Here is a 191,506-nt window from a genome sequence, read left to right as displayed (position 1 = left end):
CCTGTCGCTTCGTCGCGGCTGTCATTGACCCACCGCGCCGCCTGGATCAAAGCCGCTGGGCCCAGGAAACGCTCGGAATTCCACCAGTAGCTTGGACAAGATGTCGAGCAGCAGGCGCAGAGGATGCATTCGTACAGCCCGTCGAGCTTCGCCCTATCCTCATGGCTCTGGCGCCATTCCTTCTGCGGCGTGGGCGACACGGTTTGCAGCCAAGGCTCGATCAATGCGAGCTGGGCGTAGAAATTCGTCAGGTCGGGAACGAGGTCCTTGACCACGGGCTGATGCGGCAAGGGCAGCACGCGCAACGGCTCGCCGTTCGGGACGTCCTCACTCATGGATTTGGTGCAGGCGAGCGTGTTCTGGCCGGCAATATTCATCGAGCAGGAGCCGCACACGCCTTCGCGGCAGGACCGCCTGAACGTCAGTGTGGAGTCGATGTTGTTCTTGATCCAGATCAGACCATCCAGCACCATGGGCCCGCAATCGCTGATATCGACGAAGTAGGTGTCGAGCCGGGGATTGCGACCGTCGTCGGGATTCCAGCGATAGACCTGGAATTCGCGCAACGATTTGCTGTCCGGCTTGGGCCAGATCCTTCCCTTTTCGACGCGGGAGTGTTTCGGAAGCCTGAACTCGACCATGTTACCTCCGGGCGGACATGAGGCGTTGATAACTGCGCATCAATTGGGATTGAAGCAACGTAGTTGCAGGAGATCATCCAGCGACACACCAAACAGCACGATGCGAAAGGCCGGTGCTGTCGCGAGCAACAGCAGCAATATAAAAAGGGCGTAGACCAGAGCTGGCGGGCTCTCTCTAGCGAGCCTGTAGACTGCTTTCCGCATGGACCCTCGCTTGCGTGGCGGCGCGTGTCATGGCTGCGCCGATCACCAACATGGCCGCACCCCATAGCAGGAAGCCGATGTCCCAGAAGATGCGCTGTTCGTCGGGTACGGTCTCATTCACTTGGTGCAGCTTGAAGATCTCATGATCCACCACGCCTTCAACCAGATTGAAGATGCCCCAACCGAGCAAGACCGCTCCGAGACACCGGCTGCCCGACAGGTGAATGTCGGACCTGCGCGCCCGTTGCCACAGCACATACAGGCCGAGCAGCACAAGCACATAGGTCGCACTGTGGAAGATGCCGTCCCAAGTCGTATTGAGCTTGACGTTGTCGATGGAGTTGAGCGGGTACCAGCCGCTCAACATATGATGCCATTGCAGCAGCTGATGAAACACGATGCCGTCAAAAAACCCGCCCAGGCCAAGCCCGAGAAGGACACCCGCGGAAATCGGGAAGCTGGATGAATTGCTGTCTTGCATGGATCTGCTCGTGCGTCGGTCGGCATCTGGATGATGGACAAACCCTCCTCCAGGTTGCCGTTCCTATGATCATGGCGCACTCCCCGTGCCAATAACCTGCGTTAACCTGCCGGCTCATGCCACGATGCCGATGACATGAGGCAGAGCATCACTCGGCGGCTTACGGGGACGATAGGAACGTTGGAAACGGTCGCGGCGTCTTGTGAATCCAACATTAGAGATTCAGCATGCTGAGAAGATCGTTTTTACTTGCATTGGGCGGCCTCGGATTATCGACCTACGCTGCGCAATCCAAACCAGTCCCGCGGCGGGATTTTTTTCGAACGGCCGACCTCGTGGGTGGGGCGCTTGCGATGCAGACGAGTCAGCTCGCCCTGACGCGCACCGGCAATCCCGACATCGTCAACTTCGCCAATGCAGAGATCACCGAACAGGTCCAGGTCGCGAGCGCGCTCGGAGCAGCGCCGGGATCGGCACCGCTGCGGCCGGATCATGCCGCCCTGCTTCAGCGCCTTCAGGCCACACCGTGGGTCCCTTCGACCGGATGTATGTGCAGGGGCAGATCCCCGGAGAACGTGAATTGCTCGCGCTCAACAATTCGTATTTGCGATCCGGTGGCAACCCCAGCGAACAGCAGGTCGCACAGATGTCGCTGCCCATCATCCAGCGTCACCTTGCGATCCTGAGCAGTCTCAGGGAAGTCGGCTAGAGGTTCACCCCAGCGACAAGGAGGTACAAATGGCAAGAAGATCGAGACGGCCCCCGTGAAGCACGGCAAAGGAAAAAGGGGAAACGGCGCGCAACGTCTCAAGCGCAAGCGGAAGTGGCAGCCGTAGCATTGGCGGTGGCCGCGCGTGACGGCCGCCGTCAAAGTTGCCGATGATCAAACTGTGAGGACCGAGATGGCGTATGCCCTGTTCAAGGATGACGAAAAACTGAGCCGGACATTTTCGACCAAAGAGGAAACGCTGAAGAAAGCCGAAGACGCTGGTCTGGTCGAAAGCAGCGAGGGCAAGCCCAGGCTCGAGGACGACCTGAAGATCAAGCCCTGCTCGCCCGACCCCGAACCTCGAAGCGAGGATGACCTCGATTGGACGCCGGGAAGCCCGGCGTCCTGATCACCAATCTAGCAGCCTTTGCAGATGCTCTTGATCTTTCGATCGACGTGCGAATCCTGAGAGTTCTCGGAGCGTATTTCGGCGTCGCCCGGCATCGACGGACCGGGTGTCGCAGTGCCGTCGATCCGTCCGCTGCTGGTGCCTCCTGCGGGATTGCCGGCCCGCCCGACGGTGGTCGATCCGTGCGGGCCGCTACCCGTTGATTGGGCCGTTCCAGCGGTGTTCGTGCCGGTAGCCGTCGTGCCGCGCGAAGCCGCGGCCGCGTCGGCTGGATTGCCCAGGCTGGGCGATACATCCCCCGCCTGGTTTGTCGCTCCCGTCGACCCAAGACCTGTCGACCCAGGATCTGCAGACCCAGGACCTGCAGACCCAGGACCTGCAGACCCAGGACCTGCAGACCCAGGAGCTGCAGACCCAGGAGCTGCAGACCCAGGACCTGCAGACCCAAGGCTCGAAGCACCGCCGGCTGACCCGGGGCTTGTCGCACCGCCGGGGCCGCCGCTCGTGCTGCTCGCGCTTGCTCCGCCCGATCCTCCCGAACCGCCACCGCCGCCGCCCCCACCCCCGCCACTCTGCGCCGAGGCGGCCCCTATCGACGCGCTCGCCAGGAAGGCGATCAGCATCAAGCTCGAACTCGTCCTATGCATTGCTCAGCTCCTCTCACGATCATTATGCGTGTGATGTTGATCGCGCTCACCACCGCCTCCCGAGACGTGTGATTTGCGGTCGTTGGTGGGCGTTCCGGGCGCAGGGCGCTCGTGCTCGCGACCTCCCTTTTCCGGGTGCTTGCGGTCCTGCCGCGATGAGCCCGGACCACCGAAGCGTTCAGTGTCAGAGTTCTTGTGTGGCATTCATCGGTCCTGCTGGTAGCCTTGGTTTGTCGTGTTCTGCTTGATGTTGCCGTGACGGCCCTGGGTGTCGAAGTTCTCGCGGCCGTGCACCTTTTCGTCCGTCTCGATCTTTGGATCAGATCCGGGTCCCTTGTCGCTGCGCTGCTCTGGCGGAACGGGGGGCATTTTGGACATTGCATGCTCCTTGTTTCGGTCTCGCGACCTCATGCGCTGGCAATGAGATGCGGCGGCGGTCGTTCCTGATCGATGCCCATGCATGCCCGTAGGAACGAACGATTCCTGCGCGGGTTGACTCCGCAGTTCATACCGAAGGCTTTTTGTTCATGGTCAAGTATCTATCGCGTGAAACGGAGAAGGACGGCACCCGGAAGCTGATGATGGCCGGATCGGGAGTGGCCGCGGTCCTGTTTGTAGGTTTCATCGTCTGGTTCGCCGTGCCCCAGATGTTCGGGGCAACAGACTATCTGGGCCGCCCCTCCACAGGCGCCGACAAAGGTGCCCCTGCCACAACGGTCGGCACGGGAGTTCCCACGCAACGCGAAGCAGTCAGCAAAGCGGCCAAGGAAAACCCGGCTGGCAATGAAGACACGACCGGCGCCCGTGCGCGGGATGTGAAGCAGAGCGCCCAGCCGGCTGGCCTCAACGATCAGCAACGCGAGCAGCTCCGCGCCATCATCTCATCGGCGCATGGCCCGACGATGGATCGCCCGAATTTCGAAATGATGATCGGTACGTCTGTGCCGCGCCAGACCGAGGTTGCCGATTTGCCGCCCGAAGTCACCCAAGTGCTGAACGGGTTCTGGGGCGATCAATATCTGATCGCCGGAAACGATCTCGTCATTGTCGATCAGCATTCGCGCCGCGTCGCGGCAATTATCGCTGGCGTACGCTGATCGCGTGCCGCCGCATCGACAGACTATAAAGAGGACAACTTATGCCGAGAGCGAAAGCACCTGAAAACGACCCCAGAGAAACCCCGGTCGACGATCCGCGACAGCAGACCGATCTGCCAACCCACCGGCAGACGGACCAGCCTTGGCAGGGGAATCCCGAGAAGGAGCAGATCGACCCAAAGCGTCCCCCGATTGATCTGGAGCGGTGGCAAAAGTCGAATACCCACTAGCTGGCACGCACGCACTTCGGTCACGCGTCGAGCTCATGGATGGTGGGGCGCAGGTCGCCGCCCTCGTCCATTTCGAGCGTTGCCAGCGTGATCGGCAACTTGAAGCGCCTTGGACCGGCGCTCCCAGGATTCAGGAAAAGCACTCCGTTGATCGTGTTGACCTGCACCCGATGTGAATGTCCTGATATCACCACGTTCACACTGGTTGCCGCGGGGTCGATGGCGAGCGCCTTGAGATCGTGAAGGAGGTAGAAACAGCGAGCGAAGAGGTGCACTGTTTCGGTTTCGGGATAGCGCCTCGCCCAACTACCAATGTCGACGTTTCCCCTGATGGCGGTGACCGGTGCTATTCGGCAAAGCCTCTCCAGAACCTCCGGCGCGCCGATATCACCGGCGTGGAGGATATGCGACACCCCCGCAAGACGGCGTTCGGCCTCCGGCCTGAGAAGGCCGTGCGTATCCGAGATCACGCCGATCCTCAACGTCATGTCAGGCCAGGGCTTCAGTGCAGGACATCAAGGGGTACCTTCCCGATCTCCTCGCCCTCCTGGTTCGTGACCAGGATGGAAAAATGACGATTTCTGAGTTCGGGACGCTCCGCAAGAAGTCTCCTGGCGATCTCCTCGGCAACATCCAGGGCCATGATGTCGTCGGGCAATTCAGCACCTCCCTCGTCTGCAACGGTCTTCGAATCGACCAGATCGAAATGATAGCGCGGCACGTGAACCCTCGAATTCGTCGCAGGAACGCGCGATCTCGAGCCTTCGTTCCGGCGCTCGCAGGTCAACTCCCGGCACGTCCGCAGGAACCCTCAGGGTCGTCGCGGCATTGCTGCGTTTTTGGAGCCGACACATGCTCGGAGAGTTGCGCGTGCTTGCCCAGCCGGGTGCGATCATCGCCAGTCTTGCCGTCCTGTTGCTGATGGCCGCTGGCGATGCGGCGATCGTGATCGCCGTGAAGGGCTGGCCGTTTTAGCCCGATGATCGATGTCGGACATGTCCTTCGTCGGCCAACCGTTCCGGCTGCACATAGGAACCTTTGTAGGCCTGACCGGTTCCGCCTGTGAAGCGGAGTGCGACAAAACGTCAATGCAGGTCCGGGTGCAAAGGATTCTGGTGTTGTGCATGACCTGGCCGCTTGCCGCGTGCGCGGGCCAGCAGTCGGCGCTCGACCCTCAAGGGCTACAGTCTGAGCAGATTCGTCACACGCTGTTTCTCTTCCTCATTGTCGCGGCGATCGTCTGGACTGCCGTCGTCATCGTTCTGGGCGTGGGGCTGTTGCGCCGGAAGCGCGCAGCCGATCAGCCGCTGGACCTCCACCAGCCCTTCGAACGACGCTCCGGGCGCGTCATCCTCGCGCTTGGGATTGCGACCACCGTCGTCGTGCTCGGACTCTCCCTGGTCAGCTATGCCGGTCAGCGCACCGTCTTTGCCAAGGACGAGAAAGCCCACACGCTCAAGATCATCGGCCACCAATGGTGGTGGGAGGTCCGCTATGAGGCCGATAGTCCGCACCAGAGTTTCGTGACCGCCAACGAGATCCGGATCCCGACCGGACAACCGGTTAAAGTCGAGCTGGAATCCGCCGACGTGATCCACAGCTTCTGGGTGCCCAGCCTGACGGGCAAGATGGACTTGATCCCCGGGCAGAAGAACGAGCTGCAATTTACGGCGAAGAACGCGGGCATCTATCGCGGTCAATGCGCCGAGTTCTGCGGGATCCAGCACGCCCACATGGCGTTCGCCGTGATCGCGATGTCCCCCGACGAGTTCGGCCGCTGGCGCGACCATGAAAACCAGAGCGCTAGTAACCCCGCGGATCAGCTCGGCAAGCAGGGCGAGGCTCTGTTCCGGGCGCGCGGATGCGCCTTGTGCCACAACATTAGCGGCACGCTGGCCGGCGGGCAGCTCGGCCCGGATCTCACGCATATCGGCAGCCGCACGACCATCGCGGCAGGAACGCTGCCGAATACTCCCGCGACGCTCGGCGCCTGGATCGCCGATCCCCAGCACATCAAGCCCGGCAATCTCATGCCGAAGATGCCGCTGCAATCGGACGAAATGATCGCGATCATTCATTATCTGGAGCAGCTCAAGTGAGCATGGCCGCTGAACCAAATGAAATGCGCGACGACGTCCTGAACGGCCTGCAGCTTTCGACGCAGCTCGAGCGGGTGTGGCGCACGCCGTCCGGACTAACCGGCGCGCTGATGTCGGTCGACCACAAGGTGGTCGGCCGCCGTTACATCGTCACGGCGTTCGTATTCCTACTCCTCGGCGGCATCCTTGCGGTCCTGATGCGCATTCAGCTGGCCGGGCCGGAGAAGACGTTTCTCTCGGCCGACAAGTACAATCAAGTCTTCACGATGCACGGCTCGACGATGATGTTCCTGTTCGCCGTGCCTGTCATGGAGGCGTTCGCCGTCTATCTGGTGCCGTTGATGGTCGGCACGCGGAACATCGCCTTTCCGCGCCTGAATGCCTTCAGCTATTGGATGTTTCTGTTCGGCGGCTGCTTCCTGTGGACCTCCTTCCTGTTCAACGTCGGCCCCGACGTCGGCTGGTTTTCCTACGTTCCCCTCTCCAGCCTGCAGTTCACACCGACCAAGCGCGCCGATGTCTGGGCGCAGATGATCACCTTTACCGAGGTTGCGGCGCTCGCGGTCGCCGTCGAGATCGTCGTGACCGTGTTCAAGCTCCGCGCGCCAGGGATGACGCTCGACCGCATTCCCCTGTTCGTCTGGGCCATGCTGGTGACGGCCTTCCTTGTGATGTTCGCAATGCCCTCGATCATGGTCGCATCGACGTCACTGATCCTGGATCGCCTCGTCAATACCCGCTTCTATGATTCCTCATCGGGCGGCCATCCCTTGCTCTGGCAGCATCTGTTCTGGTTCTTCGGCCATCCCGAGGTCTACATCATCTTCATCCCGGGCACGGGAATGGTCTCTGCGATCCTCGCGACGTTCGCGCGGCGGCCGGTGATCGGCTATCCCGTGGTGATCCTCTCCTTGATCGCGACCGGCTTCCTGTCGTTCGGCCTCTGGGTCCACCACATGTTCGTCACGGGCCTGCCCCAACTCGGCGCGGCCCTGTTCACGGCCTCCAGCATGCTGATCGCGGTGCCGAGCGGGCTGCAGATTTTCTGCTGGCTGGCAACGCTCTGGGACGGACGTCCGGTGTACCGGACGCCGCTGTTGTTCGTGATCGGCTTCATCGTGATCTTCGTGCTCGGCGGGTTGTCCGGCGTGATGGTCGCCTCGGTCCCGATCGATACCCAGGTGCACGACACCTATTTTGTCGTCGCCCACTTCCATTATGTTCTGATCGGCGGCGCCGTCTTCCCGCTGGTCGGCGCGGTCTACTACTGGTTTCCCAAGATCGCCGGCCGCATGCTGAGCGAAAGACTAGGGCGCTGGAATTTCTGGCTAGCCTTCATCGGCTTCAACGTCGCCTTCTTCCCGATGCACATTCTCGGGCTGATCGGAATGCCGCGCCGGGTCTATACCTACACCGCCGACATGGACTGGGCGCATCTGAACCTCGTGTCCAGCGGCGGTGCTCTCGTTTTCGCGTTTAGCTTCGCGCTGCTTCTGGCCAATGTGGTCTATAGCCTGCGCAAGGGCGCGCTTGCGGGCGACAACCCCTGGGATGCCTCGACGCTGGAATGGGCGACCTCATCGCCGCCTCCGCCGCAGAATTTCGACCGCATTCCGGTCGTCAAGCACCGCGACCCGCTGTGGGCCGATAGCGAGAGCCTGCCTGTGGTCGCGGGCCTGAGCGCAGAGCGGCGCGAGGTGCTGCTGACCTCGCTGGCGGAAGCCGAGCCGCAGATCCGCGAGGCTTCGCCCGAACCGAGCATCTGGCCACTGCTCGCGGCGATCGCGACGACGATCTTCTTCATCGGCTCGATCTTCACGCCCTGGGCGGTGCTCTGGGGCACGCCGCCGATGGCCGTCACCTTGATCGGCTGGTTCTGGCCGACCGGCAGCAAGGAGGACGAGGAGTGAGACAGACCATCGTCCGCAATGTCTCGGACCTCCCGACTTATGGCTACGGCCCGCGCAGTGGCCCGTGGTGGGGCGCCATGGGTTTCATGGCGCTCGAAGGCATGGGCTTTGCCATTGCCATCGGAGCCTACCTTTATCTCTACGCAGTCAACCCGACCTGGCCGATCGGAGCACCCCCGCCGGATCTCTGGCCGGGGACGGTCGAGACGGTGATTTATCTATTGAGCATCATTCCCAACGAGTTCACGAACCGCGCCGCACACCGACAGGATCTCGCGAAGGTGCGGATCGGCCTGATCGTGATGGCCTTGATCGGCATCGCGCTCCTGGTGCTGCGCGGCTTCGAGTTCGCGCATCTCAACACCCGCTGGGACAATTCAGCCTATGGCTCGATCGTATGGCTCATTCTGGGGCTGCACACGACCCACCTTGCCACGGATGTCGGCGACACGGTCGTGCTGGCGGTGTTGATGTTCACGCGCCATGCGAAACCGCGCCGGTTCAGCGACGTGAGCGACAACGTGTTCTACTGGAACTTCGTCGTGCTCGCCTGGCTGCCGCTCTATGTCTTGCTCGATTGGGTGCCTCGCCTATGACCGCAGCCGACGGACGTTCCAGACTGCTCTACTGGGCCGGCGTTGCGCTTGGCCCCATCGCGTGGGGGATCAATTTGCAGGGCATCTACGTGCTCGCGCACTTCTCCTGCGAACAGACCAAGATCAGCGGCGCGATCATGAGTGCGGTTCTGGCTGTCGTCGCCCTCGCGGGCACTGTCATTTCCGCCCGCGCGGTTCGACGCGGCGCGGGGGCCGAATGGACGGATGCGCAAGGCGGCGGGCCACGAACGTTCATGGCCTGGCTCGGCGTCGGCTCCGGCGTGCTGTTTGCGTTGGTGATCGCGAACCAGTTCGCCGCCTCGCTCATGATCAGCCCATGCCTGCGCTGAACCTTGCAGCACTGCTGCTCGCGCTGCTCACGGCGCCGGCCGATGCGCACGGACTATCGGAGGTCGATTCCGGCTCGCTGTGGAGCTACGATCCCTGGCTGATGGCCCCGCTCTATGCCGTCGGTATCGCCTTCTATGTCGGAACGCAGCGGCTCTGGCATCATGCGGGCGGCGGCCGCGGCGTCAGCTTCCGCCAGGTCGCCGCATTCTGGACCGGATGGCTGGTGGCCGCGCTTGCCGTGACCTCGCCGCTGCACTGGCTCGGCGAGCGTCTGTTCACCGCGCACATGGTCGAGCATGAACTCCTGATGGTGGTCGCAGCACCGCTGATGGCGTTCGCCCGGATCAATGGCCCACTGCTGTGGAGCCTGCCGGCCCGGCTCCGCCCTGCGGCGGGTCGAATGCTCAATTGGCCGATACTGGCGTGGCCGTGGCGGTTTGTGAGCCATCCCATGAGCGCGACCATCCTCCACGGCGCAGCGCTCTGGGTCTGGCACGCACCGCCGTTATATGCATGGGCGCTCGAGAATACGACGATCCATCGTCTCCAGCACATCAGCTTCTTTGCGACCGCGCTGTTGTTCTGGTGGGTGCTGCTGCATGGCCGGGGTCAGGGCCGTAGCACACGAATTCGCGACGGCATCGCCGTCGCGTGCCTGTTCATCACGATTTTGCATTCGGGTGTGCTCGGGGCTCTGCTGACGGTGTCGCCGCGGCTGTGGATCCCCGGTCAAGGCGCCCTCGCCGGTGAATTCGGCCTCTCGGCGCTCGAGGACCAGCAACTCGCCGGCATCCTGATGTGGGTGCCCATGGGCCTACTCTATACCGGCGCGGCGTTGTTCTTTGCTCACCGGTGGCTGACTGCGAACGGCGGCCATTCCCACCTGCCGCTCCCTTCAACATCCGGGCTGAGCGATACGGCATAGGAACCGCAACTTCTGTTCGAACGTTCGCCTGCCGACTGCGACACTCCACGGAGGCCACATGGAAAAACGATCCGTCATGGCGCTAACGGCTATCTTCACCGCAGCATTCTTGGTGCCTGCAGTCTTGAACGCGCAGGACCAACCCCAGCCGGGGATGTCGTGCCCGGTCGACCATGACAAGCTCGCCGATATCCTCAAGAAGAGCGTCAAGTCGGGCGGCGGCCCCAGCAACGGAGGTCTGGACAACAACGAATGGGCTGCCGTCGTCAATCGGCAGGGCGTCGTCTGCGCAATTGCCTACAGCGGCGGCAAGGTCGACGACCAGTGGCTGGGCAGCCGTGCCATCGCGGCCGAGAAGGCCAACACAGCGAATGCGTTCAGCCTGAAGGACAAGGCGATGGCGACCGCCAATCTCTATGCAGGTGCGCAGCCGGGCGGGTTCCTGTTCGGCGCGGCACTCGGCAACCCACCATCCCAGGAAGCCTTGTACGCCGGATCTCCGGACAACTTCGGCACGGCTCAGGATCCGATGGTGGGCAAGCCGATCGGCGGCACGATCGTGTTCGGAGGCGGGCTCGCGCTCTATGACGGCAACGGCGTCACGGGCGCGCTGGGCGTCAGCGGCGACAGCTCCTGCGCGGATCACAACGTGGCCTGGCGCGTGCGTCACCAGCTCGGGCTCGACCGGGTGCCGGCCGGAGTCAGCCCCAACATGAAGGACGCGATCATCTACGACATCGGCCCCGACGGCAAAAGCCCGTCGGGATTTGGCCATCCCAAGTGTAACGGCAAGGAAGATCAGATCTCAGTCGACCTCGGCGCCGGCGTATCCGGCAACGTGGTGAGATAGCGCTGCGTCAATCGCCGCTTTTTGGAACCAAGGGAAGTCGGAACGTTTGTACGTCCGCAAGCCGGCCTGCAATGCGGCACGGCCGCATCCCTGCCGTGGAGATCTTTACATATGTTAGTGCGTGGTCTCACGCGTCTGCTCAACCGGATTCCGGCCATCCTTTGCGCCTGCTGCGCGATGCTGTCATCCGCGTCAGCACAAAGCGATCTCGCCAGCCGCATGAAAGATCCCGGCCAGTGGCCGATGGCGGCGCGCGACTACGCCAACACCCGCTACAGCGAGCTCGACCAGATCAACGCGTCCAATGCTTCGCGCCTCCAGCTCGCCTGGACCTTCTCGGTGGGCGCCGACCGGGGCCAGGAAGCGGCGCCGCTCGTGGTGGACGGCACCATGTATGTGGTCGGTCCCTATGCCGGCCCCTATCCCAACCGCGTGTTCGCGCTAGATGCCACGACTGGCGAGTTGAAATGGTCCTATGCGCCGAAGCCGGAGCCCGCAGCCGCGGGCGTTGCCTGCTGCGACGTCGTCAATCGCGGGCTGGCCTTCGACAACGGCAAGGTCTTCCTCAACACGCTCGATAACCACACCGTCGCCATCGACGCCAAGACCGGCAAAGAGCTCTGGCACACGAAGCTCGGCGAGATCAACAAGGGCGAAACGATCACGATGGCTCCCATCGTGGTGAAAGGCAAAATTCTCGTCGGCAACAGCGGCGGCGAACTGGGCGTGCGCGGCTGGGTGACCGCGCTCGACGAGACCACCGGCGCCATCGCTTGGCGCGCCTATTCGACAGGTCCCGACAAGGACGTGCTGATCGGCGACGATTTCAAGCCATTCTACGACAATCTCAAAGGCCAGGATCTCGGCGTGAAGACCTGGCCCGCCGACCGCTGGCAGGTTGGCGGCGGCACGGTCTGGGGCTGGATCTCCTACGATCCCGATCTGAACCTGGTCTACTACGGCACGGCCAATCCGAGTCCCTGGAACGCGAACCAGCGCAGCGGCGACAATCTCTGGAGCACCACAATCTTTGCCCGCGATCCCGACACCGGTCGCGCCAAATGGGCCTACCAGATCAACCCGCACGATCTATTCGACCACGACGAGATTAACGAGAACGTGCTTGTCGACCTCGAACTGAATGGACGGCCGCGCAAGGTGCTGATCCACCCCGGCCGCAACGGCTATATGTACGTCATGGACCGCGCCACTGGCGAGGTGATCTCGGCGGACGCTTATGACTTCGTCAACAGCTACAAGGGCGTCGATCTGAAGACCGGCAAGATCATCCCGAACGAGGAGAAGACGCCGCTTGTCGGCAAGACCGTCGAGAACATCTGCCCGAGCGCGCCGGGCGCCAAGGATTGGCAACCGACGGCGTGGTCACCGCGCACAAAACTTCTCTACGTGCCCCATCAGCATCTCTGCATGAGCTTCAAGGCCTCTCAGGTCGGCTACATCGCCGGGACGCCCTATGTCGGCGCAGACGTCGATATGTATGCCGGCCCCGGCGGCTATCGCGGCGAGTTCATGGCGTGGGATCCAATCGCGCGCAGGAAGGTTTGGGAGATCCACGAGAAGCTGCCGGTCTGGAGCGGCGCGCTGGTCACAGCAGGTGATGTCGCCTTCTACGGCACCATGGATCGGCTTTTCAAAGTCGTGGATGCCAAGGATGGACATGTGCTGTGGCAATTCCGCGCCGGATCCGGGTTCATCGGCCAACCGATCTCCTATCGCGGCTCCGACGGACAGCAATACGTCGCGATCCTGTCGGGCGTCGGCGGCTGGCCGGGTGTGGTGGCCAATGCCGAGGTCGATCCGCGGGTGCGCAACGGTGCGCTGGGGTTCACCGGCGCGACGCAGGATCTGCCGTTCTACACCGCCGGCGGGAGCGAACTGCTGGTCTTCAAGCTCGGCGGCGCAAATGGTGAGGATACCAGCCATGCGCCTTCGAAATAGTTGCCCGGGCATCGCCCTTGGTTTTCTGGTCGGGCTTGCAACCACGGCGGCGGCAGCGTCGGATCGCGAGCTTCGCGTCTGTGCCGATCCCAACAATCTGCCGTTCTCGAACAAAGCCGAAGCAGGATTCGAGAACAGGCTCGCGGCCATGGTGGCCGAGCATTTCGGCCAGCAGGTCACCTACACCTGGTGGGCGCAGCGCCGCGGCTTCATCCGCAACACACTGAAAGCTGGCAGATGCGACGTCGTGATGGGCGTACCGTCCGGCTATGATCTCGTCGAGACGACCAAGCCCTATTATCGCTCGAGCTATGTGTTCGTCACGCGGCAGGACCGGCACCTCGACCTTTCGTCCCTGCTCGACCCGCGCTTGCATCACCTCGTGATCGGCGTGCATCTGATCGGCGACGACGGCAACAATCCACCGCCCGCGCAGGCGCTTGGCGACCAAGGCATCGTCGATAACGTCCGCGGCTACTCCATCTACGGCGATTATCGCCAGGCCGATCCGCCGGCACGCCTGATCGAAGCGGTCGAAAGCGGCAGCCTCGATGTCGCCGCAGCTTGGGGCCCCCTCGGCGGATATTTCGCCCAGCACTCTCCCGTCCCGCTGACGGTCACGCCGATCCGGGATTACGAACGCTTTGCACCTCAGCAGTTCCGGTTCGCCATCGCGATGGGCGTGCGCAAAGGCGACGACGCCTTGCGCGACCGGCTGAACGAGTTCATCGACGAGCATTGGTCCGAGATCACCTCGCTGCTGCGCAGTTACGGCGTTCCGCTGGTGGACCAACCCGTCACGGTATCGGGAGGACATGAGTGATGTCTGCTCCAGCAATGCGCGCGAGCGCCCTGTCGTTGCTGCTGGCGGTCTTGCCGAATGGTGCAGGGCTGGCCCAGCAGACCTTGCCGCAGTCGCAGGAGGCGCAGATGCCGACGCTGTCTCCGCGCCCGAATTTCGGTGGCAGCGTCGGCAATGGCAGCCCCGGCGTCTTCATGCAGGTCCCGGTCAGTCACCTCCATCCCGGCGCGCAGCCGGACCCGCCCCAAATCAAGAATCCCGTGCAAGGTGATCCCAACGCGCAGCAGCGCGGGATGACCTACTATGTCAACTTCAACTGCGTCGGCTGCCACGCGCCGAATGGCGGCGGCGGCATGGGGCCGGCGCTGAGCAACAACATCTTTACTTACGGAGCGCAGCCCGAGAACATCTTTCTCTCGATCTACCAGGGGCGGCCGAACGGAATGCCGGCTTGGGGCGGCGTGCTGCCCGACAGCGTGATCTGGGATCTCGTCACCTATATCGGCAAGATCAGCAACGGGCCAAGCCACCAATGGGGCCGCACCTTTTCGGCCAATCTGCCATCGCCCGAGGTCGAGCAAGTCCCGAGCGAGCAGGTCTCCACGACCGATCCCTGGTCTGCCACCAAGTCCTTCAACTTCGGCCAGAAGCCCTGATCGGCCGAGCGGAGCAGCGATGGTAAATCCGATCGCGAAATTGCTAGTCACTGCACTCCTGGCTACCGCTACCGCCGCCTGCGAGGCTGCGGGCCCGGACAACTTCACCGGCGACGCGCGTCGTGGCGCCGACCTCGTCAAGCAGTACCAGTGCGGCGGCTGTCACGATATTCCCGGCATTGCCGGCGCCGAAGGCAATGTCGGCCCACCCTTGCATCGGATCGGCACGCGGACCTACATCGCCGGCTACATCCACAATTCGCCGGACAACATGGCTGACTGGATCGAGGATCCACAGCGGGCGTTGCCGGGCAATGCGATGCCGAGAATGGGTATCCCGCAAAAAGACGCGCGGGACATCGCGGCGTTTCTCTATACGCTCAAGTGACCATCATGACTCCGACACATCGTTCAACGAATTGGTTCCGTGACGCGCCATTGCTGGCCATCACCGTCGTGGTTGTCGCCATCATGGGACTGGGCCTCTTGGCTGGCGGTGCCTGGCTCGCAGCGCTCGGTGGCTCCGTCTACTACCTGATCGCGGGGATCATGCTTCTGCTCACGAGCTGGCTGCTCGCGCGCCGTCGCGCCGAGGCGCTCTGGATTTATGCCACGCTGCTGGCCGGAACGATGGCTTGGGCGATCTGGGAGGCCGGCCTCGATTTCTGGTCGCTGGCGCCGCGCGGCGACGTGCTCGTGCCGCTTGGCCTATGGCTGATGCTGCCCTTCATTGCCTCTCGCCTCGCGCCTCGCTTGCGCGCGGCGCGATGGGCGCTCGGCCTTGTGTTGATCGCCGCAGCCATCGTCGTCGGCATGTCCCTGACGAGCGATCGCCGCGATCTAGCCGGCACGATACCTGAGGGCGAAACAACGGGGGCCATTGCGTCTCCCGAACCGGACCAACCCGCTGCCGGCCAGAACTGGACGGCCTACGGCGGCAGCGGCTTTGGTACGCGCTTCTCGTCGCTGAGCCAGATCACCAAGGACAACGTCAAGGACCTCAAGCTCGCCTGGGAATTCCGCACTGGTGACCACAAGGGCCCTGATGACCCCGACGAGATCACCAACCAGGCAACGCCGCTCAAGGTGGGGGATCTCCTCTACACCTGCTCGCCGCACCAGATCGTGTTCGCGCTCGAAGCTGCGACCGGACAACTGCGCTGGAAATTCGATCCGCAAGTCCAGCACAACAAGGCGTTCCAGCACATGACCTGCCGCGGCGTTTCCTATCACGCGACCAGGCCCGGCGCCGTGACTGCCGACGGCGCGCCGGCCCCGAACGATTGTGCGGGACGCATTTTCGTACCAACCAACGACGGGCGGATGTTCGCTCTCGATGCCCAGAGCGGTGTGCCTTGCCAGAGTTTTGGCAACCAGGGACAGATCGACCTCAAGCAAGGCAGCGAAATCCAGACACTCGGCTTCTACGAGGGCACCTCGCCGCCCGTCGTCACGGGCAAGGTTCTGATCGTCGGCGGAGCGGTGATCGACAACTATTCCGATCGCGTCCCGTCGGGCGTGATCCGCGGCTTCGATATCTATTCGGGACGGTTGCTCTGGGCGTTCGATGCCGGGAATTCCGATCCGAACGAGATGCCTTCGGCCTCGCATCATTTTACAGCCGGCTCACCCAATTCGTGGAGCATTTCGGCGGTCGACGAGAAGCTCGGACTCATCTACGTGCCGCTCGGCTCGAGTTCTCCGGATATCTGGGGCGGCGGCCGTTCGCCCGAAAACGAGCGCTACGATTCGGCATTGATTGCGCTCGATGTCTTGACCGGAAAACTGCGTTGGTCGTTCCAGAACGTGCACCACGATCTCTGGGACATGGATATGCCGTCGCAGCCCAGTCTGGTCGATTTGCGCTCTAACGGCGGCGTGACGCCGGCGATCTACATCCCGGCAAAGACTGGCGACATCTTCGTGCTCGACCGGCGCGACGGGCGTCAGTTGGTGCCCGCACCGGAGAAGCCGGTGCCTCAGGGCGCCGCGAATGGAGACCGGCTGTCGCCAACCCAGCCATTTTCGGAATTGAGCTTCCGCCCCTCCGGCAAACTTACGGACGCGCAGATGTGGGGCAGCACGATGTTCGACCAGCTCGCTTGCCGGATCAAGTTCAAGCGCCTGCGCTATGAGGGGCCGTTCACTCCGCCGTCTGAACAAGGCACGCTGGTGTTTCCCGGAGACTTCGGCATGTTCGAATGGGGCGGCATTGCCGTCGATCCGCAGCGCCAGATCGCGATCGCGAATCCCCAATCGATTCCCTTCATCTCTCGCCTGGTGCCGCGCGGAAAGGACAATCCGGCCGCGCCGAATGCGGCGCATCCACCAGGAACCGAGCTGGGCGTGCAGCCGATGTACGGCGCCCCCTACGGCGTTGATCTCGGCATTTTCCTCTCACCGCTCGGCATTCCCTGTCTTGCTCCGCCGTGGGGAAACATCGCAGCGATCGATCTTAGGACGCACAAGGTGGCCTGGCAGCATCGGATCGGCACGATACGCGATCAGGCCCCGCTGCCGCTGCCATTCAAGCTCGGCGTTCCCATGCTGGGCGGTCCGATCGTCACCGCGGGCGGCGTCATCTTCATCACGGGAACGATGGATGACTACATCCGCGCGTTTGACGTTCGCGATGGCAGACAGCTTTGGCAGAACCGCCTTCCTGCCGGCGGCCAGTCGACGCCGATGACCTATGAGGCTGGCGGCAAGCAATATGTCGTGACGGTCGACGGCGGCCACGGGTCATTCGGAACTAAACTCGGCGATTACGTGCGAGCCTACGCGCTGCCGTGATCTGCCTCGGCAGGACTTGCTTGTACTTGCCCACGCCTTGTCCCGATCTGCCGGCGCGACGCGCAACTGCTGACGCCAGGAGAGCTACGCCCGCAGCTATTCCCAGCGCCGCGAGCCCCTGACTGATGACGCCGGCAGGTGGGAGCTGCTTACGTGACAGCCAACCGCCATCGATCGACGTACCCTGCGGACCAGCTTCAATCATGGTGCCCTCGCTGCTCTTTGCGGGGCGCGCGCGCGACAGCAGGTAGCGGAAGGCAGCTCCCACGATGTTCTCGGTAATCTGCGGAGCCATCGCGTAGGCAAATTGGCCGGCACGAGCCGGCCAGCCCACGGCGACTTCGTCTCGGGGCGCGCGGACGAGGCTCACGAACGTCTCGGCAACGTCCTCCGCCTGATACAGCAGCGGACCGGGATCAAGCGTCCGGCCGGACATGTTGGCGCCGTGGACGAAGCCCGGCGTGTCGACCATGGCCGGGAAGACGCCGCAGACATGGATGTTGCGGCGAGCACTGAGCTCTTGACGCAGGCTAGCGGTGAAGCCCCGAAGGCCGAATTTGCTCGCGGTATAGGCCGCAGCAAAAGGCGTCGGCGTCCAGCCGCCGAGCGAGATGTTGTTGATCAGGATGCCGCGGTTCTGGCGGAGGAAGATCGGAAGCACCGCGAAAGCGCCATGCATCGTGCCGAGGAGATTGACCTCGATCGTTCGGCGATGAAGCGCGATATCCGCGTCCTGATAAGCCCCGAAAACGCCCGTGCCGGCGTTGTTGATCCAGACGTCGATGCCACCGAACGCGTCTTCGGCCTCTCGGGCCAGCCGCTGCACCGCCTCGGCATCGGTGACATCGGTCGGGATCGCCAATGCGCGGCCTCCGAGCGCCTCGCATTCTGCGGCGAGGCTCGTCAGGACTTCGGCACGGCGTGCCGCCAAGACCACGCTTGCGCCCTTGCCCGCGAAGGCCAGCGCCGCAGCACGCCCGATTCCGCTCGAGGCACCGGTGATGACGACGCGCGTGCCGGTCATTTGCCGCGGCTCAGATCCGGAGCGGGCCGCCGGAAGCAGCCAGTGCAGGGATCGCCGGAGGCGCTCAGTTCCCTCCGCTTCAAACCAGTCGCCATGCGCGAAGATCACCCGCTCCGGAGACAGCCGTATAAGCCGCTCGGCTGCGGACCGCACGGAACGGCCGCCGAGGCGCAGCAGAAGCCGTAGATAGACCGGCGCCATTCCGTTTGGCTTGGAAATGCCCAGGAGGTTTGCCGCCGCCTCATTTGGCGCGCTGAGATCGTTGGGATCGAGATTTTGCACGAGATCCGTCAGGATCAGTGTCCGGCTGCGCTTGTCGAACAGCTCGATCTCGGAGAACATCGGAGCGTTCACCGAGACGGCTTCGAGGTCGGCCCTCCATTCCTCGGGCGTCGCCTCTCCAAGCTCGCGGTCGATGCGGATACGTGCCGCTCGAACTTGCCTGCGTGCCGCAAGGCCGCGCGCCGCGAAAGTCGTCGCCGGCGGCAGCTCTCTCTGCCAGTCGGACAGGAACATCCAGTGCGCGATATTCGGCGCGAGCAAGTACCTTATCGTCCCAAGCCGCTCCAGCTCACCGCGGAGAGCCGGCGAATATCTTACCGGCGAATGCAGCACGAGATCGCCGTTCGAGAGCCGAATGACGGTCATACGCACCGGAAGTTTTAGACCGGCGGCGCTGATCGGGGCGTCGTCCACGACCCAGATATCGTCCGTCACGCGCGACAGACGGGCGGTCGACAAGGTGGCGTCGGAACTTTGCATGAGCATCTTCCATCACGGGGCGTAGCTCAAGCTTTGGGAGTGACGCTCGTTCCTTGCTAGGACGCCCGAGCCTGCTGGCCAGCGTTGCGTCGGCGACGGCGCGCTGCGAGCCGGCCTCGCCCCCTCTCCGCCGGAAAGTGCCGCGTGATCGCCGGTACGCACTCCGGCTCTGAGGGAGGTTGTTCGCAGGCAATCGGCGCATGGTCCGGACGAGCTTCCATCAGATCAAGCACGGCGCGGCCCTTGGCCGTGATGCGCCACCCGCCATTTGTCCGGTCGATCAGCCTTTGCGAAAAGATGTCCAGCCCCGGCACCCGCCCGGCGAGCCGCCGGGTGCGCTCGGTCCAGTCGCGACCGCTGGTCGCCAGAATGGCCATATCCCGCTTGAGATCCTCCAGGGCAGCGAACCCATCCGGGTAGCTCACCAGGATCTTGAGGACCGTCACGTGGAAATTCACCCCCGCCCCCACATGACCATCGTCACATCGTCGGGACTTCTGAGAGAGCATTGCGGGCCGCTTGTTTGAGGCGATCCGCAGAGATGTCCCCCCTGCTTGCAGTCTCCAGAAGCTTCGAGGCCACGTGGGTCCGGGCGCCGATCTCACAGCGTGGAACACCTTCACACACCTCGTCGAGAACGGTGCGCAACAACGCCTTTGTCGCCGTATCGATCATGGAAAGCCCCAGCGGAAAGGTTCACGCTAGGGCAATCGCTCCGGTCTGTGATTCAACATTGTTAATGATCTGAAAATTTCGCTGGCGTCCATTGCCGGCCGCGCTCACCTAGCCCGAGGGCGGGCGCAATCGCCTTGGGCGCCACGACTTCAAACACCGGCATCTTGGAGGTAGGGGTCTGAGGAGTCCGGCATCACGTCGCGACACCACCGCGAGCCTGGAGAAGCTCGAATATCTATGTCGGAATGACAAGTTTCGAGGTGATTGCGGAGTATACAAGCGCCGTCGCCGGAGAGATAACCGGCGAACGCAGCGACGCAATGTCCGAGCCCGGCAATCCTTTGGTCTTCATCCTTTTTTAAGAAGCCAAGGCCGGAGGACGTTCAGCTCTATCCCGAGTAGTTGCCAAACGCCCTCAAGGTTTGTGGCGCTGGGATCGCGCAATGAGCAGCGTGGCCGCCGGAATTTCTGCATCGCCTGCACATTCCTCTATTCCGAAAGTTCGATTGCAATGGGTTGGTGATCGGAGGCATCGGTCGCTTCGTTGACCTGGATGCTGCGAACGTAGCCGGTCAAATCTTCCGTCACGAAAATGAAGTCGCGGCAGTCGGGCCCGTCGGCCCACTGCGCGCGGTCGTAGATTCCGCAAGTCGGCGCACGCGTTCGGTCGCGGCCATCGGCGATCCATGCATCCCGATAGGCCAGACCGGGCCGGCCGGATCGGGCAATCAATGCGTGCTGGGGGTCGGCAACGTCAAAATTGAAATCGCCACACAGCAGGCTCGACGCAGCGACGGTCTGACTTCCATACGGCTCGTCGTGCCGGGAGCTGGCCTGCTTCGGGCTCATCGACGCCTCCTCCTGCAAATCCAGCAGACGGGCGATCTGTGCCTCGCGCTGACCGGCCGAATGGAATTCGAGATGCGTGTTGACAATGCGGACCGCGCCAAACGAGGCCTGAACCGTCACCTCCAGGGCGTGACGGCGCATGCTGCGCACCGTGGCTGCGTCCGGCCATGGCAGCAGGTGGTTGGCGATCTGCAGCACCGGCAACCGCGACAGCGTCATGTTGCCGAAGCGATGGAGGTTGCCATCACGATCGACAGTTTCGATAGCAGGTCGGAATATTGCGGAGTAGCCGGGCAAAAGGGCTGCCAGCTGTTCACTCTGATCCCCTCCATCACCAAATCTGGAGAAGTTCGCGCTCACCTCCTGGAAGCAGAACACGTCCGCGTCGAGCGTCTGCTGGGCGACGGCAACGATCCTCGCCAGATCGGTCACGCCGTCGCATCCTTTGCCGCACTGTATGTTCCAGGTGAGAAGTCTCATTACCGGATGCCTGCACGCATGAACGACTGGACGAACTGGCGCTGGAACAGCAGAAACGCGATCAGCAGCGGCGCCATCGTCATCACGGTTGCCGCCGTGATCACTGACCAATCCACACCGGTCTCAGGCGCGCCGAATACGGCAAGCCCCACCGTGAGCGGCCGCGCTTCCACCGAATTCGTGACGATCAACGGCCACAGGAAATTGTTCCAGTGATAGCTGACGGAGACGAGGCCAAAGGCGACGTAGGTCGGGCGAGCCAGCGGGACATAGACCCGCCACAGGATTCCGAGCGGACCCGCTCCCTCGACCCGGGCGGCTTCCACCAACTCCTGGGGCACACCCTTGAAAGTCTGCCGCAGCAGGAAGATGCCGAAGGCGCTCGCGAGATAGGGCAGCGCGATCGCAGGGATCGTATCGAGCAATCCCAGCTTGGCGATCGCGCGGTAGTTCTCGACGATCAGGACGTCGGGCATGATCATCAGCTGGAGCAGAACGAGGGCGAAAGCGATGCCGCTGCCCCTGAACTTGAAGCGCGCAAAGGCATAGGCGGCCAGCGTCGACAGGATGAGCTGGCCGACCAGGATCAGGGTCACCAGCACGACCGTGTTGAGATAGTACCGGGCGAACGGCGCCTGGTTCCAGGCCCGGGCAAAATTCTCCAGCGTCCAGGGCGCGGACAGGCTGAACGACGTGGCGTAAGCGGCCGGATGCAGCGCGCTCCAGAAGGCATAGGCCAATGGGGCGAGCCAGATCAAAGCCAGGAGCCATGCTGCGACGGCTTCAATGGGGCGTGTCCGGCCTTTCATTGATAGTGGATCCTGCGATCGAGATAACCGAACTTGATCAGCGCAACCGAGCTCAGCAGCATCAGAAGTACAACCGTCAGTGTTGCCGCGTAAGAGGAATCCTGGAAGGTGAAGGCAACCTCATAAATGTAGTAGAGCAGCAGCGTGCTGGCGTTGTTCGGACCGCCCTTGGTCATGATGACCAGATGGTCCACCAGCTTGAAGGAGTTGATGACTGCGTTGATTGCCACGAACAGCGTGGTCGGCATCAGCAGCGGGAACGTGATCCGGCGAAACGTGTACCACCGGCTCGCGCCTTCGATGGACGCGGCCTCTTCGAGATCCGGCGAGAGCTGCTGCAACGCCGCCAGGTAGAAGATCATGAAGAAGCCGGCCTCCTTCCAGATCACCATCACGACCAGACAGCTCATCACCGTCGAGGGATCGCCCAGCCAGTTCCAGCCGCCGAGACCGAAAAGGCCGCGCAACTGATCGAGCAGCCCATAGTCCGGCGTGTAGAAGAACAGCCAGATGTTGGCGACGGCGATCATCGGCAGCACGGTCGGCGTGAAGTAGGCCAGCCGCAGAAAGCCGCGGCCGCGCATGTTGCGATTGACCCAGATCGCCATCACCAGAGCCAGGGCGATCGAGGTAGGGATCGTGCCGAGCGCGAACCAGAAATTATTGACCAGCGCCTTCCAGAAGATCGGATCGGCCGCCATGGACCGATAACTGTCAAGCCCGACGAAGGCCTCGGTGCCGTTCCGGCGTGTGACGAATAGCGAATGCCGGATCGTCGCCAGAATCGGGAAGTGCGTGAATGCGATCAGCAGGACGGCCGCCGGCAACAGCAGCAGCCAGGCGTTCACGGTGTTCCACCACGCCTGCGATCGGGCGCGGCGCGGGGCGATTGGCGATGAGGCGACCTCGTCGGACATCTGTGAGCCGGCGGGATGGCGGCGGCGCGCCATCCCGCCTCGTCCCTATTTGTAAGCGCGCAAGACGCGGTCGGACTGCTGCTGCGCGGCAGCCAACGCCTCCTGCGGCTTCTGCGCGCCCGTGATCGCGGCCTGCACGGCATCGCCGACAAACTTGTAGATGCGGCCGTTCTCATGGACGGAGAGCTCCGGCACCGCATGCTCCAGCTGATCGCGCGCAACTGTGGCCTGCGGGAAGCCCTTTGCGTAGGCCTCCATCGTCGGCGTCTTGTAGGCGGCCGGCGACACCGCCACGTAGCCGGTCTTCATGCTCCATTCCGCCGCGCGTTCCGGAGCCGTCATCCATTGAATGAACTTGACGGCCGCCTTCTGCTGGTCGGGAGACGCACTCTTGAAGATGTAGAAATTGCCGCCGCCGGTCGGTGATCCGCGCCGCGCCCCGGCCGGCAGCATGGCCACACCGAACTGGAATTTCGCGGCGTCCTTGACCGCCGTCAGATTGCCGGTGGTGTGCCACATCATCGCCGTCTTGCCTTCGAGGAAATCGTTGCGCAGCGTCGCCCAATCGATGCTGCCGGCGGGGGCGACGTTGTGCTTGCGCGACAGGTCGACCCAGTACTCGAGGGCGGCGACCGTCTTCGGGGCGGTCAGATAAACCTCGTTGCCGGGCTCGTTCATCATCTTCTGGCCGTTCTCGATCGCCAGCGCCTGCAGCATCCAGTAGGCATAACCAGTCGAGGGAATTTCGATGCCCCAGCGTGTCGTGTTGCCGCCATCCTTCTTGACCAGTTTCTTCGACATCTCGACCATTTCGTCCCAGGACGCCGGCGCTTTCTCGGGATCGAGGCCCGCCTCCTTGAAGGCGTCCTTGTTCCAGTACAGCACAATGGTCGAACGCTGGAACGGCACGCTCCAGGTCTTGCCGTCGATCTGCCCGTTCGCCATGAACGCCGGATAGAACTCCCTGAACCAGGCCTTGTCGCCGACGAGATCGTCAAACGGCACGATGGCGTTCTCGTCCATCAGCGTGAACACGTCGGTCGACAGCAACACCGACAGTTGCGGCGGCTGCCCGCCCTTCATGGCGGTCATCGCCTTGGTCATGGTATCGGTGTAGTTGCCGGCATAGACCGCCGTCACCTTGATGTCCGGATTGTCCTTCTCGAAGCGCGAGACCATGTCGTCAATGATCTTGGTGACGGGACCGCCGACCGCGACCGGATAGTACATGGTCAGATCCACGGCGGCGGCCGGGCGGGCAGCCATCGAAAGCACGGCGAGTGCCGCTGCTATCAACATCGTTCGTCGCGCAAACATGTGACAATCTCCTTCGTTACCACGTTTGAAACAGCCGCTGCTATCGACCGGTTATCGCCCGCTGGCCCTCTTTGACGATGGTCTCCAAGCGAGCTTCCGAATTCGAATCGAACCGATGCTCGAGCCCGGGTTCCCACGCGATCCGGACATCCTCGCCTGGCCGAACCTTGCTGAAACCTTCGAGCCGCACTGAAATCGGCTGACCATCGACCTCGCACAGAACGATGCTGTCGGCCCCAAGATGCTCGATCGCCCTGACGCGCGCAAAATGATCCCCGCCCGACACGATGCGGATATGCTCCGGCCGGATGCCGATGAGATGATCGCCATGGCGCAAAAGATTCATCGGCGGCGTGCCGATGAACCGCGCCGTGAACGCCGTCGCGGGCCGGTTATATAGCTCCTCCGGTGTGCCATTCTGCTCGATACGACCATCGCGCATCAGCACGACGCGATCCGCCATCGTCATGGCTTCGGTCTGGTCGTGGGTGACGTAGACCATCGTCATTCCGAGCCGCTGTTGCAGGGCGCGGATCTCCGTCCGCATCTCATGCCGCAGCTTGGCGTCCAGATTTGAAAGCGGCTCGTCCATGAGGCAGACCCGCGCTTCCGCAATGATGGCTCGCCCCAGTGCAACCCGCTGGCGCTGGCCGCCGGACAGCTGCGACGGCTTGCGTTCAAGCAGCTGCGCAAGGCCAACGATCTCGGCCACACGCCGGAGCCGTTCGTCTCGTTCGGCGCGCGACACGCGACGCACACGCAGGCCGAAGACGATGTTCTCGGCTACACTCAAATGCGGAAACAGCGCGTACGACTGGAAGACCATGGAGATCTTCCGTTGCGCCGGAGTCAGATGGGTCACGTCGACGCCGCCGATGGCGATCGTGCCGGCGTCAGCATTCTCAAGGCCGGCGATCAGCCGCAGCGTGGTCGACTTGCCGCAGCCGGACGGTCCCAGCAGCACCAGCAGCGAGCCCTCGTCCGCCGTCAGACTGACGTCATCGACGGCGCGCATCGCGCCCCAGAACTTGGAGACATGACTCAGCGTAATCGCTGACATGGCCCGTTCGCTCTCAGCTGCAGGGCTCTGCGCCGCGCGCAGACATAGCTCGGCATGCTCGCAGCATCCTGCTCGCGCGGAGCAGCCCAAAGCTGGTCGCCATGAGCAGACAGATCCATGCCGTCCCTCCCGATGGCCACGCAACGTTCGCCGGCGCGGCAAGTCATTTTGTTCATATGAACATATTGGAGCAGCATATGAAACAGAAAATTGCGCCCTAAACGTTCGGATGATAGTTTGTTTCGAACGGACAGCCCTATGCTCAAGACAGTCTCGTCACGTCAGGCCTACATACTGGAGATCGTGCGCGACGAAGGCTTCGCCTCGATCGAGCAGCTTGCAACGCGTTTTGACGTCACGCAGCAGACCATTCGCCGCGTCGTGAACGGGCTCTGCGATCAAGGGCTGCTCCGGCGAATGCACGGCGGCGTCAGCCTGCCCGTTCAAAGCCAGAATCTCGCTTATGGAAGCAGACAGGGATTGAATGCCGACGCCAAACGGCGCATCGCACACGCGACTGCGAGCTTCATTCCCGACGGGGCGTCGCTTATGATCGGGCTGGGTACAACACCTGAATATGTCGCGCAGGCGCTATCCCGCCGTCAGGATCTGCGCGTGATCACCAACAATCTGAATGTGGCCGCAGCGTTCGCACAAAATCCCGACGTGGAAATCACGATCGCGGGCGGCACGCTCCGTTCGCTCGACCGGGACATCGTGGGCGAAGCGGCGGCCCGCTTTTTCTCGGGCTATCGAGCCGATTACGGGATATTCGGCGTCGGAGGCGTCGATCAGGACGGTGCGCTGCTCGACTTTCACATCGACGAAGTCCTGGCGCGGCAATCCATCGTTGCCAATTCGCGCACCGCCGTCCTGGTCGCCGACACGACAAAATTCGGCCGCAACGCCACGGTGCGCGGCGGACATCTCGCCGATTGTAACCACCTATTCACCGACGGGCCGCTGCCACCGGCCTTTACACCGGTCGGCGCCAAATTTGCCGAGCGCATTCACGCATCCGATGCCGCGCGTGCCGGAGCCACGTAGCCTGCGCGAAATTAACCCGCGCCAGCAGTCGCCAAGGCCGCGGCCCCTACGCCCCCTCAATTATATCGGACGCCGTTTCGGCTGATTTGTAAGCACAATTCTCCACGTGTGACGGACAAATCCCGACGATATACCCACTGCGATTTTTCGGTCTTGAATTCACGGAAAATTCGAGCCGCTCGCAACGCTGGTGGCTCCGGTACCTATCGGGGTCAATCGACTGTCGGCACTGTGTGGGGGCGAAGATTGCCGTGCGCGCACTGGTGCGGTGTAAATTCAAATACCGTCAGAGATCGGAAGGCGCTCGGCCGCTCGCTCGGTCCGCACAGACAAAGGCGTGCTTGCCGAGAAGATCAATATTCTCTTGATGCCGCTGCTGTCGACCTCGCCGTCTATCGGGGTAGCCAGCCGGATCTATTTTCCGCGGAACACCGCCGGGCGACGCTCCACGAAAGACTGGATGCCTTCTTTCATGTCTTCGCTGCTGAAAACGCGGTCCTTGATTTTCAGGATATAGTCGATCGCCGCTCTTTCGCCGGCCTCAATGTACTTCAGCGCGGCCTCTTTGGTTACCTGAATGCCGATCGGAGCGTTCTTGGCGATCAGACCAGCAATTTCCATCGCGCGGGGAATCTGCTGACCAGGAGCGACGACTTCCTGAACAAACCCGATTTTATACGCCCGCGCCGCGCTGAACTCGTCGCACAAGAACAGATGATACATCGCATCCCCCCATCCTGCCCGCGCCACGTACCGGAAATGGGCGCCACCGAGCGGCGCGATCCCGCGCTTGGATTCCATTTGGCAGAACCGGGCGTCGTCGGCGGCCACAACGATGTCGCCGGCCAACATCATTTCGATGCCAATCGTGAAACAGATCCCCTGCACGGCCGTCACGATCGGCTTACGACACCGGCTTTTCAGCGCGAACGCATCGATGTTGCCGGGCTTGATCTCGGTATTTTCGGCCTTGGGTCCGAAGAACTTCGGCATATCAAGGCCTGCCGTGAAGTCCGGGCCGTCGGCGCAGAGCACACCGACCCAATAGTCGTCGGTGCGGTCGAGAAGCGTCATCGCATCCGACATCTGCGCCATCATCTGCGGGCTGAAAGAATTCTTCTTCGCCACGTTGTCGATGACGATCTTGAACACATGCCCATGCACCTCGGTACGGATCTGACCGACTTGCGTCGTCTCGGTCATTTGCTGGTCTCCGAATGCTCCTAGGCAACTGCGCGACGTTGCGCAGAATTAACCTGTCAATTTTGCTCAGCTCAGCGCCGCAAACGCAGTCCGTTCAAAAGCCATCAGTTCTTCTGTCCGTCCGTCGCGTATCTTCAGCAGCCACTGCGGATCCTGAAGCAGCGCCCGCCCCACCGCGACGAGATCGAACTCCTCGCGATCGAGGCGGCGGATCAACTCGTCGAGGTCAGTCACCGCCTCCCGTGCGCCCCGGCTGCACGGCCGATGTACTTGGCTGCGCTCCAACGCTGCTCACCTACCATTTTTCGACCCAAGGCCGCAGCACGACTTCGAACGCCCAGGTCGACCGATGCTGACGATGCAGTTGCAAATAGGCTTTTGCGATATGGTCGGGGTCGGCCATATTGTCGTCGACAGTTGTCCCCGCCAGCCGATGCGCGCGAGTGCCGTCTTCCTGGGTCCAGCCGATCGCGGCGTCGATCGGCACATTCGCTATGTGGACGCCCTGCGGCATCAATTCTCTTGCCATGCTCTGCGCGAGTCCGGACTTGGCATGACATGCCATTGCAAATGCGCCACTTGATGGGAAGCCTTTGAGCGCCGCGCTGGCGTTCGTGAAGATGATTGTTCCTCTGGCGCCGTTGGCGTCGGGTTCGTTCCCAAGCATGAGCCGGGCTGCCTGTTGACCGACCAGAAACGCGCTGAACGCCGAGTTGCGAAGTGTTTCGAACGCCATGCCCGGGTCGGCTTCGATGATGCTTTTGCGGAAAATGCCGGGAACCCGGCCATCGATGTTATGCACGACAAGTCGTGGCGTGCCGACGTCCTGAACGACGTTGCCGAACAGCTGTGTCACCGCCGCCGGATCAGTTGCATCGCAGGCATATCGAAGCACACGATGCGTCTTCTCCAAGGCTTCGAGGACCGGCTTTTCGGGATTCCTGGCTGCGACGCAGACACGCATGCCGTTCTCCGCGAACAGCCGGGCGCAACTCGAGCTGATGCCCGGACCGCCCCCCACGATCACCGCAACCTCGTGCACGGAACTTTTGATATCAATCATCTTGACCTTTCCAGTCCTGCGTTGTCGCGCTCTCCATGAAGAGATGACACGGAAACCGCCGTGACCCTGCTTCCCGCTAGCCGGGCGTCACCAGTTTTCGCCGAATGGCCGCAGCTCTGTGAGGAACGACCAAGCCGATCGATTCTGCCCATAGAGATGATAGAGTTCGTCCGCGATGGCAGCAGGCTTGATAAAGAATTCATCTGGCTTGTCGCTCATCCGCGCGCGCATTCTGGGCGTATCAATCACGGCGTCGATGAGAACATAGGCGACGTGCACGCCCAGAGGTCCCACGTCACGTGCGATCGACTCGGCCAAAATGCGCTGCGCCGCCTTTGTCGGCGCGAAGCCGGCGAAGTTGGCCTTGCCCCGGATCGAAGACGTGTTTCCGGTCACCAGGATTGCGCCCTTGCCTCGGTCGATCATGTCAGGAGCCACTTCGCGCGCCAGGTATAACAAGCCCATCACGTTGACCTCGAAATTGCCCTTCAGCATCTTCGGATCGATCTCCCGAAAGCTCCCCCAGCCTCCGCCGACCGCGTTGTGGACGAGAACTTCAGCCGCGCCAAAACGCCGCTTTACATCCGCAACGACGGTCCGCACCTGATTTTCGTCTGAAACGTCGCAGGTCGCCGCGTGGACATCAGGAAGCTCTTGCGCCAGGCGATTGATGAGCTCGGCTGAGCGAGCCAGCGCTATGATACGGAACCCGCCGGCAGAGAAGCGCTTGACGATGGCAGCTCCGGTGCCCGGCCCGACCCCGGTCACGATCGCGACTGGTTTCTCACTCATTTGAACTTTCTCCACGTTATTGTCCGGCCGCTTTCAAATGAATTCGCTCGGACTGCGACTGATAGGCGGCTGCCTCCTGCGCGGACACCAAGGCCAAACGAACCGCAACATTCTTGTGGTAGGGCGTGCCGGCAATGGGATCGCGGTTGCCGCTCTCTGTGAGCAGATTGATACGTGGCCCATTGATCAGTCGCTCTCCGTCCGACGCGGGGTATGCCTGCCCATAGCCGTGCGGCAGCGCCAGCTGGCCGTTTCGCATGGCGTCATCGAGCTTGCAGCGGACGACGAGCCGGCCAATCACGGATTCCACCGCGACCCAGTCACCATCCTCCGCGCCCAGATTTCTCAGATCGCTCGAATTGATCAGCATGGCGCCATCCGGATCCTCGCGACGCCATGCGGGGTCACGGAAGATCTGGTTGGCGTTGAACATGCGGCGGCCGCCGGCTGCCAACATGAACGGAAACTCCTTTGGCGCGCCCGCGGCACGTGGATCGAGCCGCGCGAGCCATTCGAACATCTGCGGGACCACCAGTCGAACCCTGCGGTCCGAATGGCTGATCAATGACCAGACCTCGTCATAGTCGTGCTCGGTAATCGCCGTCCCCTGCCGCGCAGTCACGATCGTGTCGAACAGGAGATCGCCAAGTTGATGGTCCGCCACGTCGTCCGATGCACCAATTGCCCGTCGCACCGCTTGCGGCGACCGCTTCGCGCAAGCCAGTGCCGCGCTCCACATAGGCGCCGCGACCGCGGTACCATCCGGAAGCGTCTGCCCCAGCGTATGGTAGAGCACGAGGGCTGGCACTGCCCCTGGGTTTTCCGCGATGAAAGCACGAAGGGCCGCGGCGAATTCCGGTCGCGAGCGCCGTGCTATTTCGCGCAGCGGCGCCAGCACATTGTCACCTGGTAGAAGCCCCAAGGCGATCGCAAGCCGCGTGTAGATCTCGGGCTCCGGCAGGGTCCCGGCGAGCGGCGCCAAGACACCCGCACGAACGTGGAAATAGTTCGTCGGAAACTCGAAATTGAACAAGGTGAATTCCGTTTTCTCAAACTGCGAAGACGCCGGCAGAACGTAATGTGCGAGCCGTGCGGTTTCGGTCATCGCAACGTCGACCACGACGCATAGGTCGAGCGAGCGCAGCGCGCGCTCTACAGCTTCGGTGTTTGCCGCCGTGTTGGCTGGATTGGAGCTGTCGACCCAAGCGCAGCGCAACCGGTCGGGATGGTCGTTGAGCACCGCCTCGGGAAAGATGTTGGGCGGCAACAAGCCCCCGATAATTGCATCGCCAGTCGGTGCGAAGGTCTGGTTCGGCGAATTGCCCCACAGCGGTTGGAGCCAGCTATGCAGTTGGTTGGTGCCTTTCCGGCCGAAATTTCCGGAAAGCATGATCAGGAGCTTCTCGAGATAGGAGTTGAGCGTCGAGTTGATGCCCTGCTGGATGCCAAGCTCGACCCGCACCACCATGGCCTTCGCGGCTGCGATCATCGCGGCGCACCGCTCCAGGTCCGTGATCGAGATATCGGCGGCTGCAGCCCATTGTTCAATGGGGATATCCAGTAGCGCCTGCCTCACTTCCGAGAAGCCGACGGTGTGCTCCTGAATGAATGCGTCGTCGATCCGATCGGAGCGGACAAGCGTGGCCAGCAGCGCGCCAAGAAGGAACGTGTCGGCACCCGGACGCACTGCGAGATGTAGATCCGCCATTTCGGCGGTTTCGGTGCGCCGGGGATCAATGACGATCAGCTTGCGGGTCGGATCCTTGCGGATTTGGTTGAGATGATCGCGCGCATTGGGGAAGCCGTGCGCGATCCAGGGATTTGCCCCGATGACCAGCAAGAGATCGCAATGATGGACATCCTCGGCTGTGTGACACGTCTGGCTGCCGAACATGTGGCCATTGACCCAGAAGTCGCCGGTCTTCTCCTGCGAAAGAGCGTTGAACACGCTGCGCGAACCCAGCGCGCGCAATAATCCGCTGGCATAGGCGCCGCCGGCGTGGTTGCCCTGCCCGCCACCGCCGTAAAGGGCAATAGTCTTTCCGCCATGCTTGTCCACGATCTCGCGCAGCCGCGCCGCGATTTCCGCGATCGCCACGTCCCACTCGATTTCGTCAAAGCCTCCGTCCGCGCGCCGACGTAGCGGCTTGGTCAGCCGATCCTTGTGATGGGCATAATAGGGAATCCGGGTCGCCTTGTTGCAGAGATAGCCCTGTGATTTCGGGCTCGAACGGTCGCCTCGCACTTTCTCGAGGCGCTCGTTGTTCACGAACACCTCGATCCCGCAATTGATGTAACACAGGTTGCAGGCTGTTTTGAGCCACTTGCCGGCCGTCATGGTGACCTCCCTGGTATTGTTATTTGTCAGCGCATCGTCCTTGTCGCCCGACGCCGAGGCTTTTGAGTCCGGCCACTGGCAGTCATGCGTCCCGCAGCGAGAATTCCGTCGGAAAGCTTCCCAGCACCAACAGCGCGCGACAGCACGATTGATCCAACCAAGGTTGCGATAGCGCCGGTCGCGATTTGGCGGGCCTGTCGAGGTGGCTGATCGGGAAGCAGCTCAACAAAGACGTCGATCATCTTCTCCAGCTTGTCGGCAAACGCCTGCTGCTCGCTGGAGCCCGATCGAGCGATATCGACAGCGAGGGTTGGAAGGGCGCAACCATGTTTGGGATTGTCTCGATGCCGCGGACTCAGATAGTCGGCAATCAAGTTCGCGAAGCGTTCGCCGTTGGCCGTGTTGTCAGTCAGCTTTTTCCAGCGCTCGGTCGTTTGGTCCATTGCAAAGGCGATCGCCTCGCCAACAAGCGCCTCACGCGACTCGAAATGATTGTAGAAGCCGCCATGCGTCAGACCCGCAAGCTTCATCAAATCGATGACGCTGAGCCCTTTGGCGCCCTTCTGGCGTAAACCGTAAGAGGCATTTTCAACGATCCGACGGTGCGTCCGACGCCTGTGGTTTTCTCCGTAACGCATCACCACCCCGTGCAAGCTCCCTGGAGGACCGGCCGTACAATCGTACTCGTCCCCTCGGAACAATTCTCGAACCGCGCTTTCTTGACGGCTGCGGCAAGATTTCATTGCAATGCCTGCCATCTTATATGACTATCATCATATAACAACAGATATCAGCAGGAGAGTTCGCGATGGCCGCCGTTTCCGATCCCATCGTCATTGTTTCCGCCGCTCGCACGCCCCTTGGCCGGTTCATGGGCGAGTTGTCGCCGCTGAGCGCCCACAAGCTCGGCGCTCACATTATCGGTGCGGCACTGGAGCGGGCGAAGCTGGCGCCTGAAAAGATCGACGAGGTGTTCATGGGCAATGTGCTGCCGGCCGGCCAGGGCCAGGCACCGGCCCGTCAGGCTGCGCGCGGCGCCAAACTGCCCGACGCGACCGGCGCCACCACCGTGAACAAGGTCTGCGGCTCCGGCATGAAGGCGACCATGCTCGCCCATGACATCATCAACGCGGGGTCAGCGGAGATCGTGCTGTCCGGCGGAATGGAAAGCATGAGCAATGCACCCTATCTGCTGACGAAAGCAAGGAGTGGATATCGCGCCGGGCACGACCGGATCATTGATCACATGATGATGGACGGGTTGGAAGACGCATATGAAACCGGGCGTTCGATGGGCGATTTCGGCGAGGCCACAGCGGAGGCTTATCAATTCACTCGCAAGGACCAGGACGCCTACGCGATCGAGACGCTGACCCGCGCGCGCAACGCGGTCGAAGGGGGCGCGTTCAGGGCCGAGATCGCGCCGATCACGCTCACAGAAAAGGCCGGACAACGGATCATCGCGAACGACGAGCATCCGCTGAAAGTGGATCCAGCCAAGATTCCCGGATTGAAGGCAGCGTTCCGCGCCAACGGCACTATTACGCCGGCCGCCTCCTCCGCCAATGCCGACGGCGCCGCGGCTCTCATCCTTGCAAAACGCTCTCTCGCCGATCGCGATGGCCTACCCGTGCTGGCAGAGATCAAAGGTCATGCTACCCATAGCCAAGAGCCGCAATGGTTCACCACGGCGCCGATCCCGGCGATCCGCAAGCTGCTCGACAAGGTCGGCTGGAGTGTCGGCGATGTCGACCTGTTCGAGATCAACGAGGCCTTTGCCGTGGTCGCGATGGCGGCACAGAAAGACCTCGGCATTCCCAGGGAGAAGCTGAACGTCAACGGCGGCGCCTGCGCGCTCGGTCATCCCATCGGCGCTACCGGTGCGCGGCTGATCGTCACATTGTTGCATGCCCTCGAGGCCCAAAATCTCAAGCGGGGCGTGGCTGCGCTCTGCATTGGAGGCGGTGAAGCGACCGCAATCGCCATCGAGCGAGTGATACACCGCTAGCACGTCAATCTGCAACCGGACCGTTTTGGTTTCCGGGCGTACCGGCCATGCCGATTGCTGAATCCTGCGCGCCGGGCGCGGCAGATGCGCCCGGTTGAAGCGGTCGAATTGGACGAGGCGAGGATCTCAGCCGCGCGCCTTCAGATGCAGCATCGGGTGATGCTCGTAGTGGCCGGCGCCATTCTTCACGATGGGGTCTTCCGAGGTGATCACCTCGATGTCGAGATCATCCGCGATCTGGTAGAGCGACACGCCATAACCGCCACGCGGGTCCATGACGAGACCGTGCGCGACGATCTGCCCCTTTGCGAGCAGATCATCCAGGAAGGCACCGTGCTGCTTCATCAACTGTTTCTCATCGGCGTTCATGGTCACCAGGAAATCCGCCCGGGGCGAAGGTACTTGCAGAGGTAGTACTTCATCGGTCGCTCCTCGGTGAACACGGCTTTCTACCTTGCATGTCGGCCTCGCTCGCGCCCCCCTCGATTTGAGAGATCAATCGGCGACGCCCATCAGCTGTTGAATGCGATCGGCGAGTATTGATCCTTGCACTGAAGGTTCTCTCACAAGGCCTTGTCAAGCAACGGCGCGCGTGGCCGCATTGTCGACAGTACCGTCAAGGAAGCCGGTCAGCCGCTGCCGGATGATCTGTTCGGCTTCCGTCATGATGCGATCAATCAGCTCCTTCACCGTCGGGATATCGTGGATCAGTCCGACCACCATGCCGCAGCTCCAGGCGCCGGCGTCCATCTCGCCGTCAACCATCACCCTGGGGTAGACGCCCGCCACCTGCTCGTGGATGTCCTCGATCTTGAGGCTCGCCCCCTTCTCCCGCTCCACTTCGAGCAATTGATCGACGCCCTTGTTCTTCAGCACGCGCTCGGTGTTGCGCAGCGCACGCATCACCAGCACGGTGTCGAGTTCGGTGGCTTTGACCAGAGCCTGCTTGACGTTGGCATGGACGGGCGCTTCCTTGGTGGCGACGAAGCGGGTGCCCATGTTCATGCCAGCGGCGCCCATCGACAGCGCGGCAACAAGGCTGCGTGCGTCCGCCATGCCACCCGAGGCCACGAACGGAATCTTCAGTTCATCCGCCGCGCGTGGCAGCAGGATCATGTTCGGGATATCGTCCTCGCCGGGATGACCGCCGCATTCGAAGCCGTCGACGCTGACGGCGTCGCAACCGATCTTCTCGGCTTTCAGCGAATGCCGCACCGAGGTGCATTTGTGGATCACCTTGATGCCAGCCGCCTTCAGCGCGGGCATGTACGCTTCCGGGCTGCGGCCGGCGGTCTCCACGGCCTTGACGCCGCCCTCCTTGATGGCGGCGATATATTCGGGATACGGCGGTGCAGTGAAGCTCGGCAGGAAGGTCAGGTTTACACCGAACGGCTTGTCGGTCATGTCACGGCAGCGTGCGATTTCCTTCGCCAGCAGCTCCGGCGTCCGCTGTGTGAGGCCGGTGATGATGCCGAGACCGCCGGCGTTCGATACCGCGGCGGCAAGCTCGGCAAAGCCGACATAATGCATGCCGCCTTGGATGATCGGATGCTGGATGCCGAACAGTTCGGTGATTGCTGTCTTCACGTGCGCTTCTCCGCTTTCCGATCAGTTGACAATTTCGAACAGGCCGGCTGCGCCCATGCCGCCGCCGATGCACATGGTCACCACGCCGTATTTCGCCTTGCGCCGGCGCCCCTCGATCAGGATGTGACCGACAAGCCGGCTGCCCGTCATGCCGTAGGGATGGCCGATCGCGATCGAACCGCCATTGACGTTCAGTTTGTCCGGATCGATGCCGAGCTTGTCGCGGCAGTAGATCACCTGGACCGCATAGGCTTCGTTCAGCTCCCAGAGATCAATGTCGTCGATCTTCAGGCCGTGCCGCTTGAGAAGGCGCGGGATCGCCGCGACCGGACCGATGCCCATTTCGTCCGGCTCGACACCGGCGGCGACGAAGCCACGGAAGATGCCGAGCGGCTTCAGGCCCTTCTTCGCAGCGATCTTGTCGCTCATGACCACGCACGCCGATGCGCCATCGGAGAGCTGGCTGGCGTTGCCGGCCGTGATGGTCTTGCCTTCGAACACCGGCTTGATCTTCGCCAGTCCTTCCGCCGTGGTCTCGGGGCGCGGACCCTCATCCTTCGACAGCGTCACCTGCTGATAGGTGACCTCCTTGGTGTCCTTGTTGACGACGGCCATCGTCGTCTTGATCGGGACGATCTCGTCATTGAAGCGGCCCGCCTGCACCGCCGCACCGATGCGGCGCTGACATTCGAGGCTGTATTCGTCCTGCCGGTCGCGGCCAATCTTGTAACGCTCGGCGACGATTTCTGCGGTGTCGAGCATCGACATGTACATCTCTGGCTTCATCGCCATCAGCTCGTCGTCGACCGCATGGAATCTGTTCATGTGCTCGTTTTGCACCAGGCTGATCGATTCGATGCCGCCTCCGATTGCGACCTCGACGCCATCAAGCATGATCGAGCGTGCCGCGACCGCGATCGCCTGCAGGCCGGAGGCACACTGCCGATCGATCGTGGTGCCGGCAACGGTGACTGGCAGGCCGGCCCGGATCGCCCCCTTGCGTGCGACGTTCATCACCATGGTGCCCTGCTGCATCGCGCAACCGATCACCACATCTTCGACCTCGCCCGGATCAATGCCCGCACGCCTCACCGCTTCGGCCATCACATGGCCGGCCATGGTCGGACCTTCGGTGTTGTTAAGCGCACCGCGAAAGGCCTTGCCGACGCCGGTGCGTGCGGTGGAAACGATAACTGCCTCTGTCGTCATGCTTGCCTCTTTTGCTATGCAGCCGCGTCGAGCTGCACGTAACGCAGCAGGTGGTGAGCGGGATCGCCGAACTGGATGTTGATGGAGGAGATTCGCTTGAAGTAATGGCCGACGTTCAATTCGTCGGTCATGCCCATGCCGCCGTGCAGCTGAACCGCCTGGTCGGCGATGAACTTGCCGGCATAGCCGACCTTCGACTTGGCGCCGGAGGCGAGGCGCGAGATACCGCTCTCGCCGGCACCGAGGCTAAGATTGAGATGCTGCATCAGGGAAAGCGCCTCCTGATGGGCAATGAACATGTCGACCATCCGGTGTTGCAGCACCTGGAAGCTGCCAATGGTGACGCCGAACTGCTTTCTCACCTTGGCGTACTCCAGCGTCGCTGAGTTCAACTCGGCCATGGCGCCGACCGCCTCGGCACAGAGCGCGCCGATGGCCCGGTCCCGGCAGGCTTCCAGCAGGGCGACGCCCTCCCCCTCGCTGCCGAGCAACTCGCCGCGAACATCCCGTAAGGTGATTTCCGCGGCGCGGCGGCCGTCGATGGTCTTGAAGCTGCGCAGATCCAGATTGGCCGTCCGGGCATCGACGACGAACAGGCTGACGCCGGAGCGATCGTCGTGCTTGCCCTTGGTGCGGGCGGAGACGATGAAATAGTCCGCCCATGGCGCGGCGACGACGGCGGTCTTCTCACCAGTGAGCATGTAATCGCTGCCGTTGAGCCGCGCCGTGGTCGCGACATTGGCGAGGTCGAAGCGCGAGGCTTTTTCGGTCCAGGCCAACGCCCAGATCTTCTGTCCGGCGATGATATCGGGAATCAAAGCCTGCTTCTGCTCATCGGTCCCCGCATGTTCGATCAAGCCGCCGGCTAGCACGACCGTTTCGACGTACGGCTCCACGACGAGGTGACGGCCGAACTCCTGGACAACGATCATGGTGGAGAGCGGGCCGCCACCAAGGCCGCCGCTCTCCTCGGAGAATGGCGCGGCGAGCAGGCCGAGCTCCGCAAAGGCATCCCACTGCCTGCGGCTCCAGCCCTCGTCGCTGGCGACGGCCTTGCGGCGCGCCTCAAAACTGTACTGGTCGCGCAGCATGCGCTGCACGCTGGAGCGCAGCAGTTCCTGCTCTTCCGTGAACTGGATGTCCATCCGATCCTCTTGTTGCGCTGTTGCTAGAGACCGAGCACCGCTTTGGCGATGATGTTGCGCTGGATTTCGTTCGATCCGCCGTAGATGCTGAGCTTGCGCGCGTTCAGGTACTTTTCCGACGCGGTGTGGCCGTAATCGGGACCCGGCATGAACTGGTTTGCGCTCAAAGATTGCTCGCGAAGCGCCAGCCCGTAATTTCCGATGGCGCGATGCGTCAGCTCGGTAATGCCCTGGAATATCTCGGTGCCGCGGATCTTGAAGAGCGAAGCCGCAGGACCCGGATCGATGCCGCGCGCCATCTGCGCAACGACCCGCAGCTCGGTGGCCTCGAGCGCAAGCACGTCGAGCTCGATCCGCCCGATTTCCTTGCAAAATTCGAGATGCGCCGGATCATCCGCGGGGATCTCCGCCTTCACGATCTTCTTCAACCGGTCGAGATAGCGCGTCGACCGGCCAATTCCGGCCATGCTGGTGCGCTCATTGCCCAGCAGGAATTTTGCGTAGGTCCAGCCCTTGTTCTCCTCGCCGATCAGGTTCTCGACGGGGACGCGGACGTCCTCGAGAAAGACGTCATTGACCTCGTGCGATCCGTCGATTGTGATAATCGGACGCACGGTGACGCCGGGCGACTTCATGTCGATCAGGAGGAACGAGATTCCGGCCTGAGGCTTTGCACCCGGATCGGTACGCACCAAGCAGAAGATCCAGTCGGCATGCTGCGCCAACGTCGTCCAGGTCTTGTGGCCGTTGACGATGTAGTGGTCGCCGTCGCGCACGGCCTTAGTCCGGACGGTGGCGAGGTCCGAGCCCGAGCCCGGCTCTGAATAGCCCTGGCACCACCAATCTTCACCCGAAAGAATCCGCGGCAAGAATTTCTGTTTTTGCGCGTCGTTGCCGAAGGTGTAGATGACCGGACCCACCATGGTCACGCTGAACGCCAGCGGCGGCAGCGTCCCGGCCCGGCTGGTTTCCTGCTCGAAGATGAAACCCCGGGTGATCGACCAGCCGGGTCCGCCATATTCTTTGGGCCAGAGCGGCGCGATCCAGCCCTTCTTGTAGAGAATGCGGTGCCAGAGCAACGATTGCTCTTTGGTCAGGTCGGTCTCCGGATTGGGGACCCGCATCTCCTTCGGATATTTTTCGGAAATGAAAGCGCGCACCTCATCACGGAAGGACGCGTCTTGGGGAGACAGTGCGAGTTCCATCCTGAGCGCCCTACCACTTCTCACCGAAGGGGCGGATTTCCAGCTCGAAGGTCCAAGCGCTCCTCGGCTGCTGGTAGAGCTGCCAGTAGGACGTCGCGACCGAGGCCGGTGGCATCAGCAGATCCGGATCGTCGAGCGCACCGGGCCCGAGCGCTTCCAGGCGCCGCTGACGGACCCACTCGGTGTCGACGCCGGAATCGATAATCAGGTGGGCGACATGGATATTCTTCGGGCCCAGCTCACGTGCCATCGCCTGCGCCACAGCGCGCAGTCCGAATTTGGCGCTGGCAAAGGCAGCATAGCCGCTGCCGCCGCGCAACGAAGCGGTCGCACCCGTGAAGAAGATGTTGCCCTGGCCGCGCGGCAGCATCAGCCGGGCCGCCTCGCGCCCAGCAAGGAAGCCGGAGTAGCAGGCCATCTCCCAGACCTTGCGGAAAACGCGCTCGGTCGTTTCGAGGATCGGGAAGTTGACGTTGGCGCCAATGTTGAAGATGCAGACATCCAGGGGCGCGTGCTTGTCGGCGTCGTTCAGGAAGGAGATGATCTCCTCCTCCTTGCGCGCGTCGAGCGAACGTGCGTGAATCTCGCCGCCGGCGGCCTCGATCTCCTTGACCAGCGGCGCCAGCTTGTCGCCGTTGCGGCGGCCGGCGAAGACAGTAAAGCCCTCGGAAGCAAACTTCTTGGCAATCTCGCCGCCGATGAAATCGCCCGCGCCGATCACGGCGACGGTTGCATTTCTCTTTTTCAAGGAACTTCTCCCGGTTAAGTTAGGCGCGCTGTATGCGAAGCCGTTCTATCGGTTCTGGAACGTGGACCACGTTTTTGAGCCAGACCAGAACGATGGGGATTTCGCCGTCGCGCTGATCGAGGCTACCATGGCCGCGGCGCAGTCCTCGAGCGGCCCGATCTGGTCCAGCGCTTTGGCAAAATGGCGACCTGTCGATTGGTCGATGCGGCCAGCAAACCGAAAAGCAATTTGATCGAGACCGAGTGCTTGCGACAGCTTCGCCACGACTAACCGCCTCCCGACTGAAGAACATCGGCGCCTTTTTGAGCATTGCGCCTCGTGGTGAAACATGCGTTCTTTTTTAGAACTCGTCAATCGCTATTTTGTTGTCACAGTCGGATCAAGAAATGGCACGTTCGCTGTCCTATGCAGAGACTATCGAGAACCCCGTTTACAACGCGGCTTCCAGGCGATACCGATAGCGTATCAAATAAGAACTTATAGGAGAAGCGAGCATGGGAGAGAGTCGCGGAGTCGCGATGCTGGTCGGCGCAGGCGATGCCATCGGCGCTGCCGTTGCGCGGCGGTTTGCCAGCGGCGGCTACACCGTTTGCATCTGCAGGCGCGATGCAGCCAAGTCCCAGGCGCTTGTCGATGAACTCAGGGGGAAAGGCCACAGCATTCACGCCTTCAGCGTCGATGCCCGCCAGGAAGCGGAAGTGCAGAAGCTGTTCGCGGACGTCGAACGCGATATCGGCCCGATCGAGATCTGCCTGTTCAATGCCGGTTCGAACGTCAACAAGCCCCTGCTGGAGACTACCGAAAAGCTATTCTTCAAGGCCTGGGAGTTGGCCTGCTACGCCGGCTTCCTGGTGGGGCGCGAAGCTGCGCGCGTCATGCTGTCCCGCGGACGCGGCACCATCTTTTTCACCGGTGCGACCGCAAGCATCCGCGGCAGCAAGGGGTTTGCTGCGTTTGCATCGGCCAAATTCGGTCTCCGCGCGCTGGCCCAGGCCATGGCGCGCGAGCTCGGGCCTGAGAATATTCACGTCGTCCATCTCATCATCGACGCCGGTGTCGATAGCGAAGCCATCCATCAGCGCATGAAGGCGGCCAGGGGGATCGAGGCCAGCGAGATCCCGCCTGACAGCCTGACCAAGACCTCCTCAATTGCGGAAGCGTATTGGTTTGCCCATCAGCAAAGCCGCGATGGCTGGACCCATGAACTCGATCTTCGTCCCGCTGTAGAGAAATGGTGACATGAGCGACAATCCAGACCTCATTTTGTGGGGCGTCGGGACAAGCCGCACCGTTAGGCCGCACTGGGCGATGCACGAGCTCGCTCTGGCTTATACGATCAAACCGATCGGCCCACGGACCGGCGAGACCAAGACCGCCGAATATACCAAGCTCAATGCGCGCCAGAAGATTCCGCTGCTGCAGGACGGCGACTTCCGCATTGGCGAGAGCGCCGCGATCGTCGCTTACCTGTCGCGCGTGTACTCTACGCCCGAGCGTGCATTGATCCCTGAATCCACCCGCGACTATGCAGCGTGGCTGGAATGGTGCTTCTTCATCGTCACCGAGCTCGACTCGACCAGCCTGTACGTGATGCGCCGTCACAGCGCCGATGCGCTCGGCCCGATCTACGGCGTCGCGCCGGAGGTCGTAGCTCAAGCCGCCCAATACTTTCGAGCGCAGCTGCGCCATGTCGAGGTCGCGCTGGCGGACGGCCGACATTTTATCATGGGCGAGCGATTCAGCAGCGCCGATATCCTGCTGACGACGTGCCTGGACTGGGCGGTCGCCTACGGTGTCGGCATTTGCGACAATGCGCAGCCCTATCTCGACCGTATGCGAAGCCGGGAGGCTTACCAGCGCGCGGCTGCGGCGAATGCTCCGCGCGCGCCAATTACACCGACGCCTGCCAAGGCCTGAGAACCGTTCGCCGGTCGCGCGAAGCGCTTCGGTCTACATGGCCACGCGCAACGTGCGTGCAGCGACCATATCGTCGATCGCGCCGTCATCGTAGCCAAGTTCGCGCAGCACCTCGCGCGAGTGCTCCCCGACACGGGGGGCTGGTCCGCCGATGGCAGCCGGGTTGATCTCGAAGCGGGCCGCGGGCTTAGGCTGGCGCACAAGGCCGACCTTCGGCTGATCGAATTCCGCGATGATCCCGCGCGCCACCACCTGCTCATTGTGGATGATTTCGCCGCGCCGCAGGATCGGCGCGCAAGGGACATCCGCGGCATCCAGACGCTCCAGCCATTCGGCGGTCGTGTGCTGGCCGATATACTCTGCCATCTTGTTGATACGCGCCGTGGCGTTGACCGAACGCGCCGACGGGGTCGCGAACCTGGGATCGTTGGCAAGCTCGGGATCGCCGGACGCGCGGCAGAAGCCCTGCCATTCGGAATCGGAGATGGTGCCGGCCGTGATGTAGCCGTCGCTGGTCTTGAACACGAGATCGGGCCGGTCATTCGGATCGGCAGCCACGGCCTCGGCTCCGACCACCGTGTACTGCATCATGCCTTCCGGCCAGAGGTAGGAAATCATCGCGTCCAGCATTGCGACCTGGATATGATCCCCCTGTCCGGTCTTCTCACGCGCGTAGAGCGCGGCCGCCACCGCCTGCGCGGTGAACACGGCGGTGGTCTTGTCGCACACGATGGTGCGGATCATCTGCGGGCGATTGGTGACCGGCTGCGACTGGATATCGGCAAAGCCCGACAGGCCCTGAATGATTGGATCGTAGACGCGCTTCTTCACATAGGGTCCGGTCTCGCCGACGCCGCTGATCGAGACGTAGATCAGGCGCGGATGACGCCGGCGCAGCTCTTCGACGCCGAGGCCGAGGCGCTCCATGGTGCCGGGCCGGAAGTTCTGCACCAGGACATCGGCCTGCGCGACCAGTTTGGCCAGCACCTCACGCCCGGCCGTGCTCTTGACGTCGATCGAGAGCGAACGCTTGCCGCGGTTTGACGAAATGAACAGCGCGGAGAACTCGCCGTCCTTGTCGATGGTGGCCCGGCTGCGACGGGTGATATCGCCACCGATCGGCTCGATCTTGAGCACGTCGGCACCCTGATCCGCCAGAAACATCGTCGCAAACGGGCCCGACACCACGCCGGTCAGATCGAGGACACGAACGCCGCCAAGCGGACCAGCCATTGCACTCTCCCTGGATTTTTTTCTGCCAACCGGCTGAAGGTAAACTCTTGCTTAGTGTCAGCCCTTCGCCTCAACACGCACGGACCGCAAGTTGGTAACTAGCCGGTCTTGGAAACGGGCTGCCGGGTCTGTTCGACGATCGATTCCTCGACGTCCCGGAGCTGATCCTTGCCAAAAAACATCTCCTTGCCGACGAAGAATGTCGGCGAGCCGAAGGCACCGCGGGCGACGGCGTCACTGGTCAAGTCGATCAGCCTCTTCTTGACGTCATCCTGCTGCGCGCGCGCAACCAGCCTGTCGATGTCGATCCCCGAGGAGGCAAATGCGGCCCGGAACACTTCGGGATCGTCCATCTTCTTGGGCTTCTCCCACATGTGATGATAGGCGGCGCGGAAATAGGGTTCGAACACGCCTTCGAACTGGGCCGCGACGGCGCCGCGCATCAACATCAAAGTGTTGACTGGAAAGAAGGAGTTCTGGCGAAATTGTGTGATGTTGTGGCGCCGGATGAACCGCTGGGTCTCGAGCGCCTGGTATTCCGGCTTGTTCTTGATCCCGCGAAGCGAGTCGAACGGGGACATGTTGCCGGTCGCCTTGTAGATCCCGCCGAGCAGGACCGGGACGTACTCGAATTTTACGCCGGTCCGCCGCTCGATCCCGGGGAGGGCAACCTCCGCCAAATACGCGTTCGGGCTGCCGAAATCGAACTGGAATTCAACCTTGAGGGTCATGACCGCTTTCTCCCGCAGAGCGTATTGGATGGTCAGGGACCAGCGATCCAATCGCATGGCTTGCTTGTTCTCACTTCTATAGTTCTAAAATCGAACTGTCAAATTTGGCGGGAGTTGTGCTGGTTTGACCGGTTCATCGGGTATTGTTTGGAATTCAGTACCTATCTAGAATGCTAGGGAGATGCGGCGGCCCTGGCGGCGAATCGAGCGGGTCTCGCCGGGATGACTGGAGAATACGGATGAAGTGGAAAGAACTGGAGGAAGAGCCGTGTTCGATGGCCCGAACCATCGGCGTGATCGGCGACCGCTGGACTCTTCTGATCCTGCGCGAATGCTTTCTGCGCACACGGCGCTTCGAAGGATTCCAGTCGGCGCTTGGAATTACCCGCCATCTCCTCGCCGAACGGCTGAAGAAGCTGGTTCGGCTGGGCATTCTGCGCCGCATTCCCTACCAGGAAGCGCCCAAGCGACACGAATATATCCTGACCCAGAAGGGCCTCGATCTCTATCCGATCATGATGGCGCTCGTGCATTGGGGCGATACTCACATGGTCGACGAGCGCGGCCGGCCGCTGTTGCACCAGCACCGCAAGTGCGGCAAGGACTTCGACCCGGTCATGGTGTGCTCTGAATGCGGCGAGCCGCTCCTGGCCAGGGAGGTTCATACCCATCCAGGGCCAGGCGCCCAAGGCCCGCGGACGATGGAGGCACCTGGCAAGACGAAGGCAAAGGCCCGCCGCAGCGCGGCTTGAGCCGGCCACCGGCGTCAGGCATTGAACGCATCCTCAGACTCGAATCACAGTTGCGTCAGGTTCGTTGCAGTGAAGACGGTCCGTTTGTTCAGCCCGGTGCTTGAGCACAGCACGTTGATTGACATAGGCCTTGTCGGTGATTTCTCCCGCGGCCAATGAGGGCGGATCCTTCAGCAGGGTGAACGAGCAGATTTTTTCGCTGCTTCCGACAGCCTCATTATATTCCTGCAAACGATGTCTCAGGAATTCGATTACCTTGGGGTCGCAAGTCAAATCCGCAGCCGGCGCGTTCGAAATCCGAGCCGCCTCGGTCGGATTCAGCCAGCACAGCAGCGCGCAGGCTTCACGGTTTTCTCCCGCAACGACGATGTCCAGCAGTACGCCGCGCGTTGCGGCCAGAATGGCGGCACGCATCGCTCCGATCGCAACCCAGGTGCCGTTCGCAAGCTTGAAGTTCTCGGAAATTCTGCCCGTGAAACGCAGACCGAGCTCCGGCTTCTCGGGATCGATAAACGACACGGTGTCGCCGATGCGATAGAACCCCTCCTCGTCGAAGGCCTTCTCAGTGAGATCGGCCCTGCCGAGATAACCGGGGGTAACGTTGGGGCCTTTCACCCTGGCCTCGTACGTGTCGGAAACAGGGATCAGTTTCAGCTGCACACCCGGCGCCGGAAGACCAATCTCGCCCGGCCGATCCGTTGCCCAATGCGTCGTGCTGATTGTCGGCGCCGTTTCAGTCGTCCCATAGCCCGACATCACCGGAATCCGCCGGCCTGTGATCGATGATGTCAGCCGGTAAAGTTTTTCGAGCGTGCCTTGCGAAATTGCAGCCCCGGCGTAGCTCAATCGATCCAGCCGCTTGAAGATGCTCGCGCCGAGGGCGGCATCGTTCTCGATGGCATCACACAACAGGTTATAGCCGGCGGGCACATTGAACATCGCCGTCGGAGAGATCTCCTTGAGGTTCGCCACCGACTTGTGAAAGAGCTGAGGCAGCGGGCGGCCGTCATCGATGTAGAGCGTCCCGCCGTTCTTGAGAATGCCGTGAAGAATGACGTTGCTGCCCATCGTATGGTGCCACGGCAGCCACTCGACCTGGACCGGCGCCTCCGGAGGCGACACCAGCAGGCTTCCCATTTGCAGGGAGCTCGCCATCATGCGGTGCGTGTTCAGCACACCCTTTGGCAATCCGGTCGAACCGGACGTGAAGAGAATTTTCGCAACGGCGTCAGTAGAGATCGCACTCGACGCTTGCGCAAATCCTGTCCACTCCGTTCGATCCGTCAGGACGCGGAAGGGGATCGTATCCGGCGCGCCATCGACGCTGATCCAGGTAGAGTCTGCCAGTTCGGGAACGGAACGGGCGGCGGAAAAGTCGCGTCCACTCTGAACGAAAACGAAGTTCGGACGCAGCACCTGCGCGATGTCCTTGAGGCGCGCAAGGCCGCCGGGCATCAGCGTGTAGTTCGGCGATATCGGCGCCAGAATGACGCCTATCGACATCGCAGCAAAGGAGATCACCGCGTTCTCGATGGAGTTGCCCGAAAGCACGGCCAGCCTGTCAGCCGGCTTTGCGCCCATGTCGATCAGACTCTGGCCGACCGCCTGCACCTGCGACCATGCTTCGCCATAGGTGATCTCGTCCCATCCCCCTTTGGCATTGCGCTGTGCGAGGAATATTCGCTGCGGAGCCGCGGCTGCCCAGCGCGGCAGAAAATCGGTGACGCGCCAGTCGCATGGCCCCAATTCGAGCGGCGACCTCAATATGAGCGTGCCGTCGATCCGGCGCTCGACGGAGAGCTCCCTTGGCGCAAACGTCAATGGCTTCGTCGACATCGAAAACGATCTCCTGAATTACCGCGGATGGATAGAACGGGCTGCGCCAGAGTCACTCGGACCTGGCGTCCAGGACTTCTCCGAAGGCTTGCCACGTTGTGCCGGTCCAGCGCTGCAGCCGCATCTGCGTCCAGATCATGTTCTCGGTCTCGCTGGTGTTGACCTTGATCCCGGGCAGCACGGTCGGAACGACGACGTCTTTCAGGTTCTTCGCCTGCCCCAGAATATTCTTCCGCGACAGATCATCACCGCATTGCTTGAGGATTTGCTCGAGCAGGACGCCTTGCTGATAACCGGTCAGATAGCTGCCGTTGGTAATATCGGCGCCCTGCAGATACTTGTCGAAAAATGCCCGGTAAGCCCGCATGCCCGGATCGTCCTTCCATGTCTCGTCCAGGACATCCTTGTTGGTCGTGCCGACCATCACGCCGACCGATTTGTCGAGCCCGGCCGGTGCAAGCGTGCCTCCGACGGATCCGGACGGGAAATTGATGATCACGGTCGCTTTCCAGCCGATCACTGAAGCCTGCCGGATGGCCTGTGCCGCGAACTTCGGCGTCCCGGCGATCACCAGGGCCTCGGCTCCCGAGCTCTTCAGATTGGTAATCTGCGAATCAATCGTCGGTTCGGTGACCTCGTAGGACGCACTGACGACCTTGCGATCGAAATCCTTGCCGAGAAACGCCTTGAAGGCAGCGACATAATCTTTGCCGAGATCGTCGTTCTGATAGAGGATGGCATACTTGGCGTTCGGCAGCGTCTTCGTCAGGTATTTGGCGTAGATTCTTCCCTCCGTGTCGTAGCTGACAAGGCCCGTGGTGAGCAGGGGGTAATTGGCGACGTCCGTGAACTTGGATGAGCCACTGACGATCGCGACACTCGGTACCCCCTTGGCCCTCAGGTATTTTGCAGTGGCCGAGATGCCGGGCGTGCCGAGCTGGCCGAACATGAACGACACTTCGTCGCTCTCAACGAGCTTGCGGACGTGCTCCACCGCCTTGGGAGGACTATATCCGTCGTCATAGGCGATGTAGTTGATCTTGCGTCCGTTGACGCCGCCACGGTCGTTCAAGGCCTGGATGTAGGCCATGAGCCCCTTGCCCACGAGACCGATCGATGATGCCGGTCCGCTGAAGGGGAAAACTCCGCCGATCTTGATCTCGGTGGCAGTGATTCCCGGCTCGTCGGCGCCGAATGCGGGGCCGCTCAGGAATAGAGCCAGAGCCGCGACGATCTTCCATCTCACCAGCATTGCGTCCTCCCAAACTTGCACCCCTTTTCGAGCGTGCGGCTTTGTTTTGTTGCGCCGGTGGCGGCTCGTCGCGCCCTTTGCGAAGAGGCATCGCGCAGAACGGGTCCAGCCGTAAATCCGGCACGTCGCGGCCGTTGCGTTCGGCCATCTCGTGCGCAGCCTACAGTTCTTTTTTTGAACTCGTCAAGCGATTAGATGCTCACGTGCCGTGACTTTGACGACAGGCCGCGCTCTCGTACTTGGAAATAATTCGGTCTAAATCCCGCGTGAAATGGTGCGTTTTCGACTATTCTAGGACAGGATCGCTGGCGTATTTCCACGCCGCTGTACACATTCTTTTTTTGAACTATAAGGCCGGCGCGAGGCCTCGCAGTGCCTGGCTTATCTAACCAGACACCCACGGCGCAGCAGGGATAGATCTCGCCGAGCCCTACTCGGCGGCGATTGCTGTTCGCAATTCTGCATCCTTCGCCGAACGCTCGTAGAGCTCGTCCGGGGCCGGCTTGATGCGAAACCAGGCCACATAAAGCGCAGGAAGGAACAGCAGGATCAGGACCGTGCCGACTGCCGTGCCGCCAATCAGCGTGTAGGCCATCGATCCCCTGAACACGGAATGCGTCAGAGGAATGAAGGCCAGCACGGCGGCAAGTGCGGTCAGGATCACCGGCCTGGTGCGTTGCACGGTGGCTTCGATGACGGTTTGATAGTCATCGAGGCCGGCAGAACGATTCTCCTTGATCTGTTCGGTAAGGATCAGGGTGTTACGCATCAGGATGCCTGCCAGTCCGATCAGGCCAAGAATGGCGTTGAACCCGAACGCAGGATGATGAAGAACAGGGTGACGGCCCGTTCGCGAACGGCGATCGCGGAAAGATTGAGGTTCATCTGCTAACTTATAATTGGCTGGGCGGCAGCTTCCTTGAGGCCAGCTGCCGCTTGCGCGGCAAGCCCGCGCGCGGCTTCCTGTGAATCTTGAAATTCCTCGAGTGCATGGACTCTGCCCCACCGCAGGGTGAACACGTGGAGACCGCGGTTGACGTACGAGCCGTCGCCGTCGAGCAGCGTTGCGGTGCCGTCCCACTCGACAAACACGGTGGTGTTCCAGGGCCAGCCCTTCACCCAGACGTTGTTGACCTTGATCTGGAGCGTGGGCAGGACGCGTCCGAGCCGCTCGAACCAGCGGCGCAGGGCCGCTTTGTCGTGGCGCTCCCCGCCCAACGCGTGATTGCCGGAAACACGGTGATGGATGTGCGGCGCCACCGCCTTCACCGCTTCATCCCAGCGATGGTTGTTGACATGGTCGAAGGTCTTTCGGATCTCCTGCTCGACGATGTAGCTGTACATGTGCTTCTCCAGCGGCTGGCGCGGAACGATTGAGACTCTTCAGTTGCTCCGGCTTTCAGCGGCGGTCCTGACACGAGCGCCCTCCTGCAGGAGGTGAGCGCCGAGCGAAACAATCGCATCACCAGAATTCAAGCCGGAGATCACGGCGGTTTCGTCGGTCACCCGAACAAGCTTGATCGGCCGAAAGCGTACGGTTGAGGGGCGCGGTCGAGGATCCAAACTCCGGTCTTGCGGCCATCGTCGAGCACTGCTCCGAGCGCTACCTGAACTTGCGGCTCGCTCGTCTGGCTCGGCAGCCGAATGGTCACCGTCGCGCCAAGTGGTGCGGCCGCGGCTTCACCGTCCAGGACATATCGGGCTTCATAGGTTCGGGTCTGGGCATCGGCGGCGTCGGACAATTGCCGCAAACGCGCCGTATAGCGCCGCCCTTCGGCTGCTCCGTACACGCTGGCCTCGGCCACGGAGTCGATTGCCGGCCGGATCGTTTCAGGAAGCGCGACCACCGCCTCGCGAGGACCGGCCTTGGCAATCCAAACAACCGTCTGGCCGGCCGAGACGACCTGCCCGGGCTCGCCAAGCGTTTCGACCACCGTTCCGTCCGCGTCCGCGACCAGGATCGAGTACGTCGCCTCGTTCTCGGCAACCCGTGCATCGGCTTCAGCCGCGGCCTTGGCTTGCTCGTAGCGCTGTCGGGAAGCCCAGCCGTTGCTCACCAACTTGGCGTATCGCTGTTCGTCCGCTTCGGTCTGCACGACGGACGCGCGCGCGGCGGCAACGGCGTTGCGCTTCGCCGTGACCGCAAGACGAAGGTCGGTTTCGTCGATCCGCATCAGCGGCTGACCGGCTTTGACCTGCTCACCGGTATTCACAAGCCGCTCCACGATCTTGCCGGGAACGCGAAAACCGAGGCTGCTCTGCACCCGCGCCCCGATGATGCCGGTGAAGCCACGCTCCGATCCGGTCACCCGCGCCGCGGCCGTGATCCTGACGATCGGGACTTCCTGTCTCGGATCGCTCACGGCCGAGGCTGCCGGCGCGCGAAGCGCAACGAATGCGGCCACCGCGCATCCCGCGATCAGGACGCTGCCCAGCACGATCATGGGTCGTTTTTTCATAACGCCGCCTCATGCCAGATAGATTGCATTCGAGCTCTATATCGAATAATAGATGTCGAACGCAATCTAAATGTGGAGACCAATGATGCGAGTGAGTCGCATTCAGGCTGAGGAAAACCGGCAAAACGTCATCAATGTCGCAAGCCGCCTGTTTCGGTCGCGGGGATTTGACGGCATCGGCCTCAAGGACCTGATGGAAGCTGCCGGGCTGACCCAAGGCGCATTCTACAAGCAGTTTGAGTCAAAGGAGGACCTGGCCGCACAGGCGTCGGCGCGCGCGCTGGAGAGCGCCACGCTTCGATGGTCGACCGCCATCGCCGCGAACCCTGAGGATCCCCTTGGGGCGATGATGGGGTTCTATCTCAGCACGGGCCATCGCGACGAAAAGATGGACGGTTGCCCGATCGTGGCGCTCGGCTCGGATGTGGCCAGACAGAGCAGCGAGGTGAAAGCGTCGTTCGAAGGCGGGATCAAAGCGCATATCGAAATCCTCAGCCGCCTGATTGCCGAAGCGAGCGACGAGGAATCCAGGAGCAAAGCCATGGCCATTCTTTCGACGATGGTCGGAGCGTTGACACTCTCACGCGTCGTCAACGATCCCGATCTCGCTCAGGCCTTTCTGGAAACGGCGTCGCGACAGATTCGCGACACTGTCGCCGCTTGAAGATCGGTGCTTGATAACTCACGGGGAGAACGCAAATGCGCAAGGCAGGGATACACAATTTTCCGGCAATCGATCGTGTCGTTTACGGCAAAGCTGCGTCTGAGGCCTTGAACGATGAAGCGGTGCGACTGGATGCCAAGCGCGTCTTCCTGATCGTCAGCCGCACCTTGGGCACCAAGACCGACGAGATCGAGAAGATCCGGCGCGCGCTCGGCGGAAGACATGTCGCGAGCTTCGATGGAATCGCAGAGCACACTACGCGCAAGCAAGCTGCCGAGGTTGCACGTCAAGCCAAAGACGCCGGAGCCGACCTGGTCGTCGCGGTTGGCGGGGGCTCGGCAATCGACCTCGCCAAGATCGTCATCATGGCGATGGAACATGATATCCGCGACGAAGCGGGTTTCGATCAATTCCCCATGGGCCCGGGCGTCACCGTCTCTCCGTTCCGATCGCCAAAGGTCCGACAGATCGCGGTGCCATCCACGCTGAATGGCGGCGAATACAATGCAGCCGCGCTCGTCACCGATGAACGCAACAGGCTGAAGCAGATTTTCTTTCATCCCCGGATGATGCCGGTGGCTATCATTCTCGACCCCGCGCTCACCGTTCATACGCCTTCCAAGCTCTGGATGGGGTCGGGAACGCGGTCGATGGACCACGGCATCGAAGCCTTGTGCTCACCCGCTGGCACGCCGCTCGCCGACGAGGTCGTCCTGGCCGGCATTCGCACCCTGCGTGAGGGAATGCTGCGAACCTTGCAGCAACCTGATGATCTGGAGGCGCGCCGACTGTCTCAATACGGCGCGTGGCTCGCCGCTTTCGGCCTCCAGGCGCGGGTGCCGATGGGAGCCAGTCACGGCATCGGCCATGTGCTTGGCGGTACCTTCGGTGTTCCGCACTACTATTGCACACCAGTCATCATGCCGAGCCTGCTTCGGTACAACAAGCCGTTCACCGAGGATGCGCAACAGCGCCTGGCGACGGCCCTTGGCGAGCCGGGCATGGAAGCCGCCGCCGCCTTCGCGCAATTCACCAAGAAACTTGGATTGCCCGGCCGTCTTGCCGACGTCGGGATCGGCGAAGACAAATTTGATCAGATCAGCAAGATCGCGATCAATCATCGCTTCGTCCAAGCCAATCCGCGGCCATTCAAGAGCGAAGCCGAGATCGTCGATCTGTTGCGAATGGCCGCCTAGCCGAATTCGCACAGGAAAATCCAGCCGCGACCATCAGCTCCGTTTGCCGAACTGTGGTCCGTAGGAAAGCGACTCGAACCCGACCCGAACAATCTCGTTTTCGTTCTGCAGCAAGCGATATCCTGCGGCGACGGGCAGAACGGATCGTCCGTTTTGCCCGCTCCAGTATCCTATACTACGATGAGCACGTCATCGATCTGTCCATTGGATCCGCGTGCCGAGTCGAATGGGTGACGGTATGGAAACAAGGGAAAGCCAACGGCAAGCTGGCCGCGTCCGCCCACACAAAGAACCTCGCACAAAGCGCACTTTGTTCTGGGCGTTGAAATGAAAAGAACCCGCATCAGCAGGATCTTGAATGGTGGGCGCACCAGGGCTCGAACCTGGGACCCGCTGATTAAGAGTCAGCTGCTCTACCAACTGAGCTATGCGCCCGAAAGGCGGTCAATGCCTTGCGAGGCCGGTCGTTTAGCAAAGCGATCCGGGTCTGGCAAGCGATGGTACGTAAGTTTTCCAAGGGTATGCCCACATCCCCCAAAAAAGCGAAAAGCCGCTGGATTCCAGCGGCTTCGCCAAGGTTGATCGCGGCAACCCTTGCAGCTCAGAGCCGGCCCTCGCGGTCCCGGTCCGGGCCGCCGTCGCGGTCGAAACGGTCACGGTGGAAGTGGTCCATACCGCGCTCCATCATGCGGTCCATGCCACGCTCCATGAAGTGGCGGCGCGGGCCGTCTTCGCCGCCGCCGAACGGGCCGCGGTGGCGGGTCAGCACGGCGAGGCGCCGCTTCTGGCCCTCGTCCAGGGTCTTGTAGAGCGGATCGGCGGCATCGGCGATCTTCTTCAGGGCCGCCGACGTCGCCCCCATGTCCTCGGCGCGCTGGCGCAGGCGGGCGACCGGATCCTCCGGCCTGTCGGCATCCTTGTTGGCGTCCTTATTCGCGTCCTTGCCGGCATCGCCGGGACCGGCATTCATCCGCGCATTGGCGCGATCGATGCGCAGCTTGGCGAAGTCGCGCACGGCGGCCTCGACCGGCGGCCACAGCTTTTCCTGGTCGGCGTTGAGCTTCAGCCCGGCATGGACGGCGGCGATCCGCGCGTCGATCATGGCGGCGCGGTCTTCCGGGTTCATGCGGATGTGGCGCATGTGCTCGTGCATCCACGGGCGATGATAATGGGCATAGACCGCGCCCGAGCCGGCGATGCTGAGCACGGCGATGGCGGCGATGGTGAACTTCCTCATGCGAACTCTCCTCTGGAAGGATGTCGTGAGGATGGGCGCAGCGCGGCTTACGCGCAACTTACAACTTGGACAGGGAGCGGGTTCTTTCGAAGATGTAACGCTCCTGAACCTTTATTCAGTCGTAATCGGAAATCATTCGCAACAAAAAGGGGCTTCCGCGCCCGGCACGGAAGCCCCCATTCATCATCCGTTCAAATCAGTTCGTCGTGCTCTTCGCTTCCTTCTGGAATTCGTCGATCAACGGTTGCCCGATACGGCTTGCCGCGTCCTTGTAGACCGGCTCCATGGCCTTGCGCATCGCCTCATCCTGCTCCGGAGTGAGCTTGATGATCTCGCTCTTGCCGCTCTTCCTGATCTCGGCGAGCGCGTCCTCATTTTCTTTCTGCGACTGCGTATTGTTGAAGTCGGTCGCTTCCTTCATCGCTTTGGTCAGCTGGTCGCGAAGGTCGGCCGGCAGATCGTCCCAGAACTTCTTGTTCACGATCACGACGTAGCCGATATAGCCGTGGTTGGTCTCGGTGATGTACTTCTGCACCTCATGCATCTTCTGGGTATAGATGTTCGACCAGGTGTTCTCCTGCCCGTCGACCACGCCGGTCTGCAGCGCCTGGTAGACTTCCGAAAACGCCATCACCTGCGGCAGCGAGCTGAGCGCCTTGAATTGCGCCTGGAGCACGCGCGAGGACTGGATGCGGAACTTGACGCCCTGATAGTCGGCCGGCGCGACCAGCTTCTTGTTGGCGCTCATCTCCTTGAAGCCGTTGTCCCAATAGGCAAGGCCGGTGATACCCTTCGGTTCGAGCAGCTTGAGCAGCCTGGCGCCGAGCGGACCTTCGGTCACCTTCCGCAGCGTCTTCAGATCAGGGAGGATGTAGGGGAGATCGAATACCTCGAACTCGCGGATGCCGAGCGGGCCGAACTTGGAGTTGGACGGCGCCAGCATCTGCACGCTGCCGAGCTGGAGCGCCTCGAGCTCTTCCTTGTCCTTGTAGAGCGTCGAGTTCGGATAGATCTCGACCTTGACCTTGCCGCCGGTGTACTTCTCGGCGAGCTCCTTGAATTTCTCCGACGCCTTGCCCTTCGGCGTGTCGGTGGCCACAACGTGGCTGAACTTGATGATGATGGGCGCTTGGGCCGATGCCGGCCCGGTCAAGCCAAGAGCCAGGACCGCGATGGACGCAGCGATCGCGAAGGTGCGCATAATCTCTCCCTGTTGTTATTTGGGCCACCCGGCGCACGGGTGGCCTATGCCGTTAGCATCAATACAGGTCGACATCACAAGCTGCTATTGGCCGTTAGCAGGGCAGCCATTCATGGTGAACGCCGCAATCACCGCCTCTCCCGCTTCCGGAAGAGGCGGTGGTAGCAACCTCAGCTCGCGGCGGCGGTCGTCACGGTGTCGCGCTGGCGCTTCATGACGATTTTGTTGAGCGCGCCGAGATAGGCCTTTGCCGAGGCCACCAGCGTATCCGGATCCGCCGCGCGCGCGGTCATCGCACGTCCCTCATGCGACAGCCGCACCGAGACTTCGGCCTGCGCATCGGTGCCCTGAGTCACTGCGTGGACCTGGTACAGCTCGAGCTTGGCTTCGTGCGGCACCAGGCGCTTGATGCAGTTGAAAACCGCGTCGACCGGACCGTTGCCCTCGGCCTCCTCGATCTTGATCTGGCCGTCGACATCGAGCTTCATGGTCGCGCGCTGCGGGCCATGGGTGCCGGCGATCACGGTCAGCGAGGTCAGCTTGATGCGGTCGTGCGAAGCCGCCATCTCCTCGTCGACCAGCGCCTCGATGTCCTCGTCGTAGATGTCCTTCTTGCGGTCGGCCAGCGCCTTCATCCGCGTGAACGCATCTTCCAGCTGGTTCGGGCCGAGCTTGTAGCCCATCTCCTCCAGCTTGTGCACGAAGGCATGGCGGCCGGAATGCTTGCCCAGCACCAGCGAGGACTGCTTCAGGCCGACCATCTCGGGCCGCATGATCTCGTAGGTGGAAGCGTCCTTCAGCACGCCGTCCTGATGGATGCCGCTCTCATGCGCGAACGCGTTGCGGCCGACGATGGCCTTGTTGTACTGCACCGGGAACGAGGTCGCCGCCGACACCACCTTCGAGGCGCGGGTCAGCTGCGTGGTGTCGATCTTGTTCCAGTAGGGGAATTTGTCGTTGCGCACGTTGATCGCCATCACGATCTCTTCCAGCGCGGCGTTGCCGGCACGCTCGCCGATGCCGTTGATGGTGCACTCGACCTGGCGCGCGCCGCCGACGACGCCGGCCAGCGAGTTCGCCACCGCCATGCCGAGATCGTTATGGCAGTGCACGGAGAACACCGCCTTGTCCGAGTTCGGCACGCGCTCGATCAGCGTCTTCATGAAGTGGGTGTATTCGTCGGGCGTGGTGTAACCGACGGTATCAGGAATGTTCACGGTGGTGGCGCCGGCCTTGATGACGGCTTCGACGATGCGGCACAGATAGTCCATCTCGCTGCGGGTGCCGTCCTCGGCCGACCATTCGACGTCGTCGATCTGGTTGCGGGCGCGCGCGACCATGGCAACCGAGGTCTCGAGCACCTGCTCCGGGGTCTTGTTCAGCTTCACCCGCATATGCAGCGGCGACGTCGCGATCACGGTGTGGACGCGGCCACGCTTGGCGAATTTCACCGCCTCTGCACAGCGGTCGATGTCGGCCGGATGCGCGCGCGACAGGCCGGCGATGACGGCGTTCTTGGAGCGGCGGGCGATCTCGCTGACCGCCTGGAAGTCGCCTTCCGAGGTAATGGGGAAGCCGGCCTCGATGACGTCGACGCCCATATCGTCCAGCATCTCGGCGACCTCGAGCTTCTCCTCGAAGGTCATGGTGGCGCCGGGGCACTGCTCGCCGTCGCGCAGGGTGGTGTCGAAAATGATGACGCGGTCCTTATCGGACTTGTTCACGGGGGCCATTTCAAATTCCTTTTGAGCTTTTGCGCCGTCAGTCTTCTGGGCGCTTGAGGTGTCCGGTGATCTCGACCAACCCCTGAGCGCCCAGGCGCATGGCGCCCAGCCGGCCCTCAGGGGCAAGTAAGAAGAAGCCCGCCAATCAGGAGGGTGGGCAGCAGCGCGGCCGGGATCGTGGCGGCGGCCAGAGCCACCTCCCCCGAAATCCCATCAATTTGGCCGCGAATCAGCATTGCCAGACCCTTTTGAGCCCTCAAATCCTCGGTCAAAACCGTTGACGGTTGGTTGCCGGGAGGCTCGATGCGTCGTTTCTAGACGAGAAATGGCAGCAACCGCAACGCCAAAAGATGGACAGAAGGGCTGACATGATCGCAGCGCCGGATGCGTTGCAAGGACCCGGTGCCGTATGTGTGACCGACCGAACGCCGGCAAGACCGTCGAGTTACGCCGTGCGGCGAGCGCGAGCCCTGCTCTCCCAGCGGTTCAGCATCTGACCGAGCTCGCCGGTGACAACCGGCGCACCCTTGCCGGCGATCGCGATCTCGTTGGTATTGGCCGGTGCGTTGGCACTCAGCCAATCCGGCTCGCTGTACTCACGCCAGCGGCGCGCTTCGGCCCGCCTTTTGCGGGACACGTAGTCGCGGGTGAAATAGCCGGCCGGAAATGCAATCCCGAGCAGCAAAACCAGTACGACGACAGCGACCACAGTAAACTCCGACTTACGCCCCCAATGACGTTCTGCCAGCCTCGCGCAGGAGGTCAAGGCTTGACATGCTCCACAGCTTGGCAATGTCCCGAACGCAGTTCCGGTAAACTCCGTCGCGCCGGACGAATTTGTCGTTTCCGTGTTCGATGTTGCAGCGCCTTTGCCGCCCCGATATCTCGCTGAGGATGCGTACCTCCCCCTCGCAACCGTCATCGGACCGGACTAACCTCGCCCTGCTCGGCCGGATCAACCGGCTAGCCGAACATGACCGGGAGGACGCGATGATACGCCAAAAGCAGCGTGACCATGATGCTGCGCTTTCACGACGAACGCTCGTTCAGGGGCTTGCGCTCGGCGCCGCCACTTTTGCTGGCGCCGGTTCCGCGCTGGCCCAGACCGGACCTGCCGCGCCGCCGACGACGATTACCACCCCACCACGCGATTTCGGTCCCAACGGCGCGCCGACCACTTATTTCTGGGACCCCGACGTCATCGCGGTCGATCCGTCCTTCAACGATCTCGCGCAGCCCAACACGGCGATCAAGCGTCTCTATACGGGCGTGCTGTGGGCTGAAGGCCCGGCGTGGAGTGCACAGGGCCGCTATCTGCTATGGAGCGACATTCCCAACAACAGGCAGATGCGCTGGAGCGAAGACGACGGTCGCGTCAGCGTGTTCCGCTCGCCGTCCAACAATTCCAACGGCAACTCGTTCGATTTCCAGGGCCGTCAACTCTCCTGCGAACATTTGACCCGGCGGGTGACGCGTTATGAACATGACGGCACCGCGACCGTGCTTTGCGACAATTACAACGGCAAGAAGCTGAACTCGCCGAACGATGTCGTCGCGCATCCTGACGGCAGCTACTGGTTCACCGATCCGCCCTATGGCGGCCAGCTCTACGAAGGTGAGCCGGACGCCGCGGGCGGTCCGAGCAATTCCAGCGGCAAGCTCAATCCACGGATTGGACAGCCGGCCGGCTTCGCACCGGGCAGGCGCGAGCTGCCGACCAATTGCTATCGCATCGATCCTAGCGGCCGTGTCGACCTCGTCGTCACCGAGGAGCAGGTGCCAGATCCAAACGGGTTGTGCTTCTCGCCGGACTTCAAGAAGCTCTACGTCGTCTCAACCGGCAAGGGACCCGGCGACACCGGGCCCGGCGGCAAGGGCGAGATTTTCGTGTTCGACGTCGGCGGCGACAACAAGCTCACCAACCAGAAGCGGTTCAGCGAGTGCGTGATCGACGGTGTGAAGTGCGGGCCGGACGGTGTGCGCTGTGACGTCAACGGCAATGTCTGGGCCTCCAGCAATGCGGGCCGTGCCGTCGGCTATAGCGGCGTGACGACGTGGTCGCCGGACGGCAAGCTCCTCGGCCGCATCCGGCTGCCCGAAGTGTGCGGCAACATCTGCTTCGGCGGCCCCAAGCGCAACCGCCTGTTCATGGCCGCGAGCCAGTCGCTCTATGCGGTGTACACGGCCACGCAAGGCGCAGGCCCGGGCTAAGCCCGCGCGAGAGACCACAAGCCCGGGCGTCGGCATGGACCGCCGGCGCCCTCGGTTCCCTGATCGCAATCAAGCTACGCCGCGGGCAAATCTCCGCCATCAATCCAACGAAGATTGTATGGCGCGGCAGGGCCGCAGCGCGGTGCGAAGGCATGATGCCCTTCGTTCCCGCGCCCGACTTGAACGGGGAGTTGCGCGATGCGCCGTATGCCAAACGACACCATCATCGTCAGCGTTGGGTCCCAGCAATTCGTGACCGAGTTCGGGGACCCGGGCCTGCCGAACGACGGCCGCGGCGGCAGCGACAAGATGATCGCGACCGTCGACGGGGGCAACGCGGTCCTGATATTCGTTGGCGACGACCAGACCCTGCAAGAATATTCTCACGGCGGAAACGACCATCTCGCTGCGACCGTCACAGGCTTCGGCGATTACGTGTTCGTCGACGGCGACGCGCAGGCGATGTCCGGCCACGCCCGTGGCGGCAACGATGTGCTTCATGTCGATGCATCGACATCGATCTACGCGACCCTCGGTGTTTTTGGCGATGCCGAAACCGCCATGTCAGCCGACACGAGCGGCGGCAATGACGTCGTCATTGCATCGATGGGAAACAGATCGTCCGGCGCGTTCAGCGGAGACTCCGGCAGTTCCATGAGCGATCATGCACATGGCGGCAACGATATCCTCAGCGTGACCCAGGTCGGCAGTTACGGCGGCGCTTCGATATCGGGCGACGCCCTGGTGTCCATGAGCGGCGATGCGCGCGGCGGCAACGACATCCTCAGCTACACCGTCGGCGCCGCCGCCCAATCCGGCGGCGCGTCTCTGGTTGGAGACGCCGGCTACATGAGCGACGATAGCCGCGGCGGCAACGATATCCTGATCGCGGCTGTCAACGGCAACCCGGACTCCACGTCCATCGTGCTCGTCGGAGATGCCTCGAACATGTCAGGCAACGCGCATGGCGGAGATGATATTCTTCTCGGCAGCAGCCGCGACGATTTGCTGTATGGCGACGCACAGACCTACGCCCCGTTCACGGCCGGCTCGATCACGGGCGGCAAGGACATGCTGAACGGCGGTGGCGGAAATGACCAACTCTGGGGCGGACCGAACGACGACAGATTCGTCTTCGACAAGGGCTCGGGCCTGGACGTGATCAACGATTTCGACCAGGGCAACAAGGCTGTCGGCAGCACGGCGCGAGAGCATGATTTGATCAATTTGCACGATTACGGCTTCGCAGACTGGGCGGCGCTGAAAAGCCTGATCAGCGATGACAGCACAGGAAACGCGGTGATCCATCTGACGGCGACCGATACGATTACGCTGGAGGGGGTCCATACCGCGGATCTCCATGCAAAGGATTTCATTGTATGAGAGAGCATTCGTGCGCGTTGTGATCTGCGGCGGCGGCGTCATCGGCGCCTGCACCGCCTGGTTTCTTCGACGTCACGGCATCGATGTCATCCTCGTGGAACGAACCGAGGTGGCGGCCGCAGCGTCAGGTAAGGCGGGCGGCTTCCTCGCGCACAACTGGTGCGAGGGCTCGCCGCTCGATGCGCTGGCACGACGGAGCTTTGCTCTCCATGCGCAACTGCCGGACGAGATCGCAGGCGATTGGGGTCATCGCCCGATGAGTGCCTATAGCGGCTCCGTTGCCGCCGACGGCCATCCACGCCGGGATACACCGTCCGCGCTTGGCTGGCTCAGCAACGGCGTCATCATCACGCAGCGCATCGGCACGACGGAGACCACCGCGATCGTTCACCCCAAGAAATTCACCTCAGCCGTGATGAACGCGGCGCTCGCGCAAGGCGCCGAACTTCGCATCGGCCACGTGACCGGTATCATGCGCGATGCGGACGGCACGACCGCGACGGGCGTCGCGGTCGACGGCCGCATCGTCGAGGCGGACGCCGTCGTGATCGCGATGGGACCATGGTCACTGCTCGCCGCGCAATGGATGAGCCTGCCCGCCGTCTACGGCCAACGCAGCCCGAGCATCGTGTACGACACCGGCACGGATGTGCCGGCCGATGCGCTGTTCCTGGAGTCTGAAGAGAATGGCAGTGCCGTGTCGATCGAGGTCTTTCCTCGCGCCGACGGCAGCACGCATATCACCGCTCTCTCCGACATCGCGCCGCTTCCGCTTGATCCGGCCGCCGTGACGCCGGACAACGACGCGATCGCGCGCCTGCAAACCATGTCCGAGCGGCTGTCGCCGCAGTTCCGCTCCGAGAGGATCATCGCGCGGCAGGCTTGCTTCCGGCCGGTGACACAGGACGGCCTGCCGCTGATCGGCAAGGTGCCGCGAAGTGAAGGTCTTTATGTTGCGACGGGGCACAATGTGTGGGGCATCCTGAATGCGCCCGCTACAGGCGAGGCCATGGCGCAACTGATCGCGGAGGGTGCGACGCGCAGCGTCGACATCTCGCCATTTGATCCGGCCCGGCTCGCGCCCCTCGATCCATCGCTGCTGCGAGCGCGCTGAGCCGACGCGACGGCATCGCATTCATCGATCGCGCTGCTGTGCGCCGCGATAGCTGCGCATGCCTACCAACGAAATCTGCATGCCTACGCGTGAAACGGGTCCGACAGCTTTCCTGCCCGCTATTTGCGCAGCGCTAGACTTTAGTCCGTGCCTCACGATCCTGGACGCGGTTTCACTTGCCGAGAATGTCTCCGCCGGTATAGTCGCGGCATAATGGCTCATAAGAGGCCTGTTAAGGGAGAGAACAAGATGAAGAAACCGCTCTCTGTTGCGTTGCGAATAGCACTCGGTACCGCCGCGGCCGCTGTGTTGATGACCTCAGGCGCGGCACTTGCGGCCGATCCGATCAAGATCGGTGTGATCGCGGAAGCGCAGGCGATTGCCGGCGCCTCCATCCCTCAGGCGGCGCAGCTCGCCGCCGACGAGATCAACGCCAATGGCGGCGTCGACGGCCGCAAGATCGAGATCGTCTCTTACGACAATCACTCGTCCTCGGCAGATTCGGTGCGCGCATTCCAGCGCGCGGTAAACGAGGACAAGGTCAATGCGGTCATCGCCAGCTACATCAGCGAAGTCGTGCTGGCACTGGAGCCCTGGGCCTCGCGGCTGAAGACGCCGTTCGTCACGCCCGGTGCCGCGTCCAACGAGATCAGCAAGAGCGTGCACGCCGACTACGAGAAGAACAAATACACCTTCCACGGCTATCTGACCTCCGCCGCGCTGGCGCTCTCGGTCTGCGACGGCGCCAAGGACCTGCTGGTCGACAAGATGCACATGAAGACCGCGGTCATCATGAGCGAGGACGCCGCCTGGACCAAGCCGCTCGACATCGGCTACGAGGAATGCCTGCCCAAGATCGGGCTGAAGGTGCTCGACCACATCCGCTTCTCGCCTGATACCACCGACTTCACACCGATCTTCAACAAGATCGAGGGCTCGAAGCCCGACGTGATCATCACCGGCATCTCGCACGTCGGCGTGCAGCCGACGGTGCAGTGGAAGAACCAGCAGGTGCCGATCCCGATGTTCGGCATCGCCTCGCAGGCCACCAACGAGACTTTTGGCAAGGACACCAATCAGGCGGCGGAAGGCGTGCTCTATCAGGGCGTCTCCGGGCCAGGCGTCGCGGTGACGCCGAAATCGGTGCCGTTCGCCGAAGCCTTCAAGAAGAAGTTCGGCAACTATCCGTCCTATGCCGGCTACACCGCCTATGACGAGGTCTACTACATCGCCGACGCCGTGAAGCGCGCGGGCTCGAGCGACGCCGACAAGCTGGTCGCCGCGCTGGAGACGACGGACTGGGAAGGCACGATCGGCCGCGTCCAGTTCTACGGCAAGGACGATCCGTTCACGCACTCGATCAAATACGGCAAGGGCCTGATCACCGGGCTGATGCTGCAATGGCAGGGCGGCAAGCAGAGCGCGGTCTGGCCCAAGGAAGTCGCCAAGGTCGACATCAAGTTCCCGAGCTTCATCAAGCTCTCGAACTAGCAGGACACGCTCCCGGGACCAGCTCCCGGGAGCTTCCACATGCGGCCCCGCAGCACGTTGCGCCAGCAACATCGTCTCTCATAAATCAGATTGCCAACCCTAGATGCGTGCTTTCCAGATTCTGATCGATGGCTTTGCCATCAGCGCTCTCTATGCTCTCGGTGCCACCGGCTTCACGCTGATCTTCGGCGTCTCCGGCGTCCTCAACCTCTCCCACGGGGCCATCATGGTGGCGGCAGCGGTGGCGGCCTGGGCCGCCGCCAGCATCCTGAATGTCGGCACCTATGCCGGCGCGCTGATCGGGGTCGGTGTCGCCCTCCTGACATCCTTTGCGACCTATTTCGCGGTAGTGAAGCCGATCCAGGACTCCCGGCGCATCCCGAATGAAGAGAAGGAGATCTTCGTCCTCACCGGCACGCTGCTGTGGGGGATCATGATCCAGGAGGTGATCGCTTATTTCTTCACCAACAACGCCAAGACCGTGCTGCCGATCGTCGAGGGCGTCGTCGAGATCCTCGGCGTACGCACGCCCAGGAACGAGATCTTTACCGCGATCGTGTGCTGCTTCGTCATCGCGCTGTTGTGGCTCCTGGTGAACCGCACCCGCACCGGCAAGGCGGTGCTGGCCGCCTCGATGAACCCACGTGGCGTCACCCTGCTCGGCCTCGAGCTCACCAACATCTACGTCGTGGTATGGGCGATCTACGGCATCCTCGCCGGCATCGCCGGCGTGCTGCTCGGGATGTTCCTCGGCGTCAGCTCCTACAGCGTCGGACCGCTGACCGCGAGCGCGTTCTCGATCGTCGTGCTCGGCGGCCTCGGCAGCGTCTCCGGCTCGCTGATCGCGGCCTTCGTGGTCGGCTATCTCGAAACGCTCACGGCCTACCTGATCTCGCCGGCCTACCGCACCATTCCGGCGCTGCTGCTGCTCGTGTTCGTGATGTACATCCGGCCCCAGGGCCTTCTGGGGAGGCGCTGAGATGGCCAGCTTCTTTACGACCCGCCTGTTCTTCATCTCGCTTGCGCTGGTCGTCATCGCGGCGACGCTGCCGCTCTACGTCTCCGGCTACGTGCTCGGGCTCCTCACCGTCGCTTTCTATTTCGGCGTGTTCGCGATGGCCTGGGACCTGCTGTTCGGCTTCGCCGGCGAGGTCAATTTCGGGCCGACCTTCCTGATCGGCGTCGGTGCCTACACCGCCGGCATCCTGAATGCCCAGTTCGGCTGGTCGGTTTACGCTTGCATCGTGCTCGGCGCGCTCGCCTCCGTCATCGCGGGCCTCGTGCTGGCGCTGCCGGCGCTTCGGGTGCGCGGACCGTATTTCGGCCTGACCACGCTGGTCGCGGTACTGATGCTGCAGAATTTCATCGTGGTGTTTGCCGACCTCACCGGCGGAGAGATCGGCCTGACCATTCCCGACGTCATCTCCATCAACGCCGGGGTCAATTACTGGATCGCGCTCGGCTTCATGACGATCTCGGCGGCTATTCTTTATGGCCTGTCGCAGTCGCCGATCGGCCTGGTGCTGCAAGCCAGCGGCCAGGATCCGGTGCAGGCCGGCGCGCTCGGCTTCAACATCGTCAAGCACAAGCTCGCCGCCTTCATCGTCAGCGCGTTCTTCTCGGGGTTATCAGGCGCGCTGCTGGTGTTCTATTTCGGCACCGCTTCGGTCGGCACCGTCGTCGACGTCGCAGTCGGCGTCAACGTGATCGTCTCAGCCGTGCTCGGCGGCCGGCGCACCGTGCTTGGCGCGGCGCTGGGCGCGATCTTCCTGATCGTCGCCGGCGAGTTCCTGCGCCCGACCGGCGAGCTAGCGACCTTCATCGTTTCGGCCGTCGCGCTGCTCGTCGTGCTGTTCTTCCCCGGCGGCTTCCTCGGAGCGGCCCTCTCGCGTGAGGCGCGCTCGTGATGGATATGCGAACTTCAAACAGGGCCGTGCTCGAAGTCCGTGGCCTGACCAAGCGCTTCGGCGGATTGACGGCGGTGAAGAACCTCGGCTTCGAGGTCAATAGCGGCGAGATCTTTGGCCTGATCGGGCCGAACGGCTCGGGCAAGTCGACCGCGATGAAGAGCGTGATGGGCATCGAGCGCCCGACCGCCGGCGAAGTGATCTTCGAGGGCGAGGACGTCGCCGGCTTTCCCGCGCACAAGATCGCGCGCAAAGGCTTTGGCATGGTGTTCCAGCATTCGCGGCCGCTGAACCGGCAGACCGTGCTGGAGAACATCATGGTCGCGCTGCTGCCGGACAGCCTGTTCATGCTGTTTCCCGACAAGGCGCTGGTCGAGCGCGCCAAATGGATTGCCGACCGCGTCGGCCTCGGCAACGTGATGAACCGCCGCCCGCCAACGCTGCCCTTCGCCGACCTGCGCCGGCTCGAACTGGCCAAGGCGATCGCGCGCGATCCCAAAGTCGTGCTGGTGGACGAGCCCTTTGCCGGGCTGACGCGGGCGGAGGTCGAAATCTTCTCCGACCTGATCCGCAGTTTTCGCGACGAGGGCCGCGCGGTGATGCTGGTCGACCACAACGTCAAGAGCGTCGCGGCGCTGGTCGACCGCGTGCTCGCGATGTATCTCGGCGAGGAGATCGTCACCGGCAAAGCCGAGGACGTCATGAAGAACGAGACGGTGCGGCGGGTCTATCTCGGCGGCGCCATCGAGACCCATGCGCGGCCCGAGACCAGCTTCAAGGACAAGGTGCCGCTGCTCCAGGTCGAGGACGTCAGCGTGTTCTACGGCAAGGCGCAGGCGCTGGAGAACGTCTCGATCCACGTCCACGAGGGCGAGTTCGTCTCCATTGTCGGCCTCAACGGCGCCGGCAAGACCACACTGTTCAACACCATCTCCGGCTTCCTGCCTTATACCGGCGAGATCGTACGCAACGGCGAGAATCTGCGCGGCACGAGCCCAGCGAAAATCGCCCGCAGCGGCCTCGTGCAGTGCCCGGAATCGCGCGAGCTGTTCGGCGAGATGAGCGTGCGCGAAAACCTCGATCTCGGCGGGCAACACCTCGCCGACGACAAGCGCGCGGCACAGCTTGCCTGGCTGTTCGAGCTATTCCCGATCCTGAAAGAGCGCCAGGGCCAGATGGCGCAAACGCTCTCCGGTGGCGAGCAGCAGATGCTTGCGATCGGCCGCGCGCTGATGATGCAGCCGCAGATCCTGATCCTGGACGAGCCGACGCTGGGCCTCGCCCCCGTCATTCTCGAACTCCTGTCCAAGGCCCTAACGAGGCTGCGGCAGACGACGTCGATCACGGTGCTGCTCGGCGAGCAGAACGTGACCTTCGCGCTTCCGCATGCCGACCGCGTCTATGTGCTCGAACATGCAAGGATCGTCTGGGAGGGCGATCCTGGCCGCTTCGCCGCGGAGGCTGGCGCCGATTTTCTCTAGTTCGCGCATATCAACAACAAACAAGCAAAAGGGAAACGACCATGCGACCATCGACGAATTTGAGCGGCAGCTTTCTCCTCGCCTCCGCGCTGGCGCTGTGCCTCGCTGCTCCCGCCTACGCGCAGTCGAACGAGCCCATCAAGATCGGCGTCATCGCCGAAGTGCAGTCGATCGCGGGTGCCGCGACGCCTGGCGGCGCGCAGATCGCCGCCGACGAAATCAACGCCAAGGGCGGCATTCTCGGCCGCAAGATCGAGATCGTGACCTACGACAACAAAAGCTCCTCGGCGGACTCGGTGCGTGCGTTCCAGCGCGCGGTGAGCGAGGACAAGGTCTCCGCCGTGATCGCAAGCTATATCAGCGAGGTCGTCCTCGCGCTCGAACCCTGGGCGGCGCGGCTGAAGATGCCGCTGATCACCCCCGGCGCCGCCTCGAACGAGATCACCAAGGCGATCCATAACGACTACGAGAAGAACAAGTACACCTTCCACGGCTATCTGACTTCGGCCGCGCAAGCGCAGCTCGTCTGCGACGCCGCCAAGGATCTCCTGGTCGACAAGCTCAAGTTCAAGACGGTCGCGATCATGAGCGAGGACGCCGCCTGGACCAAGCCGCTCGACGTCGGCTACGAGGCCTGTCTTCCGAAAGCAGGCCTCAAGGTGGTCGAGCACGTGCGGTTCTCGCCTGACACCACCGACTTCACGCCGATCTTCAACAATATCGAGGGCAAGAAGCCGGACGTGATCGTCACCGGCATCTCGCATGTCGGCGTGCAGCCGACGGTGCAGTGGAAGAACCAGCAGGTACCAATCCCGATGTTCGGCATCAGCGCGCAGGCGCTGAGCCCGACCTTCTGGAAGGACACCAATGGCGCCGCCGACGGCGTCCCGTCGCTGGCGGTCGCAACGCCTGACGTTGCCGTGACTTCCAAGACGAAACCGTTCGCGGCCGCGTTCAAGGCCAAGTTCGGCTCGCCGCCGGCCTATACCGGCTACACCGCGTATGACGAGGTCTACTTCATCACGGAGGCGATCACGCGCGCGGGCTCGACCGATCCCGACAAGATGGTCGCCGAACTCGAAAAGACCGACTACGAGGGCACGATCGGCCGCATCCAATTCTACGGCAAGGACGACGAGTTCACCCACGGCATCAAGTCCGGTCCGACGACCGTATCCGGTCTGGTCTTCCAGTGGCAGGACTCCAAGCAGGTCGTGGTCTGGCCCGAGAAGATCGCGGAAGGCAAGCTGAAATTTCCGAGCTTCGTGAAGCTGTCGCAGTAATACGCCGGACTGGGCACCGGGCTCGGTCCCGAGCGCCCCATCGCCTTTGCAAGGCCCGTCGCTCCAGCCGCGACGGGCCTTTGTTTTGTGCAGAACGCCACTGGTACGCTGTCATCGGTGGACCCATCCTGCGATCCTGCCGTTAACCTCCCATGCGTGGGCCGGAGCAGCCAGATGGACGACCGACCAAGACGACCCGATGGCCTGATGCAGGACGACGGCTTCGTTCGCGTGCGCGGCGCGCGTGAGCACAATCTCAGGAACGTCGACGTCAGTATTCCGCGCAACGCCCTCGTCGTGTTCACGGGCGTGTCGGGCTCCGGAAAATCCTCGCTCGCCTTCGGGACGATCTACGCCGAGGCGCAACGGCGATATCTGGAATCGGTGTCGCCTTACGCGCGCCGCCTCTTCCACCAGATGCAGATCCCTGAGGTCGACGACATCGAAGGCCTGCCGCCCGCCGTCGCGCTCCAGCAGCAGCGCGGCGCGCCGACGACGAGGTCGTCCGTCGGCAGCGTGACGACCATCTCGAACCTGCTCAGGATGCTCTATTCCCGTGCCGGCGATTACCCGCGCGGACAGCCGATGCTCTATGCGGAGTCGTTCTCGCCGAACACGCCGGAAGGCGCCTGCCCGACCTGCCACGGTATCGGCCGGATGCTCGACGTCACCGAAAAATCCATGGTGCCCGACGACACCCTCACCATTCGCGAGCGCGCCGTCGCGGCCTGGCCGAGTGCCTGGCAGGGACAGAACCTCCGGGACATCCTGACGACGCTAGGCTACGACGTTGACAAGCCCTGGCGTGAGCTGCCCAGGAAGGACCGCGACTGGATCCTGTTCACGGAGGAGCAGCCGACCGTTCCGGTCTATGCCGGTTACACTGCGGCAGAAGTCAAACGAGCCCTCCGCCGCAAGGAGGAGCCGAGCTATCAAGGCACGTTCACCGGCGCCAAGCGCTACGTGATGCAGACCTATGCCAAGTCCGAGAGTGCGATGATGAAGCGCCGCGTCGCGCAATTCATGATCACCCAGGACTGCCCGACCTGCCACGGCACGCGATTGAAGCCCGAGGCGCTCAAGGTCAAATTCGCCGGCCTTGATATCGCCGAGATGTCGCATCTGCCGCTCAAGAAGCTGCAGGAGGTGATGAAGCCATTCGCGAAGGCTTCGACGGATGACGCATCGGAGAAGACCATCGTTGCCAGGCGAATCTGCGAGGACCTGTCGGCGCGGCTGGCCGTCCTGCTCGATCTCGGGCTTGGCTATCTCGCTTGCGAGCGCAGTACGCCGACGCTGTCGCCGGGCGAGTTGCAGCGGCTGCGGCTTGCGACACAGGTCCGCTCCAACCTGTTCGGCGTCGTCTACGTGCTCGACGAACCATCGGCAGGTCTGCATCCCGCCGACACCGAGGCGCTGCTGCGGGCGCTGGACAGGCTGAAGCATGCGGGCAATTCGATCTTCGTGGTCGAGCATGAGATCGAGGTGATCAAACATGCCGACTGGCTGGTTGACGTCGGGCCGGATGCTGGCGAGGGCGGCGGAAACATTCTCTATAGTGGCCCGCCCGCGGGGCTCGGGCAGGTCGCACAATCGCGAACCGCCCATTATCTCGCGCATCCACGAAAGCCGCTGCCGACGGTCCGCCGCGAGTCGAAGGGCCACCTGAAGATCCGGGGTGTGACCCGAAACAATCTGCGCGGCCTCGACGTCGATATCCCGCTCGGCATTCTCGCCAGCGTGACCGGCGTGTCGGGCTCGGGCAAATCGAGCCTGATCAGTCAATTCCTCGTCGATGCCGTGGCGGAGCATCTCGGCCATACACGGGCCGCGGACGCGGACGACGACCGCCTGGCAGCACCCACGGTCGAGACATTGGGCGGCAAGATTGTCGCCGGCCTCGACCAGATCGATCGCCTCGTGGTGGTGGACCAGAGGCCGATCGGCCGCACGCCACGATCCAACCTTGCGACCTATACCGGCCTGTTTGACCACGTCCGGCGGCTGTTCGCCGCGACGCCGCAGGCAAAGTCCCGCCGCTACGATGCCGGGCGCTTTTCCTTCAATGTCGCGAAAGGCCGATGCAGCACCTGCGAAGGCGAGGGATTTGTCTGCGTCGAGCTGCTGTTCCTGCCCAGCGTCTACGCACCCTGCCCGACCTGCAAAGGCGCGCGCTACAATGACAAGACGCTGGAGGTGAAGATCCGCGGAAAATCCATCGCGGATGTGCTGATGATGCGCGTCCACGAGGCCTTCGAATTCTTCCGCGAAGATCCAACTCTCAACCGGTCGCTATCGGTCGTCCGCGAGGTCGGGCTCGGCTATATTCGTCTCGGTCAGTCCGCGACCGAACTGTCGGGTGGCGAAGCCCAGCGCATCAAGCTCGCGACCGAGCTCATGCGGCCGCAACGCGGTCACACGCTCTATGTCCTGGACGAGCCGACCACCGGTCTGCATCCGAAGGATGTCGAGCGACTGATCGCCCAGCTCGAGCGCATCGTGGACGCCGGCAACAGCGTGGTCGTGGTCGAGCATGACATGGATGTCGTCTCTCACAGCGACTGGATTATCGACCTCGGCCCCGGCGCCGGCGATGAAGGCGGCCGCATCGTTGCGTCAGGGACACCGCGCGAGATGGCCAAGGCCGGCGGGAAGACCGCCGGCTATCTCGCCCGTCGCTTGAAACAGTAGCGCTCGGTCTCATCACCCATTTCGCAATTGCGTTCTGCGTCGCGGAGACCGGACCCCGACTTTCGCCATGTTGACTTTCCGCCGCCCCGCTCCCCATACTTCGAAAAAGAATAACAAGACCAAATCATAAAACGGTTCTTGAGGAGGATAGGATGCCGACTTCACGCAGGCAGCTGCTGAAGAGCTCGGCGGCTGCCGCCGCCGCACTCAGCCTCGATTGGACACGCGCCCAGGCGCAAGCCGAAAATTTACGCATCGGCCTGATCTACGACCTCACCGGTCCGTTCGCCGCTGGCGGCTCGGTCGCCTCCTCGGTCGGCGCGCAGATCGCCATCGACCTCGTCAACGAAAAGGGCGGCATCGGCGGCAAGACCAAGATCGTGCCGGTCGCGGCGGACTCGCAGAGCAAGGCGGACGTGGCGATCAACGAAGCCGAGCGGCTGATCAGCCAGGAAAAGATCGACATCATCAACGGCGTCTATTCCAGCGCGCATGCGGTGCCGATGGCGGCGAAGGTCGAGCAGCAGAAGAAGATCCTCTGGATCACGACCGCGGTCTCGACCGCCGTGTTCAAGGACAAGAATCTGCAATATGTGTTTCGCGCGCAGATCCATTCCGATCAGTACGGCCAAGCCTTCGCGGGCTTCGTCGCCGAGCACGCGCAAGGCAAGCTCGGCATGGACCCGAAGGACGTCAAGGTTGCGCTGATCCACGAGGACGGTCCCTATGGCGTCGGCGTCGCGGCGGCCGACGAGGCCTATGCCAAGCAGGCGGGCATCCAGGTGGTGATGCGCGAAGGCTATTCGGCGTCCGCGCCCGATCTCTCGGTGCTTGTGACCAAGCTCAAGCGCGCCAAGGTCGATGTGATCTCGCATGCCGGCTACAACCCCGACATCACCCTGTTCCTGCGTCAAGCCCGCGAGAGCGGATTGCGCTTCAAGATGCTGTTCGGCGCGGGCGCCGGCTACAGCCAGCTCGACAAGTTGCGCGCGACCTTCGGCCCCGACATCGACAATTTCTGCAACATCGATCCGGTGCCGGCGCAACTGCTCGATTCCGCCAAGCTTGCGCCTGGAATCGGCGATCTGACCAAGACCATGGTCACGCGCTACCAGGCCAAGACCGGCGCGACCGACGTGCCGCCGCACTGCTCGATGGGTTTCAACCAGACCTGGATCCTGCTCAACAGCGTGCTGCCGGTCGCCAAGGAAAAGTACGGCAGCTTCGAGCCCGAGGCCATTCGCAAGGCCGCGCTCGACGTCGACATTCCCGCCGGCGGCACCATCCAGGGCTATGGCGTAAAGTTCTTCCCACCGGGCACGCCGCTTTCCGGCCAGAACGAGCGCTCGACCCCGGTCGTGATGCAGAATGCCGGCGAGCACATCTCGGTTGTGTGGCCGACGAACATCAGGACGCAAGACCCAGTGTTTCCGCTGCCGAAGGGATCGACCTACGGGACGTGAGGCTACGCGCCGCGACGATGGTGCACCCTCTCCCCTTGCGGGAGAGGGTGGCTCGCCGCGAACCGGTGAGACGGGTGAGTAGGTCGCACCTCCCCAATTAGGCAATCGTTTTACTGTTTGATTGAGGTGACTGTGCCTGTACAGCCAGTCGATGCTCTGAACGTTCCGGTGCCTCGATTGCCCGAAGTAAAGCTGGTACCGGTGACGGTGACCCCATCGTAGATGCCGACGGAGTGGCCGACCCCGTTGGCGTTGATCGTTCCGGTGGCACCCCCGCCACTGACGCTTCCGCCGGAGACGACGACTGTCGACGTGGTGGTGGTACCGCAGCCCACTGCAGTAACGAGCCACACGCCGTCGAACTTGCTAACACCGCTACCACCACCACCGCTTTTCCGGGCGGCTTCGGGCTTGCTGCGTCGTGCGGGCTTCTCAGGCTCCACCGTGCGCGGTGCCTGCCGCAAGCCGGAAAGGGATTTCTCATCATTCGAGATACTCCCGCCTGCACTGCCAGATTGAGCCAACGCAGCGCTCGCCATGCAGGCCCAGATCAGGAGCGAGACGAGTGTATTTCCAAGCGTAGTTTGAGCTGAACTTTCCACAATGATTTAATCCATATCCAAACAGACCGTGCCAATAACGCGACAAAGATTTGCCAGTCATGTCCCCTCGTCAAGCGCTACGATGGGCTGGTGGGGTCCTTGGCACAACGGGGGCGGCTTCAGCCGCGATATCGGCGGCGGCTATCAGGCCCCGCAATCAGTGTCGGACAATGAATTTCGGGGCAAAAGCTCGGTTTTACTGCATCGCCCACTGGTGGCCGAACCGGGACAGGACGGCATCGTCGTCGCAAGCCCGGAGCAAGCCATGCGAAACCCGAAGTCCTTCACAGTCCTTCAGCCGATCCCCGGCCAGAGCCCGAAGCCGCTGTTCACAGTCTGCGCCTCGATCAGGCTCGCGCCCTTGTCGCGGCAAGGTCGCGGGCGAGACCAGGCGACGCACAGCGCTTCTCATTGACGACACTCGGGAGGCGCTGAAAACGGACGTACCAGGTTCAGCTAGATCGGCGTTGTCACGCCCTACAACACCACCCGCCGTCCCTCCTCTGCCGCCCAGTATCCCGCATAGTTCACCTTGATCGTCTCATACGCCAGCGCGAGGTCCGACAGCGGCTGCCGTCCCGTCGCGGCGCATTCCATGAAGTCCTGGATCTCCTGGAGATAGCCGCGCGTCCACTCCTCTTCGAGGCAGACATATTGCCAGCCCGTTTTGCGGTCGACCTTCTCGGTGATGTAGACGGAGGCGAGCTTCTCCTCGGAGGTCTGGTAGCTCATCAAATGATTGTTCGGCGTGATGTTGGCGAACAGCGAACCGCCTGACGTGTAGGTCTCGATCAGATTGCGGACGCCGCCCATGATCATGTCGCCGGAGAACACGGTGGCCTTGGTGCCGTCCGAAAACGTCGCGGTCAGCGTGCCCCAATCCTCAACGTCAACAGGATTTGCCTTGATGTAGGTACGCTCCTCCGGCTTGAGGACGGCCGTGACGTTGCCGACATCGCCGGTGACGCTGGCGACGCGGATGGTCTCGCCGCGCGCCTTGGCCTCGACCTGCTTGAGATACAGCACGGCGGAGAGCGGATGGCAGCCCATCCGGATCAGCGAGCCGCCGCCGGTCATCGCCCATTGCGCGGCATGGGCCGCATGCGAGCCGGAATGGCTCTCCTCGCCCTTCATGAACAGGATTTTGTCTTTCGTCGCCTTGATGATCTCCGCGGTCTTGGTCACCGCGGGCGCGTAGATCCAGTCCTCGGCATACATGAAGAGCTTTCCGGTGCGCTCGATCGCGGCGCGCGTGGCGTCCATCTCCTCCAGCACGCGCTCATACATCAGCGCCTTCGGCACATGCTTGCCGATCGGCTGCCGATCGCCGTCGCGGCCGAAATAGCCGGCGAACGGCTTTTCGCAGATCACGTGCTTGCCGGCCTGCATGGCGGCGACGATCATTTCGGCATGCAGATTGGGCGGCGTGCAGATGTCGATGACGTCAAGCTCGCGGTCCGCGATCAGCTCGGCAAAGCCACGATAGACCCGCGGGATCTGGTGGCGCCCGGCGAATTCGACGACATGGTCGCCGCGCGCAGCGACCGCCGCGACCTCGACATCCACGCCGTAGACGCGCCGGAACGCATACATATGCAGCTCCGACACGAAGCCGCAGCCGACGAGTCCCACCCTGATCCTGGCCATAGCGCCCCCTGACCCATGCTTTGGGCGGCACTATAGCGCGCCGGCGGACCTATTCCACCGAGACCCGCACCACGCCGGCGCTCATCATGCCCAGCGCCTTGGCGGCCGGCACCGAGAGATCGACGATCCGGCCGCGGATGAAGGGGCCGCGATCGTTGACCCGGCATTGAATCGAGCGGCTCCCGTACGACACCCTCAGCACGCTTCCGAAGGGGCGCGTCCGGTGCGCGCAGGTCAGCTCGCCTTTTCCGGCTTTTCCGTATCCGTAATAGGAGGCAAGCCCGCTCTCGGCCTGGGCAAAGGAAACTGCAGAAAGCGAAAAAGTGGCAAGGCAAGAAAATAGCGTGGTCTGCGCTCGCACGGCACCGCTCCCGGTTGGCCCTGCCCCGCGCAGCAACGTTTGTTGGTTCCCGTGGGTTCCTCAGGCGCCGCCGGGTCGCGCCCGGCCGTGCCATCACACATTGTTACTGTTTGTGAAACACGAGCGTACGAACCTCGATACTTTCGCGCGGTGCCGCATCGGGCGGCGTTGTGGGATCGACGAACGCGGTGTGCGGCCCGAAGCGGGTGCGGCCGTCCGTCGCGGAATCGTAGCACTTGAGCAGCAGCGCTTCGTCCGCCGTCATCTCCGGGAAATAGAACCAGCGATGGTTCGGATTGTATTTCACCGAATAAGTCTCGCCGCGGCGGTTGGGATAGATCAGATCGGAGGCGACGAGATCGTCGGGCGCCACCGTCGTGCCGTCGGCCATCGCCAGCGGCGAGTCGCGCAATGGACCACGGATCGGCCGCCACAGATTGATCACCTGGACGCGGCCTTTCAGCAGCTCCTCGGCCTCATCGGGCAGATGCTCGCGCACGCGGTTGGCGCCCGAGACGGCGGTCTGGTCGACGTGGACGCGTGTTGCCGGCTGACGCGGGCCACCGTCGCGAATATCCGCGGCGCCCTCGACCCGCCTGCGCACGGTATGGTCGAAGATAGCGACGCGGTCGGCTTTCAGCGTTGCGCGCAGGAAGGCCTCGACGGCGGGATAGTAGACCGCCCTCACCTCGTCGTCGTTGCTGAAGTCCTTGACCTGGGTTGGATGCCGCACCAGCGCAAAACCTTCGCGGTCGAGCGAGAAATTCTGCGCGATCAGTCGCGCATCGAAGATCGGGACCTGATGCGGCTCCGGCAACGACGTGCTCTTGGGCTCGCCAGGCGGCGGATCGAAGGCATAGGTACGCGGCTTGCCGGAAACCGGCGCGAGATAGTTGAGTTCGGCGGTGACGAAGGGAAGCGATTCGATTTTTGTTTCTTGCAGGCCCATGGCCGGTCTCCCGATGTGGTCGTCGTTATGATTTTTGCCGGGATGGAGCGCGGCGCAAGGGAGGTCGTGCAAATAGCAACGCGGGTGTTGTCATGAGCGCGGAATGCAGAAGGATCGTTTCGAGGAAAGACCAACGCTCGCCGCAGTCCTTCTCCCCTTGCGGGAAAAGGTGGCGCGAAGCGCCGGATGAGGGGTTCTATCGGCTCACTTCAATGTGAGAGACTACTCGCGGAGAGAACCCCTCCCCCGTCTCGCCGCTACGCGGCGAGCCACCCTCTCCCGCAAGGGGAGAGGGGTAAGCGTCGCGTCCGGGACACCCGGGTGCCCTACAGCCCTGCCTTCGCAATCGCATCCGAGAACGAGCGATCTACGACCTCGGCCGCATCGAGCTTCTGCTTGATAAGGCCCCAGCGAAAATAGAGATCGATCGTGCTCTGCTCGTCCGCGACCACGCCGTCATCGATCGGCGCGATCCGGATTTTTGCGCGCGACAGCCAGTTTTGCGGCACGGCGGTCGGGATGTTCATCAGCCTGCCCCAGGTCGCGGCATAGCTGTCGACATTGTTCAGCGACCACGCCCGCGCCGCGGTGAGGCGCCGGATGAAGTCGGTCAGCTCCGCGCGCTTGTCGCGGATGGCATCGGGCCGCGCCACCTGAAAGCTCAGCCCCGGCGTCAGGCCCTCTGAGGTGATGACGCGGCGCGACTTGAACAACACCTCCTCCTGGCTGACATAAGGCTCCCAGGTCGACCACGCGTCGACGGAGCCTTGCGTGTAGGCGATCTTGGCATCGGACGGCGCCAGGAACGCAATCTGCACGTCAGCCGCAGCCCAACCGTTCTTCTCGAGCGCGGCAAGGATCAGCTGATGCCCGATCGAGCCACGGCCGGTCGCGATCTTCTTGCCGCGCAAATCCGCAAAGCTCTTGATCGGAGAATTCTCGGGCACGAGGATGGCAAGCCCCTCGCGCGTCTGCCGGATCGCGGCGATCGCCTTCACCGGCGCGCCTGAGGCGGCGGCGAAGGTGAAGGGTGCGTCACCGACGAGCCCGGTCTCGATCGCGCCAGCGCTGAGCGCTTCCAGCAGCGGCGCGGCCGCGGGAAATTCCTTCCACTCGATCTTGTAAGGAACGTCTTTCAGCACGCCGGCAGCTTCCATCACCGCTTGCGAATTGCCCTTCTGGTCGCCGACGCGCAAGGTCGTTTGCGCCGCCGCCAGCTCGCACGAGCCGAACAGCAGCGCGCCGGCCAGCATGAGGCGGATCATTCCGCCGCCACGCCGCGAACGGCCTGGCGCTTGGCGATCACCTCGCGCGTCAGCGGGATCAGCTCGCGGCCGTATTCGATGGCGTCGATCAGGGGGTCGAAGCCGCGGATCAGGAAATGGCTGACGCCGAGGTCGTAATAGTCGCCGAAGACCTCGGCGACCTGCTCGGGCGTGCCGACCAGCGCGGTGGTGTTGCTGTTGGCGCCGGTGAGCTTTGCGATCTCGGTCCACAGCCGCTTGTCGATGCGGCTGCCCTGGTCGGCGAGCGAGAGCAGGCGCCGCGCGCCGGCGGTGGCATGGCCGTCAGCGGGCTTGCGATAGCCGGTCTTGTCCTGGAGCGCGGTGGCGCGCGCAAGAATCTCTTCCGCCTTGTCCCAGGCCTGCTTCTCGGTCGGGGCGATGATCGGCCGCACCGAGAGGCTGAATCGCGGCGTCGGACGGCCCTGCCTGACGGCCGCATTGTGAACGCGCGCGGTGACGTCGCGCACCTGCGCGTAGGATTCGCCCCACAGCGCAAAGGTGTCGGCATGCTTGCCCGCGACGTCGATCGCAGCGTCGGAGCCACCGCCGACGAAGGTGTAGATGCCGGCCTTCTGCAGCGGCTTCACCTGCGAAAAACCATTCTCGACGTTGTAGTACTTGCCGCTGTAGTTGAACGGCTTCTCGCTGGTCCATTCCAGCTTCACCACGTCGAGAAACTCGCTGGTGCGGGCGTAACGCTCGTCCTTGTCGTCGAGCGTGTTGCCGTCCTGTCTGAGCTCGGCTGCATTGCCGCCGGTGATGACGTGCAGCGAGACGCGGCCTCCATAGAGCTGGTCAAGCGTCGCCAGCTGCCGCGCGAGCAGCGTCGGCGCGGTAAAGCCCGGTCGCTGCGCGATCATTACCTTTAACGACTTGGTGATGGTCAGCACATGCTGGGCGACTTGGAGCGCATCGGGCGTGGTCGAATGGAACGCCAGCAGCGCGCGATCGAAACCCGCGAACTCATGCGCCTTCGCCACCGTCTCGATATAGGCTGGATCGAGCACCGGACCTTGGCGCACGATGGTCTCGGAAGCATTGCTGTTGGCGATAAAGCCGATGAACTCGATCGACATGATGTTCTCCCTGAATGTTTGGCGGCAGGCTAGAGGCCCAATGCGGCACGGCCGAGGCCGGTGCGCGTGGAATCGTCCTGCGGCGTGTGCACGCGACCGCACAGGACGTCGCGATAGTGCCGCTCCAGCGGATTGGCGCGGGACAGGCCGTGATTGCCGGTCAGCGACAAGGCCTCCTCGACCGCGGCGACCGCGTTGTTGGTCACGGTCAGTTTGATGACGTTGGACTCGGTCGCCGAAAGCGCGACACCGTCGTCGAAATCACCGGCGAAAGATGCGATCAGCCGCGCATTGACGATGAGCCGCGTTTCGATCCCACCAAGGATCTCCTGCGCCCGCGGCAAGGTCGCAAGCGGCGCGCCCAGGCTGGCCGGCACGCGCTGCTTCAGGAACCCGACCAGCCAGTCGCGTGCAGCCCGCGCAACGCCGTCATAGATCGCGGCGACAAAGATCGTGTGGACGGTCGCCTGCGCGACATCAGGGGCGCGCCAGTCGGCCGGCTTGCGCACGTCGATCTCGGCATCGAGAGGAATCACGACGTCGTCGAAGATGACGTCGTGGCTGCCGCTGGCCCGCAGGCCGTGGTGATCCCAGGTCTCGACGATACGCGTGCCCGGCAGGCCCGCCGGCACCAGGAACTGTCCGACACGCGGCTCGGCTTCGTCCGTCCGCGCCCAGACCAGATACCATTTCAGGATCGGCGATCCCGTCGAATAGATCTTGTGCCCCGAGAGCCGCCAGCCGGTCTCGGTCCGGCGTGCAATGGTCGCGGGCAGGCCGCCGCGCGCAGGCGAACCCAGTTCGGGCTCGACGCGGAGTGCGTTGACGAGCGCAAGGTCTTCGACACTCTCGCGCGCGAGCTTGCGCGACAGCCGCGCCGGCCAGGTCGGGCTCCGTGCCATCACCAGATGGTTGATGTAGTGCATCGACAGCACCAGCGCGGTCGACGCATCGGCCTTGCCGATGATGCCGAGGACGCGTGCGGCGTATCGTGCGCCCGCCCCGGCGCCGCCATGGGCGGCAGGCACCGTCAGCGACAGCAGGCCTGCCTCGGACAGCTCGCGAAAATTCTCGAACGGGAAGCTTCCGGTGCGATCGTACTCGGCCGCACGGGCAGCGAAAGCCTCGGCCAGCGCTTCGGCACGTGCGATGTAGTCGGGCTCGTGATGCGCCGCGCGCCCCTTGGCGATCGGAGTTACCATGTGGCGTCCAATCCGAGCAGGCCAAGAATTTGGCGGCGCAAATCGGCCAGATACGGATCACCGCGATGGCGCGGATAGGGCCGGTCGACACGGATATCGGCCTTCACGCGCGCCGGGCGGTCGCTGAACACGATGACGCGGTTGGCGAGCACCAGCGCCTCCTCGGCGTCATGCGTCACCAGCAGCGTGGTAAAGCCCTTGCGCTGCCACAGCGAGACCAGCTCGGCTTGCATGGTGATGCGGGTCAACGAATCGAGCTTGCCCAGCGGCTCGTCGAGGATGAGGATTTTCGGATCGTTGACCAGCGCGCGGGCCAGTGCGACGCGTTGCGCCATGCCGCCCGAGAGCTGGTGCGGATAGGCATTGCGGAAGGACGATAGCCCCACGAGATCGAGGGCGGCATCGACGCGGTGACGCTGGCTCTTCAGGATGCCCTGCGCCTCCAGCCCGAGCGCGACATTGTCCCAGACTGTGCGCCAGGGAAACAAGGTCGGATCCTGGAACACGACAACGCGCGACGGGTGCGGTCTCGTGATGCGCGCCTCGTCCTCGCGCAGCGTTCCGGATCGGGGCTTGTCGAGGCCTGCGACGAGGCGCAGCAGCGTGGACTTGCCGCAGCCGGAGGGACCGAGCAGCGCAACGAACTCGCCCGGCTCGACGGAGATGCTGACGTCGCTGAGCACCGGCAGCTCGGCGCCGTCGATGTCGAAGGCGTGGCTGACCTGCTCGATGTCGAGCGCGGCGCCCGCGGCCGAGTGAGCGTCGATTTCAGCCAGTGCAGTTGCGGCTACCATTTCACGGTCCCCTTCTGCCAGACCAGCAGGCGATCGCGGATCGCAAACAGCAGCGTGATCGCGCCGGAGCAGAGCAATGACATCACGATCAGCGCCGCATACATATTGGCGTAGGCGGCCCAGCCCTGCGCCCATTGCAGGTACCAGCCGAGGCCGGCCTTGACACCGATCATCTCGGCGACGACGAGCACGGCAAAGGACGAGCCGAGCCCCATGAACAGGCCGACGAAAACGTGCGGCAAGGCCGCGGGGATTGCGACCTTCAACACCAGGAAGGACGGCTTTGCCCCCAGCGTCCGCGCGACGTCATAGTAGGCGTTGCTCACGCTCGCGACACCCGACCAGGTCAACACGGTGACCGGGAACCCCGTTGCCAGCGCGATCAGAAAGGTAGACGCGCTCCAGCTTGACGGGAACGTGAAGAAGGCGATCGGCAGCCACGCGGTCGCCGGCAGCGGGCCGATGAAGCGCAGCACCGGGTGCACCCAATAGCCGACCGCGCGCGACCAGCCGATCGAGACGCCGGTCAGGAAGCCGACCGTCGCGCCGATCAGATAACCGCCCAGCTGGAGCTTGACCGAGGCGAACACGCTGTCGAGCAGTTTCGGCAGATCGTCGGTGTAGACCTCGATGATCGACTGCGGCGGCGGGAAGAACGGCAATGGCAGCCAGGCGAATTTCGCCGTCGCGACTTCCCACAGGGTCAGGACGACGCCGAGCACGACGAGCCACGGCGCGCGCTGGCGCAAGGCCCGGCCCGTCGAACCGAGGTAATCGGCGCCGACCGTCCCGAACAGCGCGATCGCTGCGATGACAAGTGCGGCAATGCCGAGCGAATGGGTCCGCGACCAGTCGCCGACGTCCTCCCACCACAGGCAGGACAGTCCGAAGGCAATCCACGCCACGCTGGCAAGAATGCCGACACCGGGGTCCCGGACCCAGCTCGTCAGCCACGGTGCGCGCGAGAGGCGCGGCGCGCCGGAGGCAAGGCCGTCAGACAGCGAATACGTCGACATAGATGCGCTCCGCAAATCTGGCCGTATCCGTGCTCTGCTTGAACACCTGCACGCTCTTGAGATCGTCGGCATAGGCCTTGAGCTCGCGCTTCAGGACTTCGCCGACGGGGTGATGGTGATGGGTGTGGTAGCGCACCATACCCTCGATATCCGTGAGCGACGCCGTCTTCGGCGCGTAAGGCTGGAACGATTTCGCCGTCACTGACGGATTTTGCGCAGTGAACATCGCGGCATCGAGCAGCGCCTGCGTCAGGGCGCGCGCGACCAGCGGCTCCTCGCGCACCAGGCTGCCGCGCAGGCCAAGGATACAGCAGCTCTTGTCGCGATATTCGCCATCGAGATTGGAGGCGACCTCCTTGTACTGGCTGTCCTTGAGCCAGAGATAACCCAGCGGGTCGGACGACAGGAAGGCCTGCACCTCGCCCTTCTCGACGGCGACGTTGAGAAGGTTGCCGGGATAGGCGCGCCAGTCGACATCCTTGTTCGGATCGATACCGAGCTTGGCGAGCTGAATGGAGAAGAAATTCTTGTCGGGGCCGCCGAGATCGCCGACCGCGACGATCTTGCCCTTGAGATCGGCAAGCTTGCTCACGCTGGAATCGGCGCGCGTCAGCACCCGCATGCAGCCACCATGGGTGCCGGCGGCAATCTTGACGTCAAAGCCCTGCTCCAGCGGCTTCAGCCAGCGGAGCGCCATGCCGAGCCCGGCATCGCTCTTGCCGGTCGCAATGGCCTCGAGCAGCTGGTCGGTCGAACCGGAATAATTGATGAGTTCGATGTCGAGATTGTGCTTCTGGAAGAAGCCGTGCTCGATGGCGACCGGCACCGGGGCGAGACAGACCGCGCCGGCGTTCCAGGACAGCTTGAGCTTGCGCGGCGCCCCGGTGAGCGCGGGCACATCCGACGCCGTCCGGCACAGCGGAAACTCCGAGAGATCGACGCCGGGCGCGATGGCCCGCGGCGCAAAGGCCTGTGCCGCACCGAAGGCACCGAGCGGCGCAGCGAATGCCGCAGCTAATCCCACCTGGAGCAAATGGCGCCGGTCGAGCCTCGATCCGTCGCGCTTGTCATCGTCGTTCATCCGTCTCCACTCCTGCGCTGGCACGGCTCCGCCATCGGCACAACGGCTTGCGTTGCGCCTGTTCCGTGCGGAGCTGCGTCAAGAGAAATTCTTTTCGCCAGCGCCTGCTCGGTGCCTTGATGCGATGCGCAAATCATGCGGCGCGTTCGCCGTATCGTCAATGAAATGGAATTTCGAATGTGGCACGAAGCGAAGTCATTCTCTCCATCTGCGCGTGCAAGGACGATGAAAGGATTTCCGCCGATGCATCGGTTGGCGGAGACCGGCGCGACTCCCTCTGCTGCTTCATTTTTGCGCAGCTTCGGCCGTACATCCCGCACGTTCTCGAAAGCAGAGCTTCGTTGAAACGTCCTTGCTGATCGCGCGCGCAATACGGTTAGCCATTTCATTGACCGCGCATCGCGCGACCATAGACTTGATCGTCTCGCTGCATCGTTCGCTCACGCGTCGTGAGCAAAGCAACAAGACAGGCCACATGAGCATCAACTCCCTCGATCATTCCATCACGCGCCGGCTCGCAGCATCGCTGCTTGCCGCCGCCATCACCCTGTCGACGGCCGCCGCCTCGTTCGCGGCCGACGCAATCGTGCTGCGCGTCGGCGACCAGAAGGGCGGCAACCGTTCGCTGCTCGAGATCTCGGGCTACGCCAAGGATCTGCCCTACAAGATCGAGTGGTCGGAATTCCCCGCGGCAGCTCCAATCCTGGAGGCGCTCAACGCCGGCGCGCTCGACGTCGGCTACACCGGCGACCTTTCATTCCTTTCGGTCTACGCGGCCGGCGCGCCGATCAAGGCGATCGGCGGCACCCGGTCGGATGCGAAGACGCAAGCCATTCTCGTGCGCCAGGATTCGCCGATCAAATCGGCCGCCGACCTCAAGGGAAAACGCCTCGCCGGCACGCGCGGCGGCTGGGGCCAGTTCCTGATCGACGCCACGCTGGAGAAGGCCGACATCAAGCTGGAGGACGCGACCTTCGCGCCGCTCGGCCCGGTCGACGCCAAGATCGCGCTGGTCGCGGGTTCGATCGACGCCTGGGCGGTGTGGGAGCCCTACGTCTCCTTCGCGACGCTCAAGGACAAAGCCCGCGTGATCGCCAACGGCGAAGGCCTGACGCCGACCATCACCTTCATCGTCGCCTCCGACAGCGCCATCGCCACCAAGCGCGCGGCGGTGCAGGACCTCGTGCAGCGGCTGAACAAGGCGCGGCTGTGGTCACTGGATCATCTCGGCGAATATGCCAAGAGCACGGCCGAACTGACGAAGCTACCGGAGGACGTGCTACTCTCGGCCTATACCGCGCAGCGCACCAGCCCGATTCCGATTGACGAGAACGTCGTGAAGGAGGTGCAGGAAGCCTCCGACCGCTCGACGCGCTACGGCATCCTGCCGAAGAAGCTCGACGTCAGCAAAGCCGTCGACCGCAGCTTCACCGCTGCGGCCGCGGGATCGAACTAGAGCAGAGTCGGCGGGATGCGCGCGCTTCGTCTCAAGGCGGGCCCGCTGCATCTCGCCGCGATCGTGCTCGCGCATTTGGCCTGCATGGGCCTGATCGTGTGGCTATCGCTTTAGACGCCAGCCAGGGCCGCCGTTCGCCGGCCCGGCCTTAAGGAAAAGATCAGGACAACATAAGGAGCCCATAAGGACTTACGAGACGCCGCTGGCCTAGCATCGACCGTGTGATCGCGTCGGTAACAGGATGCCTCACCCCGCGGCTTGTCCAGGCAATCACAACTCGCTCTCGGGTTGCCGATCCCGACTGGACGGGCTTACAGTGATCCGCCCTGCGGCCGTCGACGCTTGCAATGGGAAGGCGACCTTCGGGCTGGAGATCAGCGCCATGTCAGCCGATCAGTATCTTCGTTACGACCCGTCCGTCGAACACATCCGGCCGGAGGAAGCGGCGGCCGTCGAGGCGATCGTTGCTTCGATTTCGCGAACGAGCGATCGCACTTTTCACAAAGACAAGCACGGGACCCGACAGCAGCACGCCAAGGGTGCCGGCTATCTCCGGGGCGAGCTGATCGTCTACGAGGGTTTGCCGGATCATCTGCGCCAGGGCCTGTTCAAGCAGGCTGGCCACTTCCCGATCATCGTCCGCCTCTCCACCGCATTCAACAGGAGCGATCGCGTACGCTCGCCACGGGGATTTGCCATCAAGGTCCTGGGCGTGACTGGGGCTAAGGCGCTCGGCGACGACGATACGACGAACCAGGATCTCCTGCTCGTCAATCACCCCAGCTATTTTGCAGATGCGATGGCCTATATGCGCGCACAGCAAAAGGTCGAGCACACCCTGTTCCTGCCTGATCTGGCGTACGGACCCATAGGCTTTTTGGCGCGCGTGCTGGTCGCCGCATCGGACAGAACAGGCATTCCGATCCCGATCGTCTTGAAAGCGCTCGGTGATGCCGGCAGCAATATCCTCGGAGAAACCTTTCATACGGAGGGAGCATTGCGGTTTGGCGATTATATCGCAAGGCTTCGCCTGGTACCGATCTCGGCGTCGGTTTGCCAACTCACCGGCCAGCCCTGCCACGATGCCGATGATGCCGTGCTGAACAGCGTCGTTGCGTTCTTCAAGGACAATGCGGCCGAGTACGAACTGTTTGCCCAGCTCTGCACCGACCTGGAGCGAACACCGATCGAAGATGCCTCGATCGACTGGCCCGAAGCGGTCGCGCCGCCGCAAGCACTCGGCAAGATCACGCTTCCGCGCCAGACCGCCGACAGCCCCGCGCGTCGCGTCTATTCCGACGAGGTGCTTTCGTTCGACCCATGGCGATGTCTCGCCGCGCATCAGCCGCTCGGCTCGATCATGCGGTTGCGCAGGGATGCCTACCGTGCCTCCCGCACGCGGCGGCAGCAGCAAAATCAATTCAAGGTCAAGCAACGGCCCGGCGAACCACGGGAGATCGCGGACCTGCCGGATTAAACTGGCCACCGTCCCTCATGATTGGACCCGTTGTCCCGGCCTGCGTCGAAAAATGACGCCGATCGCAGCGGATCGCCGGGATCAAGCGTCTCTGCCAGCGATGCGATCACCTGGCTGGAGCGGTCCTGCCACTTGGCAGCCCTTTGCGCTTGTCCGAGGCTCTCATAGAGCACCGCGGTCGTGCGATAAACCCGCCAGCTGGCATGCGGCAGCCTGGCATGGCGGAGGATCGAAATGGCCGTCGACAAATGCTCACCGGCAACTTGCGTATCCTGCTTCAGGATCGCAATTCTCGCCATGGCCTCGTAGCACAGCGCGAGAAACGGCCGGTCGGGTGCCGCGCTCGTCACCTCGTGAAACTGGCTGGCCCATGTTTGCGCGCGGTCCAGATCGCCGGTCGCGATCCAATAGTCGCAGCAGGTCAGCAGATAATGCGGGATGACCAGCGACTCCATCGGCACCCGGTCGACCTCCATCCGCCGCTCCATCGCATCGAGATGCTGCCGCGCCCGAGGCAGGTCGCCCATCCGGACATAAGCTCGCGCCAGCAGGTTCCTGCCGACGAAGAAGGTGAACGGATTGGCCTCGATCATCGGGCCGAGCGCATCCTCCGCGCGCCGTGACGCGCTGCCATATTCCTCCGCCTCGGAATACAGCCATCCGATCGTGAGATGACACAGCGCGACGGCCTGCGGATTTGCATTCCGCTCCGAGATAGCCAACGCGGAGACGACGTTTCGTTGCGCCCGTCCCCATTCACCGAGATAAATCTGGGCAAAGGCCTCGACCGATTCATAGAGCACGAACAGATAGACGTCACCGACCAGGCGGGCGAGCTCCTTTCCCCTGGTCGTCGCATCGCAGCAGGCCGGATAATTCGCGCGCAGGAATTCCAGCACCATCTCCATCGAGCAGCGTCGCAGCCGCATGCTCAGATCCTGCTCCCCGGTGATCAGTGCTGACGCACGCTCGGCGAGCTCCGCATTCTCGCGATCCCAGCCGCGGAGCATCAGCTTCAAATTGGCGACGTTGCCCTGGACCAGAGCGCTGAACGCCGCGTCGTCGATCGCCCGGCTCTTGACAAGCGCCTGTTCCGCAACAGGCAGGCTCTGGCGGCGATCGACGTAGAGACAAAATCTGCTGAGATCGACCAGCGCGTTCACCTCTTCGCGCACGTGCCCGTTCTCCGCCGCGTGCGCGACGACTGCGCTGAGATCTTGCAGCGAATTCAGGAAATCTCCACTGGCCCGCCAGGCCCAGGCGCGCTGAAGCAGCAACTTCAGACGTGTCGTCACTCGAAACTCCGGCGGCAGATGCGGCACCAGGTCCAAAGCGCGGGACAGGTAATTGGCGGCCTCGCGCGTGCTGAACCTTCGCGCCGAGCCCTCGGCCGCCGCGCCCAGATAATGCATCGCTTTCGGGAAATCGCGGCCCAGTTCGAAATGGCGCGCGACGACGGCGGCGAGCTCCACAGCCTGCGGCCCGTAGCCCTGCTCGATCCCCGCCCCAAGCAGCGCATGGGTTTTCGTGCGGCGCGCCGGCGCGAGCCGCTGGTAGAGGATCTCCTGGTAAAGCGCGTGCTGGAACGCATAGCGACCGGAGACGCCTCCGTTCGGCCACTCGGTCATGCCGGCAACGACGATGACGCGATCAGTCCGCGCCAGGTCCTCGCACATCTGCTCGACATCCAGCACGGGACGGTCCAGCGCACCGGCGATATGGAGCGCGGAAAACTCCGCTCCCGCCGCACTGGCGACCTCGAGCAGGCAGCGCTCGTCCGCGGTGAGGTGATCGATCTGCTGCTTGATCATTCCTTCCAGATCGCGCGGCATGCTGTCCTGCGAGGCCGCGTCTTCACTGACCAGCCGCCAGCCCAATTCGTGCTCGACCAGCGCGCCTTGGGCCACGAGATGATCGAGCAGAGACGACACGAACAGAGGATGCCCGCCGGTCCGCGCGAAGATGCGCTCGACCAGCTCTTTGGCAAAATCGGCCGAGCTGAAGCGCAGGGAAAGATAGCGTTCGACGTCGGTCCCGGTCAGTCGGTCGAGCGCGAGCTCGGTGGCGTGGCCGTGAATGCGCAAGTCCTGGTGAACGGCACGGATAGGATGTCCGCCGACGGCGACTTCCATCGGCCGATACGTGGCGAGCACGAGGATAGAAGCCCTCCGATCCCGGCGCGCAAGCCGGGAGAGCACATCCACGGTGGCAAAGTCGCTCCAATGCAGATCTTCCAGGATGATCACCCATGGTCGCGTGACGGCGAGATGTTCCATGAGATCGGCAAATTCGCGCAGCATGCGCTCCCGGGTTGCGCCGAAGACCTCGTGCTGGAATGCGGCCCGGTCTGCTTCGCCGAGGAAACCGGGCATTTGCGCGAGCCAGGTCGGGGCGTGCTCGCGGATCGACGTCAGCAGCGATGCTCCATCGGTTCGACGGCAGCACTCGTTCAGCGCGCCGATCAGCGGAAGAAAGGCCTCATGGGTGCCGAACAATTCGTTGCAGCTACAATGCAGCACGCCCAGTCCCTGCTGGTTCATCCTCTCGAGCGTCATTTGCAAGAGGGTGGTCTTGCCGATCCCGGCCTCGCCGGTGATGAAGACGACCTGACGCTGTCCGGTACGGGCGAGTTGCAACGCCTTGTCCAGCGTATCGAGTGCCCCAGTGCGCCCGACCCTCCAGTGCCGGCGTCGATCGACGGCCTGCTCCGTGGCGGACGCCGCCTCCTGTTCGCGCGCTCGCTCGATCGCAGGCAATTCGACGGTCGCGACCGCCGCAATGAAGCGATAGCCGCGCCGCGTGACTGTCTCGATGTAATTGGGGGACTGCCTGTCGTCGCCGAGCACCGAGCGTAGCGCGTTCACGGCAACGGCGAGGCTCGACTCGCTGACGTGCAGATCGGACCAGACCGCGTCGAGCAACTCTTCCTTGGTGACGAGCTCACCGGGCCGACCGACAAGATGGCAAAGAACCTCGAACGGCTTCGGCGCCAGCGCGATCCGCTCCCCGCCTCGCCACAATAGCGCGTTGGCACGGTCGAGGCGGAATTCACCAAAGGCAAGCGCGTCTGTACGCACGGCTCCGACCCCCGGATGCTCCCCCACCTTAAGGGAAAGCTCAGCCAAATGTAAGGACACGATAAAGACCTGCGCCCTGCGCCGGCACTAGCATTAGCCTGTCCATTTCAGAGACGCCGGCAAGGCGTCGGACGGCCTTTTCATCACGCTGTCATTTCAGTCGACAGGCAGTCGATGCCTGAATTTTGGCAAGGAGTTGGCCATGAGCATTTTAAGACATTTGGCGATCCCGCCTCTCGCTTTTGCCATTCGCCATTACGACGTCAGGGTGATATTGGGCATCACCGTCCTCAGCCGCGTCTTCCTCCTCGCAATCTACCTTGCCTGCGGCGGCCCGGGCCTGTCCGAGTTCGATCTCGCCAACACCATCGCGCTGCCATGAGCTCGGGACCGCTCGAATGGTGCATCGAGATCGCGATCATCGTCGCGATCTGCATCGGGATTGTCGCGGGCGGGCATGGCCGGCTCGTCGTGCCGCATCACCGGGTTCAACGCGCGCAAGCCGATCGGGCCGCTTGCCTGCAGCGGCCCACAAACCTCTTCGGCATCGTGGCGCTGCGGCGAGGCGGTCCGCCCGTTTGATCGATCACCAATATCCGCGGTGATAGGCCCGGTACGGCCGGTAGTAGCCGTAGCGCGGACCGTAATATGGACGATAGGCGCGATAGCCGTAATAGCGGGGACGCGCGTAGTAGCCGCCATAACCGTAACCCGGTCCATAGCCACCATAATAGGCAGGAGCATAGCCGTAAGCCGGCCCCGGGTATCCGTAGCCGCCATAATAAGGCCCGCCGCCATAGTAGCCGTAGCCGTAAGGCGAGCTGCTGGCGATGGCGCTACCGATGATCGCACCGGCTGCGAGGCCGCCAATGCCCCATCCAAAACCTCGGCCGCGCCAATACACCTGCGTGACATCATCGCCGGCCGCGGCCTTCATGGTCGCGACATTCGTGGGCATCGGGCCCGCAGCGGCCGGCTCGATTTGGCCGGCCATGACCGCGCCGGCCAGCGAACAGGCAATTGCCGTTTTCCAGATCCTCATCGTCTTACTCCCTGTCTGACGTTTCGCTTGGACATGGACGCAGCCCATGATCGGGCATCCTGGCGCAAGGTCAAAGCCAGAAATTCGGCCTCGAGTTTGCGTGCACCGCACAAGACGCATGCCTCCATTCTGATCAACCGGTACCGACGGGCTCGACGACCTCGCCGCGTGTGACACCGGGAGGACGGTGCTGGGGCCCGATCACCGCGGCAAAGCATTAAGCTTCCGGCGCATTCGCAACCAACAACCACCTTCCCGATTGACTATTCGTGCCGTTACTATCGGTTCCAATGTGCGCGGCCGGGAGGCTTCTCGCGAGCGCCAGAGTTGTGGGAGAATGACATGAGTGCCGCGAGACCCGAGCCGCTTGCCCGTCAGGCCCTGGCGTTCGTCCTGGCCGGCGGACGCGGCAGCCGGCTGCTGGAGCTGACCGACCGGCGCGCCAAGCCCGCGGTCTATTTCGGCGGAAAATCCCGCATCATCGATTTCGCGCTGTCGAACGCGGTGAACTCGGGCATCCGTCGCATCGCGGTCGCCACCCAGTACAAGGCGCACAGCCTGATCCGGCACCTTCAGATGGGCTGGAACTTCTTCCGTCCCGAGCGCAACGAGAGCTTCGACATCCTCCCGGCGAGCCAGCGCGTCTCCGAAAACATGTGGTATGTCGGCACGGCCGATGCAGTCTACCAGAACATCGACATCATCGAATCCCACGCCTGCCGCTTCATCGTGGTTCTCGCCGGCGACCATATCTATAAAATGGATTACGAGGTGATGCTGCGCCAGCATGTCGAGAGCGGCGCCGACGTCACCGTCGGCTGCCTGGAGATGCCGCGGACAGAATCCTCGGGCTTCGGCATCATGCATATCGACGAGAACGGCTGGATCAAAGAGTTCCTTGAAAAGCCGAAAGATCCGCCGCCGATGCCCGGCAAGCCGGACGTCTCGCTCGCCAGCATGGGCATCTACGTGTTCGACGCGAAATTCCTGTTCGAGGAGCTCAAGCGCGACGCCGAGGATCCGAATTCCAACCACGATTTCGGCAAGGACATCATCCCCTACCTCGTCAAGAACGGCCGCGCCATGGCGCACCAGTACTCGACCTCCTGCGTCCGCTCCGGCAGCGACCCGCGCGCCTATTGGCGCGATGTCGGCACGGTCGACGCCTATTGGGCCGCCAATATCGACCTCACCGACGTGGTCCCCGAGCTCGATTTGTTCGACAGCGCCTGGCCGATCTGGTCCTATTCGGAAATCACGCCACCGGCAAAATTCGTCCACGACGAGGAGAGCCGGCGCGGCCAAGCCGTGAGCTCGCTGGTCTCGGGCGGTTGCATCATTTCCGGCGCCTCGCTGCGGCGCTCGCTGCTGTTCACCGGCGTGCGCGTCAACTCCTATGCTCAGGTCGAGAACGCCGTGATCATGCCGTACGTGAACATCGGCCGCGGCGCGCGTTTGAAGAACGTCGTGATCGATCGCGGCGTCGAGATCCCGGAAGGGCTCGTCGTCGGCGAGGATCCCGAGTTGGACGCAAAGCGCTTCCGCACCACCGAGCAGGGCATTTCGCTCATCACCCAGCCGATGCTCGACAGGCTCAATACATGACGCCTGTTCGCGTCCTCGCGGTCGCCTCTGAGGTCTATCCCATCGTCAAGACCGGCGGCCTCGCCGATGTCGCGGGCGCGCTGCCGATCGCGCTGAAGGCGCATGGCGTCGAGATGCGCACGTTGATGCCGGGCTATCCCGACGTGATGCGGGTGCTGGGGGGAGCCGACGAAATCCGGCGCTGGCCGGATTATTTCGGCGGACACGGTCGTCTGCTCGCCGCCTCGCATGACGGCCTCGATCTGTTCGTGCTCGACGTGCCGCATCTCTACGCACGGCCTGGCAACCCCTACGTGACGGCCGAAGGTGTCGACTGGGCGGACAATGGCATGCGGTTCGCCGCGCTCTCGCGCATCGCGGCCGACATCGGCCACGGCCTCGTTCCCGCCTTCGTCCCCGACGTCGTGCACGCCCACGATTGGCAGGCCGGGCTCGCGCCAGCCTATCTGCACTACGACAACCGGCCGCGGCCCGCCACCGTGATGACCATCCACAACATGGCCTATCAGGGCAAGTTCGCACCCGAGCTGATCGGTTCGATTGGCCTGCCCTGGCGCGCCTATGGCGTCAACGACCTCGAATATTTCGGCGGCATTAGTTTTTTGAAGGCGGGCCTGCAATTCGCCGATCGCATCACCACGGTCTCGCCGACCTATGCGCAGGAGATCCAGAGCGACGAAGGCGGCATGGGGTTCGGCGGCCTGCTTCGCGCCCGCGCGAACGTGCTGAGCGGAATCCTCAACGGCATCGATGTCTCCGTTTGGAATCCGCAAGAAGATCCGCACATCGCCTACCGCTTCGGCGCGGAGGACCTCACGTACCGGGCCGCGAACAAGGCGGTGCTGCAGCAACAGTTCAATCTGGATTCCTCGGACGAAACGCCATTGCTCGGCGTCATCAGCCGCCTGTCCTGGCAGAAGGGGCTCGATCTCCTGCTCGAAGCCGTTCCGACCATTTTGCGCGAAGGCATGCAGCTCGCGCTGCTCGGCAGCGGCGACCGCGATCTGCAGGATCGCTATCAGGCCGTTGCGCGCGCGAACCCCGGCCGCATCGGCGTCGTGATCGGCTATGACGAGATCATGGCGCATCTGATCCAGGCCGGCTCGGACGCGCTCATCGTACCATCACGGTTCGAGCCGTGCGGCCTGACCCAGCTCTGCGCGCTGCGCTACGGCGCCGTGCCCATCGTCTCGCGGGTCGGCGGCCTCGAGGATACCATCGTCGATATCGGCGAGGCCGACAAATCGGGCCACGATGCCACCGGCTTCAAGTTCGCACCCGTCACCGCGGATGCCCTCGCCGGCACGCTGCGCAAGGCCAACATCGCCTTTCACGACAAGCTGACCTGGCGCCGCCTGCAACTGAGCGGCCTTGCGACCGACGTGTCCTGGCGCAACCGCGCCGGCGACTATGCCGCGCTCTATCGCAGCCTCATCACCGCGCGCGCCTGAGGCCCGACATCGTCGAATCAATGCTATAGAGCCGCCATGGACCCGTTCTTGATCAAGCTGATCGGCTTTGCCGCCGCGACCTGCACCACCGTGGCCTACGCGCCGCAAGCCATCAAAGTGTGGAAGACCCGCTCCACCGGCGATATTTCGCTCGGCATGTTCCTGGTCATGGTGCTGGGCCTGGCGCTCTGGCTCGTCTACGGCCTGCTGTCGGGCGATGCGCCCCTCGTCGCCGCAAACGCCATCACCATCGTGCTCGCCGGCGGCATCCTGTTCATGAAGCTGAAATACGGGTGAGCCACTCTTCTTCACCTCTCCTCGCTTGCGAGAAGAGGAGAAGATCACCCCCCGAACACATACGAAGCCATCGCGACATTCGCGACCTCGTCGACGAATACGCGCTGGCCCGCGTCGCTGCCGGCGGCGCCGGCGGCTACCATCAGCGGCAGCAGATGATCTTCGCGCGGATGGGCCAGGCGCGCGCTCGGTGCGTTCTCCCAGTCAACCAGCATCGCGTTGCGGCGCGCTGCGTCCTTGTGGCTAATCGCCTCGTTCAGATACGCCTCGAAATCATACGAGACCGGCTTCGACTCCGCGCGGCCGAACCCGCGCATGTTGTGATAGGTGAGCCCGCTGCCGACGATCAGAATGCCTTCGTCCCGCAGCGAGGCAATCGCCTGCCCGACCTTGATGTGCTCGGCCGGATCGTAACTCGATCTCAGCGACAGCAGCACGATGGGCATGTCGGCGTTCGGATACATCAGCCCGAGCGGCACGAAGGTGCCGTGATCGAAGCCCTGGTTGGGATCCTCCCGGCAATCGACGCCCGCGCGAATGAGCAGCGCCTTCACCTCCGCGGCGAGCTCGGGCCGCCCCGGCGCCGGATATTTGAGGTGATAGGTGTGCTCGGGGAAACCGTGATAATCGTACACCATCGGCGGATGCGCCGAGGTCGACACGGTGAAGGCGTCAGCCTCCCAATGTCCTGTGATGACGAGCACGGCCTTGGGCTTCTCCGGCAAGAGCAGCGGCAGCCGGCCGAACGCCTCGGCGGTCTTCGCATATTGCACCCGCCTGTCTTCCATGAACGGCCACGGACCGCCGCCATGCGACAGGAACAAGGTCGGAAGTCGCACCATGGGCTCAGGCTCGTTTCATTGCCAACATGCGCGTGCGAGCTGCCCGCGCGATCGGCCGCGAGCATAGGCAAACCCGTATGGTTAGCAAGACGTTAACGATTTTCCGCCCAGAATCCGGCGTAGCCGAAGGAGTCGGCCAGCAGCCAGGGACGTGAAATGAAGAAGTTTGCGTTGGGGGACGTCGTCAACAGTGACAAGGGCCGCCGCGGCGTCGTTCGCGCCGCCTACAAGTCGAAGGAAGGCCAGCAGTTCTACGCCGTCGAGAAAGACGGCGCGATGGATTATCTGGAGGAAGACCGGCTGAGCCCGGCGCCGCGTGTCGAGCTCGCGGCTTAAGTCCAACTCAACATGCCCTAACGCCCGAACCGGTCCAGGCGCTCCGACCAGGAGTCGTCTCCGCTCGCGATGCGATCGTTCGTGATCAGCAGCAGGCGATCGCTGCCTGCGGCCGCATCCCAACGCGGCAGGTCCGCACCGTTGGGATCGCCGTTCTTGGCAAAATTGATCCAGTAGGCGCGCATGCGGTGTGCGACCTCGCGATCGCCTCGTGACAGGATACCTGCACCGGGCATGCCTTCCACGCCGAAGATGAACTGCAATTCCCGCCCGTGACCGCCCTCGGGGTTTGCGCGCCGTGCCTCCGGCACATAGGCGAAGCGATAGCGAAAGGTCGGCGCACCGCTGGCGGCATGCAGGCGCGCCAGCAGTCTCACCGGCTCGGAGAAGACCTTGTCGGTGTAGAACCTTGCCGCGCGGCTGGAAGATTTGGCGAGGTCGGGATAGAGCCTGCGCAGCTCATCGCTGGTGGCGCCTGACGATGCCAGCTCTTCCCGGACATCCAGCTCGCCGTCGAAACCGGTCTCGTCGTCGTTCGAGCCTATGATCAGGGGGATGCGGCTCTCACGTCCGGCCGCGAAGCCTGCGGCGACCTCCTCGCTGACCAGACGTCCATCGATCGTCGGCCCGAAGCTGCGCGGCGATTTTTCCAGCAGATGCGTTTCGACGGCAAGCAGGCGTCGCGGGTCGGCGGCGCGCAAATCGGCCTGTCGCCCCAGCGCCGCCATGAATTGCCGCCCCACAATCTCGGCCTCTTGTGCCGAACGCAGGCGCGCACGGCCAGGAATCGATTGCAGAATGACTTTCTGGAAGAGATCACGCGATTGCTCAGACAGCATGAGCAGCGCGATCGAGGTCGCGCCTGCGCCACTGCCGAACAAGGTGACGTTGGTGGGATCGCCGCCGAAGGCCGCGATGTTGTCGTGCACCCAATGCAGCGCCGCGATCTGGTCCATCAGGCCGTAATTGCCGGAACCGTCTTCCGACAGCGCGGGATCGGTGAGCCAGCCGAGCACGCCGAGGCGAAAATTCACAGTCACCACGATGAGACCGGCTTGCGCGAGCCTGGCACCATCGAACAGCGGATCATTCGCAGTGCCGCTGACGAAAGCGCCGTCGTGGATGAACATCATCACCGGCAGCGGGCCATCGACCCCGAACGGACGGAACACGTTCAGCGTGAGGCAATCCTCGCTCGATCCCGGCAGCGACGGCTGAAGACACGGCGCGCCATACGCATAGGCGGTGCGCATCTCCGAACTCTCTGGTGCAGCCTGCGGCGGACGCCAGCGCAGCCGCCCGATCGGCGCGGCCGCATAGGCCAGCCCCTTGAACGAGGCTACCTCGCCTTCGACGGCGCCGAGCATCTGTCCTTCGCGCGTCAGCGCAAACGGAAACTGGCCAACCGGCTGGGCCGCGGCCGAGCCGGCGCAACAGAGGACGAGAGACGTCGCAAAAAGCGCGAACACGGACCGCATCTTCGGAGCATCTCGATGCACGGAAGGATTTGAGCAGGTTATGTCCGTGGCCCGCTGCGAGGCAAGCGCCGCGGCCGCGCCTAGCTCCGCTTGGCGGCAAGCTCCGCCAGTGCGTGGCGTGCGATGATGCCGAGCTCACCGAGCGTGGTGTGACCGGATCGCGCCGCCTCGATCAGCCGCTCGGCGATGAACCTGCGGCTGTCGTGATCGCCGCCGTGCGGCAGTTGGCGGCACGTCTCCTCCAGGACGACGTCCATGTTCGCTTTGGTCCGCTCACTCAACTCTGTCATGACGCCCGTCGGCACGCGTGGCAAAACAAGAGCATACACAGGTGGATCGACCATGATTAGCCCGGGAAATCACGGCCATTGTGCATCGCGATGCGTGTGCTGCCGCAACATTCACGCGGCCATGATGACGCCGCAAATGGCTACCGAAGATTGCACATGCCGTGATGACAAGCCGAACCTGCAGCGATAGCCTGCCGGCAAAACAAAACACACGGGAGGAAATGCCATGCCTGATGCAATGGTTGCTGCGCGTGCCTCTGACGCGGGGCGCGGAACCAGCCAGCAGGTCGATGTTGCCGTGGTCGGTGCCGGATTTGCCGGCCTCTATCTTCTCCATCGGCTGCGCAAAGCCGGCCTCACGGCGGTCGGCCTCGAAGAAGCCGGCGACGTCGGCGGCACTTGGTACTGGAACCGATATCCCGGTGCGCGCTGCGATATCCAGACCATCGATTACAGCTACACCTTCGATCCGGACCTCGAGACCGCCTGGACCTGGTCGGAGAAATACGCGACCCAGCCCGAGATCCTGCGCTATCTGGGCTTCGTCGCCGACCGTTACGATCTCAGGCGTGACATTCGCTTCAAGACCAAGGTCACGGAAGCGAAATGGGACGAGGCCACCGGACGCTGGCAGCTCACCACCGACAATGGCGCGCCGGTCTCCTGCCGCCATTACATTATGGCCACCGGCTGCCTCTCGGCGCCGAAGCCGCCGGAGATCGACGGCGTCAAGGACTTCAAGGGCGAGGTTTATTTCACCGGACGCTGGCCGCATGACGGCGTCAATCTCGCCGGAAAACGCGTCGCGGTGATCGGCACGGGATCGTCGGCCATTCAGTCGATCCCGCTGATCGCACAACAGGCCGCACATCTGACCGTGTTCCAGCGTACGCCGAACTTCGCGCTGCCGGCGCATAACGGCCCAGCGCCTTCCGATCGCATGAGCCTGCTGCAAGGCGATCGCGCGGCCTATCGCGAGCAGGCGCGCCAGTCGATGGCCGGCGTACCCTATCCGCAGCAGACGATCGTGAGCTGGCAATTAAGCGATGTCGAGCGTCGTGAGCGGTTCGAACGCGCGTGGGCGGCCGGCGACCTCGTCCACATCCTGACCCAGCTCTGGGCCGACCAGGCGGTGGACATCGACGGCAACAAGATCGTCCAGGACCTGATCCGCGAGAAGATCCGCGCTGCCGTCAAAGACCCCGAGACCGCCGCGGCGCTGATGCCGGACGATCATCCGTTCGGCGCCAAGCGGCCCTGCCTCGATACCAACTATTACGCGACCTACAACCGGCCGAACGTCACGCTGGTCAATCTGCGTCAGGAGCCAATCAAGGCGATCACCGCAAGCGGCATCACGACGTCCAAGCGCAGCGTTGATGTCGACGTCATCGTGTTCGCGACCGGCTTCGACGCCATGACCGGCGCGATCCGCGCCGTGCATCCGATCACCGGACGTGGCGGCAAGTCGCTCACCGATGTCTGGGCGCAGGGGCCGCAGACCTATCTCGGGCTCACCGTCGAAGGCTTTCCGAACTTCTTCATGATCACCGGGCCCGGCAGCCCGTCGGTGCTGTCGAACATGGCGGTGTCGATCGAGCAGCATGTCGACTGGGTCGTCGATCGGCTCAAGGCGTTGCGCGACGCCGGGTTCACCACGATCGAGCCGACGGAGTCGGCGCAGGCCGGCTGGAACAGGCACATGGCCGATTGCTCGATGGTGACGCTGCACCGGCTCGCCAACACCTGGTACACGGGCGCCAACGTGCCCGGCAAGGTGCAGGGCCTGATGCCTTATACCGGCGGCGTCGGTCCCTATCGCAGCATCTGCGACGAGGTGGTCAGCCGCGGCATGCTCGGCTTCAAGCTGACCGGTCCCAACGTTGCCGCGCAATGCAATGACGGCGAGGTGGTGCGCCTGCAGCCCGATGTGCGGCTGGTGCTTAACCTGCTTGCCTCGCTCAACCTGCCGCCGATCGAGTCGATGGGCGCGCAAGGCGCCTGCGCCTTCGTCAATGAGTTCAACAAGGGCCGTCCCGCTGGACGGCCGATCGGCGAGATCGTCGACGGCACGCTGCCCGGCGCCGACGGTCCCTTGCCTTATCGGGTCTACAAACCGGCAACATCAGGGCCGCATCCGGTCGTGGTCTATTTCCACGGCGGCGGCTGGGTGCTCGGCGACGAGCAGTCGGACGAGCCGTTCTGCCGCGACATGGTGCGGCGGACCGGCATGATGCTCGTCAGCGTCGGCTATCGTCATGCGCCCGAGCATCGTTTCCCGACTGCGGCCGAAGACGGCTATGCGGCGACGCGCTGGATCGCCGAGCACGCCGCCGAGCTCGGCGGCAGGCCGGGCCCGGTGCTGGTCGCGGGCTGGAGTGCCGGCGGCAACATCGCCGCCGTCACCTGCCAGCTTGCACGCGATCGCGGCGGGCCGGAGATCGCGGGCCAGCTCCTGATCTGCCCGGTCACCGACTGCACTTTCGACCGCCCCTCCTACAACGACAATGCGACCGGCTATTTCCTGACCCGTTCGCTGATGTACTGGTTCTGGGACCTGTATTGCTCGCCGGCCGACCGCACCGATCCGCGCGCCTCGCCGCTCCGCGGCAAGGTCGCAGGCCTGCCGCCGGCCTTCGTCGTCACCTGCGAATTCGATCCGCTGCGTGACGAAGGCATCGCCTATGCCGAGGCAATGGCGGCCGCCGGTGTCCCGGTCGAGCAACTCAAGGCCCGCGGTCATTTCCACTCGTCCTTCACGATGGTGGACGTGATCATCACCGGCGCGCCGGGCCGGGTGCAGATGGCCGAGGCCTTGCGGCGCTTCGCAGGGTTGCCACCGGAGGTCAGCCGTGGCGACGATCGCAGTCAGGTTCATACCAGCCCGGGGCATAAGATCGCGGCGGCCGCGAGCTGAAAGCGAATATCGGCCGGGAACAATTTCTCGGTCATCGCGTTTGGTGCTGTGGCATTGAGATGCAGTAATGGGTGTAGGCCCCGGTACGCACGATCGTGTGCCGGGGTTCTTTTTGCGTGAGGCGGAACGATGGGGGACGTGGTTGGGGATTCAAAGGTCGATTTTGGCGTCCTTGCGGTGCTGCATAAATGGCCGTCGCTTGCGAACCAGAGGCGATCGGACAGAGCGTCCTACCAGGTGATCGAGGGCACGCTCGACGAATGCATCTCGGCGTTCATGGCGAAGCCGGCGGCGACCAGGCATCTCTATGAGATCCGCACCATCGCGCAACCACCGCTGGTCACGGACATCCTCTCGCCTGAGCACATCACCGAGCTGGCGCGGTTGCGCGAATTTCTCTGATCCTCGCAGAAGCACCGGCTGAGCGCAGGAACCTTCTACCGGTTTTTCCCGTTGATGGTGATCGGAAGCGAAGGCGTGAGTGCCTCAGATGCTTGAAGCCGGCGTGCCAGCCCCTGTCGTGCCCTATGGCGCAGACCAGACCCTGTTCGTGGTGATCGATCGCCTCGACAAGGCGACGGAGATCCGTGTCGAGCGAAGCGATCTCGATGCCACGATCGGCGAGCTCGTCGCCGGCTGCTTCAACGACCCCGTCAAGGTCATCTCGTTCAACACGCTGGAGCACTGGATGAAGGACATCTCGACCGACGTCGCCGGTGAGATCCGGGCGCGCTGCGACATCGATGGCGTGACGCTACCCGACTATCTCAGCGACTTCGTCGAGAGCCACAGCTGAGCGCGCGTTGGACGATGAAAATCAGGCGCGCCGGTACTTGCCGGCAATGATCTCGATCTCGCGGCGGCGTTCGTCCGCGAAGGTTAGGAGCTTTTCGATCGTCAATGTATCCGTGATCCGTTTGGCCAGCCGCTCGGCGCGTGCGGCCTGATCTTCGAGATACTGGATCGTGGTCAAACGCCGCCTCCCAAGAGCTTCAATCTGGAGTCCCGAATGATTGGGTATCCATGGTGGCTGGAGGCGGCTAACAGCCGGTTAAGCACAGCGCTTCGGATCGATGCGGCCGCAAATTATTGCACCACGTCGAGCCGGACATTGGTGACACCCTTGTCGACCATGCCGAGCGCCTCCGCCGCGGAGGGCGAGATGTCGACCACGCGTCCGCGAACATACGGCCCGCGATCGTTGATCCTGACGGTCACGAAGCGGCCGGATGAAACGTCAGTGACGCGCAGCTTAGTGCCGAACGGGAGGCTGGGATGGGCCGCTGTCAATTCGTTCTTGTCGAACCTCTCGCCGCTCGCCGTCTCCGTGTCCGAATAGAAGCTGGCGACGCCATGCGAGACGCTTTGCTTTGCGTCGCCGTCGGGGAGGCGGGCCCGGCTGGTCGGACGTGGATGCAGCGCCGCCACCCTGTGCGGTCGTTCGACAGCGGCTTGGCGGTGGGTGCCGAGATCGGCCTTCTGGCGGCCGACGGGCGATTGCGCACACGCCGCAAGCGACGCCGCGCCGATGATGGCGAGCAGTATCCGGCACAGGGTTGCCGGCGAAATCCGGGCAGTTTCGGCACGTGCAAATCGAGACATGATGCGCCCTCCGAACGACCCCGAGTTTCGGTGGGCAATGAGGGCAGAACCTTGTCGGAACGAAAGCGCGCCTGCGGCCGCAGCTGTTTCGGGTTTAGCTGTGGCGATTCCACCACACTGGCTTGTCCTGAATCGAGACAGACTCCTGGGATAAGCCCGATACGACGCGCCAGATCGGGCGCGTCTCCGGAGGAACCTCGCCAGGCTCGGCGTCGCCCTTCAAGAGCCGTGCGAGTTCGCGCCGATAGAGCCGCCGCCAGCCGGTTTTCAGGCCGGCGAGAAAGTCGAGCTCCCGTTGTGTCAGCGTGCACATCATGAACCCGATCCGGTTGCGAGAGCCCGTCGTCAGCCGACGAGGCCTCCCATCGGCTTGACGTCGGCGCTGCCGGGGAAGACGGCTTCTGCGAGCACCTTCTCCTCGACACGCAGATGATCCCTCAGCAGGCCCTTCAACACTGCGCGCAAATCCGTGGTCGGCTTGAGATCGCGATCCTCGAAGAGTTGCGCCGGCTTCAGACCCGGCCAGTCCGCGATGACGCGGCCACCGGTAAGCCCGCCACCGATCAGGAAGGCGACCGTGCCCGTGCCGTGGTCGGTGCCCTGCGTCCCGTTGATGCGCGCGGTTCGCCCGAACTCGGTGACAACCGCGACGACGGTCTCGCGCCACGCTTCGCCCATGTTGCTCTCGATCGCGGCAAAGGCGCCGTCGAGCGCGCCGAGCAGATTGTAAAGCTGGCCCGAGGCCGCGCCCTCGGCGATGTGCGTGTCCCAGCCGACGAAGCCCATCGCGCCGACACGCGGACCGTCGGGCTTTGCGAGATAGCGCGCGGCGGTGCCGGCTGCTTCGGCGAAATAGGCGCGGACGCGCGCGATGCCGGGCGGCGCCAAGGTTGGATCGTCGGACATCGGATCGCCCGCGCCCGATGCGCCGCCGAGCGACGCGAGCCTCATGCGGGCCTGGAGCACGGTCGCAAGCTTCGGATCGGTGCGCTGGTAGAGATCGAGCAAACGGCTCTGCGTGTCCTCGCTCGCCGGCAACAATCTCTGCGGCACCCATGTCATCACAGGCGCCGAACCGCGCACCACCAGCGGCGTCACAGAGCCAATGCCGAGCGCGCGGCTGCCGCGCGGGTCGACACGCCCGCCGGATTCCAGCGCGAGCAGTGCGCGGTTGAGCCATCCCGAGCTGGTCATACCCGGCTTGACGAGCCCGCTCTCCAGCACGTCCTGGCCGTCGAAATGCGAACGCTCGCGATAGGGCGTCGCGGTGGCATGGACGATCGCAGCCTTGCCGCTTTTGTAGAGCCGATGCAGGTTCGGCATCGCCGGATTGAGCGCGAAGAAAGCATCGAGCGGCAGCGCGGGCGGCTTGCCGTCCAGCACCAGCGCGCGATCGCCGCGCAAGGAGATCCAGTCGGGATCGCCCACCGGCGCAACCGCGCCAAGGCCGTCGAGCGCGCCGCGCAGCACGATGACCAGCAGGCGCGGATCGCGCCCTTCGGCGCGCGCGATCCGCGGCATCTGGCTCCACGCGAACAGCGCGCCGGACCCGACCAGAAGCTCGCGCCGCGTGGGCAAATGATTGACGACGCCCATGCTCACCTCCTCTGAAAATCCGCCGACATGAACAGCAGCGCCAACGCCTGCTGCCGGCTCTCGGCGCGGCCGACCGCCTGCTTCACCTCGGCTGATATCTCGGAGGCGAAGACGTCCTCGATGATCACTTGCGGATCGGCAGTGGTCGCGATGCGTTCGGCGAAATTGTTGGCGATGTCGAGCCGCCGGCCAATGCCGTCGATCCAGCTTGCCTCGTCCTCCGGATAACCCTTGGGCGCCGATGGCCGCCACAGCCCTTCACCGAGCAGCTCCTGGCCGCCGGTGAAGCGGACGGGATCGACGGTCGTGATGCCGGTCGCGCGCACCATGCCGACGCCCCACTCGCTCGGACGCTTGAGTTTCGACGGCGGCCCGCGCCAGGCTTCGTCGGACGACACCATCGCGATCGCGACCTGCTTGAGATCGCCCTCGGCGTCGCGAAAAATCTTCGCCATCTGCTCGATCAGCACAGGCGGCGGCTCGTCGGCCACGAAATGTCGTGCGAGTTTGGTCGCGACATGGGTCGCGGTCGCCGGATGCGCGGCGAGATCGCGCAGCACCGCGCGGCCCTGCTCAACGTCCTCCTGCTCGTAGCGCTTGCCGAGCACGGTCTGTCCGCCGGGCTCGTGCAGCCGCGGATTGAAGGTGAATTCGCCGCCGTGCTCGGGATTGTCGCCGGGCGGCAGCAGCGTCCATCCCGTCAACACATTGGCGAAGCTGATGACGTCGTCCTGGGTGTAGCCGGCGCGCACGCCGAGCGTATGCAGCTCCATGATCTCGCGCGCGATGTTCTCGTTGAGGCCGCGGCTGCGGTTGATGCCGGCGATCGAGTTCGCGCCCATCGAGCCGAGATTGTCGAGATAGAACAGCATCGCCGGATGGCCCTCGACGGCCAACAGGAGATCGACGAAGCGGCCGAGCGTATTGGCGCGAACGGCTTCGCGCTCATAGGCGCCGGACATGCTCTGGATCTTGTTGGCTGAGATGCAGAAATGGTTGGACCAGAACCACACCAGCCGCTCGGCGAAACCGATGTCGGCAGAAAGCGCAGCTTCCGTGCGCACCTTGGCTTCCTGCAAATAGATCGGACGCCCCGGATCGGGCACGGCCTCGGCCGCCTGCTTGGCCGCCATCTCGGCGGCATCCTTGTCCGCTCCCTGGCCTTGCGTCTGATCTTCCGACATGGTCGGCGTCGCCGCCACCTGCTGCTTTTTAGCTTGCTGCTGGGCTTGCTTGGCGCGCGCGGCGCGCCGCGCATTGGCATCGGCCACGGTGCGATAGGCCTTTGCGCTGGAGGGAAGGCTCGCGGCGGCGTTCAGGACGAGCGGGCGGTCGAGCTCGGCTATCAGCGCGCCGCGCGGGTCGGTTCCGAGAGCCGCAATCGATCCCGGACGCGGCCCCATCCCGAAGCGATGAAGTGCCAGCACGGCCTCGGCCTTTGCAGAACTGCTCATGGCGAATGCCCAATTCTTGCGAGCCTGCCGACGGTGTCGGCGGGAAGTTACGAAGCGTAATGCTACGTACTGTAGCATTCACGACAAAGACCGGCAAGCGGAGATTGAGAGAGCGCCGTCAACAACTCGGGAGCCGCCGGTCCTGCAGATCAGCGGCGGCGATCCTTCTAGAAATTGGGCCCGAGCGCGATCTTCGTGATCGTGCCGTTTCTGACGCCGATGCGCCATTCCGCCGAACCGTTGGCGAACTGGGCGACATAGATGTCGCTGTCGAGCGCGGTGACGCCGCGGAAGGAGACCGCACGCAGCGCACCCAGCCGCGTTAGAATCGCCTGATCGAACGGAAGCTGCGCGCGTGTGATGTCGGCCACTTCCGACGTCATGCGCTCGTAGTCCGGCTGTCCCTTGCCGACTCCCTCAATGTAGCGGCGCAGCATCTCCTCGCCATTGGCGATCGGAACGGCGCGCCTCGCTGCGCGAACCGGACGCGCGCCGAGGTTTGAGGCCTCGACATTGTGGAAGCGCGTTTGCCGACCCGGCACCAGGATCTCCATACACCGTCCCGACTTGTCGGCAATCACCCACGGATTGTTCACGGTGGTGGTGGAGGCCCAGGTCATGTTGGGCCTGACGACGCTCTGCGCCCTCCGATTGCCGTCGGCATCGAGATTGAAGACCTGGATGTCGTCGCCCATCTCGTTATAGACCATGATCCTGATCGGCGAGGTGCCGGCGCGACCGCGCACGTTCGCCTCCTCAGAGCAAGGCACGATGCCACCGAGCTCGTCGTTGCCGTCGGCTCTGAAGATGACATCGCCGGCCTTGCCGTCGGGCTCGAGCAGCAGGCGGAATTCGGCCGTACCGTTCTCGAACTTCGCGCCGTAGATGTCGTAGCCGCCGGGTCCGACGCCGCGGAAGAAGATCGATTCCAGCCCGCCGAGCGCAACGAACGTCGCGTGCATTTCATTGAGCTGGCGGTGGAGCTTGGCGGCGAGCGGCGCGCTCATGCGGTCGTAGTTCGGCGTGCCGGCGCGCAGATCCTCGATCCCGCGCACAATCATCTCCTTGCCGCCGACGGCCGGGACCTGCTCCCTGAAGCGATCGGGGACTTCGGCAAGGCGGCGCGCGAAATCCGCTTCGACCGTCTGAGCCACCGCCGCATCGACGCGGGCCGCAAGACGGGCGCCGAAAACCGCACCTTGTAGCAACACGCGCGAGACCCTCGACTGCTCGTCGCGCAGGAAGATGACGAGATGGTCGCCGCGGAAGGAGAAGGCATCAGTGCCCTCGGCAAGGATTTGCGTCGTGCCCTGCCCGGTTTCCTGCAACCAGAGACGGTCGCCATCGCGGCGCACGGTGAGCACGCGGTTCGGCGCAATCCTGTACCAGCCGACATACTGATCGAGCGAGGCAGGTTCAGTCGTCGGCGCCGGCATCTCGGCGACACGCACCGCGCGCACGTCGCGGCCGTTGATCCGCAGCATCAGTTCGGAGGAGCGACGTTCCGCATCGAGCGGGAACGTGATCTCGCTCGACGAAGCCATGTAGGACGCGGTGCCGTCGCTGTCGACCGTCAGGCGCAGCCGGCGCTGCCCGGTGAGCTGGCCGGAGAGATCGTCACCTTCGCGGAAGATGGCGAACACCGACGCCGCACCCATGGCGTAGAAATTGACGAAGGGGCGGTAATGCTGGGCCGGCACCTCGCCGCTATCCGCGGCGAGCGGCGCAGGCTCCGGGGTACGATAGGCGATCATGCCGGCGGACACGATCACGGCCGGGACGATCGCGGCCGCGATCCACGCCCGCTTGCGCCAGCCGACCGCGACCGGCATCGCGGCGGTCGCGATGATGCGCTCGACGCGGGCGCGCACGGTCGAGGCCCGCGCCATCGCGAGCTCGAGCGGCCGCGGGTTTACCGTGCTTGCGAAATCAAGCAGGATTTCCGCATAGGACAGCCGGTCGTCGATCACCTCGATGGCCTCGGCGTCGCTGATGATCTCGGCAAGTTCGGCAAGACGCGCGAGCTGCCACCAGGCGAACGGGCTGAACCAGAACACCGCGCGATTGAGAGAGGCGAGCAGGAGGATATAGAAATCGCGGTTGGCGACATGCGCGCCCTCATGCGCGAGCACCGCGAGCCGCTTCTTGGCGTCCCAGCCGGCAAATTGCGGCGGCACCAGAATGGTCGAGCCAAACGTGACGGGACCGCCGACGTCGCGACTGACGCGCACATCGGCGTCGACCAGGTGCGGACCATTGATCGGCCTTGCCGCGCGCGCGAGGCGCCAGGTCAGATAGAGGCCGATGGCCAGCCGCAGCAGCAACAGGCTGGCGACGGCGACATGGACGATTGTGGCGACAAGCCACCAATTGATCGAGACGCCGCTCTGCGCCGGGGAAGCAATCGCCGCGCCGGGCGCGATCGGCTGCATGGGCTGCGGCATCTCGAACATCGAGATGTCAGCCGGCAGGACATCATCCGGCACCGATACCGGCAATGGCAGCCGGGTGATCGTGACCGTCGGCCAATGCATCACCACGGGCATCGCCAGCGATGCCAGCAGCACGACGACCCACGCTGTCATGTGAGCGTGCGGATTGCGCACGCGAAACAGGTTGAGGCCGAACCAGACGACGCCTCCCAGCACAAGGGAGCGCAGCGCCGCCTCCGCCAGAGTTGCGATCATTCTTTCTTCACTCCCCTCGCCTTCTTCGCCTTGGCGACCTGGTCGGCCAGTGTGCGCAACTGCTGCTGGTCGAGCATTGCATTGTCGACCATGCCGACGAGGACCTCCTCCATCGAGCCGTTGCAGAACCAGTCGACGATGCGCTGCACCGCCTTGGCCGCAACCCGCGCGCGCGCTTCGGCTGCGTGGTAGACGTAGGTGCGTCCGTCCACCGTGTGCCGAGCATAGCCCTTTTCTTCCAGCCGGCGCAGCACCGTGCGCACGGTGGATTCCTTCAGCCGACGCGACAGCTTTTCGCGCACAATTTCGGCCGTGACAGGACCATGGGCCCAAACCAGTTGCATGACCTCGTGTTCGAGGTCGCCCAGGTCGGGCAAACGATCGTCCATGGCGGCTTACCTTGGTTTTCGAATTTTCTTGTAGCGCTACAGAGCGTCGCATATACCGCCGCGCCGCGCAACGGGGTTTCTACCTGAAATGGTATCGGATGCTGACCGAACGGGGCTTGCTTTAGGCGGTCGTCATGCCCGGGCTTGTCCCGGGCATGACGATGCGGAGGCTTCAGTACTTCGGCTCGTACATCTGGGACTGAACCAATCCCTTCACGTCGTTGGGCGCGGGTCCGTCCGCGAGTCCGCGCTGATAGGCGACATCGGCGACGGCGGCAGCGATGCGGACCGAGACCTCGCGGATGCGCGGCAGCGCCGGGTAGAGGCTGCCTTGCGCAAGATCGTCCTTGCCGACGCAATCGGCCAGCGTATGGGCGGCCGCCATGAACATCTCGTCCGTCACCAGCCGCGAGCGGCTGGCGATGACGCCGAGGCCGACGCCCGGGAAGATGTAGGAGTTGTTGCCCTGGCGCGGCACGAAGGTGCGGCCGTTCAGCTTCACAGGATCATACGGGCTGCCGCAGGCAAACAGCGCGCGGCCCCCGGTGTAGCGGTAGGCGTCCTCCGCCGAACATTCGGCCTTCGAGGTCGGGTTGGAGAGCGCGAACACGATCGGCTGTTCGTTGAGCTCGGCCATCGCCTTGAGCACGTCGGGCGTGAAGGCGCCGCCGACTGCGGCAACACCGATGATCGCCGTCGGCTTCAGCGTCCTGATCGCGGTGAGGAAGTCGGCGATCGGCGCCTGGTCGGCATGGGCATAACGGAGCTTGTGACCGGACAGGCCTTCACGGCCGCCGACCACGAGGCCGCGGGAATCCACTAGCCAGTTGCGCCGGAGCGCTTCCGCCTCGGAGGCGCCCTCCGCCATCATGGCGGACGTCACGAGATCGGCGATGCCGGTCGCGGCCTCGCCCGCGCCGAGGAACAGGATGCGCTGATCCTTCAGCTTGCCGCCGTTGACGCGCAAGGCCGAGAACAGGCCGGCGAGCGCAACCGCGGCCGTGCCCTGGATGTCGTCGTTGAAGACGCAGGCCTCATCGCGGTATTTGTGCAGCAGCTTGAACGCCGAGTGGTTGGCGAAATCCTCGAACTGGATCAGCACTCCCGGAAAGGTCTTGCGCGCGGCGACCATGAACTCGTCGACGAAGCTGTCATAGGCCTCGCCCGTGAGCCGCCGCTCGCGCAAGCCGAGATAATACGGGTCTTTCAGGAGCTCTTCGTTGTTGGTGCCGACGTCGAGCACGATCGGCAGACACGTTTCGGGATGCACGCCGGCGCAGGCCGAATAGAGCGAGAGTTTACCGACCGGAATGCCCATGCCGTTGGCGCCGAGATCGCCGAGGCCCAGGATGCGCTCGCCATCGGTGACGACGATCAGCTTGGCCGGATAGGGCCAGTTCTTCAGGATCTCGGCGATCTGGCCGCGATCGCGCGAGGAGATGAACATGCCGCGTGGCCGCTGGAAAATCAGGCCGTATTTCTGGCAGGCGAGCCCGACCGTCGGCGTGTAGATGATCGGCTGGATCTCGTCGATATTGTCGACGACGACGCGGAAGAACAGCGCCTCGTTGCGGTCATGCAACGCATTCAGCGCAACATATTTTTCGAGATCGGTCGGCAGCGTGCGCAGGTTGACGAGCACGCGCTCGACCTGGGTCTCCATCGTCAGCACGCACGGCGGCAGCAGTCCGCGCAGGCCGAGCGCATCGCGCTCCTGCGCGGTGAAGGCGGTGCCCTTGTTGAGCAGGGGATCGCGCAGCAGCGCCATGCCGTGCACGGAATCGGACGATGTCGAATGGGCGCTGACCCGAGCAGGTCTATTCACGAATTCCCCCAGGGAGTTTCTTATTGAAGGGCGAGCATTGTCGGCCAGCACTCACCTGAGATCAAGGACGCAGAAAACTGCGGCAAGCATTGTGATCCCGCACCGCAGCGAGGTTTTGGTGACAGACCGGTCGTCGTGCGCACGAAAAGGTTAACGCCGCGAGGCCGGTCGTTCTCCTCATGGTGAGGAGCGCGGAACGCGCGTCTCCGGACGATGCTTTGCATCGCCGGGCGAACCATGCAGGCCCTGCTCTCCGCGGCGCATCCTTCGAGACGCCCGCTCCGCGGGCTCCTCAGGATGAGTCAGTGGTATGGGCGACAGCGTTACTCAGCCTTGATGTCGGCGGCCTTCACGATCGGCCACCATTTCTCGGTTTCGGCCTTCTGGAAGGCTCCAAGCGCTGCGGGTGTTTGCTGATCGGGCGGAGGAATCTCCTGTCCCAATTCGCCAAACCGCTGCTTGACGGAAGCGTCGGCAAGCACGGTGACGATGGCCGCGTTGAGCTTCGTGACGATCTCCTTCGGCGTATTTCTCGGCGCCCAGATGCCGTGCCAGTAGGAGATGTAGAGACCGGGCAGCCCCGCCTCGTCGACGGTCGGGATATCGGGCGCGGAGGCGAGCCGCGTCGGCGACGTCACCGCGAACGCCTTGATCGCACCGTTCTTGTAATGCGGCAGCGAGTTCGAGGCCTGATCGAACATGATGTCGATCTGCCCGGCCACGAGGTCGATCATGGCGGGCCCCGCGCCGCGATAGGGCACGAACTGGAAGTCGGTGCCGGTTCTCTCCTTGAAGAAGACACCGGCGACGTGGGCACCTGTGCCCGCACCGGCCGTGCCGGCAGTCACCTTGCCGGGGTTGGCCTTCAGCCACGCGATCATCTCTTTCAGGGTGTTGGCCTCGAGCGACTTCCGGCCGACGATGAGCTGCGTGCCCATCGCGATCGTCGCGACCGGCTCGAAATCGGCGATCACGTCATAGGGCAGCTTGAAAATCGCGCCGTTGAGCACATGCGTGCCCCAATGACCGATCGTGATCGTGGTACCATCAGGCGTTGCGCGCGCGACGCGGGCGCCGGCGATGCTGCCGGAGGCGCCCGCTACGTTTTCGACGACGATCGTCGCGTGCAATTCGGCGGCGATGCGTTCGGACAGGATGCGCGCCAGCGTATCGGTCGGACCGCCCGCCGCGAACGGCACCACGAGGGTGATCGGCCGGGACGGAAACGGCTGCGCGCTCGCAGGAGCGGTCCACGCCGCACATCCGAACAACGCACAAATGACGATCACATGACCGCGCAGTCCAGCCCACCGCCCCTGCATTCCATCCACCCTTTTTTGCCGCCCCGCATGTCGTCAGCGGGCTGGGGCGAAGTGAACGCTGCCGGTTCGACCAAGGCAAGCGGTAAGTTTACCGCGCCACTATCCTGCGGCTCGACGCGGCGTCAGATGAGCGGCGTTGTCAGCCGGCGGCGCGATGTGCATCAGGATGGTCTGGGTGGCCGATGCGACCTCGATGCCGTTGTGCTGGAAGCGCTGCTTCATGCGACGGTTGAATTCGCGCTGCACCGGCCAGCGGCCGGCCTCGGTGCAGCGGATCTGGCCGACGATCGACACCATGGCGCCGTCGATCTTGTCGATGCCCCAGAGCTCGAGATCGCCGCGGATCAGGCTGCGGAATTCCACCTCGCGGCGCATCTCGTCGACGATGTCCTTGAGGATCTGGCCGGCGCGGTCGGTGTCTTCCTTGTAGGCGACGTTGACGCTGACGGACGCGTTGCCGGCGCCACGGCTGGCATTGGTGATGGTGGTGACCGCGCTGAACGGCACGATGTGCACGGCACCGTCGCCGGCCCGGAGCCTGATCGTGCGGATCGAGACGTTCTCGACCACGCCCGATAGCCCGGACACGCTGACGCTGTCGCCGACCTGGACGGTGTTCTCCAGCAGCAGGAACAGCCCGGTGATGAGGTCCTGCACCAGCTTTTGCGAACCGAAACCGATGGCGATGCCGACGATGCCGGCGCCGGCCAGCAGCGGCGCGACGTTGACGCCGATCTCGCTGAGCGCCGTGAGTCCGACGACGGTGGCGATCACGCACAGCAAGGCCGTCCGCAGCATCGGTTGAAAGGTCCGCAGCCGCGCGGCGCGGGCATAGTGCCCATCGCGCGACAGCGTATTGATCTGGCGGTCCAGCAGCGCGTTGCTGGCTTCCCAGATCGCAGCTGCGATGAACACGGCAAGTCCGATCGTCACCACCGCCGAGATCAGCCGGCTGCCGATCTGGCCGCCATAGAACCAGACGATGGCGTCGACGCCCCAGACTTCGAGCACGGCCACCAGGCCGATGAAGGCGATCACGCCGGATACGATCTTGCGCAGCAGCGGCAGGTAGCGGTTGGCGCGAATCTCGAGGCCCGGAAAGCGCTGGAGGATTTCCGGCTTGATGCGGAAGCCGCGGTCGATCAGGCCCAGCGTCAGCATGATGGCAACGCGCGTGATCAGCGCCACCGCGATGGTGCCGACGAAATATTGCAGCAGCAACGAATAGCCGTTGCGGATGTTCAGCGCCCACACCGCCCACAGCGCGAGGTCGAGCGCGATGGCGAGATAGTGCCAGCCGCCCGCGATGCGGTTGCGCAGTCGCGCCGCGAGCCCCTGCCGGTCGGCCGGCGCGCGGATGGCTTCGGCGACCTGGCGGCGGCATTGCAGGATGATGACGACGATGAAGAGATGCACGACCAGCATCACCATGCGCAAGAGCGCGGCATAGCCGGCGCGATGCAGGCCGAGCAGCAGCGCCACATTGGCAAAGGCGATGCCGGAGACGCCGACGCCGACGATACGGCGCGCCCAGATCTCGATATAGGCGGCGGTTTCGGCCTTGACCGGAAACAAGCCGAACGGTCCCGCCAGCACACGGACCACACAGATGAGCCCGCGCGAGAACGCATAGGCGTTGACGACGGCGAGGATCACGAGGCGGACGGTGGTGGGCTCGCCGATCTCGGTGCCGAGCAGCGCCGTGGCGACTCCGACAAAGACCAACACGGGTAGCAGCTCGAGCAGGAAGCGTCCCAGCACGAGCGGCAGCCGCAGCATGATTTGCCAGGCCCGCGCCAGGCTGTGGCGGCGCATTTGCAGTTCGGGCGCCGGGGTGACATCGGCGACCGATGACGGCGGATCGGCAATGGGCAACACCTGCACCGGCAGGCGCGCCGTTTGCGGCATGCGCCCTTCCAGAAACGCGACGGGGCGGCGGATCAGACGGAAGATCACCCATTCGGCGCAGAAGGCGCAGCCGAACACCAGCGCGAGCTTCCAACCAATCTCGATCAGGAGATTGTAGGCCGCGGGATCGTTCGCGGTCCGCACGATCCAGTAGTAGAACGCCGGGAAGTGCGTGAGCGTCCTGGCCATATCGGCGACGTCTCGCGAAATTTCGCCGATCTCCTCGGACACGGTGAGCATGAGCTGCGCACCAAGGCCGTCGGCCGCGAGCGGGATCGGCGATTTTGGCTCGGGCGCGGGCTGCTGTGGACCTGACGCATTCGCGATCACGCGCAGCGTGTCGATCATCTGCGCGCGCTTCTTGTCGTCCTGCAGCGTCTCCAGCGCGCGCCTGGCCTCGTCGGGCGACAACGCGGCAGCGCTATTGGCCGCCGGTGCGGGCGGCGCGGCGCGGGTGCTGGAGAGAGATGAGATCGCGATCAAGAGCGCGGCGAGAAGCGCGGAGGCAAGCTTATGCGACACGAGGGATTCCCTGGGAAAAATGAATGCGACGGCGACGTCGGGACCGTCACCGCCGAAGCACATGCATCATGTCGGATCGACGCTATTCGCCCGGGCGCTGTGTCGGAAGTTGGCCAATGAGGCGACATTCTCTTGGCATTTGCCGCGGTGCAGGAAACGGGAACCGCGGTCTCAAGGCGAGGGATGCGTATGCGGCAGCATTTAATGCAGATGGATGCAGTTAAGCCTCATCCTGAGGAGGCCGCGAAGCGGACGTCTCGAAGGACGAGGCGCTCGCTCGGGGGCCGCCGAGACGTCATCTGCGATCGCCCCGATATGCAATAGCCCTGCGTCATTCCGGGAGTCGGCCCGGAATGACGCGATGAGGAGGAGGAGAGAATCAGGATGTCAAAAGCGCGGCGGCCGCGTCACGGCCATCCGACATAATTCGCTGTGATGCAATCGATGTGCTGCAGAATACAGCGCCGGGCAGGTAGGGGCTATGCCACACTGATGCAGCCCTCTAAACCTTGGCCCGGCGTGCCGTTCGCGGTTTTCTGCCGCTATGCGATAGTCCGAACGAGCTCCATCGCACTTACCGCGGCTGGATCTGCGGAGGTGGTGTCATAGACCTCCCCTTGCTCTTGATGTGGACGTTGCGCGTCGCATGTTTGCGACCATTGCGATGGTCCTCCCGTGACGCAGGACTGTCAAGCAAGATCAATGGCGCACAAATCACATTTGAGGGTGCGTTCCATCTCACTGCGACGGATTCGCTGCAGCGAAATACGAAAAGTGGGCGAGTTACGAGACTACCCTTCCCGTCAATGTGGAGCGCTTCTGCCGCTGGTGGGCGCGCGGGTCCTGAGGAATTTGGGATGATGACATCATGCCCCTGTTTTGCCCGACAGGTCAAACGATTTCGTTAAATCAGCAATGAATCCGCAAGCCTCGCGCTGACCTTCAAGTCATTGATTTCGTTATCCCCGGCTACTGTGCATGGGGTTGTTTTCGCGTTTTTTGTTTCTTGTCCGCCTTCTCCTCTTTCTCCAGCGCCTTGCGCACCTCGTCGAACTCGCCCAGCGAGGCCTTGTCGGCGCGGGGGAAGCGCAGATCGAGCTTTTCGAGCGCCGCGACGATGGCCGACCCGATCACGACGCGCGCGAACCATTTGTGGTCGGCCGGCACGACATACCACGGCGCATGAGGCGTTGCCGTGTGCCGGACGATGTCCTGATAGACCGCCTGGTAGCGCGGCCACAGCGCGCGTTCCTTGATGTCGTCCATGGAGAACTTCCACTGCTTGGACGGATCCTCCAGCCGGTCGAGGAAGCGCTCGCGCTGCTCGTCCTTGGACAGATTGAGGAAGAATTTCAGCACCACGGTGCCGTTGCGCGAGAGATAGCGCTCCCACGCAGAGATGTCCTCGAATCGCTCTTTCCAGATGTTCTTGGTGAGGAGCTTTTGCGGCAGTTTCTCCTTGGCGAGGATCTCCGGATGCACGCGCGTCACCAGGCATTCCTCGTAGTGGGAGCGGTTGAAGATGCCGATATGGCCCCGCTCCGGCAGCGCGACCGCGTGGCGCCAGAGGAAATCGTGGTCGAGTTCCTTGCTGCTCGGCGCCTTGAAGGCACTGACTGCGCAACCCTGCGGATTGATGCCCTCGAAGATCGCCTTGATCGCAGAATCCTTGCCGCCGGCGTCCATCGCCTGGAATACGATCAGCACCGACCAGCGGTCTTGGGCGTAAAGCTTCTCCTGAAACGCGATCAGCCGCTTCATGTTGGCGTCGAGAATGTCCTGCGCCTTCTCCTTGTCGAGGTCGCCCTTCTCGTCGGTCTTGTGGTCCTTGAGATGAAACTTGCCCGAACCATCGTAGCGGAATGGCGTGATGTAGCGGTCAAGCTCCTGGGCGAGCGATTTGGACGACTTCTTGCTCATGAGCGCGGGGCACCTTGCGTTGCGGCTTCAATCGATCGAGCAAGCTACCAAGGATGCCCTTCGGAAGGAATATGATGAAAAGCACGAGCAGCACGCCATAGACGAGATTGTCCCAGCCGACCGCCTTGGTGCCAAAGCCGATGCGCAGGGTCTCGGCCAGCATAATCGTGATGACGGCGCCGAAGGTCGGGCCCAGCGAGACGAACAGGCCGCCGACGATGGCCGCGAACACCATCTGGAGCGACACCGCGATGCCGCTGACGGTGTCCGGGGTGATGAACATCTGGTACTGGCAGTAGATCGCGCCGGCCAAGGCCGTCATCAGCGCGCTGAGCAGCGTGATCTTCAGCTTCTCCGCGGTGACGTCGACGCCGGCCGCGGCTGCGGCGTCCTCATCCTCCGAGATCGCCTCCAGCGCATAGCGGGCCATGCTGCGGTCGACCCAGTGCCAGACCACGATGCCGAACAGCCAGACCCCGAGCGCGATCAGGTACCAGGTGATCTTGTCGTCGAATTGCAGCGACCAGAGCTTGTTGCCCGCGGCCCGGTTCGGCGTGTAGCCGAGCGAGCCGCCGGTGTAGTCGCGTGTCGCCGTGATGACCTGGAGCACAATGCCGGAGAGCGCGAGCGTCACCAGCACGAAATAGTGCCCGGTGATGCGGAAGCGAAAACAGGGATAGCCGACGATCAGCGCCAGCGCGCCGGCCGCGACCATGCCGATGGGGATGCCGATCCAGGGCGACCATCCCAGGTGATTCCAGAGTAGCGCGGTGACATAGGCGCCTATTCCCATGAACCCGCCATGGCCGAGCGAGACGAGGCCGAACCGCCCCATCATCGACCAGGACGTATAGGCGAACGACCAGATCAGGATCAGCACCAGGATGTGCAGATGATAGGGATCGCGATAGACGAAAGGCAACGCGACCAGCGCCGCCAATCCGATCCCCCAAGCTGCAAGCCGTCCCCGCCCCATCATCGGCGCCTCGCGAGCAGGCCCGCGGGCCGGATGAACATCATGACGATGAAGAAGGCGAAGGCGAGCACATAGCCCCATTCGAGATCGGAGAACAGGCCGCCGAGCGAGATGATCTCGGCGAACACGAAGGCGGCGATGAAGCCGCCGATGAAATTGCCGAGGCCCCCGAGCACGCAGATCAGGAAAGTGATCGGTCCGAACGACAGGCCGACGAACGGATGCACGTCATATTGCAGCACAAGGAGGCAGGCGGCGAGCCCGGCCAGCCCCCCGCCGATTGCCGAGGTGATGAGATAGATGCGCTTGGTATCGACGCCCATCAGCGCCATGATCTGCCGGTCCTGCGAGATCGCGCGGATCGCGGTGCCGGTGAAGGTCCGCGTCATGAACAGATAGACAGCGACCATGCCGACCAGCGCGGCCAGGAAGGACAGAAGTCGTGCGTAGCTGAAATTCATGTCGCCGAAGGCGAGCACCGGCAGGCGAATACCGAGGTTGCGGAAGTCGATGCCGAAGGCGACGGTGGCAAAGCTCTGCAGCACGAACAGCACCCCACCGGTGGCGAGCAGCTGGTTGATCGGCGGCGCGGTGAGCAGCGGCGCGATCACGAGGTAGTGCAGCGCCGCGCCGAGCAAGGCGACCAGAAGGATGGTGAGCGGCGCGGCGAGGAAATAGCTGATGCCGTAATACTGCACCAGGAAGTACATGGCGTACATGCCGATCATCACCAGCTCGGCATAGCAGATCCAGGTCACGTCGATGACGCCGAAGATCAAATTGAGCCCGAGCGCGAGCAGCGCCAGCACGCCGCCGAGCAGGATGCCGTTGATCACGGCCTCCAGCAGATAGATGTCGAAAATGTCCAGAAATGCTTGCATGCCCGCATGAACCTCACACCCCGAGATAAGCTTCCTTGACCGTGTCGCTCGCCAGCATCTCGGCCGAGGTGCCTGAGGACCTGATCGTGCCCGCCTCGATCAGATAGGCGCGATCGACCACCTTCAGCACCTGCTGCACATTCTGCTCGACGATCAGCACGGTCAGCCCGCTGGCGCGGATCCGCTTCACCAGCTCGAACACCTGTTGCACCACGACCGGCGCGAGCCCCGCCGACGGCTCGTCGAGCAGCAGCAGCTTTGGATTCGACATCAGCGCGCGGCCGATCGCGCACATCTGCTGCTCGCCGCCGGACATGGTGCCGGCCATCTGGTGGCGGCGCTCCTTCAGGCGCGGAAACAGCTCGAACACCACGTCCAGCCGCTCGGCATAGTGGCCGCGCGCCTCCTGCATGAAGGCACCCATCTTGAGATTGTCGTCGACCGAGAGCTGCGGAAACAGCCGCCGGTTCTCCGGCACATGCGCGATCCCGAGGCTGACGATCTTGTGCGGCGGCGTGGCCACGACGTCGACGGCTTCCATTCTGATCGAGCCACGCGAGGGACGGATCAGCCCGGAGATGACGCGCATCAGGGTGGTCTTGCCGGCCCCATTCGGCCCGATGACGCCGACGGCCTCCCCCGCCTTCACGTCGAGATCGACGTCGAACAGTGCCTGGAAGGTGCCATAGCCGGCATTGACGCCGCGGAGCTCAAGCATCACTGAACCCCCGCGCGGCGGCGCGCTGCGGCGGCCGCGGCCTGCGTGGTCTCGGCATCGGTGCCGAGATAGACCTCGATGACACGGGGATCGCCGGCAACGGCACTTGGCAATCCTTCCGAGATCTTCTCGCCGTGATCGAGCACCATGACGCGATCGACGACGCGCATCAGCACGCCCATGATGTGCTCGACCCAGATGATGGTGATGCCGAGCTCGTCGCGGATGTTGCGCAGCATGTTGGCCGCCTGCCCCATCTCGGCCTCGTCGAGGCCGCCGAGGCTCTCGTCGGCCAGCAGGAGTTTTGGCGCGGTGGCGAGCGCTTTCGCCAGCTCGAGCTTCTTCAGGCCGGCTGCGCCGAGGCCATCCACGCTGGCATGGCGATCGGTCGGCAGGCCGACCATCGCCAGCGATCTTTCGGCCGCCTCCTCCGCCTTGACGCGGCTATGGCGGCCCTGGCCGTAAAATCCGGCGAGCGCGACGTTCTCGAAGATCGTCAGGCGACGGAATGGCCGCGGGATCTGGAAGGTGCGGCCGATGCCGCTGTTGATGATCCGGTGCGGCGGAAGGCCTGCGATCTCGGAGCCGTCGAACAGGATCGAACCGGACGTCGGCGCCAGCGTACCCGAGAGCATATTGAAGATCGTACTCTTGCCCGAGCCGTTGGGGCCGATCAGGCCGAGGATCTCGCCCTGGCCGACCTTGAACGACACATTGTTGACGGCGGTGAAGCCGCCAAACCGCTTCACCAGCCCGCTGACTTCCAGCACCGTCCCGCTCTCCTCTCTGCGCGCATTTGCGCTACTGGTTGCTGTAGGTGGTGCCCTTCGGCAACGGCAGCACGGCCTCGCGCTGCGCCTGGCTCTTGGGCCACACCACGGAGGACTTGTCGTCGATGTACTGGATCACGACCGGGAACGAGCGCTCGTTCTGTCCGGCCATCGGCGTGCCCTCGCCGTAAAACTTGACGCCGAAGCCGAGCATGGTGCCGCCCTCGGGAATATCAGTGTCGAGCGCCGCCTTGCGCAGCGCATCTGGATCGACGCCACCGTACTTCTTGATCGCGCGCGGCAGCACGTCATTCATGAACACATAAGTGTTGGACGCACCGATGCCGACATGCGCCGAGCGGATGGCGACGCCGGGCCGGATCTTGTCGAATTCCTCGCCGACCATCTTGATCACAGGCGGGAGCTTGGGATCCATGGTCTTCTGGTTGGCAAGCCAGATCGAGATCGGGTCGGTGTTGAAGATGTAGGTGGCATCGGCGCCCATGCCTTCCTTCAGTTTTTCATAGACCCCGTAACCTGCACCGTGCCCCATCAGCGCGCCGAATTTCAGCCCCTGCTCGCGCGCCTGACGCAGCAACAGCGTGATATCGGGGTTGTAGCCGGTGTGGAAAATGACGTCGGGCTTGGCACGCTTCAACTTGGTCACCAGCGCGGAGAGGTCAGGCGCGGTGGCCGAATAGCCTTCCTTCATCACGACGTTGAAGCCCGCCTTTTTCGCGCCGGCCTCGTTGCCCCTGGACACGTCGACGCCATAGGCGCCGTCCTCGTGAATGATCGCGACGCGCAGATCCTTCGGCTCCTTGTCGAACTTCGCCTTGGCGTTCTGCGCGACGAAATCCATCGTCATCATGCCGAACTGGTCGCCGCTCGCTTGCGGGCGGAAGACGTATTTGTAACCCTTCTCGTTGAACACGGCCGACGAGATGCAGGTCGTCATCCACATGAACTTCTTGAGCTGCTCGACACGGGCCGCGACCGGCACGCATTGCGCCGAGGAGAAGAAGCCGAGCACCATGTCGACCTTTTCCTGCTCGAGCAGGCGAACGGATTCGTTGATCGCGATGTCGGGCTTGCTCTGCGCATCGGCATAGACCGCTTCGATCTTGTAACCCTCGACGCCGGTCTTGGCGAAATGGTCGAGGACGATCTTTGCGCCGATATAACCGAGTTCAGAGCCGCCGCCGGCGAGAGGCCCGGTCAAATCGAAAACGACGCCGATCTTGATCTTCTTCTCTTTGCCTTGATCCTGGGCCTGGGCGGACAGCGCCAAGCCCGTCGCTGATATCGCGACCAACAGCCCACGTACCAAACGGGCAGCCATGCGCACGCGCATCAAAACCTCCCTGGCCGATTGTGCATTGCATTCTTTTTGCTTTTGTATTTTTGCCCATCACATGGGCTGGGCGCAGCGATGTCAAGCCTCGCGCGTCAGCGCAACGCGAACTGCTGCTCGACGAAGGCCGTGACAAATCGCGGCATGGACGGCGTGAGATCGCTCATTCCGCGCACGAGATGGATAGCCGACAGCTCCGGCTCGGCCTCGCGCGCCAGATTGGCTTCGATCCGCGCACGCGCCACATCACCTGGCATGTCCAGGTTGATAATTTGCAACATCGCAATCGTGGGGCCGGTGACGACGCAGTGCCAGTCCGGTTCGACCCGATAGTCGGCCGCGGTGAGGCCGGTCTCTTCCTCGAGTTCGCGGATCACGCTGCCGGGAATGTCCAGCGTGTCGCCCCTGACGTCGTCGAGATCGGGCGTGCCCGATGGGAAATAGATCCGGCCTGCATTGGCGGTATGCTGCGCCATCTCGCCCATCACGAATGCGCCGTCGGAGCTACGCAGCGCGCCCATGCCAAAACCGTTGAACACGGCCTTGTCGGGAAAGCCCCAGTCGCGCCAGGCGAGGAAGCTCGCGAAATCGGTCTCGAAATAGGTCGCGGCGAGATGGCCGTCGGTAAACACGGCATCCCGCCCGATCAGGACGCGACCGTTCCAGATCTTTGGCCGCTCGCGCTGCTTCTCGGCGAAATGCGTGGCGATCTCGTCACGCCGCTCCTCCGCGAACGGCCAGACGATCGGCCGGACGGCAAGATCAAGCGTCGTGACCCGATGGATTGTCAGTGACGTCATGACGCTTGGTTACCGAGCCTTCGCGTCAGTTATTTGGCGCTCCCCGTGGTCTTCTTGGCCTGCTCGACGTACTTGTTGGTAAAGGTCTTGCTGACGTCGATCTTGGCGTTGGCCACGTCGGGCGAGCCGACGCTGAACACCGCGAGCACTGCGTCCGCGCCCTTCGGGTCCATCTTGCCGGTTTCGGAGAACATCGGGATCGTGTTCTTCAGCGCCGCGAGATAAAGGTCCTTGTTCTTGCCGACCGTCTCCTCCGGCATCTTTGCCATGATCTCCTCGGGCGAGTGCGAGTGGATCCAGGCGAGTGTGCCCAGGATCGCGTTGGTGAGCGCCTGCGTCTCCTTCTCGTGGCCGGCCACCCAGGCCGCGGTCGAGTACAGCGCGCCGCCCGGATATTCGCCCCCGAACGTCTCGAGCGTATCTTTCTGGGTGCGGGTGTCGCTCAGGATGCGCAGATCCTTGTGGCTGCCCTGGAGCACGGTCACGGACGGATCGAGCATCACGGCCGCGTCGATCTGGCCCTGCTCCATCGCGGCGACCGCAGTGGCGCCGAGGCCGACGCCGATCACGGCGGTGCTGGCGGGATCGACACCATTTTTCTTGAGCATATATTTGAGGAAGAAGTCCGTAGAAGAGCCGGGCGCGCTGACGCCGACCTTCTTGCCGGCGAGGTCCTTGATCGACTTGATCTCGTTGGTGTGCGAGGGCGAAACCACCAGCACGAGGCCGGGATAGCGGTCATAGACGACGAACGCCTGAAGCTCTTGCTTCTTGGCTGCGAGGTTGACGCAATGGTCGAAATAGCCGGAGACCACGTCGGCGCTGCCGCCGAGCACGGCCTTGAGCGCGTCCGAGCCGCCCTTGAGGTCCACGAGCTCGACATTGAGACCGGCCTTGTCGTATTCGCCGAGCTGCTTTGCCAGCACCGTCGGCAAATAGCACAGGCAGGAGCCGCCCCCGATCGCGATGGTGACCTTGCTTTGCGCCGCGGCAAGACCCGTCGTGAGCGTCAGCGCGATCAACGCGCCCGCGAGCCTGGCTATCGTGTTCTTCATTGGTTTCCTCCGTTCGGCTGGCGGCACCATAGAGCAGCCGGGCTGGCTTGAGAAGCAGGACCGAAGGCGCTGGCCATCGGCCTTTCGGCGCAATAGCATGAGCCCACAAGAACAATTCTTGATGGGGAGGATCATCCATGAATCGCTTTGCAGTCGGACTGTCGATCGCCACCGCTTTTGCCGCCGGATGCGGCGCAACCCACCTGCTTCGGCCAGCGCTGGCCGCGGAGAACATCACGCCGCAGATCATCCACACCGGCGAGATGGAGGGCGACGCGCTCGGGAACGCGAACGCCGTCGGCTTCCGTTCCAAGATGTTCGCGAGCGCCGACGGCGCCACCATCTCGATCCAGGTCGGCAATGTGCCCAAGCACATGCATCCCAACACCAACGAGATCCAGTACATTTTAGAGGGCACCGGCACGATCTGGTTCGGCGACAAGGAGGTCACGGTGAAGCCGGGCGACCTCGTCATCATCCCGAAGGGGACGCCGCATGGCGGCACCAAGCCGATCAGCGGGCAGGTCAAGGCGATCGCCATCAAGACCCCGCCGCAGGCCCCCGACGACACCAAACTGCTGGACTGATCGATCCGGGGCTCGCGCGGTGCGCGGGCCCCTCGCGGCCTAGCCCCGTCCGTCCACGGTCGGGCGCCAGACCAGCAGTCTCCGCTCCACCAACGTCACGCCAAAGTCGATCAGGATGACGAAGGCCGACAGCACGAACATGCCGGCGAACACGCCGGCGACGTCGAAGATGCCTTCGGCCTGCTGGATGAGATAGCCGAGCCCCGCCGCCGATCCCAGATATTCGCCGACGACCGCACCGACCACGGCAAAGCCCACTGACGTGTGCAGCGAGGAGAACATCCACGACAGCGCGGAGGGCCAATAGACGTGCTGCATCAGCTGCCGCTCGCTCATGCCGAGCATGCGGCCATTGTCGAGCACGGTGCGGCTGACCTCCTTGACGCCTTGATAGACGTTGAAGAACACGATGAAGAACACCAGCGTCACGCCGAGCGCGACCTTGGACCAGATGCCCAGCCCCAGCCACAGCGCGAAGATCGGCGCCAGCACCACACGCGGCAGTGCGTTGACCATCTTCACGTAGGGATCGAACACCGCGGCGACCAGCGGCTGGCGCGCGAACCAGAAGCCGATCAGCACGCCGCCGGCCGATCCGATCACGAAGGCCAGGATCGATTCCGTCAGCGTGATGCCGAGATGCTTCCAGATCACGCCGGACGAGAACCATTTGACGATCTGGGCGAAGACATCGACCGGATTGGAGAAGAAGAACGGCGGCAGCAGGATCTTGCCGAACACGGGCACGGTCGACAGCAATTGCCACAGCGCGAGGCAGACCACCGCGACCAGCACTTGCAGCGAGAGCAGCGTCACGCGCGGCATCAGACCGCCTCCGCCGCTTGCGTGGATTGCGCGTAGCCCTTCATGACCTCGTCCTTGAGCACGCTCCAGATCTCGCGATGAAGCGCATGGAATTCCTTGTCCAGCCGCACTTCAAAAATGTCGCGCGGGCGCGGCAGGCTCACGCGCCAGTCGCCGATGATGCGCGAGGACGGCCCCGCCGACATGATCACGACGCGGTCGGCGAGCGCGATCGCCTCCTCCAGATCATGGGTGACGAACAGCACGGCCTTGCGATCGGCGTTCCAGAGGTCGAGCAGCAGGTTGCCCATGACCTGCCGGGTCTGTGCATCCAGCGGCCCGAACGGCTCGTCCATCAGCAGGATCTTTGGATCGCGGATCAGCACCTGCGCCAGCGCCACGCGCTTGCGCTGGCCGCCCGAGAGCATGTGCGGATAGCGGTTGGCGAAGGCACCCAGGCCGACCGAGGTCAGCCATGTCTGCGCCCGCGGCAGCGCCTCGCCGCGCGGCGTGCCGCTGACTTCGAGCCCGATCGCGACGTTGTCGAGCGCGGTCTTCCAGGGGAACAGCGCATCGGCCTGGAACAGATAGCCGGCATCCCGATTCAGCCCGGCGAGCGGCTGGTCGAATATCCTGACGCTCCCGGCAGCCGGCTTCAGCAGCCCGGCCGCGACGTTGAGCAGCGTCGATTTCCCGCAGCCGGTCGGGCCGACGATGGCGACGAACTCGCCCTGCGCCACCGTCAGATGCGCCTTCTCCACCGCCGTATAGACCCGCCCGTCCCCCAGCTGGAACGCGACCTTGGCATCTTCCAGCGCCACTGCCGTAGGCGTTATCATGTGTTCCCTCCGAACTTGGCCCGATGCCTTAGCCGCTCGCGCGGCCAAGTTCAATCAAGCCGCCAAGCGTGGTACGCATGGGCCTCGTCATCCCCTGCCCCACGGGCGGGTTAGCGTAGTGAGCCCCGCCCGATGCCATCCAGGCCGATGATTGGCTATGCCCGCGTCACCAAGAGCTTCGGCGCACTCAAGGCCGTGGACGATGTGTCACTCGACATCGCCGAAGGCGAGTTTGTGGCCGTCGTCGGCGGCTCGGGTTCGGGCAAGACGACGCTGCTGCGACTCGCCAACCGCCTGATCGAGGCGGATGGCGGCACGATCACGGTCGAGGGCGACGACGTGCAATCCGTCGATCCGGTCGCGCTGCGGCGCCGCATCGGCTACGTCTTCCAGAGCGGCGGGCTGTTCCCGCATCTGAGCGTCGCGGACAACATCGGGATCACGCCAAAACTGCTCGGCGTCCCGGCGGTGGATATCGCAACGCGGGTCGATGAGTTACTCGAGCTCGTGCAGCTCGACCGGGCCGCGCATCGCGAGCGGTTGCCGGATGCGCTCTCGGGCGGCCAGCGCCAGCGCGTCGGCGTGGCGCGGGCGCTTGCGGCACGGCCCCGCATCGTGCTGATGGACGAGCCCTTCGGCGCGCTCGATCCCCTCACCCGCGATGCGCTCGGCGACGATTTTCGCGAGCTGCACCGCAAGCTCGGCCTGACCACCGTGATGATCACCCACGACATGACGGAAGCGATTTTGCTCGCCGACCGCATCGCGGTGATGCGCAGCGGGAAGCTGCTGGCGCAGGGCACGCCAATGGAGCTCTCGAAAAGCAGCGACGCCTACGTGCTGGAGCTGCTACGGACGCCGCGACGCCAGGTCGAGCGATTGAACGCGCTACTGCCACAGAGCGGGGCGGCATGAGCCTTTTCACCGATCCGCGCTGGGGCGAGGCGCTGGGGCATTTGCCCGACTATCTCGGCAACCATGTACGGGTCAGTCTCGCCGCACTTGCGCTCGGCCTGATCGTCAGCCTGCCGCTGGCGATCCTGACGCGCAACCGCCCAACGCCGCGCGCCGTCCTGCTCGCGCTAGCCAGCATCGTGCAGACGGTGCCCGGGCTGGCGCTGCTCGCGCTGTTCTATCCGCTCCTGCTGCTCGCGGCCTCCGTGGCGCTGGCCTGGTTCGGCGTCTCCTTCTCCGCTTTCGGCTTCCTGCCGGCGATGCTGGCGCTGGCGCTCTATTCGATGCTGCCGGTGCTGCGCAATGGCATCACCGGCCTCAACGGCATCGATCCCGCGCTGATCGAGGCTGCCAAAGGCGTCGGAATGACCGCACGGCAGTCGCTGGTGATGGTCGAACTGCCGCTGGCTCTCCCGGTGATGATGGCTGGCATCCGTACCGCCGCCGTGTGGGTGATCGGCACCGCGACGCTGTCGACCCCGATCGGGCAGACCAGCCTCGGCAATTACATCTTTGCCGGGCTGCAGACCCAGAACTGGGTATTCGTGCTGTTCGGCTGCTTTGCCTCGGCCCTGCTTGCGCTCGCGGTCGATCAACTGCTCGGCCTGATCGAGAGCGGCCTGCGCCGGCGCAGCCGCGCGCGTACAGCGCTTGGCGCGGCCGGGATCGCGGCACTGGTGGCCGCAACATTGGTGCCGACGATGGGGCGCTCGCCACAGAGCTATGTCGTCGGCGCCAAGACATTTGCCGAGCAATATGTGCTGTCGGCGCTGATGCGGGACCGGCTTCAGGCCGCCGGTCTTTCCGCCGTCGCACGATCCGGCCTCGGCTCGAGCGTGATCTTCGAGGCGTTAAAGGCCGGCGACATCGATCTCTATGTCGATTATTCCGGCACGCTCTGGGCCAATCAGCTTCACCGCACGGACATCAAGCCGCGCGCGGAGCTGTTGGCTGAGCTGCGGACAACGCTTGCGAAGGAGAACATCACGCTGCTCGGCGAGCTCGGTTTCGAGAATGCCTATGCGCTGGTGATCCCGAATAAGCGTGCCGAGGCGCTTGGCATCCGCACCATCGCCGATCTCGCCGCGCATGCTTCGACCCTGTCGATCGCGGGCGACTATGAGTTCTTCTCGCGACCCGAATGGGCGGCGCTGCAAAAGGCCTATGGGCTCTCGTTCCGCGCCCAGCGCCAGATGCAGCCGGACTTCATGTATGCGGCGGTCGCCAGCGGCGAGGTCGATGTCATCGCGGGCTACACCAGCGACGGGCTGATCGCAAAATACGATCTCGTTGCGCTCGACGATCCCAGGCACGCGATCCCGCCCTACGACGCCATCCTGCTGCTGGCCCCGAAACGGGCCGGCGACGAGCGGCTGCAGGCCGCGCTGAAACCGCTGCTCGGCAAGATCGACATCGCGACCATGCGCGAAGCCAATTTACGCGCCGCCGGCAATGATGCGAATTCGTCGCCGGATGCAGTGGCGAAATGGCTGTGGGAGAAGGTGGGTGGGCGGTAGGCCGGCTACAGCCCCCGGATCAGCCCCGCATCGATCAGCAGCCGATTCAGCCGGCGCGCCTCGGCGCCGTCCTTGCAGCCGTAGAAGATGCCCTTGCAGCGGAGCATGATCTCCTTCTGCTCGGCGAAGGACGGATCGAGCGGGATGCCCGCGGCTTCCTGGATGACCAGCGGCAGATACGGACCATCGACCGTGTCCATCACGGCCTCGCTCTTCACCGGCTCGAAATTGACGGCGTCGATCGCGTAATAGGTCGCGTAGAGACGTGGGTCGTAGGCGTCGAGCTTCTTGCCGATTGCACCCTCGTCGAGCCCGGGCTCGAGGATACCGGGCGCGAACTCGGGCTGATGGTCGCCATAGCGCACGATCAGGAAAGGCTCGCCGGGAAAATTCCTCTTCAAGCCCGCGAGGAAAACCTTGTACTGCTCGGCGCTCATCGCCTGCCGACGCAGATATTCGTCGATGGACGGCACATTGCCCGGTGCGCGCCAGTTCGGCAGCAGATCCGGGCGGAAGCGCGTCTCCCAGGGGAAATGATTGGCGCCGAGATAGATGAAGGTGAACAGCGGCTTGTTCGGCGATCGCTCAGCCATCAGCCGGAGCGCCTTGTCGTAGAAGAAGCTATCCGGCTCGACATCCTTGGCGCCGAGATCCTTGGAGTCGAGGAAGCGTTCGATGCCGGTCGTCACCTGAAAGCTGCGCGCGGCCATGAAGCCGCCATTGGCGGGGTAGAGCGACATCGTGTCGTAGCCGCAGCGGCGCAGCGCCAGCGGCAGGCCGCGCTCGACACGGCCTGTCGCAATGCGCGTCACGAAATAGGCGAAGCGGCCGAACGAGCGCGACGACAACCCCGCGAGCACGTTGTATTCGGTGAACCAGCTCGGCCCGCCATTGCTCTCGGCCAGAAACGCGCGCTCCTTGCCGTCCCAGGATTTGAAATGGCTACCGTAGCCGGTCGGCACCTTGATGCCCTGCGCGGCGCGGATGTCGAAGCTCGATTCATCATGGACCATGATGATGTTCGGCCGCCGGCCGGCGGGATGGCAGGCATCGACCAGCGGCATGTTGAGCCGTTCGTTGGTCGAAGCGGCCGACTCCATGAAGCCGTATTGCGCGAAGTCGGAGACCGCGCTGACGCCCGAGCGGAAGAACTTCGAGAGATAGCCGTCGTCGTAATAGCCGCGCCAGGCCTCGTCCGGATGATAGAGCGAATAGCCGACCAGCGCGGCGAGGCAGGCGAGCTTGCAGGCGAGTGCTGGTAGCCTACGGATGCGGAACGGGTCGAGCCACCACAGCGCATACATCAGCGGCAGCGTGACGAGGCCGGCCCCGATCACCGACCAGCGCAGATTCGGGAAGATCGTGAACAGGAACGCGACCGTGTCGCGGTCGATCATCATCAGGTCGATGAAGTTGACCGTCATCTGCACGACGTCGTGCTTCAGCCGCGACAGCAGCACCAGCACCACGACCATGGTCAGCGACAGCGCACCCGAGAGCGCCGGCCGCCGCAGCAGCGCGATCCAGAAGAAATTGAGGATGCCCCAGGCCAGCACGAAGGAGAGCCGTGCGCCGAAATCCGTCTCGGTCTCGCACATCAGGACGAGCGCCGCGAGATGCGGCGCCGCAACCGCGAGCAGCCGCCAGATGCCGAGCGCGGCGACGCTCGCCAGCACGGCGGTTGTGGCAGAAGGACCTGGATTCGGCGCGGACGCCATCGACGACACGCAACTGCTGGTCCGGCACGGTGATGCCGAGCCGGCTGACCGGGCCTGCGGCGTTCGGCGCAGCCGGAAGGCCTGCACCGTGTCATAAAACTGTAATTGAACGGTCACGGACAAGCAACGCGCGTCGCGATCCGACCTTCGCTTAATGTTAGCGGAAGCCGATTGGTCTCCGCATCCAATCCGTCCCCAGGGCAAATCCCGCGGTGCAGAACCGATTTGCCGTCTAGTCGAGGCCCTCGACGCTGACCAGGCGGGCAGAACTGCAAGCATCCCGGACCGCTTTGAGTCCCTGGTAGGTCGCGCCTGTGTAGAACGCCTCCCAAGCTGCGACGGACGGGAATTCCAGCAGAACGATCCTGCGGGGCTGCCAGTCTCCCTCGTAGACCTTGTGGCCGCCCCCTCGCGCCAGATACCTGGCTCCAGCGGCCTCCAAGGCGGGCTTCACGCCCAACATGAAGCTTTGGTACTGCTGCAAATCCCTGATCTCGACGTCGAAAATCACATAAGCCGGCATCTCAAGACGCTCCCACGATCGGAAATCGATCACCTGTCTGGCAATGGTCTCGCCTCGGAGGCTCAGCCCTGCGGCAGCAGCCCGAGCCGCTTGGCGATGATACGGTCGACCACACGCTTGGGCAGCGCGGCCGTCATCAAATGTCGCATCCGGTCCGGCGTGATCTGGTAGCGAACCTTGGGCCTCTCGGCGGTGAGCGCCTCGAAAACGACCTCGGCGATCCGCTCGGCCGGCAGCCCGGTCTCGCCGAGCTTCATCATGAACGCCATGACCTTGTTCAGCGCCGGCAGATAAGGCGAGTTCTGGTAGACCGAGAGATCGATCTGCTCGGCCTTGCTCCAGATCGGCGTCTTCACTGCGCCGGGGGCGACGATGATGACGTCGATGCCGAACAGCATCAACTCGCGGCGCAAGCTCTCCGACAGGCCTTCGATGGCGTGCTTGGAGGTGCTGTAAGGCGCCGACAAGGGATTGCCGTTCTTGCCCGCGACCGAGCTGATCATCACGATCCGGCCCTTCGGCCCCTTCAGCGACGGATCGGCGCCGAGTAGCGGCCCAAAGGCCTGCGTCGCGATGACCGGGCCAATGACGTTGATCTCCATCTGCCGGCGGAAGTCGTCGACCGGCAATTCGAGCACGGGACCGGCGACCGCGACGCCGGCATTGTTGACGAGACCGGCCAGCGTCTCGCCGCCCAGCGCCTCGCGGACTTTTCGCGCAGTCGCGAGGACCGCCGCCTCGTCGGTGACATCGAACAGCAGCGGCGTGAAGTTCGCACCGAATTCACCCGTGAGCCGGTCCGCATCGGCCTGCTTGCGGACACTACCGAAAACACGATAGCCGCGCCCGATCAGAAATTTAGCAATGGCCAAGCCAATCCCGGTGGACGCGCCGGTGACGACGACGGATCGCATGGTCTTTTCCCCCCGAAGAGCTCCCGCGATCATGCAGTGGAAAGGTGCCGCGGCGCAATGCCGTCCACCGCTCAAGAAACGCCGCCGATGTCAGTTCTTAAGTTGAAGCGAGGCGGGAACGTCGCGACGTGAGATCGATTGCAGCGTGAAGACATGGATGAAGAGCCGAATCTTTGACTCTGAAGACGCTCGGCTTTTGAGGATCGGGAGCTTCCGAGAAATTCCGAAAAACAACGCGAGACCAAGAATGTGGTTTAAGCGTCAGTTCTTCGTGCTCACGGAGCACTTCAGCGCGCGAAGAATTTGAATGAAGCAGCAATGCTTCGCGCGAGACGAAAAGAGCGAGACCGCTGATTGCGATCTCGCTCGAATATAGCCGCGAAAGATTTAAGAATTGGTTTGGCGAGCGAAGCTTGTGTTTTCGCTCGCGTGTCCGGATGCGGCGTAACCGATACGCCGCATCCGAACGGCCGCGACTTAGTTCTTCGACTTATCGACCAGCGCGCCCTTCTTGATCCAGGGCATCATGTCGCGCAGCTTGGCGCCGACTTCCTCGATCGGGTGCTCGGCGAGCTTGGCGCGGGTCGCCTTGAACGAGGTCTGGTTGACCTTGTTCTCGAGCATCCAGTCGCGGGCGAACTTGCCGGACTGGATGTCGTTCAGAACCCGCTTCATCTCCTTCTTGGTCTCGTCGGTGACGATGCGCGGACCGGTGACGTACTCGCCGTACTCGGCGGTGTTGGAGATCGAGTAGTTCATGTTGGCGATGCCGCCTTCATAGATCAGGTCGACGATCAGCTTCACCTCATGCAGGCACTCGAAATAGGCCATCTCCGGGGCGTAGCCGGCTTCGACCAGGGTCTCGTAGCCGCCCTTGATCAGCTCGACCAGACCGCCGCAGAGCACCACCTGCTCGCCGAACAGGTCGGTCTCGCACTCTTCCTTGAAGGTGGTCTCGATGATGCCGGCACGGCCGCCGCCGACAGCGGAGGCATAGGACAGGCCGAGGTCGTGGGCGTTGCCCGAGACATCCTTGGCGATCGCGATCAGGCAGGGCACGCCGCCGCCGCGCTGGTATTCGGAACGAACGGTGTGGCCGGGGCCCTTCGGCGCGATCATCAGCACGTCGAGGTCGGCGCGCGGATCGAGCAGGTTGAAGTGGACGTTGAGACCGTGCGCGAAGACGAGGGCGGCGCCCTTCTTCATGTTGTCGTGCAGGTGCTCGCGGTAGATGTCGCCCTGGAGCTCGTCCGGGGTCAGCATCATGACGAGGTCGGCCCATTTTGCGGCCTCGGCAACTTCCATCACCTTGAAGCCGGCAGCTTCCGCCTTCTTGGCCGAGGCCGAACCTTTGCGAAGCGCAATCGCCACGTCCTTGACGCCGGAATCCTTCAGGTTCAGCGCATGGGCGTGGCCCTGGCTGCCATAGCCGACGATGACGACCTTCTTGCCCTTGATCAGGTTCAGGTCGGCGTCGCGATCATAATAAACACGCATGGTCGTTTCCTCGTTCAGGGGCCGGAATCGGCCGTTGGTCAGGTCTTGTCAGTCAGGTCTCGGACGGTGAAATTTGCGGATTTCGGGGGCTGTCTAGAGCATTTTCGGCCCCCTGGGAAACCCGTTTCTGCATGGAAAGCCAGGGGATCATGCATCCATGACGACGGGATAGAGCGACGCCAGCAGCAGGATCGCCATCAGGATGTTGAAGGCGCGGACCAGCCGCACGGAGGTCAGGACGGGCCGCAGTGCGGTGCCGAAGAAGGCCCAGACCACCGTCGAGACCGTGCCCACGAGCAGACTGATCAAGGTCTGGATCGCGATGTTGAGCGGGAATTGGGCGATCGCCGCATAGGCGGTGATGGTGCCGATCACGATCACCCAGCCTTTGGCGTTGATCCATTGGAACATGGCGGCGCCCAGGAAAGTCATCGGGCCGCGGCCATCCCCCTCGTCCGGCTTGGCCGGGCCCGAGAAAGCGATCACGGCGGCCAGGTAGAGCAAGTAGGCGGCGCCGGCATATTTCAAAATGGTCTGCAGGATCGGATAGGCCAGGAAGACGGTGCCAAGCCCAAGGCCGACCGCTGCAATCATGAAGGCGAAGCCGATGACCACGCCTGCGATGTGGGGTATCGTGCGCCGGAAGCCATAGGTCAGCCCCGAGGACAGCAACATGATGTTGTTCGGCCCAGGCGTGAAATACATCACGGCCATGAAGGCGAGGAAGGCATACAGCAGCGACTGGGACATGCTCACCTCACGCGGCCTTCGGCTGCGGTTCTTGGTAACGCCTCGGGGCGTTTCGCCAGCACCATCACCGCGATACCGCCGATCACGGTGAGCATGCCGGCGAGGCGCAGCGGGCCGAACCGCTCATCGAACACGATGCTGGACGCGGCCGAGCCGACGAACGGCACCAGCAGCGCGAACGGCACCACCTGCGCAGGGGGATAGTCACGCAGCAGCCGGCCCCACAGCCAATAGGCGATGCTGGTGGAGATGGCGCCGATCAACAGCAGGCAAATGAGGCCGGTGAGCGACATGTGGATCAGCGACTGCCATGTCGGCGTCGGTCCGTTGACGATCAGCGTGAGCGCGAACAGCGGGACCGCGGTGGCGAGGCACAACCAGGCGAACAGATCGAACATCGGCACGCCGCGGGCGCCGCGCAGCAGGATATTGCCGACCGCAAAGCTGACCGGCGCGATCATCAGCACGGCGAAGGCACCGATGCTGAAATCATAGCCGACCGTGCCGCAGATCATCAAAAGACCGATTGCTGCGATGGCGATGCCCAGCGTCTGCACCGGCGTCGGCCGCTCACCGAATGCGATCGCGGCAAAGCCGATCGTGAACAGCGCCTGACTCTGCACGACGACGCTGGTCAGCCCCACCGGCACGCCATGGGCGATGCCATAGGCCTGGCTCAGAAACTGGCCGAGAAAGAGCGTGAAGCTGATCGCGATCAGGAGCGACCAGGCAACCTTCGGCTTGCGAATGAACAGGCACGGCACCGCGGCAATGGTGAAGCGCATCGCCGTCATCAGCTCCGGCGAAAATTCGTCGAGCGCGATCCGGCTCGCCACGAAGGCAAGCCCCCAGATGACCGCCACCAGGATGGCGATGAGGATGTCGGCCGGCTTCATTGTCGTTCCCGGTTCTGCCCTGTCGTGCAGCCCTGTTTGTTGTTCTGGTCGAGCCTTGCTCGCCGGCCTTTAAATGGAAGAATTGGGTTTCCGCAGCAGATAAGTGCCGTGCATCGGGGCGTGATAATCGGCCGAGACCAGCGTGAAGCCGACGTCGGTCAGCATCCGTTCCATGACCCAGCCAAAAGTGGAATATTCGTCGCGCATGTGAGTGACGACGCTTTCACGCGGGACATCGTGATTCTTGATCTCAAAGTCGGCCCATTGCTCGACGTCGCGCTCGAGCGCATCGGGCATCGAGGCGTAGACGATGTCGCGCAAATAGAAAGTGGCACCGGGCTTGAGCGCGCGATAGATCCGCGACATGGCCACCGCCTTCCAGAAATCCGGCAGATGGTGCAGCGTGAACTCGCTGACGATCAGGTCATAGGATTCCGGCCGGTAGGCGAAGCTGAGCAGGCCGGCGGACTGCGTGCGGACGGGCGCCTTGCGGTCGCGCGCGTAGATCTCGGCGAGCGCCAGCATCGCGGGCGAGATGTCGATGGCGTCGACCTCGGCGCCCATCAGCGCGGCCTCGGTCGCGAGCACGCCGTTGCCGCAACCGATGTCGGCGATGCGCCAGCCGCGTTGGACCCCAAGAATTTTCAGCGCCGCGCGCGCCCGTAGATCGGCATCGTCGTGACTGTCGTAGATCGAGGCCACTGCAGGCCCGATCCCCATCCGGTTCCGCTCGTTGTAATACCAGTCGCGCGCCAGCATCGCTCACATTCCTTCAGGCCCGCGACCAATCGCGGCAACACCGGTGCGCGACACTTCGACGAGGCCAAGCGGACGCATCAGGTCGATAAACTGGTTGATCTTGTCGGTGTTGCCTGTGATCTCGAACACAAAGCTCTCGGTGGTGGCGTCGATCACGCGGGCGCGAAACGCGTCCGCCAGCCGCAACGCCTCGACGCGATGCTCGCCCTCTCCGCGAACCTTGACCATTGCAAGCTCGCGCTCGATCGAGCGTTTCGTCAGCGTCATGTCGACGACGCGATACACAGGGATCATGCGGTCGAGCTGATGCTTGATCTGCTCGATCACCATCGGCGTGCCCGTCGTGACGATGGTGATGCGCGAGAGATGCTTCTGGCTCTCGGTCTCCGAGACCGTGAGGCTCTCGATGTTGTAGCCGCGCCCCGAGAACAGGCCGATGACGCGCGCGAGCACGCCGGGCTCGTTCTGCACGAGCACCGAAAGCGTGTGCGTCTCGTTCGGATCGTGGCGTTCCTCGATGAAATAGGCGGATGCGGGCTGGTTCATTGTCGTCCCCTTCATTCTCGTCGTTACGCCGTCGCCCGACGAGCGACCGGCGCTTCCGTGCCGACCCAACCGCGGAACAGATCGAAATCGATATTGCCGCCGGACAGCACGAGACCGACGCGCTTGCCCTGTAGCTTGGTCTTTTCCTGAAGCGCTGCGGCGAGCGCGGCGGCGCCGGCGCCTTCGGCGAGATTGTGCGTGTCGGTCCAGAGCGCACGGATCGCGAGCGCGATCTCATCGTCCGTCACCTGGACGATACGCGAGGCGCCCTTGAGGATGACCGCGAGCGCTTCAGGATCGGGAATCCGCGTCGCCATGCCGTCCGCGAGCGTATTGCTGGTCTCGGTCGTCACGGCATGACCGGCCGCGAACGACAGCGCGTAGGACGGCGCCTCGGTCGATTGCACGCCGACGACCTCGGTCTTCAGGCCGAGCAGATCGCGCGCCATGATACAGCCGCAGATCCCCGAGCCCTGCCCGATCGGCACATAGAGGATGTCGAGATCGGGCGCGGCCCGGAGCAATTCAAGCGCATAGGTCGCCACGCCCAGCACCAGGTCCGTATGGAACGACGGCACCATGTGCAGCCCGGCGAACTGCGCGTGGCGCCCGGCTTCCTCGCGTGCGGCCTGAAAGTCCTCGCCATGCTCAACGAGCTCGGCGCCGAACGCCTTCATCGCGCGGTTCTTCTCGACCGAATTGCCGCGCGGCACATAGATCACGGCAGGCACACCATGGCGGCTCGCCGCAAAGGCGAGGCTCTGACCATGATTGCCGCGCGTCGCCGAGATGATGCCCGGAATGTTCGGCCGTTCGCGCTTCAACCGATCAAGATAGACTAACCCGCCGCGCACCTTGAAGGCGCCCGTCGGCGCATGATTCTCGTGCTTGACCACGATCTGCGTGCCGAGCCGCTGGCTGAGCAGCGGCCAGGCGTGCGCCGGCGTCGGCAGCACCGCCTGCCCCACGATCGCATGCGCGCGTTCGAGCTCGTTCAGGTCGAACATCACATCACACCAGCGCCTTGCCGCCGGCGAACGCCTTTGCGGTGGCTTCGTCGTTCGCCTGCTCCGGCAACAGCATCTCGTTGTGCGCCTTGCCGGAGGGGATCATCGGGAAACAATTTTCCAGCGACGCGACGCGGCAGTCGAACAGCACCGGGCGCTTGACCGAGATCATCTCCTGGATGGCGCCGTCGAGATCGCCGGGCTTGTGCACCTGGATGCCGACGCCGCCATAGGCTTCCGCGAGCTTGACGAAATCCGGCATCGCCTCCGAGTAGGAATGCGACAGGCGGTTGCCATGGAGCAGCTGCTGCCACTGCCGCACCATGCCCATGTACTGGTTGTTCAGGATGAAGATCTTGATCGGCAGCTCGTACTGCACCGCCGTCGACATCTCCTGCATCGTCATCTGCACCGAGGCATCGCCCGCGATGTCGATGACGAGGCTGTCGGGATGGGCAACCTGCACGCCGACCGCGGCCGGCAAGCCGTAGCCCATGGTGCCGAGACCGCCCGAGGTCATCCAGCGATGCGGCTCCTCGAAGCCGTAGAACTGCGCCGCCCACATCTGATGCTGGCCGACCTCGGTGGTGATGTAGGTGTCCTTGCCGCGCGTCGCCTCGAACAGGCTCTGGATCGCGTGCTGCGGCAGGATGACGTCGTTGCTCTTCCTGTAATAGAGCGAGTTGCGGGCCCGCCACTGCGCGATCTGCTGCCACCAGGCCTTGATGTCGGGCTTCTTCGCCTCCGCCTTGAACACTTGAAGAATGTCGCCGAGAATGTTGCCGCAGTCGCCGATGATCGGCACGTCGACGCGGATGTTCTTGTTGATCGAGGACGGGTCGATGTCGATGTGGATCTTCTTCGAGCCCGGCGAGAACGCGTCAACGCGGCCGGTGATGCGGTCGTCGAAGCGCGCGCCGACGCACAGCATGACGTCGCAATCATGCATGGTCATGTTGGCTTCGTAGGTGCCGTGCATGCCGAGCATGCCGAGCCAGCTCTTGCCCGACGCGGGATATGCGCCGAGGCCCATCAGCGTGGAGGTGATCGGAAAGCCGGTGACTTCGACCAGCTCGCGCAGCAGCCTGGTGGCTTCAGGGCCGGAATTGATCACGCCGCCGCCGCTGTAGATCACGGGGCGCTTGGCGCCCGCGAGTAGCGCCACGGCCTTGCGGATCTGCGTCGCATCGCCCTTCACCCGCGGCGCGTAGGAGCGATGCACGTCGGACTTGCGCGGCGGATGATAGGTGCCGGTCGCGAACTGCACGTCCTTGGGCACGTCGACGAGCACCGGGCCCGGTCGCCCCGTGGTCGCAACGTAGAAGGCCTCGTGCAGCACCTTTGCGAGATCGTTGACGTCGCGCACCAGCCAATTGTGCTTGGTGCAGGGGCGCGTGATGCCGACGGTGTCGCATTCCTGGAACGCGTCGTTGCCGATCAGATGCGTCGGCACCTGGCCGGAGATGCAGACCAGCGGGATCGAGTCCATCAGCGCGTCGGTGAGCGGCGTCACCATGTTGGTGGCGCCGGGACCGGAGGTCACCAGTGCAACGCCGGGCCGGCCGGTCGAACGCGCATAGCCCTCGGCGGCGTGACCCGCACCCTGCTCGTGGCGGACCAGGATGTGCTGGACTTCGCTCTGCTGGAAAATCTCGTCGTAGATCGGGAGCACCGCGCCGCCGGGGTAGCCGAAAATGTCGGTCACGCCATGATCGATGAGCGCGCGGACGATCATCGCGGCGCCGGTCATCTGGTTCGGATCGTGGCTCTTGTCGCTCATTGGCTTGCTCCGGATGCGCTGTTGTCAGCGGCTTCGTTCGTGTCGGGTTTTCGGAAATAAAAAAGGCCCCGAAGAGGGCCCATGCACACCGCCTGTCATGTGGATGGCAGCTAGCCACCCCCGGCGGTGTGCCTGGGTACGACGGCGATAAGGAGTTTGGTAATAATGTTACGCATGGCAGGCGCCCAGCTTCCCAAAGGTTGCGCGAAACATAGCGGCCGGCGCCCCGATGTCAAGGCAATGCAGCCGTTCCCGCGCGATTTTGGCAGTGTAGCGGTGTTCCCGGGGATGGGCGAGAGGTAAATTCGGGAGCGGAGGCACAAAAGCGTGTCAGCCTTGGTCCAGTGCCGCGTTCACGATCGCCGCCAGCCAGCCCCGCGTCTCCCCGGGCTTCACCCACTCGAATTCGGGCAATTGGTGCCGGAACCAGGTGAACTGTCGCTTGGCGTAGTGGCGGGTGTCGGCGCGGCCGATGGTTGCCGCCTGCTCCAAGCTGAGCTCACCGCGCAGATGCCGGATCAGCGCCGGCACACCATGAGCCTTCATCGCCGGCAGCAGCGGATCGAGGTTTCGGGCGGCGAGACGCTCGACCTCCTTCAGCACGCCGGCACCCAACATGGCGTCGAAACGGGCGTCGATGCGCGCATAGAGCTCGTCGCGCTCGGGCGCGAGGAACACCGCGCGAAAACTGTCCCCGGGGAGCAAAGGCGGCTGGCCCTCATGGTGCCAGTCCAGCAGCGAGCGGCCGGTGGCTTCGACCACTTCGAGCGCGCGCGCAATGCGCGTGCGATCACGCAGGTTCAATCGCTCGGCGGCTCGCGGATCGGAGGCTGCGAGTTCCGCATGCAGCGCCTCGACGCCGTTCCGCTCCAGTCGCGCTCGAACGTCCTCGCGCACCTCGGCGGGGATCGGCGGTACCACGGAAAGGCCCGCCGTCAGCGCCTTGAAGTACAGCCCGGTCCCGCCGATGAAGATCGGCAGGCGGCCTTCGGCTTTCGCCACTTCGAGCGCCTTGGCCGCGTCGCCCACCCAGGCGCCAGCCGAAAAATTCACGGCCGCATCGACATGGCCGTACAGGCGATGAGGCGCCCGCGCCTCGTCGCCATCTGTGGGGCGCGCGGTGATGATGCGGAGGTCGCGATAGACCTGCATGGAATCGGCATTGATCACGACCCCGCCCGCAGCGAGCGCAAGCTCGAGCGCCAGCGCCGACTTGCCGCTGGCGGTCGGGCCTGCGATAAGCACCGCCTTGCCAACATGCCTTCTGCCGACTTGCCCCTCGCTCACGAAAACCTCAAATGTCCCTCGTTGCCACGCTGATCTGCAACCCGAATAACCCCGCGCTCGACTCCACCATCGTCGACGGCGCCCGCGCCGTGCTGCCTCAGGCAGCTCCCGCGCACTGGCTGTTCGACGGGGTTGCAGTCGATATCCCCTTCGGCGCCGACAGTAACCTCGAAGGCGACCGTCACGCCATCGAACAGCGGCTCCGCGAGCTTCGCGGCGACCTGCCCATCGACATCGTGGTGCAGCCAGTCGGCTTCCGGCGCAAGAAGCTTTTTCTCGCCGACATGGATTCCACCATGATCGGCCAGGAATGCATCGACGAGCTCGCCGATTTCGTCGGGGTGAAGGCCCATGTGGCAGCCATTACCGAACGCGCAATGCGCGGCGAGGTCGAGTTCGAGCCGGCGCTGCGCGAGCGCGTTGCGCTGCTGAAGGACCTCCCCGCCAGTGCCGTCGACGAGGTGCTGGCCAAGCGCATTACGCTGACGCCGGGTGGTCGCGAACTGGTCGCGACCATGCGCGCCCATGGCGCCTATGCCTGCCTCGTCTCCGGCGGCTTCACGCTGTTCACCAGCGCGGTCGCCACCAGGATCGGCTTCCAGGAGAACCGCGCCAACGAGCTCGTCGTCCGCGACGGCAAGTTCACCGGCGAGGTGAAGGAGCCGATTTTGGGGCGCGCGGCAAAGCTCGCGACGCTGGTGGATCTAATGGAGTCGTTCGATCTCGACGACATCGACTCGCTGGCGGTCGGCGACGGCGCCAATGATCTCGCGATGATCCAGGCGGCGGGGCTGGGCGTGGCGTATCACGCCAAGCCCGCGGTGGCCGCCGCTGCGGCGGCGCGGATCGATCATGGCGATCTCACCGCGCTGCTGTACGCGCAGGGGTATCGACGCGAGGAGTTCGTGGAGGCGTAAGTCTTACCGCACGCCCAACTGCTGTAGGGTGGGCAAACGCGCATTTGCGCCGTGCCCACCACTCTTGCAGCAGTGGTGGAAAAGTGGTGGGCACGCTTTCGCTTTGCCCACCCTACAGAACTGCGCCGTGCTTACTGCACGCTCAACGCCACGAAGCGCAGCTCACCGTCGGCGTTCGAGACCAGCAGCAGCACCGACTTCTTGCCGTCCTTCTTGAGCTGGTCGATCCGCTTCTGGATGTCGGCGCCGCTGGAGACGCTCTCCTGCGCCACCTCGACGATGACGTCGCCGGCGGAGAGGCGCTTCTCGGCGGCATCCGAATTAGCGTCGACATTGGTGACGACCACGCCCTTGACGCTGTCCTTGATCTTGTAGCGCGTACGCAGATCCTTGCTCAGCGCCGCGAGATCGAGGCCGAGCGCCTTCTGTGTCACGGTCTTTTCAGGTGCGGGCTCGTCGGTCTTCACTGCGGCCTGCACCTTGTCGGGATCCTGCAGCCGGCCGAGCATGACCTTCTTGGTCTCCTCCTGACCCTTGCGGATGATGACGACATCGACCTCCTTGCCGACCGCGGTGTCGGCGACCACGCGAGAGAGATCCTTGGGGTCCTTGACGTCCTTGCCGTCGAACTTGACGACGACGTCGCCGGGCTCGATGCCGGCCGGTTTGGCAGGGCCCTTGTCGTCGACGCCGGCAACCAGCGCGCCCCGCGGCGGCTTGATGTTGAGGCTCTCGGCGATCTCGTCGGTGACGCTCTGGATGCGCACGCCCAGCCAGCCGCGGCGCAATTCGCCGAACTGGCGGAGCTGGTCGACGACACCCGCCACCGTCTTCGACGGTACGGCGAAGCCGATGCCGATCGAGCCCCCGGAAGGCGAGATGATCAGCGTGTTGACGCCGATGACGTCGCCATCGAGGTTGAAAAGCGGACCGCCGGAATTGCCGCGGTTGATGGAGGCGTCGGTCTGAATGTAGCTGTCGTAGGGACCTGAGGAGATGTCACGGTTCTTCGCCGAGACGATACCGGCCGTCACGGTGCCGCCGAGGCTGAAAGGATTGCCGATCGCGACGACCCAATCGCCGAGGCGCAGCTTGTCGGAATCGCCGAACTTTACCGACACCAGCGGTTTCGACGGCTTGAACTTGAGCACGGCAAGATCGGTCTTCTTGTCGACTCCGACCAGCTCGGCCTTGATCTTGGTCCCGTCGTTGAGGATGACGTTGATCTCGTCGGCGTCCGCAATGACGTGGTTGTTGGTGACGACGACGCCTGATGTGTCGATGATGAAGCCACTTCCGAGCGAGTTGGTCTTGCGCGGCGCCGGGCTATTCTCGCCGCCCTTGCTGCCGCCGCCGGGACCCTTGCGATTCTTGAAGAAGTCGTCGAAGAACTCCTCGAAGGGCGAACCGGGCGGCAGTTGCGGCATGGCATTGCCGCCGCCCCCGCCCTTGGCTTCGACGGTCTGCGAGGTCGAGATGTTGACGACCGCGTCGATCACCTTTTCGGCGACGTCGGCGATGCCATCCGGTCCGCGCGCATAGGCCGGTGTGCCGAATGCGCTGAAAACGCCAACGGCGAGCGCGGCCAGCCCTAAGCGCAAACGGGTCGGGGCAATGGTGGCAGCGGTCATTGTGATCTCCAGGAAACAAGGATTCGGCGTCAAGACTGCGCTCGAACGGGGGGACGGCGCAAGCGCGGACCTTAACGGGCCTCAAGACCCGGACAATAAGGCGAAAACCGGTCCCTCGCCTTCACTTTGGCGTTGGTGCGACGGCTAAATTGGACGTCGCATAACCCAGATCAGGACCAAGCCAGCCACGGCCGAACCGATGCCGACCGCCCGCAGGACATTGTCCGGCGTGGCCATCGCGCTTTTCATGGCCTTGCGCATCCAGGCCGGGCTTGCCGCGAACATCAAGCCTTCCAGCACGAACAGGATGCCCAAACCGATGAGGAAGTCGGTGAACGCAATGGACCTCATCGGATTGGAACCTCCCGTTGTGCTGTTCTTGTCTGAACGAAGGGCGGCCAGACCTGCCGCCCTTGTCTCACTTACGGCTTCGCTGGCGTCGTGGTCGCCGTCTTGCCGGACGGGTTACCAAAGAACCGGAAGAAATCCGAGTCCGGGCGCAGTAGGAAGCGGGTGTCGTTCGCGCGCAGCCCGGTTTCATAGGCCGCCATCGAGCGGTAGAAGGCGAAGAAATCCGCGTCCTGGCCGTAGGCTTCGGCGAACAGACGGTTGCGCTCGGCATCGCCGACGCCGCGCGTCTGCTCGGCCAGCGACCTTGCATCCGCCTCGATCACGGTCGCCTCGCGGTCGGCCTTGGAGCGGATCTCCTGTGCTTTCTGGCCGCCCTGCGCGCGGAACTCGGCGGCTTCGCGCTCGCGTTCCGTCTTCATGCGCTGATAGACCGCCTGGCTGTTCTGCTCCGGCAAATCGGCGCGGCGGATCCGGACGTCGACGACCTGGATGCCGTAGCCGTCGGCCTCGTGGTCGAGCTGATCGCGGATGCGCTGCATCAGCTTCTCGCGGTCGTCGCGGACCACGTTGATGAAGGTGACCTCGCCGAGCACGCGGCGTAGCGCCGCGTTCAAGAGCGTGGTGAGCTGGATGTTGGCGGCCTGGATCGAGCCGATGCTCTGATAGAAGCGAAGCGCGTCCTTGATGCGGTAACGCGCGAAGGCGTCGACCACGAGCCGCTTTTGGTCGGACGCGATCGCTTCCTGCGACGGGTTCTCCAGATCGAGGATGCGCTTGTCGATGTTGATCACCGAATTCCACGGCGCCTTGAAGTGCAGGCCGGGAGCGGTGACGACGTCGACAGGCTTGCCGAACTGCAGCACGATGGTCTGCTCGGTCTGCGCCACCGTGAACAGGGACATGTAGCCCACGATCACGACGAGCAGGAGGCCGAGCAGCGTGACGATGCCTGTGACCGGAGATCTCATCGGTTGCCTCCGGTCGTCTGCTGGCCGGTTGCAGGTGGCCGCTTGGTCGTCAGTTCGCTGAGCGGCAGATAAGGCACGACGCCCTGGCCCGACTGGCCGCCGTCATAGATGAGCTTTTCCGAGCCGCCGAGCACGCGCTCCATCGTCTCCAGATAAATCCGTTCACGCGTCACGTCGGGCGCCTTCTTGTATTCCTCGTAAACCTTCAGGAAGCGCGAGCTCTGGCCCTTGGCCTCGGCGACCGTCTGCTCCCTGTAGCCTTCGGCGGCCTGCATGATCTGCGCCGCGCGTCCGCGTGCCTGCGGCACGACCTGGTTGGCATAGGTCTGCGCCTCGTTCTGCAGCTGCTCGAGATTGGCGCGCGCCGCCTGGACGTCGCGGAAGGCGTCGATCACCTGCGCCGGCGGGTCGACCTTCTGCATCTGCACCTGGCTGATCTGAATGCCGGCGCCGTAGCTGTCCAGGGTCTTCTGGATCAGTTCCTGCACTCCCTGTTCGGTGACGTTGCGCGCACCGGTCAGGATCGGCTGGATCTGCGAGCGGCCGATCACCTCGCGCATCGCGCTCTCGGCGACCGCCTTCACGGTGCCTTCGGGATTCTGGATGTTGAAGAGGAAATCGCCGACGCCGTTGGGCTTGATGCGCCAGAGCACGGTGAAGTCGACATCGACGATGTTCTCGTCCCCGGTCAACATCAGGCTCTCTTCCGGCACGTCACGAATGGAGCGGCCGCGCCGCGCCGGATCGTCGATCAGCGTCATGCCGATCGAGATGGTGGAAACGCGCAAGGCCTTTGGCAGCAGCACGGTCTCGATCGGATAGGGCAGATGGTAGTTCAGGCCGGGCTCTACGGTGCGGACATGCTTGCCGAAGCGCAGCACGACGCCGAGCTCTTCGGACTGCACCCGGAAGAAGCCCGACAGCAGCCAGAACGCGACGATGAGCAGCACGATCAGCGTGATGCCGATGCCGGAGAAATAGCCACCCGGCATGATCTGCTGGAGCCGATCCTGGCCGCGCCGCAGAAGGTCTTCCAGATCCGGCGGCCTCGGCCCGACCGGTTGCGGGCCGTTGCCCCATGGTCCCTTCGGACCCGAGCCCCATGGGCCACCGCCCTGATTCTTCCACGGCATTCGAATCTCTCCTCGGCAGGGTGAAATTGCCCCCCGCCCGCTTTGTCCGGTCCGGCTTTATAGGGGACAGGCAGGTCCCTTACAACGCAACCATCGCCGCCCTCCGAGCTAAGCTTGGGGGCAGAAAAGTCAATGTTAACATTGGCAAATGCGGTTAATGGCCCGTCCGCCGACGATATGTCACATAGGAGTAGTCGGCGCTGTCGTGGGGTCCGGCAGGATGACGGATGCGCTCCACCTCATCCCACTCGGCCCTGTCGATGCCGAAATGCGTGTCGCCTTCGGGGCGGGCATGCACTTCGGTGATTTCGAGGCGATCGGCGCGATCGAGCCATTGCCGATAGATTTCGGCGCCGCCAATCACGGCGATCTCGGTGACCGAACGCCGCAGGGCATCGCCGCGCGCGATGGCGTCTGCGGCGGCGGTCGATGTCGTCACGATGGCGCCGGCGGCGCGATAATCCGCATCGCGCGTGACGACGATGTTGGTGCGGCCCGGAAGCGGCCGGGGCAGGGATTCGAAGGTCCTGCGGCCCATGATCACGGGCTTGCCGATCGTGAGCGCCTTGAAGCGCGCCATGTCGGATTTCATTCGCCACGGCATGGCGTTGCCGGCGCCGATGACGCCGTTCTCCGCGATCGCGACGACGAAGACGATCTCCATCAGGCCGCGCTCCCGGCAAGCCGCGTCAACGCAGGCCCGGTGACGCGGCACAGCGTCCAGTCGTCCAGCATGACGGCACCGAGGGATTTATAGAAGGCGATCGACGGCGCGTTCCAGTCGAGCACCGCCCATTGCAGCCGGGACCAGCCGTTTTCGACGCATTCCCTGGCAAGGTGCACGAGCAGAGCCTTGCCGAGGCCCCTACCCCGATGCGACGGCCGCACATACAAATCTTCGAGATAGATGCCGTGGCGGCCGCTGAACGTCGAGAAATTCGCAAACCACACCGCGAAGCCGACCGGCTCGCCGTTCCACTCGGCGAGGGCGCAATGGAGTTGCGGTCGCTCGCCGAACAGTGCGTCGGCGATGTCAGCCTCGGTCGCCTCGACCTCGTGCGAAAGCTTTTCGTACTCGGCGAGCTCGCGGATGAAAGCGAGAACCAGCCCGGCTTCGCCGGGACGCGCACGGCGGATATTGAGCGACATCGGCGTCAGACCGCGACCGCGGCCTTGATGTGCGGATGCGGGTCGTAGCCGACGAGCTCAAAGTCCTCGTAACGGAAGGAGAAGATGTCCTTCACGTCGGGATTGATCCGCATCACCGGCAGCGCGCGCGGCGCGCGCGTGAGCTGGAGCTTCGCCTGCTCCAGATGGTTGGAATAGAGATGTGTGTCACCGAATGAATGCACGAAGTCGCCGGGCTTCAAGCCCGTGACCTGCGCCACCATCATGGTGAGCAGCGCGTAGGAGGCGATGTTGAAGGGCACGCCGAGGAACACGTCAGCCGAGCGCTGATAGAGCTGGCACGACAGCTTGCCGTTGGCGACGTAGAACTGGAACAGGCAGTGGCACGGCGGCAGCGCCATCTTGTCGACCTCGGCCGGATTCCAGGCCGAGACGATCAGCCGACGCGAGTCCGGATTGCGCTTGATCATGTCGATGACGTTCGCGATCTGATCGATACTGCGTCCGTCCGGCGCGGGCCAGGAGCGCCACTGATGGCCGTAGACGGGGCCAAGATCGCCATTGGCGTCGGCCCACTCGTCCCAGATGGTGACGCCATTGTCGCGCAGATATTTGATGTTGGTATCGCCCTTCAGGAACCACAACAGCTCATGCACGATCGCCTTCAGCGGCAGGCGCTTGGTGGTCAGCATCGGAAAGCCGGCAGATAGATTGAAGCGCATCTGATGGCCGAACACCGACAGCGTGCCGGTGCCGGTCCGGTCGGTTTTTTCGGCGCCGTCTGAAAGAATCCGCTCGAGCAGGTCCTGATACTGGTGCATGTGCGTGAGCCTTTGGGGAGGCGGCGAATTTAGCGGCCGCCCCCACGCTGCGACAGCGGCGATTCGCCATCCCTGGGCATTATACCCGGAAAAGTGAGCGTTCCCGGTGCAAACGACAAGGGGCGGAACTTAGCGTCCCGCTCCTCGTCTATCAGATTGATCCTGCTGGCCAACTTGCCGGCTTGGGTTCGAGCCACGGCGCGCCGACGCAGGCGCGGCGCTCCTAGTTTTCGGATTCCGTGAACACCTCGTCGCGCTTGGCACGCAACGCGGGCAGCACCGTGAGCACCAGGAGGAAGGCCGCGATCGCCAGCAGCACGGCCGACAGCGGACGCGTCAGGAACACGCTCCAATCGCCGCGCGAGATCAGCAGCGCGCGGCGCAGATTCTCTTCCATCAGCGGTCCGAGCACCATGCCGAGCAACAGCGGCGCCGGCTCGAAATCGTGCTTGATCAGCCAGTAGCCGACCAGACCGAACACGCCTGCGAGTATGACGTCGACCGGCGCGTTGTTCACCGAGTAGATGCCGATCGCGCAGAAGATCACGATCGAGGGGAACATCAGCCGGTAAGGGACGCGCAACAGCCGCACCCAAATTCCGACCAGCGGCAGGTTGATGATGATCAGCATCAGATTGCCGATCCACATCGAGGCGATCATGCCCCAGACCAACTCCGGCTGCTTCTGCATCACTTGCGGACCCGGTACGATGCCGTGGATGGTCATCGCGCCCACCATCAGCGCCATCACGGCGTTGGGCGGGATGCCGAGTGTCAGCAGCGGGATGAAGGAGGTCTGCGCCGCGGCATTGTTCGCGCTTTCCGGTGCCGCCACGCCCTCGATCGCGCCACGGCCGAACCGCGACGGGTTCTTGGCGATCTTCTTCTCGAGCGTGTAGGACGCAAAGGACGCGATGACCGCGCCGCCGCCCGGCAGGATGCCGAGGATCGAGCCGAGCACGGTGCCGCGCAGGATCGCAGGCGCCGAGTCGATCAGGTCTTTCCTGGTCGGCATCAGGCCGGTGATCTTCTGCTGCACGAGGTCGCGGTTCATCTCGGCGCCGGCGTCGAGGTTGCGGATGATCTCGGCGAAACCGAACACGCCCATCGCCACCGTCGCAAAGCCGAGACCATCGGCGAGTTCCGGAATGTTGAACGCCATGCGCGAGGCGCCGGTCTCGATGTCGGAGCCGACCATCGACAGCATCAGGCCGAACACGATCATAGCGATCGCCTTCAGCACCGAGCCCTTGGCCAGCACCACCGCGAAGATCAGGCCGAGCACCATCAGCGAGAAATATTCGGCCGGACCGAACGCCAGTGCGAGCTTGGTCAGCGGCGCGCCGAGCACGGCGATCAGCACGGTCGCGACGCAGCCGGCGAAGAACGAGCCGATCGCCGCGATCGCCAGCGCCGGGCCGGCTCGGCCCTGCTTTGCCATCTGGTGGCCGTCGATGGCGGTCACGACCGACGTCGCCTCACCGGGAATATTGACCAGGATCGAGGTGGTGGAGCCGCCGTACTGGGCGCCGTAATAGATGCCGGCGAGCATGATCAGCGCGCCGACCGGCGGCAATCCGAACGTGATGGGCAGGAGCATCGCCACGGTTGCGACGGTGCCGATACCGGGCAGCACGCCGACCAGCGTGCCAACCAATGCGCCAATCAGGCACATGAGAATGTTGATCGAGATCGGCAGCGACAGACCGTAGAGCCACCAGGGTGACCACCAGGAGATCTGAAACACCACACCGAAACCGAGGCCCAGATTGTGGAAGAGATCGAACATCACACCCTCACTGAACCAGGAAGCGCGGGAACATCGGCATCGGCAGTCCGAGCACGTAGGGGAAGAGCAGCGCGCAGCCGAGCGTCAGGCAGGCGCCGACGATGACCGCTTCGACCCAGCGCGTCTCATGCGTGCCCATCGCCGCGATCAGGAAGCTCGAGAATGCCGTAACCACCACCCCAAGCGGACGAATCGCCAGCGCGAAGAAGACGATCGAGATCATCACGAAGAGCGGCCCGCGCCAGGCATAGTGCGCCATGCTCGGCCCGTCGGTCAGCAGTCCCGTCAACGCAATGCCCGCGCCAAGTGCGACGAGCAGTCCGCCAAACATCCGCGGCGCCGTGCCGGCGCCAAAGGAGAAGCCGCGCATCCCCTGCAAATCGCTGGAGGCCCACAGTGCGAATAGGGCGAGCGCCATCAGCACGATCCCGCCGACATAATCCTGCGCCGACCTGATCGTCATGAAGAACGTGAGAATAGCCACCGCAAAGATCGGATAGGAATAGATCAGCGCCAGCAGCACGTCGGATGACGCCTTCTTAGTGTCACCGCCGACCGCCCCGAGCAACGCGCCGGGCGCCCCCGCGAGCAGCGCCGTAGCGTGGCTGATCACGACAGCGGCCGGGCCGCGTCCGGCGCCCCAGCCAAAGATCGTCCCGAACGACCAGATGAACTCGAAAATCTGCGGCGCTATGGCCAGCAGACAAAAGCTGATCACCACCGAGGTGTTTCGGTTGGCTGTCGCCGAGTGGCCCATCGTATCGGCCATGCATGTCTCCTCCGCGACCCGTAAGCCACGAGCACTGTTGTTCTAATCGGCTGGAAATCGATGCCCCCGCCCGGATCCCTGCCTAGCCATTTTCATTACACAATGCCAGCAAAACCCAGCAAGCCCCCGACGAGCAAAATCCAAAGTGGATTGATGCGCGAGACGGATGCGACCACTGCAACCGTCGCGGTCAGAAGCAGCGCAGCAAGCGTGCGATCGGTCGACTCGGCGAGGATCAGGGCGCTCGCCGCCATCAAGCCGATCGAGAGCGGAACCAGTGCAGCCTGGATCAGCCCGGGCCAGCGCGATTGGCTCGGCCGGTTGAGGAGCCGGCTGACATAATAGGCAAGCAGCGCGGTGGGCAGGCACATGGCCAGGGTCGCCGCCAGGGCACCGGGAATGCCGGCGACGGCATAGCCGATTAACGTGACGATAAGGACGTTCGGACCTGGCGAGAGCTGCGCGATCGCATAGGCGTCGGCGAACTGCTTGTCGGTCATCCAGTGATGCACATCGACTGCGATGCGATGCATCTCGGGCACCGCCGCTGCGGCGCCGCCGACTGCGAACAGCGACATCAGACCAAAGGTCGAGATCAGCGCCCAGATCGGGTTCTCCGCGTTCATGCTGCTACCTTCCGCCGCATCAGGAAAATGGCGCTGACGCTGACGGGGATCGCGACCAAAAGCACGACCTGGAGCGGCAGGCGAAGGACGCCGATGGCGAGGAAGACGCCCAGCATCAGGATGAGCGCGACGGCGTCCAGCCGCTTGAGCAGCGGCGTCATCATCCGGAAGACCACCGCGATCAAGAGACCGACGGCCGCACAGGAGATGCCCGCGAGAATGCGGCGCAGCACCTCCACATCGCCGAACCGGGCGTAGACGATCGCGAGCACCGTCATGATCAGCGTGGGCGGCAACAACAGCCCCGCAAAGGCGGCAATGCCGCCGGCGATCCCTCGCAGCCGCGCGCCGAACACCATCGACAGATTGACGATGTTGGGCCCGGGCAGGAAATGGCAGAGCGCAAACGTCTCGTTGAACTCGTCCGCCGTCATCCAGCGGTGCTGCTCGACGATGGCCTGCCGGGCGAAGACCAAAACCCCGCCGAAGCCCGCCAGCGACATCCGGGCGAAAGCCAGGAACAGCGCGAGCAAGCCCGGCGGAACGGCGCTGGTGGCGGGACGGTCCGGCTCGCGATCTCGTTTTTGGGCAGCCGGTGCGGAATCCTCGGACATGTCAGGAGCTTAGAACGCCGGCCGGCACGCGGCCAAGCCTGCCGGGAACCTATCCCAAGGGAACCTCGGAATGGTCGCTCGAAACACCTGTTATTTGAAACATTTGCCCCCTATATTGGGAGTGCCGGTTCGCCGGCTATGGAAATAAACGGTCGTCGCAATAAACCATTCGGACCCGGGGGCGGTACCCGGCGCCTCCACCAAAGCCCACGAGCGGGCTGGCCCTGAAGCGGGCTTTGGCGGGGGCGAAATAGGATCGACGAGGGCGTAAAGGGCGTTCTTTTTCTCGGTATTGTTCCGCCGTTATCGGGCTATGCAATAGTTGCCAACGACAACTTTGCTCCGGTTGCTCAGGCTGCGTAACGCAGTTTGAAAGACCATTCTGAAGTCCTAACGGGTTAAGCTCCGTTAGGCGGGGTTCGGAGGCACCTGGCAACAGAAGCCTCCACTTGCCTCTTATTTCCTACCCCGCGGGGACTCCTGCTGACCCGTCAGGCGCGGTACTATTGCGGCTTGGCGAGTCGGGCCGGCAGGGCCCAGCTCCTGGAATGCAACAGGACCACCATGGCGACCGATCATATCCGATACGATGTGCTGGCCCGCGACGCGCTGCGCGGCGTGTTGCGCAAGGTGCTGACCGACGCCGCGTCCCAGGGACTGCCCGGCGAGCATCATTTCTTCATCACCTTCGTGTCGAAGGCCGAGGGCGTGAAATTGTCGTCGCGGCTGCTGGCCCAATATCCGGAAGAGATGACGATCATCCTGCAGCACCAGTTCTGGGATCTGACCGTGCTCGAGGACCGCTTCGAGGTCGGCCTGTCCTTCGGCGGCATTCCGGAGCGGCTGATCGTGCCGTTCAGCGCCATCAAGAGCTTCCTCGATCCGTCCGTGAAATTCGGCCTCCAGTTCGACACCTCCGATGTCGCCGACGTCTCGGACGAGACATTGCCGGCCGCTCCCGCCCCGTCCACGGTCGCGGTGCCCCCTGCCACTGAACCTGCGGAAGGCACTGAGGAGCCAGCGGCTCCGAACCAGGGCGGCGCCGAAGTCGTGCGATTGGACCGTTTCCGCAAGAAATGATCTAGATCGGGCCGGAGCCCGTCGCAGGCGGCCAAACTCCCTATATAGAGGCGCATGAAGAGGCCGCGTGGCATTTCGTGCGGCGGAATGGATGTGCTCATGGCCAAGACCTCCAGCTCGAAGACTTCTCGCGCGAAGACCGACGGCTCCTCGCGCCCGGCGACCCGCACCGAGACCGACAGCTTCGGCCCGATCGAGGTCCTCGCCGATCGCTATTGGGGGGCGCAGACCGAACGCTCGCGCCAGAATTTTCGCATCGGCATCGATCGCATGCCGATCTCGCTCGTGCATGCGCTCGGCATCGTCAAGCTCGCCGCGGCGCAGACCAACCAGGAGCTCGGCCTGCTCGACCAGCGCCGCGCCAACGCCATCATCCGCGCCGCGCGCGAGGTGATCGAGGGCAAGCTGGACGATCATTTCCCGCTGGTGGTGTGGCAGACCGGCTCGGGCACCCAGAGCAACATGAATCTCAACGAGGTCATCGCCAATCGCGCCAATGAGCTCCTGGGCGGCGAGCTCGGTGCCAAGAAGCCGGTGCATCCGAACGATCACGTCAACATGAGCCAGTCGTCGAATGACTCGTTCCCGACCGCGATGCACATCGCGGCGGCAAGCCGCATCAACGCCGATCTCGTCCCTGCCCTCGGCGAATTGCTGCGCGCGCTGCGCAAGAAGGAGAAGGAGTTCGCAAAGATCGTCAAGATCGGCCGCACTCACACCCAAGACGCGACGCCGCTGACGCTCGGCCAGGAATTTTCCGGCTATGCCGCCCAGGTCGAAAGCGGCATCGCCCGGCTCAAGGTCGCGGTGAAGGAGCTCTATCCGCTGGCGCAGGGCGGCACCGCCGTCGGCACCGGCCTCAATTCGAAGCCGCGCTTTGCAAAACTGTTCGCAAAGCACGTTGCCGGGATTACCAAGCTGCCCTTCACGAGCGCCGCCAACAAATTCGAGGCGCTGGCTTCGAACGACGCCTATGTGCTGGCGCACGGCGCCATCAACTCGGTCGCGACAGGCCTGTTCAAGATCGCCAACGACATTCGCCTGCTTGGATCGGGCCCGCGTTCGGGCCTCGGCGAACTGATGCTGCCGGAGAATGAGCCGGGCTCCTCGATCATGCCGGGCAAGGTCAATCCGACGCAGTGCGAGGCGATGACCATGGTGTGCTGCCAGGTGTTCGGCAATCACACCGCGATCACGGTTGCCGGCAGCCAGGGCCATTTCGAGCTCAACGTCTACAAGCCCGTGCTGGCCTACAACATGCTGCACTCGATCCGGCTGATGGCGGACGCGGCGCGCTCCTTCACCGAGCATTGCGTCAGCGGCATCCGCGCCGACGAGAAGCGCATCAAGGAGCTGATGCAGCGTTCGCTGATGCTGGTGACGGCACTCGCCCCCAAGATCGGCTACGACAACGCGGCCAAGGTGGCCAAGACGGCGCATGCCAACGGCACCACCCTGAAGGAAGAGGCACTGCGGCTCGGCTTCGTCTCGGCGGAGGAGTTCGACCGCCTGGTGCGCCCCGAGAAGATGACCTGCCCGGGATAAATTCCGAATTCCGATAGCCATCCGTAATGATACGGAGCCCCAAGCTCCATTAAATGTAGGGCTTAAAGGACGGGATTTGATTACCGTCAATGTCGCGGCGGGATTGCGTGTTACGCAGCCCCTCCGCCCCCACGGGGCGGAATTCATCGTTTGATGGCCCAAGGGTCGATTGACGAGGACAAGCGAATGGCGATCAAGTCTCATTGGGCGCAGTGCGGCGCACAGTTTCTGAATGTTTCATCCTGCCCACGGAGGATCGGATGATGGAGACGCGACATGGGGAACGTCATCAACCTGAATCGTTTCCGGAAGCGCGCCGAGCGGCAAGCCACGGCGAAGCAGGCGGACGCCAACCGAACGAAGTTCGGCCGCACGAAGGCGGAGCGGTCGGCGGAGGAGACGCGCGCGGACCAGGCGAAGGCGCACCTGGACCAGCACCAGATCGATCGCGAGGAGCAGCCATGAAGTCGCCCGTCGTGAAACGGTCGATCGTCGTCGCCGGCCACAAGACCAGCGTCAGCCTGGAAGAGGCGTTCTGGAACGGCATGAAGGAGATCTCGGGCCTGCGCAACATGACGCTGTCCGAGCTGGTCGGCGAGATCGACGGCAACCGCCAGCAGGGCAATCTGTCCTCGGCGATCCGCCTGTTCGTGCTCGACTACTTCAAGAGCCGCGCCATGGCCGCCATCCAGGCGGAAAAGGTCCCGGCCCAGTAGCCGTCTTGACGCTGATCTTGGCGCCGATCCCGGCGCCAATCGCCTCCGTCACGAAGCTGGTACTTTAAAATCACTCTAAGGTGCAGTTTCAGCGACCGAGCGCGCTTGACCTCGATGCCCTGCGTTGAAAATACAGGGCATGACCGACATCAATGATACGCGTCCGCAGATGCCGCTGGGCCTGGCCCAGCGCGGCTATACCGGCGTCATCCAGCACCTTTCCCCCAAGGACGCAGGCTCGGCGCTCTCGGACATCGAGCTCGAGAGCCGGCTGATCGAGCTCGGCTTCGTCGAGGGCGCCCGGGTCGAGGTCTTGCACGAGGGGCTGGTCGGGCGCGACCCGATTGCCGTGCGGGTCGACAGCATCACCATCGCGGTCCGCCGTCGCGAAGCCATGGCCATCATCGTCGCCTGAAGCGACCGGACCCCAACTTCATGGAATTGCCCCTACTTCATCTCGCCCTGGTGGGCACACCAAACAGCGGCAAGACCTCGCTGTTCAATGCGCTGACCGGCAGCCGGCAGAAGGTCGCGAACTATCCCGGCGTCACCGTCGAGCGCAAGGAAGGCTTCTTCGTCACGCCCATGGGCCGCCAGGTCTCCGTGGTCGACCTGCCCGGCACCTATTCCCTGCGCGGTCGCAGCCCGGACGAGGAGATCACCCGCGACTTCGTGCTCGGCAAGGCTTCCGGCGAGACCCTGCCCGACCTCGTGCTGTGCGTGGCGGATTCCACCAATCTGCGCCTGACCATCCGCCTGCTGCTGGAGCTCAAGCGCACCGGCCGTCCGATGATCCTCGTGCTCAACATGTTCGACATCGCGACCCGCCGCGGCATCACTGTCGACGTCGAGCGGCTCGCCAAGGAGCTCGGCGTGCCCGTGGTCACCTCGATCGCGGTGCGCAAGGGCGGCACGGCCGACCTGCTGTCGCTGACCGACGAGATTTCGGCGAAGCTCGCCGCCGAGCCGGGCGAGAACAATTGGCGGGCGCTCAGCGTGGCCGATTTGCGCGCCACCCAGCGCGAAGCCGACCGCATCATCGCCGACTGCGTCAGCCTGCCCAGCCGGCCCGACACCTGGACCGCGCGGATCGACGCGATCGTGCTGCATCCCGTCGGCGGCCTGATCGTGCTCGCGGCTATCCTGTTCGTGATGTTCCAGGCGGTGTTCGCCTGGGCGCAGCCGCTGATGGAGCTGCTCAACTCGGGCTTCGACTCCCTCGGCGAGTTCGTGCACGCCACCCTGCCCGCCGGCCTGCTGCAGAGCTTTCTTCAGAACGGCGTGATCTCAGGCGTCGGCAGCGTCATCGTGTTCCTGCCGCAGATCATCATCATCTTCCTGTTCATCCTGCTGCTGGAAGATTTCGGCTACATGGCGCGCGCCGCGTTCCTGATGGACCGCATCATGGGCGGCGCCGGCCTGCACGGCCGCGCCTTCATCCCGCTGCTGTCGAGCTTTGCCTGCGCGATCCCCGGGATCATGGCCACGCGCGTGATCGACAACAAGCGCGACCGGCTGACCACGATCCTGATCGCGCCGCTGATGACCTGCTCGGCACGCATTCCCGTCTACACGCTGATCATCTCCGCCTTCATTCCGGCAAAGGAGGTCTGGGGCTTCATCAACCTCCAGGGCCTCGTGATGTTCGGCCTCTACGCGGTCGGCATCGCCAGCGCGCTGGCCGTCTCGTTCCTCATCAAATTCTTCATGCTGCGCGACTATGCGCCGGCGCCGTTCATGCTGGAGCTGCCGGACTACAAGGTGCCGCGGCTGAAATCGATCGCGATCGGCGTCTATACGCGGGCCAAGATGTTCCTGCACCGCGCCGGCACCACGATCTTCTCGATGATGGTGCTGATCTGGTTTCTGGCCTCGTTCCCGCAGCCGCCCGCGGGCGCAACCGAACCGGCGATCGACTTCAGCCTGGCCGCGATCATCGGCAAGGCGCTCGAGCCGCTGCTGGCGCCGGTCGGCTTCAACTGGCAGATCGCGGTGGCGCTGATCCCGGGCATGGCGGCGCGCGAGGTCGCGGTCGCAGCACTCGGCACCGTCTATGCGATCGAAGGCGGCAAGGAAGCGGCCGAGCAGATCGGCCAGGTGCTGGCGACGAAATGGTCGCTCGCGACCGCGCTGTCGATGCTGGCGTGGTACATCTTCGCCCCGCAATGCGCATCCACGCTGGCCGTGATCCGGCGCGAGACCGGAAGCTGGACCTGGATGGCCGTCACCTTCTTCTACATGCTGGTGCTGGCCTATGCCGCGAGCCTCCTGACTTACAACGTCGCGGTCGCGTTCGGAGCGGGCTAGCCACCTCTCGAAACCAAAAAGCGCGAAAACAACCCCATGCACAGTAGACGGGGGTTGTGAAATCAATGGCTTACGCGTGTGCTCAAATCAGCTGACCGCAGCTGGCCAAAACCAACGCCCGGCGCACAAGGCCGGTTGCACCGTCGGGCAAAACAGGCGCATGATGGCATTGTCGGAGAATTGGTGAGACGCGCGGTGACGGCAGGATACCAAAGCGTGGCGCGCCTCCTCAGCCGCTGGCCTGTGTTGCCGGGATCGACACCGTGAACACCGTTTCATCCCGCATCGACGACGCGACAATCAACCCGCCATGGGCGCGCGCAATCTCCTGGGCGATGTACAGTCCGAGTCCAAGCCCTTGTTGGTTCGGCTGAACGTCGCCGCGGTCGAACGCAGTGAAAAGGCGCGGCATCGCTTCCGCCGGAATTGGCGCACCTTTGTTGACAACGCTGATGTCGAAGCCAGCTCCGGTCGCCTGCGCCAGGACCCTGATCGGCTCGTTGGCGTCTCCATAGGAAATCGCGTTGCCGAGAAGATTGGACAGCATCTGGCCTATGCGGCCGGCGTCGATTCTGACAGTCCCGGAGACGTTGATGACCGTTTCGATGACCCGATCCGGATGCACGTTCTCGAACTCCGCGACGATCTGCTTGATGACAGGCTCGAGTGCCTGCTCTCTCAGCTTGAGCTGCATCCCAGCGCCGAGCCGCGTGCGGGCGAAGTCCATGACATTGTCGATCAGGCCCGCCATCCGCGCCACGCTTCCTTGCAGAAGGTTGATCCAATTCTGCCCCTCCTCATCGACCTTCTTGTTCAGAAGCCGCAGGCCGCCCTGAATCGAGGCGAGAGGGTTTCTGAGGTCGTGACCGAGCACGGCGATGAACTGCTCGCGCAGTTCGGCATTGCGTTGTTCCAGCGCGAGCCTGTTCTCGATCAGTTCGACACGGTCGGCCGCGTCGAGGTGAGACGCGATCAGCTCCGCAAACAGCTTGAACATGCCGATGATCTCGGGGGTCCGAAGCTTGCGCGGCTTCGGATCGATCGCGCAAAGCGTTCCGAAGAATGAACCGTCCGGAAGAATGATCGGCACGGAGATGTAGCTTTGGAAGCCATATTGCGCGGGCGTGTGATGCTTGCAGTACGCGGCATCTTCGCTGACATTGTCGATGACAACAGCCTCACGGCTCTGCCGGATCTCGTGGCAGATCGTGGTTTCGACCTTGAGCTCGTCACCGGGTTTCAGCCCGAACGCAAGTTCATCACGCGAGGCACAGGTGATCCACCTGTCCCCGGTGACGCGGGCAACGGCCGTAAACCCCATGCCGGTGGTCCGGCTGACCACGTCGAGGATGGTCGAGACCGCAGCGATTCCGCTGACCTTGGCTATGTCGCGCTCGAAATCCATTGCCACTCCGCGTCGGAACATTCGCTGGACGACCGTCACCCCCAACGAAAGCGCGTCCTTGCAATGGTAGGAAGCACTGCCCGTTATTCCGCGTCAATGTCATTCGATGCCGCTCGCCTGGAACGACGCGGTGAACATCGTTTCATGCCAATTGCAACGGCAAGGAAGTCCGCCGTTGCAGCTACCGTCCGCGCCGCCGGGAGCTGACCTCGGGTCTCCCCTCGGGGGCCGCCCACCCCTGGACACTCACATCCGCCAGCGCGTCGAATATAGCCGCTGTGCGTTGCAGGCGGGCGATCGTACGTGCGCCTTCGACGGCAGCGACCAATGCGGAAGCGGTCGAAGATGCGCGCGCGGACGTGAAACCGCACCCTCTGAAATGCTCCGCGACGATCTCGGTTGAATCAGCAAATCCGCGCGCGACCCGTTCGGTCAGTTCAGCGTCGAGTGCAGGAAGCTCATTCGCCAGATTCTGCATGAGACAGCCATACTGGAAATCAGAGGCGACCATCTCGGCCGCGAACGCGCCGAAAATCTGGCGAACAAAACTCAGGGCATCGCCGGTCGTATTCGCCGAGATCGCCCCCAACACAGCCATTCTAGTCGCAACGTAATGATCGATTGCTTCTTCTGCGAGCTGTGCCTTACCGCGCGGAAAATGAAAATAGAACGATCCTTTGGGCGAGCCGCTTTCTTCGATGATCTGGCTCAATCCCGTCGCAGTGTAGCCTTGGATGCGAAACAGTCGCTCGGCAGTGGCAATCGCGCGATCGCGGGCGTCAGTCTTACGGGGCATCCCGTCAGCATAACACGCCTGGCTTGACATCGCTATGGTGATCGCCATAATATGTCGATCACCATAGTAAATGTGCCCGCCGTATCACCGCTATCAGATTCACTTCCAGAAGTTGCAGTCTCGGACATTTCACTCTCACAGATTGCTGCGCAGGACATACTCAAATGAGCTCAAGCAACTTCGATTTCGGCAATTGTTCTAGCGAACGGGACCACCGAGATGGCCTCTAGATCCTGCGCGATGATGCTTTTAGGAGCTGCCATGTTCACTGCGATGTCCAGCCGCGTCGTTTCCGGAGAAACTTCAAGCGATGCCATCTGGCACAATAAAATCCCTGTCGCTTTGAGCGAGCCTGCCGTTGATATCGATAAGGATCCGAACCTTCTGCACAGATATGCGGACAATGCGGGAACGAAAATCCACTACGTCACCATGGGATCCCATCAAAAACCGCTGATGGTGTTCGTGCACGGATTTCCTGACTTCTGGTACTCCTGGAGAAATCAGATCCAGGCATTTTCAGCAGATTATCAGGTGGTCGCTCTCGATCTGCGCGGATACGATTTGAGCGATCGGCCGGAAGGCGTCGAGAACTATAAGTTTCCGGTTCTCCTTGATGACATCCGTGCCGTGATCAATGCAGAGAGAAACGGTCGCAAGGCCATCCTGATCGGGCACGACTGGGGCGCCGCTTTGTCGTGGCTATTCGCCGGGCAAAATCCGGACCTGATCGAAAGACTTGTCGTCCTCAGCGTTCCTCATCCTGGCGCCATCACGCGGGAATTGCTCCCTTGGAACCACCCTATCGCGCAGGCCAAGGCCAGCGCCTACGCCACACGCTTCTTCGCTCGAGGCAAAGGCGACAATTTGACTGCGCAGCATTTGGCATACTGGGTTGTCGATCCACAGGTGAGGAGTCGATACGTCGAGTCTTTCGCGAAATCTTCCATCTCGTCCATGATGAATTATTACAAGGCCAACTACGCGTTTTCCCAGCTTGCGCTCAATCTTTTCGACCCAACCATGAAGAAGCTCACCGGTGCCGTGATCAAATGCCCGGTCTTGCATCTGCACGGAATCGAGGAGAGCCACGCTTTGCTAAGCACGATTGAACTGGAAAAGTCATGGATTGAAAATCCCGACAATCTTACGGTCAAGATCGTGCCTGACGTTGGCCACTTCATTCAGCATGAAGTGCCTGATTACCTTAATCAGACGATTGCCTCCTGGTTGAAAGATTCAGGAAGCTGAGCCCGGTCTTGCGAGGCTAAGCGCACCGAGGCTTCGCGAAGATCACCTCGCCGACCTCGTCACACTGCATCTCGATGCGAGCATCCGGCTCAGTGGGCTCGCTCAGTGGGCTCGGTCGGTGGACCGGAGCCTGCGCTGACGCCGTCTTCGTCCGAATCATTCTCCGGCTCCTGGATCAGCACCGCCGGTTCGTCATAACCCTTGCGGCTGCTGTAGAACACCAGCGCCATCAAGCCGATGCCGACCACCAGCGAAAACACGACGCCGAGCACCAGTGCGACATAGCCCGACGCTGGCACCTCCGTTGTCGTGCTGAACCAGCCGAGATAGCCGAGCGCGCCGGCACCGACGAGGAAGGCGCATAGCACCGCTATGACCAGCCATCTGGCGATCTTGCCGTCCCCGGGAGCGGGTGATTCCGGTTGCCCGTCTGTGCTGTTCATGGATCTCTCCTCCTGGCGCACGCGTCGCGCGGCCGTCCCATTGCGCTAGGGGGCGGTGGCCTTGGTCGCGATCGCGTGCAGGGCCGCCGTCATGGCGACAATTGCAGCCTTGGCCGGCTCGCCGATGCCGTGACGCCCGGCGATATACGCCGGATCATTGTAGGACAACCAGGTCGCGCCTTGTTCGTCCTGCCAGACCAGCGCCTTCAGCGGCAGATCGATGCCGCTGGTCTGCGACTGCTGCATCAATGGCGTACCACCCCTTGCGTTTCCGAAGAGGATGAGATTGGTCGGGCGTAACGGCAGGCCGGCAGCGGCGGCGCCCGCGGCATGATCGACATGGGCGAATATTGTGAGGCCCTTGACCATCACTTCCTCTTCCAGCCGCTTCATCGTCTCTTCAGGCCCGAAACTGCTCCTGATCGTGATCAGTCCGTCGACGGCCATTGCTTGGGTCTCCCATAAACATGTCGCAGCAACCAAAGCGAGGATCTTGAGCAGCGCCGAAACCCTCATGATCACACGCTCATTTCTTGCGGAATAGTTTTGCCGGATCGAATTCCGGGTCCGGAATGAAGCCGTCGCGGTTGGGCATGTTGATCTTCGGCAAGCTGTCCTTATCAACCTTGCCGTCGGGGGGAACGATGCCATTCAGACTCAGGATGTAGGCGGTGACGGCATAGGTGTCGTCGGTGCTGAGCGAACCCGGTGTGGGATATGGCATCGCGCGGTGAATGTAGTCGTACAAGGTCGTCGCATAGGGCCAGAAGCTGCCGACGGTCTTGACCGGCGCGCTGGAGGCGAGTGTGCCCTGCCCACCGGCCAAACGATCCTTGATCCCGCCCTGGCCGTTGTCGCCATGACAGGCCGTGCAATTGTCGGCGAAGACCTGCTTACCCTGCGCAACCGTGCCGCTGCCGACAGGCAGCCCCTTGCCATCGGGTGTGACGTCGATGTCCCATAACTTGATCTCCTCCGGAGTCGCGGGACGGCCTAAATCGAATGCAAATGCGGGCGCCGCGAGCAGGCCGAGCGCGAGAGCCGCTGCGACAAGCCGATTGTCATGCGAGGACATTGCGGACCCTCCCGGCCTCGTCGATGCTCCAGGTCTGCTGGGCGTTGTAGTGGAACAGCGCATTGCTCCCCATCGCGGCGATGAAGGATTGCCGGTCCGGCTGAACGTTGCCTTGCTCGTCGGTCGCGCGGCTCACGATCCTTGTCGGCTTTCCGTCCCAGACCCAGTCCATCTGGAATCGAACTTGTGCCTTGGACAGCACCGGCTGATTCAGCTGCGCCTGTTTCCAGATTTTCGCGCCGTCGGTCGATATCTCGACCTTGGCGATCTTGCCATGGCCGCTCCAGGCCAGACCGGAGATAATGTTGTAGCCGGGCCGGATCTGCATCGTGCCCGAGGGCTGTGTGATGACGGAGTTGGTTTCCATCCTCAGCTGGAACTGGCGGGCCTTGCCGTTGGCGAGCAGTTGCGTGTAGCGCGCCGTCTCCCAGCGGGTCATCCAGGGCTCAGTGCCGAACTTGAGACGGCGCAGCCATTTGATGTTGAGGTTGCCCTCGAAACCCGGCATCACCAGTCGCATTGGAAACCCGTGCGCGGGGCGCAGTGGTTCGCCGTTCTGACCGTAGGCGACAAAGGCCTCGTTCACGATTTCGTCGGTCAACGGAATGCTGCGGTCGACGCCCGCGCCGTCGCCTCCCTCCGCGAGCATCCAGTTCGAGTTCTTCTCCTTGCCCGCGAGACCAATGAGGAACTTCAGCGGAACGCCAGTCCACTCATTGGTGCTGACGAGGCCGTGCGTGTTCTGCACCGTCAGGTCAGGGTCTGCCTTCTTCCAGTTTTCCCATCCGTTTCCGGTGCATTCGATGAAGACCACGCGCGTGACGGACGGCATCCGCTTGAGATCGTCGACGCTGAACACCAGCGACTTCTGAACCAGGCCATGGATGAGCAGACGGTGCTGCGCGGGATCGATGTCCGGCACCCCGGAATGGCTGCGCTCGTAATGCAGATCGGTTGGCGTGATGTTGCCCACCAGCTTCTGATGCGGCGTCTTGGAGTTGATGGCATCACTGGGGTCGACGTTGCGCTTGCCTGGTGTTGCCTCGGGAATGCGATCGATCTTGACGAAGCGCGATCGTTCGCTGTGCGCACCGAGATCGGCGCCGGGCCCGCGATCAGGGATTTCGGCCAGGGTTTGCGCCGCCGCCGCTTCGGTCGCAACCGCCCCCAGAACGCCCGCCGACAGGCCTCCCACGAAACCGCGGCGCGAGACGCTCGCGGACCGTTGCAGTGATTCGATTTGCGTTTTGGACGTCATGCAATCTCCGTCGACCTTCGTGCTTGTTTGAAAATTCCGCCGCTTTTCCATGGAGACATTGACCGGATGCCGCCCAAATTGCCCGTTAGGATGTGTTAGAAATCATGAGGGGCGGCGAAGGCGCGTCATCCTGCCCTGCTCCGAAAGCGGCTATCCGGGTCGATGGATCATTTCAGCACCGAGAACCTGACAGCCGAGAGGCTGAACGAAAATCATCTCGCCGACCTCGTGGCATTGCATCTCGATGCGGACGTTTCGCGCTATCTCGGCGGCGTCCGCCCGGCGGAGAGGACGAAGACCTATCTGGACGCAAATATCTCCCATTGGGACCAGTATGGCTTCGGGCTGTGGGTGCTGCGAACCAAAGACGGGGCATTCGCCGGGCGAGCGGGCATCCGGCACATCCTGGTGGACGATATCGACGAGGTCGAGATTGCCTACGCGTTCAAGCGCGAATTCTGGGGCCGTGGCCTTGCAAGCGAGACCGCGACCGCGCTGACCGATATCGGGCTGCTACACCACGACCTGCCGTCCCTCATCGGCCTGGTCTATACCGATAATGGTGCATCGCGCCGCGTGCTGGAGAAGTCCAACTATCTCCTCGAGCGACGCACGTTCCGTCACGGCGAAGACGTCGTCATCTACCGCAGCCAGCGGTGAGAGACGGCCTGACGATCACTCGGTGCGCAGCCGGACAACCGATTGCGGCAGGGAGGCGAGAAACAACACCACGCAAACGCACAGCAGGACGATGTCCTTGAACAGAAATTCGCCGGTCAGATTCCAGGCCATCGGATCGGATGAAAGGCTCCATTTGACGACGCCGGGCGTCGTGAAGAAGAATGACCAGGTGATCGCAAAGGTCACCATGCCCATGAATGAACCGAGGGCGGACGAAACCGGGCTGAAGCTGCCTGCCGCGAGCAGCGCCGCAATCACGAATTCAGCGACACCGAGGACATAGGCCTCTCCCCTCGGGCCGAACACCGACAGCCAGGAGATGAACGGGCTGTTGCTGATGAACTGGGCGATGCCCTGCGCGGACTGCAGTGTGAATTTCTGCATGCCAAACGATACGAATATGATCACCATGACCCAGCGCAGAATGGCAAGAGGACGATAGGAACCACCCCCGACCTCAGCGACGTTGAACTCTTTCATCCGACCATGTCTCCCCGGTTTCACATCCATCAGCTCTGCAAGACTACGCTCGCTGAAGGCTGTACGAAGCGGAACTTCCGTCGTTACCCGCGTCGGCAGGTTTCGGAGATCACGGATGCGTGCGATGCTTTCAGGCAGCCCGTCGTTCCTTCTCCCGATCTCGCACCGTGCTGACCCCAAAAGCTAGAAGTCCGGAGCCGCAGAGCAGGATGGCGGCGGCAATGAAGGCGCTCCGGTATCCACTGCTGTCGTACAAGAATCCTCCGAGGGAGGCGCCCGCCGTGATGGCGAGTTGGATCACCGCGACCATCAGCCCGCCGCCCGCCTCCGCATCCTCAGGCAGCGCCCTGCTCATCCAGGTCCACCAGGCGACCGGTGCGGCCGTGCCGATGAGGCCCCAACCGGCCAGCAGCACGGTGACAACGATGGTTGAACTTCCGAAGGCGATCAAGCCGAGGGCAAGGGCCGCCATCGCAAGCGGCATCCCGATCAGAAGTGCTTGCAGGCTCCGCCTCAGAAGGAAGCTGATGAGGTAGGTCCCCAGCAGGCCCGCGACTCCGAGCACGAGCAGGATGGCCGAGAGCGTGGAGACGTCTACGCGCGTCACGGTCTCCAGAAATGGCCGCAAATAGGTGAAAAGCGCGAACTGGCCCATGAACAGGAGAGCGACCGAGAGCATCCCAATGCCGACAGACCGCCGGCGGAGCAACCCGAATACGTTCCCCGCGGCGTCGCGCTCCGAAGGCATCGAGGGCAATGTCGCGTATTGCCAGACCAGGGTGATGATCGCGAGCGGGACGACGCAGAAGAAGGCGCCTCGCCAGCCGATGAACTGACCTAGAAAGCTCCCGACCGGCGCGGCGATCGTTGTCGCCAGCGCGTTGCCACCATTGAGGAGGCTAAGGGCGGCCGCGACCTGCTGCTCCGGCACAAGGCGCATCACGGTGGCCGCCGACATCGACCAGAACCCACCGATGACGACCCCGATCAGCGCGCGCCCTACCATGAACACCAGCGCGTTCGGCGCCAGCGCCACCATCAGCCCCGAAACGATCATTAGCGAGGTGAGGCCCAGCAGAAGACTGCGCCGATCAATGCCCCGCGTCACCGAGGAGATCGCAAGGCTGGCGAAGACGGCGAACAGTCCGGAGACTGCGATGGCCTGGCCCGCCTGCCCCTCGGTCATGTGGAGACCGGTCCCGATGGGGGTCAGCAGGCTGACTGGCATGAACTCGGACGCAATCAATGTCCCGACGCAGAGGGTCAGCGCAAAGACCGCGCTCCATGCCGGACCGGGCGACAGCGTCTCGTTTTTTGGGGCGAGTTGTACGCTCATGAAACCTCTTCCGATCGAGTGGGCGCGCTCGCCCGGGTCAGATGATGCGCCCGATGAAGTGTCTTCACATTCGGTACTGCTCGTCGCCGACCTTCTCCATCCAGTCGACCGCTCGGCCGTCCTGCGATTCCTGGATGGCAATGTGCGTCATGGCTGTGGTGCCCGAGGCGCCGTGCCAGTGCTTCAACCCTGGAGGGAACCAGATGACGTCGCCGGGCCTGATCTCCTGGACAGGACCGCCTTCCCGCTGCACCCAGCCGAGCCCTGCTGTCACGATCAGCGTCTGCCCAAGCGGGTGCGTGTGCCAGGCGGTGCGTGCGCCAGGTTCGAAAGTGACCTGGGCGCCGCTCACGCGTGCAGGCTCGGGAGCCGCGAACAACGGGTCAATGCGCACCGTCCCGGTGAACCAGTCTTCAGGGCCCTTCTGGGAAGGGCGAGATCCGTTTCTCTTGATGTCGATGTCCATTGCAGTCTCCTTCAGTGCTTCGGACGCGCGCGCCGAGGCCAGTCGAATTCCGACGAGGGCGGAGGCGCTTCCGCCAATGAGTATGTCTCTGCGTGTCACCATGGCATGTCTCCGCTCGTGGAGGATCGCGAGCGGGATTGTCGACCGAGGCATTTTCGTTCTTTCAGCGCGGTCGCTTCTCGATGACGTCCTTGACGACAGGTGCCGCGGAGAAAGCATTGGGCCATCCGGCGTAGAAGGCGAGATGGCCGAGCACCTCGCCGGCTTCCTCCCGCGTCAGCCCGTTGTCCATTGCGCGGTTCAGATGATAGGTGATCTGCGCAACCTGACCCGTGGCAATCAGCGCGCTCACGGTCACCAGGCTGCGGTCGCGCGGAGCCAGCGCCGGCCCGAGCCAGAGATCGCGGAACAGCACGTCGGTCGTATACTGGACAAGGCTCGGCGTGATCTGCCCGAACTGCTCTCCGACGCGCGTTGCCCGCTGCTTCTCCGCCGCTTCATCGAGCGGCAGCTGCGGTCCCATCGCGGGCGGGAGCTGATCGGCGCCGATGTTGCGGCTCTCGAACACTTGCTTCGCAGCCGGGATCGCATCAATCGCGTTGGCCCAGCCGGTGTAGAAGGCCAGATGCGTGATGATCTCCGATATTTCCGACGGCTTCACGCCATTCTCCAGCGAGAGACCCAGATAGTATGGCAGCTCCACCGTCTGACCACGGGCGATGAGAGCTGCGACGGTGACGATGCTGCGGTCCCGAGGCGAGAGACCCGGTCGCTTCCACAGATCGCCATCGACAAATTTTTGCGCGTAGCCTTCGAGGGCTGGCGCGACCGCACGGATGTCTTCCGGCTTTGATATGGTCTTTGCTCCGTCGCTGGATGCGTCTTTGGCCGCGACCGGGCCGTCAGCAAACAGGCAGAATGAAAACAAGGCCGCTGCGAGCATTCTCATCGCGTGGATCCTTCCAGATTTGCCGGTGCGCCATCAGCTACAAGGCGACGAGTGCTGGGCAGAGTTCGGACGTCGATCGCGCCCGGCTGCGACCAATCCGATCGCGGGCTGGCGAGCCCTGGGGCGATGACGAGATCAAGTGGCCCCTCATGTTGATGAGAAAGTAAGGCTTCCGCCCCGGTCCGATTAGGTGATAAAATTCGAATGCAGTCATAAGACAGGCTTATCAATGAACCGGGATGACGCCAGCGATATCCTGGCCTTCCTCGCCGTGGCGAGGGAGCGCAACTTCACGCGTGCCGCAGCCAAGCTTGGTATGACGCAATCGGCGCTGAGCCAGATCGTCCGAAAGTTGGAGGAGCGCCTGGGCGTCCGTCTTCTCAACCGAACGACCCGGAGTGTCACGCCAACCCAAGCCGGAGAACGGCTGTTCCTGAGCCTCGGGCCCAAATTCACGGAGATGGATGCTGATCTCGCCGCCTTGAGCGAACTCCGGGAAAAGCCCGCGGGAACCGTACGGCTGACCGCGACGGAGTACGCCGCCGCCGAGATCCTGCTGCCGGCGCTGGGGAAGATTCTTCCCCAGTATCCAGACATCCACGCCGAAGTGATCATCGACTACGGGCTCACCAACATCGTGGCGCAGCAGGTCGACGCGGGAATTCGTCCGGGCGAACTCGTCGCCAAGGACATGATCGCTGTGCGAATAAGCCCCGATCTTCGAATGGCCGTCGTTGGATCGCCGTCCTACTTCGCTGAACGCAAGCGACCCAGGACGCCTCAGGATCTAACTGGGCACAATTGCCTGAATCTGCGCCTACCGACTCACGGCGGCAGCCTCTACGCCTGGGAGTTCGAGAAGAACGGTCGGGAGCTCAACGTGCGCGTGGAAGGACAGCTCGTGTTCAACAGCGCAGGGCTTCTGCTGGAGGGCGCGCTCAAAGGCTTCGGACTTGCCTACCTCACCGAAGGGCACGTGCAGCCATACATCTCGCAGGGCCGGCTGATCAGGGTGCTGTCGGATTGGTGTCCGCCGTTCTCGGGTTACCACCTTTATTATCCCAGTCGGCGCCAACCTTCACCGGCATTCTCGCTGCTCGTCGAGACCCTTCGATATCGCGGCAAGTAGAACTCACAGCCGCTCACGGTGCCCGACAATCCTCGGCCGGGCACGACTGCTACCTGAAATACCCCAGCACGAGATCGACATCCGCGCTGCCGGCGGCCGTGCCGTTCAGCTCGGCGTCGATGACGCGGCGGCAGGCTTCGATAGCGGCATGGTCGCCGAGGTCGTTGGCGGCTTCCAGCACGAGCCAGGCGGCATCGACCGAGGCCTGGTCGGCCGCTCCGCCGACATCGGCGGTGAGGCTTTTGGTCTTGCGAACTGCGGTGCCGAATTGAGGCAACATTGAAAATACTCCCTGTCAATTCCCGGATGATGCTCGGTGTACCTGTTCGGTGTACCGCTCAGTGCACCTGCAGCTCGGGCTGACGACCCGTGACGGGATCGGAGCCGGTCTTGCGCGACTGGTAGAACTTCAAGACGCTGCGCGAGGTCTCGATCTTGAGCTTGCCGAAATCGCGCTCGTTGTCGTGGAGCTCGCGCGCCGTGATCAGGTGATCCTTGGCGCCGAGGAACAGCAGCGACATGGTGGTGTCCCAGGAGAAATCGAGCGCCTTGCACAGCACCAGGATCATCTCGCGATTGCGGTCCATCATCGCACGCTCGATCACGTCGACCGGCAGCGACGACAGCAGCGACAGGCCGATCTGCACCTCGTCGAAGCGGTGCTGGCGCGCATAGTTCGAGATCGAGTCCTGGTTGAGGTTGCCCTGCCGGTACTGCGTCGTCACCACGCGCTTGGCGACGAAATAGCTGCGCGAGGACGGGCCGAACTTGGAGTGCAGATCGCCGGTGACGTCGCTTACCGAGCTCTGGATCTGCGCCATCATTTCCGGGCGCTCGTGCTCGAGCCGGCGGCGGACGTCTTCTGACGCCTTCGAGATCAGCTGCTGGAAGATGTGACGCGGCACGTCCTTGCGCAGGCCAAGCTGCTCGGCAAGAATCGAGTCTCCCTCGGCGCGGCGGACCATGTGCAGAAGGCCCGAGCCGGAGAAGCGCGCGCCCTCGTTCCGGGCAACCGACGTCACGACCTCCTGGTCGCCGCGCTTGACCAGCACGTCGGTGACGGCCTCGCCGATCGACTTGCGCTGGGCGATCGCGAGCAGATGCGACTGGCTTTTGGTCATGGCGCTCTCGACCAGCAGCTTCTCGTCGATACGATTGGAGTCGCGCAGCACGGGACCGGCGACCTCGATTTCGTCGGCGGTCGCGAGTTGCGCAATGACATTGAGCGGTGCGTGATCGCAGGCTGCCATGACCTCGGAGAGCTGCACCCGTGCGGCGACCTCGATCTCGTCGGCGAGCCGGCCGATGACCTCGCCGAACGTGCTGATCTCGTCGTCGCTGTAGCGGCCGGTGATCAGAATGTCGGTCGCGTGCCACAACGCCTTGGTCCGGCTTTCGTCGGTGCCACGTGCGATCGCGTCGTCCAGATCCTGCAGAAGTGTTGTCGCGCCGTTCATCCCGATGACCCCAGTTCTTGGCTAGCCATCCTGCTTGTGCGGGCAGGACGCCGAGTTCCTCTGGCAATAGAGACTAGGGAACAAACGCGAGAATCCGGTAAAGTCGGCAGATCAGTTTTGCCGAGGAAAATTCGCTAAAAAGCGAGGGAATGGGTTTACCGGTGCGTCGCGAGGAAGCTGCGCCCCCCTCTCCCGCTAGCTGAAAAGGCTTGGGGCACTGATGCCTCTGCGGCGTCATGGCCGGGACAAGCCCCGGGCATGACGGACTGTCGCCTACGGATTCTGTGGCGTCAGCACCAGCGGCGGCTTTGGCTTGGGCTTTGCGGGCGGCGGGCCGGGAGCCGGCCTCACGTCGATCGGCGGGGGCAACGGCGCGATCTGGTGGCTCGCAAGCGGCGGGCTTGTGAGTTGAGGGCTTGTAAGTGGAGGGCTTGGCGCTGCGGGAGCGGCCTGCGGCGCCTTCGGGGTCGGCGCAACCCTGATATCGGCCTTGGGCTTCGGCGGCGCCGCACGGCGCGGATCGCGGCCGGGCATCGGCACATCCAGCAGCGACGGCTCCGGCGTCGGTTCGGGCGACACCAGGGTCGGCAGCGCGGCGGTCGCCGGCGGCGGCTCGCCGCGCTCGATGGCGTCCAGCCGGCGCGTCTCGCGATCGATCGTGCGCACCGCAAGCCAGGACGACAGCGGCCCGAGATCGACGGTGCGATTGAGCCTGTCGGGGGGACCGGCCGCGAACAGCTGGATCTCCGGCGGCGCGCCGGAGAGCCCGGTCATGATCGGCGTCAGGCTGGCGCGGATGTCGGCCTGGTCGGCGGGAATGTCGTAGCCGCCGGAGACGATGGCGCGCGCGTTCTTCGCCTCCAACGACGTTGCGCCGACGCGCAGCCGCCCGTCGCGGATCGTGAACGGGATCTGCGCCGAGGCCACTGCAATCGGCCCCGCCGACAGCGCGGGCTCGACCAGCTGGCGCAGCCGATTGTCGTCGGCGACCTGGCCGCCGTCGCTGGCGCGGATGGCGATCTCGAAGGCGCGCGGATTGAGGCCGGAGATTTCCGCGGAATCAAGCGTCACCGTGCCGTTGCCGGCGAGCGCGCCGGTGAGGGCCGCGACGCTGCGGCCCTGGCTGGTCAGCGCCATCTGCGCCGAGGCACGTCCCTTCGGCAGCGCGAGGTCGCGATAGCGCAGCGCCGCCGCGTCGACATTGCCGAGCTCGATGCGCGCGTTGAGCGTCAGACCATTGGCGCCATTGCGCGCATCGAGGCTTACCGACAGCTCGCCGCCGCCGACGCCGCCCTTCATTGCGTCGAGCGCGAGCGACTGACCGTCGCTCCGGACCGTACCGCCGAAGGGGCGCAGCTCGATGCCGCCGGGCAACGTGCCGTGCAAGGCCTGGAAGGCGACGCGGCCGCGCCAGCCGCCGAGAAGCCCGGCACTCAACGGCGCATTGGCATCGTGTCCGGCCGCGCCGATGGCCATCGCAAGCGCCGGCACGAGGTCGAGCGAATCGAGACCGACTTCGCCCTCGACGGTCTTCTCCTGATCGAGCGTCACTGCCAGATGACCGCGTAGATGCGAGCCCGCCAAGGTGCTGTCGAGATCGTTGAAGGTCAGGCGGTTGCCGGAAAGGCTGACGCGCGAGGACAGATTGACGCTCTGCACGGATTTATCGGCCGGGCTGGTCCCGAACAGCGGGGCCAGATTGGCGTTGCGCACGCGTAAATTCACGCTGCCTTTCGGCTCCGACAATTCGACGGTGCCTTGTGCGTCCGCGTCCAGCCCGCCGCCGCTGAGCTTTGCATTCAATTGCAGCTGATGACGCCACGCGCCGCTCAAGCGGCCTTCGAACTGCGAAGCGCCCTCGCCTGCGGCGACCACGCGATCGAGCCCGAGCAACGCCAGCAGCGCACTTCCCTGTGGTGTCGAGACTTTCGAATCCAGCGTGAAGTCGCTGTCGCGCAAGCGCTCGATGTCGATGCCGTTGACGGCGGCTACCGGCGTCTGCGCGGCCAGCGTCGCGCTGGCCTTGAGCTGCGGCGAGTCGAGCTCGATTACCGCGCGCGCGTCATTGCGATCGGCGTGCTCGGTGTTCTTGTCGAGGCTGAGGTCGAGCTTGAGGCGGGTCGCACCTGGCAGCGACGGGATGGCGTCGAAGCGCGCGCGCACCGACGGCGCAAACGGCTCGAGCAGCGCGGTGAGATCGCGCAGCGAATTGGCGGAGGATTTCAGCGCGAGCTTGCCCGTTGCCTTGGCGCGGTCGAAGCTGCCGCTCGCTTCCGTGGTCACGCCGCTGGCCTGGCCGAACCGCAACTGCTCCAGCGAGAGCGATGCCGGGCCGTAGCCGAGTTTCGCGGTGAACGGCCGCAGCTCTTGGCCCGCCGATATCGCGCGGCCGATATCGAGCGACAGCTTCGCTTCCTCCGGCCATTCGCCCTGCGGCCCCGAAAGCGCCCGCACAAAACCTGCGGCGGCATCGAGGTCGAGGCGGTCGGCCTTGAGCTCCGCGTCGATCCGCGAGCCCTTGCTCGCGCCGGTCTGGACGAAAGCGATGCGGCCTTCGACCGCGCCGCCCTCGATCTCGGCCTTCAGCCTGTCGATGGCGAAATGGTTGGCCGCGATGGTCACGTCGCCGGCAAGGCGCAGCGGCCGCGTGCTGCGGCGGTTGACCTCGCTGCGGCCCTGGAGCCAGGCCACCAGCGTATCGGGATCGGAGGAATCGACGCTGAGACGGCCGCTGAAACTGTCGGCGCCGGGCGTCGCGCCGTTGAGCGAGAGCTGCGTCTGGCCCGGCGCGCGCAGATCCAGCCGCTGGAAGGTCCAAGATCGTCCGTCGGTCGCAAGCTCGGCCGTGATGTTCTGGAGCGGACGGCCGCCGAGCATGATCTGGTCGGAGTTGAACTCGATCTGTGCCGGGATCGGCGCCTGCGGGATTGCGGCGAGGCCAGCACGGAGCGCCGGCAGGATGCGCTGCGGCTCGGCATCGTTCTTGACCGTCAGCTTGTCGGCATCAACCTGGCGCGCCGACAGCACCGCGCGCAGCAGCGGCGACGCTCCGAACCTGATATCGCCGACGCCGCCGAGCTTCAGCGCGGAGTCTTCGGCCCCGAAGCTGGCATCGACCTGCTCGAACTTGGCGCCGGCCGGATCGGCCTTGAGTTTCGTGGTGAGCTTCCAGGGCATCGGCCCCGCTTCGGCCGGCTTCTTCGGCGCCGGCACGGCGAGCGTCAGCGCGCCGTCGAATTTCGGCAGGCGGTTGTCGAAGGCAAGCACACCTTCGAGATCGGCCAGGATGGCGCGCTCGCCGGGATCGATGTTGAGGTGGAGGCGGGTGGCGTTGCCGTCGGCGCTCGGGCCGGAGGAGACGCGGAACGGATAGCGGACGCCGCTGGCCGTGAAACTGCCGTCGCCCCGGACCGAGCCGGCCAGCGACCGCACGTCGCCGGAGAAGGCGATGTCGTTGAGCTCCAGTGTCGAACGGCTGGCGGCATCATGCAGGGCGATGCGGCCGGTGAGGTTCAGCCGCTCGATCGCCAGCGACGCCAGATTGAAGCTGCCGCTCGCGGTGGACGGCAAATCGACCCGCCCGCGCGCGTCGAGGCCGAGATCGACCGCCATGCCGTTGACCGAGAGCTCGGTGGCACGCCATTCGCCGCGCATCAGCGAGCTCAGGCTGAACTCGACGTCGAGCTTGTCGGCGCGCAGGCGGCCGAGATCGTTGTTCCCGCCGAAGGTGACCCCGCGCAGCCGCAGCGTCGGCGCCGGCAACAGCCGCGCGTCGAGCTCGCCCGCCACCCGCACCGGCACGCCGATGATCCTGCCGGCCTCCGCTTCGAACTGGGGCCTGAACTGGTTCCAGTCGACGAAGTAAGGCCCGATCAGAGCGGCCAGCAGCGCTAAGATAAAGGCAATCGCCAATCCGAGCAGCGTCGTCTGCACGGGTCTCCCCTCGGCCAAACCGGATGCGGGCCTTGCCTGAGCCGCAGGGCCTCAGACGTACCGGAACAGCCCCTTATATAGGGGGAAGTGTGGCGAAGTCACAGCGACTGTTGCGCGCGGAGGTTAACGCGGGCGGCTATCACCAGCTCGCGGGCAGCCGCTTCAGGCCGCGCAGCACGAAGGTCGGCCGCCATTCCGGGTTTTCGACGTCGTCGATGCGCAAATCGGGCAGCCGCCGCAACAGCGTGGCGATGGCGATCTCGGCCTCGAGGCGCGCCAATTGGGCCCCCAGGCAGAAATGGATGCCGCCGCCGAACGACAGCGGCCTCACATTCTGGCGGGTGACGTCGAGCCGGTCGGGGCGGTCAGGATAGACCGCCGGGTCGCGGTTGGCCGAGCCCAGCAGGCAGAGCACGGTCTCGCCCTTGGGTATCTTCGCGCCGCCGAGATCGTCGATATCCTCCAGCGCGACCCGCCCGGTCATCTGCACCGAGGAATCGTAGCGCAAGAATTCCTCGATCGCGCCCACCATCAGCTCCGGCCGCGCCTTCAACAGCGCGAGCTGGTCCGGATTGCGATGCAGCGCCAGCAGGCCATTGCCGATCAGATTGACCGTGGTCTCGTGGCCGGCGCCGAACAACAGGATGATGTTGGCGGTCAGCTCCTCGTTGGTGAGCTTGTTGCCGTCTTCCTCGGCCTGCACCAGCTGAGTGATGAGATCGTCGCCGGGATTTTTGCGACGCAGCTCGAACAGCTGCTGGAAATACATCTGCGCCATCATGTTGCCGGCGTTGCCCTTGGCGATCTCCTCCGGTGAAAGCGGCACGGGGTCGAGCAGCCGTCCGCCGTCGCGCGAGCTGTTATAGAAAGTCTCGCGATGGTCCTCGGGGATGCCGAGCATGTCGCAGATGATGGTCACAGGCAGGCGGAAGGCGAAATCCTCGATCAGGTCCATATGGCCGCGGTCGATCACGGCATCGATGGTCTGGTCGACGATCTCCTGGATCCGCGGCCGCATGTCCTCGACGCGGCGGGCGGTGAAGGCCTTCACGACGAGGCCGCGCAGGCGGCTGTGGTCGGGCGGATCGGCCTGCAGCATCCAATGACTCATGCTGCGGAAGACCGGCTCCTCCATGATCTTCTCGCTATAGCGACGCTTGGAGCGCTCGACGAAATCCTTGCCGAAACGCTTGTCGCGCATCACGAGGCTGACATCGGCATGGCGGCTGGTGACGAACTGGCCGAACGGCGTCACGTGAATCGGATAGATCGCGCGGAGCCGGTCATAATGCGGATAGGGATCGCGGATGAAGTCCGGCGACAGCGGATTGAACAGCGGACCGCCGGCGCCCTGCACGTGCTCGTTCATGGTGACCTCATGTCGGTTGCCGCATGAATCGCATACGCCGGGCAGCCCCTCTTGCGCAGAGTAACCATCCCTGAATTATCAACTCGATACATTGTTGTATCGAGTTGCATTCTGCCCTAACCTGCTCCGATGTCAAGGGTGAGAACCAGGCCGACCAGGGACGACACGCGCGACAGGCTGTTCGAGGCGGCCGCGCGCGTGTTCGAGGAGGACGGCATCGGCGGCGCCAGCATCGAGGCGATCGCGGCGGCGGCCGGATTCAGCCGGGGAGCGTTCTATTCCAACTTCAAGAGCAAGGACGAGCTGATCATCGCCATGCTCGAGGACCACGTCGCGCAGTCGATCCGGCGCAACATGGACATCCTCGCGCAGCACGACAATCTCGACGACTTCATCGCGGCGCTGAAGGCGATGGACCGCACAAGGCAGGACCCGCTCGGCCGCTCGCCGCTGCTCCACATGGAGATGATCCTGTTTGTCGCGCGCGCGGAGAAGCGCCGACCGGAGCTTGCAAAGCGCCTGCGCGCGCGGCGCAAGCTGGTCGCCGACATCGTCGAGGCCACGCTGAAGAGCAACGCGAAGGGCGACACGCTCAATCCGCCATGGATGGCCTCCGTCGTGCTGGCGCTGGAAGACGGCTTTCGCCTGCACCGCCTGATCGATCCGGAGACGACGCCGGCCGACAGCTTTCTGCGCGCGATCACGGACCTGCGGCGCAGGACGGGATTGTCGTCGGACTAGCGTTTGTTGTCTTCAGATCGTCGAGCTTCGCTGTTCCCGCTCGACATCGGCGCGCCGCGCTGCGCCGCTGGAACCTGGAAGCGATTATACGCGCGCATTTTCCACATCACCGTACCCCATCCAAGGAACGTTTCCTCACCTTGCCACTTTATCCCGAGCCTGTTTTGGCAATTTGATCATTGGAGGAGACAGCGATGAGGATTCTGAAATTGTCTGTGGCCGCAGCCGCGCTGCTGGCCGGTACGGCGCTCGCGATGGCGCAGTCCAGCTCGACGGTCGGCACGGGTGGCTCGTCAGCCGGCGGCGGCACCAGCAACTCGACCGTCGGCACCGGCGGTTCATCGGCGGGTTCGGGCAGCGGCTCGGGTTCGGCTTCGACGCTTGGCACCGGCGGCTCGTCGGCCGGCGGCGGCACCAGCAGTTCGTCGATCGGCACCGGCGGCTCCGCCGCGGGCTCCGGCAGCGGCTCAGGCTCGGCCTCGACGCTCGGCACCGGCGGTTCGTCGGCCGGCGGCGGCAAGAGCTCGTCCAGCGTCGGCACCGGCGGCTCTGCGGCAGGCTCCGGCTCCAACTCGGCATCGACAGTCGGCACCGGCGGCTCCTCGGCCGGCGGCGGCAAGAGCGGCTCGACCGTGGGAGCGGCCGGCTCCTCCTCGGGACATTCCAGCGACATGGGCATGGAAAAGGGCAAAGGCCACCACAAGGACGAGATGAAGAAGGACAAGGACTGACATCCCGGCCGGCGGAGCGGCAGCAATGCCGCTCCTTCGTCCTTCCTGAGGAGGACTGGCATGAACAGACCAATCGTTGCGATCGCAGTTTTGACTTTGATAAGCAGCGCCGCTGTGGGGGAAACCATGCAGAAAACCGGCAAGACCGCATCCGGCGAGACCTGCCGGGTCACGGTGGAAAAACATCCCGACGGCAGCATCACCGCGCTGGGGTCATCGGGTTCGGGCACAACCGGCTCGACCTCATCGAGCGGCTCGCTCTCGAGCTCGAGCTCGGCCGGCGGATCGTCGGTGCACGTCCAGGCCGGTGGCGGCAACGTGTCGAGTTCGTCCTCGACGGCCGGCGGCCCCGGTTCGACCAGCGCGAGCACCGTCACAGTCAACGGCTGCACCATCTCGACATCGTCGCCATAGCAAAAGGATTTGACAGATGAGAATGTTGATCGCGACCTCGTCGGTCGCACTCCTGCTCGCCGCCGCCGCGCCGTTGTCGGCACAAACCAGCATGACCGGTGGCACCGGCGGTTCGGCTGCCGCCGGCGGCACCTCGGCCAGCACGCTCGGCACCGGCGGCACGTCGACCTTGGGCTCCGGACAGACCGGCTCGTCGATTGCAGCGGGCGGCAGCGCCGCGTCTGCCAACGGCAAGGCGCAGTCCGGCACCAGCATGAACAAGGGCAACGGTCCGGTGCTCAATTCCAATGCGCGCGCGCAGGCGCATGAGGGTGGCACGTTCAGCCGCTCCCATACCCGCACCAAAGTGAAAGCGGGCGAGGAGGTCGGGTCCACCACCAAGACCATGTCGCACGTGCCAGGCTCCAAGCCGACCATGTCGACAACATCGACGAACGTGCGCTGAACCATCCTCACGAGACTGCTGCCCGCGACTTGCGGGCAGTTTTTTCTTTGTGAGCAGGTTTTTTCTTTGTGAGCGGATCAACCGCCGCTCAGCGTACGGCTAACGCGGGTCACGAGCGCATCCCACTGCCGCTTCTCGGAAGCGGGGTAGTTGATCAACACGCAATGCACGTAGCGACGGCCAAAGTTGCAGCGGTCGTACCAGATCTTGCCGCCCCGGGTGCTGGACACCACGAAGAAGCGCGGCGTGATGCGCTTGTAGGTGATGCCGGGCGGCGGATTCTTTCGCGCCAGGAAAGCGGCCGGTGAGCTGCCGTCGTTCGGAACGGCCTGCACCGTCAAATCCGCGCGGCCGTCGCTGGTCCGGTACTGCATGCCATACCCGTCGGGTCGACCGGCTTGCTCGGTGAAGATCGACGAAGGGATGTCGACGTTGGTCCCGGTCTCGGGAATGCGATAGCCACTCCAGCTCTCCGCACCGGCGGCAACCGGCAAGCTACAGAGCATGACAAGCATGGTGGCGATCTTCTTCATCGTGTGGCCCGGTTTGCGATCGACGGCCGATAACGTGGAGAAGCGCCGGACGTTCCTTTCCGCGACGTGAACGCGCGTTGGGCCCAAGCCGGATGATTGTGTCGAGCGCGCCCGCTAGCGAGCGCGTTTGCCCTTGTCCGTGGGCAAGGGGCAATTCGTGCAAACGCTGTCGTCGCACATGCGGCAGATCGTGAAGCGATCCATCTCGGACGTATCCTGCCGTGCCAACAACTCATGGAGCAGCGTTTCGAGTCGTTTCGTTTCAGCCGGCGACAGCACATCCAGAAGCGACGCGACCGCCGATATTCGCGAGGTCATCAAGTCGTTGCGGGTTGCGGCGCCCTTCGCGGTCAGGTGCAGAGCAACCTCGCGGCCGTCCTGTCCGGGCCGACGTTCGACCAGCCGATCCGAGACCAGACGGTCCACCAGCCGGACCGTTCCCGAATGCGACAGGCCAAGAATCCGCCGCAGCTTGTCGTTGGTCATGCCCTGGCCATAGCCGATGACGACCAGTGCCGCAGGCGTCTCGCCTCCGCGGCCGATGACCTCGCGCGCGCCCTGCTCGATCCGATCCATGACGGCGAGCGAAAGCGCCCCCAGCAAATTTGCGATTCCGTTTTCCATGAGCCGGACAATATGTGCGGAGCGCACAAAAAACAACTTGACAGATATGTGCGCTACGCACATGTTTTCGGTCGCGGGGCACGATGACATGGAGAATGACGATGAATACTGGGAGCGCGGCACGACAAGCGAATGCCCAAGCGAATACCAGAGGCATTGAACCCGCCTTGAAATACGTGCAGGCCAACGGCGTGCGCTTCGCCTATCTCGAGCAGGGCGACGGCCCCCTTGTCATGTTCCTGCACGGCTTTCCCGATAATGCATGGTCGTATCGAAAGCAGCTGCAGGTCTTCGCGGATGCAGGGTATCGTGCGGTCGCGCCGTTCCTGCGCGGCTATGCACCGACCGAGATTCCGGCGGACGGAGTTTTCGATCCGATCGCACTGGGCAAGGATCTTCAAGCCCTCATCGCGGCGCTGAGCGACGACGGACAGGCACGCGTCGTCGGCATGGATTGGGGCGGCACCTCGACCTTTCAGGCGCTGGCAACGGCGCCATCGGCAATCAAGGCCGCCGTGGTCATGAACACCGCACATCCAATTACAATTTCGAGCATCAGACGGGATCCGGAGCTCGTTCGAGCCGTCTTCCATGTCTATTTCTTCCAGCTTCCCGGCGCCGAATCCGCGGTCAGTACCGAGGGACTTCCCTTCGTCGACTATCTCTGGAAGCTGTGGTCGCCGACATTCAACAATGCCGAGCACATCCGTTCAATCAAGGAGACGCTCAGCTCGCCCGGCACGATGGCCGCAGCGCTTAAATATTACGGAGGCCTGACCGATGCGGGGCTCGCGCGCCGGCTGCCGATCAATGACATGCACACGCCGACGCTGACGATCTATGGCAGCAACGATCCGACAGCGAGGTACTCGGTCAAGGAGGAGCCGCTGTTCAAGGGGCCGCACAAGCGGATTGTCCTGCCCGATGTCGGGCACTTCCCGCACCTCGAACGTGAGGAAGAAGTCACCGGCCTGATCATGGACTGGTTCAAGACGCACGCGCCTGACTGAACGCAGAGGGCGGTCGCCCACAACATCCTTTGAGTTCTCTAATCCGGAGTACGCGCAATGGACGCCAAGACACAACAGCAATATGCCGAGACTTTTCATGCCCTTCACAGGAAGGGCGATCCGCTCATCCTGTTCAACGCCTGGGACGCCGCCACCGCCAAAGCCATCGCGAAGACCTCTCCGGCCATCGCGACCAGCAGCGGGGCGGTCGCCTCCGCACTTGGATACGCCGACGGAGAAAATGTCCCGCTCGACATGGTGACCGGCCTGGTGTCGCGGATGAGCGCGGCCGTGTCTGTTCCAGTCTCAATCGATCTGGAGGCCGGATATGGCGACACCCCGGAGGCTGCCGCCAGATCGGCGACCGAGATTTTGAAAGCCGGCGCCGTCGGCATCAATATCGAGGACGGGCTATCAGGGGGAAAGCGGCAACTCGTCAATCCCGAGCTCCATGCCGCCAAGATCAAGGCCGTGCGGCACGCTGCAAAAGATCTGGGAGTTCAGCTGTTCATCAATGCGAGAACGGATCCGTTCTTGCTGAAATTCGGATCGCCGGACGAGTGCATGAACGAAGCGGCAAAGCGGGCGAAGGTCTATGCCGAGGCCGGCGCCGACGGAATTTTCGTGCCCGGCCTCACCGACCTCGCGCTCATTGAAAAGTTCGTTCAGCTCACGCCTCTGCCGGTCAACATCATGGTGACACAAGGCGTTCCCGCACTTCCGGATCTGGCTCGCGTCGGCGTTCGGCGGGTGAGTCTTGGACCGTGGCCTATGATGGCAGCAATGCGGATGATCGGACAGGCCGCAGCCGCGGTCGTCGCAACCAAGCAATACGGCACGTTCCTGCAACCGGATGCCTGAGCCCGGACATCAGCCGCCGAAAGTCGCTTCTACGCCGACCGCTTCACTGCGGTCGCGCCGGCCGGTGCAATGTCGAGACGAGCCAGCATCGCCTGCGCCTGCTCGGCGCAGTGCTCGATCAACCAGCGCTCGAAGGCAACAGGCGCGAGTGCGGGTGCGTAGAGGAAGCCTTGCACGACGTCGCAGCCGAGTTCGGCCAGCACCTTGCGCTGCGCCTCAGTCTCGACCCCTTCGCCGACGACGGTCATGCCGAGGCCCTGGCCGACGCGCACCACGGCGGTGGCGATCGCGAGCGCGCCAGCGTCACGCTCGATGTCGCGCATGAAGCTGCGGTCGATCTTCAGCTCGCGGATCGGCAGATGGGCGAGCCGGCTCAGGCTGGAATAGCCGGTGCCGAAATCGTCCACGGAAAGCCCGACGCCGAGCTCACGGATCGCGTTCATCGTCTCGAGCGCGGCGACGCTGTCCTGCATAAACGCGCCCTCGGTGATTTCGAGCATCAGCGCATCCGCCGGCAGATCGTATTCGGCGAGGATGTCCTTGAGCCGCGCGGCCAGCGTGACGTTGCGAAAATTGATCGGCGACAGGTTCACGGACACGGATGGAATCTCGAGCCCGGCGCGGCGCCAGCTCGCCATCTGCCGGCAGGCCTCGCGCACCGACCACAGGCCGATCTGCTCGATCAGGCCGCACTCTTCGGCGAGCGGGATGAATTTTGCCGGCGAGACGTCGCCGAGCTCGGCATCATGCCAGCGCGCCAGCGCCTCGACGCCATGGATCGCGCCGTCGCAGCTGCGAATCTGCGGCTGATAGCTGAGGGTCAGCTCGCCCTCGGCGATGGCGCGGCGCAGCGCCGCAATCAAGGCCAGCCGCTGCTCGGTGAGCCCGTTCATCTCGGCGCTGAACAGGCGATGGGTCGAACGTCCCGCCTGCTTGGCCATGTACATGGCCGCGTCCGCCTGCTGCATCAAGGTGTCGATGTCGGTCGCATGATCGGGATAGAGGCTGACGCCGATGCTCGCCGACATCTGCAGCTGCCTGGAGCCGAGCCGCAGCGGCGCCGCCAGCGCTTCGGTGATTCCGGCCGCGACGCGCTCGGCACCCTCGGCGTTGCGACGCGGCAGCAGGATCACGAACTCGTCGCCGCCGAGTCGCCCCAGCATGTCCTCGGGTCCGATCTGCTCGCGCAGGCGCTGCGCCAGCTGGATCAGGAGCTCATCGCCGGCGGCATGACCGAGCGTGTCGTTGACGTCCTTGAAATGATCGACGTCGAGGAAGGCCAGCGCGACGTGGCTGCCGGTCGGGCAGGCATCGATGGCGGTGGTGATCAGGCGCCGCAATTGCGCGCGGTTCGGCAGGCCGGTGAGGATATCGTGATAGGCGAGCCGTGCGATCTCGGCGCGCGCCTCCTTGCGCTCGATCGCGAAGGCGCCGAGATTGACGCAGGCCTCGACGATGCGCCGATGCCAATTGCTCGGCGCGCGCGGCTCCCGGTAGTAGAAGGCGAAGGTGGCGATGACCCGTCCGTCCTTGGCCTTGACTGGCGTCGACCAGCATGCGCGCAGGCCAATCGCGAGCGGCATCGCCTTGTAGGGCTGCCAGCGCGGGTCGGTCTCCAGATCGGTCGCCAGCACCGGCTCGCCGTAGAAGGCCGCGGTTCCACACGAGCCGACATTGGGGCCGATGGCCACGCCGTCCAGAGCGCGGGAATAGTCCTCGGGCAGGCTTGGGCCGCCGAGCGGATGGATCAGGCCCGCGGCATCGATGTGCAGCAGCGAACAGACGACGTCGGGCGCCATCTGCTCGACACGGCGGCACAGCCGGTCGGCGATCTCGGCGATCGGAACCTCGTCGGCGAGCGCGCCCATGATGAGCTGCTGCAGCGAGCGCAGCTGCTTGGTCTCGGTGATGTCCTCGAGCAGCGCGAAGAAGTGCTTGACCTGGCCCTTCTTGTCGCGGAAGGCATCGATGCGGGCGCAGACCCAGATCTCCTCGCCGTCCTTGTCATAGGCGAGCATCTCGACCTCGCCGCGGTGGCCGCCATCCATCAGGCGCTTGACGAGCTTCGCAACGGCCTTGCGATCGGTGTGGCGGCCCGCGAGCAGGCCCCTGGCGCGGCGGCCCTCGGCTTCCTCGCTGGTGTAGCCGAACAGCGTCGTGAAGGCGGCATTGACGTAGACAATGTTCTGGTCGGTATCGGTGATGAGCACCGCACGGTTGGTCTGGTCGGAGACGGCGTGGAGAAGCCCGATCCTGATGCGGCGCTCGGCGTCCGCTGTGACGTCGCGCGCGAACACGATGCGATAGGCAATGCCGCCACTTGCAATGGATGAAAGCGAGATGGCCGCGCGGATCCGGCTGCCGTCACGGCGCACCAGGCTGATCTCGTCCCGGAACTCCGCAAACGGTTCGGCCTGAAGGCATTTGAGGGTGAGAATTTCGGCGTCGCGGCCGAGCACATCAGCGCGTGCGAGATTCCAGATCCGCTCTGCACCGGCATTGAAATGCGTGATGCGACGCGCGCTGTCGACGACGACGATGCCCTCGTCGGCGCGTTCGAGCGCGGCCAACAGCACTTCCGGAGTTTCTGTCATGGCACAATCGGAGGCGGACATCGCTAGACCCGGAGGCATCGGGAAGATACAGCAACCGAGGCTAGTGCCGCGATGGTGTCCAAGACGTTTTTGCAGCCCGGTCGCGCCGCGCCAAGACGCGACATGCTTAATGTTCCGCAAAAGAAGCGAGGGTAATCCGCTGCGTACGGAACCTATTCGGCGCCGGCGCCCACCTGAAGCTTGCCGGCGACGGCGCGCACCTTGCGCGGCGCAGCTTGCCAGATCGAAAGCGCCGACAGCCCGCTTACGATGATGGCAACGCCAAAGGCGAGCGTGTAGTCGCCGACCCGATCGTAAAGCAAGCCGGTGACCCAGGGACCGGCGGCGCCGCCGGCCAATGCCGCCAGCATGATCGTGCCGAAAATGCTGCCCTGGTGCTTGCCCTGAAAAATCTCGAACACCACTGCGCCCATGATCGAGGTCAGGCCGTAGCCGAGCGCGCCTTGCGTGAACACCATGAGATAGACCAGCCACAATGACGGTTGGAATTTCAGGGCCATCAGCGCCGCGAAAGAGATCGCAAAACCCGCGCAGCTGATCGCCCACACCCATTCCCGCCCGATCCGGTCGGAGACATGGCCGAGCAAGATCTGGCCGGGAATGCCGAGCAGGCTGACGATGCCGAGTGCCCACACCGCGACACCCGGGCTGAAGCCGATGTCGAGCAGGAATTTGGTCTGGTGCACCTGCACCGCGTACCAGATGTAGAGGCCGCAGAAATAGCCGAGCGCGATCCACCAGAACCGCGTCGTGGCGACCGCTTTCCGGAGTGTCCATTCGGTCCCGGCCCAGACGGGATCGACGATGTTGGAGACGGGTTTTGCGGCGCCCGCGGCCGGGGCCGCATCGCCGTCGGGCCGCAGGCCGATATCCTCGGGGCGCCTGTGCAGGAACAGATTGATCGGCGCCAGCACGATCAGGATCATCAGGCCCATCGCCGTGCAGGCGGTGCGCCAGCCGGTCCCTTCGATCATGTGCTGCACCCACGGCAGCAGCGTCACCGAGCCGATGCCGACCCCGGCGAAGGCGATGCCGATGGCGAGGCCGCGGGTGCGGATGAACCAGTTCGGCAGGAACAGCGACTGCCCGGAATAACCGAGACACACCGAGCCGGCGCCAACCATGACGCCGATGGTGACGTAGAGATGCCATGGCTGACTCGTGAGCGGCGCGAGCAGCAGCCCGCCACCCATCAGAACCACGCCGAGCTCCATCACCGCGCGCGGGCCGGCGCGATCCATCAGCCGGCCGATCAGCGGGCTGACCATGCCCGACACCACGAAGCCGAAGGAAAATGCGCCCGCGGTGACGCCGCGCTCCCAGCCGAATTCAGAGATGATGGGAGGAAAGAACAGCGAGAAGGCGGTGCGAGCGTTGACGCCGATGGCCATGGTGACGAAGGTCACCGCGACCACGACCCAGCCGTAGAAGAACGGAAGCCGCATTGTGTGTTTCATCCCTGGACGGTCCTTTCCGACCATCCGGGGCTGCCCGGGTCAAGCGCTTTTCGCGCATGCCCCATTGAGCGATCCTTGGGCGGCCGCCCTCAGGCGGCGTCGCGTTGGGGCGGTTTGGCGGCCGCGTCGAACAGAATCCGTTCGATTGGGTGCGGGCGGCCGAACAGATAGCCCTGCGCGAAATTGACGCCGAGCGCCTTCAGCCGTTCGTATTCCTCGCGGGTCTCTACGCCTTCGGCGGTGACCGACATGTCCAGCCCGCGCGCCAGCGTCACGATCGAGGAGATGATGGCGGAGCTGCGCGGCTGATGCGTGAGGTTGCGGATGAACGACTTGTCGATCTTGATCTTGTCGAACGGGAACGCGGTCAGATAGCTGAGCGACGAATAGCCGGTGCCGAAATCGTCGAGTGCGAGCGCGATGCCGATGCTCTTCAGCCGTTCCATGAAGGCGTGGTTCTCGACGCCGCGTTCCAGCAGAACGGATTCCGTGATCTCGATCTCCAGCCGCTGCGGCGGCAGCCCGGAATCGGCGAGCGCCGCGCTGATCATCTCGAACAGCTCGGCCTCCTTGAACTGGATCGGCGACAGGTTGACGGCGACCGCGAGCTCGGACGGCCAGCCGACAGCGTCCGCGCAGGCCCGTCGCAGCACGAACTCGCCGAGCGGCACGATCAGCCCGGTCTCCTCCGCAAGCGGGATGAACTGGTCCGGCGGAATCAAGCCGCGCGTCGGATGCCGCCAGCGCACCAACGCCTCGAAGCCGCGCCGCGCGCCACTGAGGGCGTCGACGAAGGGCTGGTAGTGCACCTCGAGCTGGCACCGCGCGATGGCGTCGCGCAAATCGCCTTCCAGCGTGCTGCGCGCCTCGAGCTCGGCCGACATCGCCTTGTCGTAGATGGTGAAGCAGTTGCGGCCCGATGATTTCGAGCGGTACAGCGCAAGGTCGGCCTTCTTCAGCAGCTGCTCCTGATCGGTGCCGTGATCGGGCGCGATCGCAATGCCGATGCTGGTGCCGATCTCGACGCGATGTCCGGGAAGAAGGAACGGCTCGGCGACGAGCTTGGCGATCCGCCCCGCCAGTTCGGTCGAGCAGACGCGCTGATCCTCGCACGCTTCCTGAATGATGGCGAATTCGTCACCGCCGAGCCGGGCCAGCACGTCGCTGGCGCGCAGCGCGGATTTCAGCCGCTGTGCGACCTGACGCAGCAGCGCATCGCCCGCACCGTGACCGAGCGAGTCGTTGACGTTCTTGAAGCGGTCGAGGTCGAGCATCAGGATAGAGAAGGTCGGACCGGCGTCCATCAAACGGCCATTGAGCTCGTCGAGCCGGGCGAGGAAGAAGGCGCGGTTCGGCAATCCGGTCAGGGCGTCGGTCTGGGCGAGTTCGAGCACCCGCCGGTTCGCCAGCGACAGCCGCTGCGAATTGCGGCTCGCGAGCATGAGATAGGTCGAAAGCGACAGCGTCAGCAGCATGCCGACGATCAGCACCGCGCCCGCGCGATCGTAAGTCGTCTCCAGCGGACCCCCGGCAGCCGGAACCGCCCTCACCTGCCAATCCATGCCGCCGATCTTGAGATTGCCCGACCAGTGCAGGGTCTGCGCGACGTCCCGCATCGACTGCGGCGCCGTCGCGGCCGACGAATAATCCGGCAGCATGGCCTCCAGGCCGACGATCTGCGCCGTAAACGGCGGATAGACGTTGACGCTGACCGCGGGGCTTGCCCCGGTGGTCGCGCGAATGGACTGGATCAGGAGCGGCAGGTCGAAGACGCCGACGACGAAGCCGGCGAGATTGCGGCGCCGGTCCACGACGGTGTCGCGCGATGTTCCCTTGGCGTAGACGGGAATGGCGACGAGTACGTCGGGCAACCGGCCGCCCGCCTTCGGCTCGTAGAGGCGGGTGCGAATGGCCGAGACGCGGTCGGTGTCGCGTGCGCGCTCGAGGATCGCGCGGCGCTCCGGAATGGTCGCGTAGTCCATGCCGTAGACCGGAGACGTCTTCGGCTGGGTCGAGTAGAGCACCGGAAAATATTCGTCGCTCTGCGGCGCGGTCGCGAACGCATCGCCCTGGAGCGACTTGATGCGATAGCCGGACACGCCGTCCGTGATCGCCGCGGCCTCGTATTCGGCGCGCTCCTTGCGGTTCACGCGCGGCACCCAGGAGATGCGCAGCATGCCGGGATGGCGCTCGAACAGGCGGGCGCTGAAGGTCTCGAATTCGCTGCGGGTGATCTCCTGGTTGGTCGATTCGAACAGCGTGCGCAACGCGACGAGCCTGGAGATGTACTCGCCCATGCCGTTCTGCATGACGATCACTTCGGTCTCGGCCGCGTTTTCGAACTCGATCTTGTTGACGCGGCCTTCCCATTGCGCCACAGCGGCCGCACCCGCGACCGAGAACAGAAGACCAACGCCGACTGCGACGAGTGCAGGGCGATAGAGCCCGAGCAGCGGCGCGGCACGCCACCATCCGGTCATACGTCCCCGATCCTGATCGTTCTGATCCCGACCGCCCATTCCAGAAACCGCCGTCCCCTCTCCCGGCCAACCGAACCTCTGGTTGAGCCGCCGGAGCCACTATCGGAACAGGACCCCGGTTAAGAACTGCACAATTTCCGAACGCGGCTTTTCTGCATCAGCCGGCTTAGTTAATGAAGTGCAGGATGATGCGGGCTTTGTCGAAATAAGTTGCCGGTTTTCCCCGGAGTAGTACGGAGCCGCCGATACATCGGCGATTCATCCTGCGGCGATAGCTTTACCCGAAACCACTCCCCGCACCCGTAGACTTTTTGATGTATCGATCTCGATCTGCGACATTCATCGTGATCACCGTCGCGCTCCTGGCAGCAACCATGCTGCCGGCAAAAGCCGACGAGATCGGCGTCAGCGGGGATGCGATCCTGTTCGGCCAGGCTGCAGCCCTCGAGGGTCCCTCCTCCACACTCGGACAGCGGATGCGGCAGGGCATCGTCGCAGCTTTCACCGAGATCAACGCCAAAGGCGGCGTCCATGGCCGCAAGCTCCAGCTCATCAGCCGCGACGACGGCTACGATCCCGACCGCTCGGTGGCGCAGACGCTGCGGCTGATCGAGGACGACAAGGTGTTCGCGCTGATCGGCGCGGTGGGCACGCCGACCGCGATGGCGACGATACCGATCACCAGCGCCAGGAACGTGCCCTTCATCGGTCCGTTCAGCGGCGCCGAATTCTTGCGCGACCTCGAGCTTGCGAACGTGGTCAACATCCGTGCGAGCTATGCCGCCGAGGCCGAGGCGTGGGTCAAGCACCTCACGGAGGATCGCCATTTCACCCGCATCGCCATTTTCTACCAGGACGATTCCTTCGGGCGCGACGGTCTTTCCGGCGTGAAGCGCGCGCTTGCCAAACGCGGTCTCGAGCTCGCCGCCGAAGGCACCTTCGAGCGCAACACCCGCGCCGTCGCGTCGGCCTGGCGCACGATCAAGCGCGTCGAACCCGAGGCGATCGTCATGGTCGGGACCTACGGTCCCTGCGCGGAGTTCATCAAGCTCGCGCACCGCAGCGGCGCTCGTCCGACCTTCGTCAACATCTCCTTCGTCGGCGCCGTGGCGCTCGCCCGGGAGCTCGGCCCCGAGGGCGAAGGCGTCGTCGTCACCCAGGTCGTGCCGTTTCCCTGGGACCGCTCGCTCAAGCTGGTCGCCGACTACCAGGCGGCGCAGACGGCGTTCGACCCGGCGCTGACACCGGACTTCGTTTCGCTCGAAGGCTACCTCACCGGCCGCCTCGCCGCCGCGGCGCTGGAACAAGCCGGGCCGCAACCGACGCGCGCGAACCTGCTGCGCGCCATCAACGATGTCGGCCGCTTCGACATCAGCGGCAGCACCGTCACCGTCGGCATGCGCATGCTCGACGCGCCGCCGAAGGTGTTTTTGACGGTGATCCAGAAGGACGGAACGTTCAAAGCAGTGGACCGGCTGTAGAGCCGGATCAGGGCCGACGCGTCCAGCGGTCGGCGTTGACGGCGCCTTGCGGGATCTCGCCTTTGACGATCGCCTCGACCTGGCGCACGGTTTCCAGCGACTGGTATTCGATCGCCTGCGGCGTCAGGCCGCCGACATGCGGTGTCGCGATGACGTTGGGAAGCTTCGCAAGCTCCGGGCTTGGCATCTGGTCGGGCGCGCGGCCGACATCCATCGCGGCACCCGCGATACGATTCTCGAGCAGCGCCTTCGCCAGCGCCGCCTCGTCGACGAGATTGCCGCGCGAGAGATTGATGAAAACGGCATGTTTCTGCATCCGCGCCAGTGCCGCCCCCCCGATCAAGTTCTCGGTCTGCTCATTGGCGATGGCAAGGCAGACGACATAGTCGGACGCGGCGAGGAGCTCATCGAGGCTGACCTGCCGGATGGCGCTGTCGCTCACGGTCGCAAAGGGATCTGCGACCAGCACCTCCATGCGCATCACCTTGGCAATGTCGGCGAGATAGCGCCCGATGCTGCCATAGCCGATGATGCCGATCTTGCTGCCGGCGAGCTGCCGTCCCATCCGCGCTTCCGGCTTGCGGCCTGCCTGGTAGTCGGCCGTCGCCGGGGATACGCCGCGGGAGAGATCGACCATGAAGCCGAGCGCGAGCTCGGCAACGGCTTGCACGAAGCCAGGCCCGGCGCGGGTCACGAGCACGCCGGCCTTCGAGGCGGCCTCGACATCGACGTTGCGGATGTCGACGGCGCAGCGGACGAAGGCGCGCAGGCGCGGCAGTTGCGCAAAAATCTCGCCGCGTCCCTCGGTCATGCGATCGGCCACGATGATGTCGACATCTTGCGCAGCACGCACGAGGCTGGTTGAGACCAGCGTCTCATCGCTCTCGTGCAGGATCACCTCGGCGGTCGCGCGCAAACCGTTCAGGCTGCGATCGCCATAGTAATTGCGGCGCATCTCCGGCGTGTGGGCCAGCAGGACTTTCACGGCAAGACTCCTTCAGTAGCCGAACGCGCGCGGCAACGCCGTGCTGAGCCATGGCACGAACGCGATCACAAGCAGGCAAAGGAACAACAGGCCAAGATAGCCCATGATCGGCTTCACCGTCTGCTCGATCGGCACGTTGCCGATCAGGCAGGCGCCGTAGAGCCCGAGCCCGAGCGGCGGCGCGAACAGGCCGATGCCCATCGCGATCACGAGCACCACGCCGAAATGCAGGGGATCAATGCCGAGCTGGACGGCCACCGGCAGCAGCAACGGCCCGAAGATGATCAGCGCGGCCGCGCCCTCCAGCACCGAGCCCATCACGATCAGCACGCCGATTGCGAGCAGGATGAATAGCCAGGTGCCGCTGGTCTTGGACAATCCCAGCATGAAATCGCCGACCGCATGCGGCACCTGCTGGAGGGTCAGCGTGAACGCCAGCGATTGCGCTGCGGCAACGATGAACAGCACGAGCCCCGCGCGCGTCGCGCCCTGGACGAAGCTGTGCGCGGCCGATGTGAAGCTGAGCTCGCGGAACACCACACTGCCGACAACGAGTGCATAAGCCACGGCAAAGGCCGAGATTTCCGTGGCGGTTGCAAAGCCGCTCTTAAAGCCGAAGAAGATCATGAAGATCAGGCCGACCGAGGCGATCGCGCCGCTCCACAGGCCCGACACCGGCATCTGCGGCGCGATCTCCTCGGCATCAGTTGGCGTCTCAGTTGGAGTCTTGCCGAAGATGATGGAGACCGCGATCAAGGCCAGCGCCATCAGCGCCGCCGGTAGCAGCCCTGCGACGAACAGGCCACCGATCGACAAATTCGCGACGAAACCCAGGATGATCAGGTTGATGCAAGGCGGAATGGTCTCCGCCATCACCGCGGAGGCCGCGAGCAGCGCCACGGCGCCGCCCGGATTCTGCTTGGAGCGGCGCGCGGCCGGAATCAGCACGGAGCCGACCGCCGCGACGTCGGCCATCTTCGAGCCCGAGATGCCGGAGAACAGCACCATCGAGGCCACCATCACGACGTTGAGGCCGCCGCGCATGCGCCCGACCCCGCGCTGCAACAGCTCGATCAGCCGCACCGACATGCCGTTGGCTTCCATGAGGTAGCCGACGAGAATAAAGAACGGAATCGCGAGCAGCACGAAATTGTCGATGCCGCGCGCCATTTGCTGGGCGAAGATCACGCCAGGCAGCGCGCCCTCCACCCAGATGAAGATCAGCGCGGCCAGCGCCAGCGCAAAGCCGATCGGCAAGCCGCCGACCAACGTCGCGAAGAAACCGATCAGCATCAGCGTGCCCGCTGACGGCACCGTGGCCGGCGACAGATAATCCCAGGCGAGATAGAGGCCGGTCACGACGGCAATCGCGACGAGGCCTCTGACGATATCAGGGAGCGGCCTGGCGCAGAGCTGGTCGATCGCGAACACCGTCATGAACAGCGCGCCGGCGCCCATCGGGTAGAAGGTCAGCTCCAGCGGCAAGCCGGATCCGGTGGTCTGGCCCGCCGTCAGCGAGCCGAGCTTGATGGCGTTGTAGGCGACGTAGCCCGAGATCAGCACCACCAGCAGCGCACTCGCGGCATCGATCAGCGCGCGCAGCCGTACCGGAGCCAGGTCGCGGAAGAAGGAGACGCCGACATTCTCGCCGCGCGCGAGCGCACTCGCCGCGCCGAAGAAGGCCGAGCCGACCATCAGGCCGCGCGCGACGTCGTCGGACCACTCCACCGGCGCGTTGAAGCAGAAGCGCAGCAGCACGGAACCGCAGACGACGACGAGATCCGCGGCCAGCAGAATGGCCGCGATCGCGTCGCTGACGCGAAGCAGCAGGGCGATGCTCCCGTGGCGGCCGCCCGAGAGAGGTACGGCAGCTGTCATTGCCACGTCAGGCCTGCGTGGCGCGGATGATGTCGATGACGGCCTTGGAGTCCGGCCGCGCCTTCATGAAGTTCTCGATCTGCGGCGCGACGCGCTTCTTGAACGCCTCGCGGTCGCATTCGGCCACCGTCACGCCCTTCTCGGTCAAAGCCGACAGCGCCTCCTTCTCGACCGCGAGCCCGTGGGTGCGCGTGTCGGCCGCAGCCTTCTTCGCGGCGTCGAGGAAACCCTCGCGCAGCTTCGGATCCATGCGATTGTAGGTCGTGTCGCTGAAATAGATCGCGAGCGGCGAGAAATTGTGCTGCGTCAGTGAATAGAATTTCGCCGTTTCGAAGAACTTGCTGGCCAGGATGGTCGGCGGATCGTGCTCAAGCCCGTCCAGCACGCCGGCCTGCAACGCCGTGTAGATTTCGCCAAAGGCCAGCGGCGTTGCGGCGGCGCCCATCAGGCGCAGGCATTCCGTGATGACGGGATTCGGCAGGGTACGGATCTTGAGACCCGCGAGATCTTCCGGCGTCTTTACGGGCTTCCGCGCCAGCACGCTGCGCGAGCCGAAATTATACGCCCAGGCGATGATGCGGATGTTGCTGCCCTTGAGCAGCGCCTCCTCGATCGGCTTGGCGGCGCCCGAATCGAACGCTTTGGTTTGCTGCGGGAAGCTCGAGAACAGGAAGCCGAGATCGAAGGTCCCGACCAGCGGCACCAGATTGGCCGAGATCGACGAGCCCGAGACCATGAGATCGATGACGCCGAGCTTCACCGAGTTGATGACGTCGATTTCCTGACCCAATTGGTTGTCGGGAAAGAACGCGACCTCGACCTGTTCACCGAGGCCGTTCGCCTTCAGGTTTTTCACGAGATTGTCGTAATAGACGCGGCCGTTGGCGAATTTGGGATCGTTCGGCAGCGAGGAGGAGCATTTCAGCTTCAAGGTCGCGGCTTCGGCGCGGCCGATGAGTGCGGGGGAGAACACGAGGCCGGCGGCAAGTCCCGTCGACGACTTGATGAACGCGCGACGGTTCACGGGCACGATGGACATAATGCGGTTTCTCCCCAATTATTATTTTTCGAGCGACGGTCGTTGCCGCAGCCCGTTGCGCGGACTGTATGGCCAAAGCGGCGGCGCAGGCAAGGCTTGCGGCCGGTGGTCGCAAAGCGGCGCGTCGCGAAGATCGACGGCATCCGCGCGCGGCGAAACAACCGTGTTTTTTGCGGGATTCTCGCTTAGACCGGCATCGGGTCCATTGTGCGAGAGGATGCTTTCGCGCGGCATCGCAATCAATCTAATTGGCGCATGGATCAATGCGCAATTCACATGGATGGCGCCAGAACGATGCCGCACTGGCTCTGGCAGACCTCCTGCCCCATTTTGCCGCAGCTCAACGTGATCCACTGCACAGACAGACGCATGGCGGCCATCTAGAAAAGGTGACATCATCGCGCGCATTGCCGATGGAGGTGACACCATGCGCCGTCCAGTTCTTCGCAATTTGTTTCTTGGATCCGCTCTTCTCGCGCTCACGCAATTGACGACGCCCACGGATGCGGCGGCCGAAGCGCGGCTCGCACTCGTGATCGGTCAATCGGCCTATCGCACCGTGCCGGAACTGCCCAACGCAGCCAACGACGCCAAAGGCATGACGGAGCTGCTCGGCAATGCCGGCTTCACCGTCACCACGGCATCCAATCTGGCGCAGAACGACATGCGTCAGGCGATCTCGGATTTCGCCGGCAAGGTCAGCGCCAGCGGCGCCGACACCGTCGCGCTGGTGTTCTATGCCGGCCACGGCCTCCAGATCGACGGCGAGAACTATCTCGTTCCCGTCGATCTCGACCCCAAGCGCGAAGCCGACATTCCGCTGCAGGGTGTGCGGCTCAACGATTTGCTCAACACGCTCGGCGCGCTGCCGACACGAGCCCGCATCTTCATGCTCGATGCCTGCCGCAACAACCCGTTCCCGGCGCTCAGCGGCGCCGGCCACGGGCTTGCGATCGTCGACACCAAGGCCGGCGCGCCGGGCTCCTTCATTTCCTATTCGACCTCGCCGGGCTCCGAAGCCGAGGATGGCTCCGGCATCGACAGCCCCTACACCACCGCGGCGCTGACCGTCGCCAAGCAGCCCAATCTGCCGATCGAGGAAGTGTTCAAGCGCATTCGCGTCGCCGTGGCGCAATCGACCGACGGACGCCAGATCCCCTGGGAAAGCTCGTCGCTGACGACCGACTTCAAGTTCTTCGGCGGCGACGGCAGCGGCAGTCAGGCTGCGCTTCCTGGCGCATCCTCCATGGCACTTGCGAGCGGCACGCGCAGCCTCGAGGACTGGCGCAAGGATTTGCAGGGCAAGCCGGCCATGGTCGCCTATGAGATGGTGATCACCGACGACACCGTGCCGGCGTATCAGGCCTATATCGAGTTGTACGCCCAGGATACCCGTACGCCGCGGCTGCGCACGATCGTGGAGCGCCGGCGCCAGATGCTGGCGTGGGAGCGCGCCACCGCGATCAACACCCGCGCCTCGTTCGAGGCTTATCTGGCGAACTGGGACAACAGCGATCTGGCTGCGACCGCACGCCGGCTGCTGCTCCGCGTGCAGAACCGCAACTACGTCTTGCCTGCTGTGGTCGCGGCCGCTCCTGCCCCGGTCGCCGTCGCAATGGCCCCGACCTGCCCGTGCTCGACGCCCACACCGCCGGCTTCGCCGGTCAACCCGGCGGTCGCGCCCGTGATCAAGAAGCGCGTCGACGACACCCCGCCAAAGCGCAAGGTGGTCGACACGCCGCCCAGGCAACGCCGGCCGCCGCCTGATGAGGTGATCTACGAGCGCGCGCCGCCACCGGATCGCGGCCCGCCGCCCGGCGCCATCATGCAGGGCATTGGCATCGGTGTCGGGATCGGCATGGGTATGGGCGGCGGACGCGGCGGCGACTATCACAACGACCGCGGCCGGTACTGAGACCCCACTCGCGAGATACGGAGGACAGATCTGTCCTCCGTCGACGGATGGAGATAAACTGCGTCTGCTGCTTCCCGATACGGAAATGCTGTAGGCTAACCGACTGACGCCAGGCTTTCCGGGGACTCCACATCGATGCCGCACGACGCTCGCGCCAAGCCAGCTTGGCCGCTGTTTCGCTCACTCGCGTCCTATTCCCTCCCGGGCGACCTGATGGCGGGGCTGACGCTTGCGGCGATCGCGATTCCCGAGCAGATGGCGACGGCGCGGCTCGGCGGCTTCGCGCCGCAGATCGGCTTCTTCGCCTTCATGGCGGGATCGCTCGGCTTTGCGATGCTCGGCGGCAACCGCTTCCTGTCCTGCGGCGCGGATTCCACGATCACGCCGATCTTCGCCGGCGGACTGGCCGCGCTGGCCGCCGCCGGCTCGCCTGAGTATCAGGGGCTCGCCATCGCGCTGGCGTTGATGGTCGGCGCGATGATGCTGGCCGGCGGCGCCTTCCGCCTTGGCGGCATCGCCAACCTCTTGTCCGTGCCCGTCATGGTCGGCTTCCTCGCCGGCATCTCCGTCCACATCATTGTGTCGCAATTGCCGGGCGTGCTGGGTCTGGACTCGCCGGGCGGGCCGACGCTCGATCGCATCGGCGTGCTCGCAAGCGAGCTCGGCCGCAGCAATCCCTTCACGTTGTGCATCGGCTTCGGCGTGCTGGCCGTGGTCTTCGTCGCTGAGAAGGTCAGCGCGAAAATTCCGGGCGCGCTGATCGGGCTCGTCGCCGCGACCCTGGCCACGATCGCGCTCGGCCTCGAGAGCAAGGGCGTCAATGTCGTAGGCCTCGTGCCGGGCACGTTGCCGCGGCCGACCTTCCCCGAGCTTGCACCGGAGCAATGGGTCCGCCTCGTGCCGCTCGCCTTTGTCATCACGGTCGTGGTGATGGTGCAGACTGCGGCGACGACGCGCTCGTTCCCGTCCGATCCCGACAAGCCGGCCGATGTCGATCGCGATTTTCTCGGCGTGGGTGCCGGCAGCGCGCTGTCGGGCCTGTTCGGCGCGTTTCCGGTCAATGCCAGCCCGCCGCGGACGGGCATTGTCGCCGAGACCGGCGGACAATCGCAGCTCGCGGGTCTCGCCGCGGGGACAATCGTGCTGGCGCTGCTCGCGTTTGGAACGGGATTGCTGCAGCACGTCCCGGACGCAGCCCTCGGCGGCATCCTGCTGTTCGTCGCGCTGCGCATCATCCGCGTGAAGCAGATCGTCACGATCTATCGCCAATCCCCGAGCGAATTCCTGCTGATCGCCGCCACCGCCGCGCTGATCATCGTGCTGCCGATCCAGCAGGGTGCGTTCCTCGGCATCGTGCTGTCGCTGCTGCACGGCATCTGGAGCACGACGCGCGCGCGGCTCGTCGAGTTCGAGCGCGTGCCGGGCACCACGATCTGGTGGCCGGCGCATCCGCACATCGCCGGCGAGCGCATCGCCGGAGTCGCCGTGATCGGGCTGCAGGCGCCGCTGTCGTTCCTCAACGCGCCCGGCTTTCGCAGCGACGTGACCAAGGTGCTCGGCGCGATGCCTCCGCAACTGCTGGTGCTGGAGGCGAGCGGCATGGTCGAGATCGACTTCACCGCCGCACAGATCCTGCTCGATGTGTTCAGGGTGTGCAGCGAACAGGGTGTCACGGTCGCGCTGGCCCGGCTGGAATCGGTGCGCGCGCAGGACGCATTCGAGCGGTTCAAACTGTTCGAGGCCCTGCCCCGGGAGAACGTCTTCCACAGTGTCGACGAGGCCGTGCGCAGGCTGGCGAAATAACTGCGCTCACTGCGCCAATGTCGGATGATCGCGCTGGACCGTTTCGCGGATCCAGCTGGCATGGATCGCGCGAAACAGGATCTGCGCCGTCTTGAGGTCGTTCGCCTTCATGCAGAGATCGACGATGCGACGGACTGCGTCGTCGCGCATCAGCCCGTCCGAAATCTTCATCGCAATTTCCATCGCGACTTTGGCCGCGCGTTCGTAGCGCTCGCTGTCGCGCTTGTCGTTGCGCGCGGACCCTGCCGCGCTCGCCGCAGCGGCGTCACAGATCGCACGGATGCGCTCGGCGGCCTCGATATCGCCGAGCGGCCGTTCGATCGCCTCGTCCCAGATGTCTTGACGCGTCTTGCGCGCGAACCACTGCATTGCCTGCTCCGTGGTGAGGGAGCGAGCATAAACGGCGGTGAGCCTGCGCGCTACGCCTCCGGTACGATCTTGCCGGGATTGAAGATGTTCTGCGGATCGAGCGCCTTTTTTAGCGCCCGCATCGCATCGATCGCCTCGGGGCCGAGCTCCGCCTTGAGGTATTTCTGCTTGCCCTGGCCGATGCCGTGCTCGCCGGTGCAGGTGCCGTCCATCGCCTGCGCGCGTTCGACCAGCCGATGCATGAACTCCTCGCCGCGGGCCATCTCGTCGGCATCGTTGGTGTCGCAGACCAGCGAGCAGTGGAAATTGCCGTCGCCGACATGGCCCACGATCGGCGACAACAGGTTGAGCCGCTTGAGATCTTCCTCGGTTTCGCCGACACATTCGGCAAGGCGCGAGATCGGCACGCAGACGTCGGTCGCGACCACGCCGATGCTGTC

181 protein-coding genes, 1 tRNA gene, 1 other RNA gene and 2 pseudogenes (1 of these 185 cut by a window edge) are annotated in these 191,506 nt (G+C 63.8%); 66 read left to right on the top strand and 119 right to left on the bottom strand.

Annotation, left to right across the window (positions count from 1 at the left end; all coding sequences use genetic code 11):
* Both N551_RS0135130 and N551_RS0135125 read right to left on the bottom strand, forming a co-directional pair.
* Window positions 1-641 (bottom strand): succinate dehydrogenase iron-sulfur subunit (locus tag N551_RS0135130; RefSeq protein ID WP_027568423.1); only part of this gene is annotated, 641 nt, incomplete at its 3' end.
* A gap of 175 nt (window positions 642-816) precedes the next feature.
* Complete coding sequence (locus N551_RS0135125; RefSeq protein ID WP_027570909.1) at window positions 817-1,326, bottom strand: DUF2243 domain-containing protein; 510 nt, start codon at window positions 1,324-1,326, stop codon at window positions 817-819.
* A gap of 526 nt (window positions 1,327-1,852) precedes the next feature.
* Here N551_RS0135125 and N551_RS38565 point away from each other — a divergent pair.
* The gene (locus N551_RS38565) at window positions 1,853-2,035 is read left to right on the top strand and encodes a DUF4142 domain-containing protein (RefSeq protein ID WP_155810147.1); all 183 of its coding nucleotides are present in this window, start codon (window positions 1,853-1,855) and stop codon (window positions 2,033-2,035) included.
* 145 nt (window positions 2,036-2,180) lie between these two features.
* The gene (locus N551_RS0135115) at window positions 2,181-2,444 is read left to right on the top strand and encodes a hypothetical protein (RefSeq protein WP_245287898.1); all 264 of its coding nucleotides are present in this window, start codon (window positions 2,181-2,183) and stop codon (window positions 2,442-2,444) included.
* Between the two features lie 851 nt (window positions 2,445-3,295).
* Here the strand turns inward: N551_RS0135115 and N551_RS39145 are convergent.
* Window positions 3,296-3,469: a hypothetical protein gene (locus N551_RS39145; RefSeq protein WP_197031220.1), complete on the bottom strand. Its 174-nt coding sequence runs from the start codon at window positions 3,467-3,469 to the stop codon at window positions 3,296-3,298.
* Between the two features lie 149 nt (window positions 3,470-3,618).
* Between N551_RS39145 and N551_RS36505 the strand changes: the two genes are divergently transcribed.
* Entirely contained in the window at window positions 3,619-4,188 is a 570-nt protein-coding gene (locus tag N551_RS36505) for a DUF1236 domain-containing protein (RefSeq protein WP_051462985.1), read from the top strand.
* 250 nt (window positions 4,189-4,438) lie between these two features.
* Here N551_RS36505 and N551_RS0135100 read toward each other — a convergent pair whose 3' ends face one another.
* Window positions 4,439-4,906: a metallophosphoesterase family protein gene (locus N551_RS0135100; RefSeq protein ID WP_027570907.1), complete on the bottom strand. Its 468-nt coding sequence runs from the start codon at window positions 4,904-4,906 to the stop codon at window positions 4,439-4,441.
* Between the two features lie 14 nt (window positions 4,907-4,920).
* Complete coding sequence (locus N551_RS0135095) at window positions 4,921-5,139, bottom strand: hypothetical protein (RefSeq protein ID WP_027570906.1); 219 nt, start codon at window positions 5,137-5,139, stop codon at window positions 4,921-4,923.
* 131 nt (window positions 5,140-5,270) lie between these two features.
* Here N551_RS0135095 and N551_RS39620 point away from each other — a divergent pair, with 131 nt between their 5' ends.
* From N551_RS39620 to N551_RS0135035, 12 genes are all read left to right on the top strand, one after another.
* Complete coding sequence (locus tag N551_RS39620) at window positions 5,271-5,393, top strand: hypothetical protein (protein ID WP_018460395.1); 123 nt, start codon at window positions 5,271-5,273, stop codon at window positions 5,391-5,393.
* A 20-nt stretch (window positions 5,394-5,413) separates the two neighbouring features.
* Complete coding sequence (gene coxB, locus N551_RS0135085) at window positions 5,414-6,517, top strand: cytochrome c oxidase subunit II (protein ID WP_245287897.1); 1,104 nt, start codon at window positions 5,414-5,416, stop codon at window positions 6,515-6,517.
* A 2-nt stretch (window positions 6,518-6,519) separates the two neighbouring features.
* Entirely contained in the window at window positions 6,520-8,427 is a 1,908-nt protein-coding gene (ctaD, locus tag N551_RS0135080) for a cytochrome c oxidase subunit I (RefSeq protein WP_035963439.1), read from the top strand.
* Window positions 8,424-9,023, top strand: a complete 600-nt coding sequence (locus N551_RS0135075; protein ID WP_027570903.1) for a cytochrome c oxidase subunit 3 — start codon at window positions 8,424-8,426, stop codon at window positions 9,021-9,023. The genes ctaD and N551_RS0135075 overlap by 4 nt, the downstream gene beginning before the upstream one ends.
* The gene (locus tag N551_RS0135070; protein ID WP_027570902.1) at window positions 9,020-9,373 is read left to right on the top strand and encodes a hypothetical protein; all 354 of its coding nucleotides are present in this window, start codon (window positions 9,020-9,022) and stop codon (window positions 9,371-9,373) included. The genes N551_RS0135075 and N551_RS0135070 overlap by 4 nt, the downstream gene beginning before the upstream one ends.
* Window positions 9,361-10,299: a cytochrome c oxidase assembly protein gene (locus tag N551_RS0135065; RefSeq protein WP_027570901.1), complete on the top strand. Its 939-nt coding sequence runs from the start codon at window positions 9,361-9,363 to the stop codon at window positions 10,297-10,299. Before N551_RS0135070 ends, N551_RS0135065 begins: the two co-directional genes overlap by 13 nt.
* Window positions 10,300-10,357: 58 nt before the next feature.
* Entirely contained in the window at window positions 10,358-11,149 is a 792-nt protein-coding gene (locus tag N551_RS0135060; RefSeq protein ID WP_027570900.1) for a heme-binding protein, read from the top strand.
* 111 nt (window positions 11,150-11,260) lie between these two features.
* Entirely contained in the window at window positions 11,261-13,108 is a 1,848-nt protein-coding gene (locus tag N551_RS0135055) for a methanol/ethanol family PQQ-dependent dehydrogenase (RefSeq protein ID WP_027570899.1), read from the top strand.
* Window positions 13,092-13,931 (top strand): substrate-binding domain-containing protein, encoded by an 840-nt coding sequence (locus tag N551_RS0135050; RefSeq protein WP_027570898.1) that lies wholly within the window; start codon window positions 13,092-13,094, stop codon window positions 13,929-13,931. The genes N551_RS0135055 and N551_RS0135050 overlap by 17 nt, the downstream gene beginning before the upstream one ends.
* Window positions 13,931-14,566, top strand: a complete 636-nt coding sequence (locus N551_RS0135045; protein ID WP_027570897.1) for a cytochrome c — start codon at window positions 13,931-13,933, stop codon at window positions 14,564-14,566. The genes N551_RS0135050 and N551_RS0135045 overlap by 1 nt, the downstream gene beginning before the upstream one ends.
* A 19-nt stretch (window positions 14,567-14,585) precedes the next feature.
* Window positions 14,586-14,954: a cytochrome c family protein gene (locus N551_RS0135040; RefSeq protein ID WP_027570896.1), complete on the top strand. Its 369-nt coding sequence runs from the start codon at window positions 14,586-14,588 to the stop codon at window positions 14,952-14,954.
* A gap of 5 nt (window positions 14,955-14,959) precedes the next feature.
* Window positions 14,960-17,359 carry a glucose/quinate/shikimate family membrane-bound PQQ-dependent dehydrogenase gene (locus N551_RS0135035; protein ID WP_035963521.1) on the top strand — a complete coding sequence of 800 codons (2,400 nt, stop codon included), beginning with the start codon at window positions 14,960-14,962 and terminating at the stop codon, window positions 17,357-17,359.
* On the opposite strand, the gene N551_RS0135030 is transcribed toward N551_RS0135035, so the two are convergent.
* The 8 genes from N551_RS0135030 to N551_RS0134990 all read right to left on the bottom strand — a co-directional run bounded on the left by N551_RS0135030 (window position 17,319) and on the right by N551_RS0134990 (window position 25,252).
* A complete protein-coding gene (locus N551_RS0135030) occupies window positions 17,319-19,145 on the bottom strand; it encodes an SDR family oxidoreductase (RefSeq protein WP_027570894.1) in 1,827 nt (608 codons plus the stop codon). The two genes, N551_RS0135035 and N551_RS0135030, sit on opposite strands and share 41 nt — an antisense overlap.
* A gap of 56 nt (window positions 19,146-19,201) precedes the next feature.
* On the bottom strand, window positions 19,202-19,654 hold the full coding sequence (locus N551_RS0135025; protein ID WP_051462984.1) for a hypothetical protein: 453 nt from the start codon (window positions 19,652-19,654) through the stop codon (window positions 19,202-19,204).
* Entirely contained in the window at window positions 19,626-19,820 is a 195-nt protein-coding gene (locus N551_RS39510) for a hypothetical protein (protein WP_027570892.1), read from the bottom strand. Before N551_RS39510 ends, N551_RS0135025 begins: the two co-directional genes overlap by 29 nt.
* 489 nt (window positions 19,821-20,309) lie before the next feature.
* The gene (locus N551_RS0135010) at window positions 20,310-21,149 is read right to left on the bottom strand and encodes an endonuclease/exonuclease/phosphatase family protein (RefSeq protein WP_027570891.1); all 840 of its coding nucleotides are present in this window, start codon (window positions 21,147-21,149) and stop codon (window positions 20,310-20,312) included.
* Complete coding sequence (locus tag N551_RS0135005; RefSeq protein WP_027570890.1) at window positions 21,149-21,958, bottom strand: carbohydrate ABC transporter permease; 810 nt, start codon at window positions 21,956-21,958, stop codon at window positions 21,149-21,151. Before N551_RS0135005 ends, N551_RS0135010 begins: the two co-directional genes overlap by 1 nt.
* Window positions 21,955-22,875, bottom strand: a complete 921-nt coding sequence (locus N551_RS0135000; RefSeq protein ID WP_035963518.1) for a carbohydrate ABC transporter permease — start codon at window positions 22,873-22,875, stop codon at window positions 21,955-21,957. The genes N551_RS0135005 and N551_RS0135000 overlap by 4 nt, the downstream gene beginning before the upstream one ends.
* A 45-nt stretch (window positions 22,876-22,920) precedes the next feature.
* Window positions 22,921-24,174: an ABC transporter substrate-binding protein gene (locus N551_RS0134995; protein WP_027570888.1), complete on the bottom strand. Its 1,254-nt coding sequence runs from the start codon at window positions 24,172-24,174 to the stop codon at window positions 22,921-22,923.
* 58 nt (window positions 24,175-24,232) lie between these two features.
* Window positions 24,233-25,252 (bottom strand): ABC transporter ATP-binding protein, encoded by a 1,020-nt coding sequence (locus N551_RS0134990; protein ID WP_027570887.1) that lies wholly within the window; start codon window positions 25,250-25,252, stop codon window positions 24,233-24,235.
* Window positions 25,253-25,510: 258 nt separating this feature from the next.
* Between N551_RS0134990 and N551_RS0134985 the strand changes: the two genes are divergently transcribed.
* Window positions 25,511-26,299, top strand: a complete 789-nt coding sequence (locus N551_RS0134985; RefSeq protein WP_027570886.1) for a DeoR/GlpR family DNA-binding transcription regulator — start codon at window positions 25,511-25,513, stop codon at window positions 26,297-26,299.
* Between the two features lie 414 nt (window positions 26,300-26,713).
* Here N551_RS0134985 and N551_RS0134980 read toward each other — a convergent pair whose 3' ends face one another.
* The 6 genes from N551_RS0134980 to N551_RS0134955 all read right to left on the bottom strand — a co-directional run bounded on the left by N551_RS0134980 (window position 26,714) and on the right by N551_RS0134955 (window position 32,333).
* The gene (locus tag N551_RS0134980) at window positions 26,714-27,502 is read right to left on the bottom strand and encodes a crotonase/enoyl-CoA hydratase family protein (protein WP_027570885.1); all 789 of its coding nucleotides are present in this window, start codon (window positions 27,500-27,502) and stop codon (window positions 26,714-26,716) included.
* Between the two features lie 66 nt (window positions 27,503-27,568).
* The gene (locus tag N551_RS38560) at window positions 27,569-27,736 is read right to left on the bottom strand and encodes a hypothetical protein (RefSeq protein ID WP_197031219.1); all 168 of its coding nucleotides are present in this window, start codon (window positions 27,734-27,736) and stop codon (window positions 27,569-27,571) included.
* A 61-nt stretch (window positions 27,737-27,797) separates the two neighbouring features.
* Window positions 27,798-28,565 carry an SDR family oxidoreductase gene (locus N551_RS0134970; protein ID WP_035963434.1) on the bottom strand — a complete coding sequence of 256 codons (768 nt, stop codon included), beginning with the start codon at window positions 28,563-28,565 and terminating at the stop codon, window positions 27,798-27,800.
* Between the two features lie 87 nt (window positions 28,566-28,652).
* Window positions 28,653-29,357, bottom strand: a complete 705-nt coding sequence (locus N551_RS0134965; protein ID WP_027570883.1) for an SDR family NAD(P)-dependent oxidoreductase — start codon at window positions 29,355-29,357, stop codon at window positions 28,653-28,655.
* A 16-nt stretch (window positions 29,358-29,373) separates the two neighbouring features.
* Window positions 29,374-31,695 (bottom strand): molybdopterin-dependent oxidoreductase, encoded by a 2,322-nt coding sequence (locus N551_RS0134960; RefSeq protein WP_027570882.1) that lies wholly within the window; start codon window positions 31,693-31,695, stop codon window positions 29,374-29,376.
* Window positions 31,696-31,721: 26 nt separating this feature from the next.
* A complete protein-coding gene (locus tag N551_RS0134955) occupies window positions 31,722-32,333 on the bottom strand; it encodes a TetR/AcrR family transcriptional regulator (RefSeq protein ID WP_027570881.1) in 612 nt (203 codons plus the stop codon).
* A 170-nt stretch (window positions 32,334-32,503) separates the two neighbouring features.
* Between N551_RS0134955 and N551_RS0134950 the strand changes: the two genes are divergently transcribed.
* On the top strand, window positions 32,504-33,703 hold the full coding sequence (locus N551_RS0134950) for an acetyl-CoA C-acyltransferase (protein WP_027570880.1): 1,200 nt from the start codon (window positions 32,504-32,506) through the stop codon (window positions 33,701-33,703).
* A 126-nt stretch (window positions 33,704-33,829) separates the two neighbouring features.
* Here N551_RS0134950 and N551_RS36500 read toward each other — a convergent pair whose 3' ends face one another.
* From N551_RS36500 to N551_RS0134915, 7 genes are all read right to left on the bottom strand, one after another.
* Complete coding sequence (locus tag N551_RS36500; RefSeq protein WP_371180162.1) at window positions 33,830-34,072, bottom strand: YciI family protein; 243 nt, start codon at window positions 34,070-34,072, stop codon at window positions 33,830-33,832.
* Between the two features lie 207 nt (window positions 34,073-34,279).
* On the bottom strand, window positions 34,280-35,290 hold the full coding sequence (locus N551_RS0134940) for a nitronate monooxygenase family protein (RefSeq protein WP_027570879.1): 1,011 nt from the start codon (window positions 35,288-35,290) through the stop codon (window positions 34,280-34,282).
* A 21-nt stretch (window positions 35,291-35,311) separates the two neighbouring features.
* Window positions 35,312-36,499 carry an acetyl-CoA C-acyltransferase gene (locus N551_RS0134935; protein ID WP_027570878.1) on the bottom strand — a complete coding sequence of 396 codons (1,188 nt, stop codon included), beginning with the start codon at window positions 36,497-36,499 and terminating at the stop codon, window positions 35,312-35,314.
* A 14-nt stretch (window positions 36,500-36,513) separates the two neighbouring features.
* Entirely contained in the window at window positions 36,514-37,644 is a 1,131-nt protein-coding gene (locus N551_RS0134930) for an acyl-CoA dehydrogenase family protein (protein WP_027570877.1), read from the bottom strand.
* Between the two features lie 23 nt (window positions 37,645-37,667).
* On the bottom strand, window positions 37,668-38,849 hold the full coding sequence (locus N551_RS0134925) for an acyl-CoA dehydrogenase family protein (RefSeq protein WP_027570876.1): 1,182 nt from the start codon (window positions 38,847-38,849) through the stop codon (window positions 37,668-37,670).
* A 10-nt stretch (window positions 38,850-38,859) separates the two neighbouring features.
* Entirely contained in the window at window positions 38,860-39,597 is a 738-nt protein-coding gene (locus N551_RS0134920; protein WP_027570875.1) for an SDR family oxidoreductase, read from the bottom strand.
* 45 nt (window positions 39,598-39,642) lie between these two features.
* Window positions 39,643-39,861, bottom strand: a complete 219-nt coding sequence (locus N551_RS0134915; RefSeq protein ID WP_027570874.1) for a hypothetical protein — start codon at window positions 39,859-39,861, stop codon at window positions 39,643-39,645.
* A gap of 230 nt (window positions 39,862-40,091) precedes the next feature.
* Between N551_RS0134915 and N551_RS0134910 the strand changes: the two genes are divergently transcribed.
* Together N551_RS0134910 and N551_RS0134905 are read left to right on the top strand one after the other, a co-directional pair.
* On the top strand, window positions 40,092-40,835 hold the full coding sequence (locus N551_RS0134910) for an SDR family NAD(P)-dependent oxidoreductase (protein WP_027570873.1): 744 nt from the start codon (window positions 40,092-40,094) through the stop codon (window positions 40,833-40,835).
* Between the two features lies 1 nt (window position 40,836).
* Window positions 40,837-41,514 (top strand): glutathione S-transferase family protein, encoded by a 678-nt coding sequence (locus N551_RS0134905; RefSeq protein WP_027570872.1) that lies wholly within the window; start codon window positions 40,837-40,839, stop codon window positions 41,512-41,514.
* Between the two features lie 33 nt (window positions 41,515-41,547).
* On the opposite strand, the gene N551_RS0134900 is transcribed toward N551_RS0134905, so the two are convergent.
* The gene (locus N551_RS0134900) at window positions 41,548-42,747 is read right to left on the bottom strand and encodes a CaiB/BaiF CoA-transferase family protein (protein WP_027570871.1); all 1,200 of its coding nucleotides are present in this window, start codon (window positions 42,745-42,747) and stop codon (window positions 41,548-41,550) included.
* Between the two features lie 98 nt (window positions 42,748-42,845).
* Window positions 42,846-43,478 (bottom strand): 2-hydroxychromene-2-carboxylate isomerase, encoded by a 633-nt coding sequence (locus N551_RS0134895; RefSeq protein ID WP_027570870.1) that lies wholly within the window; start codon window positions 43,476-43,478, stop codon window positions 42,846-42,848.
* Between the two features lie 239 nt (window positions 43,479-43,717).
* On the opposite strand from N551_RS0134895, the gene N551_RS0134890 reads away from it, so the two are divergent.
* A complete protein-coding gene (locus N551_RS0134890; protein ID WP_027570869.1) occupies window positions 43,718-44,230 on the top strand; it encodes a helix-turn-helix domain-containing protein in 513 nt (170 codons plus the stop codon).
* A gap of 33 nt (window positions 44,231-44,263) precedes the next feature.
* Here N551_RS0134890 and N551_RS0134885 read toward each other — a convergent pair whose 3' ends face one another.
* The 5 genes and pseudogenes from N551_RS0134885 to N551_RS36495 form a co-directional block, all read right to left on the bottom strand.
* Window positions 44,264-46,066, bottom strand: a complete 1,803-nt coding sequence (locus N551_RS0134885) for an AMP-binding protein (protein WP_027570868.1) — start codon at window positions 46,064-46,066, stop codon at window positions 44,264-44,266.
* A 52-nt stretch (window positions 46,067-46,118) separates the two neighbouring features.
* Window positions 46,119-47,318 (bottom strand): ABC transporter substrate-binding protein, encoded by a 1,200-nt coding sequence (locus tag N551_RS0134880; RefSeq protein WP_027570867.1) that lies wholly within the window; start codon window positions 47,316-47,318, stop codon window positions 46,119-46,121.
* Between the two features lie 430 nt (window positions 47,319-47,748).
* Window positions 47,749-48,141 (bottom strand): annotated as a pseudogene (locus N551_RS0134875) (efflux RND transporter permease subunit); the annotation flags it as partial.
* Window positions 48,142-48,206: 65 nt separating this feature from the next.
* Window positions 48,207-48,662 (bottom strand): nuclear transport factor 2 family protein, encoded by a 456-nt coding sequence (locus tag N551_RS0134865; RefSeq protein WP_027570865.1) that lies wholly within the window; start codon window positions 48,660-48,662, stop codon window positions 48,207-48,209.
* Window positions 48,663-48,701: 39 nt separating this feature from the next.
* A pseudogene (locus tag N551_RS36495) lies at window positions 48,702-49,777 on the bottom strand (efflux RND transporter periplasmic adaptor subunit).
* Window positions 49,778-49,862: 85 nt separating this feature from the next.
* On the opposite strand from N551_RS36495, the gene N551_RS0134855 reads away from it, so the two are divergent.
* Both N551_RS0134855 and N551_RS0134850 read left to right on the top strand, forming a co-directional pair.
* Entirely contained in the window at window positions 49,863-50,441 is a 579-nt protein-coding gene (locus tag N551_RS0134855; RefSeq protein ID WP_027570864.1) for a TetR/AcrR family transcriptional regulator, read from the top strand.
* 35 nt (window positions 50,442-50,476) lie between these two features.
* Window positions 50,477-51,637, top strand: coding sequence for an iron-containing alcohol dehydrogenase (locus tag N551_RS0134850; RefSeq protein ID WP_027570863.1), 1,161 nt, complete (start codon window positions 50,477-50,479; stop codon window positions 51,635-51,637).
* Between the two features lie 359 nt (window positions 51,638-51,996).
* On the opposite strand, the gene N551_RS0134845 is transcribed toward N551_RS0134850, so the two are convergent.
* The 5 genes from N551_RS0134845 to N551_RS0134820 all read right to left on the bottom strand — a co-directional run bounded on the left by N551_RS0134845 (window position 51,997) and on the right by N551_RS0134820 (window position 56,508).
* Window positions 51,997-52,072 (bottom strand) — tRNA-Lys (locus N551_RS0134845).
* Window positions 52,073-52,238: 166 nt separating this feature from the next.
* Window positions 52,239-52,874 (bottom strand): Spy/CpxP family protein refolding chaperone, encoded by a 636-nt coding sequence (locus N551_RS0134840; protein WP_027570862.1) that lies wholly within the window; start codon window positions 52,872-52,874, stop codon window positions 52,239-52,241.
* 196 nt (window positions 52,875-53,070) lie between these two features.
* A complete protein-coding gene (locus N551_RS0134835) occupies window positions 53,071-54,075 on the bottom strand; it encodes a TRAP transporter substrate-binding protein (RefSeq protein WP_027570861.1) in 1,005 nt (334 codons plus the stop codon).
* 170 nt (window positions 54,076-54,245) lie between these two features.
* The gene (locus N551_RS0134830; RefSeq protein ID WP_027519477.1) at window positions 54,246-55,808 is read right to left on the bottom strand and encodes a 2-isopropylmalate synthase; all 1,563 of its coding nucleotides are present in this window, start codon (window positions 55,806-55,808) and stop codon (window positions 54,246-54,248) included.
* Window positions 55,809-56,244: 436 nt separating this feature from the next.
* On the bottom strand, window positions 56,245-56,508 hold the full coding sequence (locus N551_RS0134820) for a hypothetical protein (protein WP_027570860.1): 264 nt from the start codon (window positions 56,506-56,508) through the stop codon (window positions 56,245-56,247).
* A gap of 281 nt (window positions 56,509-56,789) precedes the next feature.
* Between N551_RS0134820 and N551_RS0134810 the strand changes: the two genes are divergently transcribed.
* From N551_RS0134810 to N551_RS0134765, 10 genes are all read left to right on the top strand, one after another.
* Window positions 56,790-58,010 (top strand): SMP-30/gluconolactonase/LRE family protein, encoded by a 1,221-nt coding sequence (locus N551_RS0134810; RefSeq protein WP_027570858.1) that lies wholly within the window; start codon window positions 56,790-56,792, stop codon window positions 58,008-58,010.
* 198 nt (window positions 58,011-58,208) lie between these two features.
* Complete coding sequence (locus tag N551_RS0134805) at window positions 58,209-59,393, top strand: calcium-binding protein (RefSeq protein WP_027570857.1); 1,185 nt, start codon at window positions 58,209-58,211, stop codon at window positions 59,391-59,393.
* 10 nt (window positions 59,394-59,403) lie between these two features.
* Entirely contained in the window at window positions 59,404-60,507 is a 1,104-nt protein-coding gene (locus tag N551_RS0134800; RefSeq protein WP_027570856.1) for an FAD-binding oxidoreductase, read from the top strand.
* Window positions 60,508-60,756: 249 nt separating this feature from the next.
* Window positions 60,757-61,998, top strand: a complete 1,242-nt coding sequence (locus N551_RS0134795; protein ID WP_027570855.1) for an ABC transporter substrate-binding protein — start codon at window positions 60,757-60,759, stop codon at window positions 61,996-61,998.
* Window positions 61,999-62,101: 103 nt separating this feature from the next.
* The gene (locus N551_RS0134790; RefSeq protein ID WP_027570854.1) at window positions 62,102-62,977 is read left to right on the top strand and encodes a branched-chain amino acid ABC transporter permease; all 876 of its coding nucleotides are present in this window, start codon (window positions 62,102-62,104) and stop codon (window positions 62,975-62,977) included.
* Between the two features lies 1 nt (window position 62,978).
* On the top strand, window positions 62,979-63,905 hold the full coding sequence (locus N551_RS0134785; protein WP_027570853.1) for a branched-chain amino acid ABC transporter permease: 927 nt from the start codon (window positions 62,979-62,981) through the stop codon (window positions 63,903-63,905).
* Window positions 63,905-65,386 carry an ATP-binding cassette domain-containing protein gene (locus N551_RS0134780; RefSeq protein ID WP_027570852.1) on the top strand — a complete coding sequence of 494 codons (1,482 nt, stop codon included), beginning with the start codon at window positions 63,905-63,907 and terminating at the stop codon, window positions 65,384-65,386. Before N551_RS0134785 ends, N551_RS0134780 begins: the two co-directional genes overlap by 1 nt.
* Window positions 65,387-65,427: 41 nt before the next feature.
* Window positions 65,428-66,669 (top strand): ABC transporter substrate-binding protein, encoded by a 1,242-nt coding sequence (locus tag N551_RS0134775; protein WP_027570851.1) that lies wholly within the window; start codon window positions 65,428-65,430, stop codon window positions 66,667-66,669.
* A 174-nt stretch (window positions 66,670-66,843) separates the two neighbouring features.
* The gene (gene uvrA, locus N551_RS0134770; RefSeq protein WP_027570850.1) at window positions 66,844-69,360 is read left to right on the top strand and encodes an excinuclease ABC subunit UvrA; all 2,517 of its coding nucleotides are present in this window, start codon (window positions 66,844-66,846) and stop codon (window positions 69,358-69,360) included.
* 152 nt (window positions 69,361-69,512) lie between these two features.
* The gene (locus N551_RS0134765) at window positions 69,513-70,823 is read left to right on the top strand and encodes an ABC transporter substrate-binding protein (RefSeq protein ID WP_027570849.1); all 1,311 of its coding nucleotides are present in this window, start codon (window positions 69,513-69,515) and stop codon (window positions 70,821-70,823) included.
* A 110-nt stretch (window positions 70,824-70,933) separates the two neighbouring features.
* Here N551_RS0134765 and N551_RS37630 read toward each other — a convergent pair whose 3' ends face one another.
* The 10 genes from N551_RS37630 to N551_RS0134715 all read right to left on the bottom strand — a co-directional run bounded on the left by N551_RS37630 (window position 70,934) and on the right by N551_RS0134715 (window position 80,837).
* A complete protein-coding gene (locus N551_RS37630) occupies window positions 70,934-71,425 on the bottom strand; it encodes a hypothetical protein (RefSeq protein WP_245287893.1) in 492 nt (163 codons plus the stop codon).
* 477 nt (window positions 71,426-71,902) lie between these two features.
* Window positions 71,903-73,072 carry a Gfo/Idh/MocA family protein gene (locus N551_RS0134755; protein WP_027570847.1) on the bottom strand — a complete coding sequence of 390 codons (1,170 nt, stop codon included), beginning with the start codon at window positions 73,070-73,072 and terminating at the stop codon, window positions 71,903-71,905.
* A gap of 49 nt (window positions 73,073-73,121) precedes the next feature.
* Complete coding sequence (locus N551_RS0134750; protein WP_007601095.1) at window positions 73,122-73,433, bottom strand: septal ring lytic transglycosylase RlpA family protein; 312 nt, start codon at window positions 73,431-73,433, stop codon at window positions 73,122-73,124.
* Window positions 73,434-73,536: 103 nt separating this feature from the next.
* Entirely contained in the window at window positions 73,537-74,382 is an 846-nt protein-coding gene (locus N551_RS0134745; RefSeq protein WP_027570846.1) for a CmcJ/NvfI family oxidoreductase, read from the bottom strand.
* A 326-nt stretch (window positions 74,383-74,708) separates the two neighbouring features.
* Window positions 74,709-75,647 carry an ABC transporter substrate-binding protein gene (locus N551_RS0134740; protein WP_027570845.1) on the bottom strand — a complete coding sequence of 313 codons (939 nt, stop codon included), beginning with the start codon at window positions 75,645-75,647 and terminating at the stop codon, window positions 74,709-74,711.
* Complete coding sequence (locus N551_RS0134735) at window positions 75,644-76,744, bottom strand: LLM class flavin-dependent oxidoreductase (RefSeq protein WP_027570844.1); 1,101 nt, start codon at window positions 76,742-76,744, stop codon at window positions 75,644-75,646. Before N551_RS0134735 ends, N551_RS0134740 begins: the two co-directional genes overlap by 4 nt.
* Before the next feature lie 29 nt (window positions 76,745-76,773).
* Window positions 76,774-77,946, bottom strand: coding sequence for an acyl-CoA dehydrogenase family protein (locus N551_RS0134730; RefSeq protein ID WP_027570843.1), 1,173 nt, complete (start codon window positions 77,944-77,946; stop codon window positions 76,774-76,776).
* On the bottom strand, window positions 77,940-78,740 hold the full coding sequence (locus N551_RS0134725; protein WP_027570842.1) for an ABC transporter ATP-binding protein: 801 nt from the start codon (window positions 78,738-78,740) through the stop codon (window positions 77,940-77,942). Before N551_RS0134725 ends, N551_RS0134730 begins: the two co-directional genes overlap by 7 nt.
* Window positions 78,734-79,756 (bottom strand): ABC transporter permease, encoded by a 1,023-nt coding sequence (locus N551_RS0134720; protein ID WP_027570841.1) that lies wholly within the window; start codon window positions 79,754-79,756, stop codon window positions 78,734-78,736. Before N551_RS0134720 ends, N551_RS0134725 begins: the two co-directional genes overlap by 7 nt.
* Window positions 79,734-80,837, bottom strand: a complete 1,104-nt coding sequence (locus tag N551_RS0134715; RefSeq protein ID WP_027570840.1) for an ABC transporter substrate-binding protein — start codon at window positions 80,835-80,837, stop codon at window positions 79,734-79,736. The genes N551_RS0134720 and N551_RS0134715 overlap by 23 nt, the downstream gene beginning before the upstream one ends.
* A 475-nt stretch (window positions 80,838-81,312) precedes the next feature.
* On the opposite strand from N551_RS0134715, the gene N551_RS0134710 reads away from it, so the two are divergent.
* Window positions 81,313-82,293, top strand: coding sequence for an ABC transporter substrate-binding protein (locus N551_RS0134710; RefSeq protein ID WP_027570839.1), 981 nt, complete (start codon window positions 81,313-81,315; stop codon window positions 82,291-82,293).
* Window positions 82,294-82,609: 316 nt separating this feature from the next.
* Window positions 82,610-83,770: a catalase family protein gene (locus tag N551_RS0134700; protein WP_245287892.1), complete on the top strand. Its 1,161-nt coding sequence runs from the start codon at window positions 82,610-82,612 to the stop codon at window positions 83,768-83,770.
* Here N551_RS0134700 and N551_RS0134695 read toward each other — a convergent pair.
* Window positions 83,767-86,847: an AAA family ATPase gene (locus tag N551_RS0134695; protein ID WP_035963427.1), complete on the bottom strand. Its 3,081-nt coding sequence runs from the start codon at window positions 86,845-86,847 to the stop codon at window positions 83,767-83,769. The genes N551_RS0134700 and N551_RS0134695 overlap by 4 nt on opposite strands.
* A gap of 202 nt (window positions 86,848-87,049) precedes the next feature.
* Here N551_RS0134695 and N551_RS0134690 point away from each other — a divergent pair, with 202 nt between their 5' ends.
* Window positions 87,050-87,229: a hypothetical protein gene (locus N551_RS0134690; RefSeq protein ID WP_027570836.1), complete on the top strand. Its 180-nt coding sequence runs from the start codon at window positions 87,050-87,052 to the stop codon at window positions 87,227-87,229.
* Complete coding sequence (locus N551_RS0134685; RefSeq protein WP_027570835.1) at window positions 87,226-87,429, top strand: hypothetical protein; 204 nt, start codon at window positions 87,226-87,228, stop codon at window positions 87,427-87,429. The genes N551_RS0134690 and N551_RS0134685 overlap by 4 nt, the downstream gene beginning before the upstream one ends.
* A 4-nt stretch (window positions 87,430-87,433) precedes the next feature.
* On the opposite strand, the gene N551_RS0134680 is transcribed toward N551_RS0134685, so the two are convergent.
* Window positions 87,434-87,889, bottom strand: coding sequence for a hypothetical protein (locus N551_RS0134680; RefSeq protein ID WP_027570834.1), 456 nt, complete (start codon window positions 87,887-87,889; stop codon window positions 87,434-87,436).
* 342 nt (window positions 87,890-88,231) lie between these two features.
* Here N551_RS0134680 and glgC point away from each other — a divergent pair, with 342 nt between their 5' ends.
* The 3 genes from glgC to N551_RS0134665 are packed head-to-tail and all read left to right on the top strand — an operon-like array spanning window position 88,232 to window position 91,242.
* Window positions 88,232-89,494, top strand: coding sequence for a glucose-1-phosphate adenylyltransferase (glgC, locus tag N551_RS0134675; RefSeq protein ID WP_027570833.1), 1,263 nt, complete (start codon window positions 88,232-88,234; stop codon window positions 89,492-89,494).
* Complete coding sequence (glgA, locus tag N551_RS0134670) at window positions 89,491-90,945, top strand: glycogen synthase GlgA (protein WP_027570832.1); 1,455 nt, start codon at window positions 89,491-89,493, stop codon at window positions 90,943-90,945. The genes glgC and glgA overlap by 4 nt, the downstream gene beginning before the upstream one ends.
* A gap of 36 nt (window positions 90,946-90,981) precedes the next feature.
* Window positions 90,982-91,242 (top strand): SemiSWEET transporter, encoded by a 261-nt coding sequence (locus N551_RS0134665; RefSeq protein ID WP_007601071.1) that lies wholly within the window; start codon window positions 90,982-90,984, stop codon window positions 91,240-91,242.
* A 44-nt stretch (window positions 91,243-91,286) separates the two neighbouring features.
* Here N551_RS0134665 and N551_RS0134660 read toward each other — a convergent pair whose 3' ends face one another.
* Window positions 91,287-92,084, bottom strand: a complete 798-nt coding sequence (locus tag N551_RS0134660; protein ID WP_027570831.1) for a class III extradiol ring-cleavage dioxygenase — start codon at window positions 92,082-92,084, stop codon at window positions 91,287-91,289.
* Between the two features lie 156 nt (window positions 92,085-92,240).
* On the opposite strand from N551_RS0134660, the gene N551_RS0134655 reads away from it, so the two are divergent.
* Entirely contained in the window at window positions 92,241-92,420 is a 180-nt protein-coding gene (locus N551_RS0134655; RefSeq protein ID WP_007601069.1) for a hypothetical protein, read from the top strand.
* A 17-nt stretch (window positions 92,421-92,437) separates the two neighbouring features.
* Here N551_RS0134655 and N551_RS0134650 read toward each other — a convergent pair whose 3' ends face one another.
* Both N551_RS0134650 and N551_RS0134645 read right to left on the bottom strand, forming a co-directional pair.
* Window positions 92,438-93,898: a carboxylesterase/lipase family protein gene (locus tag N551_RS0134650; RefSeq protein WP_027570830.1), complete on the bottom strand. Its 1,461-nt coding sequence runs from the start codon at window positions 93,896-93,898 to the stop codon at window positions 92,438-92,440.
* A gap of 80 nt (window positions 93,899-93,978) precedes the next feature.
* Complete coding sequence (locus N551_RS0134645; RefSeq protein ID WP_027519501.1) at window positions 93,979-94,188, bottom strand: hypothetical protein; 210 nt, start codon at window positions 94,186-94,188, stop codon at window positions 93,979-93,981.
* A gap of 226 nt (window positions 94,189-94,414) precedes the next feature.
* Between N551_RS0134645 and N551_RS0134640 the strand changes: the two genes are divergently transcribed.
* The 3 genes from N551_RS0134640 to N551_RS39140 all read left to right on the top strand — a co-directional run bounded on the left by N551_RS0134640 (window position 94,415) and on the right by N551_RS39140 (window position 97,901).
* On the top strand, window positions 94,415-97,105 hold the full coding sequence (locus N551_RS0134640; protein ID WP_027570828.1) for an alpha/beta hydrolase fold domain-containing protein: 2,691 nt from the start codon (window positions 94,415-94,417) through the stop codon (window positions 97,103-97,105).
* Between the two features lie 129 nt (window positions 97,106-97,234).
* A complete protein-coding gene (locus N551_RS0134635; protein WP_018457466.1) occupies window positions 97,235-97,507 on the top strand; it encodes a hypothetical protein in 273 nt (90 codons plus the stop codon).
* An 88-nt stretch (window positions 97,508-97,595) separates the two neighbouring features.
* Window positions 97,596-97,901: a hypothetical protein gene (locus tag N551_RS39140; RefSeq protein ID WP_007601056.1), complete on the top strand. Its 306-nt coding sequence runs from the start codon at window positions 97,596-97,598 to the stop codon at window positions 97,899-97,901.
* Window positions 97,902-97,922: 21 nt separating this feature from the next.
* On the opposite strand, the gene N551_RS39135 is transcribed toward N551_RS39140, so the two are convergent.
* From N551_RS39135 to N551_RS0134540, 18 genes are all read right to left on the bottom strand, one after another.
* A complete protein-coding gene (locus tag N551_RS39135; RefSeq protein ID WP_197031218.1) occupies window positions 97,923-98,078 on the bottom strand; it encodes a hypothetical protein in 156 nt (51 codons plus the stop codon).
* Window positions 98,079-98,191: 113 nt separating this feature from the next.
* Window positions 98,192-98,707 (bottom strand): septal ring lytic transglycosylase RlpA family protein, encoded by a 516-nt coding sequence (locus N551_RS0134620; protein WP_027570827.1) that lies wholly within the window; start codon window positions 98,705-98,707, stop codon window positions 98,192-98,194.
* Window positions 98,708-98,801: 94 nt separating this feature from the next.
* Window positions 98,802-99,023 (bottom strand): hypothetical protein, encoded by a 222-nt coding sequence (locus N551_RS0134615; RefSeq protein ID WP_027570826.1) that lies wholly within the window; start codon window positions 99,021-99,023, stop codon window positions 98,802-98,804.
* Window positions 99,024-99,052: 29 nt separating this feature from the next.
* Window positions 99,053-100,303 carry a DUF1501 domain-containing protein gene (locus N551_RS0134610; protein WP_027570825.1) on the bottom strand — a complete coding sequence of 417 codons (1,251 nt, stop codon included), beginning with the start codon at window positions 100,301-100,303 and terminating at the stop codon, window positions 99,053-99,055.
* 2 nt (window positions 100,304-100,305) lie between these two features.
* Complete coding sequence (locus N551_RS0134605; protein WP_027570824.1) at window positions 100,306-101,757, bottom strand: DUF1800 family protein; 1,452 nt, start codon at window positions 101,755-101,757, stop codon at window positions 100,306-100,308.
* Window positions 101,758-101,924: 167 nt separating this feature from the next.
* The gene (locus N551_RS0134600; RefSeq protein ID WP_027570823.1) at window positions 101,925-104,444 is read right to left on the bottom strand and encodes a M56 family metallopeptidase; all 2,520 of its coding nucleotides are present in this window, start codon (window positions 104,442-104,444) and stop codon (window positions 101,925-101,927) included.
* Complete coding sequence (locus N551_RS0134595; RefSeq protein ID WP_027570822.1) at window positions 104,441-104,833, bottom strand: BlaI/MecI/CopY family transcriptional regulator; 393 nt, start codon at window positions 104,831-104,833, stop codon at window positions 104,441-104,443. Before N551_RS0134595 ends, N551_RS0134600 begins: the two co-directional genes overlap by 4 nt.
* Window positions 104,834-105,005: 172 nt before the next feature.
* Entirely contained in the window at window positions 105,006-106,658 is a 1,653-nt protein-coding gene (locus N551_RS0134590; protein WP_081747985.1) for an NAD-dependent malic enzyme, read from the bottom strand.
* A 323-nt stretch (window positions 106,659-106,981) separates the two neighbouring features.
* Window positions 106,982-107,980 carry a tripartite tricarboxylate transporter substrate-binding protein gene (locus tag N551_RS0134585; protein ID WP_027570820.1) on the bottom strand — a complete coding sequence of 333 codons (999 nt, stop codon included), beginning with the start codon at window positions 107,978-107,980 and terminating at the stop codon, window positions 106,982-106,984.
* Between the two features lie 99 nt (window positions 107,981-108,079).
* Window positions 108,080-110,410, bottom strand: coding sequence for a mechanosensitive ion channel domain-containing protein (locus N551_RS0134580; protein ID WP_027570819.1), 2,331 nt, complete (start codon window positions 110,408-110,410; stop codon window positions 108,080-108,082).
* Between the two features lie 969 nt (window positions 110,411-111,379).
* On the bottom strand, window positions 111,380-112,330 hold the full coding sequence (locus tag N551_RS0134575) for a polyphosphate kinase 2 family protein (protein ID WP_027570818.1): 951 nt from the start codon (window positions 112,328-112,330) through the stop codon (window positions 111,380-111,382).
* A complete protein-coding gene (locus N551_RS0134570; protein WP_027570817.1) occupies window positions 112,290-113,309 on the bottom strand; it encodes a branched-chain amino acid ABC transporter permease in 1,020 nt (339 codons plus the stop codon). The genes N551_RS0134575 and N551_RS0134570 overlap by 41 nt, the downstream gene beginning before the upstream one ends.
* Window positions 113,306-114,187, bottom strand: a complete 882-nt coding sequence (locus N551_RS0134565) for a branched-chain amino acid ABC transporter permease (protein WP_027519515.1) — start codon at window positions 114,185-114,187, stop codon at window positions 113,306-113,308. Before N551_RS0134565 ends, N551_RS0134570 begins: the two co-directional genes overlap by 4 nt.
* A gap of 13 nt (window positions 114,188-114,200) precedes the next feature.
* Window positions 114,201-114,905 carry an ABC transporter ATP-binding protein gene (locus N551_RS0134560; protein WP_027519516.1) on the bottom strand — a complete coding sequence of 235 codons (705 nt, stop codon included), beginning with the start codon at window positions 114,903-114,905 and terminating at the stop codon, window positions 114,201-114,203.
* Window positions 114,905-115,675, bottom strand: a complete 771-nt coding sequence (locus tag N551_RS0134555; protein ID WP_027570816.1) for an ABC transporter ATP-binding protein — start codon at window positions 115,673-115,675, stop codon at window positions 114,905-114,907. The genes N551_RS0134560 and N551_RS0134555 overlap by 1 nt, the downstream gene beginning before the upstream one ends.
* 31 nt (window positions 115,676-115,706) lie before the next feature.
* Window positions 115,707-117,029 carry an ABC transporter substrate-binding protein gene (locus N551_RS0134550; protein ID WP_027570815.1) on the bottom strand — a complete coding sequence of 441 codons (1,323 nt, stop codon included), beginning with the start codon at window positions 117,027-117,029 and terminating at the stop codon, window positions 115,707-115,709.
* Window positions 117,030-117,124: 95 nt separating this feature from the next.
* A complete protein-coding gene (locus N551_RS0134545) occupies window positions 117,125-117,829 on the bottom strand; it encodes an NUDIX hydrolase (protein ID WP_027570814.1) in 705 nt (234 codons plus the stop codon).
* A 29-nt stretch (window positions 117,830-117,858) separates the two neighbouring features.
* The gene (locus N551_RS0134540; protein ID WP_027570813.1) at window positions 117,859-118,884 is read right to left on the bottom strand and encodes an ABC transporter substrate-binding protein; all 1,026 of its coding nucleotides are present in this window, start codon (window positions 118,882-118,884) and stop codon (window positions 117,859-117,861) included.
* Window positions 118,885-119,021: 137 nt separating this feature from the next.
* Here N551_RS0134540 and N551_RS0134535 point away from each other — a divergent pair, with 137 nt between their 5' ends.
* Window positions 119,022-119,471: a cupin domain-containing protein gene (locus N551_RS0134535; protein ID WP_027570812.1), complete on the top strand. Its 450-nt coding sequence runs from the start codon at window positions 119,022-119,024 to the stop codon at window positions 119,469-119,471.
* Window positions 119,472-119,510: 39 nt separating this feature from the next.
* On the opposite strand, the gene N551_RS0134530 is transcribed toward N551_RS0134535, so the two are convergent.
* Together N551_RS0134530 and N551_RS0134525 are read right to left on the bottom strand one after the other, a co-directional pair.
* A complete protein-coding gene (locus N551_RS0134530; protein ID WP_027570811.1) occupies window positions 119,511-120,296 on the bottom strand; it encodes an ABC transporter permease in 786 nt (261 codons plus the stop codon).
* Window positions 120,296-121,114 (bottom strand): ABC transporter ATP-binding protein, encoded by an 819-nt coding sequence (locus tag N551_RS0134525; RefSeq protein ID WP_027570810.1) that lies wholly within the window; start codon window positions 121,112-121,114, stop codon window positions 120,296-120,298. The genes N551_RS0134530 and N551_RS0134525 overlap by 1 nt, the downstream gene beginning before the upstream one ends.
* Window positions 121,115-121,246: 132 nt before the next feature.
* Here N551_RS0134525 and N551_RS0134520 point away from each other — a divergent pair, with 132 nt between their 5' ends.
* Both N551_RS0134520 and N551_RS0134515 read left to right on the top strand, forming a co-directional pair.
* Window positions 121,247-122,029, top strand: coding sequence for an ABC transporter ATP-binding protein (locus N551_RS0134520; protein ID WP_027570809.1), 783 nt, complete (start codon window positions 121,247-121,249; stop codon window positions 122,027-122,029).
* Window positions 122,026-123,585, top strand: a complete 1,560-nt coding sequence (locus N551_RS0134515; RefSeq protein ID WP_027570808.1) for a glycine betaine ABC transporter substrate-binding protein — start codon at window positions 122,026-122,028, stop codon at window positions 123,583-123,585. Before N551_RS0134520 ends, N551_RS0134515 begins: the two co-directional genes overlap by 4 nt.
* Window positions 123,586-123,590: 5 nt before the next feature.
* Here the strand turns inward: N551_RS0134515 and N551_RS0134510 are convergent, their stop codons facing one another.
* From N551_RS0134510 to miaA, 11 genes are all read right to left on the bottom strand, one after another.
* Window positions 123,591-125,303, bottom strand: a complete 1,713-nt coding sequence (locus N551_RS0134510; protein ID WP_027570807.1) for a sulfatase-like hydrolase/transferase — start codon at window positions 125,301-125,303, stop codon at window positions 123,591-123,593.
* A 232-nt stretch (window positions 125,304-125,535) separates the two neighbouring features.
* Complete coding sequence (locus tag N551_RS0134505) at window positions 125,536-125,826, bottom strand: DUF1330 domain-containing protein (RefSeq protein WP_027570806.1); 291 nt, start codon at window positions 125,824-125,826, stop codon at window positions 125,536-125,538.
* A 62-nt stretch (window positions 125,827-125,888) separates the two neighbouring features.
* Window positions 125,889-126,740: an SDR family oxidoreductase gene (locus N551_RS0134500; protein ID WP_027570805.1), complete on the bottom strand. Its 852-nt coding sequence runs from the start codon at window positions 126,738-126,740 to the stop codon at window positions 125,889-125,891.
* A gap of 477 nt (window positions 126,741-127,217) precedes the next feature.
* A complete protein-coding gene (gene ilvC / locus N551_RS0134490; RefSeq protein ID WP_007600992.1) occupies window positions 127,218-128,237 on the bottom strand; it encodes a ketol-acid reductoisomerase in 1,020 nt (339 codons plus the stop codon).
* 147 nt (window positions 128,238-128,384) lie between these two features.
* A complete protein-coding gene (locus N551_RS0134485; RefSeq protein ID WP_027570804.1) occupies window positions 128,385-128,987 on the bottom strand; it encodes a LysE family translocator in 603 nt (200 codons plus the stop codon).
* A gap of 2 nt (window positions 128,988-128,989) precedes the next feature.
* Complete coding sequence (locus N551_RS0134480) at window positions 128,990-129,883, bottom strand: EamA family transporter (protein WP_027570803.1); 894 nt, start codon at window positions 129,881-129,883, stop codon at window positions 128,990-128,992.
* A gap of 69 nt (window positions 129,884-129,952) precedes the next feature.
* Window positions 129,953-130,642 carry a class I SAM-dependent methyltransferase gene (locus tag N551_RS0134475; protein WP_027570802.1) on the bottom strand — a complete coding sequence of 230 codons (690 nt, stop codon included), beginning with the start codon at window positions 130,640-130,642 and terminating at the stop codon, window positions 129,953-129,955.
* Window positions 130,643-130,645: 3 nt separating this feature from the next.
* Window positions 130,646-131,188 (bottom strand): acetolactate synthase small subunit, encoded by a 543-nt coding sequence (ilvN, locus tag N551_RS0134470; protein ID WP_027519532.1) that lies wholly within the window; start codon window positions 131,186-131,188, stop codon window positions 130,646-130,648.
* A 23-nt stretch (window positions 131,189-131,211) separates the two neighbouring features.
* Window positions 131,212-132,195 (bottom strand): threonine dehydratase, encoded by a 984-nt coding sequence (locus N551_RS0134465; RefSeq protein WP_027570801.1) that lies wholly within the window; start codon window positions 132,193-132,195, stop codon window positions 131,212-131,214.
* A 4-nt stretch (window positions 132,196-132,199) separates the two neighbouring features.
* Window positions 132,200-133,975: an acetolactate synthase 3 large subunit gene (locus N551_RS0134460; protein ID WP_027570800.1), complete on the bottom strand. Its 1,776-nt coding sequence runs from the start codon at window positions 133,973-133,975 to the stop codon at window positions 132,200-132,202.
* 330 nt (window positions 133,976-134,305) lie between these two features.
* On the bottom strand, window positions 134,306-135,262 hold the full coding sequence (gene miaA, locus N551_RS0134455; RefSeq protein ID WP_027570799.1) for a tRNA (adenosine(37)-N6)-dimethylallyltransferase MiaA: 957 nt from the start codon (window positions 135,260-135,262) through the stop codon (window positions 134,306-134,308).
* An 11-nt stretch (window positions 135,263-135,273) separates the two neighbouring features.
* Here miaA and serB point away from each other — a divergent pair, with 11 nt between their 5' ends.
* A complete protein-coding gene (gene serB / locus N551_RS0134450) occupies window positions 135,274-136,179 on the top strand; it encodes a phosphoserine phosphatase SerB (RefSeq protein WP_027570798.1) in 906 nt (301 codons plus the stop codon).
* Between the two features lie 131 nt (window positions 136,180-136,310).
* Here the strand turns inward: serB and N551_RS0134445 are convergent, their stop codons facing one another.
* From N551_RS0134445 to N551_RS0134395, 11 genes are all read right to left on the bottom strand, one after another.
* Window positions 136,311-137,810 (bottom strand): Do family serine endopeptidase, encoded by a 1,500-nt coding sequence (locus tag N551_RS0134445; protein ID WP_027570797.1) that lies wholly within the window; start codon window positions 137,808-137,810, stop codon window positions 136,311-136,313.
* A gap of 144 nt (window positions 137,811-137,954) precedes the next feature.
* Entirely contained in the window at window positions 137,955-138,161 is a 207-nt protein-coding gene (locus tag N551_RS0134440; protein ID WP_007600979.1) for a DUF2065 domain-containing protein, read from the bottom strand.
* A 71-nt stretch (window positions 138,162-138,232) separates the two neighbouring features.
* Complete coding sequence (gene hflC / locus N551_RS0134435; protein WP_018454336.1) at window positions 138,233-139,129, bottom strand: protease modulator HflC; 897 nt, start codon at window positions 139,127-139,129, stop codon at window positions 138,233-138,235.
* Window positions 139,126-140,262 carry an FtsH protease activity modulator HflK gene (gene hflK / locus N551_RS0134430; protein ID WP_027570796.1) on the bottom strand — a complete coding sequence of 379 codons (1,137 nt, stop codon included), beginning with the start codon at window positions 140,260-140,262 and terminating at the stop codon, window positions 139,126-139,128. Before hflK ends, hflC begins: the two co-directional genes overlap by 4 nt.
* Window positions 140,263-140,416: 154 nt before the next feature.
* Window positions 140,417-140,926, bottom strand: a complete 510-nt coding sequence (locus N551_RS0134425) for a dihydrofolate reductase (RefSeq protein WP_027570795.1) — start codon at window positions 140,924-140,926, stop codon at window positions 140,417-140,419.
* Window positions 140,926-141,411, bottom strand: coding sequence for a GNAT family N-acetyltransferase (locus tag N551_RS0134420; RefSeq protein ID WP_027570794.1), 486 nt, complete (start codon window positions 141,409-141,411; stop codon window positions 140,926-140,928). Before N551_RS0134420 ends, N551_RS0134425 begins: the two co-directional genes overlap by 1 nt.
* Before the next feature lie 5 nt (window positions 141,412-141,416).
* Entirely contained in the window at window positions 141,417-142,211 is a 795-nt protein-coding gene (locus N551_RS0134415) for a thymidylate synthase (RefSeq protein ID WP_007613362.1), read from the bottom strand.
* 223 nt (window positions 142,212-142,434) lie between these two features.
* Entirely contained in the window at window positions 142,435-144,000 is a 1,566-nt protein-coding gene (locus N551_RS0134410) for a tripartite tricarboxylate transporter permease (RefSeq protein WP_007600973.1), read from the bottom strand.
* Between the two features lie 7 nt (window positions 144,001-144,007).
* Window positions 144,008-144,769, bottom strand: coding sequence for a tripartite tricarboxylate transporter TctB family protein (locus N551_RS0134405; RefSeq protein WP_027570793.1), 762 nt, complete (start codon window positions 144,767-144,769; stop codon window positions 144,008-144,010).
* Between the two features lie 95 nt (window positions 144,770-144,864).
* Window positions 144,865-145,395: a chromate transporter gene (locus tag N551_RS0134400; protein ID WP_027519544.1), complete on the bottom strand. Its 531-nt coding sequence runs from the start codon at window positions 145,393-145,395 to the stop codon at window positions 144,865-144,867.
* A complete protein-coding gene (locus N551_RS0134395) occupies window positions 145,392-146,009 on the bottom strand; it encodes a chromate transporter (protein WP_027570792.1) in 618 nt (205 codons plus the stop codon). The genes N551_RS0134400 and N551_RS0134395 overlap by 4 nt, the downstream gene beginning before the upstream one ends.
* A gap of 84 nt (window positions 146,010-146,093) precedes the next feature.
* Here N551_RS0134395 and ssrA point away from each other — a divergent pair.
* The 7 genes from ssrA (at window position 146,094) to N551_RS0134365 (ending at window position 151,657) form a co-directional block, all read left to right on the top strand.
* Window positions 146,094-146,459: a transfer-messenger RNA gene (gene ssrA, locus N551_RS37625) on the top strand.
* Window positions 146,460-146,573: 114 nt separating this feature from the next.
* Complete coding sequence (locus N551_RS0134390) at window positions 146,574-147,089, top strand: SspB family protein (RefSeq protein WP_027570791.1); 516 nt, start codon at window positions 146,574-146,576, stop codon at window positions 147,087-147,089.
* 87 nt (window positions 147,090-147,176) lie between these two features.
* Window positions 147,177-148,634 carry a class II fumarate hydratase gene (gene fumC, locus N551_RS0134385; RefSeq protein WP_027570790.1) on the top strand — a complete coding sequence of 486 codons (1,458 nt, stop codon included), beginning with the start codon at window positions 147,177-147,179 and terminating at the stop codon, window positions 148,632-148,634.
* Between the two features lie 276 nt (window positions 148,635-148,910).
* A complete protein-coding gene (locus N551_RS0134380; RefSeq protein ID WP_027570789.1) occupies window positions 148,911-149,099 on the top strand; it encodes a DUF4169 family protein in 189 nt (62 codons plus the stop codon).
* Window positions 149,096-149,350 (top strand): ribbon-helix-helix domain-containing protein, encoded by a 255-nt coding sequence (locus tag N551_RS0134375; RefSeq protein ID WP_007600962.1) that lies wholly within the window; start codon window positions 149,096-149,098, stop codon window positions 149,348-149,350. The genes N551_RS0134380 and N551_RS0134375 overlap by 4 nt, the downstream gene beginning before the upstream one ends.
* A 139-nt stretch (window positions 149,351-149,489) precedes the next feature.
* Window positions 149,490-149,765 (top strand): FeoA family protein, encoded by a 276-nt coding sequence (locus N551_RS0134370; protein WP_027570788.1) that lies wholly within the window; start codon window positions 149,490-149,492, stop codon window positions 149,763-149,765.
* 20 nt (window positions 149,766-149,785) lie between these two features.
* On the top strand, window positions 149,786-151,657 hold the full coding sequence (locus N551_RS0134365) for a ferrous iron transporter B (RefSeq protein ID WP_027570787.1): 1,872 nt from the start codon (window positions 149,786-149,788) through the stop codon (window positions 151,655-151,657).
* A gap of 229 nt (window positions 151,658-151,886) precedes the next feature.
* Here N551_RS0134365 and N551_RS0134360 read toward each other — a convergent pair whose 3' ends face one another.
* Both N551_RS0134360 and N551_RS36490 read right to left on the bottom strand, forming a co-directional pair.
* Window positions 151,887-153,062, bottom strand: coding sequence for a GAF domain-containing sensor histidine kinase (locus N551_RS0134360; protein ID WP_035963418.1), 1,176 nt, complete (start codon window positions 153,060-153,062; stop codon window positions 151,887-151,889).
* Between the two features lie 181 nt (window positions 153,063-153,243).
* Window positions 153,244-153,858: a TetR/AcrR family transcriptional regulator gene (locus N551_RS36490; protein WP_155810180.1), complete on the bottom strand. Its 615-nt coding sequence runs from the start codon at window positions 153,856-153,858 to the stop codon at window positions 153,244-153,246.
* 261 nt (window positions 153,859-154,119) lie between these two features.
* Here N551_RS36490 and N551_RS0134350 point away from each other — a divergent pair, with 261 nt between their 5' ends.
* Window positions 154,120-155,109 (top strand): alpha/beta fold hydrolase, encoded by a 990-nt coding sequence (locus tag N551_RS0134350; protein WP_027570785.1) that lies wholly within the window; start codon window positions 154,120-154,122, stop codon window positions 155,107-155,109.
* Window positions 155,110-155,198: 89 nt separating this feature from the next.
* Here N551_RS0134350 and N551_RS0134345 read toward each other — a convergent pair whose 3' ends face one another.
* Genes N551_RS0134345 through soxC form a run of 4 tightly spaced genes read right to left on the bottom strand, consistent with a single transcriptional unit; the run spans window position 155,199 to window position 157,885 of the window.
* Complete coding sequence (locus N551_RS0134345; protein WP_027570784.1) at window positions 155,199-155,552, bottom strand: hypothetical protein; 354 nt, start codon at window positions 155,550-155,552, stop codon at window positions 155,199-155,201.
* A 45-nt stretch (window positions 155,553-155,597) separates the two neighbouring features.
* Window positions 155,598-156,068, bottom strand: coding sequence for a DUF302 domain-containing protein (locus N551_RS0134340; protein ID WP_027570783.1), 471 nt, complete (start codon window positions 156,066-156,068; stop codon window positions 155,598-155,600).
* A gap of 10 nt (window positions 156,069-156,078) precedes the next feature.
* Window positions 156,079-156,627: a c-type cytochrome gene (locus tag N551_RS0134335; protein WP_027570782.1), complete on the bottom strand. Its 549-nt coding sequence runs from the start codon at window positions 156,625-156,627 to the stop codon at window positions 156,079-156,081.
* Window positions 156,614-157,885, bottom strand: a complete 1,272-nt coding sequence (gene soxC / locus N551_RS0134330; protein WP_027570781.1) for a sulfite dehydrogenase — start codon at window positions 157,883-157,885, stop codon at window positions 156,614-156,616. The genes N551_RS0134335 and soxC overlap by 14 nt, the downstream gene beginning before the upstream one ends.
* Before the next feature lie 162 nt (window positions 157,886-158,047).
* Here soxC and N551_RS0134325 point away from each other — a divergent pair, with 162 nt between their 5' ends.
* Window positions 158,048-158,545 (top strand): GNAT family N-acetyltransferase, encoded by a 498-nt coding sequence (locus N551_RS0134325; protein ID WP_027570780.1) that lies wholly within the window; start codon window positions 158,048-158,050, stop codon window positions 158,543-158,545.
* A 15-nt stretch (window positions 158,546-158,560) separates the two neighbouring features.
* On the opposite strand, the gene N551_RS0134320 is transcribed toward N551_RS0134325, so the two are convergent.
* The 4 genes from N551_RS0134320 to N551_RS0134305 form a co-directional block, all read right to left on the bottom strand.
* The gene (locus N551_RS0134320) at window positions 158,561-159,046 is read right to left on the bottom strand and encodes a YkgB family protein (protein WP_027570779.1); all 486 of its coding nucleotides are present in this window, start codon (window positions 159,044-159,046) and stop codon (window positions 158,561-158,563) included.
* Window positions 159,047-159,176: 130 nt separating this feature from the next.
* On the bottom strand, window positions 159,177-160,382 hold the full coding sequence (locus N551_RS0134315; protein ID WP_027570778.1) for an MFS transporter: 1,206 nt from the start codon (window positions 160,380-160,382) through the stop codon (window positions 159,177-159,179).
* A 64-nt stretch (window positions 160,383-160,446) separates the two neighbouring features.
* Window positions 160,447-160,842: a cupin domain-containing protein gene (locus N551_RS0134310; protein ID WP_027570777.1), complete on the bottom strand. Its 396-nt coding sequence runs from the start codon at window positions 160,840-160,842 to the stop codon at window positions 160,447-160,449.
* Between the two features lie 169 nt (window positions 160,843-161,011).
* Complete coding sequence (locus tag N551_RS0134305; protein ID WP_027570776.1) at window positions 161,012-161,797, bottom strand: carboxymuconolactone decarboxylase family protein; 786 nt, start codon at window positions 161,795-161,797, stop codon at window positions 161,012-161,014.
* A gap of 229 nt (window positions 161,798-162,026) precedes the next feature.
* On the opposite strand from N551_RS0134305, the gene N551_RS0134300 reads away from it, so the two are divergent.
* The gene (locus N551_RS0134300) at window positions 162,027-162,926 is read left to right on the top strand and encodes a LysR family transcriptional regulator (RefSeq protein WP_027570775.1); all 900 of its coding nucleotides are present in this window, start codon (window positions 162,027-162,029) and stop codon (window positions 162,924-162,926) included.
* Between the two features lie 49 nt (window positions 162,927-162,975).
* Here the strand turns inward: N551_RS0134300 and N551_RS0134295 are convergent, their stop codons facing one another.
* From N551_RS0134295 to N551_RS0134280, 4 genes are all read right to left on the bottom strand, one after another.
* A complete protein-coding gene (locus tag N551_RS0134295; RefSeq protein ID WP_027570774.1) occupies window positions 162,976-163,206 on the bottom strand; it encodes a hypothetical protein in 231 nt (76 codons plus the stop codon).
* Between the two features lie 58 nt (window positions 163,207-163,264).
* Window positions 163,265-164,383: a DUF2336 domain-containing protein gene (locus N551_RS0134290; protein WP_027570773.1), complete on the bottom strand. Its 1,119-nt coding sequence runs from the start codon at window positions 164,381-164,383 to the stop codon at window positions 163,265-163,267.
* A gap of 273 nt (window positions 164,384-164,656) precedes the next feature.
* Complete coding sequence (locus tag N551_RS0134285) at window positions 164,657-168,316, bottom strand: AsmA-like C-terminal region-containing protein (protein ID WP_027570772.1); 3,660 nt, start codon at window positions 168,314-168,316, stop codon at window positions 164,657-164,659.
* A 139-nt stretch (window positions 168,317-168,455) separates the two neighbouring features.
* Window positions 168,456-169,685 (bottom strand): cytochrome P450, encoded by a 1,230-nt coding sequence (locus N551_RS0134280; protein WP_027570771.1) that lies wholly within the window; start codon window positions 169,683-169,685, stop codon window positions 168,456-168,458.
* Window positions 169,686-169,814: 129 nt separating this feature from the next.
* Between N551_RS0134280 and N551_RS0134275 the strand changes: the two genes are divergently transcribed.
* The 4 genes from N551_RS0134275 to N551_RS0134265 all read left to right on the top strand — a co-directional run bounded on the left by N551_RS0134275 (window position 169,815) and on the right by N551_RS0134265 (window position 172,016).
* Complete coding sequence (locus N551_RS0134275; protein WP_027570770.1) at window positions 169,815-170,426, top strand: TetR/AcrR family transcriptional regulator; 612 nt, start codon at window positions 169,815-169,817, stop codon at window positions 170,424-170,426.
* A 194-nt stretch (window positions 170,427-170,620) separates the two neighbouring features.
* Complete coding sequence (locus N551_RS37620) at window positions 170,621-171,157, top strand: hypothetical protein (RefSeq protein WP_081747983.1); 537 nt, start codon at window positions 170,621-170,623, stop codon at window positions 171,155-171,157.
* Between the two features lie 126 nt (window positions 171,158-171,283).
* Entirely contained in the window at window positions 171,284-171,571 is a 288-nt protein-coding gene (locus N551_RS37615) for a hypothetical protein (RefSeq protein ID WP_245287890.1), read from the top strand.
* A 22-nt stretch (window positions 171,572-171,593) separates the two neighbouring features.
* Window positions 171,594-172,016, top strand: coding sequence for a hypothetical protein (locus tag N551_RS0134265; protein ID WP_245287903.1), 423 nt, complete (start codon window positions 171,594-171,596; stop codon window positions 172,014-172,016).
* Between the two features lie 77 nt (window positions 172,017-172,093).
* Here N551_RS0134265 and N551_RS0134260 read toward each other — a convergent pair whose 3' ends face one another.
* Window positions 172,094-172,549 carry a hypothetical protein gene (locus N551_RS0134260; RefSeq protein WP_027570768.1) on the bottom strand — a complete coding sequence of 152 codons (456 nt, stop codon included), beginning with the start codon at window positions 172,547-172,549 and terminating at the stop codon, window positions 172,094-172,096.
* Window positions 172,550-172,663: 114 nt separating this feature from the next.
* Window positions 172,664-173,236 carry a MarR family winged helix-turn-helix transcriptional regulator gene (locus tag N551_RS0134255; RefSeq protein ID WP_245287889.1) on the bottom strand — a complete coding sequence of 191 codons (573 nt, stop codon included), beginning with the start codon at window positions 173,234-173,236 and terminating at the stop codon, window positions 172,664-172,666.
* Window positions 173,237-173,349: 113 nt separating this feature from the next.
* Here N551_RS0134255 and N551_RS0134250 point away from each other — a divergent pair, with 113 nt between their 5' ends.
* Entirely contained in the window at window positions 173,350-174,183 is an 834-nt protein-coding gene (locus tag N551_RS0134250) for an alpha/beta fold hydrolase (RefSeq protein ID WP_245287902.1), read from the top strand.
* A 57-nt stretch (window positions 174,184-174,240) separates the two neighbouring features.
* The gene (locus tag N551_RS0134245) at window positions 174,241-175,044 is read left to right on the top strand and encodes an isocitrate lyase/phosphoenolpyruvate mutase family protein (protein ID WP_027570765.1); all 804 of its coding nucleotides are present in this window, start codon (window positions 174,241-174,243) and stop codon (window positions 175,042-175,044) included.
* Between the two features lie 29 nt (window positions 175,045-175,073).
* On the opposite strand, the gene N551_RS0134240 is transcribed toward N551_RS0134245, so the two are convergent.
* The 3 genes from N551_RS0134240 to N551_RS0134230 all read right to left on the bottom strand — a co-directional run bounded on the left by N551_RS0134240 (window position 175,074) and on the right by N551_RS0134230 (window position 181,596).
* Entirely contained in the window at window positions 175,074-177,659 is a 2,586-nt protein-coding gene (locus N551_RS0134240; RefSeq protein WP_027570764.1) for an EAL domain-containing protein, read from the bottom strand.
* A 152-nt stretch (window positions 177,660-177,811) separates the two neighbouring features.
* Entirely contained in the window at window positions 177,812-179,104 is a 1,293-nt protein-coding gene (locus tag N551_RS0134235) for an MFS transporter (RefSeq protein ID WP_155810178.1), read from the bottom strand.
* 101 nt (window positions 179,105-179,205) lie between these two features.
* The gene (locus N551_RS0134230; protein ID WP_035963414.1) at window positions 179,206-181,596 is read right to left on the bottom strand and encodes a bifunctional diguanylate cyclase/phosphodiesterase; all 2,391 of its coding nucleotides are present in this window, start codon (window positions 181,594-181,596) and stop codon (window positions 179,206-179,208) included.
* Between the two features lie 314 nt (window positions 181,597-181,910).
* Between N551_RS0134230 and N551_RS0134225 the strand changes: the two genes are divergently transcribed.
* Window positions 181,911-183,077: an ABC transporter substrate-binding protein gene (locus N551_RS0134225; RefSeq protein WP_027570761.1), complete on the top strand. Its 1,167-nt coding sequence runs from the start codon at window positions 181,911-181,913 to the stop codon at window positions 183,075-183,077.
* Window positions 183,078-183,084: 7 nt separating this feature from the next.
* Here the strand turns inward: N551_RS0134225 and N551_RS0134220 are convergent, their stop codons facing one another.
* The 3 genes from N551_RS0134220 to N551_RS0134210 are packed head-to-tail and all read right to left on the bottom strand — an operon-like array spanning window position 183,085 to window position 186,979.
* Complete coding sequence (locus N551_RS0134220; RefSeq protein WP_027570760.1) at window positions 183,085-184,062, bottom strand: hydroxyacid dehydrogenase; 978 nt, start codon at window positions 184,060-184,062, stop codon at window positions 183,085-183,087.
* Between the two features lie 12 nt (window positions 184,063-184,074).
* Window positions 184,075-185,940 carry a TRAP transporter large permease subunit gene (locus N551_RS0134215; RefSeq protein WP_027570759.1) on the bottom strand — a complete coding sequence of 622 codons (1,866 nt, stop codon included), beginning with the start codon at window positions 185,938-185,940 and terminating at the stop codon, window positions 184,075-184,077.
* A gap of 7 nt (window positions 185,941-185,947) precedes the next feature.
* Complete coding sequence (locus N551_RS0134210) at window positions 185,948-186,979, bottom strand: TRAP transporter substrate-binding protein (RefSeq protein ID WP_027570758.1); 1,032 nt, start codon at window positions 186,977-186,979, stop codon at window positions 185,948-185,950.
* A 427-nt stretch (window positions 186,980-187,406) separates the two neighbouring features.
* Here N551_RS0134210 and N551_RS0134195 point away from each other — a divergent pair, with 427 nt between their 5' ends.
* A complete protein-coding gene (locus N551_RS0134195) occupies window positions 187,407-188,894 on the top strand; it encodes a caspase family protein (RefSeq protein WP_027570756.1) in 1,488 nt (495 codons plus the stop codon).
* Between the two features lie 135 nt (window positions 188,895-189,029).
* Complete coding sequence (locus tag N551_RS0134190; protein WP_027570755.1) at window positions 189,030-190,697, top strand: SulP family inorganic anion transporter; 1,668 nt, start codon at window positions 189,030-189,032, stop codon at window positions 190,695-190,697.
* Window positions 190,698-190,703: 6 nt separating this feature from the next.
* Here the strand turns inward: N551_RS0134190 and N551_RS0134185 are convergent, their stop codons facing one another.
* Together N551_RS0134185 and N551_RS0134180 are read right to left on the bottom strand one after the other, a co-directional pair.
* Window positions 190,704-191,066 carry a hypothetical protein gene (locus N551_RS0134185; protein ID WP_027570754.1) on the bottom strand — a complete coding sequence of 121 codons (363 nt, stop codon included), beginning with the start codon at window positions 191,064-191,066 and terminating at the stop codon, window positions 190,704-190,706.
* 50 nt (window positions 191,067-191,116) lie between these two features.
* A protein-coding gene (locus tag N551_RS0134180; RefSeq protein WP_027570753.1) for an FAD-binding oxidoreductase crosses the window boundary here: on the bottom strand, window positions 191,117-191,506 show its final stretch. Its footprint extends 1,035 nt past the window's final position; the window shows 390 of its 1,425 coding nt (coding positions 1,036-1,425); its start codon lies beyond the right edge, outside the window; its stop codon occupies window positions 191,117-191,119.

The sequence above is a fragment of the Bradyrhizobium sp. URHA0013 genome (assembly GCF_000518345.1).
GTDB lineage: Bacteria > Pseudomonadota > Alphaproteobacteria > Rhizobiales > Xanthobacteraceae > Bradyrhizobium.
Note: the sequence above shows the minus strand (reverse complement) of the source record. Positions and strands in the feature narration are given on the sequence as shown.

Coding starts and splice junctions, on each gene's coding strand:
- N551_RS0135125 (WP_027570909.1), bottom strand. CDS start 1,326: ATGCAAGACAGCAATTCATCCAGCTTCCCGATTTCCGCGGGTGTCCTT.
- N551_RS39145 (WP_197031220.1), bottom strand. CDS start 3,469: ATGTCCAAAATGCCCCCCGTTCCGCCAGAGCAGCGCAGCGACAAGGGA.
- N551_RS36505 (WP_051462985.1), top strand. CDS start 3,619: ATGGTCAAGTATCTATCGCGTGAAACGGAGAAGGACGGCACCCGGAAG.
- N551_RS0135100 (WP_027570907.1), bottom strand. CDS start 4,906: ATGACGTTGAGGATCGGCGTGATCTCGGATACGCACGGCCTTCTCAGG.
- N551_RS39620 (WP_018460395.1), top strand. CDS start 5,271: ATGCTCGGAGAGTTGCGCGTGCTTGCCCAGCCGGGTGCGATCATCGCC.
- coxB (WP_245287897.1), top strand. CDS start 5,414: ATGTCCTTCGTCGGCCAACCGTTCCGGCTGCACATAGGAACCTTTGTA.
- ctaD (WP_035963439.1), top strand. CDS start 6,520: ATGGCCGCTGAACCAAATGAAATGCGCGACGACGTCCTGAACGGCCTG.
- N551_RS0135070 (WP_027570902.1), top strand. CDS start 9,020: ATGACCGCAGCCGACGGACGTTCCAGACTGCTCTACTGGGCCGGCGTT.
- N551_RS0135065 (WP_027570901.1), top strand. CDS start 9,361: ATGCCTGCGCTGAACCTTGCAGCACTGCTGCTCGCGCTGCTCACGGCG.
- N551_RS0135060 (WP_027570900.1), top strand. CDS start 10,358: ATGGAAAAACGATCCGTCATGGCGCTAACGGCTATCTTCACCGCAGCA.
- N551_RS0135055 (WP_027570899.1), top strand. CDS start 11,261: ATGTTAGTGCGTGGTCTCACGCGTCTGCTCAACCGGATTCCGGCCATC.
- N551_RS0135050 (WP_027570898.1), top strand. CDS start 13,092: ATGCGCCTTCGAAATAGTTGCCCGGGCATCGCCCTTGGTTTTCTGGTC.
- N551_RS0135045 (WP_027570897.1), top strand. CDS start 13,931: ATGTCTGCTCCAGCAATGCGCGCGAGCGCCCTGTCGTTGCTGCTGGCG.
- N551_RS0135040 (WP_027570896.1), top strand. CDS start 14,586: ATGGTAAATCCGATCGCGAAATTGCTAGTCACTGCACTCCTGGCTACC.
- N551_RS0135035 (WP_035963521.1), top strand. CDS start 14,960: ATGACTCCGACACATCGTTCAACGAATTGGTTCCGTGACGCGCCATTG.
- N551_RS0135030 (WP_027570894.1), bottom strand. CDS start 19,145: ATGCAAAGTTCCGACGCCACCTTGTCGACCGCCCGTCTGTCGCGCGTG.
- N551_RS0135025 (WP_051462984.1), bottom strand. CDS start 19,654: ATGCTCTCTCAGAAGTCCCGACGATGTGACGATGGTCATGTGGGGGCG.
- N551_RS39510 (WP_027570892.1), bottom strand. CDS start 19,820: ATGATCGATACGGCGACAAAGGCGTTGTTGCGCACCGTTCTCGACGAG.
- N551_RS0135010 (WP_027570891.1), bottom strand. CDS start 21,149: ATGAGACTTCTCACCTGGAACATACAGTGCGGCAAAGGATGCGACGGC.
- N551_RS0135005 (WP_027570890.1), bottom strand. CDS start 21,958: ATGAAAGGCCGGACACGCCCCATTGAAGCCGTCGCAGCATGGCTCCTG.
- N551_RS0135000 (WP_035963518.1), bottom strand. CDS start 22,875: ATGTCCGACGAGGTCGCCTCATCGCCAATCGCCCCGCGCCGCGCCCGA.
- N551_RS0134995 (WP_027570888.1), bottom strand. CDS start 24,174: ATGTTGATAGCAGCGGCACTCGCCGTGCTTTCGATGGCTGCCCGCCCG.
- N551_RS0134990 (WP_027570887.1), bottom strand. CDS start 25,252: ATGTCAGCGATTACGCTGAGTCATGTCTCCAAGTTCTGGGGCGCGATG.
- N551_RS0134985 (WP_027570886.1), top strand. CDS start 25,511: ATGCTCAAGACAGTCTCGTCACGTCAGGCCTACATACTGGAGATCGTG.
- N551_RS0134980 (WP_027570885.1), bottom strand. CDS start 27,502: ATGACCGAGACGACGCAAGTCGGTCAGATCCGTACCGAGGTGCATGGG.
- N551_RS0134970 (WP_035963434.1), bottom strand. CDS start 28,565: ATGATTGATATCAAAAGTTCCGTGCACGAGGTTGCGGTGATCGTGGGG.
- N551_RS0134965 (WP_027570883.1), bottom strand. CDS start 29,357: ATGAGTGAGAAACCAGTCGCGATCGTGACCGGGGTCGGGCCGGGCACC.
- N551_RS0134960 (WP_027570882.1), bottom strand. CDS start 31,695: ATGACGGCCGGCAAGTGGCTCAAAACAGCCTGCAACCTGTGTTACATC.
- N551_RS0134955 (WP_027570881.1), bottom strand. CDS start 32,333: ATGCGTTACGGAGAAAACCACAGGCGTCGGACGCACCGTCGGATCGTT.
- N551_RS0134950 (WP_027570880.1), top strand. CDS start 32,504: ATGGCCGCCGTTTCCGATCCCATCGTCATTGTTTCCGCCGCTCGCACG.
- N551_RS36500 (WP_371180162.1), bottom strand. CDS start 34,072: ATGAACGCCGATGAGAAACAGTTGATGAAGCAGCACGGTGCCTTCCTG.
- N551_RS0134935 (WP_027570878.1), bottom strand. CDS start 36,499: ATGACGACAGAGGCAGTTATCGTTTCCACCGCACGCACCGGCGTCGGC.
- N551_RS0134930 (WP_027570877.1), bottom strand. CDS start 37,644: ATGGACATCCAGTTCACGGAAGAGCAGGAACTGCTGCGCTCCAGCGTG.
- N551_RS0134925 (WP_027570876.1), bottom strand. CDS start 38,849: ATGGAACTCGCACTGTCTCCCCAAGACGCGTCCTTCCGTGATGAGGTG.
- N551_RS0134910 (WP_027570873.1), top strand. CDS start 40,092: ATGGGAGAGAGTCGCGGAGTCGCGATGCTGGTCGGCGCAGGCGATGCC.
- N551_RS0134905 (WP_027570872.1), top strand. CDS start 40,837: ATGAGCGACAATCCAGACCTCATTTTGTGGGGCGTCGGGACAAGCCGC.
- N551_RS0134900 (WP_027570871.1), bottom strand. CDS start 42,747: ATGGCTGGTCCGCTTGGCGGCGTTCGTGTCCTCGATCTGACCGGCGTG.
- N551_RS0134895 (WP_027570870.1), bottom strand. CDS start 43,478: ATGACCCTCAAGGTTGAATTCCAGTTCGATTTCGGCAGCCCGAACGCG.
- N551_RS0134890 (WP_027570869.1), top strand. CDS start 43,718: ATGAAGTGGAAAGAACTGGAGGAAGAGCCGTGTTCGATGGCCCGAACC.
- N551_RS0134885 (WP_027570868.1), bottom strand. CDS start 46,066: ATGTCGACGAAGCCATTGACGTTTGCGCCAAGGGAGCTCTCCGTCGAG.
- N551_RS0134880 (WP_027570867.1), bottom strand. CDS start 47,318: ATGCTGGTGAGATGGAAGATCGTCGCGGCTCTGGCTCTATTCCTGAGC.
- N551_RS0134865 (WP_027570865.1), bottom strand. CDS start 48,662: ATGTACAGCTACATCGTCGAGCAGGAGATCCGAAAGACCTTCGACCAT.
- N551_RS0134855 (WP_027570864.1), top strand. CDS start 49,863: ATGCGAGTGAGTCGCATTCAGGCTGAGGAAAACCGGCAAAACGTCATC.
- N551_RS0134850 (WP_027570863.1), top strand. CDS start 50,477: ATGCGCAAGGCAGGGATACACAATTTTCCGGCAATCGATCGTGTCGTT.
- N551_RS0134840 (WP_027570862.1), bottom strand. CDS start 52,874: ATGAGGAAGTTCACCATCGCCGCCATCGCCGTGCTCAGCATCGCCGGC.
- N551_RS0134835 (WP_027570861.1), bottom strand. CDS start 54,075: ATGCGCACCTTCGCGATCGCTGCGTCCATCGCGGTCCTGGCTCTTGGC.
- N551_RS0134830 (WP_027519477.1), bottom strand. CDS start 55,808: ATGGCCCCCGTGAACAAGTCCGATAAGGACCGCGTCATCATTTTCGAC.
- N551_RS0134810 (WP_027570858.1), top strand. CDS start 56,790: ATGATACGCCAAAAGCAGCGTGACCATGATGCTGCGCTTTCACGACGA.
- N551_RS0134805 (WP_027570857.1), top strand. CDS start 58,209: ATGCGCCGTATGCCAAACGACACCATCATCGTCAGCGTTGGGTCCCAG.
- N551_RS0134795 (WP_027570855.1), top strand. CDS start 60,757: ATGAAGAAACCGCTCTCTGTTGCGTTGCGAATAGCACTCGGTACCGCC.
- N551_RS0134790 (WP_027570854.1), top strand. CDS start 62,102: ATGCGTGCTTTCCAGATTCTGATCGATGGCTTTGCCATCAGCGCTCTC.
- N551_RS0134785 (WP_027570853.1), top strand. CDS start 62,979: ATGGCCAGCTTCTTTACGACCCGCCTGTTCTTCATCTCGCTTGCGCTG.
- N551_RS0134780 (WP_027570852.1), top strand. CDS start 63,905: ATGGATATGCGAACTTCAAACAGGGCCGTGCTCGAAGTCCGTGGCCTG.
- N551_RS0134775 (WP_027570851.1), top strand. CDS start 65,428: ATGCGACCATCGACGAATTTGAGCGGCAGCTTTCTCCTCGCCTCCGCG.
- uvrA (WP_027570850.1), top strand. CDS start 66,844: ATGGACGACCGACCAAGACGACCCGATGGCCTGATGCAGGACGACGGC.
- N551_RS0134765 (WP_027570849.1), top strand. CDS start 69,513: ATGCCGACTTCACGCAGGCAGCTGCTGAAGAGCTCGGCGGCTGCCGCC.
- N551_RS0134755 (WP_027570847.1), bottom strand. CDS start 73,072: ATGGCCAGGATCAGGGTGGGACTCGTCGGCTGCGGCTTCGTGTCGGAG.
- N551_RS0134745 (WP_027570846.1), bottom strand. CDS start 74,382: ATGGGCCTGCAAGAAACAAAAATCGAATCGCTTCCCTTCGTCACCGCC.
- N551_RS0134740 (WP_027570845.1), bottom strand. CDS start 75,647: ATGATCCGCCTCATGCTGGCCGGCGCGCTGCTGTTCGGCTCGTGCGAG.
- N551_RS0134735 (WP_027570844.1), bottom strand. CDS start 76,744: ATGTCGATCGAGTTCATCGGCTTTATCGCCAACAGCAATGCTTCCGAG.
- N551_RS0134730 (WP_027570843.1), bottom strand. CDS start 77,946: ATGGTAACTCCGATCGCCAAGGGGCGCGCGGCGCATCACGAGCCCGAC.
- N551_RS0134725 (WP_027570842.1), bottom strand. CDS start 78,740: ATGGTAGCCGCAACTGCACTGGCTGAAATCGACGCTCACTCGGCCGCG.
- N551_RS0134720 (WP_027570841.1), bottom strand. CDS start 79,756: ATGTCGACGTATTCGCTGTCTGACGGCCTTGCCTCCGGCGCGCCGCGC.
- N551_RS0134715 (WP_027570840.1), bottom strand. CDS start 80,837: ATGAACGACGATGACAAGCGCGACGGATCGAGGCTCGACCGGCGCCAT.
- N551_RS0134710 (WP_027570839.1), top strand. CDS start 81,313: ATGAGCATCAACTCCCTCGATCATTCCATCACGCGCCGGCTCGCAGCA.
- N551_RS0134690 (WP_027570836.1), top strand. CDS start 87,050: ATGAGCATTTTAAGACATTTGGCGATCCCGCCTCTCGCTTTTGCCATT.
- N551_RS0134685 (WP_027570835.1), top strand. CDS start 87,226: ATGAGCTCGGGACCGCTCGAATGGTGCATCGAGATCGCGATCATCGTC.
- N551_RS0134680 (WP_027570834.1), bottom strand. CDS start 87,889: ATGAGGATCTGGAAAACGGCAATTGCCTGTTCGCTGGCCGGCGCGGTC.
- glgC (WP_027570833.1), top strand. CDS start 88,232: ATGAGTGCCGCGAGACCCGAGCCGCTTGCCCGTCAGGCCCTGGCGTTC.
- glgA (WP_027570832.1), top strand. CDS start 89,491: ATGACGCCTGTTCGCGTCCTCGCGGTCGCCTCTGAGGTCTATCCCATC.
- N551_RS0134665 (WP_007601071.1), top strand. CDS start 90,982: ATGGACCCGTTCTTGATCAAGCTGATCGGCTTTGCCGCCGCGACCTGC.
- N551_RS0134660 (WP_027570831.1), bottom strand. CDS start 92,084: ATGGTGCGACTTCCGACCTTGTTCCTGTCGCATGGCGGCGGTCCGTGG.
- N551_RS0134655 (WP_007601069.1), top strand. CDS start 92,241: ATGAAGAAGTTTGCGTTGGGGGACGTCGTCAACAGTGACAAGGGCCGC.
- N551_RS0134650 (WP_027570830.1), bottom strand. CDS start 93,898: ATGCGGTCCGTGTTCGCGCTTTTTGCGACGTCTCTCGTCCTCTGTTGC.
- N551_RS0134645 (WP_027519501.1), bottom strand. CDS start 94,188: ATGACAGAGTTGAGTGAGCGGACCAAAGCGAACATGGACGTCGTCCTG.
- N551_RS0134640 (WP_027570828.1), top strand. CDS start 94,415: ATGCCTGATGCAATGGTTGCTGCGCGTGCCTCTGACGCGGGGCGCGGA.
- N551_RS0134635 (WP_018457466.1), top strand. CDS start 97,235: ATGGGGGACGTGGTTGGGGATTCAAAGGTCGATTTTGGCGTCCTTGCG.
- N551_RS39140 (WP_007601056.1), top strand. CDS start 97,596: ATGCTTGAAGCCGGCGTGCCAGCCCCTGTCGTGCCCTATGGCGCAGAC.
- N551_RS0134620 (WP_027570827.1), bottom strand. CDS start 98,707: ATGTCTCGATTTGCACGTGCCGAAACTGCCCGGATTTCGCCGGCAACC.
- N551_RS0134615 (WP_027570826.1), bottom strand. CDS start 99,023: ATGATGTGCACGCTGACACAACGGGAGCTCGACTTTCTCGCCGGCCTG.
- N551_RS0134610 (WP_027570825.1), bottom strand. CDS start 100,303: ATGGGCGTCGTCAATCATTTGCCCACGCGGCGCGAGCTTCTGGTCGGG.
- N551_RS0134605 (WP_027570824.1), bottom strand. CDS start 101,757: ATGAGCAGTTCTGCAAAGGCCGAGGCCGTGCTGGCACTTCATCGCTTC.
- N551_RS0134600 (WP_027570823.1), bottom strand. CDS start 104,444: ATGATCGCAACTCTGGCGGAGGCGGCGCTGCGCTCCCTTGTGCTGGGA.
- N551_RS0134595 (WP_027570822.1), bottom strand. CDS start 104,833: ATGGACGATCGTTTGCCCGACCTGGGCGACCTCGAACACGAGGTCATG.
- N551_RS0134585 (WP_027570820.1), bottom strand. CDS start 107,980: ATGCAGGGGCGGTGGGCTGGACTGCGCGGTCATGTGATCGTCATTTGT.
- N551_RS0134575 (WP_027570818.1), bottom strand. CDS start 112,330: ATGAGCAAGAAGTCGTCCAAATCGCTCGCCCAGGAGCTTGACCGCTAC.
- N551_RS0134570 (WP_027570817.1), bottom strand. CDS start 113,309: ATGATGGGGCGGGGACGGCTTGCAGCTTGGGGGATCGGATTGGCGGCG.
- N551_RS0134565 (WP_027519515.1), bottom strand. CDS start 114,187: ATGCAAGCATTTCTGGACATTTTCGACATCTATCTGCTGGAGGCCGTG.
- N551_RS0134560 (WP_027519516.1), bottom strand. CDS start 114,905: ATGCTTGAGCTCCGCGGCGTCAATGCCGGCTATGGCACCTTCCAGGCA.
- N551_RS0134550 (WP_027570815.1), bottom strand. CDS start 117,029: ATGCGCGTGCGCATGGCTGCCCGTTTGGTACGTGGGCTGTTGGTCGCG.
- N551_RS0134545 (WP_027570814.1), bottom strand. CDS start 117,829: ATGACGTCACTGACAATCCATCGGGTCACGACGCTTGATCTTGCCGTC.
- N551_RS0134540 (WP_027570813.1), bottom strand. CDS start 118,884: ATGAAGAACACGATAGCCAGGCTCGCGGGCGCGTTGATCGCGCTGACG.
- N551_RS0134535 (WP_027570812.1), top strand. CDS start 119,022: ATGAATCGCTTTGCAGTCGGACTGTCGATCGCCACCGCTTTTGCCGCC.
- N551_RS0134530 (WP_027570811.1), bottom strand. CDS start 120,296: ATGCCGCGCGTGACGCTGCTCTCGCTGCAAGTGCTGGTCGCGGTGGTC.
- N551_RS0134525 (WP_027570810.1), bottom strand. CDS start 121,114: ATGATAACGCCTACGGCAGTGGCGCTGGAAGATGCCAAGGTCGCGTTC.
- N551_RS0134520 (WP_027570809.1), top strand. CDS start 121,247: ATGCCATCCAGGCCGATGATTGGCTATGCCCGCGTCACCAAGAGCTTC.
- N551_RS0134515 (WP_027570808.1), top strand. CDS start 122,026: ATGAGCCTTTTCACCGATCCGCGCTGGGGCGAGGCGCTGGGGCATTTG.
- N551_RS0134510 (WP_027570807.1), bottom strand. CDS start 125,303: ATGGCGTCCGCGCCGAATCCAGGTCCTTCTGCCACAACCGCCGTGCTG.
- N551_RS0134505 (WP_027570806.1), bottom strand. CDS start 125,826: ATGCCGGCTTATGTGATTTTCGACGTCGAGATCAGGGATTTGCAGCAG.
- N551_RS0134500 (WP_027570805.1), bottom strand. CDS start 126,740: ATGCGATCCGTCGTCGTCACCGGCGCGTCCACCGGGATTGGCTTGGCC.
- ilvC (WP_007600992.1), bottom strand. CDS start 128,237: ATGCGTGTTTATTATGATCGCGACGCCGACCTGAACCTGATCAAGGGC.
- N551_RS0134485 (WP_027570804.1), bottom strand. CDS start 128,987: ATGTCCCAGTCGCTGCTGTATGCCTTCCTCGCCTTCATGGCCGTGATG.
- N551_RS0134480 (WP_027570803.1), bottom strand. CDS start 129,883: ATGAAGCCGGCCGACATCCTCATCGCCATCCTGGTGGCGGTCATCTGG.
- N551_RS0134475 (WP_027570802.1), bottom strand. CDS start 130,642: ATGCTGGCGCGCGACTGGTATTACAACGAGCGGAACCGGATGGGGATC.
- ilvN (WP_027519532.1), bottom strand. CDS start 131,188: ATGAACCAGCCCGCATCCGCCTATTTCATCGAGGAACGCCACGATCCG.
- N551_RS0134465 (WP_027570801.1), bottom strand. CDS start 132,195: ATGTTCGACCTGAACGAGCTCGAACGCGCGCATGCGATCGTGGGGCAG.
- N551_RS0134460 (WP_027570800.1), bottom strand. CDS start 133,975: ATGAGCGACAAGAGCCACGATCCGAACCAGATGACCGGCGCCGCGATG.
- serB (WP_027570798.1), top strand. CDS start 135,274: ATGTCCCTCGTTGCCACGCTGATCTGCAACCCGAATAACCCCGCGCTC.
- N551_RS0134445 (WP_027570797.1), bottom strand. CDS start 137,810: ATGACCGCTGCCACCATTGCCCCGACCCGTTTGCGCTTAGGGCTGGCC.
- N551_RS0134440 (WP_007600979.1), bottom strand. CDS start 138,161: ATGAGGTCCATTGCGTTCACCGACTTCCTCATCGGTTTGGGCATCCTG.
- hflC (WP_018454336.1), bottom strand. CDS start 139,129: ATGAGATCTCCGGTCACAGGCATCGTCACGCTGCTCGGCCTCCTGCTC.
- hflK (WP_027570796.1), bottom strand. CDS start 140,262: ATGCCGTGGAAGAATCAGGGCGGTGGCCCATGGGGCTCGGGTCCGAAG.
- N551_RS0134425 (WP_027570795.1), bottom strand. CDS start 140,926: ATGGAGATCGTCTTCGTCGTCGCGATCGCGGAGAACGGCGTCATCGGC.
- N551_RS0134420 (WP_027570794.1), bottom strand. CDS start 141,411: ATGTCGCTCAATATCCGCCGTGCGCGTCCCGGCGAAGCCGGGCTGGTT.
- N551_RS0134415 (WP_007613362.1), bottom strand. CDS start 142,211: ATGCACCAGTATCAGGACCTGCTCGAGCGGATTCTTTCAGACGGCGCC.
- N551_RS0134410 (WP_007600973.1), bottom strand. CDS start 144,000: ATGTTCGATCTCTTCCACAATCTGGGCCTCGGTTTCGGTGTGGTGTTT.
- N551_RS0134405 (WP_027570793.1), bottom strand. CDS start 144,769: ATGGCCGATACGATGGGCCACTCGGCGACAGCCAACCGAAACACCTCG.
- N551_RS0134400 (WP_027519544.1), bottom strand. CDS start 145,395: ATGAACGCGGAGAACCCGATCTGGGCGCTGATCTCGACCTTTGGTCTG.
- N551_RS0134395 (WP_027570792.1), bottom strand. CDS start 146,009: ATGTCCGAGGATTCCGCACCGGCTGCCCAAAAACGAGATCGCGAGCCG.
- N551_RS0134390 (WP_027570791.1), top strand. CDS start 146,574: ATGGCGACCGATCATATCCGATACGATGTGCTGGCCCGCGACGCGCTG.
- fumC (WP_027570790.1), top strand. CDS start 147,177: ATGGATGTGCTCATGGCCAAGACCTCCAGCTCGAAGACTTCTCGCGCG.
- N551_RS0134380 (WP_027570789.1), top strand. CDS start 148,911: ATGGGGAACGTCATCAACCTGAATCGTTTCCGGAAGCGCGCCGAGCGG.
- N551_RS0134375 (WP_007600962.1), top strand. CDS start 149,096: ATGAAGTCGCCCGTCGTGAAACGGTCGATCGTCGTCGCCGGCCACAAG.
- N551_RS0134370 (WP_027570788.1), top strand. CDS start 149,490: ATGACCGACATCAATGATACGCGTCCGCAGATGCCGCTGGGCCTGGCC.
- N551_RS0134365 (WP_027570787.1), top strand. CDS start 149,786: ATGGAATTGCCCCTACTTCATCTCGCCCTGGTGGGCACACCAAACAGC.
- N551_RS0134360 (WP_035963418.1), bottom strand. CDS start 153,062: ATGGATTTCGAGCGCGACATAGCCAAGGTCAGCGGAATCGCTGCGGTC.
- N551_RS36490 (WP_155810180.1), bottom strand. CDS start 153,858: ATGCCCCGTAAGACTGACGCCCGCGATCGCGCGATTGCCACTGCCGAG.
- N551_RS0134350 (WP_027570785.1), top strand. CDS start 154,120: ATGTTCACTGCGATGTCCAGCCGCGTCGTTTCCGGAGAAACTTCAAGC.
- N551_RS0134345 (WP_027570784.1), bottom strand. CDS start 155,552: ATGAACAGCACAGACGGGCAACCGGAATCACCCGCTCCCGGGGACGGC.
- N551_RS0134340 (WP_027570783.1), bottom strand. CDS start 156,068: ATGAGGGTTTCGGCGCTGCTCAAGATCCTCGCTTTGGTTGCTGCGACA.
- N551_RS0134335 (WP_027570782.1), bottom strand. CDS start 156,627: ATGTCCTCGCATGACAATCGGCTTGTCGCAGCGGCTCTCGCGCTCGGC.
- soxC (WP_027570781.1), bottom strand. CDS start 157,885: ATGACGTCCAAAACGCAAATCGAATCACTGCAACGGTCCGCGAGCGTC.
- N551_RS0134325 (WP_027570780.1), top strand. CDS start 158,048: ATGGATCATTTCAGCACCGAGAACCTGACAGCCGAGAGGCTGAACGAA.
- N551_RS0134320 (WP_027570779.1), bottom strand. CDS start 159,046: ATGAAAGAGTTCAACGTCGCTGAGGTCGGGGGTGGTTCCTATCGTCCT.
- N551_RS0134315 (WP_027570778.1), bottom strand. CDS start 160,382: ATGAGCGTACAACTCGCCCCAAAAAACGAGACGCTGTCGCCCGGTCCG.
- N551_RS0134305 (WP_027570776.1), bottom strand. CDS start 161,797: ATGAGAATGCTCGCAGCGGCCTTGTTTTCATTCTGCCTGTTTGCTGAC.
- N551_RS0134300 (WP_027570775.1), top strand. CDS start 162,027: ATGAACCGGGATGACGCCAGCGATATCCTGGCCTTCCTCGCCGTGGCG.
- N551_RS0134295 (WP_027570774.1), bottom strand. CDS start 163,206: ATGTTGCCTCAATTCGGCACCGCAGTTCGCAAGACCAAAAGCCTCACC.
- N551_RS0134290 (WP_027570773.1), bottom strand. CDS start 164,383: ATGAACGGCGCGACAACACTTCTGCAGGATCTGGACGACGCGATCGCA.
- N551_RS0134280 (WP_027570771.1), bottom strand. CDS start 169,685: ATGAACGAGCACGTGCAGGGCGCCGGCGGTCCGCTGTTCAATCCGCTG.
- N551_RS0134275 (WP_027570770.1), top strand. CDS start 169,815: ATGTCAAGGGTGAGAACCAGGCCGACCAGGGACGACACGCGCGACAGG.
- N551_RS37620 (WP_081747983.1), top strand. CDS start 170,621: ATGAGGATTCTGAAATTGTCTGTGGCCGCAGCCGCGCTGCTGGCCGGT.
- N551_RS37615 (WP_245287890.1), top strand. CDS start 171,284: ATGCAGAAAACCGGCAAGACCGCATCCGGCGAGACCTGCCGGGTCACG.
- N551_RS0134265 (WP_245287903.1), top strand. CDS start 171,594: ATGTTGATCGCGACCTCGTCGGTCGCACTCCTGCTCGCCGCCGCCGCG.
- N551_RS0134260 (WP_027570768.1), bottom strand. CDS start 172,549: ATGAAGAAGATCGCCACCATGCTTGTCATGCTCTGTAGCTTGCCGGTT.
- N551_RS0134255 (WP_245287889.1), bottom strand. CDS start 173,236: ATGTGCGTAGCGCACATATCTGTCAAGTTGTTTTTTGTGCGCTCCGCA.
- N551_RS0134245 (WP_027570765.1), top strand. CDS start 174,241: ATGGACGCCAAGACACAACAGCAATATGCCGAGACTTTTCATGCCCTT.
- N551_RS0134240 (WP_027570764.1), bottom strand. CDS start 177,659: ATGTCCGCCTCCGATTGTGCCATGACAGAAACTCCGGAAGTGCTGTTG.
- N551_RS0134235 (WP_155810178.1), bottom strand. CDS start 179,104: ATGCGGCTTCCGTTCTTCTACGGCTGGGTCGTGGTCGCGGTGACCTTC.
- N551_RS0134230 (WP_035963414.1), bottom strand. CDS start 181,596: ATGACCGGATGGTGGCGTGCCGCGCCGCTGCTCGGGCTCTATCGCCCT.
- N551_RS0134225 (WP_027570761.1), top strand. CDS start 181,911: ATGTATCGATCTCGATCTGCGACATTCATCGTGATCACCGTCGCGCTC.
- N551_RS0134215 (WP_027570759.1), bottom strand. CDS start 185,940: ATGACAGCTGCCGTACCTCTCTCGGGCGGCCGCCACGGGAGCATCGCC.
- N551_RS0134210 (WP_027570758.1), bottom strand. CDS start 186,979: ATGTCCATCGTGCCCGTGAACCGTCGCGCGTTCATCAAGTCGTCGACG.
- N551_RS0134195 (WP_027570756.1), top strand. CDS start 187,407: ATGCGCCGTCCAGTTCTTCGCAATTTGTTTCTTGGATCCGCTCTTCTC.
- N551_RS0134190 (WP_027570755.1), top strand. CDS start 189,030: ATGCCGCACGACGCTCGCGCCAAGCCAGCTTGGCCGCTGTTTCGCTCA.
- N551_RS0134185 (WP_027570754.1), bottom strand. CDS start 191,066: ATGCAGTGGTTCGCGCGCAAGACGCGTCAAGACATCTGGGACGAGGCG.